The sequence below is a fragment of the Nocardia sp. NPDC050175 genome (assembly GCF_044459885.1).
In the GTDB taxonomy this organism is placed as follows: Bacteria; Actinomycetota; Actinomycetes; order Mycobacteriales; family Mycobacteriaceae; genus Nocardia.
The window spans coordinates 1-222,801 of sequence record NZ_JBITJI010000007.1; the positions used below are offsets into that span (position 1 = coordinate 1).

The window sequence follows — 222,801 nt, forward strand, 5'->3', positions numbered from 1 at the left end:
CGATGCCACGGCATCCAGTGTCGTCATCACGGCACCTTCCTCGCTGAACATCGTTCAGCGTGTTGGGCCGGAACCACCGTTAAATCCACAGTCCCTGATGTCCCGATCGGCAGACGTCTAGTCGATGAATGCGACCGGCCGGGTGTGGCGGCTAGGCGATGGTGGTGGTTTCGGCGGGGGTGGTGGGTTGGTGGACTTCGGGGGTCGGGTCGGGGGAGTAGAGGCGGTCGATGTCGGGGGCGTATTTGGCGGCGATGGGGTTGCGGCGGAGTTTCATCGTGAGGGTGATTTCGTCGCCGCCGGGTTCCCAGAAGGTGGGCAGGACGGTGAAGCGTTTGACCTGTTCGACTCGGGACAGTTTGGTGTTGCCCGCCGCGACGCCGCGGGCGATCTCGGCGATGACGCCGGGGTTGCTGGCGAGGGCGGCGGCGGAGGCGTCGGGGAGGCCGTGTTGGGCCGCATAGGGTCCGGCGGTTTCGGCGTCGATGACGATCAGTGCGGTGTTGAAGGGGCGGCGGTCGCCGATGGTGGCGATGGAGCCGATCAGCGGGGTGGCGGCTTTGATGGCGTTCTCGATGTTGGCCGGGGACATATTCTTTCCGGCGGAGTTGATGATGAGTTCCTTCTTGCGGTCGACGACGCGCAGGTAGCCGTCCGCGTCCTGGGTGAGGATGTCGCCGGTGTGCAGCCAGCCGTCGGCGTCGAGGGCCTCGGCGGTCTTGACCGGTTCCGCGCGGTAGGCGCGCATGATCGACGGGCCGCGGATCAGGAATTCGTCGTCGTCGGCGATGGTGGCTTCGAGGCCGGGCAGCAGTTTGCCGACCGTGCCGAGCCTGGCTTCCCGGGGTGGGCTGACGGTGGCGATGCAGGTCACCTCGGACATGCCCCAGACCTCGGAGATGGGGATGCCGAGGCCGAAGAAGAAGCCGAGCGTCTCCGGCGGGATCGGCGCCGCGCCCGACATCGCCCACTTCACTTGGTCGAGGCCGAGTTTCGCGCGCAGCTTGGACAGGACGGCGGTGTCGGCCTTCGCCCATTCGGCGGCGAGGGCGTCGTCCATCGGCTCGCCGGACAGTTCGGCGGCCGCCTTCCGTGCGGCGACGTCGAGTCCCCATTGCAGGGCCGCGCGGGTGGCGTCGTCGGGTTCGTTGGCGGCCGCGAATTCGAGTGCGGCCTTGAACTTTTCCCACACGCGGGGGACCGCGCCCCAGATCGTGGGCTTGGCGTCCAGTAGCGCGGCGAGCAGCTGGTTGCGATCCGGCACGACCGTGAGTTGCGTGCCGAAGACCTCCTGCAGGTACAGCGCGGTGAATCGGTCGGCCATGTGCGCGGTCGGCAGGTATGAGGTCTGCCGGTCGCCGAATTCGACGGGGAGCACCGAGGCGAAGGCGTGCGCGTCGAACAGGAGGTTGGCGTGGGTGAGTTCGACGCCCTTCGGGTTGCCGGTGGTGCCGGAGGTGTAGCACAGCGTCACCACGTCGTCCGGCTGCACCGCGCGCCAACTCGCCTCGAAGTCGAAATCACTGCGCCCCAACGATTTCAGCTCCTCGACGCTGAGCGTTCCGTCCGGTGCGCCGTCCAGGGCGACGATGGTCTCGATCGGCACTCCGCACGATCGGATGCGGTCCACATACTGCGCCTCGCAGATCACCACCCGATTGCCCGCATTGCCGAACACATAGTTCAACTGCTCCGGGACGAGCGTGTTGTAGACGGAAAACGACGTGGCCCCGGCATGTTGCGCACCCACCTCGAGCGGATAGAACTCGACCCGATTGGCCATCATCAACGCGACCGTGTCGCCGCGTCCGACGCCGAGCGCACTCAACCCTGCCGCGATCGCCCGCACCTGCGCGGCGTAGTCCCGCCAGGTCAAACTCTGCTCGCCGCCGATCGACCGGACCGCAACCGCGTCGGGATCAATGGACGCGACCCGCTGAAACGCGGCACAGGAGGTATTCGGTTCGGTCATCACACAACCCCGTTCAGAACAGCTGTCTATCTCTCTGAGACGGTAAAGGCAGGGAAAGCGACACGGGGACGTTTCTGTCGATTTCCGCGCGGTAGCGTTACGGCGATTCGCATTAGACACCTACCCGGTAGGGGTATATGGTCGAGCTGGCCGACGGCACGCCTCGGCTCGATCGAGCGGAGCTTTCCGAACGAGGAGTGAGGTACATGAACCACGACCAGCAGCACCGCAACCCACCACGCCGCACCGCCGTTCTCGACGTGCGCGGCGTCCGCTGGGCCAGCCAAGCCAACGTCGTCACCGCCGTACTCCGCCGCAGGCCCGGCGTACTCGACGTCGCCGCCAACCCCACCGCCCAAACCGCCACGGTCGCCTACGACCCCACGGTTACCTCGGTCGCCGAACTGGCCGGCTGGGTCCGCGACTGCGGCTACCACTGCGCAGGCCGCTCGGTCCCCAACCACATCTGCGATCCACTGATCGAGCCGCAGGCCGACGGTCATGCGGGGCCGGACGGGCGTACAGGTGACGACGTGCTCGATGAACACCTCCAGCACGGTCACGGCGGTCACGGCGATCACGGCGATCACGGTGATCACGGTGGGCATGCGGGGCATGCCGGGATGTCTATGGCGGACATGGCTGCTGATATGCGGAATCGGTTTGTGGTGGCGGCTGTGTTCGCGGTGTTGGTGATGTTGTGGTCGCCGATGGCTACCGACATGTTCGGGCTGCATTTGCCGGTGCCGTTCGGGATGCGGCAGGACATTTGGGCGCTGGTGCTGAGTTTGCCGGTGATCTTTTATTCGTCGGCGATCTTCTTCACCGGTGCGGTGGCGGCGTTGCGGGCGCGCACGTTGGACATGATGGTGTTGGTCGCGGTGGGGATCGGGGCGGGCTGGCTGTATTCGCTGGCGATCACGCTGACCGGCGGCGGCGAGGTGTTCTATGAGGCCTCGACGATGCTGGCAACCTTTGTGCTGCTTGGTCATTGGTTCGAGATGCGGGCCCGCGGCGGGGCCAACGATGCGATCCGCGCGCTGCTGGATCTGGCGCCGCCGAAGGCGGAGGTGATCCGCGACGGGGTGCCGGTCGAGGTGCCCACCGCCGAGGTGGTGGTCGGTGACCTGTTGCTGGTGCGGCCGGGCGCGAAGATCGCCGTCGACGGCGTGGTCGAGGAGGGCGACAGCGAGGTCGACGAGTCGATGGTGACCGGTGAGAGCATGCCGGTGCACAAGGAACCGGGCGCGACGGTCATCGGTGCTTCGTTGAACACCAACGGCACGCTGCGGTTACGCGCGACCAAGGTCGGCGCCGATACCGCGCTGGCGCAGATCGTGGAATTGGTTCAGCAGGCACAGAATTCGAAGGCGCCGGGCCAGAAGTTGGCCGACCGCGCGGCCTTCTGGCTGGTGCTGGTCGCGCTGGTCGGCGGCGCGCTGACGTTCACGGTGTGGCTGCTCGTCGGCGCCTCCTTCGCCAAGGCGATGCTGTTCGCGATCACCGTCGTGGTGATCACCTGCCCCGACGCCCTCGGCCTCGCCACCCCGACCGCGATCATGGTCGGCACCGGCCTCGGCGCGAAACGCGGTGTGCTGTTCAAGAACGCCCTCGCCCTGGAATCCGCGGCCCGCATCCAAACGGTGGTAATGGACAAGACCGGCACCCTGACCAAGGGCGAACCGGAAGTCACCGATGTGGTGACCGCCGAAGGGTTTTCGCCCGACGAGGTGCTCCGCCTGGTCGCCGCCGTCGAACGCGAATCCGAACACCCCCTGGCCGCCGCAATCGTCCGGCACACCGAAACCCTCAGCCCCGCACCGCCGGTAGCGGCCGCAGTCGGCGAACCGTCTGCTGCCACGGCTGGTTATAGCAGCACGATCGTCGGCAACGGCGCTGAAAATGGCGGCCACGCAACAAGGCCGGCTGCCGAGTCGGTGCCCCACGCCGTCGGTCGGCATGCTGTCGACGGCCAGCACCTCGACGCTGCCAGCGGCGCGAATCCGTCCGCCGAGTCCGGGAATATCCGGAGCCGCGGTAACCGCGCCGGAACCCTCGGCGCGGCGCCCTTGTCCGCTGACAAGTTCGAGAACGTTCCCGGGCACGGTGCTATCGCTGAGGTCGAAGGTCGTCGAGTCATCGTCGGCAACCGGCGTTTGTTCGAACGTGAGCGCATCGACCTCGGTTCGCTTGCCGCGCAGCGTGATCGGCTGGCCGACTCCGGTCATACTGCCGTCCTTGCCGCGATCGACGGCACTGCTGTCGCGGTGATCGCGCTCGCCGACGCTCCGCGCGAAACCTCCGCCGCCGCGGTTGCCGAGCTGCATGACCTCGGTATCGAAGTGGTGATGTTGACCGGCGACAATCACGCTACCGCCGAACGCATTGCCGCCGATCTCGGGATCGATACCGTCATCGCGGAGGTCCTACCGGGCGACAAGGCCGCGAAAATCGCTGAGCTGCAACGTGATGGCCGCAAGGTCGCCATGGTCGGCGATGGTGTGAACGATGCTCCGGCACTGGCGGGCGCGGATCTGGGCATCGCGATCGGCGCGGGCACCGACGTCGCCATCGAAGCCGCCGACCTGGTGTTGATGCGCTCGGACCCACTCGACGTCCCCACCGCCCTGCGCATCGGCCGCGGCACCCTGCGCAAGATGCATCAGAACCTGGCCTGGGCCGTCGGCTACAACACCATCGCGCTGCCGATCGCCGCAGGCGTTTTCGTGCCGGCCTTCGGTTTCACCCTGCGCCCAGAGATCGCCGCCATGTCGATGTCGGGTTCCAGCATCATCGTCGCGTTGAACGCGTTGTCGCTCAAACGTCTCCGCCTTCCGGGTCGAAACAGGACCGGCGACTAAGGTGAGGACAGTGAGCCAGCCCGTGAAACGCCCCCGCCAGCCGCGAATGCAGCTGGAGGTGCGTCGTGAGCAGGTCCTCGACGCCGCATTGCGGCTGGTTACCCAGCACGGCTACGCGGCGATCACCATGGAGGCCGTCTCGCGCGAGGCTGAGCTGGCCAAGCCTCGCGTTTATGCCGCCTATCCGGGTGTAGAACCGCTGCTGCTCGCGCTCTTCGACCGGGAAGGGCAGCGAGCACTGGCGACGCTGGCCGAGGCGATGCCCACCTTCGCTGATGACGCCGAGTTCGACGACATCCTCGTCGCCGCGATGACGAACCTGCTCACCGCGGTCCTCGCGAACCCGGATTCGTGGCGGCTACTGCTGCTGCCCGCCGTCGACGCGCCTAGCCAGGTCCGCGAACGATCCGAGGCCGCGATGCAATTCGCCCTCGATCAGATGCGCGCCCTGCTCGAATGGGGCCGCGATCGCCGCCCCGGCCTCGCCGACATGGATCTGGAACTGCTGGCCATGTCCCTGATCGCCGCGGGCGAGCGGGCGGGGCACCAGATCCTCACCGATCCCGAGCAGTTCAACATCGACCGCTACGAACGGTTCGCCCGCAGCATGCTGGGCGCGCTCGCACCCCGGTAGCGAGCTCGTGCTGTACATGTCTGAGACACTGACCTAGATTCGGTGGGCATGGAGACGATTGAGCTCACGGCACCCGATGGACGGCTCGAGGCGGTATTGGCGCGGCCGTCCGGGGACGGGCCGTGGCCGGGGGTCGTGGTGATCCACGATGGGGTGGGGTTCAGTGAGGATCTGCGGCGGACCGTGCGAATGCTGGCCGATTACGGGTACCTGACGATCGCGCCGAATCTGTTCTCGCGAGGCCGGGTGCGCTGCATTCGGACGATCTTTCGGGCGCTGGCGTTCACCGGCGACGGCCCGCCGGTGCGCGATGTGCTGGCGGCGCGGGACCGGCTGGTCGCCGAACCCGATTGCAGCGGCCGGACCGCTGTGGTCGGCTTCTGTATGGGCGGTGGGTTCGCGCTGCTGGTCGCGCCGAAGGGTTTCGACGCGTCCGCACCGTTCTATCCGTCGCTGTACGGCGACTACCGCGCCATGCTCGACGGCGCCTGCCCGGTCGTCGCCAGCTACGCCCAACGCGACCCGATCCTGGTCGGAGCGCCCCGCAAACTGGACGAAGCGCTGACCGAACTCGGCGTAGACCACGACATCAAGGTCTACCCGAAGGTCACCCACGCCTTCGCCAACGTCACCCCGGTCGACCCACTGCTGCGCGTCACCGGCCTCGGCTACAACGAAGACGCCTCCCGCGACGCCTGGCAGCGCATCTTCACCTTCTTCGACACCCACCTCACCGGCGCCGAAAAGCCCTGAGCCAGCGGATAAGTACGCTTACTCGCCGGTCCATTTCGGGGGGCGCTTTTCGGCGAATGCGCGTGGACCTTCGAGGGCGTCCTTGCTGATGAACACCGGACCTGCTTCCTCGAGGCTCATCTGCCAGATCGGGGTATCCCAGTCGGAGCCGAAGTCGTTGACGCGGTGCATGATTCGCTTGGAGGAGCGCACTGCCATCGGGGCGTTTCCGGCGATCTTCTCGGCCAGTTCGAGTGCGGCGGTCAGTACCTGATCGGCGGGCACCACTCGGTTGACCAGTCCCCAATGTGCCGCGCTCGCGGCATCGATCGGAGTGCCGGTCAACGCCATCTCGAGCGCGATCTTCGGCGGCACCGCCCGCGGCAGACGCAGCAAACCGCCTGCCGCGGCGACCAATCCGCGTGTTACCTCGGGTAAGCCGAGTGAGGCGTCCTCGCTCATCACCGCGAGATCGCTGGCCAGCACGATCTCGGTGCCGCCGCCGAGGGCGAACCCGTTGACGGCCGCGATGAGCGGCTTGTCGACGAAATGCTGCACCAGCCCGGCGAATCCGTACTCCGGATGCGCCACGTCATGAATCACGTTGCCGCGCGCCAACTCTTTGAGGTCGGCTCCGGCGCAAAAAGCGCGCCCGGCCCCGGTGATCACCCCGACCCGCAGTTCCGGATCGGTGGCGAGTTCGGCCAGCGCGGCACCCACCGCACCCGACAGTTCGGCATTCACCGCATTCATCGCCTCGGGGCGATTCAGGGTGATGACGGCGATGTGCCCCTTGCGTTCCAGCGTGGCTGCGGCGGTCAAGGTGAGCCCTCCTTCAGAAGTTCCTTCGAACCTACCGGGACGCCGTGCGGGATCATCGTGTCAGATCCCGGTCAGCGGTCGGTGCCTACGCGGTGCCGCGACCGATCGCAGGATCCCGCCGCGCGGCAGACAATGACCCGCTCGGGCCCGTGCAAGACTTGGCCCGTGAGTGGGCCCAAAGAAGACATTCAGCACAACTCCGGCAAGCCTGGCGACAAGACGGACCAGGGCGGCGGTAGCCGCGCTGTGCCGGATCGCGGCGACGTGATCGGGTCCGGAATCATCTGGCTCGCCAAATGGGCGCTGTGCATTGTCGCGATCGCGGCGGGCGCGTGGGTGCTGATGTTTCTGCTCGCGAAGCTGTGGGTGGTGATCTTGCCGGTGGCGCTCGCGATCGTCGTCGCGACGGTGCTGTGGCCGCCGACGCGGTGGCTCACCAATCATGGTTTGCGTCCGGCGCTGGCCGCGACGATCACGATGGTGGTGTTCATCGGCGCGCTGGCCGGAGTCATCGCGTTGATCGTGCCGTCGGTGGTGGACCAGGCGCCGGATCTTGCCGATAAGTCCACAGCGGGTGTCAATCAGGTGCGTGACTGGATGCAGGGACCGCCGCTGCGGATCCGCGACGAGCAGCTCAACTCCGCGGTCGACGCGATCGTGTCCCGGTTGCAGTCGAGCGCCGCGCAGATCGCCGGTGGTGTGTTCAGTGGAGTTTCCACGGCAACGTCGGTGCTCATCACCCTGTTCCTGGTACTCGTGCTGAGCTTCTTCTTCGTGAAAGACGGCCCGCGACTGCTGCCGTGGCTGCACGCTGTGCTCGGCAGCCGCAGCGGCCGGCACGTCGAGGAGGTGCTGAACCGGATCTGGGGCACCCTCGGCGGTTTCATCCGGACCCAGGCCCTGGTCAGTTTGATCGACGCGGTCTTCATCGGTGCTGGCCTGGTGATCCTCGGGGTGCCGTTGGCGTTGGTGCTCGCGGTGATCACGTTCATCGGTGGTTTCGTCCCGATGGTGGGTGCGTTCGTGGCGGGCGCGCTCGCGGTGCTCGTCGCGCTGGTCGGCAATGGGTTCACCACCGCGTTGATCGTGCTCGCCATCATCGTCGCGGTGCAGCAGCTGGAAGGCAATGTGCTGCAACCGGTTCTGCAGAGCCGCAGCATGAAGCTGCACGCGGTGCTGGTGTTGCTCGCCGTCACCGCGGGCGGCTCGCTCTATGGGATTGTCGGTGCGTTCCTCGCCGTCCCGGTGGTGGCGGTGGTCGCGGTGGTGGTCCGCTACATCGGCGAGCAGATCGATGTGGTCACCGCCGCACCCGTGGCGTCGGACGACGAGGTTCAGCCCGCACCGGAGTAGGTCAGTCGGTCTGCCGCGCCGCCGCGAGCGCGGCGATGGCGCCGGCGAACATGGTGTTCTTGATGGCGCCGAGGGTGCCGGGATCCTTGCCGCCGAGCGGGGCGAGGATGGCGAGCGCGGTGTCGGTGATCGCGCCCTCGGCGGCGGTGGCGTCGACGATATCGACTGCGAGCGCGTCGGTTCCGCCGAAGCGACGGCCGGTGGTCATCGAGGCGACCGCGGTCTTCGGGGACAGCTTCGCCTGGATGAGCGTGGCCATGCCCTCGGTGAACGGGATGCGGATGTCGACCTCTGGGAAGCAGAAGTAGCCGCGATCGGCGCGCATCACGCGGTAGTCGTGCGCGATGGCGAGCATGGCGCCCGCGCCGAAGGCATGACCGGGCAGCGCGGCGACCGTGGGGACGGGCAGCGCGAGCACGCGCGCGAAGATGGCCTGCACCTCGCCGACGTACCACGGGCTGCGGTCGCCATTGGCGCCGAGCCAGTCGAGGTCGAGCCCGTTGGAGAAGAACTTCCCGCTGGCGGTGGTGACCAGGCCCTGCGCGCCGTCGGCGAGGACGGTATCGAGTTGGGCGTTCACCTCGTCGAGAAAGGCTGGCGAGAAACGATTTTCGTCGTTGCCCAGGTCGAGGACGGCGATCTTGTCGTGGTAGCTGAGAGTCGGCATGAGATTCCTTGTATCGAGAGGTGTTGGATTCTTCTGAACATGAATTGCTGTCACGGTGGCGGGCCGAGCGCGAGCACAGCCCGGACGGCCGCGCGAAGTTGCTCGCGGGCAAGGGGATTGGTGAACCGTTTGCGGCGCAACAGGATCGCGGTGGGCAGGTCGACCAGGCACAGGTTGAGGACATCGACCGCGCGTCCGTCGGCCCGGCCCCAGAGGTGTCGTGACAGCCGGATCATCAACTCCACCAACACCTTGTCGGTATCCGCGAGCTCGGTCGCGATGGCCTCGGGCACCTCACCGAGCAGCTCATCGCGCTCGACGGTGAGCAGCAGCCGCGACGACACCGGGAACTTCTCGGCGAACACCACGGGCGCCTCGGCCGCCGCGACCACCGCGTCGATGCCGTCGCACCGATCGGGCCCGTCCAGCGCACCGTCGACCAACGCGGACTGCAACGCCAGAAACCGATGCGCCGCCCGCAACCAGGTGCGCCCGAGCAACTCCGCCCGAGAACCGAAGGTGTGATAGATCGCGCCGTTGGACACCCCGGTCGCCGCCGCGACCGCCCGCGTGGTGACTGCGGCCGGACCCGATCGCACGGCCAGCGACTCCGCGGCATCGAGCACGATGTCGGGGTCGTGGGTGCGGGGGCGAGGCATGCGACCACAATAACAGAGCGAGCGCTCTGCTATTCGAGGGTCTGTCGTCGCCCCGGATACACGCGCTCGATCGAACCGGCGATGCTCGTACGCTATGAGATAGCCCGGCGCACTCGTTCGCGAGCACGGACTCGATTGCGCACGCGCACTACATATTTCGCCAGGTAACAGGTACTCGGGGTCGCTGGAACAGGGGTGTAATGGCTTGGCTATCCTCGTACGAGCCGACGAGACAATGGGGTACTGTTCGGTCCTCCCACCCCTGCCCGAACGAACAGAACGGCGCCCGGCATGTCACGTGTGGTCACCAAGGAGCAGTACTTCGACACGGCTCTGGAGGTGCTCGCCGAACTGGGTTTCAAGGGGCTCAACATCGGCGTGCTGTGTCGTCGGCTCGGGGTCACCAGCGGCTCGTTCTATCATCACTTCGGCAGTTGGCAGGGCTTCGTCGACGCATTACTCGAGCACTGGGAGAACCGGCAGGTGCTGATCCTGCGCACGCTGAAGTTCAACCAGGGCAACCCCGATGACGACATCCGCGCCATGTCCGACCTCGCCGCCGGCCTGCACCACGCCGCCGAAGCCGCGATCCGCGCCTGGGCGGGCAACGACGAATCGGTGAACCTGGCGCTCAAGCGGGTCGACGAATCCCGCAGGCGCACAGTGCACAAGGCGGTCAAGGGCGTCATCGGCGACGAGGACACCACCGCCGTGGTCACCTCACTCGGCATGGCCATGCTGATCGGTTACCAGCAGATCGCCGCAGGCGGCGAAAACCTCTCCCTGGACAAACTGCTCAACCAATACGCGCGCCTCATCTACTCCCACGCCCACCGCTGACCGAGGCTTCGCTGAGACTCGCGCGCTGCTCGCCGAATCATGCGGTGGCGCTGAGTATTCCGGTGCGCGGTCAGCCCAGCAATTCATCCACATAGCACCAGCGCCAGGCCTCGCCGGGCTCGACGCTGCGCATGACCGGGTGCTGGGTGCTGCCGTAGTGCTTGGTCGCGTGGTTGCCGACCGAGGAGTCGCAGCAGGCGATGTGTTTGCAGGTGAGGCACATTCGCAGGTGCACCCAGGTCAGGCCCTCGGCGAGGCACTCTTCGCAGACGTCGGGGCCGGCGGGCTCGAGAACCAGCGGGGCATCCTCTAGATGCGCGCACGTATCACCCGCGTTGGGGGCGGAGAGCGGCTCGAGAGGTTCCTCTTCGGTCTCGTCGTACCGGTCGATCATCGATTCCTCGAGGTCGAGCCGGGCCAGCACGTATTGCAGGATCTCGTAGTCGGCTCCACCCGAATCCCGTACGCGCAGTACCGTTTCCCGTTCCGCGCGCAGCATCGCCAACCGCAGTCGCCGGTACTCGGCGGTCGGGGTGGCCTGCTCGGATTCGGATCGGCCGAGACGCTCCCAGGCGGCGTTGGTCTTCCAGGTGACTCGGTCGTGCAGCGAATCGACCACCGACTGAGGCGTTTCCGGGGTGATCCACTTGTCGAGCTCGGCCAGGCCCGCGGTTGTCGCCTGTTGGAGCAGATTCGCCTTCTGCAGCGCGTTTTCCGCGCGACTCGGTCCACGCAGATGTAGCAGCCGCACCAACCACGGCAACGAAGTGCCTTGCAGCAGTAGCGTTCCCGCGACAACGACCAGCGCGAGCAGTTTCAGTACCGGCAGCTGCGGTGTGTCTTCGGGCAGCAGCAGCACCGCAGCCAGGGTGACCACGCCGCGCATACCCGCCCATGACACCACCGTCGAATTAGTGATCGGCACACCGCCGGTATGGCGGCCGAGTCGGCGAATCAGCAACGACCACGGGAAGATCCACAACGGTCGCGCCAGCATCGTCACGAGCAGCACGCCGATCGCGGCCACCACGACGGTCCGATGGTCGAGCCCGCTGCTCCACGCGCCTTCGAGGATCGCGCGCACCTGCAACCCGATGATCACGAACACCGAGCTCTCCAGAATGAACTGGATGGTGCGCCAATTGGTGCGTTCCGCGATCCGTGACGCCGCGCTCTGCCACACCGGCGCGCCGTGCCCGAGGATCATGCCGCAGGTGACCACCGCGATCACCCCGGACGCGCCGATCCCTTCGGCGGGCAGGTACGCCGCGAACGGCGCGAGGAACGACAGCGTCGTATCCAGCACCGGGTCGGTGATCCGACGACGAAGCAGCGCAAGCAGATACGCCACCACAACGCCCACCGCGGCACCGCCGCCCGCCGCGAGCAGGAAGTCGCCGCCCGCCTGCCACACCGACACGGTTCCGGCCGACGCGGCGATCGCGGTGCGCAACGCCACCAGCGCGGTCGCGTCGTTGAACAGCGACTCGTCCTCGAGGATCGTGACGATCTGGCGCGGCATGCCGATCCGCCTGGCCACCGCCGTCGCCGCCACCGCGTCCGGTGGAGCTACGACCGCGCCGAGCGCGACCGCGACGGCGAACGGCACCGGAAGCAGCCACCACACCACGGAGGCGACGGCGAAGGTACTGAACAGCACCAAGCCCACCGAGAGCGATGCGATGGTTTTCAGGTTGGCGCGGAAGTCGACCAGCGACGTCCGGATCGCCGCCGTGTACAACAGCGGCGGCAGCAGACCGAGCAGGATGATCTCCGGATCGGGATGAACCTCCGGCACGAACGGCAAATACGACGCCGCGACCCCGGCCAGGGTCAATACGAGTGGCTCGGACACTCCGAACCGGCGGGCCAGCGCCGCGAGCGCTGCCGCGGAAGCAACAAGAACTACTAGGCCGATCGCGACATGCACGGTGGCATTCTCGCAGAGCGCACCGACGGCAACTCGGCCCGCAGTACATGACACGTCCGGTGTCGACGGATTTCCTGTGCCAGAGGGGTTCAGGGGCCATGCTTGTCGGCGACAAGGAGGTAGGCATGGAGGAGTTTGCGTCCTGGCGGGCGAACGGCAGGCGGTTCACCCACCGCGGCCACCAGATCTTCTATCGCGACGACGGCGGTGCGGCCGACGGCACACTGGTCTGCATCCACGGCTTCCCGACCGCGTCCTGGGACTGGCATCGCATCTGGCCGGGGCTGTGCTCGCGGTTTGCCCGGGTGCTCGCGCCGGACATGATCGGTTTCGGCTGGTCGGCGAAGCCGAGCAATTACCTGTACTCGATCGGCGATCAGGCCGATATTCACGAGGATCTGTTGCGGGAGCAGGGGATTGATCGGTTCCACATCCTCGCCCACGACTACGGCGACACTGTCGCGCAGGAGTTGCTGGCTCGCGATGCCGAACGCAGGGCCGCGGGTGATGAGTCGCTGGTGATCGAGTCGGTGTGCCTGCTCAATGGTGGATTGTTCCCGGAGACGCATCGGGCGCGGCTGGTGCAGCGGCTGCTGGCCAGTCCGCTGGGACCGGTGGCCAGTTTCCTGGCGTCCGAGCGGGCGTATACGACCAGTCTGTCGTCGGTCTTCGGGCCCGACACCAAACCGACCAGGGAAGAACTGGATCAGTTCTGGACGTTGTGGTGCAGCAAACGCGGTAAACGTAACGGCCACAAGCTGATTCGCTACATGGCTGAACGTCGCAAGTATCGCGAACGCTGGGTCGGGGCCCTGCGCGACGCTGCGGTGCCGTTGCGTCTCATCGATGGTCTCCTCGACCCGGTCTCCGGTGCGCACATGGCCCGCCGCTACCGCGAACTGATTCCGAACCCCGACGTGGTGGAACTAGCTAAGGTCGGCCACTACCCCCAGGTGGAAGCCCCCGACGAGACGCTGTCGGCTTTTCTCGACTTCCACGCGACTCGAGTGCCGCACCACACGACCTGATTGTGCGAGTCGGGTTCCTGCGCCTTCGGTCGGCCCACCCTGACAACGAGCTGGCAGGGTGGGCCCGTCGGTGGGGCTCGTGATCACCCGGGCCAGGCGCTGGACGGCTCGCTGACCTGGCGTTGCGTTATGCTTATGGCATATGCCATAACATGGTGATATGGCAGGGACACGCCGAGCGCGTAGTGACGATTCTGTACGGCCGCGTCCGGGTGATGCGCGGCGGCGGATGATCGAGGGGGCGATCGAGTCGTTGCGGGTGCACGGTGCCAGCGCGACGAGTGTGGATCGGGTGCTCAGTACTACCGGCGCGCCGCGTGGATCGGTGTATCACCATTTTCCCGGTGGGCGAACCGAGCTGATCAATGACGCAGTCGTCACGATCGGGGCCTTCATGTCCGAGTTCATCGAACGGTTGACCGCCGACAACGACCCGGTGACCGCACTCGACAAGTTCGCCGCGATGTGGCGGCGCACCTTGCTCGACAGCGAATTCCGTGCGGGCTGCCCGGTATTCGCCGTCGCGGTCGAAACGAACGACGATGCACCGGAATTCGCGCGCGCCGCCGCCGACGTTTTCGCTCGCTGGGAACGTGCCCTCGCCGAAATGCTTATCCGAGACGGCATTTCCGAGCCTCGCGCGCGCAGTCTCGCCACCCTCACCGTCGCCGCGTTCGAGGGTGCGATCGCCTTGTGTCGGGCCCAGCGTGACATCACGCCGCTCGACCATGTCGTCGGCGAACTGCGCGACTTGATCCCGGCGGTCACCCGAACCGAATAGGTCCGGAGCCCGCAGTCGAGTGGGTGGTACCTCTTGACACACCTACTATGGTGGACCCCATAGTAGGGAACCGGATTCGGGTGAATCAGGTTTGCGCCGAAGCATTCTCGTGCACCCGCCGTTGTCATGCGCATCGAAGGAGCCGCCGATGTCCGCCGTCGATCTCTCCCTGGAGACCATCCAATCGGTGCAGGACGGGCGGGTGCTGACGGCACGGGTCGTCGCACCGCCGCTCAACTTCGCCACCCCCGAGTTCGTTCGCGACCTGGACACGCTGACCGCCGCGGTCGACGCCGACGACACTGTGGGCGCGGTCGTGATCACCGGTGGGCTGCCCGGCCGGTTCCTCACCCACGCGGACCCGCGCGCACTCATCGGCATGGTCGAGCTGCCGCATCCGTTCATCCCGGCTCGGGTCGCGGCACCGTTTCTGCGAATCGGTGATGTGGCGATGCGGGTGCCTGGCGCGACGCGACTGGCGGAACGTTTCGGTGGTGGGCTCGGCGCCGGACTGGTGTGGGGGCACCGCTGGAAGAAGACCACGTTGCGGATGAACCGCTCTGGCGTGGTGTATTTGGCGGCGATCAACGGCCCCGCACTCGGCGGCGGCCACGAGATCGCGCTCTCCTGCGATCTGCGGTACGCAGCGGACGCCGACCACGTCAAACTCGGTCAGATCGAGACCCTCGCCAACCTGATCCCCGGTGGCGGCGGAACCCAGCGCCTGTCGCGACTCTTGGGCGCCGCCAAGGCCATTGAGGTAACCCTCGAAGGCGCACCACTGTCGGCGCAGGAGGGATACCGACTCGGTCTGGTGCATCGACTGGTGCCCGAAGACGAGCTCCTCGCCGAAACCCAGGCCACCGCAGCTAGATTGGCCACCCGAAACCCGATCGCCATCGCAGAAGCCAAGCGCGCCATCTACTTCGGCACCGACAAGTCCTTGTCCCGCGGCCTGGACCGCGAGCAAGCCGGATTCATCTCCGCGGGCACCACCGCCGCAGCCGCCCGCACCACCACGGCCTTCCTCGATGACCTCGACCGCCTCGGCGACACCCCATTCCTAGCCGACCTCAATCCATGGCTCGACGGCACCCGCGTAGACCAGGTCGGCAAATAACCTATCTCGCAGTGCACCTTCCGGCTGGCCAGCGGTCCGGGATAGCCTGCCGCGCAAGGTTTGTCGTGCCGCGTACGAAGTAGTCAACGATTCGGTGCGCGGCAGGATGCGATGTGCGCGGCAGCGGCCTTCCAGTGCGGCAACGCGCGAACGCCTCGGACGTGTACGTGTTGACACGTGTAGGTCCGGGGCGTTGGGCGTGGTGGTCGTTCGCGAGCCCCTCATCGACTCGCGAAGCCCACTGGATTACGGTGTGTTGCCCTGGATGTCGATGCCGCGGCCGGCGAGCCAGGGGAGCGGGTCGATGGGCTCGCCGCTGGGCAGGTGGATCTCGTAGTGCAGGTGCGGGCCGGTGGAGAAGCCGCGGTTGCCGACGGTGGCGATGATGTCGCCCGCGCGGACCTGCTGGCCGACGGTGGCCAGGATGTCGTTGACGTGGCCGTAGATGCCGATGGTGCCGTCGTCCTGCTGCACCCGCACCCACATGCCGAAGCCGCTGGCCGGTCCGGCCTCGATCACGACGCCGTCGGTGACCGCGCCGATCGGCGTGCCGATCGGGTCGGCCAGGTCGAGGCCCGCGTGCAGTGCGCCCCAGCGCACGCCGAAGGTGGAGGTCAGCACGCCCGCGATGGGGCGAACGGTCTTGGGGCGGGCGGCTTCGACGGCGAGGCGGTGCTGCTCCCACACGACGTTGTCCGGCACGGTCTGCGGCATCTGCGCTTCGCGCGGGGTGAACGCGGTGAACATGGCCTGCGGTGCCACGTCGGCGGTGAGCTTGCCTGCGGTGAGCTGATCGGCGGTCGATTGCTGGTCGGCGGCGGCGAGGACGCCGAGCGAGGCGCTGACGACCGCGGACACGGCCACCGCGCGGGTGGCGGCACGGTGGCGTCGAGTCCGGGTCGCGCCCCGACGGGAAGATAACGGAACGGTCACGGGCATGGAACGAACGTACGGGAGGGTCATACCTGTTCCGCAATCGTGTGGTTACCGTCACAGCGGCAGAAAAGCCCAGTTCGCGTATTACAAGTGTGTAACGCCAGCGCGCGCCTCGCGTGTTCACCTGGGGGAATTCCGTATTGCGTGGAGTTGACCAAATGGTCGCTCGTTGATCACACTATTTCAGTGGCGACTAATGGAGTTCGCGCCCTCATGGCGTTATCCGACCCGACCCGCCGCGCGATCTTCGAGGCGCTCCCGCAGGCCCCGCGCGCGGTCGGCGAACTCGCGGAACTCACCGGCGTAACCAGCTCCGCCGTCTCCCAGCACCTGCGCGTCCTACGCGAAGCCCGCCTGGTGATGATGCGGCCGGACGGCAACCGCCGCCTCTACTCCCTCGACCCCCGCGGCCTCAGCGACGCCCGCGACTACCTGGACCAGTTCTGGCCCAGCGCCCTCGCCGCCTACTCCGCCGCGCTGCAAACCGCCCGCACGGACAGCAGCCTCTAGCGCGCCCAGCGCATTGCTTGGTGTCGCCGGACCCAGCAAACGTTGGGTGGATATGCGAGGAGCCCGCCTAGTCTGCGAAGACCAGGCGGGTGTCGGTGATGTGGTTGTGCGGGCCTGCTGACGGCGGGTGGAACCGTCAGCCGACGCGACGATAAGGGGTGCGGCGGGGTTGGGTGCCGGTGCCGGGCCAGTTGCGCTTGTTGAGCTGCTTGTCCACGGCGTTGATGACCTCGGTGACGCCGATCCGCAGCAGGCCGGGGTCGGGCGTGTCCGCGTAGGGGTCGCCGAGCTGACCGGCCCAGAGAACGATGTGCCGATTCAGCAGGTGCGGAGGTGGTCCGCCCCAGCGCGGCGGGGTCGGGCCGAAGATCTGGACGGTGCGGGTGCCGAACGCGGTGGCCAGGTGTGCGACGCCGGTGTCGCCGCTGATCACGAGCCCCGCCTCGGCGACGGTGGCGGCCAGTTCGATCAGGTTCTGCTCCCCGGCGAGAACCCGGCCGATCGGCAGGCCTGCCCGCGCGGCGATGCTCAGCGCGATCTCGCGCTCGTATTCATCCCCGGTGAGCACCACCTCGCGACCGAGTACCAGCAGGTGCCGCACGACCGCGGCGAACCGATCCGGCGGCCAGCGACGGGCCGGCGCGCCCGCGCCGACGTGCACCACGACGCAATCGCGGTGGCTCGTGGTCGACACCGGCGGCACCAGGCCGAGGTTGCGTCGATCCGCGACGATCCCGTCGGACTCGAGCAGGTGACACCAGCGGTCCACGTGGTGCATGTCGCTCTGCCACTCCGGACCGTCCAGTTCGGGGAACGCCGGATTGCGGTAGCTGAGGATCCGTCCCGGTTCCGTCTTCTCCAGTTGCACAATGCTTTCGGTGCTCGGCCCGTGCAGGTTGACGGCGAGTTGCGGGCCGGGCGCGTCCCAGCGCAGTCCGCCGAGTTCGGCGGTCGGCACCATCGCGTCCACCGAGGCGATCAGGTCGACGATCGGCTTCAGCCGGTGCGGCGCGGCGAGCACGATGCGGTCGTTGGGCTTGGCGCGGCGTAACGCACGGAGCGCCGGGACCCCGGTAAGTAGATCACCAAGGCCCCGCGCCTGCAGCACGAGTACAACCGCCACCCTCTTCTCCTAGCCACCCGAGACTCACGATTCCGACCCACCCGCTTCACCCATGGGTGTACACGACGAGAGTCACTTAGGGATGACTACCCGAGCCAAACCGGCGATAAACCCCGCTAGCGATCGCCCGCTGTGCTTTGGCGCACTAACCTCGTGTCATGACCTCCCGGCTCAACCCGTACCTCAGTTTCGGCGACACGGCCCGCGCAGCTCTGGAGTTCTACCGCGACGTGTTCGGCGGCACCCTGACCATCAGCGCCTTCAGCGAGTTCAGTGACCAGGAGGCGCCCGGCGCGGACCTGGTCATGCACGGCATCCTGGAGACCCCGAGCGGCTTCACGTTGATGGCCGCGGACACCCCGCCCGGCATGGAATACAAACCGGGAAGCAGCATTTCGATCAGCCTCAGCGGCGAGGACGCGAGCGAGCTGCATGGTTACTGGGATCGGTTGTCGGAGGCGGGCACGGTGTCGGTGCCGCTGGAGAAGCAGATGTGGGGCGACGAGTTCGGCCTGTGCCAGGACCGGTTCGGCGTCACCTGGATGGTCAATATCGTTGCCCCGGCGGCGGCGAAATCAGGTGTGTCGGCCGCCGGCGAATCCGTCGCTTAACCGGACAACAGCCGCCGGACAGGCGGATAATTCGGTGGGTAAGCCCACTGGACTTGCGAGTTGCGTGGGCAAATGTCCAGGAAACTCTAGTGGCAAGGGCATAGCATCGAATTATGACGACAAACAGCGTGCTCGAGGGTCCTTTGCAGTCTCTTGCCCGCAGTGCGTGGCAAACCGTTCTGGTCACCGGCTTACTCTCGGTGATCCTCGGCGTGATCATTCTCGCCTGGCCCGGCGTCACTCTTTTGGCGGCGGGCGTCCTGTTCGGTATCTACCTGGTGGTCAGCGGTTTTCTGCAACTGATGGCCGCGTTCGGCGCACCGGCCAGCACCGGCATGCGGGTGCTGGCCTTCATCAGTGGCGTGCTGTCCATCGCGATCGGCGTCTTCTGTTTCCGTGACGAGCTGACTTCGATTCTGCTGCTGGCGATTTGGATCGGGATCGGCTGGCTGTTCCGTGGCGTGTCCGCGTTGGTGATCGCGGTGTCCGAGCCTGCCGTGCCCGGCCGCTGGCTGGCGGTGTTCTTCGGTCTGATCACCGTGATCGCGGGCATCGTGTTGATCGCCTGGCCGTTGACGTCGGTGGCGACGCTGGCGATCGTGGTCGGCGTGTGGTTGGTCGTGCTCGGCATCATGGAGGTCATCCTGGCGTTCGGGATTCGCAAGGACGCCAAGACGATTCACGGCGCAACCGGTATCTGACAGATTCGCTCGGCCCGCGGCCGCCGCGTCGATTCGGCGCGGCGGCCGCCGCGTGTTTGCCGGGATCCGTCTGGCCGGGTGGCCCGGCGCGACTGCGGGATCGGCGGTTCCGATGCCGACGCTCGTATCGGCATCGGAACCATCATGATTCGAACAGTGACTGCCCGAGGTATCCGCCCGGCGCCGGTACTCCCGGTGGGATGACGAACACCGCCGAGCCGATCGGCGTCGTCCACACGTTGAGGGCGTCGAACTCCGCGAGTCGCTGTTGGACCGGCAAGAATTGGGCGTCTACGTCGCGCTGGTAGGCGGCGAAGAGCAGGCCCGAATTCGAGATCCGGCCCGGTGCCGGGGCGTCGTCATAGTTGTAGCCGCGGCGCAGGAATCGCTCGCCGTCGTGCGTGTGATGCGCGCGGGCGATGTGGGAGGACTGCGGGATGATCGTGATGCCGTTGGCGTCGACAGCCGCGAAATCCGGCTCGTCGAACTCGGCGGTGCCGGTCAGTGGGGCACCGTTGGCGACGGTACGGCCGACGGTGAGTTCCCTTCCCTCCTGGTCGATTTCGTCCCAGGTGTCCAAGGTCATCGCGATTCGGCGCAGCACGCAGGAGGTGCCGCCGGCGAGCCAGGGTTGCGCGGAGCCGTTGTCCCACACCAGCCGATCGAAATCGGGGCCAGGGGCGATGTTCACCGTGCCGTCGACTTGGCCCATCAGATTGCGTGGCGTCCGGCCGGGTTCGGCGTTGCGGAACCCGCGCTGCACCCAGCGCACCGTGACCAGTGACGACACACTCCGGCACAGCACGCGTACCGCGTGTGACACCGTGGTCGCCTCGTCCGCGCAGACCTGTACCAGCAGATCGCCGTCGCGCCAAGCTGATTCGAGTCGATCGATGGCGAACGGCGGCAGTGGCCGAAGCCAGGACGGGCGGCGGTGCTCGAGGGCTGCCGTGGTGAACACCGAAGGGCCGAGGCCGACGGTGATGGTCAGTCGAGCGGGGCGTTGTGCCAGTTCCGGTTCCGTGTCGGCCAAGGCTGGGCGGCCCTGGGTGAGGCGGGCGGCGTCGCCGGTCCAGATCTTCAGGATGCCGATGAGATCGTCCCTGGTGACGTTCGGTTTCAGATCGAACGCGACGAAGGCCGCCTGTGACTGCGGGCTGGTCGCGATTCCGGATTGGTGTGTGCCGTAGAACGGTTCGGTCACCGACGTCCGCGATGTGTCGTCGCGGGCGGTCATGGCGACCGCGCCCCAACCGATGCCCGCGGCGCCCACTGCGGCGGCACCGCCACCGAGCAGGCGCCGCCGGTTGAGGCGTCCCGGGCTGGTCTCAGCCACCGTGCGCCGGTGTCTGCGCACCGCTCGCGTGATCGGGCGCGTAGTTCTCCTGGTTGCCGGAGAAGTCACGCACCTGCGCGGTGAACGTGGTCGTCGACCCGTCGTCGAAGGTGAGCGTGACCGGCGTTTCGGTGCCCGTGCGCAGCGGACCGGTGAGCCCCATGAACATGATGTGGTCACCACCCGGCCGCAACTCGGCCTTCCCGTGCGCCGGAATCACGAACCCGCCCGCCTTGGGCCGCATCGTCTTGGTCCCACTCGCATCCGCAACCACTTCGTGCAGTTCGACTCGGCTCGACGCGGGACTCGACGCCGACACCACGGTCCGCGCCGTGTCACCCGCATTGCTCAACTCACCGAACGCCGCCGACATATCACCATCCGCCGCCTTCACCCACTGATCTTTGATCGTGACCGAGTCGGCGGCTTTGGACTCGGCCTTGTCGTTGGACGAGCAGGCGACGAGAAGCAGCGGAACAGCCAAAGCTACTGCGGCGCCGCGCAGTACACGCGTCACGCGGCGCGCGCTGGGTGCTGAAGTGGTGGTGAAGGTAAGCATAGAAATCTCCGATCATGGGAAATGTGTTGTCTCGTCGCGAGTTGCCGCACCGGCGCTGTCTGCGGACTGCCGCCTGTCGCCCGCCCAGATCGCATCAATGGCCTTGTCGAGCTGACTGATACGCCCGACCCGCCGCGCCCGTAACACGCCGCTTCGGTCCGCTGACCGTTGCCGCAGTCGACTGTGCCGCCGTGCCGCCGTGCCGCTCGGCCGCCGTGCCGCTGGGCTCGAGCCGACTCTCGTCGGTCTTGCTCGAACTGTCTGCCTTGATCCGCCGTGCCGGTGATCGTGATCCGAGCGCGTGTGGTGAGTGCTCGTTGGCGCTAGTTGCGCCTGATCGACGCCGCATTGTCAGCCCGCCGATGGGCCAGCCGCGAGGCCCGAGTCCTCGCGCCTTCACAGCTGCTGCCGCGCGGAAACCTGCGGCGGTGCGGTCGAAGTCGCAGAAACTCAGCGCGATAGACCTGATCAGCAGTTGAAATCGGTGCCCGTCCTTGACTCTTGGCGGGATCGATCAGTAGCTGGTCGTCTGGCGTTCGGTACCGGCATATCTCACAGTTGGGCGGGAATGCGCTCTGCGACAGCGCATTGGGCGCTGCTCGCGGTAGGCGGGAACGTGGCTCAGTGTCGGGGCGGTGGCCCGCGCAGCCCGGATCCGGAGCTGAACAGCAGGCGCCGCGGCGCAGCCAGGGGGCCGATGGGAACGGCGTATTGGAATACGAAGGTGGCCGCTGGGCGGGTGCCGAGCACTCGCGCGGCGCGATTCGCGGCGGATATTGCTCGGCCGAAACCGATTTCGGCGCCACGGATGAGTAGTGCGCCGACCGGGATGGCGGCGAGGTGGGCCGCGAGCATGATCGAGGTCATGCCGGTGGTGTGGTGGTGGCCGGGGGACATGGTCAACGCGACATGGCCGACCGCCTGGCCGATCGTCAGCAGCACCATCACTTCGGCGACCCCGAAACGAGTCCGCCGCGCGCTGACAACCACGCCGACAATCGTGCAGGCGGCGATCAACAAGGCGATCGAGGACTGACCGGGGGAGACATCGCCCCCGCCGAGGGCGTGCGCCGCGATGCTCACCGCACCGGACGCAGATCCGACGAACGCGCCACGCAGTCGCGCCGTAGCCTCCGCCGATGTTCGCACCGCGCCATACTACTTCCGGTCGTAGTGCCCGATCGCACCGGTTTGCGAAGTTACCCAGGTCATGCGCCGCCGGTCACAGCACACCTGCCCGCTTACGCGCGCGGCCGCTTCCGTCGGCGTCCGGCCGTTCCAACTCGCGATTCGCGCCAGAGCATGTGCCGGGCCGGAGAAGCCTTCTCGACCGTTAGTCCCCGCGCCCTGAACGCACGGCCTGGCTCGTGCCACGCGGCTCGGCTGCCCTACCCCCCCACGCTGATGCGCGCTGTGGATTACGCCAGCACAGGTAGCAGCTCTGGTCGTTTGGCTTCCTGGCCGGTACCGGAGGAAGCTCCGCGAAGTCGGCGTCCGATCCATGGCATCAGATAGTGGACGGTCCAGCGGAACTCTATTGCGACCGTCTGGGCGACGGATCGGTCGACCGGTGGTAAGGGTTCGCGCCAGGTGTCGTCGGCGCCGGGGACTTCGAGGGCGGCGGCGAGGGCGCGGGCGACGATGTCGTGGCCGGTCGGGCTGAGGTGTAGCCGGTCTTCGTCCCATGCGACCGGGTGGGTGGCCGCGACGACAGGTTCGAAGTCGACGAGGGTGACACCGTTGCGTGCGGCGAGCGCGCGAAGGTCGGCGTTGAGGGTGCGTACTCGCGCGGACAGTGGGCGGGCGAAGGGGGCGACGGCGCCGATGTCGGGGAAGGTGAACGTCACGACCTTGGTGCCGATCGCGGTGAGTGCGGTGAACATGGTCTCGATGTCGGCGAGCAGTGCGTCTCGGTCGAAGCGGGGCCGGATGACGTCGTTCATGCCTGCCACGACGGTGGCGAGGTCCGGTTTCAGTGCGAGGGCCGGCTCGAGCTGTTCGGCGCGGATCTCGGCGGCGCGACGGCCGCGCACGGCGAGGTTGGCGTAGTGCAGCGCGGGGTCAGCGGCGGCGAGCAGGGTGGCGAATCGGTCGGCCCAACCTCGGTATCCGCCGTTGCCGTCGGGATCGCCGATCCCTTCGGTCTGACTGTCACCTAGGGCGACGAAACGGGCGAACGAGTGTCCCCGGGTCGGCTCCACGTCGAGCTCCTGTGGTGTGCGTCGCACGGAATGCCCTACCGGCGCCCCGCTTTTCGGCTCATCGTCGCATGCGCTCAGAGCGGCCGGAATCCCGACCCGACGCCGCCGCCTTGATCGATGTCGTCGAGCACCATGCCGATCTGGGTCGCCACGGCCGGATCGTGCAGCGGTGCGATGGGCGGATGGCACACCATGTCGAACACGGTGACGCCGACCAGTCGCAGGCCGATGTGCCCGACGTTCATGCCGACCAGTCGATCGCCGATGGTGACCGGTCCGCCGGAATCGCCTGGCTGCGAGCAGGATTGGTTCTGGAACCACCAGCGATGCGTGTCCCATACGACGCCGCAGTTGTATCCGGAGGTCCGACCGTTCTTGCACACCACGTCGCCCTGCTGCGGTGGCGTGCCGATGCCGCCGATCGTGGTCGCGGCCACCTGGCGGACCGGTGTGACCTTGGTTCGATCGAATTCGAGCACCGCGTAGTCGTCGTAGTGGTCGACCGCCGCGACGGTGCCGACGACGCCTGCGTCCGGTGCCCGCTCGGCCCGCACCGACATGCCTACTTCGGTGCAGTGTCCTGCGGTGAGCCCGACCAGCCGGTCCGCGCGGTCGTATCCGATGGTGGTCAGCGTGCAGACGCCGCGTCCGAGCAGGATCCCGGAACCGCCGCCGAGCGACGCGAGCGGCACGGCCGTCGCGACCCCCGGTATGCCGACGGCGGCGAATGTCATCGCGACAGCGCAGAGCGCGAGTCGAATTCCTAACCGGCCCAGAGCGACCATGTCGCACCCTTCATCCCGGGGATGTAGCAGGTCACGAGCGTTCGTTCGGACGAGCGGTGGCCTGATCATTTCAGACTGGTCGGTCTCTCGACGGGTCGATAACCGTTCCGTGATCAGATCTTGGGTCAAGTGCAACAACGGTGGTTCGCGGACCGGATAGTCCCGCAGGGGGAGGCCGGTTAGCTCCATGGAGTGATGTAGGTGAGCGCGACGCGCCGCTAGATTCCGCTGAGATCGATAGGAGAGATCATGCGGTACGCGGTGGCACTCGCGCTGGTCGTGGCGTTGGCCGGATGCGGCTCGGCGCCCGGCGAGAACAGCTTGCAGCGAGATGTCGAGGCCATCACGGCTATCGGGGTGACCGGTGTGCAGGCGCGGGTCGTGGACGGTGGTGGCGACCGGGTGGCCGTGGCTGGCAAGTCGGATATCGCAGCGGCGGAACCGGTTTCGCCGAACGGCTTCTTCCGGATCGGCAGCGTCACGAAGTCGCTGGTCGCGACCGTGGTCCTCATGTTGGTCGGCGAGGGTCGACTCACGTTGGATGACACTGTGCAGCAGTGGCTGCCGGACATGGTGCGCGACAACGGAAACGACGGCAATAAGATCACCGTCAGGCAACTTCTCCAGCACGCCAGCGGAATTCGCGACACCCTGCCCGACTTCGACACTCCGGAAAACTATTACCGATTCCGTTACCAGGTGCGGACTCCGGAACAGACGGTGGCGGCGGCTATGCGGAACGCTCCCGATTTCGCGCCCGGCAGCGGCTGGTCCTACGCCAACGCCGGATACGTGCTGCTCGGCATGATCATCGACAAGGTGAGCGAACGCCCTTGGTACGAGGAGGTCCGGTCACGGATCCTCGAACCGCTCGGGCTACGCGACACCCGCTGGCCCGGCGATTCGCCTACGCTGCCGGCGCCACACGCCAAGGCCTACCAGCAGTACGAACTCGACGGGCCGCTGACCGACGTCACCGAGGTGGTGGACGCCGATGCCTCCGGCGGCCTTCTCTCCACCACCGCCGATATCGGCACCTTCTATCGAAGTCTGTTGGGCGGGAAACTGTTACGGCCCGAGCAGTTGGCGCTGATGCGCACCACGGTGCCGGTCGAGGGCGTGGTCGGGCAGATCTGGCCCGGCATTCGCGACGGGCTCGGCCTGTTCTCCGTGCCCCTGTCCTGCGGGGGCACCTACTGGATGCACAACGGCGGCCAGGAGGGATACATCACCGACACCGGCGTGACCGAGGACGGGCGTCGCAGTGTCGTCGTATCGATGTCCACGGCCCTCGCGGTAGGCGACGACTTCATGCGCAGCAAGGGATTCGAGCAGGAGCGTGCGGCGACCGCACTGGTCGATCACGCACTGTGTGCTGAATAGGCTGACGCCTCAGAGGAATTCATTGAGATGAGTCAGCAGGGCCTCGGGCCGTTCCTCGGCGATGAAATGGCCGCAGTCGGGGATGGCAGCCCCGCTTACGTTCTCGGCATAGTCACGCCAAACCTCCAGCACCGGAATCGTTTCGAGGAAGCTGGCCGAACCCCAGAGCGCGAGCATCGGCATGGTGAGCCGGTGACCGGCGGAGGTGGCGTCGTGTTCGGCGTCGACCGCGGCGGCGCGGTAGTCGTCGAAGCCTGCCCGCAATGCGCCGGGAGTGCTGAAGGCGCGGATGTATTCGTCGATGGCCTCGCCGGGCAGGCCGTGCCGGTTGACGGTCCAGGTCTCGAAGAAGTAACGCAGGTAGCCGGGAATGTCATGGCCGACAAGGCGTTCGGGCAGATCCGGCTGCAGGTGGAACAGCCAATGGAAGTAGCGGCGGCCGAGCGCGGCATCCATCCGGCGCCAGGTCTCCCTGGTGGGAATGATGTCGAGCACGGCGAGCTTGGTGACCTGATCCGGGCGATCCAGCGCCCAGCGGTGGGCGACCCGCGCGCCGCGGTCGTGTCCGACCACGGCGGCGGAGGTGAAGCCGAGCGATTCCATCAGCGTGGCCACGTCGGAGGCCATGCTGCGTTTGTCGTAACCGGTGGTCGGCTTGTCGGTGTAGCCGTAGCCGCGCAGATCGGGAGCGATCACGGTGTGCCGCTCGGCTAAGGCGGGCAGGACCTTTCGCCAGCAATAGCCGGTCTGCGGCCAGCCGTGCAACAACACCAGCGCCGGGCCTGACCCGGCGCGGCGGTAGTGCATATGAATACCGTTCACGGTGCCTACCCCGCGGCTGATCTCGACCATAAGAGCATTCTCGGCCGGGCCGGAGGTCGGCGGCGGCGAAATCGCGGCAACGGCCTGTGCTGGCTGCGAATGTTGGGCTGCGGGAGGGATTCCGGCGCGGCGGCGGTGGGTGTGGAGGAGCGTGTGTCGTCGGTGTCGATCATGGGGTCGGCGTGACCACGGTCGACGTTGCCGGTGCTGTCGATGTTGTGGGTGCCGGGGCGTTCGATGTGGTGACCGTTGGTGCGGCCGGGGTGGTGACCGGTGCGGAGGTCGATCGGATCGGTTCCGGGCAGACGCCGGTTTGTTCGCCGAGGATGTTGATTTCGGCATTGGCGCGGGGGTCGCCTGCGTAGTTGACGCGGTCGGTGCATTTGACGTAGTTGTCGGCGGGCGGTTGTTGCGGTTCCGGGCAGACGCCGGTTTGTTCGCCGAGGATGTTGATTTCGGCGTTCGCGCGGGGGTCGCCTGCGTAGTTGATGCGGTCGGTGCACTTCACGTATTCGTCGACCGGGGTCTGGGGTGCGCCGGCTGGCTGGGGTCCTTGCTGGACTGCCGCGGGCCCGGGTGCTGGTTGTGCTGGTGCCGGTTTACCGGGTGTCGGTTGCCCGGTGGTCGTTGACGGCTTCGCGGTAGCGCTCGCGAGAGGTGTCCTGGTGGCAGACGGCGTATCGGTGCTGTTGGACGAACATCCGGTGAGCGCGAGGATCACCGCTGCCAGTATCAACAAGACCGCCGCAACGCTCTTTTGCGTGGTTAAGTGCACAAATCTCTTGCGGGACATAGCTCCTCCTCGTATCTCGCCCCGTCGATCCGAGAGGCGCGAATTACTGTGCGGCCGTTACTGTTCGGCTCGCATCGAAGTTGTTGGTGCGCTATCGGCGGCCGAAGTCGCGCCGGTCATGGGCGGAGTGGGCAGCGACCGCCGGTTGCACGAAAGAGGTCGCGCTGCGGATCGATCCGTTGCCGAGGTTCGTGACCTCGCTGTCGGGGCGCGTGATTCCACCGTCCGCCAACGTGATTCCAGCCGTCGATCCCGTGAACTGGCTTATCGATGTCGTAGTGCCGAACATCGACGGCGCGGCGCCTATTTCGGGGGACTGATCGCGGGCAGGCGGCGCCGAGCATCGTGTCATCATGGCCCCCTCGCGCCCCGGTCTCCGCATGCCGATTCGGCACCCCGGTGAACCCTAATCGCCGCCGCCAGCTATCAGCAGACACCAGAATCGCGGGGTTGGCGCACCGCGCTCGATGTGCTGACCTGCGACTACGAAAGCGTGATTGTCACAACGCGATCGTCGCGTTGACCAGATTGTGGTCGGACAGGCCGCCTGAATCTTCGACTACCACTTCGCGCACGGTCGCGTCGCGCACGACCACGTGATCGATGAACTGCGACTTCGCGCCCGAGGTACGCGGGCGGGTCGCCAGCGAGCTCGGCGCCAGGTTCGCGACAGTGAATCCGTCGCCGAGGCTCGTCGCGACCGTCGCACCGTCGATATTGAAGTCCCCGAGCAGCACCGCCGGATATTCCGGTGTGACGGAAGCCATTTCGGCCAACCGCGCGAGCTGCTTCGTGCGCCGCCGATCTCCGGTCACATGCGTGGCGATCAGCACAACACCGCCCGCCCTGACCGCGAGCGCACCCTTGCCAGGGTCGTCGGCGAAGGACTCGGCGGTGATCTCGCGGCTCGGCCCCTCGACGATGAGCACCAGGTGCTCGCTCGGATCACGTAGCGCGCTGGCGTGCCTGCGCGCGGTCGGCACGCGCACGTACTGCATGGAGTGGATCGTCCGACCGGGTAAAGCGGCCCGCAGACTGATCAATTGATCACCGCTGACCTCCTGCAGCGCGATCGCCCACTCGGTTCGCGCCGCCACGCGCGCGGTGACCGCGTCGATCCGGGCCGCCTCGTCCGGCCACCGGCTGGAGACGTCCTCGTACCAATTCTCGGCGTGGATGCGGTGTAGCACGTTCCACGTGGCAACGGTGATCACAGGTCGCGATGCTAGGGGACCGCTTGCCAGCGGTTGTCGCCGGAGCGGTGTCTGCCCGACTGATGCGGGGCGCGCATCAGGGGAGTGCGTGCTCAGCTCGTCGCTCCCCGAGTCGAAGCCGTTGCGGCGTAGTCGCTTTCGCCGGTGACCCGATCGACGCGCGGGAATAGGTCTCCCTGATCAACAGCAGTTCGGTCGCGGCGACCGGGATAGCGAGCAGTGCGCCGATGATGCCGAGCCGTCGTCCATGGGTTTGTCTGTCGAATCGTTCACCGGGCGGGTCCTTCTGCTCTCGTGATCGGCAATGAGGACCGCGTAGCCGCGCAACGCCGCGATGTAGAGGTGGGTGGGATGAAGTGCCGCGCCAGACCGGCGGAGGGTGGTGGCTGCCTACTCGGCACGGTGCCGATGAAACAGGATCTATGCATACATGGCAATCTATGCATATTATGTCGGTATGACTACTGAGGGACGAGGCGAGCACGGGCATGGGGGCGCGCTGCTGGGGGAGCGGTCGGAGCTGATCTTCGCGATCGCCTCCGGCGTCACCTATGCGGGCGGCATGACGGCGAAGTACCTGGTGTCCGCGCCGGAGTGGGTGGCGATCGCGTTGTTCGCGGCGACCTACTTCTTCGGCGGCTACTTCACCATCCGCACCGCGATCGCCACCGTGCGGCGGGGTCGATTCGAGGTCGACTTCCTGATGCTGGTCGCGGCGGTGGGCGCGGCGATGGTCGGGAAGTGGGCCGAGGGGTCGGTGCTGTTGTTCCTGTTCAGCCTCGGGCACGCGCTTGAGGAGTATGCGATGGGGCGGGCGCAGCGGTCGATCGAGGCGTTGGCCGAGCTTGCGCCGGATACGGCATTGGTGCGTGGACCCGACGGTGTGGTGCGTGCGGTGGAGGTCGGTGCGCTGGCGATCGGGGATGTGGTTGTCGTGCTGCCGAATTCGCGGCTTGCCGCGGATGGGGTGGTGGTCGACGGTGTGAGTAGCGTCGACGAGTCGTCGGTGACGGGTGAGAGTATTCCGGTGGAGAAGGCGCCGATCGCCGACGCTGCGTTGGCGAGTAGTACAGCCGTGCCGGAAACACATCGGGTGTTCGCGGGCACGATGAACGGCTCCGGTGCGATGGATGTGCTGGTGACCAGTCGGGCCGCGGACAGCATGCTGGCGCGGGTCATCACGATGGTGCGCGAGGCCGATACTCAGAAGTCGCCCACCCAGCGATTCATCGACCGCTTCCAACTGTTCTATGTGCCGGTCGTGCTGGCCGGTGTGCTCGGTGTGCTTGCCTTCGGCGTGTTCGCCGCGTCGGAACCGTTCGCCGACAGCTTCTATCGCGCCATGGTGGTGCTGGTGGCCGCGAGCCCGTGTGCGCTGGCGATCGCCACCCCGAGCGCGGTGCTGGCCGGGATCGCGCGGGCCGCGCAGGCCGGTGTCCTCGCCAAGGGCGGTGGACCGCTGGAGACGCTCGGCCGCGTGCGGTCGATGGCATTCGACAAGACCGGCACGCTTACCTGGGGACAGCCGAAGGTCACCGATATCGTCGCGGCCCGGCCGGAACTGCGTGACGAACTGATCGCCACCCTGTTCGCGGTCGAGTCCTACAGCGACCATCCACTTGCCGGCGCGATCACCCGTGACCTTGCGCAACTAGTGCCCGCGGGCGCCGAACGGACCGCGACATCGGTGAACTCGGTGACCGGTCGCGGCGTCACCGCCCTGGTCGAGGGTCGCGCCACCGAGGTCGGCAACCGCACCATGTTCTACGAACTCGATCCCGAGGGCGTCCCTACCGACATCATCCGGATCGTCGACGAGCTACACGAGCGCGGCCGCACCACGATGATCGTCCGGCACGCGGGCGTCTACCTGGGCGTTGTCGGCGTGATGGACATCCCGCGCGCCGAGGCGGCACCGGTCGTCGCCCGCCTGCGCGAGCTCGGCATCGACGACATCGTCCTCATCTCCGGTGACAACCAGCGCGTCGCCGACGCCGTCGCCGCCGACATGGGCCTGGACGCCGCGCACGGCGGTCTGCTGCCCGAGGACAAGGTCACCATGATCGGCAAACTCGGCGGCCGCAACGGCACCGCCATGGTCGGCGACGGCGTCAACGACGCACCCGCCATGGTCAACGCCTCGGTCGGCATCGCCATGGGCGCAAGCGGTTCCGCCGTCGCCCTGGAAACCGCCGACATCGCCCTGATGGTCGACGACATCGGCCGTCTCCCCTTCGCGGTGGACCTGAGCCGCCGCACCGCCCGCATCATCCGCCAGAACCTGACCTTCTCCCTGCTGATCGTCGCGGCACTGGTCCCGGCCACCCTGATCGGGCTCCCGATCGGCCCCGCCGTCTTCATCCACGAGGGCTCCACCCTCCTGGTCGTCGCAAACGCCCTGCGTCTGTTGCGATTCCGTCGCGGAGCCGAGCATGAAGGTATCGACCACGAGCCCCGCCCGACCCTCTGAACGGATTGGCCGTCGGACCCGGATTGGCATCGCGTGCGGGAAGGCATTCGATGCTGTTCCGCCCCAGACGCACACCGAGCAGGGGATAGAGGGGCTGACACAGCGGGTGTACGGATGGGTTTCGCGGGGTGAACTAGCCGTGGTTGCGCCCCAAGGGCTCCGGCGTGCTGAAACCCCTTGGTGGGGAGGGGGTTTCACAGAGCCTGCATACCCCTCACAGCGTTTGTACGTAAACGCTCTGTGAAGGGTATGGGCGGTCTGTGGGTTCGGTGCCTACGGGGCTGGGAGGCGTCGATCAGCACCATCCGTTGCGGGTTGCGGGACGTGTCGCCCCGGATCTGCACTCTCTCTCGGGATCTGCACTCGGAATAGGGACCTAGAGTCGGTGCTGATCCCGAGAGAGTGCGCGGATTCTGCCGTCGGCTAGGCGAATTGGGCTGCACACGGTGCTGCAACCGGAGGACGTCGGCCTGCGCCGCGGCGCGCGGCGACGCACCAGCGGACTGCGCCGAGAGGAGGTCGCCGACCTGTGCGACATGTCCGCCGACTACTACGCGCGGCTCGAGCACGGCACCGGCCCGCAGCCCTCCCAGCAGATGCTGGCGGCTATCGCGCGCGGGCTGCGGCTCACCCTCGAGGAGCGTGACCACCTATTTCTGCTTGGGGGACACCGGATTCCACAGCGCACGCTGCGCGGCGAGCACGTCAGCCCGGGCCTGATGCGGGTGCTGGACCGACTGCAGGACACACCCGCGCAGGTGATGGGTGCGCTCGGGGAGACGCTGCTGCAGACACCGCCCGCGGTGGCCCTGCTCGGCGACGAGACGAGATACGCCGGCCCGGCGCGCAGTGCCGTGTACCGCTGGTTCACCGATCCGAGCGCGCGCGAACGTTACGTCGACGAGGATTTGCCTGCCGGTGAGTCCTCGGGTACCGGGTCGGCATGATCCGGCGAATAGGCGGGATCGGGGCCCGTCGACACGGAATCTCCACATTTGGTGCCGGACCTCTCCACAGGGGGTGGCTAGGGTTCCGGGCATGGAACAGAGCGGAGCGGCTGGGGGACAGCTGGCGCGGCGGATTCTGGTGGTCGATGACGAAGTGACCATTGCGGAGTCGGTGGCGGCGCGGTTGCGGGCCGAAGGGTTCACCGTGGATCTGGCGCACGACGGGCCGAGTGCGGTGGCCGCCGCGTCGGCGCTCACACCTGATCTGGTGGTCCTGGACGTGATGTTGCCGGGCTTCGACGGACTCGAGGTTTGTCGGCGGATCCAAGCCGAACGTTCGGTGCCGGTCCTGATGCTCACCGCACGCACCGACGAGACCGACCAACTCGTCGGACTCGGCGTCGGCGCCGACGACTACCTGACCAAACCGTTCTCCCTGCGCGTCCTCACCGCCCGCGTACACGCTCTGCTTCGCCGCATGGACCGCGCCGCCGACCGCGACGGCGACACCATCATCGTCGGCGACCTCCGCATCGACGTCGACCAACGCCGAGTCTGGCGCGCCGATGTCGAAGCCCAACTGACTCCCCTCGAATTCGACCTACTCGCCCGTCTCGCCCGCCGACCTCGCGTCGTCTTGGCCCGCGAACGTCTCCTCGAAGAAGTCTGGGACTGGGCCGACGCCGCAGGCACCCGAGCCGTCGACAGCCACGTCAAAGCACTGCGCCGCAAACTAGGCGCCGACCTGATCCGCACCGTCCACGGCGTCGGCTACGCACTGGAGGCGCGATGAGCGCCGACCGTGCGGCGCCGGATGAGAAGGCCGTGCCGGGCGACAGTGCCGTGTCCGGCGAGACGGTTACGCCTGGTGAAAGGGCCGCGCTGAACGAGAGGGTCGCCCAGGGCGAGAAGGCTGTGTCGAATGAGGGTGCCGCGCGCGGCGAGTCGGCCGAGCAGCGCGAGAGAACCGTGCCCAGTGGGAGTACCGCGAGGGGCGCGAGCGCTGTCCCGGGCACGGCGGCCATCTCGAGTGAGAGTGCCACATCTAGTGGACCGGCCAAGCTGCAAGGGACGGCCGCGCCAGGCGAGCGGGCCACGAGTGGGAGCGTCGCGCAGGGGGCGACGCCTGCACTGGACGCGAGGGCCGTGCTGGACAAGGGCGTTGTTGCAGTGTCGGGCTCGACTGGTGATCGCCGGGCTGCGGATGACGTGCGATCGACCGCCGACAAGGCCGTTGATCAGGCTCGTGGAAAAGCCCCCACTGGGTTTCATGCGGTCATCGAGCGGCTGCGGGTGCTGTCGGACAAGGTGGCGGAGATTCTGCCTCGTCCGTTGGATCCGGTGCGGTCGATCAAGGTGAAGCTGGCGATTCTGATGTTGTGTGCCGGGGGGATTGCGTTCGGGTTCTTTCGGATCAAGATCGGATGGTTGCCGCCTAAGACCACGTTGGCTGCGGTGGGGATCGCGTTGGTGACCTCGCAGTTCCTGGCGCATGGGATTACCAGGCCGCTGCGTGAGATGACGGCGGCGGCCAAGCGGATGGCGCACGGGGATTACACGCGGCGGGTGCGGGCGACTTCGCGGGACGAGGTCGGGCAGTTGGCGGAGGCGTTCAATCAGATGGCCGCGGATCTTGCGGCGGCCGATCAACAGCGCCGTGACCTGATCGCGAATGTGTCGCACGAACTGCGCACGCCTATCACCGCATTGAACGCGGTGTTGGAGAACCTCGTCGACGGGGTGTCCGAGCCGGATCCGAAGACGTTGCGTACCGCGCTCGCCCAGACCGAGCGGTTGAGTTTGCTCGTCTCCGAACTGCTCGATCTGTCCAGCATCGAGGCGGGTGCCTTCCCGCTCGACCGCGAAAGCCTCGATGTCGCACCTCTGTTGGCCGAGGTCGTCGCCGAGGCGGACGTCGCCGCAGCGGCCCTGGGCCGGGGTGTGCGCTTCACCACCGACGTACAGCCAAGCAACATAAGCGTTTTCGCCGACCGTGCACGTTTGCATCAAGTGCTACTCAACCTGCTCGACAACGCGGCACGACACGGCCCGGCCGGCGGCGAGGTCCGGGTCACCGTGCGCAGACACGCGGGCAAGCTGGTGATCGAGGTGTCCGACGACGGGCCGGGTATCCCACCGGCCGAACGCGCCCGCGTCTTCGATCGCTTCACTCGCGGCGGCCGCACCGCAGGCGGCGGCACCGGTCTCGGCCTCGCCATCTCCCGCTGGATCGTCGACCTGCATGGCGGCACCATCGCGGTCGCCGACCCCGGCTCCCGCATCCGCGTGGTCCTACCCGGCCACTGACCTAAGCCACACCCATGTGGTCCTACCCGGGCCACTGACCCAAGCCGTACCCATCCACCCGGACCGCACGAGGTCCCGGGGGCGATTCCGCACACCCTCAGGAGGGGAATTAATGCCCGAAATGCCCGAAACGCCAACACCTCCGGAACCTGATCGGTCCGAGGCGCTGGTGACCACCGGACGTGCCGTCCCAGAGGGGGCGCTGTTGTCGGCCGTATCACGGACTGCCTTTCAATCAGACGACGAGACGTTGCCCAGTTGGGTGTCAATGCAGTCGTACCCCGGCCCGCCGTACCAGCCGCTGCCGAGGCGGCGCCGCGTCATCTGCCCACCCGGCGTACTACCCGCGGCCTGCCTCGCCGGATTCACCGGTGCAGCACTGATCCCGTTGGACCGCCCCGGAATCGGCTGGCTACTCACCGGATCGGTCGCCGTCGGCGCGATCTACCTGGTCGATCGCAACGCCCGCAAGTCGGCGCAGTACGACGACGAACCGGACGCCATCGATAGCGATCGGTCTGTGCCCAGCGAGACCGCGGCGCCCGACTCCACACAGGGTGCTTCGCCGACACCACCCGCGGCAACGTCGAATCCCGGAGGGGAGGATTCGACGTCCAGCGCAAAGGCAGTCCACGACACCGACTTCTGGGGAGAAGAACCGGCCGTCGCGAATCCGCAACCCGGCAAGTTCGGCAACGCCCAGGATTCGACTGCATCGAGCCAGCGAGATGAGGGGAATCCGAAACCCGATCCACTGGTGTCGGATTCCGGCGCCGCGCGAACTACCCTCGCCGATGCCGCCGATGCCGCCGATGCCGCCGATGCCGCCGATGCCGCCGATGCCGCCGATGCCGCCGATGCCGCCGATGCCGCCGATGCCGCCGATGCGCCGCTTGCAGAGGTGGCGCAGACCAGCGGGCTCGGAGAATCCGCAGGAGATGGCCCACATGTCGGAGGCGACCGGACAGCCGATGCGGGGGTAAGGGAATCCGCAGTGGCGCGCCCGCCAGCGGACGATGAGACAACGACGGGGATGGTCTCGACCAGTTCGGCGCGTGCCGCGACCGGTGCGAAGTCCGAGGCGAGAGCCGTTGACACCACAGCAACATCGGCAGAGGAAGGTAGGGCGAGTTCGGCGACAGAGTGGGATCAGTCGTCGGATCCGTTCGTTGAATCTCGTACCGGCGATGCAATACTCGAACAGTCGACAGACCAAGGCGTGCTCGGGGAGACGTCCGCGCGGATCTGGTGGGCTGGAATGTTTCTTGCCCTGCTGGCGGTGGGCACCTTCCGTGCGGCGGGTTGGTTGTTCACACTGTGCGTGTTGGCAGCGTGTGTCGCCGGATCGCTGGCTGTTGTGGGGCGACGGTCGACGCACGGCGTGATCTACGACGTGATCGCTTGGCCGCTCGCGGCTTTGGTTGCGCTGCCGTGGGTGTACACAGCAGCCGAGCGGTTTCGCGGGATGAAGTCGCAGCGCGAACGGGGAATCGCGCTGTCGGTGGTGGTCACCATCGCGTTGCTCGCGGTGTTCGTTCCGCTGCTCGGCGGTGCTGATGCGACGTTCGCGAATCTGTTGGAGTCGGTGACACCGAAAGTCGACGGCGCTCTGACGTTCCAGTGGATCGTGCTGTTCGTCGCGGTCGGATTTGCCGCGCTCGGCGCGCTGTATGTGCTGGCCGCTCCGCCGATGCCCGCTTCGGAATACGTTGCGGAAGAGCAAGGTCGAACACTCCGCCGCTTGGAGTGGGCACTGCCGGTCGGCGCGCTCACCGTTCTTTTCGCGGTGTTCGTCGGCGCACAGTTCGTGGCCCTGTTCGGCGGTGACGATTACGTGCAGCGCACGGCCGGACTCACCTACGCCGAATACGCACGCAGTGGATTCTGGCAATTGTCGGCTGTCACCATCCTGACTCTCGCGGTAATCCTGGTCGTCTTGCGCTGGGCCGCGACGGATTCGGCGGCCGATCGCCTGTGGCTGCGCGTGCTGCTGTGCGCGGTGAGCGTGCTCTCGCTGATCATCGTCGCCTCCGCCCTCGGCCGCATGTGGACCTACCAGCAGGCTTACGGCTTCACCGTGCTCCGGCTACTGGTCGAGGTGTGCGAACTCTGGCTCGGCCTGGCCTACCTGCTGGTGCTCGCGTCGGTGCTGAGCCTGCGCCGGATGTGGTTGTCCCGCGCGATGATCGGCACCGCCATGGCCACCCTGCTCGCGCTGGCCATCCTGAATCCGGAACGCCTGGTCGCCGACAAGAACATCGACCGCTGGCAGCACGGCGAGACGTTCGACGCCGAATACCTGGCCACCCTCTCGACCGACGTCCTCCCCGCGACCGACCGCCTCTCCGAACCCCTGCGCACGGAACTCCGCAACCGGATCCGCAACCACCTCGCCCCCGACACTTGGCACAGCTGGAACCTATCCCGCGCGGCCGCCGCGAAGTGACGAGCGAAATCTGCACTCTCTCTCGGGATCGGCACTCGAAATAGGGCCCTAGAGTCGGTGCGCATCCCGAGAGAGAGTGCAGATTCTGACGCGGTGAGGCTTAGGCGTGCGGCTCAGTCCAGGCAGAACTCATTTCCCTCGGGATCGGTCATCACGATGTTGCCCGCACCCATCGGTGGCTGCGGCTCGTAACGCTGTACCCGCTTCGCGCCCAGCGCGATGAGCCGATCGCATTCGGCCTCCAATGCCGCCATTCGTTCCTCCCCTTGCAATCCGGGGGCCGCTCGAACGTCGAGGTGAACGCGGTTCTTGGCGACTTTGTCCTCCGGCACCTGCTGGAAGAACAGTCGTGGCCCGACCCCGTCGGGGTCTTCGATGGCCGACCGGGTGTTGCGCTGTTCCGGCGGCACGCCGATCCGAGCGAGAAACCCGTCCCACGCGGCCAGCGGGTCGGTGCCGGCGGGGACGTCGACACCGGGCGGGCCGGGGTGGACATAGCCGAGCACCTCGCGCCAGAAGGTCGACAGCGCTGCCGGGTCGTGGGCGTCGAAGGTGACCTGGATGTGGCGGCTCATCGGGTTGCTCCATTCGTGGCGGTTCGGGTGTGCGGGTAGAGGTCGCGCAGTAGGCAGACCTCGGACAGATGATGGATCAGTTCGCGGTGGATATGCAGTACCAGGTCGGCCATCGACGCTTCGGGATAGGGCTCTTTCGGGCCGACCGGGATCCGCAGCTCGGCTTCGCTGAGTGTGCGCACTCCGGTCAGCCAGGTGTCGAGCTGGGTTTCGAATTGGTCGAGTGCGGTGGCCGCGCTGCCGGCGTATTCCCACGTGTCGTAGGAAGCCGCGGGCACGCCGAAGTGTGCCGCGTTGCGTGCGGCGAGTACGCCGACGATGACGTGACCCAGTCGCCAGGCGATCGAGGTGAACGGTGCGGGAACCGGCGTCGGAAACGCGTAGTCGATGGCGAAATCTCCGCCGCCGATCTGCAGCGGCGCGGTCGAGCTGCCGCGCGGCCGCACGCTCCATCCATTCGGCACCGGCAACCAGAAGTATTCGTCGTCGGTGAGCCCGTCGAGCCGGGCGCGCACCTGGTGGTCCCAATGGAACTCCCACTGCTCGCGCAGTGTCCGGTTCCACTCGAGGTCGTCTGCTTCCATGCGGTTACCCTGACATGCCTAGCGGACAGATCCGGTCCGCTATTTCTGGCAGTCTCGGTGAGGTGGACGTGGCCGACGAGCGGGGGACGACCGAGCGGGTGCTCACCCTGCTCGGGTTGCTGCAGCAGCGGCAGGTGTGGACCGGCCCCGATCTTGCCGAGCGGCTCGGCGTCACGCCGCGCACGGTTCGACGTGATGTCGAGCGGTTGCGCACGTTGGGTTATCGGGTGCATGCCAGTCAGGGCGTCGGCGGCGGTTACCAGCTCGGGCCTGGACAGGACTTGCCGCCGCTGCTGCTCGACGACGAGGAGGCGATCGTCACCGCGGTCTCGCTGCTGATCGGTGCGGGCGGCGCGGTCGCCGGCGCGGGTGACGCCGCACTCCGCGCGCTGACCAAACTCAACCAGGTGCTGCCCGCCCGATTGCGACACGAAGTACGCGCCCTGTCCGGCTCGGTGGAATCCTTCGACGGCGGCCGCACACCGGTCGACCCCGATGTCCTCATGACACTGGCCAGAGCCTGCCGCGACGAGGTCGAGACCAGTTTCGACTACCCGTCCGGAAATACGGTGCGAACGCGGCGCGTCGAGCCCTATCGCCTGGTCACCTCGGACCGACGCTGGTATCTGCTCGCCTACGACCTCGACCGCGACGACTGGCGCACCTTCCGCGTCGACCGGATGACCGACGCGGCGGCCCGAACCTGGCACTTCCGCCCGCGCGCCGCGCCGGACGCGGCAACGTACGTGCAAGAGGGCGTGGCGAGTCGCGTCTACCCGCACCAGGCCCGCTTTCTCATACACGCAGCAGCCGACGTTGTCCGCGCACAGATTCCAGCGGCGGCGGCCGTCATCCGCCCGCGCGACAACGAACACTGCGAGTTACTCAGTGGCGCCGCCAATCTCGACGCCGTCCTTACCCGCGTACTCTTCCTCGGGCACACCTTCGAGGTCCTCGACCCACCCGAGCTGGCAACGCGCTGCCATGAGCTGGCGCAGCGACTGCGAACAGCCGGTGCGACGATCGCGCCCACGCCAGACGTGGCGGATTCGTGAGAAGCGGACGCCGGCACCGCCGCACAGAACCGGGCCGCACGGAATCCCCGTGGGCCAGTTGCGGGTACGCCCGCCTGCCCAACGGTGCCACCACCCGCGAGCCCCACTACGTCGCCGTCGCGAGCGAGTTCCTCGGCGCGCTCACATCTCGAGTGCGAGCATCCGGACCGTGGTCGTGGAGTAGGGGGACCACTGGGCGAGCTTGCCGAGCTACCAAACGGGAGGTGACTACGTCGGCCCGCTTCCTTCAGTGCGCCGGATTGCTGCCGCACGTCACTGGTCGCAAGGCACTGCCGGATGGAAAAGGCTGCACGGAATCCCGTCGATAGTTTGCGGATACCGACTATGGCTGGAGTTGGCCGAGCCTAGTGGGATGCGGTCTAGGTTGTCGTCCCCGAGTGCGGGCGGGTGAATCGGGCTTGCGGCGTGCGCTGCTGAAGTACAGCGGCGGGACGAGTTGGGCTCGCGGCGTCGACTTGCGTGGGCTCAGGTATGTAGCTGGTCCAGTTGCGTGGTGAATTCGTCGGCGTCGGTTCTGTGCGCGTGCCGCTGAGATGTGCGCGGCGCCGGGTGCGAGTGGGTGAATCGGGCTTGCTGTGCGTGCCGCTGAAGCATGCGCGGAGGTGGTGTGAGTCCGGGTTCGCTGCGGGGACTCGCGGATGTTCAGGTGAGTAGTTGGTCCAGTTGCGTGGCGAATTCATCGGCGTTAGTGACGTAACCGATGTGGTTGCCGACGAATTCGACGACCTCTTGACCGAGTTCCTCGGCGAGCGCGAGATTGGGGAGGGCGGGGAAGGTGCCCTTCGAATCGTGCCCGATGCCGAGCACGAGCTTGTCCGCGGACTTCCGCAATGCTGGCAGATCCGGTGGGTAGCGAACGTATTGGCGCAGCTCGTTCTCCATCCAGAACGCCAGGTTCTGCTGGATTCGGGCGATCATCGGCGCGCTTTCGGGCGGCGGTTCCTGATGCTGCTGGTCCGGTCGCCGAAGGCCCATCCCCTCGGCGAACGCACCCATCGCCACCATGGGGCCCTCGGTCCGGCTGGTGCGGTAGATGCCGTCGAAGAACTCCAACCAGGTCGCCGAATCGGGCAGCAGGGTCGCCATCGGCGGCTCGTGCGCGACGACCGTGCGCACCGAATCGGGGTATCTGCTGAGCAATTCGAGCGCCACGATCGCACCCGAACTGCTGCCGAAGACGTAGGCGGGCTTGTCGCCGAGGTGGGCGAGCAAGGCCGCGGCATCGGCTCCGTCGTTGACGATCCGATCCTCCGGCGGTCCGGCGAGCGGGCTGCGGGCGAAGCCGCGCCGATCGTAGGCGACGACGGTGTATCGGTCGGCGAGACGTTCGGCAAGCGCATCGAACACGGCTGCGTCACCATTGCCGCCGGTGATCAACAGCAGCAGCGGTCCGCCGCCGCGGATCTCGTAGTAGAGGCTGGCGCCGGGAACGGAGAGGGTGTGCTGAGTCGGGACATCCATGGGAAACACTCCTGGAAGAAAAGAAAGCTGCCGCAACGCCTCTCGGACGACCGGCAGCACGGGAATCGGCGGGTCGGCATCCACCCACCGATCGATGGCGACCTGCAACGCCGCCGCGACAGCCCCCGCCATGATCCGCGGGAACATATCGGCACCGAGGTCGTGGCCGGTGCGCCCGGCGATGGCTTCGGCGAGCGCCGCCTCCATCACCGCCTGCGCCTTGCGATATTCACCTTGCAGCGCAGGTGCGCCGGTGATCAGCCGCACGCCCGCCGTCCATGCGGGATCGGGTATTTCGGCGTCACGGAACTCATCGAGCGTGGCGTGAATGACCGCGGGCCACAGCGCTTCGGTATCCGGTCGCTCCCGCAGGTTGTCTGCGATCCGGCGAGCCCGATCGACCGCCACCGAGCAGACCGCCTCGTACTTGCTGGCGAAGTAGTTGTTGAACGTCCGCGGCGAAACTCCCGCCGCCGCGGCGATGTCCTCGACCAGTACCTCGTCCAGACCACGCTCGACCGCCAACCGCAACGCCGCGAATCCCAGTGCTTCTCGCGTCGCCAGCTTCTTACGCTCACGCAGTCCGAGTACGAATGCCACGAGCTCCACGGTAGTGAAACTTGCGTGACGCGCAAGATTGCGTGATCAGAAAGTTTGGGAAGGCAACGCGATCGGCGGAGCCCGCATCCGAACTTCTTCGAGATGGCGAGGATTCGCGCGTTGACAGCAACTACTGCGCGAATGCCGCTGCGTCAAGTGGCGTTTACGTGTGGCGAGCAGGCGTACGAAAGGTCAGCAGAGGACGTCGATCGGGACATCGATTCGGGAACACCCGCGATCAGTGGTGGCGGAGCCGCGTTGGGTGACCCGTGGAACCTGGCTGTGCTGCGCACGGTTTCGCGTGCTGCGCGCTGATCAGCCGGCAATGTCGTGCGCAGCCGCGTGAGATGTGTGCGCCGACGAGGCGGTAGTGACCACGACTGTGGACCGACTCGCGGGTAGCGGCGTGACGTGAGCTCCGGATCGGGTGATCCTGGGCTACGAATCCGGCGGCGTCGATCGGCGCGACACGGGGCATGGATCCGTCCATTCGAACGTTGTTTGCGCTGGGTGCAATTCAGCACAGTCGGCAATCGCTGGACAATGCGAGACCAGGTACGGGCCGGGGGGACTTCTGAACTGCTGCGGGTTACGACGTTGTCGACGCTCGCGCAAGGTGGCGCGCGGATCGTTGGGTGGCGATGATGAACGCACTGGCGGCGAGTGGGGGCAGTGCCCACAGTGCCGCGGTGATGTAGCCGGTTCGAGTGGGAAGCATGGCGCCGTTCGGTGTGCTGGTGGCGAGCAGGAATCCGGCGAGCGCACTGCCGATGCTCATGCCGATGCTGCGGGCGATCTGGTTGATCGAGAGCACGCTGGCCGTTTCGTCGTGGGGCACGCTGGCGAGGATGAGTTTGGGCGTGACCGCGAAGACACCGCCGACGGCGAAGCCCAGCAGAGCGATCGCGGTGAGAACGGCCAGGAGCGACTGGTTGCAGGCGGCGAACAGCAATGCGCTGGCGATACCGATCGCGGCCGAGAGTGCGTACGTCCACCTTTCGGTGATCCGCGCGATGAGATGCGGCACCGTTTTTCCGGCAACGTACCCGAGCAGCGAGAACGGGATCAATGCTGCGCCGGCCGCGACACCGGGGAGCATGAACCCATAGGAGGCGCCGTCGGGGGTCTGCACATAGCGGGTGAACAGGCTGAACAGCAGGTACAACCCTGCTCCGGCGACAAGTATCGCGAGGTTCGCGCGCAGGAGGGGTTCTTGGCCGAGTAGTCGCAGGTTCACCAGCGGCGCCGTGGTGCGCAGTTCGATGAATGCCCAGATGGCGAGGACCGCAAGGGACCCGGCGAGGGTGCCACCGGCCAGCCATGCCGTTGCCCAGAACGAAGGCTCGGCGATGACCAGGAGCAGTCCGAGGGTGCCGAGAGCGAGCAGTAGCGCCCCGGTGACGTCGATCCGGGGCCGCTCCCCGGGCACCTCGGCAGGCAGGGTCCGCCAGGCGATGGCCAACGCGACGCCGGACAGGAGGAACCCGAGTCCGTAGGCGGCGCGCAGCCCGGCGAGTTGGTCGAGCAGGCTGATCACCGGATAGCCGACCCCGATACCTACGGTCGATGCGACCGACAACGCGGCGATCGTCGACGTCGCGCGTTCCGGCGGCAGGTGCGTGCGGGCGACACTCATCAACAGCGCCCCGACCGCGACCGCGAGCCCTTGCAATCCGCGTCCGATCAGCAACGCCGCGAACGGAAGTGGAAGCACCGTCAGCAGTCCACCGAACGTCACCAGTGCCAGGGTGGCCAGGATCGTGGTGCGCCGGTACGGGCCGCTGCCGAGTCTGCCGAGCACCGGACCCGCGATCGCACCGACGAACAACGTCACCGTCAAAGTCCATTGCGCGGCACCGAGGGACACGTGCATTCCCGTGGCGACCGCGGTGATGAGTGGCGCGCCGACACTGCCGATCACCGCCCCCGCCAGCGCCGTGCCCACCAGCGCGGCGCTGAGCCGTCCGTCTCGTTGGGTGGCGCTCACCGGTTTGTCTCGGTCGTGATGTGCGCGAACAGTCCTGACTGGATTCGAGTGCGGACACCGTCGGCCCACGTGGCGTCGACCTCCTCGATGTCCATCGCGGCGCCCGCGTTGAGCAGCATCCCGAAGGCGAGGAACGTTTTCACGGTCACCGGTTCGAGTCCGGTGCCGTCCTCGGTCGTGCCCCACAGCTGTGCGAAGCACGACCGCACCGTGTCCCGCACCTCCGGGTCACCACACGCGGCAAAGCCCTGCAGTTGCAACAGCAACCCGGTTCGATCGGCCAGCAGGTCGAAGTACTGTGCGCCCATCGCCGAAAGCGCTTCTAGGCCAGCCTTCTCCGCGCCCGCCTCGCGCATCCCGGCGCTGACCCGCTCGAACGCCGCCTGAACCAGTTCGAGGAACAGGGCCTTCTTCGTCCCGAACATCCGGAAGATGTAAGCCTGCGTGATCCCCGCGTCTCTGGCGATGACCTCTGTCGACGCCCCGTGTAATCCGTGCTGGGCGAACTCCTTTGCCGCGATCGTCAGCACCTGGGCACGTCGTTCGGGTCCACTCATCCGTCCAGCCATGCTCGATAAGTTAGCAGTTAGTAACTACTAATCAAATGTGACATCGGTCCATCGCACCGCCCCGTCATCGCCTGCGCTGGATCACCCTTGGATGAGCGCGCGGGTGACTGCGTCGGCCGGGTCTGTCGCGGAAATGGTTGCCGCCAACGGGGTTCCGTCGGCGTCGAGAATCTGCCACGTGCCCAGCGAGATCACTGGGATGTCGCGGCTGCGAGCCAGTGCGAGTTCGGAGAGCGTGCCCCAGGATCCGCCGATGATGATCACCGCGTCCGCCGACGCGACGAGAATCGCGTTGCGCGCCTCGCCCATCCCGGTGAACAGCACCGCCGACAATCCCGCGCACACCGCATCGCGATCGGTATCCGGCCGCACCCCGATCACGAGTCCACCTGCGCTGGACGCTCCCTCGGCAACAGCGGCCATCACACCGGTGCCCCCTCCGCACAACACGATCACCCCGGCCTCGGCCAACAGTCGCCCGACCTGCCGCGCGTGCTCGGCCTCGACCGCACTGGACTCCCTCGGCCCACACACCGAGACTTGCATCGCCACCTCCTCGAATCCGAGCGGGACATCCCCGAGCGGTTACTCGACTATTGCCGCCGCCCGGTCTCACTCGGCAGGACGAGCCTGCAGCCGAACCGACGTATGCGATGCCCGCCCTACCGCTCGCAGCCCGGCTGTACTGGTTCGCCGCACTGCTATGCCGGTGCGACGCGGCCCCGCACCGTCGTCTAGCCCACCACGCCGACTTGACGTACGAAGCATGCTCTTGACGCACGTTGCAACGTGCGTCAAGAGCATGCTTCGTACGTCAAGTGCCGCTACGTATGCGTGGTGGTGCGGGATATGGCGGGCTGGGGGGATGGCGTTGCGTAATCGATGGTGGGCAGGTCGGGAAGGTCCTTGCGCGTTTGGCAGCTGTGGTAGCTGGAGCACGCTTTGCTTGTGATTGTCGCCGGTCGAGGTCGGCATCCGTGGGGCCTCATGGAAACCGGCAGTCCGGTCTGTGATCCATTTGACCGGCATACCGGACAAAGGTGTGCAATGTTGTTACTGCGCAACGGCATTGAGGGTGTCCCGGGGCGCTGAGTTGGCACCGGTAAAGGGGGTGCGGCGGAACTATGTCGTCGTCGAACGTTTCCGGGGGGAGTTCCGCCGCGCGCCGCGGGCGGCACAAGGCGGTTCCGTTGTGGCCGGGGATGATTCCGGCGGCGCGACCGCAGCGCTGGGCTGCGCAGCGCAGGAATCGGCCGTGGTTGGTCGGGTCGGCCGCGGTGGTCGGTTCGATGGCCGCGGTGGCGGTGGTGATGGTGTACACGGCGTCGGCGAGCGAGCCGCGGCAGTCGGCCTCGTATGCGGATCCCGTGCTCGGCGGGGGACCGGGCTGCGAGCCGACGAGGAACGCTCAGTTGGTCCGCGGCAACGGAACCGGATCCACCACCTCGGGACCGGACGTCATCCTGGCCTTCCAATACGCCTACTACGTGGCCCGATCCGGGTCCGACGCCCGCGCGGTGACCACGACGGACGCGTCCGTGCCGTCGGCCGAGGTGATCGGCGCCGGCATCAAATCCGTCCCGGCGGGCACCCAGCACTGCGTGATGATCACCCCCATGGCCGACGGCCGCTTCGACGTGGTCATCACCGAGATCCGCCCCGACGCCGCCGTCCGCACCTACCGCCAATTCGTCACCGTCACAGCCGGTCCGGGCGTGGTCTCCATCGCGAAGATCGCACCACCGACCTGAACTCGGAGAGCCCAGGGCCTGACACGGTCGCAACGGCGTGGCGAGCCCGGGCAGCGACAGTGTCGCCAGGCCGGAGATGAAGAAGGTGCCCGCCAGGATCGGCGCCACCTTCTGCACGCCGCCGAAGTCGGCGATGAGCCGGGTGCCGCGGCGTGACACGAGGAAGCCCGCGATCAGGAACAGTGCGGCGGTGGAGATGCCGTGGTTGACCATGTACAGCGTCGCGCCGGTCTGTCCCTGGCATACCGAGGGGCGCGAGCACGCCTCGGCATGCCACGCCGAGTCCTGGGCGGCGCTGACGAGGGGGTAGTCGTGACTGCTACGGCTTCGTCGATGAGGCCACCTCAGGCGTCCCCGGCACGACCTGAGCTCAGGGATGGCAAGGGGATGATGCGGTCCCAACTCGACCAAGTCTGTTGCGGACGCAATCGCCTCGCACGCCGGAGTCAGGGCGATCGTGCATCCCGACACCTACCTGCAGGCCCGCACAATGCGGATGCTTGCCGCAGACGGTCGATGCGAGACCTTCGACGCGGAAGCGGACGGGTTCCTGCTCTCCCCGGCCCCAGCGAGCTCGCTCGTACCGGGCGGGCGGCAATTCGCTACGCCCTACGTCGAGACGATCGCCAACTGCCGCGACTGGGCGACCAAAGTGCCTGTGCTATCCCAGATATCGAAGTCTTCCTCATGGAATCCGTCGATCAGATAGTTGGTGGTGACGCGGCAGGCCAGCCAACCGGGGGCGGGCCGTTTGCGGATGTGGACGGTCAGTTCGATCGTGGCGGAACCGGGAATACCGAGATCGAACACGATCGGTGCCGCGGAGTCGACCAGGAACGCCAGCGCGATCGGATCGGCCTCGCGCCCGTCGGCCAGCCGCACCCAGAACTCGGTGGACGTGCTTCCGCCCGGTTCACCACGCCAGAATCCGGGAACCTCCGCCATCCGCGCCTCGGTCCGCTGCGAAATGGGCGGCCGATGGTTCCGGAAGGCGGCGAAGGCATCGACACACTGGTCCGGCGGCGGTAATGCCGGCGGTTTGCCACTGACCACGGTCGGCCCGTCGGCAGCGGCCAGATCGGTGAAAGTCGCCAGCACCCGCAGGATTTCCTTACCATCGCGCAGCAACGTCGCCTGTCCCGTCGCGGTCCGCCGCCCGACCCGGGCGACGTCGGTGGTGATCCGCGCGGGCCCCGGACTACCCGGCCGCAGGAAATGTGCGGACGCGGACAACAAATCCGGTTGCGGCAAGTCGTGGCGCAACGCCTGTAAACAGGTGGCCAGCAGATACCCTCCATTCGTGGTGCCGATGAAGGTGGTCCACCGGTCCGACAGCGTCAGCCCGAACTCGTGCTCCCCGACTCGTTCACTGGCCGTATCGCTGTCGAACACGAAATCCGCCGTAGTAGTCATCCCACGATCCTGCCTGCCGAATGTGACATGAGCGAGCGCGCACCCGGCGTTCGCCGCGATCGTGTCGCGCTCGGCAAAGACTAGCCAGTCCGTTGCTGGTTGCTGTGCGAAGTACTAGTGCGGCTATGGGACGTGCGCTCGTCGAGCGCCCCGGCGAAAGGGACAGACAGATGCAGACGTTTGCGATGAATGCCGATATCGCTGATTGCCGGGTCGATCCCGGTCCGATGTCGGCGGCGCGGGCCCACCGCGCGATGCAGATCCACTTGGACTGTTCGGTGGACACCTGCCGGGTGCGCCGCCGCGCCCGCGGCATCCTGGTTCAGTCGGGGGCGATGATCCTCGACCCGCGTGCCGTTCGCTGAAACTGATTCGACTCTCGACCCATCCGGGTCGGTGACCCAGGCGAATTCCGTTCCGTCCAATGCCAAAACACGGCTTCGAGCCGTATCGACGGAAGCGAAAACAACAATGACTGTAATGCGACGTTCGGTCGTGGCGGCGATGATGCTGAGTGCGGTAGTGGGTGCGTCGGCCTGTTCGAGTGACAAGTCCTCGGACACCGCCGGCCCGTCGTCGACCGCGGCGATGACCACCACCTCGACCATGGCGTCGGGCGAGCTGGTCGGTTCGGGCTGCAAGGCCTACGCTCAGCAGGTGCCGACCGGCGCGGGTTCGGTCAGCGGCATGGCGCAGGATCCGGTCGCCACCGCGGCGTCCAACAATCCGCTGCTGACCACGCTGGTCGCCGCGGTATCCGGAAAACTCAATCCGCAGGTGAACCTGGTCGACACCCTCAACGGCGCCCAGTTCACGGTGTTCGCACCGGTCGACGCGGCCTTCGCGAAAATCGATCCGGCTACCGTCGACGCGCTGAAGACGGACTCGGCCACGCTGACCAAGATTCTCACCTATCACGTGGTGCCGGGCCAGATCGCGCCGGACAAGATCGCGGGCATGCACAAGACCGTCGAGGGCGCGGACGTGACGGTCACCGGCAGTGGCGACAACATCAAAGTGGGTAACGCTTCGGTGATTTGCGGCGGAGTGAAGACGGCAAATGCGACGGTGTACCTGATCGACACAGTGATGATGCCGCCCGCGGCGTAACCTCGCCCCACCGTAGTTCGGAATGGCCCTTCCCCTCAGGAGTCGTGCTCGCCGTGTTGCTGCCGCAGATCCATTCCCGATCCGTCCTCGTCAGCGATAGATGTGGAGGTGAGCATGCCGAATGAGCCGAAGCTCGCCGCGATCCGCCTGCGCCGCAACACCGGCGGAGGCGGACCGCCGGTGACGCCGTCGTGCTCGACCGGCGCCGATCCGGAGGAGGCCGCGCGGTCGCGGCGGCTGGTCGAGCTGCTCGACTCGATCGCGGGCGGGGATCGTGACGCCTTCACCGAGTTCTATCGGGCGACCAGCCATCGGGTGTTCGGTTTGGCGCTGCGCATCCTGCGTGGTCATGCGGCGGCGGAGGAGATCACCCAGGAGGTGTATCTGCAGGCTTGGTCGCTCGCGTCGGGGTACGACCGGAAGTTGTCGAGTCCGATGGGTTGGCTGATGATGCTGACCCACCGGCGGGCGGTCGACCGGGTGCGCCGTGAGCAGTCCGCCGCCAGCCGCGACATCGCCTACGGCCAAGCCAATCTGGGCCGCGACCACGATGTCGTCGCCGAGGAGGTCGGGCAGCTGCTCGACGAGCAGTCGGTGCTGGACTGCCTGGAAACCTTGACCGCCATCCAACGCGAAGCCGTCGCGCTGGCCTACTACAGCGGCCGGACCTACAGCGAGGTTGCCGATCACCTCGAGGTGCCGCTGCCCACCGTCAAGACTCGCATCAGGGACGGACTGAAGCGGCTCGAGAACTGCCTGACAGGAAGTGATACCGCATGAATGAGAACGGGCGGGCCGCAACGGATCTGCTCGACCTGGCTTACCCGTACGCGATGGACGCGGTCGCCGAGCTCGAGCGCCGCACCATCGAGCACCGGTTGCGTGCTGCCGACGAGGCTACCGCGGATGCGTTCGCCGCCATCGTTTCCGGGGTTCGTGAAACGTTGGCCGCGCTCACCGTGCTCGACGCGACCGCGCCGCCGCCTGACTTGGAGACCACGTTGCTGCGGGCGCTCGACACGGCGACCGGCGCACCGGGCAAGTCCCACAAGCGATTCGAGCGACTGCGCTGGCTCGCGGCAGCGGTCGTGGTGGTCGTGGCCATCGGAGCCGGTGTTGGTGTGCTCGTGCATCGCAGCACCGATCCGGGCCCGCCTGGACTCACCGCGCAAATGGTGCTCGAACAACCCGATGTGCTGGTGAAATCGGTACCGGTCGCGGGTGGCGGCACGCTCACCATCCGCACCTCGGTCCGAATCGCTGCCGCCACAGTATCTTTCGAGTCCGTATCGGCACCACCTGCCGACCGCTCCTATCAGGTCTGGCTGATCCCGCTCGGTGGCACGCCCCGCTCCGCCCGGGTGCTGACCGAGCTGCCTGCCACCGGTCCCGCCATGGTGACTCGCTTCGACGCCATCGACACGCTGGCCGTCACAGTCGAACCCGCCACCGGTTCACCGGCGCCGACGACCAAGCCGATCGCCAGCGTGAACCTCACCTGACCCGAGCTGCCGTCCGCGATAGCGGGTGTCGCAGCTTCCCATCCCGAACAGCAGGGAGACTGCGATGAAACAGCTTGTGGCACAAGCACGCCCGAAACCAGCGCGCAGCATATCCGCTGCGGCCCTAGCGGGGGTCCTGGCCGCCCTGACAGTACTCGGCGTCGGCCACCTGGTCGCCGCCTTCATCGACCCCGCCGCCTCGCCGTTCTACGCGATGGGCTCCGCGGTAGTCGACCATACGCCACACGCGTTGAAGGACGCCGCGATTCGACGTTTCGGCAGCAACGACAAGCTCGCCCTGTTCGCATCGATGGCCGCGGTAATGATCGTCTTCGCCGCAATCCTCGGCATTGTGGAGCGCCGCCGCCCACTGGGCAGCGCCCTACTGATCCTGCTCGGCGGAGTAGTACTCGGAGCCGCACTCCAACGCCCAACGGCCACACCGTGGTTCGCGCTGCCAACGGTCATCGGCGTCGCGGCGGGTGTGCTGGCCCTACGTGTGCTCATCGGCCGGATCGCGGGCGGCGGTCTCGGGCTCAGTGCTGAGTCGGCGGCAAGCGTTGAACCGAAATCAGACGGTGGTCAAGAACCGAACGGACAGTCACCGCCGAAAGCTGGCGGTGCTTCGCGACGTCGCTTCCTCACCCTCGCGGCTGGGGTGGGAGCCGTGGCTGTGGGTGCGGCCGTTGCCGGGCAGTGGATCGGTGCGCGGCTGCGGGATGTGGTGGCCGATCGGGCGGGGTTCGTTGTGCCGCGTCCGGTGGTTCCGGCACCGCCTGTCGAGCCTGGTGTGCGGCCGTCGGTTCCGGGGTTGACCGAGTTCGTCACTCCCAACGATCGGTTCTATCGTGTCGACACCGCGCTGCAACTCCCGGCGCTGACGAGTGGCAATTGGCGGCTGCGAATCCATGGAATGGTTGATCGCCCAATGGAATTGGACTTCGACGAGCTTCGTCGGCGGGTGGCGGTCGAGCGCCTGATCACCATGACATGCGTATCCAACGAGGTCGGTGGCGATTTGGCAGGTACCGCCGTCTGGACGGGATATCCATTGGCCGACCTGCTCGCCGAGGTGGGTGTGCGACCCGAGGCCGATATGCTGCTGTCCCGCAGCGTCGACGGATTCACCGCGGGCACACCGGTTTCCGCGGTTACCGACGGCCGCGACGCGCTACTGGCGGTGGGGATGAACGGCGAACCACTGCCGATCGCCCACGGTTATCCGGCGCGACTGATCGTCCCCGGCCTCTACGGCTACGTATCCGCCACCAAATGGGTCATCGATCTCGAACTCACCCGCTTCGACCGCGCCAAGGCGTACTGGACCGAACGCGGTTGGGGCGCACAGGCACTCATCAAAACCGCCTCCCGCATCGATGTCCCCGCCGCATTCGCCACCGTCCCCGCGGGCGACCTCACCGTCGCCGGCGTCGCCTGGGCCCAACACCGCGGCATCGACACCGTCGAAGTCCAAGTCGACGACCAACCATGGCAACCGGCCACCCTCGCCGACGAATACTCCACCGACACCTGGCGCCAATGGACCTGGCCCTGGACCGCCACCCCCGGCCCCCACACCCTCCGCGTCCGCGCCACCGACCGCTCCGGCACCCTCCAAACCGACCGTCGCGTCCCACCCTTCCCCGACGGCTCCACCGGCTGGCACAGCCGCGTGATCACCGTGCGCTGAGGGGCAAGGCGCCGTAGAACCGATCCTCACCGAGGGCGTCTGCACTGTCTCGGCATAAGCGGCGTGGCGCAAGAGCATGTCGCGACCCTGGCGATAGGCCGCACGGAGCGCTAGCACGCTGCGACCTTGGCTTTGCTCGGACGGATAGAAGCCAAGCGCGGCACACATGTCGTCGGCGATGATGCCGAGTGGCTCGGGGTCATTACCTGTGAGGTAATCGTCGTGGCGTCGGGTTGTTCGTAGGATCGGGGAGTGGGTACGCAAACAGCTGGTGATCTGCTGCGGCATTGGCGGCTCGAGCGCAGGCTCAGTCAGCTGGAGTTGGCGGGGCGCGCCGAGACGTCGGCTCGGCATCTGAGTTTCATCGAGACCGGTCGTTCGACGCCGAGTCGGACGATGTTGGTGCATCTGAGCGAACATCTGGAAATTCCACTGCGCGAACGCAATCGGCTGTTGCTCGCCGCGGGCTATGCACCCGCCTACGCCGAACCCTCGCTCGATACTCCCGCGATGGACGCGGTCCGTCGCGCGATGCGGCAGATCCTCGTCGGCCATCAGCCATATCCGGCGTTGGCCATCGATCAGAACTGGACCATGATCGACGCGAACTCCGGCGTCGCGCTACTTCTCGCCGACATCGACCCCGCGTTGCTGACGCCACCGGTGAATGCGCTGCGGTTGAGCCTGCATCCCGACGGCATGGCGGACCAGATCGTCAATCTCGCGGAATGGCGCGGCCATGTGTTCGCGCGCCTGTCCCGCCAGATCGAGGTCACCGGTTCGCCCGACCTGGTCGAACTGCGCGACGAGTTACTCGCCTATCCCGGCGGTGAGATCGACCCGGCACTGCCCGAGCCCGACCAATCCGTCGTCTCGCTACGCCTGCTCCGCGATGGCCACGAACTGTCGTTCCTCAGCGTCACCACCGTCTTCGGCACCCCGATGAACGTCACCGTCGCCGAACTCGCCATCGAATCATTCTTCCCCGCCGACGAGGAAACCATGAAGCGCCTCACCGCCCAGACCTCATGACCGTCGCCGACCGGCTCGGCGCACTCCTCGACACCCCAGTCCGCGCCGTCACCGACCTCGGGTCGAGTCACGCCTGGACCCTGCACCGCGCGACGCTGGCCGAAGGCTGCGATGTCTTCGTCAAGACCTCCGCCGAGCCGACCACGGTCTTCACCGCCGAAGCCGCAGGCCTGCGCTGGCTCGCCACCGGGCGAGGGGCAGCTGCTGACCGACAGGTCGCGCTGGACCACACTCCCGGCACGGCTGGATCGGGTGACGTGCTGAATGACGCGCCGGGCCGGGCCGGATCGGGTGACGTGCTGAATGACGCGCCGGGCCGGGCCGGATCGGGTGACGTGCTGAACCACGCGCCGGGTCAGGTCGGAGCGGGTCCGAAGCTTCTCCCCGAAGTGCTTGCCGCCGATGACCACACGATCGTGCTGCCATGGTTCGATGACATCGGATCCACCCCCGCCGCAGCCGAGCGGTTCGGTCGGGAACTCGCTGCGCTGCACGCGAATTCACCCGAGTCATTCGGTGCACCATGGCAAGGTTGGATCGCCGAACTACCCCTGGACAACACACTGTCCACCGGCCCGTGGGCCCAGTGGTACGCCGAACGCCGGCTCGCACCCTACCTACCCCAGGCTGCCCGACACCTCGGCCAAGACGGAATCCGCTTGCTGGAGAAGGTCATCGACCGCATCGACGCCCTCTCCGGCCCACCGGAACCGCCCGCCCGCATCCACGGCGACCTCTGGTCCGGCAACATCCTCTGGACCTCCGACGGCGCCGTCCTCATCGACCCCGCCGCCCACGCAGGCCACCGCGAAACCGATCTGGCCATGCTCGCCCTCTTCGGCGCTCCGCACCTCGACCGAATCCGCGCCACCTACAACGAAACCCACCCCCTCACCGACGGCTGGCGCACCCGCATCCCCTTACACCAACTCCACCACCTACTCGTCCACGTCGTCCTGTACGGCGCAAGCTACCGCTCCCAAACCCTCACCGCTGCCACTGCGGCTCTAGCGGTCTAGCGCTCACGTCGATGGCGGACACCGTCCTGACCGCCGCGGCCCGCAACGAAACCGACTGCAGCCCAACACCGCCGAGGTCCGAAAGCTGCGTCACGGCGATACGTTCCCGAAGCGGACCGGAGACGCTCACGGGGTGTCGATCATGAAGCATTCAGCTTCCGCTGCGCGCGATCACCTTCTCAGCGAACCGGGACAGGTTCGCGATCTTGGTATCGAGAGGTTCGGTGTCCTGTTCGAGGGTGTAGGGGAGGCGGAAGCCGACGATGACGTCGGTGACGCCTTTGTCTTCGAGCCGTTTGATGCCGTCGACGGTGAATCCGTCGAGCGAGATCACGTGCACCTCGAAGTCCTTCCGCGTCCCGTATTCGGCCCGCAGCCCCTCCAATTCGACCAGCAGTCGATCGAGTTCGGCCCCGTCGCCGCCCGCGTGCATCCATCCGTCACCGCGTTGGGCCGCCCGCCGCAGCGCTGGCTTGCTGTGCCCGCCGATGAGGATCGGCACGGGCTCACTCGGCACCGGACTGATCTTGATCGGCGGAATATCGTAGAACTCCCCGTGGAACTCGAAGTACCCGCCCGAGGTGAGCCCGCGCACGATGTCGATGCACTCGTCCATCCGCGCGCCACGCTTCTCGAACGGCACGTCCATGATCTCGAAATCATCGGGCCACGGACTGATCCCGACGCCGAGCCCGAACCGATTACCGCTCAACGCGGCCACCGACGCGGTCTGCTTGGCGACCAGCACCGGCGGCCGGATCGGCAATTTCAGCACGAACGGCGTGAACCGCAACGTGGTGGTGGCGGCCGCCATCGCCGCGCTGAGCACGAACGCCTCGATGAACGGCTTGTCCTCCAGGAATTCCCGGTTCCCGTCGGGGGTGTACGGGTACTTGGCGTCGGAGTCGCGCGGATAGGCGATGCTGTCCGCGACCGCCATCGACGTGTATCCGGCCGCCTCCGCGGCCTGGGCCAGCGGCACGTAGTACGCCGGGTCCGTCATCGTCTCGGCATAGGTGAAGCGCATATCAGACGCCTTCCTGGCGCCGCAGCGCCGCGTGTGTCCCGGCGCGGCGCCCGAAGAACGAGCCCTCACCGAGACAGGTTCCACTCGAATAGCCGCCGGTGTCCTGCGCGATGTTCGATGCGCAGGCTCCGGCGGCGTACAGCCCCTCGATGGTCGACCCGTCGGCTCGTCGCACCGCACCGTCGACGGTGGTGCTGAGTCCGCCGAGGGTGAACCCGACGTAGGTGGCGATGCCGGGCGTCAAATCGAAAGCGCCCCAAGGTCCTTGGGTCAACGGTGTGATCCAGTCCGGATGCTTTCCGAGCTCGGGGTCGTGCTCGTCGGCCGCCGCCACGTTGTAGTTGGCCAGGGTCTCCTGCAATGCGCCGACGGGCATGTTCAGCGCGGCTTCCATCAGCGCGATGGTCTCCCAGCCGTCGATGAACTTCACCATCGGCAGCTCCGGCCACGCCATGTGCTTGCTGTCCACGATGAGGTAGGCCGTCGAATCCGGTTGCGCGACAACTTCTCCCGCTGTCCGCCCGTGATAGGAGTCCTCGGCGACGAACCGTCGGCCCACCTTGTTGACGATGATGCCGTGCAGCAGAACTGCGGGCGGATAGAACGAGGCGGTGAGGAACGCGCCGTCCATGTGCGCGGTCGCCCCACCCGCCGATTGACCGAGCCGGATACCGAGCCCGTCGTCGGACGGCACGCCCAACGGCACGAAATGCGGTGCGAGCCGCGAGGTATAGGCGGCGAGCATGTCCGCATTCATCACATACCCACCGGCTGCCAGCACCACCGCGCCCGATGCCGCGCCACCCGGCCAGCGCACCCCGACGACCCGATCCCCGAAGCCGACGAGCTGCTCGACCTTCGTCTCATACCGGACCCGGATACCGAGCTCACGCACCCGCGCGGTGAGTACCCGCATCACTTCGTTGCCACCACGCTCGGCGGGTGCGTTCACCTTGTGCCCGCGCGGTGCCGGACGCGCGAGTTCCAGATAGGGCGAGACCTTCTCGTTCCCGGTCCACATCAAACCCTCGGTGCCCGGCTGCACGACCGCCTTACCGGGATAGAACGAACGCTCGAACGTCAGCCCCTGCGCCTCCAGCCACGCGAAATGCGCGACGCTGCCCGCACAGTAGGCATCGATCTCGAGGGGATCGGGATCTGGCGAGACGGCCGTCAAGTAATCGCGCATCGCGTCCACGCTGTCCGTATGTCCGGTCGCCTGCTGCACCGGCGTGCCACCACCGAGGTAGAAATGCCCGGCCGCCAACGCAGACGCCCCGCCGGCGGCGCCGGTGCGCTCCAGGATCAGGACAGCCGCACCCGCCTCGGCCGCAGCGATCGCCGCACAGGCTCCGGCGATGCCGAAACCGACAACCAGCACGTCCGCGGTGTCGTCCCACTGCGGCGGGCTCGACACCAGTTGCGGCACTTCGGTTCCTACCGCCATGGATTCGCGAACCCGTCCGGGATCAGCGCGTCGAATATCGCCTTCATCTCGTCCGACAGCCGCATCAACTCGAAGCACGATCCGATCGCCCCGCCCGCGAGATACGTGAAGTCCATCCCGACACCCGCGAACTTGCCCCGCGCCACGACCTCGATTCCCGCCGACCGTGCTCATCGAGCGCACCGTCATAGTCGGCCGGCACCCATGCCGCATGATGCAGCCCTGGCCCGACCTGATCGAGGTGCTCGCTGTACAAACTGGCCCCACCCCGTGGCTCGATCAACTCCAACTGCTGCCCACCCGCATAGCCAAGTCCCACTGTGATCGTGTAATCGGCTGGCGCGCCATGCAATTCGCACAGGTCCGGCCCGAAATGCACATCCGGAATGGTGAACCATTTCGCCACTCCATACCGCTGAGTGAACTCCCGTTGCGCCGCCGCCATATCCCGAACAACCCAGCACAGCTGAAAGATCGGCCCCTCGGCGATCATCGAACGGCCGCATTCGTACGGATCGCGCGTCTCGTGCCGATCCCTACCGTCACCCGCTCGCTAACCACTTCTTCAACTAAACACGCATGCTTAACCCAGTCAAGCCTAGGGTTTAGTACAGTCCACCTATGCTCATCGCCGATTCGCGCGCGTCCCTACTCGACGCGGGGGAGCGACTCATCGCCGAACGCGGAGTAGAGGTTCCGCTGCGCGAGATCGCCGCCGCCGCGGGCCACCGCAACAACTCCGCGGTGCACTACTACTTCGACTCCCGCCACGGCCTGATCGAAGCCATCGTCGACCGCCGGATGAACTGGCTCGAAGAACGCCGCATGCACCTGCTCGCCACCCACGAGGCCGACGGCACCGCACACGACATCAACACCCTCGTCACCATGCTCGCCGCACCGATCCTCGAACTCATCACCCAGGACGAGGTCACCCACTACGGTCGCTTCCTCGAGGTCGTGCGCGCCCACCCCGTGGTCGCCGACCCCCGTCGCCTCGCGGGCACCGACCGCGCCGCCGTCCGCATCCTCGCCACCCGCCTCGCCGCCGCCCTCCCGCAACTCACCCCACGCCGACGCCGCCAACGCCTCGAAACCATGGCCACCGTCATGTTCGCCCTCATCGCCGACTACGAACGCGCCCTCGAAGCAGGCCTGCGCAAACCCCACCCGGACGACACCGCCGAAATCACCGACATGATCGTCGCCATGCTCACCGTCCCCACCCGCGACGCGAAACCCACCCGCCACCGCTGAAACCTGCGCGATCGGCCCCCCACCGAGCCGCGCCAGTCGCCCCGTTCAATGCTGATCGTTGCGGGACCAGGGCCTGGTTCCTGTCTCCGCGGCGGGCCGCGGATGCGGCCGATGCCGGTGGTGACGAATGTGGGCGAACCCGCGCGGGAATTCTCGCCGCCGCGGTTGCCGCCTTTTCGCAGTCGGCCCGATACCCGGACGGTCCTAATGGGTTGCGCCGAGCCGCATTTGGATCTGCTCCTCGACGACCTCGTAGCCCAACCGCTGGTAGATGCCGTTGCTCGTGGGATTCGACCGGTCGGTGAACAGCAGAACCTCGCGATTTCCGTTATCCAACGCGACTTGCGACACGTGGTGCGTCACCGCGGCCGCATAACCATGCCCGCGATGTTCCGGTGGGGTAGCCACCAGGCCGACCCGCACGATTCCGGCGACGCTGCGCGAGAGCGAGGCGACCGACACCGGCTGTCCGTCGACCTCCCACAACCAGATGCCGTGGTAGGACAGCCGCTCACCGACCACATCGAACGACGCCGAGGTTTCCTCTTCGGAGAACACCTTGGTGAAATCCTCCAGCACCGCCCGGTCGGACTCCTGCGCAAGCCTGGCCTGCCCGGCCGTCGGGCGGGGTGCCACCAGGCCATTCAACCGGTAGAGAAGCTGGCGGTCGACGACCTCGGAGCCACGTTGCGCGGCCTCGGCGAAGGCTCGCACGACATCGACCGGGCCGTTGACATAGTCGACTTCCCGACCGGCGGTGTTCAGTACCGCGACCAACTCCGCCGTATCGGCGGCGGCCAGTCCGAACAGGCCCAGCGGGAACGGCCGGGTATGCAGGATCGCTCCGCCGACCCGACCGTCGCGTGACAACCAGCCGAACAGCGGCGGGTTCGGGTGCCGCGGCGCATTGCCTGCGGCAACGGTCGCACTCACAGTCAACGCGACATTGTGTTCAGCAGGGCGGGACCGCAGAAACTCGCCGGCCGCCCCCAGATACTGCTCAACATCTTCGGTGAAGTTCCAGCCCATTGCGTCCATGCTGCCGATACGAGGCTCGAGGCGCATCCCAATTGATTGCGCGGTCCATGGGGTGCCGGTGGCTCGGCAAAGACAGTAGGTGCAGGCGCGGAGGTTAATGAGTGGGATCAGCTGCGTCACCCGAGTTAGCTTGTGGTCATGCGGGTTCGTGAACACACTCCAGCCGACTGGCCGCAGGTCTGGCCCATCGTTCGTGACATCGTAAGGGCCGGTGAGACGTTCACCTACGACCCGGCGATGACCGAGGAACAAGCCCACGACATCTGGGTGAAAGGACCACCCGCGGTGACCGCCGTGGCCGTGATCGACGATCGAGTGGTGGGTAGCGCCAACGCGTACGCCAATCGGCCCGGCCCGGGCGCACACGTGTCGACCGCCAGCTTCATGGTCGCCGCCGAGGCCCGCGGCAAAGGCGTCGGTACAGCGCTGTGCCGGTTCGTGATGGCGTGGGCGAAGGAGCAAGGCTTCGCCGGCATGCAGTTCAACGCCGTGGCGGCATCCAACCACCGGGCCATTGACCTCTACCGGCGGCTGGGCTTCGAGATCGTGGGAACCGTGCCCGGCGCGTTTCACCACCCCACGCTCGGCCGGGTCGGTCTGCACGTCATGTACTGCGAGTTCTGAGTGATCGGCGCAGACAACCAACCGCGTCGCTGACCCGAGCACGGTGGGTTGTCCAGTGTGGCTCCCGCGCTGGGATACGGTCGCGTAGTGGAACTCCTAGGCATTCATCACGTGGCGATCATCGCGTCCGACTATGTCCGGTCCAAGCGGTTCTACGCGGAAACACTCGGGCTCGCCGTGATCGCCGAGCAGTATCGGGCCGAACGCCGCTCCTACAAGCTCGACCTGGCCATCCCCGGCGGCAGCCGCATCGAACTGTTCTCCTTCCCCGAACCGCCCGACCGCGCGAGCTGGCCGGAGGCGGCGGGCCTGCGGCACCTGGCGTTCGCGGTCCGCGACGTCGCCGCGACACTCGACGAGCTCGCCGCCAAGGGTGTCCGCACCGAAGAACTGCGTGTCGACGAGGTCACCGGAAAACGCATGGCGTTCTTCTTCGACCCCGACGACCTGCCCCTGGAACTCTACGAAGTCTGATTCATCCCGCGCGCCCGCCGCGCCAATTCCACTGTCGCCGCACGCAACTCATCGATCGCGCCGATCGGCTCCGCATAACCCACCCGGGTCCGCGCCACCCCGCGCGGCGTCACCACCCGCAAATCCAGCCCATACCGATCGGCGCGCTCACAACTCGCCTCGGTCGCATCCGGATACCCACCCAGCGCCTGCGCCATCGCCAGCAACGCCGGGGCATGATCGTCATTGAGATGCACGATCGCACTCGCCGCCACCGGCACGATCGGATCCGGCGTCATCGCCGCATACTGCTCCGCGGTCGCCGAATCCATCCGCCCATACCCGCCGACCCAGCGCACCCGCCGAACCCGCAACACCCACACCGAGAAATCGCTGTAGTCGATATAGAACTTCGCCGCCGGCACCGCCACCAGATGCGCCTCCCGCGCGGCCTCGGCCTCCGCACCCACCGGCCGCTCCACCACACCGGCCAGTGTGATCCTCGTCCCCGCCAGCGGATCCGCAGGCGCGTCCGGCGCCACGATCGAGAGACTGGCCCGCTGATCGCCCGCCAGGTTACGACCGTGCTCGGCCATCCGGGACACACACAGCACCGGCTGCCCGTCCAGCAACCCGTACGTCACCAGCGACGCCCACGGCGTCCCGTCCTCGCTCAAACTGCCCAGCGTCGCGGTATTCGTCGCGGCGGCAACCGTTCTCGCCTCCTCGGCCGCCGACGGCCGCGCGGGATTCGCCACCGGCGCGGTCGGCTGCGGAATCGAAGGAGCGTCGCCCGGGTCACCGTGGTCAAGGGTCATGTCGTCCATCTTCTCCTGCCCCACCGACAAGATGCCAACGGGGCGTCACCAGCCGGTCATGTCGAATCGGCATGCGTAGTACGGCCAATGGATCGGATCGACCGCGCGGATCGCGCCCGAATAGAGCAGACTTGCCGAGTGACCCGATACGCATTCGACGCCGACCACAACGTGCTGATCGCCATCTGGGCGACCGGACGCGGTGACCTCGCCCAAACGGTTGCCACCATGCCTCGGACGGTAACCCAAGATCAGGCAACAAATCTGGCGTCGAACCTGACCACGCTGTCGCGGTTCCACTGGCGCACCTACACCCACCCGGCCAGCGCGGCCGGCGACCCCGACATCCCCAACAGCGAGGCCTGGCGCCGCGCCGAAGAACGCCGCAACTTCAAAGAGGTCGAGGCCGGCATCCGCAGCCCCAACCTGCCCTCCGAAGAAGGACTCGTCGTCTCCTACAGCGGCGTCGTCGAATCCGCGCACCGCGTCGGCCGCACCCTCTACGACATCGACGACCTCGCCCTGCGCGACACCATCGCCGCCGAAGTCAGCAACGAACAAGCCGCCATCGAATCCGCCGAACGCGGCGACCTGTCCGGCCGCGCCCGCCAAGCCGTCGAACTCTCCCGCCCCGACGTCTCCCCGGCCCAGGTCCAAGCCGCCGACGACCTCTTACGCGCCGACCCGCTCGGCTCCATCGAACTGTTCACCGAACTCGACCCCGCCTCCGCCTCCGTCGCCGCCGCGCACTGGCTGCTCGCCGCCGCCGAGGTCGCAGGCGAAATGGCCGGCGTGCCCTGCACCGATGTCGTCGTGGAAGCCGACGACATCGAAGCACTCCAGGTCGAAACCCCCACCCTCGTGCTGGAACGCCTCGACGCGGGGGAGAGCCCCACCGAAGTAGTCGTCGACCTCATCGCCGAAGCCATGGCCGTACACGAGGGCCGCGTCCCCGCGCCCTGGGCCGTTGTCGGCCGTGTCGCCGAAATCGAAGAGCAGGCCCGCAAATTCGAGGTCGACGCCGACACCCGCGAGGCCATGCTCGCCGGCTTCCGCATCAGCCGCCTCGACCCCTCCCGCCCCGCCCTCGACCTCCTCGAAGACCTCCTCGACGGCATCCGCGGCTGCCTCCTCCTCTACGCAGCCCACACCGACGACCCCGACGTGGAAACCCTCTTCACCGCGGACGTCCGCCTAGAAGCCGACGCCGACCCCGAACACCTCCTCTGAACCACCGGGACTACTCACGACAGGCCGGGCCTCGACTCCGGGGCCCGGCCTGTCGCGCAAGCCGGGCCGGACCGCCATCGCCAAGCTCGCTACGCCGACTTGACGTACGAAGCATGCTCTTGACGTAGGTTGCAGCATGCGTCAAGAGCACGCTTCGTACGTCAAGAGCGGCTAGGCGGGCGTGGTGATGCCTAGGCGTGCGCGGAATTTCGCGGATGTGTCCGTTGTGGGACGAGGGGTTGCGTCGCCGCCTGGTCCGCGGGGTTCGATCGATGGCTGGACTCGTTCGCCGGACGGGTCTGCCGATGCGGGTGGCTAGGCCCCCGTCGGTGTCTAGCCTGCTACGCCGACTTGACGTACGAAGGATGTTCTTGACTTAGGTTGCAGCATGCGTCAAGAACATGCTTCGTACGTCAAGAGCGGCCACAGGGGCGTGGTGCTGACTGAGCGTGCGCGGAAATGATGCGCGACCTGGGCAACGAGGAAGGCCGGTTCGTGGATGTGGGCCACTCGTCACTGGCCTGACGGCGTACGTCGCCAGTGGTCGGGCGATTGCGATGGGTCATCGAGTGGCGTCTGGTGGCGGTGAACGGGAGAGGGACCTCGCCGGGGCGGCACTACTGGCCGTCGGCGTAGATCCCCAGTGGTCGGACGGTCGGGTGATTCCTGCGCTCGGTTATCGGGTGGCGCCTGGTGGCGAACGCGAGAGGGCCTCGCTGGGGCCGGCGTTCGGGTTTACTTCGCTGCGCGGTCGGCGGTGGCGGGGTCGGGGGCGGTGCTCAGCCAGGTTAGGAGGCCCTCGTAGACGGCGTGGTGGTTGAGGAGGGTGAAGTGGTTGGCGGCGGGGATGTGTAGGCCGTTGGAGTCGTCGAAACCTATGCGGCGGGCTCGGTTTCGGCCTGCGGCGCTGGGGGTGAGGACTAGGCCGTCGCCGATGATTCGGCCCAGGGGGTGGCGGGGGCTGCGGGTGATGCTGGCGGTGACGAAGTAGTGGGCTGCGCCGTCGAGGAGGGGGACCTCGCGGATCGCTCTGCGGGTCAACGCGTCTGTGTCGGCGCCGTGCCAGTCCTCGTCCACCAGGGAGCCGTGTCGTAGATCGCGGATTCCTGCGCTGCGGCGACGGAGCAGGCGACCGAACGGGCGGGTCTCTGGCACGCGGACCAGCGCTGCGGACGCGTAGTGCACGAGTTGCTCCAGCGGCGCACCCAGATGTGGCGAACCCAGACAGACGAGATGGCGAACCTTGCGCACCCAGGCCAACTCGGACTCGCTGGCATCGAAACACGCACCACGGGCGATCAATCCGCCCATCGAATGCCCGACCAGCGACAGCTGTTCGATCTCGACCGGCCAGTGCGCGACGAGCCGTTCCAGCAACGCACTCAACTGACGAGCATTCTCCGAGATGTGCAGGCCGCTGTTGTAGCGGATCTGCAAGGTGCTGTATCCGAGATCCTGTTCGATCCCCTCGGCGTACGACGTGCGCCCGCCCAACCGCCACGCGTGCTCGGTCTCCACCAACCCGTGCAGAAAGACCACCACCCGCGAACTCGGCTGCGCGACATAGTTCCCGATCTGCTCGGGCGCCACCGGATCCCCGTCCACCCGCAACGTCATCGGCCCGGCGAGGATGGGACGCGCGTCCTCGAGGCTGTCACCGATCAGTCCCTGCAGCGCTCCGAGGAAGCCCGCCCCGAACACCGTCCGCGAAGGCACCTCGCCACCCGGCAGATCCGCGGTCTTCGCCGCCAATCGACCCGCCGTGACAGCCGTCCCACTCACGATCCGATACACACTGTCGGCAATCGCGTCATGCACCACCTCAACAGGCACCGCGGCCGGACCGACCCCCAACCGCACCGCCGCGAACACCCGCCCGGCGATCGCCCGGTGCACGGACGCGATCCCGCCCACCGCCCCGCCGAGCTCGTCGCCCGCCAACCGGGCGAGGGCCCGGACCTCGGCCTTTCGCTGGTGCGTCTGCTCAGTCATTATTTCAGTGTACAAGCGTGCACTGAAATCGTCCTGCCGACGAAACCCGTCGCCGTTAGTGGCAGCCCCGCCGCGGCAATCTCCGCCATTGATCGTTGATTCCCGCCAGTGACCGCTTATTTCCACCGGGCGGCCGCTCCACCGGGCGGCCGCTTGTTTCCGCCGAGGTTGGATCCCTTCTTCCCGGTAGGCATGTCCGCCCGGAATCGGCGCACCGAATCGGTGCCGACACGTCAGGAGGTCTGCGGCACCCGCGTCACGCCCACCGCGGACTCGGTGAGATTGCCCAGATACAAGACACCGTCCTGCTCCACGACGCCGGTGACCATCGCGAGATTCGTGCCTTCGGTCTGCAAGTCGTGCACGACGTTTCCCTCGAAGTCGACCGCCATCACCCAGATCGTCCTCGGCGGCTTCGGCTGCACCCACTCCGGCAGCATCCACACGAAGCGCCGCAAAATCCCGGGCAGCGGAAGTAACCGGTCCAGCAACGGGTTTCGTGCCGTAGGCAACGCGATCCAGACGAGCCCGTCACTGCCGAGGGCCATATTGTCCGGAAACCCGGGCAGGTTCTCGATCAGACGATCGCGCGTGCCTGCCTTCGGCCCTGTCAGCCAGTAGCGCGAAACCCGGTACCCACCTGTCTCCGCGACGACCACGCACGAACGGTCGGGAGCAAGCACCACCCCGTTGGCGAACGCCAGGTCATCGAGCAGAGTCTCGACCTCGCCGGACGGGTCGCGACGGAACAGCCGACCCGTCCCGGAATGCTCGAGGATGTCGCCCATGTACTCGGCCAGGGAATAGCGGCTCGTCGAGGACGAGAAATAAATGGTGCCATCATCGTCACGAACGACGTTGCTGGCGAACGGAAGCCGCTCACCATCGACCTCGTCGACGAGCACCTCCAGCGCGCCGTCCGGGCTCAACTGCAGCAACCCACGCTCGTAATCGCAGATCAAGACGGTGCCGTCGGGATCGGCATGCAAGCCGAGCGGCCGCCCACCGGTATTCACGAGCTGACGCACGTCACCAGTGGATGGATCGATACTGAGGACCGATCCATCGGCGATCCCGGTGATCAGTCGTCCATCGGGGCCGAGCACCACATCCTCGGGCCCCGTGCCCGGCAGCTCGAATCGAGTGAGTCCGGGAAGTGGTGGCGTGCTACGACTTTGGCGCGCTCGCGGGGGAGCGGGCGGCGGTGTCCAGCGTCGCGGGTTCATGGTCGTGGTGGGCACGACTCAGGGTAACGCCGAGTTCCTGATCTTCCGAGGGAACGGTGGGGCAGGGGAGAGGCAGCGCGGTCGAGGATCGAACAGGCGGGCCACGGATCGAGCGATGGTACGAGCGTCCAAACCGGATCTGACATGCACGACTGGACTGGAGTTCCTGGTCAGGGGCGACGGTCACTTCAATTGGGAAATAACATGTTGATACGTAGATATGCGCATTTACCTATGTGATCCGGTCCAGGTGGAATCTCCCGCCAGTCGGTACTCCTAACTAAAGACCGCATAGAAGGAAGGGGTTGCCCGCCGGAAATTTCGCGGCACGGCTCGACGGCCAGGGGAGCAGAGGCCGTTATGGCCGCCACGTCCAAGTCGCCTGTGAGCGCGTGGGTAGTCCGCACAACACAGTGGTGCGGATACGTGCCCGACACTGGGCGCCGCACAGATCCGCCGCGCATCGCTCAGCATGCACGGCGGTCTCGCGGAGTTCTTACGGTTGATGCGTGAGCGAGTACCACAGCACCGCGAGCGTGCCGAGCACGAACAGCGGTGAAAGGATCCAGGTTTCGAGCTTGTTCCCGGTGCGGTCGATGATCGGCACCCTGGTGCGGAGCTTGAACGGCCAGAAGAGCCGGCAGCCGCGGTCGGTGAGGCAGTCGCCGACCAGGTGCACCAGGGCACCGAGTCCGACGGAGAACGGCAGCCACACGGGCTTGTCGGAGATCCAGTGGTCCATGGCGAAGGTTCCGGCGACCGCGAGGACGACGATGGTTCCCCACGCCTCGATCCCGTCGCCCGGCGGGCACAGGTGCAGCGCCCGCACAGCCAACGCCAGCAGGAAGAAGACGAGCCCGAGGGTGAACCATCGCCCGATCCAATGCTCGCCCGCCCATGTGCCGTAGGAGACGGCGGCAACGAAGGCGAAGGAATGGGTGGCGTGCCGGTGCCCGCCCGAGATCCATGAGATCAGCTTGCAGAGGTAGTAGGAGACGGGACCGAGCACATGCGCGATCGTTCCTTCCGGATGGTCGGCGTCTGGCAACAGCGCCGCACCCGCCGTCAGAAATGTTCCGAGGAGCAGATCGACGGGGCCGAGATGTCCTGATACACCTTGGATTGTCGGGTAGGTCAAGATCGCGACGGGCAGCGCCGCTGCTGCCCCCGACCAGGCCAAAGCGCCACTGGTCGCATGTGAATGTCCAAGCACCGGTTGAAGGTTAGTTCACCTCAGCATTGTTCAGCGAATGCCGGTTCAGTGATCTTGTGCGACCGTCGAATTGGGGGATGGGTAACCCCTGGCGATCGAGAGTGGCTGTGCCACACGGCGATGCTGGTGGGGTAGGGGAGCGGCCGAGTGGATAATGCTGGGCGAGTTGGTATCTGATAGGAGAGCCTGAGTCGGGGCGTTGGGTAGGATCTGCGAGGCGCCACAGTTACCCGTCGGATCTACCGACATTGAAGTAACAAGGAAACATTGCGGTACCTAGATGTGCGTATATATGCATATAAACGCTATTCATCGGTCACCAACTCCTAAAGGTTCCTGCTCAACAAAGACCGCATAGGGGAGCAGGGGCAGCGAACCAGCCGGTACACGCACAGCTCCCGCAGGTACGCCAACGGCACGCCCTGCGACCAGTCCTCGACGGTCTCCCGCTCCGGCGACCAGGGCATCCGCAGCCGCCGGGGTAGATCGTCGAGTTCCTACTCGGGTACCTGAATCCGGAACGGCCGCAACGTCACGGCCGCGCGTGCGGGTTGACGATCCGGTCGAGGGCATGCAGGTCGGATTCGAGGGTGTAGAAGACCCGCAGGGTGCCGACGAACAGGAACAGTCCGCAGACGCAGAGCGCAACGATCGACGCGATCACCGTCTGCTGCTGAACCGGATCGAGGAACGCCACACCGGCGGCGACACCGAACAACGGTACGGAGGCGGCGATGCCGAGATAGATCCGGCTGCGCCGCGAGAGCCGACGGAGCTGCGCGGACTCATCGGGTGCGCGGAGTCCGGCGGCCACTAATCCGGGGTAGTACCAACGCAGTACGAAGAAGGTCACCGGGAAGTAGGTGTACACCACGGCCACCGCGGCCGCGACCAGGTGCGAGGAGATCAGGTTGAACAGCAGCCCCGCGGAGAGGTCCGCGATGGCGTGCAGCTTGAACAGGAACGCCACCAACGCAAGCAGCCACCCGGAGAACGCGACAGCCGCAATCCGGTCGCTACAGGCAAGAGTGTCCGCACGCGCCTTGGCCAGGGTCTGCTCGTCGTACTGCTTGCCTTGCCGCAGCCCGTGCGGCACCAAAAAGACCAGCCGACACCAATACAGCAGGATCGCAATCCCCACCGGATAGCCGATAGCGGCCGCGATCAACCCCAGCTTGGTCATCTGCGCCTGCCCATCGGCCCCGAGTTCGAGGTCGAGCAGTTTCGTGTTGTGTCCCGCGAGGTACAGCCCGCCGAGTATCTGCCCGAGCGCGCTGGACAACGTCACCACCGGCATCGGCCGCATCCGCAGCCTGCCGCGGAGGCTGCGTCGCGGTGGGTCGACGAGATCGCGTGCGGTCCGGTCCAGGGTGAGTTCGAGGTGCTGGGCGAGGTCCGAACCGGTGGTGTAGCGATCGTCGCGGTCGGGGGAGAGGCAGGTGAGCAGGGCGTGTCGCAGGATCTGCGGGCAGTCCGCCGGTGTGCCGGCTTGGAGGCGTTCGTCGATCGGCTTGCGGCGCAATTCGATCATTCTGGTGAGCGAGGTGTCGGATTCGCCGATGCCGAGTTCGTCGGTGAAGGGGAGCCGACCGGTGAGTAGTTCCCACAGGACGACCGCGAGAGCGTAGATATCGCTGCGGGTATCGAGGTCGGCGGCTGTGGTGGCCATGTTGGGATGACAGGCTTCGAGCTGCTCGGGGGACATGTACGCCAGTGACCCGCCGAAGTAGGCGACCGGGCTCGCTCCCGGAATGTGGGTGCTGAAGCTGATATTGAAGTCGGCGAGCTTGGGCTGGCCGTCGGCCGTGAGCAGCACGTTGGCCGGTTTGATGTCGCGGTGCAGGACGCCGGCCCGGTTGGCGTAGTCCAGCGCGGTGGCGAGTCGGCTACCGAGCCAGGCCACCGCTTCGGGCCAACTCAGTCGCGCCAGATCGGCTCGCGTGGTGGACGGTTGCGGTGTCAGCACACCACCGGAGGTCACTGCCGCGTCGACGGCGTCCAACAGCAGCTGCCCGGTGCGTTGCGCGACCGGTGTGCTGCGGACCAGGCGGAGCACACCGAGCAGGGTGCCACCGGGCACATACTGCATGTACATCAGCTTGAGGTGTTGCTCCTCGATCTGCCGTTGATCGAAGACGCGCACGATGTGTTCGTGATCGAGTTGCGCGAGCGTCTGCGGTTCACTGCCGCGGTCGCGCGAAATCTTCACCGCCACAAGCCGTTGCATCGATCGCTGCCGGGCGAGGAATACCCGCGCGAACGCGCCCTGTCCGAGCGCGATCAGCAGATCGAAGTCGTCGATGGTGGCGCCGGGTGCGATGGTGTCGAGCGCGTTGATCGCGGTCGGGTCCGAGAGCAGGGTGGTGCGGAAGTTCTCGGCGGCGATGATGTCGGTGTCGAGCTGGGTGGCGAGCTGCGCCATCTGCGCGGCGAAGTCCTGCTCGTATTCGCTGAGGTCGAGCGCGGGGTCGCCGCCGCGGCTGCGGGCGGTGATCTCCTCGTAGATGAGGTCCGGCGGCAGTGGGGCGGCGTCGAGTTCGGGGAACTGGGCCCGATAGTCGGCGAGGCGTTTGCCGTGGTGGGTCTGCTGCCAGCGGTGCTGCAGATCCACCTTGATCAACTCGATCAGCGCCGAGCGGCGCAGCCCGCCGTCGGCGGGCAGATGCGCCGCCAGGTCCGGTGGTGCGTCCGCGTCCTCCCATGCGCTGTCGAATCCAACAACCAGTCGCGTCAACGCAGTCTGCGTCGCCGCCACCCGGTCCATCTCCATGTGGCCCACCCGATCAAAAAATGGCTTCCCGAGCCCCCTCCCGAGAATAAACGATCATCACGGCCGTAGCCGTCGAATTACCTGCTACCGCTAGTTCTGCGGTCGGTCAGCTGCGTTGGCCACCACCGAAGCAATGTGCAACAAAGTGTTGCGCGTCCAGTATGTGTCGGCTACCGTCATGTGCAACAAGTTGTTGCACATCGGAGGAGTAACTATGGAACACGGACGAATCGAGCGCACGATGTACGTCGAAGCCGCCCCCGAGGTGGTCTACGAAGTCATCAGCAGCCCCACGCATCTGAAGGAATGGTGGCCCGACGACGCCGACCTGGAACCCGTGCCCGGCGCGACCGGCACGCTCACCTTCGGCACCGGGGACGACCGCGACAGCTACTCGATCACCGTGATCGATGCCGAACCACACCGGCTGTTCTCCTTCCGCTGGACGCACCCGGCCGACGAAGCGGCGGCCGTCGGCAACTCGCTGTTCGTCACCTTCGACCTCGCCCCCTCCGGCGACGGCACCACGGTCCGGATGACCGAGACCGGTTTCCGCGAAATGGGCTGGGAGATCGCCGTTCTGGAGCAACAGTACAACGACCACGTCTCCGGCTGGGACGCCTATCTGCCCCGCCTTGGCGAGTACGTCGCCCGGCTGGTCGCGAGCCGATGAACAGCGCCGTCGACGACGACCTGTGGTCCGCGATCGGCGACCCGACCCGGCGGCGCATGCTCGACCTGCTCCTGGCCGACGGTGACGGCACGGCAACCAGCCTCAGCGAACAACTACCCGTCACCCGGCAGGCCGTCGCACGACACCTCGGCGTCCTCGACCGCGTCGGCCTGGTGCACGGGTCACCCGAGGGCCGCGAGCGGCGCTACCGGGTCGACGACGCCCAACTCGCCCGTGCCGTAGCGCAACTCAACGCGGTCGGTTCCACCTGGGACGCCAGGCTCCAGCGCATCAAGCGGATCGCCGAAGCCATCCAACGCAGCAAACAGCAGTAGAGAGGGAAATCGAAATGGTAGACATCCTGCACCGGGTCGGCGTCAAGTCGCCGTCCGCCGACGACGTGTACGCGGCACTGACCTCGGTCGACAAACTGGCCGACTGGTGGACCAACGACACCAAGGGTGACGCGGACACCGGGGGAGTCATCGAGTTCCGGTTCCTGTCAGGCGGATTCGATATGAAGGTCGTCGACCTGCAACCAGGCAAGCGAGTGCTGTGGGAGGTCGTCGGTGGACCCGACGAATGGATCGGCACCGAAGTCGTCTGGGACCTGAAGCGCGAGGACGACTACACGGTCATCCTGTTCAAGCATCAAGGCTGGCGAGAGCCCGTCGAGTTCATGCACCACTGCAGCACCAAGTGGGCGACCTACCTGATGAGCTTGAAGGAGTTGGTCGAAACCGGAACGGGCGCACCGAATCCCCGCGACGTCCGGATCGACAACTGGGGATAGGACGTCGGAGGGTATCCGGTGCGTATGACAAGCCGGTGAGCGCGGGGGATTGTGGTCGAGCGTGCGCACGCCCGACCACAATCAGTTAGCGCAGCGACCGGAAGCCCGCGCGAACCTCGTCAACAAAGAGCTGCGGCTGCTCCCACGCCGCGAAGTGCCCGCCCTTGTCGAGCCGGTTGTAGTGGATGAGCTTGGGATACGCCTCCTGCGTCCAACTCTGCGGAGCCTGGTACAGCTCGTCGGGGAAGACGCTCACGGCAACCGGGATGGCGACGCCCTTGACGGTCAGGAACGGGAGCTTGTTCTCCGCGTAGAGGCGAGACGAGGAGATCGCGGTATTCGTCAGCCAGTAGAGGGTGATGTTGTCGAGGAGATCGTCGCGGGTCAGCCCCTCGGTTTGTCCGGCAAACACCCGCGCGATGAGCGCCAGACTGGCCACGTCGTGATCGATCATGAACGAGGCCAAGCCAACCGGCGAATCCACCAACCCGGTCAGCGTCTGCGGGCGCGACGCCATGATCTGCGCGTAGGCGATGTGCTGATAGAAGAAAGCCAGCTGCTCGCATGCCCGCGTTTCGTCATCGGAGAGGCCCGAGGGGATCGGGTTCCCGATCAGGAGCGCCCGATCGATCTCGGGTGGCACCGCGGCGGGCATGTTCGTGTGGATACCGATCAGCTCCGGCGGCGCCGCGACAGCCATCAGATCCGTGATGATCGCACCCCAGTCGCCACCCTGCGCCACGAACTGCGCGTATCCGAGGCGCTTCATCAACTCCACCCAGGCCCGACCGATCCGCTCCGGGCCCCATCCGGTTGTCGTCGGCTTACCCGAGAACCCGTAACCGGGGATCGATGGAATCACCAGATGGAATGCGTCCACTGCGGAGCCGCCGTGTGCGGTGGGATCGGTCAGCGGTCCGATGATCTTCAGCTGCTCGATGATCGAACCGGGCCACCCGTGGGTGACGATCAGGGGGAGCGCATCATCATGCCGGGACCGTACATGGATGAAATGAATGTCCAAGCCATCGATCTCGGTGATGAACTGCGGCAGCGCATTCAACTTCGCCTCACACTTGCGCCAGTCGTACTCCGACCCCCAGTACCGGGCCAGCTCCTGACTGGTCGCAAGGGGAGTACCTTGCGACTGATCGGCGACAGTCTCCTTCTCCGGCCACCGCGTGGCCGCGACCCGCTCACGCAACGCCTGGAGTTCGGTCTCGGGAGTCTCGAACGTGAACGGCCGAATAGCTCCGGATATGACAGACATGTGGGTTCCCTTGCTGTGCTGAGTGACAGCCGAGCAGGGTTCTAAGCCTTCCACCGCGAAAGACAGCACCCATTGGCATCTTTCATGAGGGGCATTACGACGAAGCCCGCTCAGACTTTTGCTGGTAGGCCCTGGCCGAGACGCCTACACCAATGAGGTTCCGCCGCCCGAGCAGGCGCGTCAACCCTCGCAAGAAGGTTCGGACGGTCAGACCTGATGCGTGTCGACAACCAACTCGTTGCGCCTCGCGAACCGGTCCAGGTAGGCGATGGCTGCGAGCATTCGAGGTGGGTCGTCACCGAACGCGCCGAGCCCAGCATTGCACCGCGGGCACAGGAGCCCACGAACAGCGCCGGAGCAGTGATCGTGGTCGACGGCGAGTGGGACCTTGTCGAGTTGTCGACCATCTTTTCGCGGGCGGCCGCCGACGCCCGAGAGGTCGATGTCACCTTCGTGGATGCCGCAGCGGTAATTCTGTTCCGTACGCATGGCATCGTATTGTTCTGGCCGGATACGGTACTTGGCCCAGAGGTTTGCGCGTCTGGCGACGGCAGGTCCTTGGCGTGCACGGCGGGCTCGTTGATAACACGCTCCGCAGAGTGGAGCGCGTGGACCTAGTTGCGCCATCAGGGTAATCGGCTTCAGCTCGCCGCAGCCGTTCGTCGGCGAACAACGCACCAGATCGGTTGGAGGCGAGGACTCGGTCATGCGGGGAGTGTGCCAGAACCCACCGACAAGTCGTTTACTTTACATAGTGTTGATTATCGGCGTAGAAACTGGCGTGGATAATCGGGGGTGCGCCGTTGGATGTTGTTGGTGTGTGCGGTGTTTCGTGTGCCTTCGTTCTGGTGCCCCTCAGTGCTCCCCGGTATGGCCCGTGAATGTCGGTGTTGTGTGGGCTGGATTGTTGTTGATCTCCCCTTGGCTGGATTTACTGCTGGTGTAAATATTCCGGTTTGTCGCTGATTTGGGCGGAAAGTATTGGGACGGTTCTGGATTGGGGTTTTGGGGCTTCTCCTCTAGGTCCACTGCCCTACCTTCAAAACGTCACTGTGACGTTTTGAAGGTAGGGCAGTGGACCTTGAAATCTGTTGTGGGTCAGATGTTCCAGGCTAGGTTCCGGCGTTGCCGCCGTAGTAACCGCCGAGGAGGCGGCGGCGCTTGCGGTCCTTCTTGGCATCCGTGGCGTTCAGGTCGGTGGTGTCGGTGGGTTGTTCGTCGGCCTTGGTGGTGTTTTTACGGAAGATGCCCATGGTGATCCTGACGTCGTCGTCGGGCTTGCGTTGTCTTCCAGTGTGTTCGGGCCGCATCGGTCGCAGGTATGGTCTTGGGTACGCCGCAGTGGGTAGGTTTTGTGGCGGTTTCGGTCCACCTGTGGGACCAGCTGCGAGGCCAGACGTTAGTGACTGGCTCTGTTTTCGGATGCCAGTCCTCGTCATGCTGAGCGGGTGCTGATTCGTCGCCTGGTGGCGTTGTATGTCGGGTTGTGGCTGTACGGGTTCTCGATGGCCGTGATGGTGCGTGCGGGGCTCGGGCTGGATCCGTGGGATGTGTTCCATCAGGGTGTGGCGGGGCATGTGCCGACCAGCTTCGGTGCGGTGACGGCATTGACCGGGATCGCCGTGCTGTTGGCGTGGATTCCGTTGCGGCAGCGGCCCGGTGTGGGGACCGTGAGCAATGTGGTGGTGATCGCGGTGTCGGTGGATGTCGGGCTGTGGTTGTTGCCCGCGTGGGAGATGATTCCGGCGCGGGTGGGTGCGATGGGTGCGGCGGTGGTGCTCAATGCGATCGCTACGGTGCTGTACATCGGTGCCGGGATGGGTCCTGGTCCGCGTGATGGGTTGATGACTGGACTGGTTCGCCGGACCGGGTTGTCGGTGTGGGTGGTGCGGACGTCGATCGAGGTGACGGTGTTGGTGATCGGCTGGGTGCTCGGTGGCAGTGTCGGGATCGGGACGCTGGTCTACGCGTTCGGTATAGGTCCGTTGATTCAGCTGTTGATTCCTCTGGTGAATCGTCACCTGCCCGGCTTCCAGGACAAGCCGGCGGTCGAACCGGTCGCGGTCGTCGCCGCGTGAGGATCCTGCCGGAAGATCACCGGGACATGGCTGATCCGCGAGTGTCACCCGCTGCGTCCTGTTGATCTTGTGCCTGCATACCCTGTGCGGCGGTGACCGACTCCCCCGCTGGTTCAATCGCAGGCAGGAACTCATCCATAAAACGTCACAGTGACGATATATGGAGGGGGTAGTTGACCTAGAGTTCCGTAGATTCTGTAAGTCGCTCCGGTTCGGCGGCGTGTGTATGCCGCCATCGCCCCCACAGGCCCACCACGATCACCAAGGCGATCACGATAGCGCTGTGCAGCGCCCACAACGCGAGCCACGGCCGCAGGAATCCCACCTCGGTGTACTGACCGCGGTCACCGACGCAGTACATCGAGTAATTGGTGCTTTGCCCCTCGGAGTCACTGAAGGTGTCGGAGACGACGATCGGCTCGGTGTAGGGCGCCTCGCAGAACAAGGGCGCGGTCAGTTTCGCTTCACCGGGCCAGATGGCGACGGGCAGCACGGTTCCAAGGATCGCGGTACTGAACAGAATCACGGCCAGCATTGCCACGATCTTCCGGAACCGACGCGGCGGATGGCCCTCGACTCGATCCGAGGCGTGGTCCGCGATCCGGTCGGCCCGATACTCCTCGCTCATAGTTGGCCCATTCGCAGAAACGTTCCGGCACGGTCGAATTCGGCGACCATCGTGGTGCGCGGTGAGGTGACGTCGACGGTGATGCGCACCTCGTCGTCGATGCGGTTGATGATCACCACCGAGACGTAGCCGTCCGCCACGGCGGTTCGAGCGAGCGCGGTGTCGAGGATTTCCTCGAGCCGCAGCAGGCCGGAAACCTCTCCAACGTCGAACATTTCGGCGTCGGGGTCGTCGGCGGCCGACACGTGGACCGGTGTGGGGCCGTGCAGGGTGCGGTTCGCGTAGGTGTAGTCGTCTTGTTGTTCTGGGTGGGTGGGCACCTGGATGCGCAGGTGTATCGCGGAGTCCTGAGTGAAGAGGCCGGGGTTCTCGTTGCTGAAGCGGGTGACCTGTGCTGGTTGCTCGAGCATTCCCCAGCGGGTGGTCCGGGGTGCGGTGAGCATGATGACGCTGGCCCGCAGGTCGGATACGCCGAGGCGTTGCCGGAGGCTGTCGATCGCGGCGCTCGGCAAGGCCGAGACGAGTCCGCCGCCGCGGGCTTGGACGACCTTTTCGAAGTCGGCGCGGTCGACCGCGCCGATGCAGCCGGTGGTGCTGACTGCGATGAGAAGTGCTCCGCACAGGGCCACGAGGCAGGAGCGGCGGTGTGGCATGGGCGCATCGTATAGCGCTGGGGTGACTCGAGTATTGCTGCGCGCGACTGACGGGTGGATGTTAGGTTCACCAGCACTGGGCGTCCGTCCAGCTGGGTGGTGTGGAGGCACGGGTGAAGACGTCGCGGGCTGTGATCGCATGTGTGGCAGTGGGTGTGCTGCTGGGTGGTGCTCCGGTGGCGTCGGCGGATCCCGGGTTCGGTGAGTATGTGGCGCTGGGTGATTCGTGGGCCGCGGACGCGTCGGTGATCCAGGCGACCGACGACTTCGTGCCGTTGGGGTGCGCGCAGAGTCAGGGCAGCTATGCCAAGCAGGTGGCCGCCGCGCTGGCGGTCCCGGTGTTCCGGGACGCGACGTGCGGTGGGGCGTCGTCCCCGGATTTGACCGCGCCGCAGCACACTCCGTTGGGGGTCAATCCCCCGCAGTTCGATCGACTGAGCGCGTCCACGGATCTGGTGACCCTCGAAATCGGCGGCAACGACGCGGGATTGGCGGCGACCGTGCAGCAGTGCCTGACCGCCGACGCCGCGGCCTCGCCGTGTCTGGACACCCTGGTGGTCGGTGGCGTGGATCAGATGTCGCTGAACATCCTCGCCGCCGAACCGAAGGTGACCGCATCGATCGACGGGGTTCGCGACCGCGCACCGCACGCGCGGATCCTGCTGTTGGACTACTTCGAAGGAGTCAGCACCGGCCGCGGTTGCTTCCCGGCAGTCCCGATCTCGGATGCCGACGCGGATTGGCTGGGCCGCAAACTGATCGAGTTGAACGCGATGCTCGCCCGCGTGGCAGACGCAACCGGTGTAGAACTCGTCGACACCTACACCAGCAGCGCCGGCCATGATGGCTGCCAGCCGCCCGGCACCCGCTGGGTTGAGGGCCTGATCCCTTGGTCGAGCAACCCACCCGGCCCGGCGGTTCCGTTCCATCCCAACCAACTCGGTGCCGACCACCAGGCGCGCAGCGTGTTGGCGGCGCTGGGCCGGTAGTGCCCCGCCGATCATAGTGGTACCTACGGTTTGCTTGGTAGCCTGTGGCAAGCAACCGGCAGAAGGTGAAAACCGATGAGTGCTACCACTATTGCCCGGCAGTGCACGTTGTGTGAGGCGCATTGCGGAATCCTGGTCACCGTCGAGGGCGAGCAGGTGACGCGGATCGAGGGGAATCCGGACGACGTGCTGTCGCAGGGCTACATCTGCCCGAAGGCCACGGCGATGGGTGGGCTGCATCATGATCCGGACCGGTTGCGCACGCCGATGCGGCGGGTGGGTGACGGTTTCGAGCCGATCGGGTGGGACGAGGCGTTCCGGGAGATCGGGCAACGGTTACGGGCAGTGCGCAGTACGTACGGGCCGAGTGCGATCGGGATGTATCTGGGCAATCCGGCGGCGCACAGTTCGTCGGTGATCTACGGGGCGCTGCTGCGTGCGGTGTTGCTGACGCGGAATTTCTTTTCGGCGTCGTCGATCGATCAGTTTCCGCAGGAGTTCGTGGCGTGGCGGATGTTCGGGTCGAATGTGCTGATGCCGGTCGTCGATATCGATCGCACCGACCGGCTGGTGATCCTCGGCGCGAATCCGGCGGTGTCGAACGGGTCGATCACCACGATGCCCAATGCCAAGCAGCGCATCAAGGATGTGCGGGGCCGGGGCGGGCGGGTGGTGGTCATCGATCCGCGGCGGACCGAGACGGCGCGGCTGGCCGATCAGCATGTGGCGGTGAGCCCGGGCGGGGATGTGTATCTGCTGCTGGCGATGCTGCAGGTGCTGGTGGCCGAAAACCTGTGTGACGAAGCGGTGATTCGGGCGCAGTGCACCGGCTGGGAGCGGTTGCGCGAGCTGGTGGCCGAGGCGACACCAGAGCAGATGGCACCGCACGCCGGGGTCGAGGCCGACATCATTCGGCAGCTTGCCCGCGACCACGCGGCGGCGTCGTCGGCGGTGCTGTACGCGCGGATCGGGGTGTGTCAGCAGGTGACGGGCACGCTGACGCACTGGCTGGTGAACGCGATCAACGCGGTGACCGGGAACCTGGATCGGGCCGGTGGGCAGATGTTCGCGACGCCGCCGATCGACGCGGCCCGGTTCGCGAAGTATCTGCCGATGGGTTACGGGGCGTGGACGGATCGTTCCGGCACCTACAAGTCGTTCCGTACCGAGCTGCCGGTCGCGGTATTGGCCGATGAGATCCTGAACGAGGGCGATGGGCAGATCCGGGCGATGATCACCTACGCGGGCAATCCGGTGCTGTCCACCCCGCAGCGCGGTCGCCTCGGCGCGGCGTTGGATTCGCTGGATTTCTATGTGGCCGTGGACATGTACATCACCGAGACGACCCGGCACGCCGACATCATTCTGCCGCCGATCTCGCCGCTGGAACGCGAGGACGTCAACCTGTTGTTCCCGCTGTTCAGTGTGCGCAACAACCTGCGTTATGACGCGCGGGTGTTCGAGCCGCCCGTCGATGGGCTCGAGGATTGGCAGATCATGGCGCGGCTGGTCACCGAGTTGGTGCCGCTGCCGGTGCGGCGGTTCACGGCGCGAGCGCTCAATGGTCTGTTCGAGCAGTTCAGTCCGGTGCGGTTGGCGACGGCCGGGGTGGCGGCCGGTCCGTACGGGGTGCTGCGGCATGGACGTAAAGGGCTCACGGTCGCGAAGGCGCGTGCGGCGGCCGGTGGGATCGATCTGGGTCCGTTGCAGCCGCGGTTGCGGGCGCTGATCGGGACGAAGGACCACAAGGTGCATGTGGCGCCCGCGGACTTCCTGACCGCCGCGCGCACTGTGCTCGATGACGCGCGTGCGGGTAGTGCGATCACCACACCGGCGGACGGTTATGACCTCAAGCTGATCGGTCGTCGTCACTTGCGCAGCAACAACTCCTGGCTGCACAACGTCCCCGCGATGGTGAAGGGGCGTGACCGCTGCACCGCGCTCATGCATTCCGCCGACGCCGCCGCGCGCGGGCTGACCCACGGCGAACCGGTCGCGGTGACCTCACCGACGGGCTCGATCGTGGTGCCGCTCGAGGTCAGCGACGATATCCGCGCGGGCACCATCGCGATCCCGCACGGGTGGGGGCATCGTGAGCCCGGTGTCGGCTGGTCGGTTGCCGCTGCGTTGCCCGGTGCCAATGTGAATCTGCTGCATGACCCGTCGCTCACGGATACGTTCTCGGGTGCGGCCGCGGTCAACAACACCTGGGTGACCGTTAGTCGCGCGCCTGCCGACACGGTGGTCGACGCCGCCGCGAAGGAGCGTATGCAGCGCGCGTGAACGTCCCGCGGGGGATGCGGGGTGGTCGCTCACAGGTCCGCCGATCGGGGTCGGATTGCTCGATTGGATTCGCGCCGCCGCTGGTCAGTGATGTTATCTGGCTGTTTGCTGATTTGTCCGGGTGCGGTGCGGCAGCATTGCTACAGCTGGGCGGATAGCCCACGGCGCGCCGCGTCGAGCCGCTCGGCACCGAGGAGGAACGCTATGCCGGACCTATCGGAATCGGCGATCAACGAACTCAACGAGGCCATTCAACGTCAGGTGGGGTCGATCATGTCGACGCCGACCATGCAGCAGTTGGCGTCGGTGCTGCAGGAAAAGGCAGCCGAAGCGGGACTGTCGAAAGAGACCGTGTCGGAACTGACGGCCAAACTGCAGTCGATGGGCGATCTCGCCTCCAAGGGCAGCGGCGCCAAGGGCAACGGTGCGATGGATCTCAGTACGTTGCTCGGCACGTTCGGGCTGCTCAACACCGACGCCTTCAAGGACATGGCAGCCAAGGCGGCATCTAAAAAGGAGCAGCCTGCGGCGCAGCGTGCCGACGAGGGGTCGGCGCAGCAGGATCAGCAGGTCAATTCGTAGCGGCTCGGCGTGAACGGGGTGCGGTGCGACTCGCTGCGTACGCCGCACCCCAAACGAGTCGCCTCGCAGCGCCGTCAGCTCAAAACGAGTCGCCTCGCAGCGCCCGTCAGGTCACCGCGAGTAGCGAGAACTGTGGCCCATCAGCTCCCGGCCAGTCGTAATCACGCCGCGGCAGGGCTTGCGGCGCGCATGAGTTCAGCAGCGCTGCTTGCGCTTTCATTGTCGTGCAGCGTGAAATCCGGTATGAGGGCCACCTAGTAGTGGGCAACCGTGCGGATCGCCGTCGCCGGCAAATCCGGTTCATCTCAGAGCATCGATCCCTGCCGTGAGGTGGCTGGTGTCGCCGAGCCGGACGACCTGGCGGTTGCGGAAGTAGTCGTCCTCGCGTAGTTCGGTGATGCTTCCGGAGGCACCGTGGAAGCGGGCGTAGGCGAGTGCTTCGATCGGCAGCTTGGTCCATGACGCCACGGCGAAGGTGAGGGCGCCGCCGTGCGTTACGACGATCTGGTGTGCGCAATCGCTGGCCAGGATCGTGTCCATCGCCGCGTAGACCCGTTCGCCGAACGCACCCATGGTCTCCGAGCCCGGTATGCCGTCGTGGTGTCCCATCCGTTCGCCGACAGCAGGCGGGGTGATGAACCGTTCCCGCAGCCATTCCTGCGGCTTTCCTTCCGCCTCGCCATAGGACTTCTCACGTAGTCGGGGTTCGAGGACCGCCGGCACGTGCAGCAGTTCGCCGATGATGTCTGCGGCTTGGGCGGCGCGTTGCAGATCCGATGAGTACAACTCCACCTCGGCGTGCGCGGGGATCGTGGCTCGCAGTGATTCGGCGATCGCGGCCGCGGCGCGTAACCCGGTTGCGGTGAGTGGTGCGTCGTACCAGCCGCCGACCAGTCCGTCGATGTGGTGGGTCGACTCCGGATGGGCGATGACGTACATGGTTCGCACGGCGTCTGTCTCTCTTCCTGTCGTCATGAGACGCACGAATCATCCACGAGCGGTGCGATCTTCACCAAGCGGATTGTCGCCGCCACCGATCCGCACCCACTCCATCGATCTGGGCGGCGCTTCGTCATCCCGTCACGACGGTCACCCGATAGCCGATGCGGATCTCGCGGCCGATGTGGGCGGCTCCGCTGAGGTAGAGCCAGCGGTCCGTGCCGCCGCGCGGGTCGGGCAGGTACGTGGCTTGGACGTGTTCGACGCCGAAAGGGAAGTTGCCCGAGATCGACGTCGCGATACCCGTCATCAGATAGGCCTCGGCCAACAGTTGTGGCTCGGCCGCGGCGGCGGGTAGCGGTGTTGCGGTGGGGATGAAGAACCCGAACTGTTCGGGTGGAGCGCCGGAGCCCTGGACAAGCATGCCGGTCACGAACAGTCGCGCGATTCCGGTGTGCACCAGGCATTCCGGCGTCAACTGCAGCGGTGGAGTCGGCCGCAGCTCGAGTTGGAACGCCATGGGCCGAACTTTACGGTCACCGATCACCGCTGTCCTCACGACAATCCTCGGTCCGACAGTGGGCTTACGCAAACGTGATGAGACCGTGTGGGGACGCTCGTTCCGGCACCGATCGACGATGCGCTGCCCCCGCGACGCAGCCTTATCTGGACTCGGATCCCAGTGAACTGAACTCGGGGCTCCGGAGCAGTCGGTGCAGGGACTCGTCGGGGCTTTCCCCGGCCGTGTCGAGGACAATGTGGTCTCGGTTCCACGGCTGGTAGTCGTAATCGAGCACTTCCGGCCACCCCGGCAGCGGCAGATCGGCGATGTCGACCGACCGCGAAACAATACGCTGTCGATGCTCAACCGGATTCGAGCAAATCACCCGGAGGCTGACCACATGGCATGCGGCGCTACATTGCACGCGTCGCCGTTCTCGTTGATCACGGGACATGCTCGGCTGCACCTGCCGGGCAAACCCGCCGTCGATGCCGCATTCGACTATGTCTTGCGTTCGATGCAGACCTGCATCCGATGCGCGGAGTTGGCGTGAACAACGTTGACGCACTTCATAATTCATCCACTGCACCAGCGGTTCCACGTGAATCAGCCCGACGCGGATCTCAGCTGTCCTTGGGTAGCGACTCTTGATAACTGGTTTCGATCTTCTCGCGCAGGTGCTTTTCGGTGTGCCGGATCGCCGGACCGATGAACGCCTGGATTATGCGATCGAGTGCCCGTCCGGCCAGACCGCCGGGGACTCGGTAGTCGGCGGTGGCGCTGACCTTCGTGACTTCCTCGCCGAGCGAGGCGAAGTCCCAGCGGACCGTGCCCTCGATGCCTTTGATCGCACGCATCGTCACGCGGGCGCCGTCCACCCATTCGGTGGTGTCCGCGCGCAGGTGCAGCGTGGTCGGCCCGAGATGCAGGGCGGTATCGAACACCGCACCGACTCCCGAGGTCTGCTCCCCCGCCGGTGTGAAATGCCGAATCCCGAACATCCATTCCGGCACGTTCCGATAATCGGCGACATAGGTGAACGCGAAGTCCACCGGCGCCGCACACGTCGCACTGTGCTCGACATGCCCCATGACTGCCCCTCCGGTCGCTGCGATCCTTCCCCGACCCTAGGCCACCCCGGCGATCTTCGCCCACGATGAAGTCCCCTGCCCGCCAGTCATTTACACCCCTCCCGGCCCCGAGGCGCCGGATTCGACGAAGCCGGTCGCCATCGTGGCGGCAGCCGCTATTTCTCTGGATCCGCATCGCATCTGGGCGCGAATACCGAGTGTGGAGGGCGTTGATCCTCTTGTCTCCGCCGAGCCGATCCGAGCGGCGCGACCCAGATCATGGGGAACTGGGTTCGGAGGCGATCCGATCGCATCGCCGGATTCCCAGGGCGCTGAACCGCAGCCGACGGGTCCAAGAAATCCCCAGTCAGAGGGGATCGCGGCTCGAGTCGACCCGGCCGATAGGGTCGAGCGGTGACGTGGACGGTGGGCTTCGACCTGGATATGACGCTGATCGACTCGCGACCGGGTGTCAGTCGAGCCATCGACCTGCTCGGTGCGGAGTTCGATGTGCCGCTGCGTGGCGCCGATTTCGCCGATCGGCTCGGCCCGCCGCTGGCTACCTTGCTTGTCGAAGCGGGTGCGCCCGAGGAGCTCGTTCCGGCGCTGGTCACGCGGTATCGCGAGCTGTATCCGAGCATCGTGTCGAGCATTCCCGCGATGCCGGGCGCGAATGCGGCGCTGGCCGCGGTCGAGGAACGGGGCGGGCGGGTGCTCGTTGTCACCGGCAAACACGGGCCGCTCGCGCAGTTGCACATCGACGAACTCGGTTGGCGGATAGACCATCTCGCCGGTGACCTGTGGTCCGCGGATAAAGCCACCGTCTTGCAGGAGGAGCGGGCGAGCATTTACGTCGGTGATCATGTCGGTGACATGCATGGCGCGCAGACCGCGGGTGTGCTCGCGGTCGGTGTCACGACCGGACCGTGTGACGCCGAGGAACTGCGGGCCGCGGGCGCGGACGTCATCCTCAACGACCTCACCGAGTTCCCGCAGTGGCTCGCCGACGAGCTCGGACCGGTCGCCGACGCGGGTTGAGTCGAGCTTGCCGGACCGGTGTGGCGCGCAGCAACGCCGAGATCAGCCGCCGGTCGGCCTGACCACAAGTCGCCTGCGTCCCGGGGTGGTTCAACGCCACCAGTGCGGACCCGAGTCCACGGCATGGACCGGTACCTGACGTGGTCCCTTCTTGCCCCGTCTGCTCACGAATCCGCCCTCGGTCGAACTACTTTCAGTGATAACGCCGGAAACTTGCACCGCTAGTTTCCCGGTCGCTAGCCTGCAGACGAGTCGGCCGCGCCCGCAGCGCGTTCGGAGAGGAGAACGAATCCATGGACCGTTTCACCGACAAGGTCGCCGTGGTGACGGGTGCGGCGCAGGGTATCGGCGCGGCCACCGCGCTGCGGCTCGCGATCGAGGGGGCCAGCGTCGCCGTGCTCGACCGCAACACCCCCGAGGCCACCCTCGAACAGATCAGCCGAGCGGGCGGCACAGCGACCGGCTACGTCTGTGATGTCACCGACCGCGACTCGGTGCAGTCGGTCTTCGACCAGATCGCCACCGACCTCGGTGACCCGCAGATCCTGGTGAACAACGCCGGCATCACCCGAGACGACCTGTTCTTCCGGCTCTCCGAGGACGACTGGAACGCCGTGCTGTCGGTCAACCTGACCGGCGTCTTCCACTGTTCGCAGGCCGCGCAGAAATATATGGTCGCCCAGCGCTACGGAAAGATCGTCTCGCTGTCGAGCCGCTCGGCCCTCGGCAACCGCGGCCAAGCCAACTACGCCGCCGCCAAGGCAGGCATCCAGGGCTTCACCGCAACCCTCGCCATCGAACTCGGCCAATACAACATCACCGTCAACGCGGTCGCCCCCGGCTACATCGCCACCGCGATGACCGACGCCACCGCCGAACGCGTCGGCCTGGCCCCCGAACAACTGCAACAGTCCGTCGCCGAACGCACCCCGCTGGGCCGCGTCGGCCAACCCGAGGAAGTCGCCGCCGTCATCGCCTTCCTCGCCAGCGACGAATCCTCCTACGTCAGCGGCCAAACCCTCTACGTCAACGGCGGCGCCCGCTGACCCATGATCACCGGGACATGATGGCGGCCCTTCTCGTACAAATCCGCCACCATGTCCCGTCGATCATGAAACGAACCAGTCGCTTCGGCTGATGTGATTCGGCACGACGTTCAGTGGTTCCATTGCCGTCCTGCGGCCGGTAGTAGCAAGCACCTGTCTCGAGCTGTGCCGCATCATATTTGGGCACCAACTACCTCACCGTCGAGGCGGTGGACCGGACCCTCGCCGACCTTCGCGGCGCCGTGCGTGCGGATGAACGACGAGCCTGCCGGTATGGCCGTCGCGGTGGCGGACTTTGTCGGACCAGCTGGTCGTCGAGACGCTTTCGGCGACACACTCCTGCGCGGCAGGCCTGCCCGGTTGTTGGCCTCTGAAGCGCTGACACGGCTTCGTGCCCCCCCCAGGTGGACACCGCAGCAGCGCTGATGTCAGCCCGTGGGACAGACCTTGTGCGTGCAGGCCCATTTTCCGTCGACGCACCTGCAGGTGTTGCAGCCTTCTTGTTTGGTCTCGCCGGACGAGCACACCTGCTCACCGACGACAGACTGAGCGTTCGACGTGGCCTGCGAAACAGCGCCGCCGAGGATCGTCAGAGCCGTGAGCAGAACCGCGACCCACAGACGTGCTGTCTTGCCGGAACCGAATCCGAGCGAGCGTGCTGGCGTCGTATCCATGCGCCTGACTCCTTCCCGATCCTCGGCGAACCTCCAGCTTCCGACCTGATGTCAGATGTGTGGGTACCAGAAGTGCGTCGATGTCATCGTGGCAGTCTCGATCAGCCCAGGTAGATGGTTCGGGCAAACTGACAGTCAATCGATGATCCAGCGCCCTTGCCGCGGTTCTGTGCTCAGCTCACCACGGGAGCGGGCCCTGCCGATCGAAGTAGCCGCCGGTCGGTCCGTCCGGTCCGAGGGTGGCGAGGCGGACGATGGCGTCGGTGCCTTCGGTGAGGGATTGGTATCCGGCGTGGGCGTTGAAATCGGTTGCGGTGTAACCGGGGTCGGCGGCGTTGACCTGAATGCCCGGCAGTTCGCGCGCGTACTGCGAGGTGATCATGTTCAGCGCCGACTTGGACGAGGTGTAGGGCAGATTCAGCAGGCTGGATTCGAGACGGTCCGGATCCGAGGTGATGGTCAGCGAACCCATCCCGCTCGACACCATCACGATGCGCGGCTGGGTCGCGGCGCGCAGCAGCGGCAGGAACGCGTGGGTCACCTGGACCGGTGCGAACACGTTGGTCTCGAACACGGCACGGAAGTCCGCGGCCTGTGTTTCTTGCGGCGGGATGAACGCGCCGGGGATGCCCGCGTTGTTGATCAGCACATCCAAAGCCGTGATCCGCGCACCCACCGCCTCGACGGCCGCCGCGATCGAATCGGTCGAGGTGACATCGAGATGCACGAATTCGATGTTCAACCCCTGTTCGGCCAGTTCGACCGCCGCCCGCTTGCCACGATCAGCGTCGCGGGCGCCGAGGAAGATCTGCCAGCCGAGCTCGCCGAGCCTGCGGACCGTCTCGTAGCCCAGTCCCTTGTTGGCTCCGGTCACCAGAGCCGTTGTCGTTGTCGTCATGGTGTCAGCTTCGGCGCGCACGCCACCCCTGGGCAGGACTGCCTTGTCCTGGGATCGGCGGTACCACCCCGGACCGGTCCGGCTGCGGGATGATCGAAGGATGGACCGTCCCGAACTCGCGGCGCTGCTGCGTCAGGCGCGCACTCGAATACAGCCGCGCGACGTCGGACTGCCCGCGGGCCCGCGCCGTCAGGTGCCCGGGCTGCGTCGCGAGGAAGTCGCTCAGCTGGCCGGTCTCAGCGTCGACTATGTGGTGCGGCTGGAACAGGGGCGCGGTCCGCGGCCCTCGACCTCCGTGCTCGCCGCACTGTCGCGGGCGCTGCGGTTGAACGACGACGACCGCGACCTGCTGTTCCAACTCGCCGGATCCGCACCTCCACAGGCCGGACGGATCGCACAGGTCGTGCGCCCCAGCGTGTTGCGGCTGCTGGACCGGATGGTGGATCTGCCGACCCTGGTGATGTCGGCGAAAGGTGATGTGCTGGCCTGGAACCCGATGGCCGCCGCACTACTCGGCGACTTCTCCGCCTTGCCGCCCGCCCAGCGCAACATGATCCGCGAATGCTTCCTCGGTGCTGAACCGGGCCGGGTGCGGTTCACTTCCGAGGAGTTCCGGATGATCGCCTCCTACGGTGTCGGCACCCTGCGCAGCGCCAAAGCCCGCTACCCCACCGACCCCGACCTGGATCGACTCATCACCGAACTCCGTTCGCACAGCACCGATTTCGACCAACTCTGGCGCGAACGCCCCTCCGCCCAATGGCGCAGCGCCACCAAAACCATCACCCACCCCGAACTCGGCACACTCGTGCTCGAATGCGACACCCTGCTCGTCCCCGACGCCGACCAAACCGTCGTCTTCTACTCCGCCGCCCCCGACACCCCCGCCGCCTCCGCCCTGGAACTCCTGCGCGTCACCGGCACCCAGCAATTCAGCGACCACACCTGAGTTGCGGACGGGGTCGCTGAAGTACGGGCAGGCATCGCCGATCATCGGCAAGTGGTCTGCCGCGTCCCGACAGAACGGGTTCCGATTACGCGCAAGCTGACCTACTGGTCGGACTCGACGGCACTTTTCCACAGGCCTGCGATCAGTACGGCGAAGTTGTCGTACCGCTCGGGATCGTCTCCGTCGCCCGGCCACCACTCGTAGGCGGTCCATTCTCCGTTGGCTGCGACGTCGGCGGCGTGCAACAGCAGATACTGACCGCTGCCGCCGTCGTCGTTCGACACCAGCAGGCACCGCTCGAGCATGGGGAAGAGCTCGTCGAAGCTCGACCCGGACCACGCCGCCATCAGTTCGGATTCCAGGGCGGGAAACCAGCCGATCTCGTCCGCCGTGAGCAGATCGACGGCGTAGGAGATCGTATTCCAGCCGTTACTGGTCAGCAGGAAGTTCCGGTAGGTCGGCGGGAGTCGTACGCCGAGCCGCTGCTCGGCCGCCAGGATCTCGTCCTCACTCGCCGGTTCGTAGCCGAGCCACCCGGCGCTGCGCTGGGCCGCACTGAGGAATTGGTCCGCGCGGCCATCCTCGGTCATGTCGCGCATGAACGCCGAGTCCGGAAACTCGGAGCTGTAGCTCCGCAGGAATCCGTGCCACTCCGTGGCGGTCGACGGCGGGACAATATTCATGCCTGAATTCCTCCTGCGATGCGTGGCACTACGTGTTGACCCTAGCGTGCGAGGCCGCTCGCTCCACAACGAAACAGGCTCGGCCCCAACGGGACCGAGCCTGCTCGACAGTGCTACTTCTTGTCTCCCACCAACCCGTACTCCTCGAGCATGACGCCGATCTCGGTCGAATCCAGCTTGCTCATCAGCTTCTTTCGCACCAGGTCGGGCCCGGGGATATGGAGTTCGTCCCCGTCGCGTAGTCGGCTTGTCGCGGCCAGCAGCTTGCGCACGTCGTAGGTCGAGTTGAAGACCTCCGGGACGCCGCGTTCGATGCCGAGCAGCTGATAGGTCGCCTCCATCGCGGTGCGTACCGAGTATTCGGTGGTGAAGATGCAGTCGCGGGTGCTTTCGGCGAACTGGCCGATGAACGCGAAGTTCACCGATCCGGCCGGCACCACATCGGGACGGTCACCGGCTTGGCGCGGCATGAAGAACGCCGTCACATACGGCATCATCACCGGCACGCACTTGGCCGAATTCGCGGCCAGCTCAGCGATTTCGGCCTCGGGGACACCCATGTGATACAGCCATTCCTGGGTGATCTCCTCGCCGGTGCATGCGCTCATCGGCTTCTTGACATAGTCGCCGGGCACATCCACGAACAGCGAATACACCCACACCACGATCTGGTCCTCGGGCTGCTGCTTGAAATGCGGCTGCCGATTCACCGTCCAGCTCATCAGCCAGCTCGAGTCCCGCACGGTGACGATGCCGCCGGTGACCACCTTGCCGCTGAACGGATCACGCTTACAGATCTTCTGGATATAGCCCGGGATCCGCTCATCCAGCGTGGTGACTGTCGCCGACTCCCATTTGGTCTGCTCGATATGGCCACCGAACACGTCCGGATGCCCGAACGACGGGTCCTTGGCCGCGATCCGCCGCCACAGATCCCACGCGGGCGCCGGACCGTCGAGCAACTTCGCCGGGGTGTGGTGATCGCCGTCGTCGGAATTCTCGGTGAGCGAGCCGATCGTGGTGAAAACCAGATCATGCTCACCCAGCTCGACACTGCCCTCGCTCCCGTCGGCCACCCAGTGCAGCTTCGTGGCCTGCTTACGGTCGCCGGTCAGATCGAAGTCGATATCGGTGATCTCGGTATCGAACCGGAAACTCACGCCCTGATCGAGCAGCCACCGATACAACGGCAGCACCAGCGACTCGTACTGGTTGTACTTGGTGAACTTCAACGCCGAGAAATCCGGCAGCCCGCCGATGTGATGGATGAAGCGGTGCAGATACAACTTCATCTCCAGTGCGCTGTGCCACTCCTCGAACGCGAACATCGTCCGCCAATACATCCAGAAGTTGCTCTGCAAGAAGTCCTCGCCGAAGACCTCGTCGATCCGCTTGTTCTCCATCTCCTCCGGCGTGGCGAGGAAGACCTTGATCATGTCCTTCTGCGCCTTGTTGCTCAGCGTGAACAAGCCGTCGGTGTGCGCGTCCTGGCCCTGTTTCTCGGTGGCGCGCTGCAACGAGGAGTTGGGGTCGTCCTTGTTCAGCCAATAGAACTCGTCCAGCACGCTGGCCCCGTCGATCTCCATCGAGGGCACCGACCGGAACAGATCCCACAGGCATTCGAAATGGTTCTCCATCTCGCGCCCGCCACGGATCACGAAACCTTTCTTCGGTTCCTTGATGCCGTCGAGCGCGCCACCGGGCAGCTTCAACCGCTCGAACACGGTGATCTTGTCCCCGGCCAGTTGACCGTCACGGATCAGGAACGCCGCACCGGAGAGCGAGGCCAGACCCGCCCCGACGAACCACGCCGTCTTGTCCTCGACACCGTCGGGCTTGCGTGGTCGGGCGAAGGCCTCGTAGTTGCCGCTGCTGTAATACATGTGACTCCTCTCCTCGTGCTGGTTCGGAATGTCTTGCCGCACCGGCGATTACGAGTACTTGTAGAACCCTTCACCGCTGGACACGCCGAGCTTGCCCTGGTCGATGTAGTTGTCCTTGAGCCACGCGGCGAGCTTCTTACCGTTCTCGTCGCTGTTGACCAGGATGTTGTACGGGGTGTTGAGGCCGATGACATCGATCATCTGGAACGGACCGAACGGGGCGCCGGTCGCGATCCGCCAGGTCTTGTCGACCGCCTCCGGATCGGCGTAACCGCCGGCACTGAGCCCCATCGCCGCGTTCAGCAGCGGCACCAGCAGCGAGTTGACCACGTAACCGGCCTTCTCCTTGTGCAACTCGATCGGGACCATGCCGATCGCGGCGGCGAACTCGGCGACCGCGTGGAACACCTCCGGGTCGGTGTCCTTGGTGCCCATCACCTCGGCGGTGTTGTAGCGCCACACGTCGTTGGCGAAATGCAGGGCGAGGAAACGGTCCGGGCGGCCGGTGGAATCCTTGAGATCGCTGGGCAGCAGGGTGGAGGAGTTGGTGGCGAAGATCGTGCGCTGCGGGGCCAGCTCGCTCAGCTTCTGGTAGGTGTCCTGCTTGATCTTCAACACCTCGGGCACCGCCTCGATGACGAGGTCGGCGTCTTTGACGGCCTCGGCGAGATCGGTGGTCACTGTGATGGTGCCGGCGGCCTTTTCGGCTTTGCCGTCACCCGCGCCATCGACCTCGTCCTGATAGATCGCGACCAGTTTGGTGAAACGATCGTGTGCCGCTTTGAGTGCGTCGTCGTTGATGTCGTAGGCCGTGACCTCGAAGCCGCTGAACGCGGTCTGGAATGCGATCTGCGAACCGAGGACCCCGGTGCCGAGGACGGTCACCCTACGGATGCTCATGATGTTCTCCTTCCTGCCGGAGGCGAGGATCGCCCCTCGACGGTCCACTCACTCGATCGAGGCGAAAAACCCCGCCACGATCTGGGCTATCTGGTCGCGCAGATCGTCGGTCGCGTCGCGACCCGGATGCGCGCCGGTCGATGGCCGGGCCAGAATCAGGTGCAGCACAGCGAATACGCTGCGGCCCGCCAGCAATGCCCGGGCGAACAGCTCTTTCCCGGCGCCCGGCACTGCCGCGGTGAGCCGTTCGGCGATCATCGTCTCCAGTCGCGCGACCTCGGCGAGCCCTTCGGCGCGGTACTGCTCGGTGGGTGCACCGAACAACAACTCGCGCTGATAGGCCACCGTGTTCTCCACGCGCCGGTCGGCGGCTTCGAGAATCGGGCGCGTCATCGCAAGGACCGCTTGTGCCGGATCGGCCTCGGATCGTGCCGCCCGCTCGCCCTGTTCGAGAGCCGCCCGGAATTCCGCGTTGTAGACCATCAACAGCAGCTCACCCTTCGACGCCGCGTACCGGAACAACGTCCCGGCCGCCACATCCGCACGCTCGGAAATCTGCTGCGTGGTCACGCTGCCGAACCCGCGCTCGGCGAACAACGCCGCCGCGGCCTCGAAGATGCGCGAATGCTTGTCCTGCTTGTTGCGCATCCGCCGCCCGCCCTGCACCGCCTCCGGTGTGGTCATCATCGCGGCACCTCCAATTAATGAGTGGACTCATTTCTGAGCGTACTCCGAGTTACTTGGAAGGCAACCCCTGGCTCCTGCGAGGCGCCCCGAAGGCGCGACATGTCGAAGACGCTCCGTCAACAGGTGCCCATCTCAGGGCATGAGGGCTGGCAGGCGGCCACTGCCACTACAGAATCCGCACTCTCTCTCGGGACACGCACTCGAAATAGGGCCCTAGAGTCAGTGCCGATCCCGAGAGAGAGTGCGGATTCTGGTGACAACGGCTGGATCGGCACGCGAGAACTCAGCACGCGTGCCGCGCACTTGTTGGTGGGCTGCGCACGAATTTGCCAGTGAATTCGTGCGCGGCGTGAAAATACGTGCGCGCGAGCAGGCGGCGCGGCTGCTCGAGTGGGCCGACTCGCCGGTGGGCGCCACGACGCGGTCACCCGGTATGACGAGGCTCCACCACAACGAGCACCGATACCGCCGGGTCGCCCGCCCGGTCCAGGTGCGGTGGGCAACGAGGACATCCGGATATGACGAGCCTTCCTGTGCGGCACCGAGCATCGACGCGGTGGGATCGCTACCCGATCCAGGTGGTAGACACAGAGCCGCCGTCCGCCCCCGCCGCCGCGGCTCCTGCGCACGTGGATCCCCGCTGCCTGGTCCGTGAACTGACCGATCCCCAGCGGCCAAGGATTCGGGATATCGCGCTAGGCCGCCTTGTACTTACGCAGGTACTCGCCGGTCAGTGAGATCGGGTCGGCGAGGAGGGCGGCGGGGGTGCCGGTGAAGACGACTTCGCCGCCTGCCTTACCGCCGTCGGGGCCCAGGTCGATGACCCAGTCGGAGTGGGCGACGACGTCGAGGTTGTGTTCGATGACGACGACGGTGTTGCCGCGCTCGACCAGGCCGTCGAGCAGGGCGAGCAGGGTGTCGACGTCGGACATGTGCAGGCCGGTGGTCGGTTCGTCGAGGACGTAGACCGAGCCGGTGTTGCCGAGTTGGGTGGCGAGTTTGATGCGTTGACGTTCGCCGCCGGACAGGGTGCTCATGGCCTGGCCGAGGCTCAGGTAGTTCAGGCCGACCTCGTTCATAGTGCGCAACTTGGCATTCAGTGCTTTCTCCGGGAAGAACAGCAGCGCTTCCTCGGCGGTCAGTTCCAGCACGTCGGCGATCGACTTATCGCGCAAGGTGAGTGCGAGCACGTCGTCGGAGAAGCGGCGGCCGTCGCAGGCATCGCAGTGGGTGGTGACCGGGTCCATGTAGGCGATCTCGGTGATGATCACCCCGCGGCCCTCGCACTGCTTGCACGCGCCGGCGGAGTTGAAGCTGAACAGGCCCGGCGACTCGCCGGTGGCCTTGGCGAACAGCTTGCGGATCGGATCCATCAACCCGAGATAGGTCGCCGGAGTGGAACGCGAGGAGGCGGCGATGGCGGACTGGTCGACGAAGATCGCCTCGGGATGTTCGACCACGAATACATCCCGGATCAGACTGCTCTTGCCCGAACCGGCCACTCCGGTGATCGAGGTCAGGACGCCGGTGGGAATCGCGACGGTCACGTCCTTGAGGTTGTGCACGTCGGCATGCTCGATCAGCAACTCACCCGTACCCGCACGGAAAGTGTCCTTCACCGTGAACGGGCGACGCAGCCCAGCGCCGGTCGGGGTGTCCGCGGCCCGCAACTCGGCGAAGCTGCCCTCGAACACCACCTGCCCGCCGTGCAGTCCGGCACGCGGGCCGACATCGACGATATGGTCGGCGATCTGGATGACATCGGGATCGTGCTCGACCACCAGCACCGTGTTTCCCTTGTCCCGCAACGCCTTCAGCAGATCGTTCAACCGGCCCACATCCCGCGGATGCAACCCGACGCTCGGTTCGTCGAAAATGTAGGTCATCCCGATCAACGTGCTCGACAGATGCTTGATCATCTTCAACCGCTGCCCCTCACCACCGGACAGCGTCGAGGTCGGACGATCCAGGCTCAAATACCCCAGCCCGATATCGGCCACCCGCTGCAGCGAGGTCCGGATCGCGGCCGCCAATCCCGCCGCGGCCGGATCGGTGATCTCCTCGAGCACCACCATCAGATCGGTGATCTGCAACCCCGCCCAGTCGGCGATATTGCGGTCGTTGATCTTCGTGGCCAGCGCCGCCGCATTGAGCCGGGCGCCATGACAGGTCGGGCAGATCCCCTCGGTCAGGAACTGGCGCATCTGCTCACGGGTCTTCTCGCTCAACGTGGAGGTGTCGCGTTGCAGCCGGGTGCGGGTGAACTTGGTGGCGATGCCCTCGTAGTTGGCTTTCCAGGTGCCCTTGGCGAAGGTCAACTCCACCTTGCCGCCGGTGCCGTACAACAGATCCGCGAACTCCTCGGTCGTGTACTCGCTCAGTTTCTTGTCCGGATCGAAGCGCCCCGAGTTGCCGTACATCTGCCATTCGCCGCCGCCGACACCGTAGCCTGGCAACAGGATCGCGCCCTCGTTGAGCGACTTGGTCCGATCGAGCAGCCGGTCCGGATCGGCGCGCACCGTGATGCCGAGCCCGTCACAGTCCGGGCACATGCCTTGGGGCACGTTGAACGAGTAGTTGTAGACGAAACCCGCTGAGGGCGCACCGAATCGGGCGAACATCGCCCGCACCATCGAGAAGATGTCGGTCATCGTGCCGACCGTCGAGCGCGGCCCGCCACCCACCGGCTGCTGATCGATGATCACCGGCGCGGTCAGATTCTCCATCGCCTCGGCATGCGGACGCTCATAGCGCGGCAGAAAGTTCAGGATGAACGCCGGAAACGTCGCATACAGCTGACGCTGCGACTCCACCGCGATCGTGTCGAACACGATCGAGGACTTGCCCGAACCGGACACCCCGGTGAACACCGTGATCTTGTTCTTGGGAATCTCCAGCGAGACATCGCGCAGGTTGTGCTCGCTGGCACCGAGGACTCGGATGACATCGGCGGAAACGGTGGATTCGGCGAAAGGCATACCGACACCATGTCATCAGGCACCGACATTTTGTGCGGGGAATTGTGATGCAGATCACACACATTGCTTGGTCTGCGGACTCTGGATCTGCACCTGTCCGTACTCTCGTGGCGTGCGTGACGATCCCTACTGGAACCACAACACCCAGTACCACCCCTGGCTGCTCGCCCAGGTCCCCGACATCGCCCGCACCGCGCTCGACATCGGTTGCGGCGACGGCCTTCTCGCCACCGAACTCGGTCGCCGAGGCTTGACCGTGCGCGGCGTCGACCTCGACCAGGCCATCCTCGACACCGCAACGCCCACACCGAATGTCACCTTCGAACACGGCGACTTCCTCGACCTCCCAGGCACTTTCGACCTCGTCACCATCGTCGCGACCCTGCACCACGTCCCATTGCGAGACGGACTCACCGCGCTACGCCGACTCGTCGCCCCCGGTGGCACCCTCGCCGTCGTCGGCCTGTGGAAGTTCGACCTCCGCACCGACTATCCGTACCTGGCGCTGCTCCCGGCGATCGTCGCGATCGACACCCTGCACCGGCCCAAGCTCGGCGGCCCCGACATGCGACTGCGCGATCCCGAAACCACCTTCCCCGAGATCCGTACCGCCGCCGCCGCGATCCTGTCCGGCGCGCACCTGCGCCGCCGCCCGCTACTGCGCTACACCCTGCTCTGGCACAAGCCCGCCGAGTGACCCCTCGCGAGCGAAACCCAGCCGCGATACAGTCGTGGTATGCCGTCGTCTCGGGAGCAGAAAACACGGAAAGTCACCGTCACGCTGCCCGAAGAACTCCTGGCCATGCTCGAAACCTGGCGCGCGGGCGGGCACATCGAATCGGTGTCGGCGTTCGTCTCCGAGGCCGTGCAGGCGCGGATCAACCGCGCGCAGTCACTGGCCAAACTCGAGCAAGTCCTCGGCGGCCGCCCACCACTGGATCTGATAAACCGGGCGCGCGCCGTGCAGGGCCTACCGCCGTTATCCGAGGAAGAGGCAGGCGGCCCACACGCCGGCGCCGCGTGATCACCGCGGCACTGGGCGGTGTCGTGTTCGACACCGCCGCCGTCATCGGGTTCGCTAACCAAGCCAACTACGCCCAAGCCGTAGTCTGGGCCACCGTCAACGCGGGCAACACCATCGTCGTACCCGCCACCGTCCTCGGCGTCGCCCGCGCCCACATCGCCACCGACCGCCTCGACATCCTCGCGGCACTATTGGAACTGCCCCACACCATCGTCCCGCCCTTCGACCGTGCCGCCGCCGACCGCCTCGGCGTCGCACTCGCCGGCACCGCCAACGCCGAAGCCCTACTCCCCGCCGGCCACGCCACCCACGAAGCCATCGCCCGCGACTGGCCCTGCCTGACCGCCCGCCCGAAGAAGCTGCGCCAACTCGACCCCCGGGTGATCATCGACCCACTGCCCTGACGATTTCCAAGGGGTCCGGCGAGCAGTGCTCAGCCAACCACTCCCGCATGAGTTGCGTTGCGGGGAAACGGGTTTGCGCCGAGCTCGGCAGGTCATCGCCTCGGCTCGGCGAGCTCGACGACGCCACCGGATACCGCTCGACTTCCCGCAGACCGAACGCGATCGTCATGCGAAAACACCTACGAACAGAGGCTGGGTAGTTCCGATGAGTCGGCCAATGGAGAGTGTCGTTCTCAGACCAGCGGGCCTACCCGACGCGACGATGCTCGCTCAGATTCAGCGTGACGCAGAGCTGGCCGCGTTTTCACACATCTTCCCGCCGGACCGGTACCCGTATCCGTTCGAAGCAGTGGTCACCGAGTGGGACCAGGCCCTCGCCGACGCGCAGGCGCAAGTTATCACCGCCGAGAGCGCCGGACGGATCATCGGTGTCGTTGCGACGAATCCGGGACACCTCCGGTCGCTATATGTCAGCCCGCCACACTGGGGCACCGGCATCGCACGGTTGCTGCACGACACCGCAATCGACACCGAGAACAACACGGGCCAGTGGCAATTGTGGGTCCTGAAGAACAACAACCGCGCCCGCCGATTCTACGAACGACAAGGTTGGCACGCGGACGGCCGCACCAAACCCCTCGACTATCCACCCCACCCCACCCTGCTCGGCTACCAGCTCACCGTCACCGACCGCGCCAGCACCTGAGATCACCGAAACCGCTCGCTTGCACACGCATTCAACCTCGCGCGCTAACCCTTCGACCTCAAGTGTTTGATCCGAGCCGACGGCTCTGTCTAGGCGGGTTTCGAGACGAATCACCGCTCACACCTGCGGTCGGTTCCGCCGAGCTGACACGAGATGATCATTCGATGAAGTCATACGAGTGCGCGTTTTGCGGCGATACCGTCAGCGGCACGGACGCTGAATTTCGTGTCGTTGCGGTTTCTGAGCGTACGACCGCTTCGCGGCAAGAGTTCTTCGCGCACAGAGCCTGTCTGGTCTCAACGCTCCATCCCTCGTTTCCGCTCAGCCAGGTTCTCGACGGAGAAGCGAGCGGATTCCGCGTTGGCCGGGCCGACCGAACCGGTGGTTCGTGAAGATCGGCAGAGCTCAGCGCAGCAGTTCGATCACCGGCGCGAACTGCTCCATGCTGTGCTCGAGGACCGTGATGTAGCTGAAGCCGTAGCGATCGCGGTGCTCGCGTACCCGGGCGGCGATCTCCTCGGGCGTTCCGATCAGCAGTGTGGGCAGGTCCTCTGGGTGATCTGCTACATCGTCGGGCAGTGCGGGGCCGAATAATTCGAGTACCGCGGTGCGTTCCTCCGGGGGCACCACCCGCTGGATCAGGATGTTGAACTCGACGCGGTCGGCGCGGCTGCCCAGCAGGCTACGGACGTAGGCGATCTTTTCGCTCGTTTCGCCGATCCCGGCCAAATGCAGCGGACCACCGTTCTCGGTCGCCGACGCGCCGGGGAACGCGATGATGTCGGCGTGTTCGGCGGCCAAGCGCAACGACCGGTTACCCCAGCCCGCGATCAACAGCGGCGGCCCCGACGGCTGGGCTGGGCGCGGCTGATACTCCGGATCGGAGAACAGGGTGCGCAACGTGGAAACCGTGTGCTCCAGATGCGCGACACGCTTCGCGCCACTCTCGAAAGGGATACCCGCGGCCTCGAATTCGGCCTGCACATAGCCCGAACCAAGACCGATCTCGACCCGCCCGTCGGTGAGCTGATCGGCACCCGCGATATCGCGGGCCAGCAGCACCGGATTGTAGAACGGCGCATTGAGCACGAAGGTGTTCAACCGCACCCGTTCGGTCGCCTCGGCGGCCAGGATCATCGACGGAAACGGTGCCGGGCAGCCCAGATGATCGGCCACTCCGATCACGTCGAAACCCAGTTCCTCAGCCCTGCGGCACTTTTGGATCCAGTCGCTCCTGGAGTCCGGAGTCACCATGTTGACACCGAACCGGAATGCACGCTGCGCGGTCACGAGTTCCTGTCTACCAGCAGGCGGCGCGCGGCAACAGCACAGCCATCCCGGCGCAGGCTCACGTTCTGCCCTACAGTGGACGCCAGAGATTTGCTGAACTACTGCTGATGCTCCGCCACCTGATCCGAGAGAGGTAACCAGATGACTGAGCTAGATCCCGTGGTGCAGGAATTCGTCGACGCCCTCAACGCCAACGACCAGGACCGGCTCTTCGCCGCCCTCACCGACGACGCGACCATGTCCGACGACGGCGTGGAACGCAATGTCGCCCAGTGGACCGACTCGGAGGTCTTCGGCAGCAACGGGCACATGAACGTCGAGACCATCGACGACGGCGGCACCGAACTCGTCGCCGACTACACCAATTCCCGCTGGGGCTCGATGCGCACCAGCTGGCGGTTCACCGTGCGCGACGGCAAGGTCGCCCGGTTCGAGACCGGCCAGGCATAACGCATTGTGCAGCGGCGCGAGCGAGCGCGAGTCTGCGCCCAGCATTGACCAGGTGTTGGACTAATGGGCTTGCTTGCGCCGCACGGCGCTTGAGAGTCTGAGCCTCGTGTTCGACGCGCCTCGCTACGGTACGGGTTCCCTTGCCGATGTGTTCCCCTCCGTGCTCGCCGGATTCGGTGTGCCCGGTGAGACCGATCGGCTCGGGCTCGGCATTGCCGCCGACCGGGTCTGCGTGCTGCTCGTCGACGGACTCGGCGCGCACGCGCTGGCCGCGAATCCCGGTGCGGCTCCGTTTCTGTCGGGCCTGACCTCGGCGACGCTGACCGCGGGATTCCCCAGCACCACCGCCACCAGCCTCAGCTCCCTCGGCGTCGGTGTCCCGCCCGGCGAGCACGGCATCGTCGGCTATTTGCTGCGAGTGCCCGGCCAGGATCGCCTCATCAACACCCTGCGCTGGAGCGCGCACGGCGAAGGCCGCGCCGTCGATCTGCGTCATGAGGTGGTTCCCGAGCAATTCCAGCCCACCGCAACGGTATTCGAGCGCGCCGCGGCCGACGGCATCACCGTCACCCAGGTCGCGCCGAGCTATCAGAACGGTTCCGGGCTCACCCGCGCGTCCCTGCGCGGCTGCGACTTCCGCGACAGCTTCTCCGTCGGTGACCTCATCGACGGCGTCGGCCGCGCCCTGCGCACCGGCAGCCGCTCGCTCGTCTACGCCTACCATGCCGACCTCGACACCACCGGACACGCGCGCGGACCGTCCTCGGACGCCTGGCTGTTGGAATTGGCGCACGTCGACCGCCTCGCCGCCGAGATCGCCGAACGGTTGCCGCCCGGTGCCGTGCTGCTCGTCACCGCCGACCACGGCATGGTCGAACTCGACGAACGCATCGACTTCGACCACCACCCGCACCTGCGCGAGGGCGTCCGCCAACTCGGCGGGGAACCCCGTGCGCGCCATGTCTATACCGAACCCGGCGCCACCGACGACGTCACCGCGGCCTGGCGCGAAATCCTCGGCGCCGACTTCGCGGTCCTGCCCCGCGCCGAGGTGATCGCCCGCGGCTGGTTCGGCCCCACCGTCGCCCCGCACATCGCCGACCGCATCGGCGACATCGTCGTCGCCGCCCGCAACGCACACGGCATCATCCGCAGCGCGGCCGAACCCGTCCAATCGATGATGATCGGCCACCACGGCTCCCTCACCCCCGCCGAACTCGACGTCCCCCTGTGCATCTTCCGCTCCTGAGAACTGGACCCATGATCATGGTTGCCCGCCCGGCCTGAGGATCCGAGGCACGCGCATGGGACACCGCGACGGCATCTCCCGCTCGGGAGGATCGGCACTCTCTCTCGGGATCTGCACTCGGTACGGGCGCCCGGAGTCGGTGCGGATCCCGAGAAAAGGTGCGGCGGTTGCGAACTAGCGGGCGGCGGGCGACCCGCCGGACACGGGCCGAGCACAAGGGGCGCGCGGGGCTCTAGGCTGGACGGCGATCGACGCGGATCGCCGCGCGACGAAGCATTCAGGAGGAGCACATGAACGCCACGCTGTCACGGACCGGACGGACCGGCCTCGGGATCGCGGCGGTCGCCCTGATGCTCGCCGGGTGCACCGACGTCCAGCGCGCCCTCAACCGCGGCGGTGACACCCCCTGCAGCGAGTACGTCAAGCAGAATCAGGACGACAAGCGCATGACGATCACCAAGTTCGTCAAGCAGCAGACCAACGACGACCACGAGCCCGCGGGCACCGTCGTCGACGCCACCATGGTGTCGGTCGACGTCCTGTGCGGCGGCCAGCGCAACGCCGAGACGCCGATCAAGAACGCCGACGTAGCAGGCATTTTCATCAACAAGTGAGCAGACCGGCAGTCGATGCAACATCGCATCGACTGCCAACGGTTCGTTCGGCCGGATGCGTGAACCGTCCACATACCTGCGACGCGCATCCGCCCCACATCACCGCATACGTGTGTGGGCGTCCACATATGGGACGCGCATCCGCGACGTGTCACTGCACCATCATTCGGCCGAGTGGCACCGCCAACCTGATTCGCGAGTCGCAGACGGCCGGTGCGGCACCGCCCCCACATCGCCGCAGCGACCGCACATCTTGCCCAGCAGGGGTGCGCTGCCCACAAATACACCGTCCTGCGCTGCAAACAAGTACGCCGTCCGTTGACGCGGCGGACCCGGTCGGTCGCACGTCCACTACATCAGCTGCGCGTCACTCACTCGGCGGATGCGCCGCCAACCAGTCGGCGCCCCGCCTACGGGAGGCACGGGACAACCATGCGTCCTGCACCACCTCGGATAACTCCGCGAGGGTGAGCTCTCCGATCCGGCTGCCCCGCACCAACACCGACGGATGACCGTCGAAATGCTTGGTGGTGAAGAACGGCGAATCCGGATCCTGCACCAACGCCTGCTTATCCGACTCCGCCGGCACCCAGAACACGATCACGTCGCTGTAGCGCTCACCGGTGTCGGCATCGAACGCGTCCGGCCGAGCATTCCGAAAGAATACGAACGACTTCTCTCCCACCTGATACACCGGATTGCCGGCGGGCCCGTCGACCCGCGTCACATGCGGCATCCCCAACGCCAATGCATGCACATCGCCGACCCGAGCCCGCCGCGAACCGGTAGCCATCCCAGCAGCATAACGTCGCACCGCGCAGGTGAGGCGACACTGTGAGTGGCCGATACGTCGGTTGTTGATCTCCGCGTCGGCCGCATAGCAGGGGCGCGATGAACAGTCAGCATGTCGTCGCAGCTGTAACCAAGGTGGTGGGTGAGATCGCGTCTGTTGATCTTCGTAGTAAACAGCGTGCGCGACACCGCAGCGACTGCGTGCGCCCAAGAGGCTGCCCGGGCTCGGGCCGTAATCGATCGCCCGACACCGAGGTACAGGCTGAGCGGCAATTGCCCCCGTTGATCTTCGCCGCCATGCAGACGAACGCGCGACTGGTCGGTAGCCGATCCTGCGGCGGCTTACGAGCTCTCGTGTCGCCATAGTGGACCGCAGCGACTGCACGCACGCGAGGGGCTGCGCGGGCTCAGGCCGTAATCGACCACGTGACACCGCGGTACGCACCGACTCGAACCGAATTCAACGGTGCCGCACTCGGGTCCACAACAGACCACGCGGCACCGTAACGAACACGCGCCCCGCCACGCCGAGCCGACACGGATCCACCACATGGGGACCGTTCGGTTTGCTGCCAAACTCTCCCGCGCCTGTCGTGCGTACGCCAGAATGAGGGAGCGAATGTGAGCTCACACGACGATGGGGTTCCCCGAAGTGGCACAGTTCCGCACCCTGACCCAGCAGCGAGCCGAGCTGGCGAAGGAATGGGAGCGCTGGGCTACGGCTCCGAATATCGCGACACCACCGGCCCGAACGACGTTGCTGCGCACCGACGTCGCGCAATCCTGGCAACGGTCGCTGCACACCGTCGACCCGGCCGTCACCGAAGCACCCGGCCTCGACGACATCAGCGACACCTGGTCGCAATCGCCGCTGCGCACCCCGATCACCGAACTGTCCACCGACCTGCGCGGCATCACCGAGGATGCGGGCTACCTCGCCGTGGTCACCGATGACGCGGGCACCATCCTGTGGTCGTGCGGTGACCGCACCCTGCGCCGGCAAGCCGAGGACGTCAACTTCGCCCCGGGCGGCTGCTGGGACGAAACCCACATGGGCACCAACGGATTATCGCTGGCCCTGCACGACGACCGCCCCTGCTCGGTGTTCTCCGCCGAGCACCTGGTCGCCGCCCTGCACGGCTGGGTCTGCTACTCCGCACCGATCCACGCCCCCGACGGACGGCAGGTCGGCGTGCTCGACCTGTCCAGCTCCTGGGACCGCTCCCACCCCGCCGTCATGACCTCCGTGCGCGCCCTGGTGACCGCGGTCGAGACCATGCTGCGTGCCGCCGCCCCCGCACCGACTCCGGGCGTGCGACTCGAATGTCTTGGCACCGCACGACTGTTGCGCGACGGCCGCCCGGTCCCGCTGCCGCCACGTCAACTCGAGATCCTCGCCCTGCTGGCCCTGGAACCCGACGGCTTCACCCCCGAACAACTGCACGCCGCCGTCTACGGCGACCGCGCCGTGTCCACCAGCACCCTCAAAGCCGATGTCTCGCACCTGCGTCGCGCCACCGGCGGTGAGATCACCAACCGCCGTTACCTGCTGACCGGCCCGGTCTCCTGCGATGCGGTGGACTTGCTGGCCGCCGTCGCGGCGGGCGACACCACCTCGGCGGTCTGGCTCTACCGCGGCCCGCTGCTGCCCGGCTCGGACACTCCCGGCGTGGTGCAGTGGCGCTCGTATCTCGATGTCGGCGTACGCAATGCGGTCCTGGCCAGCGACCGAGCCGAACACGCCGTCGCCTTCGGTGAACGCGCACCCGGCGACATCGAGGTCCACGAACACGCCCTGCGCCTGCTGCCCCTCGACGATGTCCGCCGCGCGGTAGTCGCCGCCCGTTTGCACACTGCCCTGCGCACTTAATATCCGCAGGTCCGAAGGTTGAAGCTCACGGCTGCGCCTCGCTAGCGCTCGGCTCCGTCGTGCGGTACCCGCGCTGTGTCTTCGGTTCGCTCGCTGACGCTCGCTCACACCACCAACCTCACACCAACCTTCACCGTCCATAGTTGCCCTCTCAGAGTAAATCTGTGAGGAGCGAAGCCATGATCTACGCCAGACCGGGGTCCGACTCCGGCATAGTCAGCTACGCCACCCGGTACGACAACTTCATCGACGGCGACTGGGCCGCACCTATCGAAGGCCGCTACTTCGACAACGCCTCCCCGGTGGACGGCGAAACCTTCTGCACGGTAGCCCGTTCCAGCGCCGCCGACATCGACCTGGCCCTGGAGGCCGCCCACGCCGCGGCCGAACGCTGGGCCGCCACTTCACCCGCTCAGCGCGCCGCGATCCTGCACCAGATCGCCGACCGCATCGAGGCCAACCTCGAACCCCTGGCCGTCGCCGAAACCTGGGACAACGGCAAACCGATCCGCGAAACCCTCGCCGCCGACCTGCCTTTGGCCGTGGACCACTTCCGCTACTTCGCCGCCGCCATCCGCGCGCAAGAGGGCAGCGTCGCCGAAATCGACGGCGACACCGTCGCTTACCACTTCCACGAACCGCTCGGCGTGGTGGGCCAGATCATCCCGTGGAACTTCCCGATCCTGATGGCCGCGTGGAAGATTGCCCCCGCGCTGGCCGCGGGCAACTGCATCGTGCTCAAACCCGCTGAGCAGACACCGGTTTCGATCCTGCTGGTCATCGAGTTGATCGCGGACCTGCTGCCGCCCGGAGTGCTCAACGTGGTCAACGGATTCGGTGGCGAAGCCGGAAAACCCTTGGCGTGCAGCCCGCGGGTGGCGAAGCTGGCGTTCACCGGCGAGACCACCACCGGGCGGCTGATCATGCAGTACGCCAGCGAGAACATCGTCCCGATCAGCCTCGGGCTCGGCGGCAAGAGCCCCAACGTCTTCCTGCCCGATGTCATGACCGCCGACGATGCGTTCCTGGACAAGGCGATCGAGGGTTTCGTGCTGTTCGCGCTCAACCAGGGCGAGGTCTACACCTGCCCGTCGCGCGCGCTGATCCACTCCTCGATCTACGACGAGTTCCTGGCCCGCTGCGTGGCCCGCACCGAAGCCATCATCGGCGGCGACCCGCTCGACGAGACCACCATGATCGGCGCTCAATCCAGCAACGACCAGTACGAGAAGATCCTGTCCTACTTCGACATCGGCAGACAGGAGGGCGCCCGGGTCCTCACCGGCGGGGAAGCCCGCAAGGTCGACGGGCTACCCGGCGGCTACTACATCCAGCCCACCATCTTCGAGGGCAGCAACACCATGCGGGTGTTCCAGGAGGAGATCTTCGGACCTGTGGTCTCGGTGACCCGGTTCGACACCGTCGAGGAAGCGGTGCGCATCGCCAACGACACCCTCTACGGTCTCGGCGCCGGCGTGTGGACCAGGGACGGCAACACCGCCTACCGGCTGGGCCGCCGCATCAAAGCGGGCCGGGTGTGGACCAACTGCTATCACACCTATCCCGCGCACGCCGCGTTCGGCGGCTACAAGAAATCCGGCATCGGCCGCGAGAGCCACAGGATGATGCTGGATCACTATCAGCAGACCAAGAACCTGCTGGTCAGCTATTCACCGACGAATCAGGGGTTGTTCTGATGCAGCAATCTCGAACCCACCGGGTCGCCATCACCGAGCGAGCCCGGACGGTGTTGCGGCAGTTGATCGAATGCCACGGCGCGGTGCTGTTCCATCAGTCCGGCGGGGTCTGCGAGGGCAGCTCCCCGATGTGTTTCCCGGTGCGCGAGTTCCGGGTCGGCGGCGCCGACGTGCTGCTCGGTTACCTGCCCTGGCACACCGAATTCTGGATGAGCGCCGAGCAATACGAGGTCTGGAAACACACCCACATCACCGTGGATGTCGTGAACGGGCGAGGCAGCAGCTTTTCCCTGGAGGCGTCCGACGACGTGCGCTTCCTCATCCGATCGCGGCTGCTCACCGACGAGGAGGTGGCCACCCTCCCACCGCCTCGCACCGGTGCCGATCGGATGACCTGAATAGACCCTCGGAATCTCCGAGCCCGCGCGGGTCGAACCGGACGATCGCGCGGCACGGGCGTCGCTTCGTATCCGCCGCGGCCATGTGCGGATCGGGAGGACCCCGGCGCTCGTCGGGGAAACCGGCGGCGGCGTCCGTCAGGTGGCGCACGACCACCTGACGGACGCCGGTATCACCTACCCGGCAGGAAACGCAGAGTGCGGGTGACCGTCATCAGGAACCGCTGCCACTTGTCCTGCGAAACCATCGGCGGCGCATCCAGATTCAGGAACCGCGTGACCACCACGGTCTGCGGCTCGGTGAACTTCAGCAACCCGTCCGGACCGTGCCTGCGCCCGACCCCGGAAATGCCCATGCCGCCCATCGGCGCGGCCGTGCTACCCCACGCCGGCGCGTAACCCTCATCGACACACACCGTGCCCGCGTGCAGTTGCGCGGCGATGCGCTCGCCCTCGGACTTGCTGGCCGCCCACACGCTGGCGTTGAGCCCGTACTCGGTGTCGTTGGCCAACCGGATCGCCTCGTCGACGGTGTCGACCGGGTAGATCGAGACCAGCGGGCCGAAGGTTTCGTTGCGCCCGCACTCCATCTCGTCGGTCACGTCGGCGAGCACCGTCGGCTCGAAGAACAGCGGCCCGAGATCCGGGCGCGCCTTGCCACCGGCGAGCACCTTGGCGCCCTTGGAGGTGGCGTCGGCGACATGCTTGGTCACCGTCTCGAGCTGCGCCTCGGAGATCAGCGAACCGATATCGGCCGAATAGTCATAGGTGGCACCGAGTTTCGCGGCCTTGACGGCGGCGACGAACTTGGTGGTGAACTCCTCGGCGATCGACCGTTCGACATAGAGCCGTTCGATCGAAATGCACAGTTGCCCGGCATTGGAGAAGCACGCACGCACCGCGGCCTTGGCGACCTTGTCCAGATTCGCGCCCTTGGCCACGATCATCGGATTCTTGCCACCGAGCTCGGCGGAGAACCCGATCAACCGCCGCCCGCACTGCTCGGCCAGGGTGCGCCCGGTCGCGGAGGAACCGGTGAACATCAGGTAGTCGCACTGGTCGACGATGGCGGTGCCGACCACGGTGCCCGGACCCGGCACGACCGCGAGGAGATCACGCGGCAGCCCTGCGCGGTAGAGCAATTCGGCATTGGCCAGCGAGGAGAACGGCGTCTGACTGTCCGGCTTGACCACCACGGCATTGCCCGCGATCAACGCCGGAATCGAGTCACCGATCGAGAGCAGCATCGGGTAATTCCACGGCGCGACCACCCCGACGACACCCTTGGGCTGGGTGCGCACCGAGGTCCGGTTGAGCATCGGGAACGCGCCCGGAACACTGTGCGGGGCAAGCAGATTCGGGCCGTGCTTGGCGAAATAGCGGGCCGCGAAGATCAGCCCCATGATCTCTTCCTGGGCCGCCCAGCGCGCCTTGCCGGTCTCGGCCTGCACCACATCCATCAGGAACTCGCGGTTCTCCACGATCAACGCCCGATACCGCTCCAGCACCGCGGCCCGATCGGCGGCCGGGCGCGCGGCCCAGCGGGCCTGCGCGGCGTGGGCCTTCTCGAACGCCGCCGCCACATCCTCGACGGTGCCGACCGGAACACTGCCCAGCGTCGTGCCGGTGAAGGTCTCGGCGATCGTCTTGCGCGGGCGATCCTCGGGGCGGTCGATCGCGGCCAGCGCGCTCAGACGGTCGAAGACTGCGGCTTCGGGCGCGGGCATCGTTGCCTCCTAGGTGTGTGTCGATGCGATCTCATGTAACCGCGAGATACACACAATCTACGCCGGACCGGGCCTCATCAGAAGTCACCACCCTTCACACCGGCCACGTCGATCGCGCGTCCGGACGGAAAAATCGCCTTCCGAACGGCCTCAGCGCCGTCGCGGCGGCAAAGTCAATTCCAGTCCCACTCACCGGGACACAACGGCCGAGCGGTCCGTTTTGTGGTTTAGGTTGTGCCGATGTTCAGAGCGAGGCTCGGGGTTCGTACGCGGATTCTGGCAATCGCGCTCATTCCGAGCTTGACTCTGCTTGTAGTCGGCGTGGGCGCAGCGGGGTATCTGGTAGCCGAGGGGACCAAGGCCAAGGAATGGGCGGTCCAGAATCAGAACGCCATCCCGCACACCAGAGAGCTGATGGAGGCGGTCCAGCAGGAACGCCGCCTGACCCTGGCCCAGCTCGCCGGTGACGAGACCGTGCCCCCGGCACTGGCCGCCGCGCGCATCCGCCTCGACGGCGCCATGCGCGGACTCATCGAGGCCTCCACCGGACTGCGCAAGGTCGATGACTCCAAGATCGGTGACGACGTCGCGGGCTTCAACACCCTGCTCAGTCAGATGACCCAGGTGCGGATGGCCACCGACGCCGCCCAGCTGCAACCCTCCGACGCGTACATGTTCTACAACCGGATCCTCGACGTCATCTCCGTCGGCACCGACATCGCCGAGCAGTCCGCCCCCGACACCGAGATCGGTGTCGCCATCGCCGACGGCATGCGTTTCCTCAACGCCGCCGAAGCGATGTCGCGCAGCAACGCCCTTGGCGTCATGCTCGCCACCACCAACGGGCCAACGCCGATCCCGATCGAGGAGTTCCTGCGCCAGGTCGGCTTCTACCACAACGAAATCGGTAACCTGTCCGCCGAATTCCCCTCCGGCGCCCAGCACGACCGGCTCCAGCAGATCACCGGCAGCAACGCCTGGCAGCAGCTGTCACAGATGGAAACCGCGCTCGCCCAACGCTATTTCGCCCAGCAGGCCACTGCCGCCGCCAGCTCGTCGAGCGGATCGAACTCCTCGAGCAATAGTTCGTCGAGCAATGGTTCGTCGAGCAGCAGCGCCAAGCAGTCGCTGCCGGTGCTGCCGCTCTCGACCACCGACTGGCAGAACGCCGCCGCCGAGGTCAACCGCTCGCTGATCGATGTGTGGATCTCGCAGAACCGCCACTCCCAGGAACTGGCCGAGGACAAGGCCAACACCTCCGCCGCCAACTCCCTCTACGCCGGCGGCGGCGTGCTGCTGGTCTCCATCGCCGCGTTCCTGATCGCCCTCGTGCTCGCCAACCGAATCATCCGCCGCCTCAAGCGACTACGTAAACAGACCTTCGCCCTGGCCGACGAACGACTACCCGACACCATGCGCAGGCTCAACGAGGGCGAAACCATCGACCCCGCCGCCGAAACCCCGGTCCTCGACTTCGGTCACGACGAAATCGGTCAGGTGGCCAAGGCCTTCCAGCACGCGCACGCCGCGGCCATCGGTGCCGCCGTCGCCGAGGCCCGCACCCGCGAGGGCGTCAAGGCCGTGTTCCTCAATATCGCGCACCGCAGCCAGATCGTGGTGCACCGCCAGCTCGAGATCCTCGACGAAGCCGAACAGCGCCAAGAAGATCCGGTCCTCCTGGACACCCTGTTCCGACTCGATCACCTGGCCACCCGCGAACGCCGCAACGCCGAAAATCTCACCATCCTCGGCGGCGGCCAGCCGGGACGTCAGTGGCGTAACCCGGTTCCGCTGGTGGATCTGGTGCGCAGCTCGGTCGGGGAAACCCTGGACTATGCCAGGGTGCGGGTGTCGCGGCTGCCGCAGGTGCACGTTGTCGGTACCGTCGTCGCCGACCTCATCCACCTGCTCGCCGAACTCGTCGACAACGCCACCGCGTTCTCCCCGCCGCAGTCGCGGGTCGAGGTCAGCGGCAACGTGGTCGGCAAGGGCGTGGTCACCGAGATCAGCGACCAGGGCATGGGTATGTCCGACGCTGAACTCACCCGCTTGAACGACATGCTGCGCACCCCACCGGATTTCGGTGTCGCCGCGCTCTCGGCCGACTCGCGGCTCGGGCTGTTCGTGGTCGCCCAGCTCGCCGTGCGCCACGGTGTCACGGTGCGGCTCTCGGAATCGGACTACGGCGGCATCAAAGCGATCGTGCTCATCCCCTCGGCACTGATCGTCGCCGAATCCATCCCCGCGCCAACACCTTCCGAGCTCACCGACCCCGGCCGCCGCAGGCGCCTCGCGGCACCGATGACCAGCGAACCCGTCGAATCCGCGCAACCGGTCACCGGTGCGGTCGCCACCCTGGCCCTCGAATCCCCCGCGCCCTACAGCCCGCGACCCCACATCCCACCCGCGCCGCAGCCGGACGGTGACGGCCGCCCCGCCCTGCCTCGACGCAGCAGACAAACCAATCTGGCACCACAACTGGCCGAACCCGCACCCGAGCAGTCCGCACCCGCGGCGCCCGCCCGCTCGGCCGAACAAGCACGCGATCTGATGTCCGCCATCGAGAACGGGACCAGGCAGGGCCGACGCTCCGCCGTCATCCCGGACGAACAGGAAGGTTAGGGGTGTCCTCTTCTCCCACAGGTGATCTCAATTGGCTGCTCGACGATCTCGTCGACCGGCTGGCCGGGGTGCGCCACGCGGTGGTGCTGTCCACCGACGGACTCTTACTCGGCCGCTCCAGCGCGATGACCCGTGAAGACGCCGAACACTTCGGCGCGATGTCCTCGGCGCTCTACGGGCTCGCCCGCAGCGCGGGCAACCGATTCGACGGCGGCGGCGTGCGCCAGGCCGTCATCGAACTCGATCGGGCAGTGCTGTTCGTCACCTCCGCCGGCGACAACGCCTGCCTCGCACTGCAAGCCATCGAGTCCGCGAACCTGGGCATGGTGGCCTACGAGATGAACCTCACCGTCCAACGCGTCGGCAACTACCTGTCCACCACGCCACGACGCGACCTCGTCGGACAGGGTGAGTCGAATCTGCCATGACCCACCCGCGTGAGCCCTGGTTCGACGAAGCGGCAGGCCCGCTGGTCCGCCCGTACGCGGTGACGCGCGGGCGCACCGCGGGCGGCGGTCCCGAACTGGACATGCTCACCTCGGTGGTCGCCGACGAATCGGCGGGCACCTCGCGCCGGATGGAACCCGAATACGCCGATATCCTTCGGCTGTGCCGTGTTTCGCAATCGGTGGCCGAAGTGTCGGCACAGTTGCGTTTACCGCTCGCGGTGACGAAGATCCTCGTCGGCGACCTAATCGGCGACGGGCAACTCATATTCCGTGCTCCCGTCCCGACGGAAGCCGGGCCCGAAGACCTCAACATATTGCGAGCGGTACTGGATGGAATCCGAAAACTTTGACCCCAGCGGCACGCCGCACCTGGCCGCCTCGGTCAAGATCCTCGTCGCCGGCGGGTTCGGTGTCGGCAAAACGACCATGGTGTCGGCGATCAGCGAGGTCGCGCCCCTGCGCACCGAGGAACTGATCACCGAGGTCAGCACCGGCGTCGACGATCTGTCCGGCGTGGAGCAGAAGACAACGACCACGGTCGCCTTGGACTTCGGCAGGCTCACCATCGACAAGGACCTGGTGTTGTACCTGTTCGGCACACCCGGGCAGGACCGCTTCTGGTTCCTCTGGGACGAGCTCGCGCGCGGCGCGCTCGGCGCTGTCGTGCTGGCCGACACCCGACGGCTCGGCAATTCCTTTGCCGCCGTTGACTTCTTCGAGCGGCGGCGACTGCCGTTCATCGTCGGCGTCAACTGCTTCGACGGAGCGCCGGTCTACACGATCGACGAGGTGCGCGACGCACTCGACCTCGATCCCAACACGCCGGTGCTGCTGTGTGACGCCCGCGACCGTAACTCGTGTAAGACGGTGCTGACGACACTGGTGGAACATCTCATCGAGCGCGTACAGCGTCCGGCCGTCACCACCTGAACAACCGACAGCCCCGCCACCTCGGGGCTGTCGGGGTTTCACCGTTCGAAGGGAGTCGGGTTATGCGTATCGAGCGAACCCTTGCCGCCGTGATCGTTTCGAGTGCGCTGATGTTGTCTGTTGCCGCGCCCGCGGTCGCTGAATCCGGGGCCGCGCCGGTTGCCGCGCCCGCCGTGGCCGAATCCGGGGCCGCGCCGGTTGCCGCGTCTGCCGTCGCCGAACCCGAGGTCGCGCTGGTGGGCTCGACTACGCAGGACTCCGGGGCCACACCGGTGGTCTCGACCGTGGACTCCGGGGCCGCCACCTACGCCCGCGAATTCGTGTTCTTCCTCGTGTGTTTCCTGAAGGGCCAGCTCGTCGGCTCGACGTTTCCGCTCTGCTGAACTCACGCCTGATCGAGCCAGGCGAGGAACAACAGCACGCCGGCCGCGTACACCAGCACCGCCACCACAACCGGCCAGCGCGGTGCTGCGCGCCCGAGTACCGCGCGGGTGAGCCACACCTGCAGCGTGCCCAGTCCGGCGAGCAGCAGCAGCCACACCGGCACCAGGGCGGCACCGATCAGCAGGTGCACCGACCAGGCACCGGCCAAAGTCGGGCCACCCCAGGCATTCTCGTACCCGCTCGTCAGCAGCGGATACAGCGCGCCACGCACCGCGCCGAGCACCGCCAGGAACGCGAAAAACCAGGTCACCACCCCGAGCGCGCCACTGAGCAGCGAGTGCAATACCGCACGCACTGCCGAATACTTACGCGGAGTGACGGATTCACCGAGCAACCGCCGCGGCACCCGCAGTCGCGGCGGGACCGGGCCGACCGCCAGCGGCAGCGCCCACAGGGCATAGGCCGCCGCGCGCAGCCACCCCGGGACCAAACTCATACCGCCGACCGTAGCGCGTTGCGCCTGCGGCTCAACGCAATCGGCCCGCATCCACCAGATCGTCGAACAACAGCTGATCCACCGGCGGCACCAGCCCCCGATCGGCGTAACTGAACCACGCCATCTCCTCGATCTCACTACTCGCGGCGAGCGTGCCGCGATAGTCAGCGGTATAGCAACTCATCCGAACCACCTGCTCAGGTGCGTGCACCGCCTCGTAGGTACCGACGTGAGCAACCGTCTCCGGCAACAACGCGACAGTGAGCTCCTCCTCGATCTCCCGGACCAAGGTCTGCAGATCGGTCTCGGCGCCCTCACGTTTACCGCCAGGGATGTAGAAAACATCTTTACCTCGCGGCCGCGCACACAGAATCCGCCCACCCTCGATCCGCACCCACGCCACCGTATCGATCAGCCGCCCATCCACCCCCGCACCCTAACCACCCGCCACCCCGGGTAGCCAAACCGACACCAGCAAGTTGTGTGCCGGTGAGCCGAGGCACGAACGGCGGGCAGATTCGCGCCTAGTTGTACTGGTCGGGGACGTTGATCAATCGTGAGAACGGGGGCTGGTTGCCGCAAGCGGTGTGCGGCCGGTGCTGGTTGTACTGGTGCAGCCACGGTGGCAGAGCGTCTCGGCGTTGTTGCTCGTGCAGCTCAGTCCACCGGGGAGACCCGGATGAGGTTGCCGTCGGGGTCCGCGATCACGAACGTGCGGCCGAAGACAGCGTCGTGCGGTTCCTCCACGACATGGACTCCCTTCGAGGCCCAACTCGTGAAGATCTCGTCAACTGCGGATGGTGGTCCCGGCACCATCAGTCCAACCTCGCTCGTGCGAGAGGTGCTCGGGACCGCATGCTCGCTGTAGCCCGTCCACAGCGCGAACAGGACACCGGGGGCAACCTCAAAAGCAACGTAGTGGGGACTGATGAAGGTCGGTTCGATCTCGAACAGGTCGCTGTAAAAGGCGGTAGCGGCCTGGGTATCGCGGACGCGGATCAGGAACAGGTTCGGTGCGGGCATAGAGCGCTCCTCAACTAGATGATTTCTCGGTACCGCTCCATCTGATCGCCTCATCGCGACAGAACCTGTCACCTTTTCTGTGAACATTGGTCAGCATGAAGGCTTCAAGGCTGTTGCACCTCTTGCTGCTTCTGCAGACCCGTCAGCGCATCACAACCACCGAGCTCGCCGACCGTCTGGAAGTGTCTCGGCGGACTGTGCTGCGGGATGTCGAGGCGCTCTCGACAGCAGGTGTGCCTGTCTATGCCGAACGCGGGCGGAACGGCGGGATCGTCTTGCTCCCCAGTGCACGGCTCAACGCATCCCATCTGGAACCACCAGAGCTGGAGGCCCTCTCCGTAGCCGGTTTGGACAGCGCGCAACTCGAGCGCATGGGCCTGTCTGCGGTGTGGGAGTCGGCCGCGCGCAAGATCGCCGCCCGACAGGCTGCAGCACCTGAGTCGCCGAGCCTGCTGCGACTGGCGGACCTGGTGCTGGTGGACAGCACCGCGTGGTTTGCTGGCTCAGAGGCAGCGGTCGACGTATCCGATCTGGCCTCGGCCCTTCGACACCGACGGCGGCTGCGAATCCAATACCGGCGCAGCGCCGAGAATCAGGCCTCGACGCGGGTGGTCGACCCGTACGGGATCGTGGCGAAATCAGGCCGCTGGTATCTCATCGCCGACGATCAGGGGGACGGTCGGCTGTTTGCTCTGGAACGACTCTCGGCCTACGAACAACTCGACGCACCAGCTGCTCTCCGACCAGACGAAACCCTCCGCACCAGATGGGCCGCGTTGAAGGAACGCACCGAGCGGCCAGGTCGCGTGAGCGTAACCGTCCGCCTGCCAGAAAATGGCCTCGACCTGGCGCGGCGCATACTCGGCAACCGCATCCACGATGTCTCCGACGCGGAAAACGGCTGGTGCACCGTCGTCGTCCGCTACCCCGACATCGAGTCTGTGCGTCAGCTCCTCCAGTTCGGCGACCACATCGAGATACTCACCCCAGAGACAGCCCGCGAACGGATCAGTCAGCTCGCCACAGTCCTGGCTGAAAGACACTCACCCCCAGCCTCGTGACTGCCAACCGGAACGCCCTGCTCTCAATCAACGTCTCCGGTCAGTACACCTAGTGGGTGGGGACCGGGAGCAGGGCGGGGGTGCGGGCGCCGGGGCCGAGGGTTGGCTGTAGGTCGGAACGGGTGACGGGTTCGCCGCAGTGGGAGCAGACCGGCTCGATTACTGCGGTGTGGCCGCAGGTCTTGTGTATGAGCTCGAGTGGTGGGCCGGTGGGGGCGGACCAGTCGTCGCCCCATTGGCGCATTGCGGTGACGACCAGCCAGAGGGAGTGGCCCTTGGGGGTGAGGCGGTAGTCGTGGCGAACGGGGTTGTCCTGGTAGGGCTCTCGGGTCAGGATGTCGTGCTCGATGAGGTGCTCGAGGCGTTGGGTCAGCACGTTGCGGGCGATGCCGAGGCGGTCGCGGAAGTCGTCGAAGCGGGTCACGCCGAGTAGGGCGTCGCGCACGATCAGCAGCGTCCACCACTCGCCGACCACTTCCAGGCATTGGGCCAGCGAGCAGTTCATGTCTTCGAAGCTCGTCCTGCGCATACCGCACAGCATAGTCGGTTGCTTCATAGAACCCACTACCCTATGGTTCGTTGCATGATGCAACTCACTGGGCGGTCGGTCGGCGACACGTTCGCGATCACCGAGACCGACTACCAGGTCTGGCAGGCACACGTCGACGTATCGTGGCGTGGCTGGACCGGCCCGCACGGCGGGGTGATCGCCGCTCTGCTTGTCGAGGTGGCCCGGCGGGCGGGCGGGAACGAGCTGCCGGTGCGGGCGGTGGATCAGCGGTTTCTCGGGCGACCGAGCGAGGGGGTGTTCACCTTTCGGGCTACGGTCCACTCGGTGGGTCGTAGCACCGTGGTGATCGACGTGCAGGCGTTTCAGGGCGCGGGGGTGCTGGCCGCGGCGTCGGTGACCTTCGGTCGCACCATCGCGACCGGCGTCGCCGAGTACACCGGGATCCCGGCACCCGAGGTGCCTGCTCCCGAGCACTGTCGGCAGTTCGCGCTGCCACCCGAAATCGTCCCGGCGGCGGCACATTTCGAGATCCGGCCCGCAGCGGGGCCGCTGCCGCTGACCGGTGCCGCCGAATCCATGATGTGCGCCTGGATCTCGATCGTGCCCGGGATGTCACTCGACGCGGCGACGCTGGCGATCCTGGCCGACGCGCTCCCGCCCGCGTTCTTCCCCACCCTCACCGCGCCCGTCGCGGTGCCCACCGTCGCGCTGTCGATGCACCTGCACACCGATCAACTCGACACCACACCGCAACCGGTCCTGGTGCGCACCACCAATGCCTCCACCGACGGCGGCTGGTCCGTCGACGATATCGACCTCTGGGACCGGGACGGCCGAATACTGGCCTCCGCCAGGCAAACCCGCCGTGTGCTCGGCTGAATCGGAGAGACCGTCATGACTTTCACCGCCCTCCCCCGCGCACGGGCCGATTCGCGGATCGTGTTCGCCATCGTCTCGATCGGCGTGCTGCTGTCGAGTCTGGACCTGTTCATCGTCAATGTCGCATTGCCCGACATGGCTGTCGATTTCGGCGGCGCCGACATCGCCGGATTGTCGTGGGTGCTCAACGCTTACGCCATCGTGTTCGCCGCACTGTTGGTGCCCGCCGGACGCCTCGGTGATCGGGGCAGCAACCGGACCACCTTCCTGATCGGGCTCACCGTGTTCGTGATCGGGTCCGGGCTGTGTGCCACCGCGTGGGATGTGGGGTCGCTGGTCGGGTTCCGGGTGCTGCAGGCCGTCGGTGCCGCGATGCTGATCCCCACCTCGCTGGGATTGGTGCTCGCCGCCACCGCACCGGAGCGGCGGTCCGTCGCGGTGCGGTTGTGGGTGGCCTTCGGCGGGCTCGGTGCCGCACTCGGCCCGGTGCTGGGCGGCATCCTGGTCGAATTCGGCTGGCGCTGGGTGTTTTTGGTGAACGTTCCGCTGGGCATCATCGCCATCGTGCTCGGGCTGCGGCTGCTGCCCAACCCGCCCGGTGACGGCGGTCGGTTGCCGGATCTGTTCGGTGCGCTACTGCTCGTCGGCACCATCGGCGCGTTCGTTCTCGCGCTGGTCAAGGGCGAAGACTGGGGATGGTCCTCAGCCGCAGTCCTGCTCACCTTCGCTGCTGCCGTACTACTCGCGATCGCCTTCGTCGTCTCCTCGGCCCGCCACCACAGCCCCGTCGTCGACCCAGCCTTGTTGCGCGCCCCCAATTTCGCGCTCATGGCAGGCAACTCGATCTTCTTCAACATGGCCTTCGGCGCAATGCTGCTGTCCTCGGTGCTGTGGACACAGAACGCCTGGGGCTGGTCGGCGCTGCGCACCGGCCTCGCCATCGCCCCGGGACCACTCGTCGTGCCGATCGTCGCGATCCTGGCAGGCAGACTCATCGCCCGCATCGGCGCGGGCCCCGTCATCGCCGCAGGCGGAGTCACCTTCGCCGCGGGCATGCTGTGGTGGGCCCAAGCGATCACCCTGCAACCTGATTACGTCGGTGGGCTTCTCGGCGGCATGCTCGTCAGCGGACTCGGCGTCGGCCTCAGCCTGCCCACCTCCTTCGCCGCCGGCACCAGCGGCCTGCCACCCCAGCGCTTCGCCACCGGCTCCGCCGTGCTGAGCATGGCCCGCCAAATCGGCCTAGCCCTAGGCGTCGCCCTATTCGTCGCCGTCCTCGGCACCCCCACCGGCCCCCAGGCGACCCTCGACGCCTTCCACCGCGGCTGGTACGTCACCGCCGCCGTAGCAGTCCTCGCCGGCCTGATCGGATTGCGCGCCAAGATGCCCTCCGCGACTGCGCCCCAACCAGATTCGACCACCCGACCATCCGCAGACAATCCGCACGAGCCAGCCCCGAGCAGAATCCCCAGCTGACACCCACGCACCGCCGAGCACGGCACGCTGCACTGAATCTGCACTCTCTCTCGGGCCCCGCACCGACTCTAGGGCCCTATTCCGAGTGCCGATCCCGAGAGAGAGTGCAGATCCGAGGCGATACCCCCTTGGGCCGCAACCACGCCCAGCCCGCCACGCGACCCGCGTGTACTGGGTGTGCAAGGTGTACGACGGTAGCTCGACCACCCCAGGAGTCGAGATCCGCTGATTATCGAGCTCCCGCAACGCCACCACGGCCAGGTCACCACGCGAAAACCTATCCGTACACCCACCGTGTCAGCCCCACACCGCCTGTAGTGGGTGTGCAGCCGACACAGCGGCTTCACCACCCCGGAACCCGAGATTCGCCGATTATCGACCAGCGCGGCAGGTACGAGAACTGCGAGCACTGACCTTCCAGGTTCGATATTCACTGTGGGCCGGGTCGGCCCACCCACACGGGAGCTATTCGTACCTGCGCGTCTCTTGGATCGGACGCTTCGGGCGGGAGTGGGACCGCCGGTGATCCGAGCTCAGCAACGGCGTGCCGTGGCCGACCCCGGACCGAAGTGGGGATGCCGTGCGATTCGGCTGCTCGGTCTTACCCGGCGTGAGTGAGCGCATGCAAAGTGCCACGCATCGCCCACGTCTTGATCAAGGTACCGTCGTTGAGTTCGCCGACCAGCGCACCGCCCGCAGGAGCCGAACTACGCAGCGCCACCGCCATTTCCGCGGCCGAGGTGACCTGCGCCTGCACCCCGCACAACCGGGCGACGATCTCCGACACGCCCGCGGCGGGCTCAGCGACATACTGTCGCCGCAATCGCCACGCGAAAACCTGATCCCAGGTGAGGCGCACGGTAACTCCTTACAACATCAGCCCAACACAGCGCTGCAGAACGCTACCGTAGCCGCGACGAACGCCAATCCGGTTACCGTCGCCGCGATCACACCGAGCAGCGCCGTGCGGGTCGTCGCCCGCCGCATCCGGCTCACCGGATCCACCAGACGCTCGGCCCGGGCCAGCACCGCGGTCCCCGCGGCAGCCATCGCCCCCTCGGGCAACGCCTCGGACACACCGAGGATCGCCAGCAACCCACCGAGCAACGGCTCCGAACCATGCTTGTCGGCGGCCTTGTCATCGGCACACATCTCCAGCAGCCGGGTGATCTCGGCGGTGCCCGCGGTAACCAGCCGCAACCCCGGCAACGTGGTCGCGATCGCGCGCAGCACCGCGGTCAACGGCGCATGCCTGCCCGACAGATGCGCCCGTTCATGTGCCAGCACCGCGGCCAGCTGATCCGGCGCCAACGCATCGAGTGCGGCACTGGTCACCACGATCGTGTCGGGCCGCCCCGGCACGCAATAGGCTTGTCGCTCCGGCGAATCCAGCACCAGCGCGCCCAGCCCGGGCACCCGGCGCCCGACCAGCCGCAGCGCCTTCGCGTGCGCGTGGGTGCGCCTGCGCATCTCCCGCACCACCGACACCGCCCGCGCCACCACCGCCAGCGTGCATGTCGCGACCAACGCGCCGACCGCGAAGGTGACCGCCTTGGTCGCGCCGCTGCCGTCGTGGATCGGGTTCCACATGATCGCGAAGCAGGCGCGCAACGCGTCGTGCGGATGTCCCCAGTAGGTGGCGAACTCGACGGTGAGCATGGTCGCCGCCGCGGCCCACGCGCCGAGCGTGCCGACGATCGCGACGACCCAGGCGATGATGCCGAGTCGCGGCGCGTTGCCCCGACGGGTCAGCCTGCGCAGCACCGGCGGCCCGAGTGTGGCCACGGTGGCGCCGTACAACATCAACGCGATCGCCAGCGTCATGTGGCGTCACCCGGCGGTGCGTCGGGGGTTTTGCGGGCGGTGATCCTGCGCAGCGCGGCCCGCAATCCGGCCGATTCCTCGGCGCTGATCCGGTCGACGAAATGGCTGAGCACCAGATCGGAGCGCCCGCCCGCGCCGAGCGCCTCGAGCATCAGCCGGGCACTGTGCTCCTCGCGGGTCAATGTGGGCCAGTACTTGTAGGCCTTGCCGGAACGCTCGCGCGCCAGCCAGCCCTTGCGGTGCAGGTTGTCCATGGTGGACATGACGGTGGTGTAGGCGATTTCGCGCTGTGCGGACAGTTCGTCGAAGATTTCGCGCACCGTGGTGTCCTCTGCGTCCCGATCCCAGATGCGGTCCATGATCACCGCCTCCAGGTCTCCAAATCCGCGCACAGTACCGACTCCCTCATCCAAAAACGTGCCCTGCTGTCGGGCCAGCGTACCGGTTAGTCCGAATTGCTACGTAGCCAAGCCGTAGATTTGGGTGTTTTCGGCGATGATCAGGGTTCTGCTTGTCAGTGGGTCATGCGAACATATGTTCGTGTCCGATGCACCCGCCTCCCGCCCGCGGATCGTCGCGCGGGCCGAGGCCTCGATCCTGCACGCCGATCTCGACTCGTTCTATGCCTCGGTCGAGCAGCGCGACAATCCCCGGCTGCGCGGCAAACCGGTCATCGTCGGCGGCGGTGTCGTGCTCGCGGCCAGCTATGAGGCGAAGGCGTTCGGGGTGCGCACGCCGATGAACGGTGGGCAGGCGCGGCGACTGTGCCCGCACGCGATCGTGGTGCCGCCGCGGATGTCGGCGTATGCGGAGGCGAGCAAGGCGGTGTTCGAGGTTTTTCACGACACCACACCGATGGTCGAGGGTGTGTCGATCGATGAGGCGTTTCTCGATGTCGGCGGGCTGCGGCGCATCGCGGGCGAACCGGTCGGCATCGCCGAACGCTTACGCAGCCAAGTGCGCGATCAGGTCGGGCTGCCGATCTCGGTCGGCATCGCCCGCACCAAATTCCTCGCGAAAGTCGCCAGTGCCGTCGCCAAACCCGACGGCCTGCGCTTCGTACCACCCGATGCCGAACTCGACTTCCTGCACCCGCTGCCCATCGAAAGACTGTGGGGCGTAGGCGAAGTCACCGCTCGCATCCTGCACGAACACGGCATCACCCGCGTCGGCCAACTCGCCGACCTCGGCGAAAGCCCGCTGCGCGCCCTCCTCGGCGCAGGCGCCGCCCGCCACCTCTACGCCCTGTCCTGGGCTCGCGACCCCCGCCGCGTCGAAACCGGCGTGCGCCGCCGCTCCATCGGCGCCCAACGCGCCCTCGGCCGCCAACTCCACCCACCCGACGACATCGAGGCCTACCTGCACGGCCTCACCGACCGCCTCGGTCGCCGTCTCCGTGCTGCCGACCGCATCTGCCGAACCCTGGTGCTGCGCATGCGCTTCGACGACTTCACCCGAGCCACCCGCTCACACACCCTGCCCGAAGCCACCGACCACACCGAGACCCTGCTGTGCGCCGCGAGGTCACTACTGGCCACCGCCATGCCGATGATCCAGGAACGCGGCCTCACCCTGATCGGCCTCGCGCTCACCAACCTCACCGACGCAGACCCGTTCCAACTGTCGCTCCCCTTCGAAGCGCGCGCCACCAACACCCTCGACGCCACCCTCGACGACCTACGTCAGCGCTTCGGCTCCGCCGCGATCACCCGCGCTGCCTTGCTCGGCCGCGGTGAGGGCTTGTCGGTGCCGCTGCTGCCGGACTGACAGCACCCCGCGCCGCGGCCATGCCCGGCGGGCAGCACGGTGAGTTCATGCGGGCATCGAGCAGTTCGATTCGACGATGTTGCCGCGTTGACGATCGGCGCCGGGCGTCCCTGGGAACCGGCCCGGTTATGAAGCCGACTGGCCTTGTGCGGCAGCCAACGCCTCTTCTTGAATCTGCGGGAACTGGGCGGCCATGGCTTCGGACAACGCCTGGGCGGCCGACAGCGGGCGGATCATGACGGTGAAGCTGTCGATCTTGCCGTTGTCGTCGTAGTGCAGGAAGTCGCAGCCGTTGACGGTCTTGCCGTCCACTTTCGCCTCGAAGATCAGCGCGTGGTCGCGGCCGTCGGGGTTGGCGATCTCGCGCAGGTAGTGGAAGTCCTCGAAGACGCGCAGCACGCCACGCAGGATGGCGGCGGTGAGCGCCTTGCCCGGGTAGGGCTTGAACGCGACCGGGCTGGTGAATACGACGTTATCGGCGAGCAGCGCCTCGACCGCCTCGGTGTCTCTGGCTTCGACGGCCTCGCGGAACGTAGTCATCACGGCACCTCGCATATGCAACTCGTTGAATAGGGTCGGTTCGAGGGTAACGCAGAAACTTCCGAGTGGCATCTACCTCAGCGCCGCGCACCGAACGTCACCCTGCGCACAGAATCGTTGGCGAATCCGTGCGCTGACCGCGAATTCGTGCGCGGCGAGTGATCAGCGCGAGCGCTTGGGGCGCTTGTCCATGAGACGCAGGATCAGCGGGGTGAAGATCAGCTGCATCGCCAGTTCCATCTTTCCGCCGGGTACCACGATGCAGTTGGGGCGGGACATGAACGAGTCGTGCAGCATCGACAGCAGGTAGGGGAAGTCGATGACCTTCGGGTCGGCGAAGCGGATGACGACGAAGCTCTCATCGGCGGTGGGGATGCTGCGGGCGATGAACGGGTTCGAGGTGTCCACCGTGGGCACGCGTTGAAAGTTGACGTAGGTGTGGGAGAACTGCGGGCAGATGTATTTCACGTAGTCGGGCATCCGCCGCAGGATCGTATCGATCACCGCCTCGCTCGAATATCCGCGCTCGGTCTTGTCGCGGATCACCTTCTGAATCCATTCCAGATTCACGATCGGCACCACCCCGACCAGCAGGTCCGCGTACTGCGCGACATTCACACTGTCGGTGACGGCGGCACCGTGCAAACCCTCGTAGAACAGCAGATCGCTGCCGGGCGCCAAATCCGCCCACGGCGTGAACGTACCCGCGGGCTGCCCGTGCGGCTTGGCCTCGGGCTCGTCGTGCAGATACTTGCGCACCGACCCGACCCCGGTCTCGCCGTAATCACGGAACAACGTCTCCAGCTCTTTGAGCAGATTCGCCTCCTCCCCGAAATGCGAGAAGGTCAGATTGCGGTGCTGTTCGGCCTCGGCCATCGCCGTCTTCATCTCGTTGCGGTCATAGCGATGAAACGAATCACCCTCCACCACAACGGCATTGATGCCTTCGCGACGGAATATCTCCTGAAATGTCCGTGTGACGCTGGTCGTTCCCGCACCGGATGATCCGGTGATCGCGACGACGGGATGTTTGACCGACATGACACCTCCTCGATTGCCGGACAACAGATTTCAGTGCGGCGCCGGACGAAACAGCGACCGCGACCCGAACAACGAGCTGTCGAACACATGCCCGTCGTCGGGTTCGCTGTGATAGCGCTCGATCCGTTCGACCTCGTTGCGCGACCCGAAGATCAACGGCACCTGATGGTGCACGTGCTCGGGCGGCACCTCCAGCACCCGCTCGCCACCGGTAGTGGCCCACCCGCCGGCCTGCTCGACGATGAACGCGATCGGATTGGCCCCGTAGAGCAACGACACCCGACCGGGGCGCACCGGCGGGCGATTGTCGTGCGGATACAGATACACCCCGCCCCTGGTCAGGATGTGGAAGGTGTCCGCGACGAGCGACGCCACCCAGCGCATGTTGAAATCACGTCCGCGCGGTCCCTCCACGCCGTCGAGGCACTCGTGCACGTACCGGCGCACCGGTCGCTCCCAGAACCGTTCGTTGGCGGCGTTGATCGCGAATCCGGAGGTGTCCTCGGGGATGCGCATCCGCGGATGGGTCAGTACGAACGCACCGATCTCGCGGTCGAGGGTGAACCCGTCGACACCGCTGCCGGTGGTGATCACCAGCATGGTCGCCGGCCCGTAGAGGGTAAATCCGGCGCAGACCTGGCGCACACCGGGCTGCAGGAAGTCATCGGCGGTGAGTGAGCCGTGCTCCCGCTCCGATGCCCGCAGCACACTGAAAATCGTTCCGACAGGCAGGTTTACGTCGATATTGGAGGAACCGTCGAGAGGATCGAAGGCCAGCAGATACTTGCCGCGCCGATGCGCGTCGGGCACGGGGTGGATGGTCGACATCTGCTCCGACACCAACGCGGCCAGATGCCCCGTCCATTGGGTCTCACCCACCATGATGTCGTTGGCGATGGCGTCGAGCTTGCGATGCACCGTCGGCGGCAGATTATCCGGTTCGGCCGCGCCTAGTGACCCGACGATGGCACCCCGGGTCACCTGGTTGGCGATCATTTTCGTTGCGGTGGCAACGACATTCAACAACGCGGAGAACTCACCGGACGAGCCGGGATGGCGATGCTCCTCCTCGATCGTGTACCGGGTGAGCGTCTTCAGTCCTTCTGGCATGGGCGCCTCGATCTCGTCACGCTGGGGGACGGCGGGAGGCGGAGCCGACAGGGTGAGTGAGCGCTGGGGCCCGCGCGCTCGGCCCGTCCTGCGGTTCGGTGAAGACGCTGCTGCCGTAGACATCCCGGTCGGTCAGCGTGATCAGATCGGTCTTGGTCAGCGGCCGGTGCAGCTCCACCAGCCGCTTGGCCTGCCGTAACCGGCAGCGGTCCAACGCATTACGGACGCTGCGCGCGTTGGAGAACCGGGGCCGGGTCATCCGCAACTCCAAGTATTCAGCGAAGGCCGACTGCGCGGGCGCGTCGAAGTGAAAGTTCTCCCGCGCCACCATGAGTTCGGCGATCCCCATCAGCTCGGCGTGGGTGTAATCGTCGAACTCCAGGTGATGGGCTACCCGCGAGGACAGTCCGGGATTGGCGGAGAAGAAGCGCTCCATCCGGTCCGGATAGCCCGCGAAGATCACCACCAGGCTGGCGCGTTCACTTTCCATCTCCTGCAACAGGATTTCGATGACCTCCTGGCCGTAGTCCCGCTCGTTCTCCGGACGGAACAGGTAGTAGGCCTCGTCGATGAACAGCACCCCACCGGCCGCTTTCGCCAGTGCCTCCTTGGTTTTCGGCGCGGTGTGGCCGATGAACTGGCCGACCAGGTCGTCGCGGGTGACGGTGTGCACCTTGGGTTTCCGGATGTAGCCTAGTGCGTGCAGCATTTCGGCCATCCGCAAGGCGACGGTGGTCTTGCCGGTGCCGGGCCCGCCGGTGAAGCTCATGTGCATGGTGGGCCGCGAAGAGCTCAGGCCGAAACGCTGCCTCGCCCGGTCGATCAACAGCAGGGCCGCGATCTCACGTACCCGGCGTTTGACGTTGGCCAAGCCGACGAGTTCGGCATCGAGCCTGCGCAACGTGTCTTCGACGTCGTTGCCCGCGATATCGGTCGAAAGATCCAGTACCGCATCGTCATCCAGGATCTCGGGCTCGTCGGCCTCAGCAGGCTCGGCCCGCACCGGCCTGCCGTCGCCCGCGCCGGGACGGTGTAGCCGGAAACCGTTGGCCTCAGCCGCCATATCGCTGTCCCTGGCGGTCATCGGTGGCGTAGGAGCGCAGGCCGTACTTCTGCTGACGATCCGGTCCTTCCAAGCGGGTCAGCAGGAAGCCCGGTTCGTCGGCCGGGCGCTGCACCAGGAAACTCAGCGCCGTGGTCTGCCTGCCGAAGCGGGCATCGTAGGCCAGCACCCGCACGTAGTGGCGCGGGAAAGTCGAACGGCAGGCATTGATCTCGGCGAGCACACCGTCGGGCTCGTCCAGATCGAACAGCGGCAGCCCCCACATCTCCCAGTATGCGTTCCGGGGATGAGGGTCGTCGGTGTATTCGATCGACACCGGCCAGCTGTTGAGCAGCGCGTAGCGCACCTGGGCGGCGATCTCCGCGTCGGTGAATTCCGGCAGATACGAAAACGTTCCGTGACGCAGGTACATGAGTTGGGCTCCAAGGGATTTCAGCGAGTGGCCGTCGGCACCGCATCCGGTGCGTCGGTGGAGGTGTAGTCGAAGGTGACATCGCCCCAGGTCGCCAGCGCGACCTCGAGCGGACGGCAGATCTCGGCGGCCTTACGCAACACGTCGGGGCCCTCTTTGAGCAGATCGCGACCCTCGTTGCGGGCCTTCACGACTGCCTCCAGAGCCACCCGGTTGGCCTCGGCACCTGCCGCGATACCCAGCGGATGCCCGATGGTGCCGCCACCGAACTGCAGGATCACGTCATCGCCGAACAGATCGAGCAGCTGATGCATCTGGCCCGCGTGGATGCCACCGGAAGCCACCGGCATCACCCCGGGCAGACTCGCCCAATCCTGATCGAAGAAGATGCCGTTGCCGGGGTTCGCGGGAATGTGGTTGTCCCGCAACGTGTCATAGAATCCGCGCGTCGTCGCCGGGTCGCCCTCCAGCTTGCCGACCACCGTGCCCGCGTGCACATGGTCCACCCCGATCAGCCGGCACCACTTGGCCAGTACCCGGAAGCTCACCCCGTGCGTCTTCTGCCGGGTGAAGGTGGAATGCCCGGCCCGGTGCAGATGCAGCAGCAGCCCGTTGCGCCGCGCCCAGTGCGACATCGACTGCATCGCCGTGTAACCCACGGTCAGGTCGATCATGATGACGACACTGCCCAGCTCCTTGGCGAACTCGGCCCGCTCGTACATGTCCTCCATCGACGCCGCGGTGACATTCAGATAGTGGCCCTTGATCTCACCGGTCTCGGCCATGGCGCGGTTGACGCCCTCCATGGCGAACAGGTAGCGATCACGCCACCGCATGAACGGCTGCGAGTTGATGTTCTCGTCGTCCTTGGTGAAATCCAGCCCGCCCTTGCACGCCTCATAGATCACCCGGCCGTAATTACGCGCCGACAGACCGAGTTTCGGCTTCACCGTGGCGCCGAGCAGCGGGCGGCCGTATTTGTTCAGATATTCGCGTTCCATCACCGTGCCGTGCGGCGGCCCCTGGAATGTCTTCACATACGCCACCGGAATCCGCATGTCCTCCAGGCGCAGCGCCAGCAGCGGCTTGAAACCGAACACGTTGCCGATCACCGAGGACGTCAGGTTGGTGATCGATCCCTCCTCGAACAGGTCGAGATCGTAAGCGACATAAGCGAAATACTCGCCGGGCCGCCCAGGCACCTCATCGACCCGGTAGCACTTGGCCTGATACTTCGAGTGCGCGGTCAGCCGGTCGGTCCACACCACCGTCCATGTCGCCGTGGACGATTCACCCGCCACCGCCGCCGACGCCTCGATCGGATCCACCCCGGGCTGCGGGGTCACCCGGAAAACGGCGAGCACATCAGTATCCGACGGCTGATAGTCCGGCGCGTAATATCCCATCGACGCATACGATTGAACACCCGGATCCCACCGGTCCCGCTCGGTCTCATCAGCCATAGTTCCTCCTGGCAGTCGCCCGTTACCGGTTGTGCGCCTTACGAATTCCAGGATGACGGCAGCGCCGACAACAAACAATTTGATTGTTCCTGCGAAAGCTCAACGGAATAGTCAGGTTTCGCGCGACCCCCGAGAGGGTAAGAAAGGCCGCGGGCGACGGAAAACTTCCGGAACCCGCTCCGAACACCCCGGGACGCGCACCGTCCCGGGGTGTTCGTGCGCGGCGCGGAAGGGGAGTCACGCGCCGCCGTCGGGTTGCCCTCGACCTCATCGATGTTTCCACAGATCACCGCCCCCGCGCCGCTCCCCCGGAGCCGTCAATTCCGTTGGCACCAGAGTCACCGTCGATCGTTTGCTACCGTCGGCAGATGGGAGCGGTCAGTGCGGCCAGAATGGAAACATTCCTGGTGGTCGCCCGCCTCGGCAGCATCCGCCGCGCCGCCACCCAGCTGCACATCACCGAGGCCGCCGTCTCCGCCGCCGTCGCGCACATCGAAAAACAGCTCGGCGCCAAGCTCATCGCCAAATCCGGCCGCGGCATCGCACTCACCGAGGCAGGCCGCATCTACGCCGAATACTGCCGCAGCATCCTCGGCCTGATGAAAGAAGCCCACGCCGCCGTCCAGCAGGCCGAAACCGGCCGACTACGCATCGGCGTCGTCGCGACCGCAGGCGAATACGTCCTGCTGCGCCCCCTCGCCGCCTTCCGCAACCGCTACCCCGACATCGAACTCAGCCTGTCCGTGCACCCCCGCGACGTCCTGTTCCTCGAACTACAGCACCACGAAACAGATCTCGTCATCGCAGGCCGCCCACCCCGCAACACCGGCCTTGTCATCCGCGCCCGCCGCCCCAGCAACCTCATCGTCGTAGGCGCCACCCACCACGACCCTCTGCACACCACCTGGCTCCTGCGCGGCCGCGGCTCCGGCACCCGAGACGCCACCCTCGCCCTACTCGACCAACTCGACATCACCCCACCCACCCTCACCCTCGGCAGCCACGGCGCCGTCCTCGCCGCCGCCCGAGAAGGCTTGGGCGTCACCCTCATCCACAGCGACGCCGTCTCCCAAGACCTAGAATCCGGCACCCTCCACATCCTCCCCGTCACCGGCACCCCCCTCGACCGCCCCTGGCACGCCATCACCACCCGAACCCCCACCCCCACCACCCGCCTCTTCCTAACCCACATCCTCGACCCCGAAGAAGTAGGCCCCGCCGCCTTCCACCCCGCCTGATCCCTCGTCGTGGGCCGCTCGCCGACAGCAATGGGTGGCGTGTTGCTTGCCAGCGAATCGGCACGGGCCGTCGTGGATGCCGTCGGGGTTGGCGTGCAGGAGGTTTCGCCTGATCACTGCGTGCGGAGTCGAGGGCCGAAAGGAATGTGTCGGCGTTGTCCACGCTGATCACGATCGATTCGATGTGCTGACGTACCTCTGGACAACTCGGTAAACAGAATCTACATTCTGTTTGTGAGTGTTAGTTTTACCGCGCAGACCATGGCGTTCCAGCGAGCCTTGGAGTCCGCGCGATCCGCCGAATCGCGGCTGTTCGACGATCCGCTGGCGGGGGCGTTCCTGGGGCGGCCGTTTCGGGTGCTGGCCGGGCTGGCCCGGTTGCCCGTCGCGGGTGGTCTGGTGGCGCGACTGTATGACCTTGTGTTTCCTGGGCCTCGGCCGTCTGCGGTCGCCAGGACGCGCCTCATCGATGACACCGTCGCGCAACTCGTCGACGACGGCGTGCGGAACATCGTGATATTGGGCGCGGGATTCGACAGTCGCGCATGGCGTTTGCCGGAACTGCGCCACGCGCGGGTGGTCGAGGTCGATCGCGCCGGCACGCAGACCGTGAAGGCCGCGGCGGTCCGTGCGGCGGGCGCAAGTGTCGACCATGTTCAGTTCCTGCCGGTGGACTTCGAAACCGATGATCTCGCAACAACATTGCGCGCGGCGGGCGTCGAGGACGTGCGCGCCCTGTTCGTGTGGGAGGGGGTCACCAACTACCTCACCGCCGAGGCGGTGGACCGGACCCTCGCCGACCTTCGCGGCGTCGGCGGGCCGGGCAGCGTGCTGGTGTTCACCTACGTGCACGCGGGCGTCATCGACGGCACCGCAACGTTTCCCGAGGCCGAGCGGTGGCTGCGCAATGTGGCGCGGGTCGGCGAGCCCTGGACCTTCGGCCTGCGGCCAGACCAGCTCGGCGACTTCTTGGCCGCGCGCGGCTACGAACTGCTGTGGGAACAGTCGACCGCCACCGCGGGCAACCGATACTTCCCGCCGCGCGGCCGCACCGACCAAGCCTCGGAACTGTATCGAGTCGCACTCGCCCGCATCACATGCCCCGACTGACGCCCGCCGCCGAGCAGGAGCGCCGGGACCGCATCATCAACGCGGCGCTGGACTGCTTCGCCGAGCGCGGCGTGCACGCGACCACCATGCAGGACATCTGCCGCCGATCCGGCCTCAGTCCGGGTGCCGTCTACTGCTGGTTCCCCGGCAAAGAGACGATCATCGAAGCGGTTGCGCGGCAACGGCATCAGCACGAACGAGAGCTCCTCGACACCGCGCTGCACGCAGCCGACTCGCGGACCGCACTGCACGCGTTTTTCGATGCCTACTTCGACTGGCTCGCCGACCCCGCCGAGCAGCACCGCCGCCGCGTCAGCGTGCTGGTCTGGGCGGAATCGCTGGTCGACGACCGACTGCGATCCATCGTCGGAGACGGCATCGCCCAACGCACCCTGGCTCTCGATGCGATCCGGAGCGGGCAGGCCGCGGGCACGGTGACTCGGCACGCCGACGCCGACGCGATCACTCGGCTCGCTCTCGCACTCATCCAAGGCTTCATTCTCCAGCAGGCCTGGGAGCCAGAGGTCGACATCGAGGGATACCGTCGCGCCCTCGATCTGGTCATCGACGCCCTGACTCCTCGCCAAGCGGACTAGCGACCCTGCAGGGACTTGACGTTGTTGCCGAAGGTCCAGTTGCGGGAACCATCCCAGTTGATGGACCAGGTCATCAGGCCCTTCAACGAATTGCTTGCGCCGGTGCCGTAATGGTTCCAGGCTTGGGCGACCAGGTTCGGCGCCATGTAGCCGCCGCCCGCACCGGGCTGAGCCGGAAGGCCCGGGGCCTGTTTGTCATAGGGCACGGTTATCGTAGTGCCCTGAACGGTGAGCCCCTTTGCCAGGCAGTCGGTTTGAGCGATGAAGCCCTGAACCGTGCCAGCCTGATACGAGTCGCCCGCGCAGCCGTACATGCTGCCGTTGTAGTACTGCATGTTGAGCCACCACAGGCGGCCGTTGTCGGCGTACTTCTTGATGATCGGCAAGTAGGCGCCCCAGATCGAACCGTAGGTGACGCTACCGCCGGTGACATAGGCGGTTTCGGGAGCCATGGTCAGGCCGAAACCTGCGGGCATCTGAGCGAGGACGCCATCGATGATGCGCACCAGGTTGGCCTGGGAGGTCGACAACGTCTTGATGTTGCCGCTGCCGACGAGACCGGTCTCCAGGTCGATGTCGATACCGTCGAAGTTGTACTTCTTCAGGATCGGCACGATGGTCGCGATGAAGCGGTCGGCGACGGCACTGGAGTTGAGGTCGATGCCTGCCGCGGCGCCGCCGATGGACATCAAGATGGTGGAACCGGCCGCCTTGGCCTGGCACATCTCCTCGGGAGTCGCGACCTTCACGGTCGCATCCATCCCGTCCTCCCAGCGGGCGGTGCCATTCGATTCGATGACCGGGAACGCCGCGTTGATGACGTTGTGGCCGTGCGCGGCGATGCGGGAGTCGGTGATCGGGATCCAGCCCATGCCCGGGTGCACACCATTGGACGCACCGTCCCAGTTCTCCCAATAACCTTGCAGCACTTTGCCGGTCGGCTTCGGCTTGGTAGGACACGTGACGTCGGCCTGCGCCGCGGAAACACCCGGAGCGACCGCGACCACCGCCGTGCCGATCGCCGCCAATAAAACCATTGCGAATCGGAGCACTGCCGAGCGGCGGCCGCCCCCACGCGAGCCATTTCTGGAATTCATAACCCAAGTAGAAACACACCCAGAATGATCAACTCCAATGGCGACAACTGGGGAACCACCGCCCTGAGAATGCGACGCGAATAAGAGCGCAACGCCCAGATCTGCACTCTCTCTCGGGATCGGCACTGGCAATAGGGCCCTAGAGAGAGTGCAGCTCCCGAGAGAGGGTGCAGCTGTTGCCGATTGCGGCTCGACTACAGCTGACCGTGTTGGGAGTCGAAGGTGACGACGCGGCCGCCGAGTTGGACCTGGGCGCCGGGGGTCAGCTTCATCGGGTGGCCGGGGATGGCTCGGGTCCAGTCCTGGTGGCCGGGTTGGCGGACGTGGGTGCCGTTGGTGGAGCCGCCGTCGACTACGGTGACGTCCCAGTCGATGAGGCGAATCTCGGCGTGTGCGCGCGACATTCCGCCGGAGAGGTCCTCCAGGCGGACCGGTCGGGCGCCGTGCGCGACGGCCTCCGCATGTTCGGGTTCGCGGCCGAGCACGCAATCGTTGTCGAGGACGAACGAGGTCCCGTCATCGAGCAGCAGCAAGCCGAGTGGCGGGCGTACACCATCGGTGAGCACACAGGTCAGCTGATCCATCCGGATCCCGCAGACCGCACAGAACGACACCCGCGGATCGTTGAGATGATCACGCGCACATTTGAACCCCTTGACCACCACACCCGGCGGGTCCGCCTCGGGAATGGCGGCACTGTCCAGAACACGCGCAACCAAGCTCTCCGCAGAGATCATCGTCTCTTGGAAATCCACCTCGCTGAGACGGCCCTGAACCTCATCGTGTGCACCGGATTCATGCTGCGCAATGCCAGGCTGCTCACTGCTGTACGCCGTCCCGGCATCCTCCGTTTGCCCCGCTCTAGCGGGCTTGTGCAGGTTCGGCATCGCGATGTGCGGCAGTGCCGGACGCACGGCAGGCGACTCTTGGCTCGCCCACTCAGGATTCGCGCTGGACGAGCCCGTCTGGCGCGGCGGCGTCGCGCTTCCGGAGGACGATTCCTCGCTCGGCCATTCAGCATCCCCCGCGCCGTATGAGTGGTGTGGATGCGGCGGAGTCACGGCACCCGGTGGAACGCGCCGAGATGACGAGCCTTCATAGGGCAGCTCGGTGCTCCCCGCCATGCCCGCACCAGGGAAGCTCGGCGACTCCCCCAGAGTTGACGATTCTTCGCTCCGCGCCCCAGAGCTCGCAGGCACGGCCCCGCTGGGAAAGCGTGCATTTTGGCCGATGCTGCCCGGCGCCGCCGCACCGGAATCACGCTGCACGCCCGTGGATTCCCCAGTGCTGGAGGAAGATTCGTCGCTGATCGCCCCGGCGCTGCCCGGCTCGGCCGTGCCGTGAGCGTACGTCGCATTCGAGGGCTCTCCTGTGGCGGAGGACGATTCATCGCCGACCGACGCGGTGTACCCCGGTGCGCCAGAGTAGGGCGGCGCATCCGAAGGCGCCGCCGCGAAGTGTGCCGGTTCGCTGTAGTGCGGCGGCTCGCCACCTGTCTGCGCGGGAGACTCGAGCTCGCGCGGTATCGCCGATGTGCTGTAGTTCTCCGTTGCCGCATCCAGAGATTCGTCCCGTGTCCACAGATCCGGCACTCGCTGCGGGTCGGACAGGTAGGGGGGCTCGGGCGAGTGTTGTGGGTCGGCGATGTGTTCGGGTCCGGACACTGCCGACAGGTTGGACACTTGCTGCGGGTCGGACGCGTGTTGGGGACCGGATACCCGCGAGACGTCGGACGTGCGCTGCGGGTCGGAGATGTACTGGGAGCCGGATACAGCTGACGGGTCAGATGCGCTCCGCGGGTCGGACCCGTCTCGGGGCTCGAGTACGCGCTCCCGGTTGGCGATGTCGCGCTGCTGATCGGAGAGGTATTGGGGCTCAGGCGCGCGCTGCGGGTCCGAGATGTCTTGGGGTCCGGACACAGTCGACGGATCAGATGGGCGTTGCGGGTCGGACGCATGTTGGGGTCCGGATATGCGCGACGGGTCGGGCGAGTCCTGTGGGTCGGAGATGTGTTGGGGTGCGGACTCAGCCGACCGGCTGGGCGCGTGCTCCGGGTCGGACACGTACCGGGGGCCTGACAGACGTGACGGGTCGGACGCGCCTGACCGGTCGGACCGTCCTGACGGGTCGGACATCCGTGACGGGTCGAACACGTCACGGGGCGCGGACTCACGCCTTGACTCGTCGGACGCGCCTGACCGGTCGGACCGTCCTGACGGGGCGAACACGTCGTTGGGCGCGGCTTCGCGCCACGGCTCGAACGCATGCTGCGCGTCCGATACGGGCTGCGCCGAGAAACCAGCTCGCGGAGCATCCTCAGCGAGAGGCCCGCGATCGGCAGTAGCGAACCACAGCACCGCCCCCGCTCCCGGCGCTGTACCTTCCGTCAACGCGAAAACCCCACGCGTGGGCAGCATCTCGATCTCAGCCCCCACCTCATCCACGAACAACCCGGCCCCAACTCCCGGCGCGGGCGTCACCACTCGGTCAACGGTGAACCCCGCCTCCCTCCCCCGCAGCAGCTCCGACCGCTCCACCCCGGCCAACACTGCCGTCACCCCACCGTGCAAAAACACCGCGATCCCACCGTCTCCCGGCGTGATCACCCCGAATTCGACCTCGTCCTCGTCCCCGTTCTCCAACCCCATCAGCCAATTGGTGGCCAACCGCGCCACCGTCCGCCCGCGCCGCCGCGGTTCCTGCGTCCCGGCTTGCCGCACGATCCCGAGCAGCTCCGTCAGAGCCCGCGCCGCCACCGAATCCGCGGTCACCGCACTCGTGCCCCGATGCGCGACCACCACAACCACACCACCGGCACCGGCCACCAGGTGGCCGCCGGGAAGAACCTCGATCTGACTACTCACAAGAACCTGCCACCTTGGAAACGCCACCGATGAAACACGACCCGCATCGGCCCATTGACGATGAGCCAGAACGCAATCCAGGTGACGATGAACTGAATCAAGAACGCGGTCAGCGACGGATGCAGCGACTCGGGCAACACCACGGTCGTGTATCGGACGAGCACCCACATGAGCGCCCCCTCGTTGACCATGGTGAGGAAGCCGAACAGTGTCGGCCAATCCTTTTCCCAGCGGAACTGCTGTAAGAAATGGTAGAGCAGTTCCCACAGCACCCCGACCAGAACGGTGGCGAGCAGGATGGACAACGTCACCCGGTAGGCCTGCCCGAGACTCAGCGATCCCGTCGGCAGAAACGGCGTGATGATCAGCGCGACGAAGCACCCGATCACGCTCAGCGCGAGTACCCGGGTCTGGATTCGCCCGTTCAAAGTTGGAAGCATCAGCTCAAATCTTCTTGTTCGTGACCCAGGACCACCACTGCCGCGTCGAGCGCAGTGGCCCCATCCGACGGCAGAACCCCAGCGCCGCAAGATCGTCCGCGATCTCCTGCGCGGCGATCTGCAACCCGAGGAAGGTGTCGACCCCGACGAACGGCCCGCCGAGCGTCGCGCTACCGGATGCATAGATGCGTCCCGTGCCACTTCGCGTGCCGATCAACTCGAACGTGGTGTCCACGTCGAGGCGCCCCACCGGATTACGCCCGGCACCCGCGTGATCCAGCAGATCCGCCAGCAACCGATGCTCACGAATGTCGGCTTCGAGCCCGGTGCAGTCGATGATGTAATCGACTGTCGTGTCGAACGGTTGCGTGGGCGGCGGAGTCGGCAGTTCCGCGGTGGGATCGGGAATGATCGTGGCGACCACACCCTGCCGTCCCTCGGCGGGCCGCGGCGCCCGCATGGTCCCCGCCATCACCTGATACCACCCCTGCTTGCGTCCGCGCTTCAACTGCTCCTGCCACGAATACCGAATCGGCGTATTCGTCCCCGAAATCTCCTTGTACGCCTCAGCCCGCTGCTCCCCTTGCAGCGAACGCATCTTCTGCTTGAGCTGCCCACCCCACACCGACTTCGGATAGTTGAACCCCTGATACGCCCAGCCGTCGGCACCCCTGCGCCGGTTGAACACACTCTTGCCGTGCGATCTGGCGACATAGGTCCGGAACAAATGCAGGATCTGCGTATTCAACTGCAACTTGTCCCGATCATCGATGAGCCGCTGCAAAACCCGGCTCGCCACGATCCCACTGCCGCGAATCAGCACCGTCCCCGGCCTGCGCTGCAACGCCTGATAGACGTGCTCATGCGGCTCATACGCATTCACCACCCGCGTCGGGTCGCGATGGGTCTCCCGATACTCCTGCAGATCCGGCAGCAACTTCAGCCCCGGATACCCCACCGCCACATGCACATACGTGCTCCGAAACGCCACCCGCTTGGTCGGCGTCGACCCCGCCGCCGGCGTGAGAATGGTGAAATACCCACCACCCTGCCGCTTGCGCACCATGCGAACCTGCCCACGATGCAACGAACTCGCATAGTCGATCCGCTGGAACTCCCGCTCCATCCCGACGAACGCCTGCCCGGCCCGCGGCGTGTAGTAGTTGGCGAAGATCGGCTCCACGAATACATTCCACAGCGGCCTGATCGACTTGTCCGCGATCGCCTCCCGCACCGCATACGACGGGAAGCCCCACATGTTGTCCGGCTCCGAGGCCGAGTCGCTGCGCAACCGCTCGCCGCGCGGAATCTGCGACACCCGCGTCAGATACTCATAGGACGCCCACGGGTGCTCCTGCGGCCCGAGCACCGCCATCGACCGCGCGGGCACCCCGAAGATCCGCAACGTGTCGTAGGTGACGAACGAGCCGATCCCACTGCCGATCGTCACGAACGGCACATCGATCACCGGAATCCCGGTGCTGTCCAGCATTTCATCGGTCCACACGTCGGTATCGACGAGCACCTGGGTTAGATCGCCCCGCATTTCGGGGACTCTACCGGCCGATTCTTACGGATAACTTGCGATCTTCCTTCAGCGGCAAGCACTCCCGATGACCAAGCGTGCGCGACGCGCGGAGGCCGATCTACCCCAACATGCCACGGACAAGACCCTCGCGGAAGTAGCATGCGCTGGTGGCCGACTCGACTCGTTCCACCCCTCTGCGGGTCCTCGTATACAGCAACGACGCCGACACCCGGCGCCAGGTGATCCTGGCACTGGGCAAACGCCCGCACCCCGAACTACCGTCCCTCGACTACCTCGAAGTGGCCACCGGCCCCGTGGTGATCGAGCGCATGGACGCGGGCGGTTTCGACTTGCTGATCCTCGACGGCGAGTCGGCACCGACCGGCGGGCTCGGCATCGCCAAGCAACTCAAGGACGAAATCGAGCACTGCCCACCGGTACTCGTGCTCACCGGGCGTCCCGACGACGCCTGGTTGGCCAACTGGTCGCGCGCGGAAGCGGCGGTGTCGCATCCGATCGATCCGATCCGGCTCACCGAAGCCGTTGTCGGGCTGCTGCGCAACCGTTCGGCAGCCTGAAAAGTCCGGTTCCACACACTCACTTATGCAGAGTGTGCATTAATCAATCGCTCTTGACCTGCACTCGATGCACTGCCGTCAATTCGGACAAACCTACCGAACCGTTCCGGACTCGATCCGGAAGGAAGCGGTGAGTTAGCCGCTCGACCTCGCGACCCGATCCCGGCGAACACCACGATGACACCCCGAAAACCGCTGCAATAGCCGTGTTTTCGCAGGACAGACTGACCGGTCAACCAACGTCACGTGACAACACCCCGGATTACCCCCGTTTCAGTCATGAATCGACGTCGCGAATTCGATCAAACGCAGCGACCAAACGTGTAGCACTCAGAGCGATCAGTTGTAGGCTGTGCCCTAGCTCACACCAGCGCGGGTACCAGCCCTACTCGCGTCGAGCAGGCCATGGGGCGTGTCTGGCCGAGGCGGACAACGACGTCAGCCCGCCTCGGAAGCTGCCGTCCGGCAACGGACGACCCACCCGCAGGCTCCAGCTCGCAAGGAGGGGCTAGCGCAGATTAAAGGGAGAGCGCAGTCGTGAATATAGAAATGCCCACTCTGGTTTTAGGCGCGATCGCCGCGGCGTTCGCGGTGTTCTCCATCGTCATGGCGGCCCTGGTCGGGCCGAAGCGGTACAACCGGGCCAAGCTCGAGGCGTACGAATGCGGCATCGAACCGACACCGCACGCCATCGCGGGCGGCCCGGGAAACGTGACGGGCCAACGCTTTCCGGTGAAGTACTACCTCACCGCCATGCTGTTCATCATCTTCGACATCGAGATCGTGTTCCTCTACCCGTGGGCAGTCCACTTCGATGCGCTCGGTCTCTTCGGTCTGGCCGCGATGGCGTTGTTCATCTTCAACGTCTCGGTGGCATACGCCTACGAATGGCGACGCGGTGGGCTCAGCTGGGAGTGATTGCCGCGCAACGTGTTCGGGCGACGAGTGGAAGTGAAGGTTAGTCGGATATGGGGTTAGAGGAAAAACTGCCCAGCGGATTCCTGCTGAGCACCGTCGAGGATTTCGCCGGGTTCATGCGTAAGGGCTCGTTGTGGCCCGCCACCTTCGGCCTCGCCTGCTGCGCCATCGAGATGATGGCAACGGGCGGTGGCCGTTTCGACATCGCCCGCTTCGGCATGGAGGCGTTCCGCGCCTCGCCGCGGCAGGCCGATCTGATGATCGTCGCCGGGCGGGTCAGCCAGAAGATGGCCCCGGTGCTGCGTCAGGTCTACGACCAGATGACCGAGCCGAAATGGGTGCTCGCCATGGGCGTTTGCGCGTCCTCGGGCGGCATGTTCAACAACTACGCCATCGTGCAGGGCGTCGACCACGTGGTCCCGGTCGACATCTACCTGCCCGGCTGCCCGCCGCGCCCGGAGATGCTGTTGAACGCGATCCTGGCGCTGCACGCCAAGATTCAGGAGACGCCGCTCGGCGTCAATCGCGAAGAGGCCATCAAGGCCGCCGAAGCGGCGGCGCTCGCCTCGACACCGACCATCCGGATGGAGGGTCTGCTGCGATGACGTTCGATTCCGCCGACAACACCACCACCGCGCACGACGAAACCGACGCGGCCGCGACGGCAGGACCGGAAGGCACCCTGCCCAGCGAGGACGAGCAGCAGGCCGGCGCCGAGGTAATCGGCGTGCGGCACGGCATGTTCGGCGTCACCGGCTCCGGCGACACCTCCGGCTACGGCGGCCTGGTCCGCCCGGTCAGCCTGCCCGGCAGCACGCCGACACCGTACGGCGGCTACTTCGACGAGGTGGTCGACGCACTGCGCACCGCGCTCGGCGCGGCAGGCACCCGGCTGGAGACCGCGCTGGAGAAGATCGTCGTGTTCCGCGGCGAACTCACCCTGCACGTGCACCGCGAGCACCTGGTGGCTGTCGCGCAGGTGTTGCGTGACCATCCCGCACTGCGTTTCGAGCTGAGCCTCGGCGTCAGTGGCGTGCACTATCCCGACGACGCGGGCCGCGAACTGCACGCGGTGTATCCGCTCATGTCGATCACGCACAACCGGCGGCTGCGCGTCGAGGTGTCCACTCCCGACACCGACCCGCACATTCCGTCGCTGTACGGGGTGTACCCGACCACCGACTGGCACGAGCGGGAAACCTACGACTTCTTCGGCATCATCTTCGACGGGCACCCCTCGCTCACTCGAATTCTGATGCCCGACGACTGGCGCGGTCACCCCCAGCGCAAGGACTACCCGCTGGGCGGGATCCCGGTCGAGTACAAGGGCGCGCGGATACCGCCGCCCGACGAGCGGAGGGCGTACAACTAATGAACGAAACCGACATCCGGCCCGACGTCGCAGGCGACGCTGGGCCGGAACCCACTGTTGTCACCGTCGCCGGTCAGGACTGGGAAGAAGTCTCCGACTCGCTGCGCGGCGCCGGTGAGGAACGCATCGTCGTCAACATGGGCCCGCAGCACCCGTCCACGCACGGCGTGCTGCGGCTCATCCTCGAGATCGAGGGCGAGACGGTCACCGAGGCCCGCTGCGGCATCGGCTACCTGCACACCGGCATCGAGAAGAATCTGGAGTTCCGCAACTGGACCCAGGGCGTCACCTTCGTCACCCGGATGGACTACCTCTCGCCGTTCTTCAACGAGACGGCGTACTGCCTCGGCGTGGAGCAGCTCCTCGATATCACCGAGGCGATCCCGGAGCGGGTCAGCATCATTCGGGTCATGCTGATGGAGCTCAACCGCATCTCCTCGCACCTGGTGGCACTGGCCACCGGCGGCATGGAGCTCGGCGCGCTGACCCCGATGCTGTTCGGATTCCGGGAACGCGAACTGATCCTCGACGTGTTCGAGACCATCACCGGCCTGCGGATGAACCACGCCTACATCCGGCCCGGCGGCCTGGCGCAGGATCTGCCCGACGACGGCGTCGCGAAAGTCCGTGAGCTGCTTGCCCTGATGCCCAAGCGGCTCAAGGACATGGAACAGCTGCTCACCTCGAACCCGATCTGGAAGGCCCGCACCCAGAACATCGGCTACCTGAACCTGCAGGGCTGCATGGCCCTCGGGATCACCGGCCCGGTGCTGCGTGCCACCGGCCTGCCGCACGATCTGCGCAAGGCCCAGCCGTACTGCGGGTACGAGAACTACGAATTCGACATCCCCACCACCACGGGCTGTGACTGCTACGGCCGCTACGTGATTCGCGTGGACGAGATGAAGGAATCGCTCAAGATCGTCGAACAGTGCCTGGACAAGCTGCGTCCCGGACCGGTGATGGTCGACGACAAGAAGATCGCCTGGCCCGCCGACCTGCAGCTCGGCCCGGACGGACTCGGCAACTCCCCCAAGCACATCGGCAAGATCATGGGCACGTCCATGGAGGGACTCATCCACCACTTCAAGCTGGTCACCGAGGGCATCCGGGTGCCGGCCGGTCAGGTGTACACCGCCGTCGAGTCACCGCGCGGCGAGCTCGGCGTGCACATGGTCAGCGACGGCGGCACCCGGCCTTACCGGGTGCACTACCGCGACCCCTCGTTCACCAATCTGCAAGCGGTAGCGGCGACCTGCGAGGGCGGCATGGTCGCGGACGTGATCGCCGCGGTCGCCAGCATCGACCCTGTCATGGGCGGAGTGGACCGATGAATGATGCATCGCGAAGCGATTCGATGAGGGGTGGTGGCCGGGTGGCGGGTGGGCCCGAGATCATGCTGAAGCTCAGCACTCGCCCAGAACCGTTCCAGCCGTTCATCCGTGAGCGGCTCGAACTGGACGCCAAGGAGATCATCGGCCGCTACCCGGAGCCGCGGTCGGCGCTGTTGCCGCTGTTGCATCTGGTGCAGGCCGAAGAGGGCTGTGTCACCGGTACCGGCATCGACTTCTGTGCCGACCAGCTGGGTTTGACCGGTGCCGAGGTCACCGCGGTGGCCACGTTCTACTCGATGTACCGGCGCACCCCGACCGGCGACTACCACGTCGGCGTGTGCACCAACACGCTCTGCGCGGTGATGGGTGGCGACGCCATTCTCGCTGCGCTGGAACGGCATCTTGGCGTGGGCCACGGCGAGACCACCGCGGACGGCAAGATCACCCTCGAGCATGTCGAGTGCAACGCGGCCTGCGATTTCGCGCCGGTGATCATGGTCAACTGGGAGTTCTTCGACAACCAGACCCCGGAATCGGCGCAGGCCCTGGTGGATTCGCTGCGCGCGGGTCAGCAGGTGACGCCGTCTCGTGGCGCGCCGCTGTGCACGTTCAAGGAGACCGCGCGCATCCTGGCCGGTTTCCCCGACGAGCGACCCGGCGTCCTCGATCACGCGGCGGGCGAGGCCACCCTGGCCGGGCTGCACGTCGCGCGCGAGCAGAACATGAACGCTCCTGGGCCGCAACAGGATTCGGAGGGCGCCTAAATGACGCTGACCCCTGTACTCAGCAGGTACTGGGATGACCCGAAGTCGTGGACGATGGACACCTACCGCCGCCACGACGGCTACCAGGCGCTGCGCAAGGCGCTGGCGATGGAGCCGGATCAGGTCATCCAGACCGTGAAGGACGCCGGACTGCGCGGCCGTGGCGGCGCGGGCTTCCCGACCGGCATGAAGTGGAGCTTCATCCCGCAGGGCGCCGGACCCGACGGCGTGATGAAGCCGCACTACATGGTGGTCAACGCCGACGAGTCGGAACCCGGTACGTGCAAAGACATTCCGTTGATGCTGTCGAGCCCGCACGCCCTGATCGAGGGCATCGTCATCGGCTCCTACGCCATCCGCGCCGCGCACGCGTTCATCTACGTGCGCGGTGAAGTGGTGCCGGTACTGCGCCGACTGCAGGCCGCGGTCGCGCAGGCCTACGAGGCGGGGTTCCTGGGCCGCAATATCCTCGGCTCCGGTTACGACCTCGAACTCATCGTGCACGCCGGAGCGGGTGCCTACATCTGTGGTGAGGAAACCGCGCTGCTCGATTCGCTGGAAGGACGTCGCGGTCAGCCGCGACTGCGTCCGCCGTTCCCGGCCATCGCGGGTCTCTACGCCTGCCCGACCGTGGTGAACAACGTGGAATCCATTGCCAGCGTGCCGGCGATCCTGCTCAACGGCACCGCGTGGTTCCGGTCGATGGGTAGCGAGAAGTCACCCGGGTTCACCCTCTACTCGCTGTCGGGGCATGTGCACCGGCCCGGCCAGTACGAGGCACCGCTCGGGGTCACCCTGCGTGAACTGCTCGGCTATGCCGGTGGCGTGCGCACCGGGCACACGGTGAAGTTCTGGACGCCGGGTGGTTCCTCCACACCGCTGTTCACCGACGCCCACCTCGACGTGCCGCTCGACTACGAGGGTGTCGCGACAGCCGGATCCATGTTGGGCACCAAGGCTTTACAGATCTTCGACGACACCACCTGCGTGGTGCGCGCGGTGCTGCGCTGGACCGAGTTCTACATGCACGAGTCCTGTGGCAAATGCACCCCGTGCCGCGAAGGCACGTACTGGCTGGTCCAACTGCTGCAACGGATCGAGTCCGGCCGGGGCACCGAATCCGATCTGGACAAGCTGCTCGACATCAGCGACACGATCAACGGCAAGTCGTTCTGCGCGCTCGGCGACGGCGCGGCCAGCCCGATCATCTCGTCACTGAAGTACTTCCGCGACGAGTACGTCGAGCACGTCACCGGCGGCGGCTGCCCGTTCGATCCGGCTCGGTCCACCGCGTGGTCGAACGGTGTTGGGGCCGTGCCGCATTCGCGCGATCAGGCCGCAGCACACACGGAAGGAGTGCGATGACCGCCACTGTGAATGCGAATACCAGCGGGGTTGTCCCGGCTGACCTGGTGTCCGTCACCATCGATGACACCACGGTCAGCGTGCCCGCGGGCACCCTGGTGATCCGGGCCGCCGAGCTCATCGGCATCCAGATCCCGCGCTTCTGCGATCACCCGCTGCTCGACCCGGTCGGCGCGTGCCGTCAGTGCATCGTCGAGGTCGAGGGCCAGCGCAAGCCGGTCGCCTCCTGCACCATGACCGTCACCGACGGCATGGTGGTGCGCACCCAGCTCACCTCGCCGGTCGCCGACAAGGCGCAAGAGGGTGTGATGGAGCTGCTGCTCATCAACCACCCGCTCGACTGCCCGGTGTGCGACAAGGGCGGTGAGTGCCCGCTGCAGAATCAGGCGATGTCCACCGGTCGCGTCGAAACCCGGTTCGAGGGCGAGAAGCGCACCTATCCCAAGCCGATTCCGCTGTCCACCGCGGTGCTGCTGGATCGGGAACGCTGCGTGCTGTGCGCGCGCTGCACCCGGTTCTCCCAGCAGGTCGCCGGTGACCCGTTCATCGAACTGCTGGAACGTGGTGCGCTGCAACAGGTCGGCACCGCGCAGGCCGAACCGCTGGATTCCTACTTCTCCGGCAATACCGTGCAGGTGTGTCCGGTCGGCGCGCTGACCGGCACCAGCTACCGGTTCCGTGCTCGCCCGTTCGACCTGGTGTCGAGCCCGAATGTGTGTGAGCACTGCGCTTCCGGTTGCGCGCAGCGCACCGATCACCGTCGCGGCAAGGTGCTTCGCCGGTTGGCCGGGGACGACCCGCAGGTCAACGAGGAATGGAACTGCGACAAGGGCCGCTGGGCGTTCGCTTACGCGACCGAACGCGACCGGCTCACCACACCGCTGGTGCGCGGGTGGGACGGCAACCTCGCACCGGCCTCGTGGTCCGAGGCACTCGCCGCGGCCGCGGAGGGTTTGGCTGCCGCGTTCGGCAGCGCGGGTGTCCTCGTCGGCGGCCGAGTCACCGAAGAGGACTCCTACGCCTACGCCAAGTTCGCGCGAATCGCGTTGGGCACCAACGATGTCGACTTCCGGGCGCGGGCGCACTCGGCCGAAGAGGCCGACTTCCTCGCCGCACGCGTGGCGGGCCAGGGCATGACGGTCAGCTACGACAACCTGGAGTCCGCGCCGATCGTGCTGCTCGTCGGCTTCGAGCCGGAGGAAGAGTCGCCGATCGTCTATCTGCGGCTGCGCAAGGCCGCACGCAAGCGTCGCCTGCCGATCTACTCGATGGCGCCGTACTCCTCGCGCGGTCTGGATCGGATGTCGGGCAAGCTGATGCAGGCGATGCCCGGTGCCGAACCGCACCTGCTCGACGCGGTGCGTACCGGCGAAACCTCCACTGCGGGAGCCGATCCCACGCAGATCGCCGATGTGGCACGACTGCTGCGCGAACCCGGCGCGGTGATCATGGTCGGCGAGCGGATGGCCGGCATTCCCGGCGCGCTGTCCGCTGCCGTAAGGCTGGCCGACGAGACCGGTGCCGCACTGGCGTGGGTGCCGCGTCGCGCGGGTGAACGCGGTGCGGTCGAGGCCGGTGCGTTGCCGGGTCTGCTGCCCGGCGGTCGTCCGGTGGCCGATCCGCTTGCCCGCCAACAGGTTCGGGCCGTGTGGAATGTGCCGGACCTGCCCGTCATGGCCGGTCGCGATACCGCCGCCATCCTGGACGCCGCGCCCGGTCTCGGTGCGCTGGTGATCGGTGGCGTCGACGTCGCCGACCTGCCTGACCCGAGCGGTGCGCTGGCGGCCATCGATGCCGCACGATTCGTCGTCAGCCTGGAACAGCGGCACAGCGCGGTCACCGACCGCGCCGACGTCGTGTTCCCGGTCGCCACCGCCATGGAGAAGTCCGGCACCTTCCGCAACTGGGAGGGCAGGCCGCGTCCGTTCGCCGCCGCGATGGGCGACGACATGGTGCGCCGCCAGTCCGCCCCGCTGTCGGATCAGCGTGTGCTGCAAGCGATCGCCGACGAGATGAAGGTGCGCCTCGGCCTGCCCGACACCGACGCGGCCCGCGCCGAACTCGCCGAACTCGGCGCCTGGGACGGCGCGGCCGTCGCGGCGCCCGCACACCGCCCACATCCGCTGACCCAGCCCGGACCCGGCACCGCGGTGCTGGCCAGCTGGCGGATGCTGCTCGACCTGGGCCGCCTGCAGGACGGCGAACCCAACCTGGCAGGCATCGCCCGCACCCCGGTCGCCCGGCTGTCGCCCGCGACCGCCGCCGAAATCGGCGCCGTGACACACGATCTGGTGACCGTCGCCAGCGACCACGGCACCGTCACGCTGCCGCTGGTCATCACCGACCTGCCCGACCGGGTGGTCTGGCTGCCGCAGCACTCACCGGGCAGCTCGATCGCCGAACAGTTGGCCACCCAGCCCGGCGGCATCGTGCAGTTGCGGCGGGCCGACGAGAGGATGAAGGAGCACAGGCATGAGTGACCTCAGTTTGTTCGGCCACGATCCCCTGTGGTTGGTGATCGGGAAGTCCGTCGCCATCTTCATCTTCCTGCTGCTCATCCCGATGATCGCGGTGGTCGCGGAGCGAAAGATCGTGGCGCGCATGCAGATGCGCATCGGCCCGAACCGGATCGGCCCGTTCGGCATGCTGCAGAGCATCGCCGACGGCGTCAAGATGGCACTCAAGGAAGACATCGTCCCGGCCATCGTGGACAAGCCGATCTTCATCATGGCGCCGATCATCTCGCTGATCCCGGCCGTGATGGCGTTCGCGGTGATCCCGTTCGGCCCAGAGGTTTCCGTCTTCGGTCACCACACCGCGCTGCAGCTCACCGATATGCCGGTAGCGGTGCTCTACATCCTCGCGATCACCTCGATCGGCGTGTACGGCATCGTGCTCGCCGGCTGGTCGTCGGGTTCGACCTATCCGCTGCTCGGCGGGCTGCGCTCGACCGCGCAGGTGATCTCCTACGAGATCGCGATGGCGCTGTGCTTCGCCACCGTGTTCCTGCTCGGCGGCACCATGTCCACCTCGGGCATCGTGGCCGCGCAGCACGACACCTGGTACGTCTTCCTGCTGCTGCCCTCGTTCCTCATCTACTGCGTCTCCATGGTCGGTGAGACCAACCGGGCACCGTTCGACCTGCCCGAGGCCGAGGGCGAGCTGGTCGGCGGCTTCCACACCGAGTACTCCTCGCTCAAGTTCGCCATGTTCATGATGGCCGAATACATCAACATGGCAACGGTTTCCGCGCTCGCCACCACCCTGTTCCTCGGTGGCTGGCACGCGCCGTGGCCGTTGAGCCTGTGGGCAGGCGCCAACACCGGCTGGTGGCCGGTGCTGTGGTTCACCGCCAAGGTGTGGGGTTTCCTGTTCGTGTTCATCTGGTTGCGTGGCACGCTGCCTCGGCTGCGTTACGACCAGTTCATGAACCTCGGCTGGAAGCTGCTGATCCCGACCTCGCTGCTGTGGGTGATGCTGGTCGGCGGCGCTCGGATACTGCAGGCCGAGGGCTATCACGTGCAGACCCCGGCGCTCGTCATCGGCGGCCTGGTGATCTCGGTCCTGCTGATCGGCACCTTCCTGCGGGCCGGACGTCGCGGTGGCGCCGCGCCACCGGCCGAGCCGGAACCCGCGGCGGCGACCGCGGATACGGCGGTGTTCCTCGGTTTCCCGACACCGCCGCTGCCCGAACATCCCCGCGAGGTCGCCAAGTCGGGGCTGTTCGATCCGCTGGCCGGGTTTCTGGTCACCGCGGCGACCATGTTCAAGAAGCCGAACACCGAGTTCTATCCGGAACAGAAGGTGCCGACCGCGCCGCGCTATCACGGGCGTCATCAGCTCAACCGGCACCCGGACGGTCTGGAGAAGTGCATCGGCTGCGAGCTGTGCGCCTGGGCCTGCCCCGCCGACGCCATCTTCGTCGAAGGCGCGGACAACACCGAGACCGAACGCTTTTCGCCCGGTGAGCGGTACGGGCAGGTCTATCAGATCAACTACCTGCGCTGCATCGGCTGCGGCCTGTGCATCGAGGCCTGCCCGACCCGGGCGCTGACCATGACCAACGACTACGAGATGACCGACGACAACCGCGCCGGTCTGATCTACGAGAAGGACCGGCTGCTCGCGCCGCTGCAGCCGGGCATGACCGCACCACCGCACGCCATGCAGCCGGGCACCGACGAGGGCGACTACTACCTCGGCAACGTGCTGGGCAGCATCCAGGAACCCAACGGCAGCAACGGAAACGCCGCGCCGGACAGTCCGAAAGAGCCCGTCGTGGCGGGCGTGGAAGGAGGGTCGCGGTGAACGAATTCATTCTCGCCGCCGAGCCACTCACCCGGACCTCCACCGGCGAGGCGGTGGACTTCTGGGTGCTCGCGCCGCTGGCCGTGGTCGGCGCGCTCGGCATGGTGTTCGCCCGCAAGGCCGTGCATTCCGCGATCTGCCTGGCCGCCACCATGATCGTGCTCGCCGTGTTCTACATGGCCCAGGACGCGCTGTTCCTCGGCGTGGTGCAGATCGTCGTCTACACCGGCGCGGTCATGATGCTGTTCCTGTTCGTGCTCATGCTGGTCGGTGTCGACTCCACCGAATCGCTCAAGGAAAACCTGCGCGGGCAGCAACTCGCGGCGGCCGCGGTCGGCCTCGGGTTCGGCCTGCTGCTGATCAGCGGCATCGCCCGCGGCATCCGTGAATCCGGAATCGCCTTCCCGGCCACCGGCTTCGCCGGACGCGACGTGATCGGCGAACTCGCCGAGCTGATCTTCGTCCGCTACGTGTGGGCGTTCGAGCTCACCGGCGCGCTGCTCATCACCGCCACCATCGGCGCGATGGTGCTCGCGCACCGCGAGCAGTTCGGGCCGAAGATCGGCCAGCGGGAAATGTCGGTGCGCCGGTTCCGCGAGGCAGGCCATCGCGCCACCCCGCTGCCGACGCCCGGCGTCTACGCCAGGCACAACGCGGTCGACATTCCGGCCAGGCTGCCCGACGGGTCCTTCGAGGAACTGTCGGTCAGCACCATTCTGCGGCACCGCCGCACCCGGGCGCTCACCGAAGCGGCCGTTATCTCGGTCGCGGCGGAGGATCCGGCGCCCGTCGGCGCGGTCGCGACCGAGACCCAGAGCGACGAGGAAGGCAACCGGTGAATCCCCAGAACTACCTGTTCCTGTCCGCCTTGCTGTTCACCATCGGCGCGGCCGGAGTGCTGTTGCGGCGCAACGCCATCGTGGTGTTCATGTGCATCGAGCTGATGCTCAACGCGGCGAACCTGGCCTTCGTCACCTTCGCCAGGCTGCACTCCAACCTGGACGGCCAGGTGTTCGCGTTCTTCACCATGGTGGTCGCCGCGGCCGAAGTCGTTGTCGGCCTTGCCATCATCATGACCATCTTCCGTGCCCGCCGCTCGACCTCGGTCGACGACGCCAACCTGTTGAAGTTCTGAGATGGAGACGGCGACGCTCTGGCTGCTGCCCGCCCTGCCTCTCGCAGGCGCTGTAATCCTTCTGCTCACCGGTCGTTTCAGCGACAAGTGGGGCCACCTGCTCGGCACCGTGATGGCCTTGGCGGCCTTCGTGGTGGCCGGGATCGGGTTCTTCGACATGCTCGGGCGCGACAACGCGCAGCGCGGCATCCACACCGACCTGTTCAGCTGGGTGCCGGTCGCCGGCCTGCAGGCCGACTTCAGCCTCCAATTGGACCAGCTGTCGATGTGTTTCGCGCTGCTGATCACCGGTGTCGGCTCGCTGATCCACATCTATTCCATCGGCTACATGAGCCACGATCCGGGACGGCGGCGATTCTTCGCCTACCTGAACCTGTTCCTCGCGGCCATGCTGCTGCTGGTGCTGGCGAACAACTACCTGGTGCTCTACCTCGGTTGGGAGGGCGTCGGTTTGGCGTCCTACCTGCTGATCGGGTTCTGGTACCACAAGCCGACCGCGGCGACCGCGGCCAAGAAAGCGTTCGTGGTCAACCGGGTCGGCGACATGGGGCTGGCGATCGCCATGTTCGTCATGTTCTCGACGTTCGGGTCGATCAACTTCACCGACGTGTTCGCGGGTGCGCCGCAAGCCGGGGAAGGAACGCTCACCGCGATCGGGTTGCTGCTGTTGCTCGCCGCGTGCGGTAAGTCCGCGCAGGTGCCGCTGCAGTCCTGGCTCGGGGACGCGATGGAAGGCCCGACGCCGGTGTCGGCGCTCATCCACGCGGCCACCATGGTGACCGCGGGTGTGTATCTGATCGCGCGGTCCGGGCCGATCTTCGATCTGGCACCCGATGCTCGACTGGGTGTTGTTCTGGTCGGTGCGGTGACACTGCTTTTCGGTGCCATCGTGGGTTGCGCGAAGGACGACATCAAGAAGGCGCTCGCCGCGTCGACCATGAGCCAGATCGGTTACATGGTGCTCGCCGCGGGCCTCGGCCCGGCCGGATACGCCTTCGCCATCATGCATCTGCTCACCCACGGGTTCTTCAAGGCCGGGCTGTTCCTCGGAGCAGGTTCGGTGATGCACGCGATGAACGACGAGACCGACATGCGCCGCTACGGCGGACTGCGCAAGCTGCTGCCGATCACCTACGTCACCTTCGGGCTCGGGTATCTCGCGATCATCGGGGTGCCGCCGTTCGCCGGGTTCTTCTCCAAGGACAAGATCATCGAGGTGGCGTTCAACCAGGGCGGCGCAAGCGGTTTGACGTTGGGCACGGTGACGTTGCTCGGCGCGGGGCTCACCGCGTTCTACATGACGCGGGTGATGTTCCTGACGTTCTTCGGTGAGCGACGCTGGAAGCCGGACACGCATCCGCACGAATCTCCCGCGGTGATGACCGGGCCGATGATTCTGCTGGCCATCGGATCGGTCGCGGCGGGTGCGTTGTTCGCGTTCGGTTCCTCGCTGCAGAACTGGCTCGAGCCGGTGGTCGGCGCGCATCACGGTGAAGAAACCGTGCCCGCGGGTGTCGTCACAGCGCTTGCGCTGGTGGTGGTCGCCATCGGTGTCGGGTTCGCCTACTACCAGTACGCGCAGCGCGAAATCCCGGAGACCGCACCGGAAGCCGTGTCCGCGTTGACCATCGCGGCCGGCAAGGACCTCTACGGTGACGCGCTCAACGAGGCGGCCTTCATGCGACCGGGCAGCTACCTGACCCGCGCGCTGGTCTTCCTCGACAACCGAGGCATCGACGGCATCGTCAACGGAACCGCCGCCCTGATCGGTGGCCTCTCCGGTCGAATCCGCCGAGTCCAAACCGGTTTCGTGCGCTCTTACGCCCTGTCCATGTTCACCGGCGCGGCCCTCGTGGCCGCCGCCCTGCTGGCAGTGAGGTTGTGGTCGTGACCGACTTTCCCTGGTTGACCACGTTGTGGTTGGCGCCGGCGATCGGCGCGGTCATCGTGCTCGTGCTGCCTGCCTCGCAACGAGTTCTCGCGCGGAGCTTGGCGTTGGCGGTGTCGGCGGCGGTGCTGGTGTTCGCCATTGTGCTGGCGGTGCGCTTCGAACCCGGTGGGGCGCAGTATCAGTTCGTCGAGGACCACGAGTGGATTCCGGCGTTCGGTGCCGGTTACACCGTCGGGGTCGACGGGATCGCGCTGGTGCTGGTGTTGCTCACCACGGTGCTGGTGCCGTTGCTGATTCTGGCGGGCTGGCACGACGAGCGTGAGGTCGGCAGCGGGCGGCGGGTGTCGCACACCTACGTCGCGCTGACGCTGCTGGTCGAGGCGATGGTGCTGATTTCCTTTGTCTCGCTCGACATTCTGCTGTTCTACGTGTTCTTCGAAGCCATGTTGATTCCGATGTACTTCCTCATCGGCGGGTTCGGGCCGCGGTCGGCGAATCTCGAATTGCGGCAGCAGCGGTCGCGGGCGGCGGTGAAGTTCCTGCTGTACAACCTGTTCGGCGGGCTGATCATGCTGGCCGCGGTGATCGGGTTGTATGTGGTCACCGCGCGCGACGGGCTCGGTGCGGGTTCGACGGGCACCTTCGACTTCCGCACGGTGGTCGCCGCGGCCAACTCCGGGCAGCTCGGCGCGGCACCCGCGGTGCTCAACGCGCTGTTCCTCGGGTTCATGTTCGCGTTCGCGGTGAAGGCGCCGCTGTGGCCGCTGCACACCTGGCTGCCCGACGCCGCCGTCGCCGCGACACCGTCGAGTGCGGTGCTGATGATGGCGGTGGTCGACAAGGTCGGCACCTTCGGCATGCTGCGCTACTGCCTGATGCTGTTCCCGGACGCGTCGAGTACCTATGCGCCACTGGTGATCACCCTCGCGGTGATCGGCATCATCTACGGCGCGCTGCTGGCCATCGGGCAGACCGACGTGATGCGGCTGATCGCCTACACCTCGATCTCGCACTTCGGGTTCATCATCCTCGGCATCTTCGCGATGACCAGCCAGGGACAGACCGGCGCGACGCTGTACATGGTCAACCACGGCATCTCCACCGCCGCACTGTTCCTGATCGCGGGCTTCCTGGTGTCGCGCCGCGGCACCAGGCTCATCGCCGACTTCGGCGGCGTGCAGAAGGTGGCGCCGATCCTGGCGGGCACCTTCTTCATCTCCGGCCTGGCGACACTGTCGCTGCCCGGGCTCGCGCCGTTCGTCAGCGAATTCTTGGTGCTGGTCGGCACCTTCGCCCGCTACCAGGTCGCGGCGGTCATCGCGACCGGTGCGCTGGTGCTTGCGGCGCTGTACATCCTGTGGATGTACCAGCGGATGATGACCGGACCGGTCAAGGACGGCAACGAGCGCATCTACGACCTGGTGCCCCGCGAACTCGCGGTGGTGGTGCCGTTGATCGCGGCGCTGCTGTTCCTCGGCGTGTATCCGAAACCGATCCTGAACTTCATCAATCCCGCGGTGAGCCAGACGTTGACCACCATCGGCAAGCACGACCCGGCACCGGCGGTGCCCGCGCTGCCCGAGGCCGGTAAGGCCGATCATCCCGGAGGTGTCCACAAATGAGTCGCACCAGTGTTCGCGTCGCCATCGCTCTCATCGTCGCGGGGCTGCTCGCCGCGGTGATCTCCTTCTCGAGGACGGCCTAAGTGACTTCCTTGGACTACGGAACAACCCTCGCCGCGGCGATTCCGGCGCCGGACATCGAATATGGGCATCTTTCGCCGATGCTCATCGTGTTCGGTGTCGCGGTGATCAGTGTGTTGGTGGAAGCGTTCATGGGGCGGCGGTTCCGGTTCGGCGCGCAGTTGCTGCTCAGCGTTGTCGGGTTGGTCGGCGCGTTGGTCGCAGTGATACTGCTGGCCGGGACCAACGCCACCGCTATCGGCGGTGCGGTTGCTGTTGACGGCGTCACGTTGTTCCTGCAGGGCACCATCCTGGTCGTGTCGATCCTCGGTGTGCTGTTCATGGGTGAGCGCGGGGCCGAGCCGCGCGTCGAGGCGCGCAGCGGTCCCGGGACCTGGAGTGTGGCCGCGGCGACACTCGGGCGCGGGGTGGATGCATTTACGCCGCAAGCGTCTTCGGTGCCGGGTAGCGCGATGGAGCGGACCGCGTTGAAGGCGGGGATCGCGACGACCGAGGTGTTCCCGTTGACGTTGCTCGCGGTCGGCGGGTTGCTGCTGTTCCCGGCGTCGAACGATCTGCTCACCATGTTCGTCGCGCTCGAGGTGCTGTCGCTGCCGCTGTATCTGCTGTGCGGGCTCGCTCGGCGCAAGCGGCTGCTGTCGCAGGAAGCGGCGCTGAAGTACTTCCTGCTCGGCGCGTTCTCGTCGGCGTTCTTCCTCTACGGTGTCGCGTTGCTGTACGGGCAGGCGGGCACGGTCAAGCTGGCCGGGATCGCCGATGCCATTGCGCTGCATCCGGATAACGCGATGCTCGCGCTGCTCGGGGTGGCGCTGCTCGCGGTCGGGCTGCTGTTCAAGATCGGCACGGTGCCGTTCCAGTCGTGGGTGCCCGATGTGTATCAGGGTGCGCCGACACCGGTTACGGCGTTCATGGCGGCCGCGACCAAGATCGCGGCAGTCGGTGCGTTGTTGCGCGTGCTGCAGGTCGCGGTGCCCGGGCTGCGCGACGACTGGCGGCCGGTGCTCGCCGCCATCGCCATCGCCACCATGGCGGTCGGCGCGGTCATGGCGATCACCCAGACCGACGTCAAGCGGATGCTCGCGTACTCCTCTGTCGCGCATGCCGGATTCATCCTCACCGGCCTGATCGCCGCCAACAACAAGGGTGTTTCGGCGATCCTGTTCTACCTCGTCGCCTACGGCGTCGGCACCGTCGGCGCGTTCGCCGTCGTCAGCCTGGTCCGTGACGCCTCCGGCGAGGAAGTCAGCGCCCTGTCCCAATGGGCAGGCCTCGGCCGCCGCTCCCCCTGGCTCGCCAGCGTCTTCGCCCTGTTCCTGCTCTCCTTCGCCGGTCTCCCCCTGACCAGCGGATTCGTCAGCAAGTTCGCCGTTTTCGAAGCCGCCGCCTCCGGCGACGCCAGCTACCTGGTGATCGTCGGCGTCATCTGCAGCGCCATCGCCGCCTTCTTCTACATCCGAGTCATCGTCCTGATGTTCTTCACCGACCCACCCGCCGACGCTCCCCTCGTCGTCTCCCCCTTCCTCACCACCACCGTCGTAACCTTCGGCGCCGGAGCCACGTTGATCCTCGGCATCTTCCCCCAGATCGTCCTCGACCTGGCAGACCGAGCATCGACCTTCGTCCGCTGAAGTAGTTCCTCCAGCCGTACACCGTTTGTATAAGCCGCACACCCGCGATACGGGGTGAGCGGGTTATACAAACGGTGTACGGCTTTTCCGGCAGCCTGACATGAAACAAGACCCGCCAACGGATTTGGTGTAATCCGTTAGCGGGTCTTCTTTTCGGAGCTACGGCAGATCCGCTGGAAATTCGGCGGACGCTACGGGATCGTCCAGAGTTATCGGCAGATTTCAGTAACTATGCCGTTGGCACCGGTGAAGATATTCGAGTCGGACACGAGCCCCTCCATCTTGGGGTGCGCATTGGCCGCGTCCGCTACAACGTAATCCCAGATCTCGGTCATGCCGGACGCCCCGTAAACGGCTTGCCCCACCCGCTGGCAGACGATATGGACTGTCGAGCCCTCGGGCAGATATCCGACCGAATGACACGCAGTGGACGGCCACTGAACAGGGTGGTAGCAGTCGCGCACAGTGGCACCACCTACCTTCACCGGCGCCAGACGCCAATCCGCCTGAGCCGTCGCCGAACTACTGACGAAAGCAGCTCCCAGCACAAACGTGACCCCGAGAATCTTCAGCACCGCAGACAATCTTTTATTACCCATATAAGCCTCCTACGAGCGACTACCTGTTCGACAGCTACCCGCAGGCTCACCTCGAATTCAGGACGTTATAGCCAGTAATCGTAGGCGGCGTACCGCTTGCCTCCTGTCATACGAACAACCGATATTCATGGCCCTGCCGAATCGCGTCGAGGGTGCCGCCGCGCGCGAATTGTGCCGCCGCGCACCATATCGCCAGCAGTTCGGTGCGCAGTGGACGAGAACGTGCGCGGCCACCAACGGTCTCGTCAGAGGACGTAGGAGGCGCGCCGTTGACGTTCAGGACGGAGCTTCAGGTTGCCTCGGGGCACGCACGTCGTTGTGTATTCGGTCACTTGGCCTCGTGAAACGACCTGATCCCTACTTCAGCCCGGATCGCTCGGCTTAGCGTCTTGTCATGACCGGGTTTTCGCCAACCTCCGCACCACGGGATCCGCACTACACGCTGCCCAACGAATGGGATTTCGCCGACGAACGCCTTGCCCTGCTCGGCGCGGCCTACGACCCCGAAAGCATCGCGCTCGCTCAGCGACTGGGCGTCGGTGCGGGATGGCGGTGTCTGGAAGCCGGGGCCGGCGGTGGGTCGTTCGCGCGATGGCTCTGCGATGCCGCCTTGCCGGGTGGTCGAGTGCTCGCGGTGGACGCCGACCCACGCCACCTGACGGACCTGCCCGACCGTGGCGGCGAAGTAGCCCGGATCGACCTCGTCACCGACGAACTCCCCGAAGGCGCATACGATTTCATCCACACACGATTCGTACTGCTGCACATTGCCCAACGCGACATTGTCTTGGCGCGACTGACGCGTGCGCTGGCGCCGGGCGGCGTTCTTTTGCTCGAGGAGGGTGACGGCCTCGGCGTCCTCAATGAAATGCCGGGCGCATTCGGCGAGGTCTGGCGAGCCTTCGCGCGGTCGACCGAGACCGCGGGGGCAGACCAAGCCTGGGCCCGGAACTTACCTGTGCATCTCGAGGCGCTTGGGCTCGTCGACGTCCAAGCCGATGCGCAGATCCCGGTGTTTCGCGGCGGTTCGCCGATGGCACGCATGTGGAACCTCACCTGGGCGCAGGTCCACGAAACCTTGGCAGCGCTCGGCGTCTCGCCCGAGGTCATTGCCACCGCCCAGTCCGAGTTGGCGGACGAGCAGCGATGGTTCTACGCCCCACCCACGGTCCGCGCATGGGCCCGAGCCCCCCGAAAGCCCTAGGGCTGCACACCATCAGCAATGGGTAGCGGCGACCAAGATCAGGGGGAACTGGTGTCGGCATCTCGGGAGGCCAACAGCACCAGTTCCCCGTGATCTTGAACAGGTCTTGCTGGTTGGGCGGCGTCAGTGGAGGTAGGAGGCGCCGTTGACGTTCAGGACGGAGCCGGAGGTCCAGGTTGCTTCGGGTGAGGCGAGATAGCGGACGGCGGAGGCGATTTCCTCGGGGGCGGCGACGCGGCCGAACGGGCTTTGGGCGCGGACGTCGTCGGTGACGCGGTGGGCGACTCGGTCGGTGGCGACGAAGCCGGGTGCGACGGAGGCGACGGCGATGCCGTGGGGTGCCAGTTCGACTGCGAGCGATTGGCCCAGTGCGTGCACTGCGGCTTTGCTTGCGCCGTAGCCCGCGTATTCGGGTTCGCCGCGGAATGCGCCGCGCGAGCCGATGTTCACGATTCGGCCCGCGATGCCCTTGTCGATCATGTGCCGGGCGACGCAGTAGGACATGTTGGCGGTCCCGAAGACGTTGACGTCCATGGTCTTTCGCCAGGCTTCTTGCCAGTCGGCGTAGTCGGTGTCCACCACCGGGTGCGCGATGTTGACTGCGGCATTATTGACCAGAACGTCGATCGTGCCGAGTCCTTCGATCGCCGCGTCGACGATTCCGGCGACAGCGTCCGCGGATCCGATGTTCCCGCTGACGAGCACGTGTCCTTCGCCCGGCAGCCCGCGCAACGTCTCTTCACCATCGTCGCGACTCGACGCATAGTGGACCGCCACTCGATCGCCGATCTCCGCGAACGCCAGGGCGATTGCCCGCCCGATCCCCCGGGAAGCCCCCGTCACCAGCACGCCTCTGCTCATTCTGTGATCACCATGCGGTTAGCTTGCCATCGCGACCTGACGATCGTCGACCCGATATAGGCGGCCCACTCTTGAATCGTGGGGTGGTGCGGAATCCGCCTTACTTCGGCCAAGTCGGTGCCGAGGGTTATCCGGCGACGGTGGCACCGGTGTGGAGTGCGAGTCCGGACTGCGCGGCGACATCAGCGTGCAGTACGCCGGCACTGTCGATCTCGTAGGTTGGGCCTGTGCAGGCTCCGGCCTGGACCGTGCCGTGCATGACATCGCAGTAGCGGCCCGCGGGAAGTGAGGTGTGGAAGGCACCTTCGGTGTCCGGGAAGTCCTCACCGTTGATGACGAGGTATCCCTCGTTGCCGCGGCCGAATGCGATCCGGTTGCCACCGTTGTCGGACCAGTCGACCACCGGCTGACCTTGGACCTGCTGGTGGAAAGCGACCATCCCACCGATGCCCGGCCAGGCGTGTTCGCACAACCAGTGGCCGTCTCCGCAAGTGCTGTCCATGGCGCGGCCGAGCGGATCGGAGGGGGGCGGCTCGTCGTAGGAGCTGAAGGCATAGCCGCTGAGCACTTTTGGGCGCCCGTAGGGCCAGGCGAGCATGAACGCGTTGGCCAGGGTGTAGCGGTCGCCGTCGGCGTAGGTCATGGTGGAGCCGTTGTGTTCGGTGTCGTGGTTGGCCACGAAGACGACGGTCTTGTCCGATGGCAGAGCGGAGCTGAAGGTGCGGAGCCAGGCGAGTCGTCCCTGGCGGAAGATCTGGCTCAAGGTTCCGGCGTAGCGGAGGTCCATGACCGCGCCGGTCGCGAGGTACTCCTCGGGTTGGACGGCTTCCTGCCAGCCGTAGATGACTTCCTGGTAGACGTATGCCGGTCGGGTCAGGCGCTGTTCGATGGCCGCGAGGTCGTCGGGCGGAATGTATTTGGCCGAGTCGACGCGGAATCCGTCGACGCCGATCGAGAGCAAGTCGTTGAGGTAGGCGGCGATCCGGTCCCGGACGGAGTCGTCCTCGGTCGCCACGTCTGCTCCGTTGAACGACTGGCAGTTGAACACCTGGGCACGGTCATGCAGGTCCGTGACGGCGTCATTGGGTGTCCCGCAATGGTGGAAGTCGCGTTCGCTGTACGGCACTGCCGGATACCAGTAGTGGCAGTACGGCGTGCCCCCACTGCCGATGCCGCACCCGGTTGTCGCGGACATGTTGTTGATCACCGCGTCGATATAGACCTGCACCCCGGCGTCATGGCAGCTGCGAACCATCGACGCCAGCTCATCACGCGTACCGAATCGACTCTCCAGCTTGTGCGACACCGCGGAGTAGCTCTGCCACCACGGAAACCCCTTCTCCGGCAAGAGTGAATGCTCCTCCGGCGGCGAGGTCTGCACGGCGCCGTACCCCAGCCTGCCGAGCGTCGACTGACATTCCCGTCCGATCGATCGCCAATTCCAGCCGAACATCTGCGCGATCACCTCACGCCCGCCGGGCTCCTCCGCCGCAACCTCGGCAGGAACCGCAACCCACGTCGTCGTCACCGCAGTAACCAGCGCGAACACCCATACGCGGAACATGGGGCGACTGTATCCGAGCGCGCGATTCGGGAGACTCCTCCGCAGTGTCCCGGCGCGCCGGGGCGACTTGGCGCCGAACGGGACAGCAGGGAGAACCCGCCGCTATGCCCCTTTCGCCGCTCGGTACGCGGGTGCGACGGCGTCGATTTCCCGAATCAGCCTGTTTCGATCTGGATATCCCGCTACCGTCGCCAGGTAGCTCCGGCGGTGTCTGCGCTGATCGAATCCCATTGGCTGCACTGATGCCTCAACCGTCTGAGCCGGGTCGACGCTCAGCGGAATCAGATCGCGACGATCTTGGCGAACTGCATGAACTATCTGGTCAACTCCTGACAAATCTCCCAGTGACGTGGCCCGATATGCATGGCAACGTCACTCACCGTGAGAAATGCAGCGTTGCGTCTCGGACGGTCGGTACCACAGCGGAGGCGGCGCGTTGAGCGCCGAAATGGTTGGGCGGCAACGGTGGTGCTGACGGTGGTTGCCGCCGGTCTTGTCCCGCCGGGTCTGGCGACGGCGGCCGACGAACCGCCCACGTCGGTGGCGACGGATCGGCAGGAGCAGCCGGTGGCGACGCGCGACGGAATCGCGATCTCCTACGTCAGCTTTCGGCTGCCGTTGCCAGCCAACGCCCCCGCGCATCCGGAGGCGTGCGATCGCACCGGTTATCTGCGGTATCGGCCGGTCGGCGGCCCGGAGAACTCGCGCGACGCCGACGCGGTAGTGGTGCAGCAGCAGGGATTGGCCGGAGGCGCAGTCAATTCCGAGGGCGTCGCGGGCAACACCGTGCGCTCGGCGAAGACCCTGGGTCGCAACATCGAGTTCTGGTCGCTGGCGCGCCGCGGTGCCTGCTTGGATGAGACAGCGGGCTTCGACTACGCCTTACAGACCGGGAACTACCTGGACGCGGTCGACTACTACTTCAACGGCAAGCCCATCGACGGGCGCACCTTCCCCGGCTTCAAGAGCTCACAGGACCTGCCGATTCTCGATTCGATCGGCGTGGAGCGGGTGATCCGCGACCAGTACGAGATCATGCTGCACGAGATCCCGGATCAGGCCGAGCGGCAACGCAAATACGTCTGCACCGGTATTTCGATGGGTGGGATGGTCACCGGGTTCTTCTCGGACTGGGATTTCGACGGCAACCCGGCCACTCAGGCGGACGCGGGCTACAACCAGTGCGCCGCGTTCGCCGCGCAGGACTCGATGGTCTCCTCGGATCCGGCCGCCATTCAGAACACGCCGTTCTTCCACGACATCACCGACGCGCTCATGGGTCCGACGAACAACGTGTTGAAGGCCGGTTTCGACAGCGGTGTGCTGCCGATGCGCACGCTCGGTCCCGTTCCGGTGATCGGCACCAAGGCGATGCTGCTCTACCGGCTCGCCGGGCTCGCCGCGCATCTCGCCCCGGATGAGGAGAGCCAGTTGCTCGCTCATCTGCATGATCCCGAGGTCGAGGCGACGCTCACCACCATGTTCGGCCAGAGTTGGGCGGCGGTGGCGACCGGCGGCGGGGACGGTGAGGGCACTATTCGCGACTACCGGTTCACCAACGCGGCACTGCTCGGCACGTTCATCGACAACAACTCCGGCAATTTCGCGCTGCTGCAGCAGGGTGTCGGGGCCCTCTCCGGTGGCCCGGTGGCGGAGAAGACGTTCCCGAATGGTGGTGGGGCAACCCAGATTCCGGTGTTGGGTAACTACCTGCGGATCAGTGCGGGCCCGCAGACACGCGTCGCGCCGACCGACCGGAACGCGCTCTACACCTGGCGCAACTACAACGACGTCGTCGGGGTGCCGTGGACCGCACCGAACCGGGAAACCTCCGACATCCACGAGGTGGCCCGTCAATTGGGCACCGGCGCGCCAACGGCGTACTGGGAGACCTACTTTCCGTTGCGCATGATCATCGATCTCGGTGCGGGAATGACCGGAGCGCGCAGCGGTGACATGGTTAACCTGCGCTACCACAACATGAGTCGCACCAAGCCGAACTTCATCGCCTACGCGGGCGACAGCGTTGTGCAGTACGGTGTCGGCACCTGGGTGCCTACGGGAGCCACCGCACAGGTGGAAACCCTGCCGGGCTACACGCATATCGACACGATCGGCGCGGCCGCGGTACAGAACAACGGTAAGCCCGACTACAGCGGTCAGTACCTGGCCGAATTCATCAGAGGGCTCACCTGATTCGTCAGTGCCCTCGTGCCGGACCACGTGGGCGGTGACGCCGGGCGGCCTCGACCCTCATCAGGCCGCCCGGTGTACGTCCTGGACGGTGGGCGAGGGCAGCGCCGCCGTCCAGGACGTCACCTGTGCGCGGCGCGCGGCCTGGGCATGACCGCGCGCCGACGAATCAACTGAGCACTTCACGCAGCCGAGTGACGAAAGTGGCCGGGTCCTCGACGAATCCGGTGTGACCGCCCGGGAACAGAGTGGGTTCGATGCCGAGTTCGGCGGCCAGCGCGCGCGTCGTGTGGTCGCAGAACTGGTTCGTCGAGGTGGCGCCGATGCCGGCCACCACCCGGACCGGTGTCGCGCGCAGCGCCGCGAGATCCGGCTGCCACCAACCGGTTCCCTCGATCTCGTGCAGGTACCAGAAGCGTTCGCTGGCCAGGTCTGCCGGAGCGGGATCGCCGCCGAACATCTGCTGGAATACCGGCTCGGGCATCTGGATGTTGGCGTTGGCCATGAACTTCCGCCAGGCACCGATTCGGTCGCCGCCGGCGTAGGTGGCGACGAGATCGGTTGTCTGGATACGCAATTCGTCGCGGTTGTCGAGCAGGAGGTTCAGCGGGGGTTCGTGCGCGATCGCCGTGCTTACGAGTTCCGGGTGGGCCTGGACCAGGGCAAGTGTGGTGACCGCGCCGCCGCTGGAACCGAGGACCACGGCTGGACCTGCGTCGAGGTGGGTGAGTATCCGGGCCAGGTCGTCGGCCCGCAGTTCCGGCGTGGAGTCCTGTTCGGGGTCGTCGAGCACGCTGCTCTGGTGTCCGCGCGGATCCATGGTGAGCACGGTGTGGTCGGTGGCGAGCAGATCGGCCGCCGGTGCGAAGGCCGCGGCGTTCATCGGGGCGCCGACCATCGCGATCAGCGGGCCGCTGCCGCGGACCTCGTAATACAGGTGGGCGCCGGGGACGTCGAGGGTGTGTGCGGTGACGGACGAGGTCTGGGTCATGAGTACTCCTCTGAGGATCGTGCTAGGTGCTCATGACTGTCGACGGTGCCTGCGTCTGAAACTCATCGGCTGACAGTGGAATTGCTTCGGATGCGCGCTGGGCGAGCGCGGTGCAGCGGAAGGGTGCCCGCTGACGGCGGACGAGAAATAAACAAGGACAAGGAGGTGAACCCACTCCTTGTCCCCCTCAACATATATCGCACCCGGGGCCTTGCCGCAAGACCCCGGTCGTGCCGCACAATGGTCCGCCGAAGCCAGTACCTGCGGAAATCTGTTGAATGGAGTGCTTTCTTGATTGACGTGATCATCGTCGGCGGCGGACCGACCGGCTTGATGCTGGCCGGCGAGTTGCGGCTGCGCGGCGTGCAGGCTCTCGTGCTGGAGAAGGATGCGGAGCCGACCAAGATCGTCCGGGCGCTGGGCATGCACGCGCGCACCATCGAGATCATGGATCAGCGTGGCCTGCTGGACCGGTTCCTCGCGCTCGGCACGCAGCATCCGCTCAATGGTTTCTTCGCAGGCATCAGCAAGCCCATCCCCGAGCCGCTGGACACCTCGCATCCGTATGTCCTGAGCATCCCGCAGCCCACTACCGATCGCCTGCTAGCCGAGCACGCCACCGAACTCGGTGTCGAGATCCGGCGCGGCAGCGAACTGGTCGGGCTGAGTCAGAACGAGCACGGGGTGACCGCCGAGCTGGCCGACGGCTCGCAGCTGCGCTCGCGCTATCTCGTCGGCTGCGACGGTGGGCGCAGCACGGTGCGCAAGCTGCTCGGGGTCGACTTCCCTGGCGAGCCCACCAGGGTCGATACGCTGCTCGGCGAGGTGGAGTTGACCGCGTCGATGGAGACGATCACTGCCGTGAACGCGGAGGTCCGCAAGACTCAGTTGCGGTTCGGTGCGATGCCGCTGGGAGGCGGGGTGTTCCGGGTCGTCGCGCCTGCTGCGGTGGTGGCCGAAGACCGCACTGTCCCACCGACTTTGGACGAGTTGAAGCAGCAGATGCTGGCGACCGCAGGCACTGATTTCGGCGTGCACTCGCCGCACTGGCTGTCCCGTTTCGGTGACGCCACCCGGCAGGCCGAGCGCTACCGGGTCGGCCGGGTGCTGCTGGCCGGCGACGCGGCGCATATCCATCCGCCGATGGGTGGGCAGGGCCTCAACCTCGGCATCCAGGACTCGTTCAACCTCGGCTGGAAACTGGCCGCCGAGATCGACGGCTGGGCACCGGAAGGTCTGCTCGACAGCTACCAAGCCGAACGACACCCGGTGGCCGCCGACGTGCTGGACAACACGCGCGCGCAGATGGAGTTGACGTCGCTCGAGCCCGGCCCGCAGGCGGCGCGCAGGCTGGTGGCGAAACTGATGGACTTCGGCGTCGTGAGCCGGTACTTGACCGAGATGATCATCGGAGTCGGGGTCGGCTACGACTTCGGCGAGGGGCATGAACTGCTGGGTCGGCGGTTGCGGGATGTCGGGTTGAAGCGGGGGCGGCTGTTCGAGTTGATGCACGAAGGTCGCGGACTACTGCTCGATCAGACCGGGCGGCTTTCGGTGGCGGGCTGGGCGGATCGGGTCGATCATGTCGTTGATGTCAGTGAGGAACTGGACGCGCCCGCAGTGTTGCTGCGGCCGGACGGTTACGTGGCGTGGGTCGGTGAAGATCAGCAGGAGCTGCTCGGTCAGCTGCCCAAGTGGTTCGGGGCCGCTGTCAGCTGAGCAGGCAGCGGGGGCCAGGTGGTTTTGGCGGGTAGGCGCTGCCGTGGCTCCCCGCCAACAACCGCCTCGGCACGGAGATTCTGGTCTGGCTACGAGCCGGGATACCAGCCGCCGAGTACGCCCGCGGCACCGGCGGCGAGCAGCCCGATCTCGCCGGCCTGCCGTGTCGCCGACAGATCCCGGTGGGCCACAGCCGCTCTACAGTTCCCGGCTAGCGGTCGGTGCCGGGGAGGCTGATCGGATCGGAGTCGGGCGGGATGTTCTGGGCCACACGCAGGTGCGGGCTCGGCGGCACGGGACGACGAGGTTCGCGGACGTCGGCCGAATCTCCGCCCGGTCCGTCGGGAGGTACTGCGGTCAATGGGATCGATCGCATTGGCCCGAGTACGCCCCTTGGCCGCGCGCAGATGACTTCCCCCGGATGTATCTGCCAGGCCGCCAATCCTGGTTCGCATTGCATCTGCTCTTCGCGACCATCGGGGTGCACACGCAGGTAGTGAGGGCTGACACCATCGGGTTCGGGGGTGTAGTCGCCCGGTTCGTGATTGTGCGTCATGTCGGGATTGTGGCAGGGTTCGTCGTTCGGCTAAAGAACATCCGCTCATGGCCGCGCTTGGCACGCATTGGTCAGCGTTCCACAGTGACCTCGGATCGGTTGGACGACAAAGCATTTCCAATGCGAGCCATGCCGCTGCAGGCGCTCGGGTGAGCTGCCAACGGGACTTGCCATCCATTAGCCCGCCGGAGGCCGCGCCGTTCCATCAACCGCGACCCGGTCACGAAATGTGTGCCTGATCCATCAGCTCGGCGACGTTGCAGGCGAGGCAGTTCATTACGTGCACGGTGCGGCAGTTCTCTACTACACGGGGGTCGAGGAGCATCCGGGAGGAAAAGTCACGCTAAGCAGACGGGGTGAATCCTGGTGCGCTGGGTGAGCAGCGGTTGGTTGTACCCAGCCCTTGCCGCCCCGCTTGCTCATCTCGAGCGCGTCGCCGACCGGCTCGCAGTCACAGGCTGGCTCTGCCGTGACTGAAGTAGCCACGGAATGTGATGTCGGACTTAGAGATCCGGCGATCGTTGACCAGATGCCGGCGCACCCCTCGTCGAGGAAGGCCACCTCGGTGCCGGGTTGCGTGCCCAGCGCCCATCCGGTGCCCGGCGCCGCGGGCTTGCTGGTGTCGGCGTGTTCGTCGAGGGAGATCTCGATGTCGAACGCCGAGGAATCCGGGTGGAAGCGCCGGATCGATTACGTCCGCACGCGCGGGCGTCGCTTACCGGCGCCTGCGAGGGTGAGCTGAAGGATCCAGCGGGAACTGTCGGGCAGAAAGACCTCGCCGTCCTCGGACGGGTCGGCGAAGAACAGGCGTCCGGACTGGTCGGGCCCGGACTGCTCGAGGTGTTCGACATCGCCGCCGCCGAGGGTGACCGACATGAAGTGTGGACTGATCAGCCGGGTGGACTGCACGCTCAGCGACCGCATCCGCCGCTGGTGGGGACGCTGGACTTGGGACATCATGGCTGGCACCGTTCTCGGCGCCACAGCTGGGTATCGAGGTTCATGGGCCCCACTATCGACGCCGTCACCGACTTCCAACCACCGGTAAACTGACGTCCGATGCCGAAAACCCGTCAACCTTCTCCTGAGCTCTCCGAACCCGACGACGCGGTCCTGCAAGGGGCGGGGTGGTTGCCGCACGGCTACCACCTCGACCCGCATTCCCACACCCAGGGCCAGCTCGTCTACGCCGCCTCCGGCGCGCTGGCCACCGCGACCGAGCGCGGGACCTGGCTTGCCCCGGCCAATCGGGTGACCTGGACCCCACCGCGATTCGCCCATTCCCATCGCTTCTACGGCGACACCGATGTGCGCCTGCTCACCGTGCCGGTCGGGTTGTGCGGCGAACTCGTCGATCACCCCAGCGTGTTCGCGGTCAGTCCGCTGCTGCGCGAGGCGCTGCTGGCGCTGACCGACAAGCCTGAGGCACGCCCTGGCGCCCACCAGCGGCTGCTGGCGGTGATCATCGACGAACTCGCCGACACTGCCGAGCAGTCCCTGCATCTGCCCGAACCGGGCGATGGCCGACTGCGTGTGGTCACCGACCTGCTCCACGACGACCCCGGCCACGCCGCCACCCTGGCTGAGCTGGGCCGCCTCGCGGGGGCCAGCGAACGCACGCTGAGCCGGCTGTTCCACACCGAGTTGGGCATGAGCTTTCACCGCTGGCGCACCACCTTGCGCATCCATCACGCCCTGGCGCACCTGTCCAACGGCATGTCGGTCACCGACAGCGCGATCACCTGTGGCTGGTCCAACCCGTCGAGCTTTATCGACGCCTTCACCGAGGTCGTCGGCCAGACCCCCGGCCGTTACCAGGCCGAGCTGCGCGCCGTCCGAAGCTAGCGCACAGGCTCTCACCGCTAGGTTGGCGGCTTTCCCGTATCCACTGGCCTATTACCGGTGGTGGACCTACCGGTGTGCGCGCCACAGTGGTCTCACCACGCCGCGCCAGAACAGCGGCGCAGCGGGCACACCCACCAGCGTGCCCGAACCCACCGAGACCACGGAGGCCTCCATGACCGAGACACACGAACACACCACCACCGTCGTCGTCATCGGCGCCGGCGTCGCCGGGCTGACATTGGCGAACTTCCTGCTGCGCAACAACATCGGCTGCACCGTCCTGGAAAAACATCCCCGCGCCTACGTCGAGGCGCGCCAGCGCGCCGGAACCATCGACACCTTCGGAGTGCGCATGTTCCGCGAGTGGGGCCTTGCCGAAGTGCTGGAAGGCGACCCGATCCCGTACAGCGAAGGCGGCTTCTACATCGACGGCTACGCCATGCCGATCGAGGTCGACGACGAAGACAACGAAAGCCTTTACTGCCCCCAGCAAATCCTCGTCCGCAACCTCACCGACGTCTTCCTGCGCGAGGGCGGTGACCTGCGCTATGAAGCCGCCGACGTCGCCCTCGACGACCTCACCGGCGAAGCCCCGCGCGTGCGCTACCAGCACGGCGACGGCTCGACCACGGTGATCAGCTGCGCCTATATCGCCGGGGCCGACGGCTTCCACGGCATCAGCCGCGCCAGCATCCCCGCCGACGCACTGACCGAGTACTCCCACGAATACGGCTACTCCTGGCTCAGCGTCCTGGCCGCGGTCCCCACCAACCCCTCCGGCATGGCGATCCACTCACTCGGCCTGGCGGGCATGATTCCCCGCGGCCCGGCAGTCAGCCGCATCTACCTGCAGTGCTCGATCGACGACACCGCCGACGACTGGAGCGATGAGCGCATCTGGAGCGAGCTGGAAGCCCGTTTCGGCACCCCGGTCTCGACGGGTGAGATCATCGACAAACGCATCGTGCCGCTACGCAGCGTGGTCTTCGAACCGATGAGCTACGGCAAGCTGTATCTGCTCGGGGATGCCGCCCACATCGTTCCACCGATGAGCGCCAAGGGAATTCACCTGGCCCTGCACGACACCGAGGTCCTCGCCCGCGCCGTCATCGCCGGGGTCAAGAACGGCGACCCCAGCCTGCTCGACGCCTACTCCGAAACCTGTCTGCCCCACATCTGGAACTACCAGGCCTTCGCGACCTGGATCACCGACGTCATGCACAACGCCGGATACACCGGCCACGAAGGAGAATTCCGCAAGCAAGTCGCTCGCGCCGAACTCCAGCGCCAGTTCGCTTCGGTCACAGCCAACAAGCTCTTCAGCGAACTCACCGCCGGAACCAACTAGATGCCCCACGCACGACAGCGCTCGCCGCGGGACTCAGCCCGAGAACGGCAGCGGCATCGCGACATTGGTGCTGGAGGTACCCAATGATGGTGCGTGTCAGCCGGAGTGGCGCGTGTACCGGGCGCTCGGCGCGGACTGAGCAATCAGTCCACGCTGGTTCGCTGGGCGGCCAGTGACATGAAGGGTGAGCGGTATCACCGCAGGACGAGCAGGGGCTGGTCGCGGGCGGTGTGTAGCTGCCAGAGTTCCTCGGCCACCGCGTCCGGTTCGTGCCTGGCGCCGGGGGCGATCGGGCCGACGACGGTGATCTGCGCGGCGTGCACGCCGTCGGCGGCGAGGGTGTCGTGCAGCATGCGGGTGTAGGCAGATTCGGCTGCGTAGGCGATTCCTGATACCGCGCGGTCGCGGTGTGGTTCGACGGCGGCGCCACCGGTGGTGAACAGCAATGTGCCGTATCGCTTGTGGCGCATGTCCGGGACCACCGCGCGGACAACCGTCGCTGCGGCAACGACGTTCAGTGTCAGCGCGCTCTGGATGTCCGATGGTGCGGTATCGAGGACGGGCTTGATCCAGTCGAGATTCGGCCGTGGGCTGAACAGCACGACCTCGATCGGACCGAGCCGCTCGCGCAGTGCGGCGAGGGCGTCGGTGAGTGCCTTCTCGTCGGTGACGTCCGCGGATTCGGTTGCCGTCGTGATGCTTTCAGAAGTCAAGCTGTCCGCGATCTTGGCCAGGTTTGCGGCGCTGCGTGCGATCAGGCCGACCGGATACCCCTCGCGGCCGAACCTTCGGGCGGCCGCCGCGCCCAGTCCGGGTCCGGCGCCGACCACGACGAACGCGCCGCTCACTTCTCCCCCCGATCCACGCTGACGGTCAGTGCCTCGTTCGCATCGATCTCGTCGCGCAGCCGTTCCAGGCGGGCGCGCGTTCCGGCGAGCGCGTCGGAGCCGAGCAGCAGCCGTCGCGGTGGTACTGCGGAGTCCACCGTCGCGGCGATGGCCGCGGCGGCGCGACCGGGGTCGCCGGGCTGGTGACCGGAGACGGCCAGCGTGGACTCGCGGCGTTTGCCTGCGGTCTGCTCGTAGTCGTCCAGGCGAATCGGCGACTGCCGCATGGATTCTCCCGCCCACTGGGTACGCAAACCACCCGGCTCGGCGATCGTCACCGCGATGCCCAGCGGTGCGAGTTCCGCGGCAAAAGACTCTGACAGGCCCTCCAACGCGAACTTCGTTGCGTGGTAGTGGCCGGTCGCGGGGAAAGCGGCTAGGCCACCGAAGGAGGAGATGTTGACGATGCGTCCCGAGCGGCGGGCTCGCATGCCAGGCAGTACGGCCCTGAGGACGGTCACCACGCCGTGCACGTTGGTGTCGTACAGTGCACGGACCGCGGTGTCCTCGCCCTCTTCGATGGCGGCGAGGTAGCCGTATCCGGCGTTGTTGACCAGGACGTCGATGCGTCCGAAGGCTTGTTCACAGTCGCGGATCGCTGCGGTCACCGACACGGGGTCGGTCACGTCGAGCTGCAGTGCTATCGCGCGATCGCCGTATCCGGCGGCGAGATCGGTTACGGCAGTGCGGTTTCGGGCGGTGACAGCTACCCGGTCACCACGTTCGAGGGCGTGTGTGGCCAGCGCGCGGCCAAGTCCTTTGGAGCATCCGGTGATCAGCCATACCTTCGCTGTGTTCGTGTCGTTCGGCATGCCTCCATGAAAGTGACGAGCCGGAGAAGGTGCCACACCCGCTCGAGGGTGGCTCTCGCAGGGTCAGTTTCGCGGGTGGCGCGGCAGGTAACGTTCACTCGGATGGCACGTGACGACAATGAGCTCGGTTCCTTCCTGCGCAGCCGGAGGGAGAAGATCGACGCCGCCTCCGCCGGGGTCGTCGACAACACGCGACGGCGGGTGAAAGGGCTGCGTCGTGAGGAGCTTGCGCTGCTCGCCGGACTCAGCCCCTCGTACTACATCCGGCTCGAACAAGGCCGCGACCGGAATCCCTCCCGCGAGATCCTGCAAGCGCTGGCCCGTGCGCTGCGCCTGGACGATACCGAGCGGTCCTACCTGTGGTCTTTGGCGATACCGTCGCTCGATCCGGCGGAAAACGACATGGTCCACACTGTGCGGCCCGGTGTGCTGCAGCTCCTGAAGCGATGGGCCGACCTGCCCGCGTTCATCGTCGGTCCGAGCCGTGACGTGCTGGCCGGCACCGCACTCGCCGCCCGGGTCAACCCCGCCTGGAGCCCGGGGCACAACCTGCTCGAGTTCACGTTCCTCGATCCGCGTGCGCACACGGTGTATCCCGAGTGGGATGAGATCGCACTGCAGGCTGTCGCCGGTCTGCGCGCCACCGCCGTTGCGCGCCGCGGCGAACTCGACGGCTTCGTGGCGGATCTGCGCGAGCGCAGCGAAACGTTTCGGGCGCTGTGGGATTCGCACGACGTGTACGAGCGCACGATGGGCGCGAAACAGCTGCGCGTCGACGGCGTCGGCATCCTCCGCCTCGCGTTCGAGACCTTTGCGCTCACCGGTCCGGAGGGTCACGTCCTGTACGTGTACTTCCCCGAGCCCGGCAGTGCGGCGGACGAAGCCCTGCGCAGCCTCGTCTGAGAAAGCCACCTTGCCAAACCTAATATTCCTAGGTTATAAACTAGGAACCCTAGTTTGACGGAGGTGTGCACATGATGGCACGAGCCGGGTTGACCGCCGAGCGGGTCACCCGCGCCGCGGCCGATCTCGCCGACGAGATCGGCTTCGACAACGTCACGATGTCGGCGTTGGCCAAGAAGTTCGGCGTCAAAGACGCCAGTCTCTACTCGCACGTCAAGAACCTGCAGGAGCTCCGGGCGCGAGTCGCCATGCTCGCCGCGACCGAAAAGACCGACCTGCTCGCGAGCGCCGTCGCCGGGCGAGCGGGCCACGACGCACTCGCCGCGTTCGCGAACACCTGGCGCGAGTACGCGCTGCAATACCCGGGCCGCTACACCGCGACGCAAACACCGGTGCCGCCCGGAGTGATCGACCCCGACCCCGGCGCGATGCGCGGTATCGAACTCACCTACCGCATGCTGCGCGCCTACGGCCTGACCGAACCCGACCTCACCGACGCAGTCCGGTTGCTACGCAGCACCTTTCACGGATATGCCGCTCTCGAGGCAACCGGCGGCTTCGCCCATTCTCGGGACACCAACGCCTCCTGGGAACGCATCATCGACGCACTGCACGTCACTCTCGAGCAGTGGCCGTCCAGCGACAACAAGGAACACCCATGAGATCCGACACCCTGAAGGTCCCCGGCGCCACCCTCTACTACGAGGTCCGCGGTACCGGCCCCGTACTACTGCTCCTCCCCGGTAGCGGCGGCGACGCAGCCGCCTTCGACCCGATCGCCGACACCCTGGCCGACCACTTCACCGTCGTCACCCTCGACCCACGCGGCTACTCCCGCAGCCCCCTCGACTCCACCGAGCCAGTAGACCAGCAAGTAGCGGTGCAACGCGACGACGCCCACCGCCTCCTCGAAACCCTCACTCCCGCAGGCGAAGACGCCTACGTCTTCGGCGGAAGCGGCGGCGCGGTAGTAGCCCTCGACCTACTCACCCACCACCCCGAACGCCTCCGCCTGGTCATCGCCCACGAACCACCCTGCTTCGCCGTACTCCCCGACGCCGCCGAACAAAAGGCCTTCATCGACGAGGTCTACACCCTCTTCCGCACCGAGGGCATAGCAGCCGCAGGCGCCCGCTTCCTCGAAGGCATCGGCGGCACCATGAAACCCATGCCCGACCCCGCCGAATTACCGCCCCGCACAGCCGAAATGATCCACCGCCTACACGCCAACGCCGCCCTCATGATGGCCCACGAACTACGCCCCATCACCTCCTACCTCCCCAACGAACCCACCCTCGCCTCCTCAACCGACCGCCTGATCCTCGCCGCAGGCCGAGAAACCCGCGGCCACCTCCCCCACCGCCCAGCCGCCACCCTCGCCACCCACCTGAACATCCCCCTCACCGAATTCCCCGGCGGCCACAGCGGTTTCACCGAAGCCCCCACCGAATTCGCCCACCAACTACTCGACCTGCTCCTCGCCGCGAAGGTGGGCTAGCGCAGTGCGCAGTCGCGGTCCCCGTTAACCGGTTCGTCGGTGGTGGTCACGCGTTCCCCGGCCCCTTCTCGTCATCGGCCAGATTGCCTTGCGGGTCGAACCACTGGCCCTTGAAATAGGTCCAGCCCTCCCACTCGGTACCTTCCAGATCGTCGGAGAACCGGCCGCCGAATCCTGCTGGCATGACCCCTTCCGGTGCCGGTCTCGCCGCGCGGAGATCGGCAGCGAATTTTTCCAGGATCGCCAGGTCGCGGGCGTCTTCTTCCGTGGTGGGGAACTTCATTCCGGCCGCCTCCGCTTCTTCGCGGGTGTAGAAGATTTTCCCGTCTACTTCTTTCGGCATTGATATTTCCTCCTTACATTTCCGACATGGTTATCACGACGTGACCATCTTTGTCGGGCGGCGTTTTGCTACGAACCAGGAAATTAGTATTCGGTGGGAACAGGATCTCGTCGGACGTTCCGTACTGGCTGTATTCTCGGTCGCTCTTGCTCACAATGTGCATCTCGACTCGGGAATTGTTCACCAGGGTTTCGTTCGAACCTTCCAGCTTGTTGGATGCGGACATGAATCCTTTGTCCGCGTAGGGCTGACCTTCCACGAATTCGTCCAAGGCTTTCTGACTCATATTCGTATGCCGCACCACCGGACCCTCATGCTTGGGCAGTTTTTCTAGCGCTTTGGTGAGGTCGTCGATCTGCTTGGCTTGAGCGGGGGTAAGGTCTTCACCCTTGCGCAATAATCGAGACAGCGAATTGCCGCGTGGGTCGTTGATGCCTTGTTTGAGAACGTCGATATCGGCTTGGGTGAGAGGCGCGGCAGCCGGTGCGGTCGTTGGCCGGATCTTGGGTACCCCGTTGGGCGCAAGATCCTCGATGCGTTTGCATTCCTGAATTGCGCGCTGTAGATCCTGGTCGAATTTCACTCCGGCGCGGATCTTGCGGTTGGTGCGCCAGTTCTCGATGATCAGGCGCATCGGCCGGGCATAGCGGGCGCAGATGGCCGCGGCGCCCGCTAGACCGATCGCGGCACCGGCACCGAAGGTGATGAACGAGGACGCGACCGAGATTGCGGCGGTGATCGCCAGTTCTTGGATAAGAGCGTCGCGCACCATCTCCAGTTGCTGTTTGAGCAGGTCGCGTAGTTCGTCGAGGGCGATGCGGTGATCGCGGCACGACTGCGCGAGATCTGCCATAGCCGTCAACGTCGCTTCTGCGGCCGCCTTCAGGGCGCGCAGATCCTCATCGATGAACGCCGCTTCCGGGGCGATCACGTCTTGGAACGCGGCCGCTCCGGCCTCGAGGATTGCCGGAAACCCGGCCGCGCCTTGGGAATTGCGCACACCATCCCAGGTCAGCGCGGCGTTGGAAATGGTGGTGGCGTTGCCGTCCGGCACCGTGAGGCCGATCTTTTCGACCAGGCCGAGCCCTTCATCAACCAAGCCCTGTCCGGGGCCGCCCGCGCTCGGCAGCGGCACCCGACACACGAGTACCGGGTACATCGGGGTCGGTGGTTTGACCGGCGCGGGTCCGGCGTCGATGGTCGCGCCGTGTTCATCGAGGGCACGCTGGTAGCCCATTTCGTTGAGCACGATGGCGTAGGTGTGTGCGGCCGTCGCGACCTTTTCGACCATTTTGAGAATGTCGGTGGCGCGCTGGTCGTAGGACTTGGCCCAGTCCAGGGCATCGGAGTAGCTGCCTGCCATGTGGTTGGCTTTTTCCAGCTCGGGCCAGCGTGCGTCGACGTCGGACCACCAGGCCGCCGCGCCCGCGGCCAGTTTGGCCGCGGTGTCGTAGTAGACGGCGGTGTCGACGTCTAGGACGGTGCCGGTCACTGTGCGCCCTGACCGCTGCGGCCGAGCATCGCGAGGTTGGCGGCGGTTCCGTTCGCATACGACGCGTGCGCGGCTGCTGCGGCGGCGCGCATCTTCTCGAGTCCATCGGTCATCAACGCGGCGGCGGCGACCCATTCGGCGTGTGCGGTGGCGTGGGCGTCGGCGGCGGCACCGGTCCAGCCGGATTGCATCGTGGCGATCCGGGTGTCCAACTCGGTCAAGGCGTCGGCCACGAACGCATTGAGCGCGGCGACCTTGGCGGTGACGGTGTCCAGGTGCGCGAGGTCGACTCGGTATTGGTCAGTCATGGTGCGTTGTCCCCCAACGGGTCCCGGTTCGAAACGAGTATGGAGCCAGCGAGGTCAGGGTAGGTCGAGGGAGCTGACCGCGGCGGCGTTGCCGGCGTCGGCGGCGGCGGTGCGATCGACCACCACGCCCAGCAAGTCGGCCATATCCGCCAGAGCCTCGAAAACCCCCAGGGCACCGCGGTGGACCCCGTCCCATGTGGTGGCGTACGCGGTCGCCGCAGTGCCGCGCCAGGTCGTCTCGAGCGCGTTGACGTCGGCCGATGCCGAACGCAAACCGCTGATGAGGTTCTGCGCGGTGGTCTGCACGTAACGTCCCGCCTCGCTGACGTGCTCTGGAACCAGGTTGAAGGTGGTGGGTGCCGCGGCGGCGTTGTCGGTCACGGGATGCTCCTCGGGGTTCGGGTGCGATCTTGCAATGTTGGCCGCGCCCGGAGGGATTACGGTTCCATCTGAATCTATCGTTCTGAATCTATCGGTTCCCGATCGATGCCGACCTCGGGCCGCTCAGGACCAGCGGTTATCGCATCCCGTAGGTGACGGCCCGGAAGCAAGAGGGACGATCATGTTTCAAAACCGTCGATCGCGAATTACACTGTCTCGCAACGGCCCCCACAACCCCGACCCTTCGTCGGTCTCCACGGCCGCAGGCTGCAATGATCCACGCGGTCGACGTGCGGATCATTGGAACCTGCGGAACTATCCGGGAGCACCCGGGTGGGCTGTCGGAATTAGGTCCGACCTGGGACGATCGGCCTACTGGGCGCGATGCTCCGCGCGGCGCTTCCACTCCGGGATCGACAGGTAAGTCGCCGCCCGCAGGGCCCACTCCACCGGTCCATATCGATGATTGCGCAACCACCAGGTACTCAGCGCCAGTTGGCCGGTATAGGTGAGCAGGGCGATGGCGATGACACCGGCCGGTGGGATCTTGTCGGCCAGTGCGAACCCGTAGCCGGTGTAGATCACCATGAGCACAATGGACTGTCCGATGTAGTTGGACGCCGCCATCCGCCCGGCCGGGGCCAACCGGCCGATCAGGTCCGCGGTACGCGGCGACTGGGTGAGGCAGACAACGCCTGCGATGTAGGCGAAGGTCATCAGCGGATTGACGAGTTGCTGCACGCCGGCCCAGATCATGGGCGGCGTTATCCATTCCATGGTTCCCGCGAAGGTCACCGCCGAGACCGGCAGCCCGATCGTCAGTCCGCCGACGAGTACCCGAGGTGCCCAGCGCCGCAACGTTTCCCGGTCGGTGAGCAGTTCTCGTTTTCCTGCCGCCATGCCCATCAGGAACATACCGAAGGCCGTCACGCCCTGGGTGAACCAGATCAGTGCGATGAAGATGGGTGCCAGCCACATCTGGTTGGCGAACGTGTCACCGAAGGCCCCGGTGTATCCGTCGTGGACTCGCGGCACGTCGAAGAGGTCGGCCAGCGCGGCGATGCCGTCGCCGCCGTCGCTCGGCAGGAACGACCACCCGCACCACAACACATACAGCACCACGCCGGTGATCACGGCGGTGCGCGGCTTCAACTTCTTCAGCGGGATCAGGATCAGGCACAGGAACGCGTACAGGGTGAGGATGTCGCCGATCCACAGCAAGAACACGTGCGCGAGCCCGATCACCAGCAGCGCCAGGCAACGCCGCAACAGTCGCGTGTTGGCCGACGCACCCGCGCGCTGCGCCGCCGCGATCTGCAATGTGAACGAGTAGCCGAACAGGAACGCGAACAGCAGATAGAACCGGCCTTCGAACAAGGCGTTGACCACCGCGCTCATCAGGTGATCGAACGGACCGTCGAAGCGCAGTTTCGGATTGTCACTCGTGCCGCTGTACGACCACCACGTGGTCGCGAACATGACGTTGGTGACGAGGATGCCGAACAGCGCGAACCCGCGCAGAATATCGACCTCGGCGATCCGTCGACCCGAAGTAGTGCCGGGGAGAACCGATTTGGTCATGGTATCGAAAGTAGCCGCCGACTCCCGGGCTGCGCGTCCGCCGCCGGGCTGACCGACGCCCTGACCTTGGGACACCGCGGCTGCGACCTGAGGCGTATTGACATTGGACGTTCGGCGGTCACGTCAGGTCGGCGACCTCGAGATAGATCTGCCGCTCGATCGCGATCTCGGCCAGAAATCCTTGTCCGCCACCGGCTGTCGCCGGGAACGCCGCGACCGCCAGTTCCCCCGCACGCAACCGCGCACCGGTGAACTCGCGCTGTCCGAGGATGATCGGTTGCGCCTGCGCGAAACCCGTCCCGGCGATCTCGTCGGCCAATGGCTCACCGAGCAGGTCGGTCACGGTTCCGGTGATCAGCCGAGCCGCGACGATCTGATCGAAACTGGGTTGCCGGTTGATGTGATGCGCCAGGTACATCCGATCGGGCCGCCCGAAGCACAGGTGGGTGAGCAGGCCGCGGCCGCGCACGCGGTCCGGGTCGAGTTCGGCGAAGTGCACGACGCTGCGCACGGTAGCGCGCACCTCGGTGGCAATCGCGATGCCGCCACGTTCGCGCCTGCCACGAATCAGGGTGCCGTGGAAGGACCTCCGTCGGCGCACCCGCCCCGGATCCAGTTCCGCGACAGGGAAATCCTCGGGATCGAAGGTGTGAATATCGGTGTAACCGATCCGCCGATCCGCACCGAGAGCCCGCTTACCCCGCTCATCGAACTCGACGGCAAGCAACACCTGGAAGTTGTAGGGCGCCTGGAACATCGGCCGATACGACAGATAGCAGTCGACACCGGTCCCGAAAACCACCATGCCATGCAACCCCGCACCCCCTGCCAAACCAGGCTGATGATGGTGTCCAGGTGCACGAATATGAATTGCACTCATCGTGAGCTCCTTTTCTCGCCACCATCACAGTGCCAAGAACCGACCGCCGTGCCACGAGTGCTGGACTACTCGAATCCCCTGGTACCGGCTACCCGAAGGCCGCGGCGACCTTCCTGAAAGCCCGCCGACTCCGGCGAAATACCCCGCTGACGGCCGCAGATTTTCCCTCCGCCGCAGCACCAACGCGCGGCTGTCCGGCCGATCACGCGCGAAAGCCCTTTGCCCCGCCCCGAACGAACTTGCCTGATCTCGACCCCGACTGCCCACCCATTCTCCGGATGCCGCGTCCAGAATGGTCGGCACGATATCGACCGAAGGCGCCCTTCATCGCGTCCTGCCAACCAAAGGGCCCCCTCGGTCTGAAGGTGCCGACTGACCGGAGGGGCCCTTCAGCGCCTTAGACCGGGTGAAGGGGGCTTTCGGTCGGGTTTCGTATCCAACGTGTCCAGACGCGGCACTAGCCGTACGTCCCGGTGCGCCGCGGTCTGACGCGGAAAGCGGGAAGGCTGTTCAGGATTGGCGACTCAGTGCGGCGCGGCCATCGCCTTCAAGTCCGGCAGGTTGCCGATCCGCTGACTCGCGGGTCGTCCCGGCGCACTCGTCTGCGGTGACCCGGTGGCCCGCAGACGGGCGCGTACCTCGGCGGGTGTCCTCCGCTGACCGGCCGCGGTACTGATCCCCTGATAACTGGCGACGGTGCCGGTGACGATCGGTGAGGCACTGGATGTCCCGCTGAACACATCGGTGTACCAGAGATCTTCGTCGGAACCACCCTGCAGATCGCCATAGCCGGTGGTGGTGACTTCCCTCCCCCAGGCTTGGGCGTCGACACGAGAACCGAAGTTGGAGAAGTCGAGTCGCGACCGTCCGGGTCCATAGTCGCGGCCGTGAAAGCCGGACGGTGGCGCGCCGGCGCCGACGATGATCGCCCCGGTGTCGGCCGCGCCACCGCGGAACGGGTTGCGCCATGAGGTCGGGAAGTCCCCGGGACGGGTGTCGTACAGGGCGGCATCCAGGTCTTCGGCACCGTTCCCACCCGCCTCGACCACGATGACACCGCGCCCGACGGCGTAGCGGATCGCGGCCAGGTCGTCGGGCCACCATTCGATGGCGATGTAACCGGCCTGGTCCGCGCGGCCCGCATAGTTGAATCGTGGTCCGGGACGGTGCAGTTCGAGCAAGATGACATCGCCTGCGGCGAGCGCGTCGGCGGCAGTGCGGATGGCTGCGGCCGATCCGGGTCCGAAGATCGAGACGGCTCGCAGGAGGGCGTCGGGGGCGATGCCGGTGATGCCGAAGGCGTTCACGTCGCCGCTGATCTCCCCGGCGACCGCGGTGCCGTGGTCGCGCCAGCCCAGATCAGGTGAGGGGTCGCCGCCGATCACTCCGCCCTGATTCGCGAGCAGGTCCTCGTGGGTGAACCGCCACGCGCCCTCGACATCGATGACGCGCACACCTTGGCCGCGTCCGCCGGGCACAGTCCAGGCCCAGCGAGCATCGATGCCTTGCGGTGCCGCATCCAGATAACCCTGGCGTGCTTCGAAATTCGGGGTGACCGGTGGCGCGTCGGCCGCCACGGAATAGGCGGTGCCGTCCGGGGCGATCGGCGGTTCGGCGGGCGGTTTGAGATAAGCACCGTCGACAGCGTCGTCTTCGCGCAGTCGTGCCGCGATGTCGGTGAGCCCCTCGGTGACCCCGCGGACGGCGAAGTACCGCAGATACTGCGCGGCGACAGATTCATGCGGTGTCCCCGCGACGCGACCGTGCAGACGATTGACCGGTCCGAAGATCCGAGCGAGCCGACCACCCGTGGGAAGCAGCGCCGTCAACCGCGCCTCGGTGCTGAGACTGTCATCGAGTGCGCTCGGGGTGAGCGTGGTGTCCGCGCCGTGGGTGACCACGATCAGCTCCGGCCGCAACTGGAACGCGGACTGCTGGGGTGCCATGGTTTCCAGTGAACCTGGTGCGCAGACGGGGCGATAGCGGAATGCATTACGCAGTGGACGCATTTCGGCATCGCATGCCGGGCGATCAGCGATCGAGCCGTACCGCACGCATCCGCGAAACCCCGGGCAGCTCCACCACCCGGTGGCGCACCGCCGCGACGCTGAGCACCTCCATCGTCCCGATCAGAATGAGGAACAGGCCGACCACCAGGCCGAGCACGTCCACCGAGTCGAACGGCAGCACCCCGACCAGGATGCCGAGCACCATGGTCGCCAGGCCGAACACTTCCTGTGTGCCGCCACTGGCGAGGTTGTCCGACCAGACCGCGACCGTGGCGTGACAGATCCCGCGCACCGCCCAGGCCAGCCCGATCCAGAACGAGAGCAGCAGTGCCGAATTGCCGCCGCTGAAACACAGCACGGCAAGCAGCATCGAGACCAGGCCGCTGGCGAAGACGAGCACGCGCAACGCGGGCGCGAACTTCCCGCCGAACGCGATGACCATCTGCAATCCGCCGTTGAGCAGCAGATAGAGACCGAACAGCAGCTCCGCGGTCGGCAGCGACTTGTGTGGCCACACCGCTACGACCACACCCACGATCATCGAGCAGGCACCGGCCACCAATATCGCCTGCCGGGCACCCCCGGCCAGTGGTTCCGTACGCCCTTCGAGCTCGGTTTCGGGCATAGCTACATGATATGGCGGCCTCGCGCGGATAGCCGCGTGTTTGCTTTCACTCGGTGCGCCTAGTGGGACGCCGGGAACCGAACGCCGGATTGCGACCGCACTACCGGGATCCACCGCGTGTCCCGGCTGGTCTGGTCGCTGGAAGTCGGCAAGTGTTGCCGCGTCGTTGCCACAAGCGCTGCGGCCAGGTCTCCTGCGGTCAGGAAAAATTTCTGGAACTAATCGCGGTTCCGATGTCGAGAACGTAGCGCCGGCTCCGTCCCAGGGTTATCAGCGGCCACCACCGACCGCGACGAAGCACAACCGCCCAGCTGGGCGGACCACGAAACCGAGAGGCATGACCGTGCGACAGAACGAGATCGCCGAAGTCCTGAACCGCCCGCTCAGCCAGGAACTGCTGGCCCGCGACCTGACCCGCCTGGCCTACGTCGCCAAGGACGGCACACCCCGCAATATCCCGATCGGGTTCACCTGGAACGGCTCCGAGGTCGTCCTGTGCACCTCGAAGAACGCCCCGAAACTGCATGCCCTGCGCGAGAATCCGATGGTGGCTCTGACGATCGACACCGAGGTGCATCCGCCGAAGCTGCTGCTCATCCGAGGCCGGGTCGAGCTGGACGTGGTCGACGGCATTCCGGCGGAGTACCTGCAGATGAACGGCTCCTACGAGATGACCGCCGAGCAGCGGGTCGTGTGGGAGGCGGAGGTGCATTCGCTCTACGACGGCATGGTCCGGATCGTCGTCACTCCTACCTGGGCGAAACTGATCGACTTCGACACGACCCTGCCCAGCCCGGTCGAGGAGCTGATCAAGCAGCGAGCAGAACAGTCACGCGCCTGAACGCCGCCGCGTGGCGAACCCCCGCGCGGCTTCATCCCCGGAATCAGCACCCGGCCACAATGGGCCGAACCACATCAAGGAGAACATGATGGCCAAGTACTTGCTGCTCAAGCACTACCGTGGCGCGCCCGCCTCGGTCAACAATGCGCCGATGGACCAGTGGACGCCCGAGGAGATCACGGCCCACATCCAGTACATGCGCGACTTCGCCACCCGACTCGAGGCCACCGGCGAATTCGTCGACGAACGAGCGCTGTCCCCGGAGGGCACCTTCGTCCGCTACGACGGCGAGGGACGGCCGCCGGTCACCGACGGCCCGTTCGCCGAGACCAAGGACCTGATCGCCGGCTGGATGGTGATCGACGTCGACACCTACGAGCGGGCGATCGAGCTGGCCGGTGAGTTGTCCGCGGCTCCGGGCGCGGGCGGCAAGCCGATCCACGAGTGGCTCGAACTGCGCCCGCTCTACGGCGAAACGCCGACGGTCACCGAGTGATGGACGAACTGCTGCTGCGGGAGCTGACTCCCGCGGTGATCGGCGTCCTCGTGCATCGCGGCGTCGACTTCGCGACCGCCGAGGACGCCGTGCAGGAAGCACTCATCCAGGCCGCGACCACCTGGCCGGACCAGCAGCCCGCCGACCCGAAGGGCTGGCTGGTCACGGTCGCCTGGCGCAAATTCCTCGACGCGCACCGCTCCGAGGCGGCGCGTCGCGAGCGTGAGCAGCGGATCGAGGCCGAGCCGGCACCGGGACCGGCCGAGACATCAGACGACACACTTCAGCTGTATTTCCTGTGCTCGCACCCGTCCCTGACACCGGCGTCGGCCGTCGCGCTCACGTTGCGTGCGGTCGGCGGCCTGACCACACGTCAGATCGCGCAGGCGTATCTGGTGCCCGAGGCGACCATGGCGCAACGGATCAGCCGGGCCAAGCGAACCGTCTCCGACGTCCGGTTCAACCAACCCGGTGACGTCGGGACGGTGCTGCGCGTGCTCTACCTGGTGTTCAACGAGGGCTACTCCGGCGACATCGACCTCGCCGGTGAGGCGATCCGACTCACCCGCCAACTCACCGCCAAGACCATGCACGAGGAGGTCGCTGGCCTGCTCGCACTCATGTTGCTGCACCACGCGCGCCGCCCGGCCCGAACCGCCCCCGACGGCAGCCTCGTCCCACTCGCCGAGCAGGACCGCAGCCTGTGGAACACGCGCCTGATCGCCGAGGGCGTCGACGTCCTCCAGGCGGCCCTCGCCCGTGACCGACTCGGCGAATTCCAGGCCCAGGCCGCCATCGCCGCCCTACACGCCGACGCCCAGACGGCCGAGGAGACCGACTGGGTGCAGATCGTCGAGTGGTATGACGAACTGGTGCAACTCACGAATAGTCCAGTGGCCCAACTCAACCGGGCTGTCGCGGTCGGTGAGGCCGACGGTCCGCGAGCAGGGTTGGCCGTACTCGCGGGACTCGACCCCGCTCTGCCCAGGTACGCTGCCGTCGCGGCATACCTACACGAACGTGACGGCGACCTAGCGACCGCAGCACGGCTCTACAACGAAGCCGCCCGCTCGGCAACGAGCCTCCCCGAACGCGAGCACCTCACACGACAGGCCGCCCGGCTCAACGCACAATTGCACCGTTGAAACCAACCGATCGCGCTCACCCATGTCAGCCATGACCTGAAAGGTTGGCGAACATGCTCTGGAAGTACGCGGTGTGGATCTTCAAAACCGTCGGCTACTGGATCGGCGCATTCATCGCCGGCGCCGCATCCGGTGTGGGCGATCTAGGTCCCGCGCCCGAACGGCCCCGGAGACAACGCAACTACCCCTATGACAAGACATCTCGCTCGAAAGGCCAGCGCAAATGACGATTGCGCCCCGACGAAACCATTGACCCCGAAGCTACTTTGCGCGTCCTGACAGCTTCAGGATTCCAGGGCCTGTTCAGCCGAGACTGATCTTGCGGCAGGTTTCTGGCGTATTCGGGTCCCACTGCAAAGACGCCCACACCCGGGGAGCCGGATTCCAGCCGGGTCGCGGCCGAGCTGGTGCGTGCTCGGCAGTGAATCGGCCAGCGCGCCAGCGTGAGTGGATCGCCAGGGGCATCAGTGCATGTCTGGGCCGACAATCGGATGGACTTCCAGCGTGCATGCGGTGATGGTGGCTGCGATGGGTTGCGGGGTGGGTGCGTTGGGTGGGGTGACGCGTAGGCGGGTGTAGGTCGGGCAGGAGTTGCCGTTGGCGTCGACCGCCATTCCCTCGACGATGGCTGCGGCAGGCGCGGCGGTCATGATGACGACGGGTGGGGCGTCGCGGTCGGGTGGGAGTCCGCCGAGGTAGCCGCGGGGGGTGTGGTCGGCGCGGATGACGGGGCCGCCCTCGTCGGCCACGATCTCGGGGTAGCCCGAAATCTCACACGCCGGGGTGCCGTTGGCCAGGCCGACGGTGATCTGCACGCCGCGGTGGGTCGAGCCGGGCGATACCTCGGTGGCGCTGAGTACGAGTTGGCCGGCGGCACAGGGCGAAACCTGCTTGCTGCCGACGCTCGGGGGTTCATCGGAGGTGGCCGGGTTGCTCGCGCAGCCGGTGACTGCGAGTAGCACGACACCGACGATGATCGGTGCGTATCGCGTGGTCCGTTTCGACAGAGGAATCACGTCCTTTCGTCGTCGGAGCAGGCCATCCCCGCCGCTGCACAATCCGTGCGCCGTGCACTCCGACAAGGATATGGTCGCAGGCCGGGCGGCGCGTGTCTCGCCAAGCGTGTGTCGTGTCGCTGAACAGCCTTGCAGCCGTTCATCTTTAAACTAACTCTCCGGGTGGCCGTGGAAGGTCAGAAACACTCCGCGGACCGAGGAACCATCCGGCAGCCGCCATTTCGCGGTGACATGACCCGCCCCAGCCTCGTCGGAGGACTCATCACCGGGACGCAGAATCCGGTTGATCCGGACGATCGCCGTACTGCCCGGCACCCGCGCGCCGACCATGATGTCGGTGCCCGACGATCCATCTTCCGCCGTCACCGGCTCCGATCCGAGAGCGGGAACCGCGATCTCCGGGGTAGTCACGGCAACCGACTCATCCACCGTCGCGCTGTCATGCTGCGCCTGCGGCACCGCCGTTCCACCGAGCAACGCCAGAATCTGCGCCACCACCACCGGATCGCGCGTCCCGTCATAGAGCCATCGCTGCCCGAGCACACCGTGCATCGACTTACCGATCAGCGCGTCCTCGGCTCCGTCGAGCGGTGCCCCGCGATAAGCGAACGGCACCTGATAGGTGACCGGCTCCGTACCCGAACTGTCCGTCACCGCAGCGAACTCGATCCCGACCTCCCCGTCCGGATCATCGAGCCGAAACCCACCGACCCGATCGAGCACAGGCTGAGCACCTCCGCGATACCACGACCTCGTCGGCAACCACGAGGACAACAACTCGACCTTCGTGGGAACCATTGTGGTCTGGTGGATTACCGCCATGCCCGAGTTCTCCCTCTGTCACGCCAAGACGCCGCGCATCGCAGTCTATGGGATTCCGACTGCGGTGTTGCCGGGTCACTCGAAGCAGCGGGTGGTGACCTTCAGCGTGAAGATGTTGCCTGCGTCGTCGCCGCCGGTGAAGAGACCGCTGTCCTCGTCGTGCCGTAAGACAACGGTGGCAGCGAGCCTTTCGGTGTTCGTACCGTCATCTGTTCGCTCGTGTTCGATGATGCGCACGTCGAAGCGTGGACCATCATCGAGGTCGACGGTGCCGCTCAGTTCTACATAGAACGGCGAGTACATCAACGTCGATATCCCGCCACAGCCGTGGGCATTCCAATCCAGGATGTCGGCCTTGACCGCACCATCGGAATCAATAGTCAGCTCGCCGTTGTACGGTTTCGACGGCTCATTTCCGTCGTTGCCTACGTAGTTGGTCTCGACCAGGTAGGTGCCTTCTCCAAGAGATGGTGCGGTCATGCGCTCTCTCCTCAACGGCGTCCGGCAAGACGACATGCGTTACCGCCTGCACGAATCAGGTTCGCACACTTGAGGACTCAGCGGTGGCGGATCGTGTCGACGTCATCGTTCGGGACTTGAAAACCAGCGAATGTCGGCTTCCGAGGTGGTCGAGCTATCGCCGCGCACCCGCTGTGTCAGCCCCGAACCCAGTACAGGGGGTGTGAGGTTGACACAGCGGATGTACGGATGAGTTCTGGTGTGGTGGCCTGGCCGTGGTTGCGCCGAGCTCGAAAATCGGCGAATCTCCCCGCCCAGGCGGTGGACTCGAGCCGTACACCCGTTGTGTCAGCTGCACATCCAGCACAGGGGGTGTGGGGCTGACATAGCGGGAGTACACATTCTGCTACCTACGTCGGCACTCATCAGAGCAGAGGGGGCGGCTTCAACCCCGGCAAGTGGCTGCCGCAGTACAGCGTTTACCTCGTCGGTTGCGCTTTCGTGCGACCGACGAGGGATCACGACCGCAGCGGTCTGCGGCGATCAGCGTCGCGAACTACTTACGCCCTGTGCGAGTGGCCAGTTTCGTGACCGCGGCTAGAGCTGAGTTCCGGCGCGTTCGGTGCGGGCCAGCGACCGCAACCAGGCTGCCGAGATCAGCTTTCCGAACCGCTTACGCCCCTGTGTGGCTGTCCAGTTTGGTGACTCCGGCTGGTTTGCGGCGGGTTTCGGCGAGGAGTTCGTCGAGTTGGGCTTCGGCGCGTTCGGCGCGGGCCAGGGTTTGGGTGCGGGCTTGGTCGAGGGCCTCGATGCGGTGGGCGGCTTCGGCGCGGGCCTTGTCGATGGTTGCTGCGGATTCGGCGCGGGCGGCGGCGATGTCGGTGGCGGCGGTGCGGCGGATCTCGGCGAGTTCGGTGCGGGTGGTGTCGAGTTCGGCGCGGACCCGGCGCCATTCCTCGCGGGCCTCGTTGGCGGCTTCGATGCGTTCCATGGCCGCTTGCTCGGCACGTTCGGTGGCGCGTTCGGCGTCGGCGGCGCGTTGCACGGCGAGGTCGCGTTCGGACTGGGCGGCGGAGACCTGGGCGGCGGATTCGCGTTGTGCGTGCGCGATTTCGGTGGCGACGCGGCGTTCGGCTCGTTCGACCTGTTCGGTGGCTTCCTTGCGGACCCGTTCGATTTCCTCGGCGGATTCGCGGCGAGCCGTGCGGACGTCCGCCTCGGCTTCGCTGCGGGCGGCGAAGACATCGTCGGCGGCTTGGCGGGTGGCGCGCTCGACTTCGCGTAGCGCGTCGTCGCGGGTGCTGTTCGCGTCGGCAACGGATGCTTCCGCGCTTTCGGCCGCGCTGGCGGCATCGTCAGCGGCGGCCTCGGCAAGCGCACGCTGTTCTTCGGCCTCGCGTCGTGCCTGTTCGGCGGCGACGGTAGCCATTTCGGCTTCGGCGATGCGCCGGGCGGCGTCGGCTTGAACGGCCTGGACCTGCGCCTCCGCGACCGACGGGTCGCCCAGGGTAGACAGTTCTGCGACGGCGGCGTTGAGGGTGTTGCCCAGTTGGTCGGCGAGTCCACGGAATTGGGTGAGCAGCTCATCGGCCCGGAGCCGGGCGACGGTGACCGGACCTTGCTGCGTCACAGTGACGTTAGCGGAGGGTACCTCTGACTCCTGTTGTTGCCGTTGACGTTCCCGCCACGCACGCCATCGCGTGTGGTCTGGGTGATCACAGTATTCGGAGGGACGGCCAGGTCCCCCGCCGCGCGTGATCGGTCGGGAGCAGCCCGGGTAGTTGCAGACGTTGGACACCGGAGAATCGTAGCGTTGGTTTCGTCACTATTGACGTATTCATACGAAACGAAACGTGGCGTGTCGCAGGAAGACCAATTTCCCCGTCTCGTTTTCTGACCGCCGATAAGTGAACATTATCGGCGGTCAGACCCAGTCGGCGTTCCAGCTAATCCCCCAATCTGGTTGGATCTATTACGTTTACGTTTGGTCATCACCAACGAAACGAAACACCTACGAAACCCTTTGAAAACTGTGCACCCCTGGACGCCCGTACCATTCGATAGTTCCGGTGCGCCCCGGATGCCAAGCGGTACTGTGCTTGTGCTGGCTTGAAGCCTGAAGCACCCCTGAACCGCCGCCGCAACATCGCCTCGATCGAGTTCGACCTGAATCGGCGCGACGACCATCCGCGGAATCTGATATCCGTTGAAGATGGCCGACTCACCCAGGCGTTCCAACGGCGGACTGTTCGAAGGAACCGCATGGCACTATGCCCGCTATCGACCGGACTACCCGCAGTCGTTCTTCGCCGATCTCGTCGAACGGTTTCACCTCGACAGCACCGGCAGACTCCTCGATCTGGGCTGCGGCACAGGTCAGTTGGCCATACCGTTGGCAGCCCATGTCGCCGAAGTGGTCGGCATGGATCCCGAACCCGAGATGCTCGTCGCAGCTGCCCGATGCGCCCGGGCTGCGGAAGTCACCAACGTGGTCTGGGAACAAGGCGGTTCGACCGATCTTTCCGGTGCGCTCGGGCAGTTCCGAATGGTCACCATGGGCCGTTCATTCCACTGGATGGACCGCGAACAAGTCCTCGATGCCCTCGACGCCATGGTCGAACAGAACGGTGCCATCGTGCTCGCCAACGACAGCTGTCTGGTCCGACCGACCACCGCGTGGCAGCAGTCCGTCGAGGACATCCAACGCCGTTATCTGCCGCGGGAACTGGCGCCAGCGGATCCCTTGCCAGGCCGCCTCAACCGCGCCGTTGATCACCACACGCACGAGCAGGTGCTCGCGCGTTCGCCCTTCTCCCAGGTGGATCGATCACTCTATGAATTCGACCGCCCTTGGACGACTGAACAGGTGATCGGGTATCTCTACTCGACCTCCCTGCCGCTTCGTCGGCTGCTCGGCGACAGACGCCCCGAGTTCGAGCACGAGATCACCGAAACCCTGCAGGCGATCGAGCCCGACGCACTCATCGAACCAGTGAAACTGGAAGTCCTGACCGCAACCAGGCAATAGGTTCGCGGCCCCGCTCAGCCACGCTCCGTCGATCCGAACTGGCGCTGAAATTCTGTTGAGGGCCAACGGATCTGCGGCCTATCGTGCAGACGCTGTGTTTGTGCCCGTTCGAGAAGTTGAGTGCGAGGGCGCCGACGCTGGCTCGGTGCCGCCCTTCCCGCTCGGATCGACCATCGCTCCCCGGCGGCTGACGACTTATCGATGGAAAGCGAGTTCTCGCGAGTGAATACCGAACCTGAAATCCGCACGGCCGCCGGAGTTGTGCGCGGTAGGTGGGAGAACGCCGTCGCAGTGTTCCGAGGTATCCCCTACGCCGAGCCGCCGTTCGGCGCACGGCGGTTCGCCGCTCCCGTTCCGGCGCAACCGTGGGACGGTGTCCGCGACGCACTGGAGTTCGGTCCGTCTGTTCCGCAAGCACGCGTGATTTCTGGCGACGGTGACTGCTTGACCCTCAACATCTGGTCCCCCGACCTCGGTGCCGCCGCGCTGCCGGTGATGGTGTGGATCCACGGGGGCCGATATGTGGAGGGCACCTCCAGTAACCCGCACACCGACGGAACGCTTCTCGCCGCATCCGGTGTGGTGATGGTCAGCATGAACTATCGCGTCGGCGTAGAAGGCTTCGCCAATATCGCCGGGGCACCGAACAACCGAGGCATTCTCGACCAGATCGCCGCACTGCGGTGGGTGCAGGACAATGTTGCCGCGTTCGGTGGTGATCCAGGCAACGTCACCGTGTTCGGCCAGTCCGCCGGCGCGGGTTGCACTACCGCGCTGCTCACTATGCCGTTGGCCGCCGGACTGTTTCGCCGCGCGATAGCCCAGAGCTGCCCCGGTACCTTTTTCTCGCCACGTCTGTCCGCCGCGATCTCGGCAACGATCGCCGCGGAACTCGGTGCGCGCGCGACCGATGATGAGCTCGCCCGCTTCTCCCCGGACGCGCTCATCAACGCAACCGATGCCGTCTTGAAGAAGATGCCGGACTTCGTCGAATCCTGGGGTCCCACCGCGCTGACCCCGACTCCGTTCTCACCTGTCGTCGACGGTGATGTCCTCCCGCACGCGCCATGGCACGCGCTCGCCAGCGGTGCCGCCCGAGATATCGACCTACTCGTGGGACACACCCGTGACGAATACCGGCTGATCAATTCCCTGCTCGGCACCGAGGTAACCGACGCACAGGTGAACACCACGCTGGAACATTTCGCACCGACCTCGGACACCAGTTACCGCGCCCTCTACCCCGAGGCCACCCCCGGCGAGCTGTACGAACTCATCAACTGCGACTGGCTGTTTCGCATGCCTGACCTGCATCTCGCCGACGCCCAGCACACCGGCGGCGGGCAGGTCTGGAACTACGAACTCTGCTGGAGCTACAACCAGGACCAGGGCGCATCCCACAGCCTCGACATGCTGCTGGTGTTCGGCACGCTCGACCTCGACGACGTCCGCAACCATCCGTCAGCGTTCCCGAACGCCGTCGCCGAGGCCGTGCACGTCGCCCACCACATGCGCACCGACTGGCTGAAGTTCGCCACCACAGGCGACCCCGGCTGGGCCCCATACGATCCGGACGCCCGATCAACCCGCGTCTACACCGCCGAGCCGACCACCCAGCCCTACCCCGAGGAACGCTCACGCCGTATCTGGTCCACCCACCAGTTCGACGCCCTGGACCTACCCGACTAACCCACGCGGCACTGGTTGCGGCGCACGCGAACCGACCCCTACCCCGAGGAACGCTCACGCCGCATCTGGTCGACCCACCAGTTCGGCGCCCTGGACCTACCCGACCGACCTGCGCGGCACCGGTTGCGGGGCACGCGGACCGATGTATCGCGCGGACGGACGGATAACCTTCGCAGTGTCAGCCTGTTCGAGAATGTTGGTGGTCCATCCGACGACACGGCTCGTGGCGAAGGTCGGGGTGAACATCGAGCGCGGTATCCCGCACAGTTCCATCACGACCCCGGCATAGAACTCGACGTTCGCATAGAGATCCCGACCGGGCTTGAGTTCGGCGAGTACCTCGGTGACCCGGCGTTCCACCGTAGTCGCGAACTCGACGAGCTCGCCGCCGAGTCCAATGCCGATGTCGCGCAACAGCACCGAACGAGGATCCGCGGTCCGATACACGGCATGACCGAAACCCATCACCCGGTCACCGTTGGCGACTTTGTCGCGGACCCAGCCGTCGATGCGATCCGCACTGCCGATCTCATCCAATCCGTCCAACGCCCGGTCCGGCGCACCACCGTGCAGCGGTCCGGAGAACGCGCCGATCGCCGCGACGACCGCCGACGCGACATCGGCACCGGTGGAGGCTACAACCCGCGCGGTGAAGGTGGAGGGATTGAATCCGTGATCGATCGTCGCGATCAGGTACTGCTCGATCGCCCGACTGGCCTGTTTTTCCGGCAGTTCGCCGGTCAGCATGTACAGCCAGTTCGCTGCCGTCGACAAATCCGCCTGCGGGACAACCGGTTCCAGCCCACGGTGGAGCCGGTGCAGTGCGGCCAGGATCGTCGGCGTCACCGCGCAGATCAACAGCGCGTCGGCCTTACGTGACGCGGGGTCGCCGTCCCACACCGGCTGCAGATCGCGCACCGCGGCCAGCATCGACAGGGCTGTCCGCAAGCCGACCATCGGCCGGAACGGATCCCCACTGGCCGCGATGATCGGCAACACCGGGAGCAGTTCCGGCGGCAGCTGCCGTGCTCGCGCCACCTGGTCGGTGAACTCGATCAGCTCCGCCGGGTCGGGCAATCGGCCCTCGAACAGCAGAAACCACACCTCTTCGAAGGTGCATGCGGATGCCAGGTCGATCGCCGAGTACTGGCGATAGTGATAGAAGCCTTCCTGCCCGCGAACATCACCCAATCGCGTCTCGGCCGCCACCACATTGCGTAGCCCGGCAGGCACGTCGATCAGCTCATCGAGTTCAACACCGTTGATAGTCATCGTTCAGACCTCCTTGACTGAACTGTGCGATCACGGTCAACTAGAGTCAATATTGATCAAGTCAATATGAACGCGGAGAGGCAGGTCATGGACGCGAAAGGTGACGCACGCCACCTCACCACCGCCGAGGTGGCGAGTCGTCTCGAGATCAAGCCCGAGACCGTTTACGCCTACGTCAGCCGGGGACTGTTGACCAAGATCCCGGCCGCGGGCCGTCGGGGCAGTCTGTTCCGGGAGGACGAGGTGGCTCGGCTGGCGCAAGGGCGGCGGCATGGTGGCGAGCGCCGCGGGACGATGGCGGACATCGTCACGGCGATCTCGCGCATCGAGGACGACCGGTTGTACTACCGCGGCCACAACGTCGAGGACCTGGCGCAGCCGATCGAATCTGTGGCCGGTCTGCTGTGGACCGGCGACTTGGACTCGCCACCACAGCAATTCACCGCTCCTGGCGAGATTCTCAGGACCTGCCGTGCCGCGGTCGGTGCGCTGGCGGAGAATGTTCGGCTGACCGATCGGATGCGCGTCGCGGTGACCGTTGCCAGCGCAAGCGATCAGCTGCGTTTCGACCTGTCGCCGCAGGGGGTGCTGCGCACGGCGCGCATCCTGCTCGCGGTCGAAGTCGACTGCCTCGGCACGACGCAACTCGACTCCGGAACGCTGGCCCAACGGCTAGCGCCCAGCCTGACCGACGACCCCTTACCCGCAGGCCTGCTCGACTCGACCTTGACACTGCTGGCCGACCACGGCTTGGCGATCTCCACCATGGCCGCCAGGGTCGCGGCCAGCGCGCGAGTCCATCCCTACGGCGTCGTCTCCGCTGGCCTCGGCGCCCTGGACAGCCAATACCATGGCGCGGCAAGCACTGTCGCGTACCGCTTCCTCGACGATGCCATCGCCGACCCGCTCGGCGCGGCGTCCGAACGGCTACGCCTGGGCGGCGGACTGCCCGGTTTCGGACACCTGATCTACCGCACCACCGACCCCCGCGCCGAACTGCTGCTCGCCCTGCTCCGATCCGTCCCCGCCGCCGCACCGGCCCTGACCGCCATCGATACCATCACCGACCAACTCGGCGCACCCCAAGCCGCCATACCGAACATCGACCTCGCCCTGGCAGTACTCATGCACGCCTACCGCATGCGCCCCGATGCCGGAGAGGCGATCTTCGCCATCGCCCGCACCATCGGCTGGATCGCGCACACCCTCGAGGAGTACACCGAATCACCGATGCGGTTCCGCCCCAACCGAACCCCGGTCCCTGCGCCATAGGCCGAGCTCAGCGCACGAATTCGGCCTTCAGCAGCGCCGGCGAGGTCACGAAGCCACGCCGGACGTAGGCATTGATCGCCTTGGTGCTGGAGTTGACGGTGAGCGGCTTCAATCCCAGTTGATCGGCAAGAGTCACGACAGCATCGATGAGCCGGCTGCCGAGCCCGCTGTCTCGACGGTCGGGCACTACGTACACGCTCTGCACGTCACCCGAAAGGCGTTGCGGAGTACTTACGCTCGGCACGCGTTGGTAGATCGCCAACCACGCCATCCCGATGACCACGGTGTCTTCGACCAACACCAGACAGCGGTGCGACGATCTGTTGGCCTGAGCCCAAGCCACGAACGATCGTGTGAACTCTTCCTGCGAAGTCGCCGGCGTCCCGCGGATCTCTTGGAACCACTGCCAACGAAGTTGGGCGACGCCAACCAGTTCGTCATCCTGCACCAGATGGACTGCGGTGGTACTCATTCGCGAATTCTGGCATAGGGCACCAGATTACAAACAGCGGTTTGTTCTGAACGCGCGGTAGAACTGGCGGGTATGAGTGACTGCGTCAAGGTCTGGTGTCTGCGGCATGCGGAATCGGAGAATGTCATCGCAGGTGTCGCGGGAGCGGTACCGGCGGCGGCGCTCACCCCGCGTGGACGGCGCGAAGCTATAGCCGCTGCCCGTGTTCTGGACGGAGAGCCGATTCGCCGGATCTACTGCAGTACCGCGGTGCGCGCACAACAGACCGCTGCGGCACTTGCTGCAAGCAGGGGTCTCGATATCGTGGCGCTGGCCGCACTGGCCGAGGTCGGCATCGGCCGGCACGAAGGGACCACCGATCCCGCGGTGCGGCGACAGACAGCTGACGTGTTGCGGGCGTGGATCATTGAGCGCGATCTGGACCAGCGAGTCGCCGACGGTGAGTCGGGGAGGCAGGTGCTTACCCGCATGAGCGCTGCCTTCCACCAAATCGCGGCTGCCAACCTCCGGCGAAACCGTCGTCACAGTCGGCCACGTCGCCAGCCTCACGCTGACTATCGCGTCGCTGTGCACCCTCGGCGCCCGTGTGTGGGGAACACCGTTGCCGCACGCCGAACCATTTCTGGTGGAATGGGACGGAAGCACCTGGCACTGCCCGCGGTGGCCGAACTTGGCGTAACCCTCCGCACCATCGGCGCGACCCACAGTGGCGGAGAGGTCGCTGTCGCCCCCTGGGCGGTCTCCGTGCTTATCGCGTGTTCGGTACGCGGCGTAGTGAGCTGCCCGACGCGCGGGGAGACGGGTGATGCCGTGAATTGGACTGGGGCAGCAGGAGAATGGGACCGGTCTAGGAATAGGGAGCTGGTCGATGGAAGAGGGCGCTGCTGTCGTCGCGATGCCGGAGTCGGTGCGGACCGAGTTGCGGCGTGGGGTGCGGAGTGTTCTCGTGGATGCGGCCGCGTTGCGGTTGGTGCGGGAGCGGTTCGACGATAATCAGGCGGGGTCGCTGCGGCGGTATCTCGAGGCTTCGCAGTCGGCGAATACGTTGCGCGCCTATCGGACCGACTGGATCGCGTGGTCGGCGTGGTGTTTGGCCGAGACGCGGCAGGCGATGCCCGCTGATCCGCTCGATGTCGCGGTATATCTGGCCGCGGCGGCTGACGCGCGGCGCGACACCGGCGAGTGGGCGTTCAGTGCGGCGACTCTGGAACGCAAGTCGGCTGCGATCGCCGCGGTGCATGCGGCGAACGGGTTGCCGTCGCCCACCCGCTCCGACGTGGTCCGGCTGACGCTGCGCGGTATCCGGCGTACTCGGCGCACACAGCCGAAACGTAAACGCCCCGTACTGTTGCACACTCTCGATCAACTGTTGGCCGGGCTACCCGAACCCGGCTGGCCTACCGAACCGGCCCGGCGTCGCGATGCGCTCGTGTTGTTGATCGGATTCGCTGGCGCACTGCGTCGCAGTGAGCTCGCTGGACTGCGTATCGCCGACGTCGAGGTGCAACTCGATCACGCCACCGGTGAACCGGTGCTGCTGGTGCGGCTGCCGTCGACGAAGACCGACCCCACCGGTGTCGCCGAACAACGCGTCGCACTGCCACGCGGTCAACGTCCACGCACCTGCCCCGTCTGCGCCTTCGCCGACTGGGTCCGCTTGCTCGAAATACACACTGCCGAAGGCGCATCGGGCCTGCGCGCCCACCTCACCGAGACTGCCGTCGACCCGGACATTCACCGCTGTCACGGCTTCACCGGAACCGCTCTCGCCGAGCAACCCGACCTACCCTTGTGCCCCACCATAAATCGTCACGGTACGGTCGGCGCCACCCCGATGTCCGGCCGCGCCGTCGCCGAACTCGTCAAACGCTACGCCGCCCGCGCCGGTCTCGACCCCGACCTCTTTTCCGGCCACTCCCTGCGCGCAGGCTTCGCCACCCAGGCTGCTCTCGGCGGTGCCAGCGACCGCGAGATCATGCGCCAAGGCCGCTGGTCGAACCCGCGCACCGTGCACGGCTACATCCGTACCGCAAACCCCTTGGAAGACAACGCCGTCACCAAACTCGGCCTCTGAGCTACCGGGTCTGCACGATTCGGCTGACTCCATTGTCGAACTCCACCACGATCCGCGCGATATCGCCGGGACGCTCCGGATCGAACCACACGACGACTTCGTCATCGATGTCGATCGGCCTGCCGGGCACCTGGAATGCGGTCGGCGTCAGCCATCGTTGGGTGCCGACGTTGTCGGTGAAGACCACCGTCAGCCGTGCCACCTTCGGATTCGGTGTCGCCGGAAAGTCTTCCAGCCCAGTAGAAGTCACCACTCCGCTCGTGCGAACCGACCGCGAACGCAGTTTCGCCGCCGCGCCTCGCCGCTGACGCCGATACACCTGGCCGATCACGGCCAGAGCCAGCAGAACCAACGCGAACACCAGCAACCCACCGCCGACAAGCTGAGCCGTGCCCGCATCACGGACGAGCACGCCCCCAGCAACCGCAGACACCGCACCCAGGTACTCGACCGGCCCCACCCTGGTCCGCTCGACCGCTCCGATCACCGATCGTGTCCGCCACGCCAAGACAACGATCAGCCCGATCGACACAACCCACAGGGCCGGAATCAAACCGGCCAACCACACCGGCTGATTCCCCACCCGCGGCGCAGCACCCGCAAGCACAGCACCCGCGATCACCCCACACACCAGGAAAACCGCCTGCTTGACACCCGACGGACCACCCCGCCCGCCACGCCCCTCAACCCGAGTCGGCGGCGGCAATGTACTCATCCGCCGAGACTAGCCGACCGGCAGGCGGCGAATACCGCACGGACACAACGCCGCTGCGTCACCAGCCGAAGCGGGGAACTAGGACGTCAGATATACAGATCGTCTGCCGAGAGGGCAAAGGCCTCGTTCGCCGAGTCGGCGAGCACCGCACGACGATGCCAGATTCCGAGCTGATCCACATCGGTGCAGCTGGAGATCCGCGCGCGAACCTCGTCGCTGACCGGGATGCCTCGGATATCGAGGGCCTCCAGGACCATGCGTGCAACTCCCGCCGCCTCGACTTCGGCCCGTCCCTCCGCCACATACATACGAGCGAAGTCACTCTTATTCTCGTATCCCGTCGTCATCAGCTCCTCCAGGTGGTGTAGCGCGGACTCGGACATGGTCGAGGAGATTGCATTGCGCTACTGACACTTTCGTCGAAACCCCGCTGATTCAGTCCAATAATTTGCGGAGCATCGCCGTCTCGCATACTCGCGGAATGTCTTGCGTCGGAATCAAATTGGAATGTTCCAACGACGTATTTATAGGTAAAGGAATATCAGTGCGCAACTTGGTCGAGTGTTGGCGAGATGAGCTCATCGGTTGCCCAACGCGCGACCTCGTTCGGATACGGCGCAGGTAGTACGAGGACGAGGTGGGTGAATCCGGCGCCGATCAGCTGGCGAAGATGCTGTCGGGATTGCGCGGGATCCTCGTAGGAGACGGCGATCTGGGCTGAGCGGGTGATCTCTCGAGGGTCACGTCCGATCGCGGCGCAGTGTTCGTCGAGGACGCTGCTGCGCTGTCGCAGGTACGCGATGGTGTTGCGGGGCGGGCCGATGACGTTCCAGATGTTCGCGTGTTCGGCTACCACACGCAAGGTGGCCGTCCCGATGCCCGCGATCAGGATCGGGGGATGCGGTTGCTGGATCGGCTTGGGGTTGCAGCGGGCTGCGGTGAGTTGGTGGTGCTCGCCCGCGAAGTCGAAGACCGTTTCGGTCCACATCCGCCGGATGATCGTGCACGCTTCGGCGAGGTCGGCGACCGCGTCACCCCAACTGCCCGTCGGAATGCCGTAGGCGTTGTACTCGGGTGCCACCAGCGTCTCGAACTGCGGATCGTGCTTCGGCATGCCACCGACGCCGATGCCGAAGTCGAGGCGTCCATCGGCGATGACATCGACCACCGCCCCCGCCCCGGAGCATCCCGCGGTCGCTCGCCCGACTTGACGTACGAAGCGTGGTCTTGACGCACGCTGCATCGTCAAGAGCACGCTACGTACATCAAGTCACGGCTTCGTCGCCACGATCGAGTTACTGGTACACCACCTGCCGGCCGCACCCATCCCGTCGATACCGCCGTTTTCGAGAACGAATTGGTCGCCATGCTGACGCGTTACCTCACCGCAGGCCCGAATACCGGATAGCTGAAAGCATGATTCATGACCGGACAAATCGGTAGCTGACAGTATGCTGATCTTGTGCAATCAGTGCCGCTGCCGATGCTGGCCGTCCCCGGGCGACCACCGACAGACATCGGTCTATGGGCGATCGAGATGAAATGGGACGGCATTCGGGCCATCGGTCGGACGGCGAACGGGCAATGCCGCTTCTACAGTCGGACCAATCGCGATCTGAGTAGTTCTTTTCCGGAGTTGACCAGTGTTTTCGCCGACTTCCTCGGTGGCAGGGAAGTGCTGATCGATGGTGAGATCGTGGCCCCCGAGCCGAGCACCGGTGTGCCGTCTTTCCGTCGGCTGCAGCACCGGATGCATGTCGTGAATCCCAGCCTCGAACTCCTGCAGGAAATACCGATCCAATACCTCGTTTTCGATTTGCTTGCCGACAGCGGAGAGTCCCTCCTAGCTCGCCCCTATATCGAAAGACGCGCCCGCCTCGATGAATTGGCGATCGACCTGCCGATCGCCCGCACCCCGCCCTACTACGCCAACATCGACCCCACCACGATGCTCGGCGTCGCCCGCGACCACGGACTCGAAGGCATCATCGCCAAGCGCCTCGACTCCACCTACCAGCCGGGCCGCCGCTCCCCCGCGTGGATCAAAACCCCGCTGCGCCGAACCACCGAGGTCGTCGTCGCAGGCTGGCTCCCCGGCAACGGCCGCTACTCCGGCATCTTCGGCTCCATCGTGATGGGCGCCTACGACAACGCGGGCCGCCTGATCCACATCGGCAACGTCGGCACCGGCTGGACCATGCGCGACCGCAAGGCCCTACAACTGCGACTCAACGAAATCGCCCGCCCCGACAGCCCTTTCGACGTCCCACCCCCACGCCCCGTGGAAGCCGTCGCACACTGGGTCGAACCCGAACTCGTCGCCGACATCGAGTTCCGCGAGGCCGGCGCCGACGGGTTACGCCACCCGAGCTGGCGCGGCCTGCGTCCCGACAAGTCCCCGCGCGAGGCCGGCGTACCGAGTTCGTGACCGGTCAGCTCTGCAGGGTGACGGTGGCGTTGACGAGTTCGGCGTTGGGGGGGTCACCGTTGGCGTCGTAGATATCCCATACGGTGGTGAATCCGGCCGGGCCGGGCTGGAATGGCAGATATCCGGGCACCGCGATGTCGATCGCTGACCGCAGTCTCGGCACTCTGCAACAGCCGACTGATCCGCCGTCAATGCGGTCGCGGCCTGCTCGTTCGTGCTGCCTCGATGCGGGCAGCCAGCTCGACCAAGTCGGCGGCGGGGCCACTGGGTGGTGTTCGGCGGTGCCAGATGGCGCGGAACTTTCTGGTCAAGGCGAGGGAGTCGGACAGACGTACCTCGTGGAGGGTGCCCGCGCTCAGTTCGTGCGCCACGATCAGGCGGCTGACCACGGCGGGGGCGGCGCCGCTGCGGGTCGTGGCGAGAATCGCTGCGGCCGAACCGAGTTCGGCTGCGGGCGGGGCCGGGGTGCCGTGGATCTCGAGCGCCTCCCAGACCGTGTCTCGGGTTCCGGAACCCTTCTCCCGCCACAGCAGTGGGGTGTCGGCGAGTTCGCGTGGGGTCACCGGGCGGCGGCGGGTGGCCCACGGATGGGTCGGCGCGACAACTACGACGAGTTCGTCGGCGACGAGGACGCGACTGCCCAATCCCGTTGGCGGATGCGGTCCTTCGACAAAGCCGAGTTCGGTTTCGCGGTCGCGGACCGCCGCGGTGACCTGTCGGGAGTTCGCGACGTCCAGTGCTATCGCCAGTTGCGGGCGGATCTTGCGCAGGGCGGTCAGCCAATGCGGAATGCGGTAGTCGGCAATGGTTTTCGACGCCACGATGTGCAGGCTCGGTCGCTCGGCGCGGTGCAGGGCCGTGATTCCCTCGGTCAGTGCCAGCGCTGCCGCCAGCACCGGTCGGCCGAGTTCGACCACGGTGTGCCCGGCGTCGGTCAATGCCGAGCCGGTGGGTCCGCGATCCAGCAGTCGCAGGTGTAGTCGGCCCTCCAGTGCACTGATCCGCATGCTGGCGGCGGGCTGGCTGATGCCGTGCCGTCGCGCGGCCGCGCCGAGGCTGCCCAATTCCGCCACGGATGCGAGCAGATCGAGCGCCTCCAGATCGGGTGTTCCCGGCGGCAGGGTCATAAGGGCAGCTTATGGGGTGGTCGGCATTGGGCCACTACCCGGCCACGCGGGCGAGCAGCAGGATCCTAGACATCCCGAATCGCGGGTCAAGGACAGCGAGGAGAACATTGTGACGTTCGTGATCGGCGCCGCCTGCGTAGATGTCCTGGATCGGGCCTGCATCGAGGAGTGCCCGCTCGACTGCATCTTCATCGGCAACCGGATGGCCTACATCCAGCCCGACGAATGCATCGACTGCGGCGCCTGCGAACCGGCCTGCCCGGTCGAGGCGATCTACTACGAGGACGACCTTCCCGCCGGGCAAGAGCAGTTCGTCACCGAAAACGCCCGGTTCTTCACCGAGCCGCTGCCCGGCCGGACAACGCCACTCGGGCATCCGGGCGGCGGAACGGTGATCGGTCCACTGGGAGTCGACACGGTCTACGTGCAGGAGTACGACACCGGAAAGGGCTAGCGGGTGGGTCTGCCAGTCGTTGGCGGTGTGCGGCTTGGAGTACGGAGGGATCATGCGGAGGAAGTTCGCCAGATTGGAGATGCCGACGTAGTCGATGGCGGCGGCGAAAACGTCGAGGGGTGCGGGTGACGCCGACGAGTAGGAGCCGCTGGAGGAACTGGTGTAGGCAACGCCCGAGAGCCGCGTGACACCAGTTCCCGCTCGGCGACCTGCACTCACCACGGACGCCAGAAAGGGTGCAGATCCCGAAGAGCAGCAAGGCTCCGCCCAGTGCCTGTGAGGGGGTTGTCCGTCGACAGCGGACAAGAAAAAGGGAAAGGAGCCACTGACTCCCTTCCGTATTCAATATATAACGCACCCGGGGGCTTGCGGCAAGACCCCGGTGGTGGCGCATACTCGCTGGCCGAGGCCAGAACCTGCGGAAATGGGAGTCACGAGTTGCGTGTGTTGTTGTCGACGTTCGGGTCGCGCGGGAATGTCGAGCCGATGGTGGGGCTTGCGGCGGCGTTGCGGTCAGTCGGTGCGCGGGGGTTGCCGGAATTCGTGGAGCTGGCCGGGGGCACGAACACGACGGGCGCGCGGACGGTCGTACCGCGACTGGCCGACCAGCAGTACTGGCACAGCAGAGTGGCAGAGTTGAGGATCGGCGCGGCGCAGGACGGAACGACCACCGCAGCCGCGTTCACGACCGCCCTGACCTGCACACGAGCTAAAGCCGTGGCCACCACGATCCACACCGACGGTGCGACAGCGGCCACGACACTACTGTTCGACGCGATCAGCCGAGAACGAGCGAACGTGCCCGCGTGACACCGTCGAGCCAGCGAAAAGGGAAGGGGCACATGTCTACTCAGGGGTATGAAGAGGAATTGAGGTCCGAGCGGACCTATGTGGCCGGGCTCTACACGCGTCTGGACGCCGAACGCGCGCGAGCGAAAGGCCAGTACAGCGCCGCGTTGCGCGGCAGAAACGTTTCCGCGATGGAACGCGAGGACCAGGTGCGCGCACTGGGCAAGTCGGTGCACCGGCTGGACGTCGCCGACAACGGACTGTGCTTCGGTCGATTGGACACCCTCTCGGGCGAACATTCCTACATCGGCCGAATCGGCCTCTACGACGAAGCGAACGAGTTCGAGCCACTGCTGCTCGATTGGCGCGCACCCGCCGCGCGTGCGTTCTACGTCGCCACCGCCGCGACACCGGAGAACATGCGTCGGCGCCGCCAGTTCCACACCCGTGGACGTCAGGTGGTCGACTTCACCGACGAGGTGCTCGGCCGACCCGATGACGGCGAGCGCGGCGACGCGGCCCTGCTCGCCGCGGTCAACGCACCGCGCGGTGAGGGCATGCGCGACATCGTCGCGACGATCCAAGCCGAGCAGGACGAGATCATCCGACTCGACCATCCGGGCGTGCTGGTGATCGAGGGCGGCCCCGGCACCGGGAAGACCGTGGTGGCGCTGCACCGCGTCGCCTATCTGCTCTACACCCAGCGCGAGCGGATGGAACGCCAGGGCGTATTGGTGGTGGGTCCCAATCCTGCCTTCCTGAACCACATCGCCCACGTCCTGCCCTCACTGGGCGAGACCAACGTGGTGTTCACGACCGCGGGCGAGCTCGTGCCCGGCCTGCGCGTCACCGCCGAGGACGCCCCGCAAGCCGCGAAACTCAAGGGTTCACTGAAGATCCTGGACGTGCTAGCCGCGGCAGTCGCCGATCGCCAGCGACTACCCAAGGATCCGGTGACGATCGAACTGGCGGACGTCACCGTGCGCATAGACGCCGAGACCGCCGAGTGGGCCAGGGAGGAGGCGCGCACGAGCGGGCGCCCGCACAACGAGGCGCAAGCGGTGTTCCGCGACATCATCACGTATGTGCTCACCGAACGAGCGATCGCCCGGATCGGCCGGGACTGGTTGACCAGGGACGACCGCGAAGCATGGGAGCAACTGCGCGAAGACCTGACCGAAGAGCTCGCGACGCACGACACGTTCGCCGCCACCCTCGACGAACTCTGGCCGATCCTGACGCCGGAAACACTACTGGCACAGCTGTATTCGTCGCCCGAACGACTGCGCGCGGCAGGTGCCGACGCGGCACTGTTCCGCACGAACGGCGCGGCATGGACAGTGTCGGACGTACCACTCCTCGACGAACTGCTCGACCTGCTCGGCCCCGACAAACCGGCCGACCAGACCGCCGAGCGGGAACGAAAAGCCGAGGCCGAGTACGCCGCCGGCGTGCTGGACGTCATGGTCGGCCGCGAGGACATGATGGACGACGAGGACCACCTGTTCGCCCAGGACCTCCTCTACGCCGAAGACCTGGCCGACCGCTTCCTCGAACGCGACACCAGAGAACTCGCCGAACGTGCTGCGGCAGACCGCGATTGGACCTACCGCCACGTCGTGGTCGACGAGGCCCAAGAACTGTCCGAAATGGACTGGCGAGTGCTGATGCGCCGCTGCCCGAGCAAATCGTTCACGATCGTCGGCGACCTCGCCCAACGCCGATCAGTAGCCGGCGCCACCTCATGGGACATGATGATGGCGCCTTACGTCCCCGGCCGCTGGGCCTACCGTTCCCTGACGGTCAACTACCGCACCCCGGCCGAAATCATGACCGTCGCCGCCGCCCTACTCGCCGAGTTCGCCCCCGGCGTCCAGCCACCCGAATCGGTCCGCGCATGCGGCGTCCAACCATGGTCCAGACAGGTAACTGAGGACGAATTACCCACTGCTATAGAGGAATTCGTCCAGGCAGAAGCTGACCGCGAAGGCACCAGCATCGTGATCGGCCCAGCACGCGTACCAGGGACAGTGACCGCATCGGAGACGAAAGGATTGGAGTTCGACGCCGTCCTCGTCGTAGACCCGGAACGAATTCTCGCCGACGGCCCACGCGGCGCCGCCGAACTCTACGTCGCCCTCACCCGCGCAACCCAACGCCTCGGCGTCCTCCACGAAGGCCCACTGCCCCAAGCCCTCACCGGGCTCACCGAAATCGGAACGCCCGCACAGGCCGGAACCCACCGGTAGATGAAGCGAAGGCCGCCACGTTCTCCACCCGTGCGCGGCCTTCGCCACCGAGCTGATGGTCCTCGTCGCGGCGGGCTCACAGTGCGCCGCCGCCGATCCTCGACCAATCCGCAGCGTCCTACCGCCAATTCGTCTGCCTCGCAGCGCATTACGACCACGGTCAGTGGCAGGCGTCAGAGATGCCGTCGAGCCAGTCGCGGATCGCGGCTTGTTGGGCAGGGGTGAAGGTGGCTTCTAGTTCGGCTTCGCGGCGGCCGACGGCGATTCGGGCTTCGGCCAGGCGTGCTCGTCCGGAATCGGTGACGGTGATCTGGTGGGTGCGGCGGTCGGAGGGGTGGGGGCGGCGTTCGATGAGGCCCTCTTGTTCGAGGCCGGTGAGCATTTCGTTGGCGGCCTGGCGGGTACTGGCGACCTCGCGGGCGATGTCGGCGACCGACATGCCGGGGTGGGCGGCGGCCATCATCAGGGTGGCGTATTGGGAGGTGGACAGCCCAAAGGTCTTGAGCTCCTCCCCGATTGCCGCCCGCATGTTCAGCCACACCTTGCGGACCATGAACGTCAGCGACCCGACCTCGTCCCGGTAGGAACCCAACGAAAAGACCTCCTCGATATTGACAGGTTCCTGACGACTATGCGAAGTTAATCGTCAGGTTCTTGCCAATCTTAGCGAAGGTTTTCATGCTCACGTCTCCCACGGTGCCGAAGTCCAGGCAGCGGTTGATCCTCGCCGTACTCGTGCTGTCCTCGTTCCTGATCTGGATGGACAACACCATCCTCAGCCTGACCTTCCAAACCCTCGCCGACCCGGTCCGCGGCCTCGGCGCCACACCCGCCCAGCTGCAGTGGGCGACCGGCTCCTACACCCTGGTCTTCGCCGCATTGATGTTCACCGCAGGCGCACTGGGCGACCGATTCGGTCACCGGACCGTGCTCGCCACGGGCATGGCGACCTTCGCCGCCGCATCGATATGGGCGGCCTACGCCGGTGACGCAGACCAGCTGATCGCCGCGCGTGCCGTGATGGGCGTGGGCAGCGCGTTGATCATGCCCGCCACGATGGCCATCCTCACCTGGACGTTCACCGGTCCCGCACGGGCAACCGCAATCGGCATTTCCTCCGCCTCCGCGGGTGTCGGGATAGCGGCCGGTCCGCTGCTCGCCGGGGTGCTGCTCGACCATTTCTGGTGGGGCTCAGTGTTTCTCATCAATGTCCCGGCGGTGCTGGTCGGGTTGGTGGGGATCGCCGTGCTGATCCCGGAATTCCGCAGCCCCACCCCGCGTCCGCTCGACCTGACCGGCCTGCTGCTGTCGATCACCGGGCTGGCCGCGTTGGCCTACGGGCTGATTCGCGCGGGGCAGGTGGCCTCCTGGACGCCGGTGGATGTCTGGGCGCCGATCGCGGCGGGCCTGATCCTGTTGAGCGCGTTCGTGTTCGTGGAACTGCGCAGCCGTCAGCCCAGCTTCGATCCCCGGCTACTCGCGCACCGGACGTTCGGCGGCGGCAACGCTGCGCTCGGGCTACTGCTTTTCGCGATGACCGCCGCCGGTTTCTACGGCGCGTTCTATCTGCAAGGCGCCCGGGGCTTCTCACCCCTGCAGGCCGGGTTCGCCACGTTCCCGGCCGCACTCGGCGCGATGGTCGGGGGCCCGCTCGGCATCCGTTTGGTGCGCCGCTGGTCGCTACGCCCGGTCACCGCGACCGCTCTCGCGGTGGCGGCACTGGCGATGGGCAGCTTCGCCTTCTTCGGATTGCATACCCCGCTCGTCTGGAACGAGATCGTGTTGCTGGTCCAGGGCCTGTCGATCGGCATCGTGATGGGCAGCACGACCGCGGCACTGATGAACACCCTGCCGTTGGCACAGGCCGGCGCCGGATCCGCGGTCACCAACACCGTGCGACAAACCGGCAGCGTGCTCGGCATCGCGGTAGGCGGCACGATCATGTCGATCGCTTACCGGCGTGGCATTGATTCCGCACTGCACGACCTACCCGCCGACGTACGGGACCGGGCACAGGTCTCCGCCGAACAAACCAGACATGCCGCAACGGTGATCCACAGCCCCGACCTGGCCCGGGCCGCCGACGCCGCGTTCATCCACGCCATGCACGTCGGCGCGGTATGGACCATGCTCATCGCACTCACCGGCGCGGCCGTGTTGGCGATTGCGTTGCGCCCCAGCCAAATTCCGGCTGACGCGGCACCCCAGCAGACCGACGACCTGGAGCCGGCCGTGCTGTAATCCGCGATTCGCCGAGAAGGTCGACCCAGGCGCGACCGGTGTCGTGACCGCTGTGGCTCGATGCCCGACCTAGCAGTCGACGGCTCCGCGAGCGTGCCTGCTCGCGGAGCCAGCTCGCTGGGATCGATCCGCACCGTATCGAATTCGGCCTGAAAGCTACGCGCACGGCGAAACGGCTGCGTGAAGAAGTAGGTCCGCCGCCAGCTGGTGGCTCAGTTGGTGGCAGCCTCCGCGCGGTGCACGAGTTCGGCGATGTTGTCTGCGAAGGTCGGCCACAGTTCGCGGGGCAGGTGGTGGCCCATGCCGTCGAAGATCATCAGTTTCGCGCCGGGGACGGCGTCGGCGGTGGCGCGGCCGCCGCTGACGCCGCACATCAGATCGTTGGCACCGTGCAGCACCAAGGTCGGTACCTGCAACGACTTCAGTTGTGCGGTCCGATCACCGGAGGCCAGGACAGCGACGAAGTGGCGCATCATCGCCTCGTGGTCGCGGCCCCGGTCGTACACGCGTCCGGCCGTTTCGGCGACCGCGGTTTCGTCGAAGGCGAATCCTGGCGACCAGATCGCCCGTGAGGCCCGGACCTGCCAGTCGATGTAGCTTTGCCGATCGTGCGGTTGCGGACCCAGCGGGCCGATGGCGGCGAAGTCGGCGTCGCCGACGCCGGGGGCGCCGGTGCGGGAACTGATGGAGGTCAATGATCGGATCCGGTCGGGGGACTCGATCGCGATCGTCTGCGCGATCATGCCGCCCATGGACAGGCCGACGAGGTGGGCGCTGTCGAAGCCGAGTGTGTCGAGGAGGCCGACGGTGTCGGCGGCCATGTCCGACAGGGTGTATGAGGCGGTGGTGAGGTCACCGGCCATCGCCGCGGGCATATCGACGACGGGTGCGTCGGACAGGTGTGTCGAGTGGCCGGTGTCGCGACTGTCGAACCGGACGACGTGCAGGCCGCGGTCGACCAGCTCGGTGCAGAAGCCGTCCGGCCAGTTGATCATCTGCGCGCCGCCACCCATGATCAGCAGCACCGGCGGTAGTGCTGTGTCGCCGAAGCGTTCATAGGCGATGTCGAGCCGCGACGGACCGACCTGCGTCGCCATTTCCTCAGCCAATGTTCCTCCATCTCGGGATGCAGCCCTATCGGACAATCCGCACCTGTCGAAAATCGCGCCGGGCGACCGCCATTCAGCGGACGCGCCAACTCGGGCCTGCGAGTATGCGGCACCGACGGGGCCTTGCCGCAAGCCCACCCATGCGGTATATGTTGAAAGGGGAAGAGTTCCGGGCCGCCGAATAGCCTCGTTCGGCACAGCATGCGTGTTCGCATCGACTGCAAGCAGGTCATTCAACCGGCGATACTTTCGCAAAGCCCGCCGTATAAGCCTGCCGCCCGCCATCAGTGGCATCGAATGCCCACACGCACGCGATGCAACGACGCGCATTGCGCCACAACAAAAGTCGACTACACCGCTGCTCCGGCAAGAACGCGCGCATCTCCGAGCCTGTCGGCAAGTGCGACAAGAGCGCCCGAGCATCCCGCATCAACAGTCAGCGACGCCAACTCGTCCCCACGAGTATTTCCGCGGTTGACGATCACCACCGGCCGCCCACGTTTCGCCGCATGCCGCACGAACCGCAGCCCGGACATCACCGTCAACGACGACCCCGCAACCAGCAACGCGTCCGCCTCGTCGACGAGCTCGAACGCCGCCGCCACCCGCTCCTTCGGCACATTCTCCCCGAAATAGACGATGTCGGGCTTGAGCATTCCCCCGCAGCCCGCACAATCGACCATCCGAAAACTGTCGGTATCGGCGACAACCGCGTCGGCATCCGGCGCGACCTCCACCCCATTGGTCGTCGCCCCCTCGGCAAACCCCGGATTCGCCGCCTCGAGCCGCTCCGCCAACGCCATCCGCGAAATCAACGCAGCGCAACGCAAGCACCGCACCCGCGCATAGGTGCCGTGCAGATCGATCACCCGACGATGCCCCGCCTTCGTATGCAGCAGATCCACATTCTGGGTGATCAGCCCACTCACCACACCCATCCGCTCCAACCGCGCCAGCGCGCGATGCCCCGGATTCGGCCGCGACGCATCCATCCGCCGCCAGCCGATGTGATTACGCGCCCAATACCGCTGCCGAAACACCGCGTCACCGACGAACTGCTGATAGGTCATCGGATTGCGCGGTGGCGAGGACGGACCGCGATAGTCGGGGATACCGCTGTCGGTCGACACACCGGCACCGGTCAGCACCACCACCCGGCGGCCGGCCAATAGCTCGACCAGCCGCTCGAAGTCCGGTTCGGAGATGTCCGACATCATTTCAGCGTACGACGACCCGCCACCGGCCGATCAGACGCGGCGCATCACCGACACCACCTTGCCCAGCACAGCGGCCTTGTCCCCGTCGATAACCTCGTACGCAGGATTGCGCGGCTCGAGATACACATGCCCATTGCGCCGCCGATACACCTTCACCGTCGCCTCCCCGTCGATCATCGCGGCCACGATCTCCCCCGAATGCGCCTCGTTCTGCTGCCGCACCACGACGATGTCACCATCACAGATCGCCGCATCGATCATCGAATCCCCGCGCACCCGCAACCCGAACACGGTCCCGCGCCCGACCAGCTGACGCGACATCGTCACCATGTCGTCGGTGTGCTCCTCGGCCAGAATCGGCGTACCCGCCGCGATGTCACCGACCACCGGCACCGCCACCGAATCCTCGTTCGTTTCCCGCGTCACCGAGCCCTGCAGGAACATCCGCACATCGATCGGCCGCGACATCGTCTCGCTGCGCCGCAGGAAACCCTTCTCCTCGAGACTGTTCAGATGCTTGGACACCGACGACGAAGACTTCAACCCCACCGCGTCCCCGATCTGCCGCGAGTTCGGCGCATAGCCCTGGCGCACCACCCAATCGCGAATCGTGGCCAGGATCTGCTGCTGGCGCTCCGGCAGGCGGGAGGTGTCGAGATGCTCGAGGTCGTCGTAGGTCACCGGGGCATCGTAGAGGTCAGCGCCGATCACACGGCCGCACAGGCTATTACGGAGTGTCGCCGCGCCGGTCACGCTCGGCCGAGGTGGTCGAGGAACAACTCGTGCGGCCATTCGTCGTACAGGACACGATCGAGCAGGGGATCGGTCGACAGATGACAGCGCGGGAGCTGTGTCGGGCTACGCACAACTGCCAAGACGGGCGCCGCGAAAATATCGAACGGAGGGATGGTATTCGCGAGCCAGCCAGATATTCGAAGATCGGCGTATGCCGGCTTCCACCACGTATCGCAGATCGGCTTCCAGTCGCCGGGGTGGACCAGCAGCCATACGCCGTAGGACACGGTGTATCCCCCGGTGAGTTTGATGGGCAGCGTTGCCCGAACGTACGCGCCTTCGTTCGGGACCATCAACAGCTCCGACGTATGGGCCGTCTCGTCGCTCATCCACGTGCCGGGTGTCCGCTCCCGTTCCGGCGCGGCCAGCACAGGATCCGGCAGGGTGAACCGCAGGTGCCGATTGTGTTCATCGAGCGCATTGCCGCAGGTCGGGCAGGAACCGGTGCTCCCTAGCGCGCTGGCTTGCCCATGGTCGTGTGCTGAACTCGGTTCAGCCGTCGATCCCTCGTTCGGATGCGCTTCGCTCGACACAGAATTCGTTCCCTTCGGGGTCGACGAGAGTGACCCAGCCGCGGCCCTCAGGGGTGCGGTGATCCTCATACAGTGTCGCGCCCAACGTGATCAGGCGCTCGACTTCCTCGTCGCGGGTCCGTTCGGTGGGCAGCCAATCGAAGTGGATCCGGTTCTTCACCGTCTTGCCCTCCGGAACCCGGATGAACAGGAAACCGGGAACGGGCTCGGGCGCGGTGAGCAGCGCCTCGTCGTCGTCGACTTCGTCCTCATCGGAGAGCGGCCAGCCCGTGACGGCACTCCAGAACGACGCAAGCTTGTACGGATCGGCGCAGTCGATGGCGACGTGGCGGAGAATCATGCCGGCGAGCCTATCGGGGACCCGAGTGCCGATGCAGCGCAATAAAATCACCGCCGCGTAGCAGGATTGGCTCGTGCACACCTTCGTCCTCGATCGAGTCGGCGTGGTCGCCGGTTCGACACCGCTGCTCGTCGACCTCGACGTCGCCATGCCCGGAGGTCGGTGCACCGCGGTGGTCGGGCCGAGCGGGACGGGCAAGACCACACTGCTCCGACTGCTCAACCGGCTCGCCGAACCGAGCAGTGGGCAGATCCTGCTCGACGACTCCCCGATCACCGGGCTCGATGTGCTGGAGTTGCGGCGCCGGGTCGGACTGGTACCGCAGCGATCGGTATTGCTGGCCGACGTTGTGATCGATGAAGTGCGGGTCGGACGCGGCGACCTGCCCATCCCTCGGGTGCACGCTTTGCTGACCCGAGTCGGGTTGCCGGAGTCGTTCGCCGACCGGCGCTGCGCGGAACTGTCCGGCGGTGAGGCGCAACGGGTCTGCCTGGCCCGTGCGCTGGCCGTCGAACCCGACGTGCTGCTGCTCGACGAACCGACCTCCGCGTTGGACGCGGCCGCGGCCACTGTCATCGCCGACCTCATTCGCGAGCACGTCGACGCGGGCGGCAGCGTGATCCTGGTCAGCCACGATCCCGGCTTCGTGCGCACAGTCGCCGACGATGTCCTGCTACTCGACGACAAACACCTCATACCCGACGGCCGAACCGACCAGATAGATCGGAAGCCCTGATGGTGCAAGGCCTTTCGGTACCCGACTGGACCGGCGTCTCGACCTCGCTGCTGCTGGTCGGCCTGGCCGCGTTCATCGCCTACCGCCAACACCTCGACCTGACCCGCGAACTGGTGATCGCCGCAGTACGTGCCGGAGTTCAACTGATCGCGGTCGGCGCGATCCTGCTGATCGTGTTCCGCCACACCGCACTACCCGGCGCGTTCGCCTGGGTGATCCTGATGGTGATCATCGCCGGACAGGTCGCGGGCCGCCGCGGCGCGGGTCTGCCGCAGGCGCGCCGCACCGCGACGATCGGCGTGGCGGTCGGCGCGACCATCACCCTCGGCGCCCTCGTACTGCTCGGCGTCATCTCCACCGAGCCTCGCGTCGTGGTCCCGGTCGGCGGCATGGTCGTCTCCGGCGCCATGCAAGCCACCGGCCTCGCGCTACGCCGAATCCGCGAAGACGCCCGACAAGCACGACCGGCCATCGAAGCCCGCCTGTGCCTGGGATTGTCTGCTCGCCAAGCTTTCCTGCCGCACCGTCAGTCCGCTCTGCGCACCGCCCTGGCCCCCGCGATCGACGCGACCAAGGTCGTCGGCCTGATCAGCCTCCCCGGCGCGATGACCGGCCTCATCCTCGCGGGCGTCGACCCGCTCACGGCGATCCGCTACCAAATCGTCGTCATGTACATGCTTTTAGCCGCCACCGCGTTGGCGGCACTCACCGCCGCCCGCGTTGCCGAACGCGCACTGTTCGACGACGCCCAACGACTTGTACCGCTGCCTGACTGACTCGCGGTCGGTGCATACCTGGGCGCGCTCGCCCAACTGATAGACCCGAAGCTGATCGTGGCCGACGAACCCGTCTCTGCCCTGGACGTATCCATTCAGGCGCAGGTGGTGAACCTACTGCAGGGGCTGCAACGCGACCTCGGCATCGCCTTCGTGTTCATCGCGCACGACCTGGCGGTGGTGCGGCACTTCAGTGAGCGCATCGCGGTCATGTACCTGGGGCAAGATCGCCTGCGGGTCCGGCAGGGACTGGGGCGACCAAGCGGTGGAGTCCGTCGGCAAGCTCGACGACCGCGACGCGATCAGCGACACGATCCGGCTCACCAATGTCGGCGGCGAGACGGACAGGATCGTCGAATCTCCGGAGGTATTCGGGCCTCGCTGGTGCGACTCGGCCGGAACCGCGAGACCATCCCGACGCGGCCGGTCCGGCGTGGATTCAACACGTTCGATGCACGCCATCGCGAGAGCACGTTCGGCGACAGGGTCACCCGGACCGCAATGCGGTTCGGAGTCGATCGGCCAACGTCTCTGCTTGCTCTGGCGTCCACGGGAGCACCCCGTTCTCCCCCATCAGCGCATGGAACTGCTGTTCGCGGTAGGGCACGCCGGGTGGCAGGGGTGCGATGTGCCAGTGCAGGTGTGAATTGCCTTGTTGGCTGCCCAGAGACAGTAGGTAGGTGCGTTCGACCGGGAGGACTGTCTCGACTGCACGGGCTACTCGGTAGACCAATGTCATCAACTGCAGGTATGCATCCTCGGCAAGATCGCGCACCACGTGCTCGTGGTGGATCTTCGGTGCGACCAGGACATGGCCGAGCAGGGTTGGGTACTTCGACAGGAACGCGATATTGTCCGCGTTCTCGGCGATGACCTGGTGCCACTCGTCATTCGCGGCGACCAGCCCGCAGATGAAGCAGGCCTCGGACTGGGTGCGCTGCACGTAGGCGTCGACGTCGAACGGAATTCGTTCCATGACAACCGATTCTGCCGAAGCGCGGGTGGCACGACCACCCGCGCTGTCACGGAAGGTGTTGCGCCGCTTCCTGAACCGTGGCGGGTGGCCGGTTGACGGCCAAGTCCGGGGCCACTCCGTCGTACCGCTCGATTTCGACCAGCGACAGCTGACCCGTGCATCCTTGACTCAGCGTCGAAGAGGGACGGTCCGGGGTCAGCACGTTCGGGTTGCCGTGGCGGCAGAACGCGGGGTTCGTCGGGTCGGGGTCGTACCAGGCGCCGGTGGACAGTTGCGCTACGCCCTGCCGGACCCCGTCGTCGATGATCAGCCCGGCCAGGCAGCTGCCACGCTTGCTGCGGAGACGGACGGTGTCGCCGTCGTGGAGGTCGCGGGCGGCGGCGTCGGCGGGGTGCAGTCGAACCGGTTCGCGTCCGGCGACTTTGGTGGATTGGCTGTATGCGCCGACGTCGAGCTGGCTGTGCAGCTTGGAGCGCGGCTGATTGGCGACGAGCTGCAGCGGGAACTCGGCCGCGGCGGGAGCACCTAACCATTCTTCGGGTTCGAACCACGTGGGGTGGCCGGGGCAGTCGGCGTAACCGAAGCCGTCGATGGTTTCGGAGAAGATCTCGATCTTGCCGCTCGGGGTGCTGAGCGGGAATTGCTCCGGGTCGGCGCGGAAGTCGGCGCACAGGATCTGCTGCGGGTCGGGTACCGGCAGTTCGATGTGCTCGCTGGCCCAGAAGGTGTCGAAGTCGGGCAGGTTGTGGCGGAGTCGCCATTCCTCATAGAGGTGACGGAGCCACTCGTCGGCGGTGCGGCCCTCGGTGAATTCCTTGCCGATGCCGAGGCGTTCAGCTAGCTCGCTGAAGATGGCGTAGTCGTCGCGCGCCTTGCCGTGCGGACGGGTGATCGCCTTCATCGGGAACAGCAGACAGTCGTTTTCGCCCGCGCCGAAGTCGTCGCGCTCGATCGTCATGGTCGAGGGGAGCACGAAATCGGCGTGCCGGGCGGTCGAGGACCAGAACGGGTCGTGCACCACCACCGTCTCCGGTCGCGCGAACGCCTCGCGCAGCCTGGCCAGATCCTGATGGTGGTGAAAGGGATTCCCGCCGGCCCAGTAGACCAGCCGAATGTCGGGGTAGACCAGGTGTTGCCCGTCGTATTCGAAGGGTTGGCCCGGATTGAGCAGCATGTCGGCGATGCGCGCAACCGGAATGAAGGTGTCGACTCCGTTGAGTCCCTGCGGCAACCGCGGCGGCGAGAATTCCCGCGCGGGCTCGCCCACGTTCGCCGTCGACCCGTAGCCGTGCCCGAACCCACCGCCGGGCAACCCGATCTGGCCGAGCATCGCCGCGAGCACCACGCCCAACCACAGCGGCTGCTCACCGTACTGTGCGCGCTGCAACGACCAGCTGACTGTCACGAAGGTTCGCGCGCTCGCCATCTCGCGCGCGAGTGTCCTGATGCGTTCGGCGGGTAGGCCGGTGAGTGCCGCGGCCCACTCCGGAGATTTCACGATCCCGTCCGTCTCGCCACGGACGTAGCCGAGGAAACGCTCGTAGCCGACCGTGTACTTGTCCAGGAAGGCCTTGTCCGCCAACCCCTCCGCGTCCAGCACCTGCGCCAATGCCAGCATCAGCGCGGTATCGCTGCCCGGCCGCGGCGCGAGCCACTCCGCTTCGGCCTCCACCGGGATGTCGTCACGCAACGGCGTGATCGACACGAACCGGCAGCCCCGCGCCCGCGCGGCACCGATCCAGCCGCGCGTGTTGTGCCGAGACACACCGCCAGGCGCCACCGCCGCGTTCTTGGGCGACAACCCGCCGAACGCCACCACCAAGTCTGTGTGCTCGGCCAGCACCGTCTTCGACGTCGCTCGCTCGAGGACGACACCGAGATGATCGAGCACATGCGGCATCAGCACCTGCGATACCCCGAGGCTGTAGCTGTTGACGTGCCGCACATACCCGCCGAGACAGTTCAGGAATCGATGCGTCTGACTCTGCGCGTGATGAAACCGCCCCGCGCTCGCCCACCCGTAGGACCCGCCGTACACGGCTTCGGCACCGTGCTCGCGATACACCCGCCCCAACTCACCGGCGAGCAGATCCAACGCGGTCTCCCACGACACCGGCACGAACGGCTCGTCCCCACGGCCTGCCGCACCCGCCCCACGCTCCAACCAACCCTGCCGAACATAAGGTTGATCGACCCTGGTCGGATGATGCTGCGCGGACGCCACATTCTCGATCAACCGCATCGGCTCCGGATCGCCGCGCCACGGCCGCACAGCGGTCAGTCGATCGCCATCGCTGTCGGCTTCGAAGGCACCCCAGTGTGTCAGATGCGTGGTCACCGCCCTACCGTAACCCGGCCCTCCGACAAAGTGACGGGCCACCTCGTCAGCCGCGACTCACCGCCGCCACGAACACATTTCGACCGCCGTCAGATGCGTCGCAACTCGAACATCCGGAACTGCCGCCCACCGGACAGCTCGTACTCCATCTCGTAACCGGGCCAGAATTCCACGGCGAGGTCCCAGGCGAGTTTGCGATCGACACCGGTGAGCTCAGTAACCGCGACCGTGAACTGCTCGCCCTTGTGCCGCACAGTCGCCGTATCGGCGGCACGCAAGTTGGCCGACCACACCGGATGCTTCGGACTACCCCAGTTGGAGCCGAGCACGAGGAAATCTTCGCCCCGCGGCACATACAGCAGCGACGTGGTCCGCGCGATGCCGGTCTTGCGCCCCGCGACGGTGACCTCGATCGAAGGCAGCCCGACCAGATCCAGCACGCCTCTGCGGCCGTTGGTCCATCGTCGAACGGCGCGCTCCACCGGAATAACAACCGGCGCGGTGCGCATGACCCAGCGCTGTTGGGCCAGCCTGCGAGCAATCGGCGGCAGCGGATTCGACACCATCTCAGAATCCTGACACGTCGCCGTTCCCCAGTCGCTCTGCCAGGCCGGGACCGAGGGGCATGTCACATCGGAAGTCACCCGGCGCGCCGCAAAGTTGTTGACAGACAACGCTCCCCGAACGACGAAACCGGTCCGCATCGTCCGCGCGCGGCGGACCATGGACGCTATGGAGGACTCAGCAACCGGCGACGCGCCGACAAGTGAACGGCTGCGGAAAATCCGGATCGCCGCCGCGTCCGAAGCCGAGAAACACACCCTCCTGGTCCGCACCGAGCGAGCAGGCCGCCTCGTCAGTGCCGCCATGCTCCCGTGGTTTCGACTGCGAGCCCCCAACGGCTACGGCGTGCTCACCACCACCGGCCGCAAGACCGGCAAGAAGCGCCAGAAGTGCGTCCGGGTGATCCGCAGCGACGACCGCGCCTACCTCGTCCAACTGATCCCGCCACACCTGGCGATGACCAGGCCTGCGGCGGCCAGCGCGTGGTTGCTCAACATCCGCGCCAACCAGCGCGTCCGAATCCGACTGCCGGAGGGTGCTTTCGACGGCATCGCCCGCGAAATCACCGACCCGACCGAACGCGCGATCGCGCGCACCATCCTGTGCGAGACAGTCACAGCCATGGACTACGGGGAATGCACCTTGCACCTGCGCGGGCGACCGAGCCGAGCCAAAATCCGAGAACTACACCGCTACTGGTTCGACACCGGCAACCCACTCGTCATCGAGATCGAACGCTGACGACCCACCACATGACTGTGCGGTCGATCCGAATAGAACCGGATCGACCGCACAGTCCGCGACCTCACACCAGCGCGATAGCCGCAGCCAAGGCGGCAAGCGCAACGAACTGCAACGCAACCCGCGCGTTCACCACACTGTCCCACTTGTCCTGCAGCGCACGAGCATTCGGCGGCGTGATCCCCGCCTGCGCCGCAGCGGTCTGCTGCGTGTTCACCGGCTTGGCCACGCGAACGTAGACCAGCAGCCAGATCACCAACGCCGCCACCGCGATTCCGGCCGCCACGGCCGCACCGACATAGCCACCGATCGCCGCCAACACAGCGGTCAGCACCGCGGTGACAACCCCGCTGATCCCGACGATCGGCATCCGACGGTCACCGTAGTAATGCCCCCACCCTGCCGAGGCCGTCACTGTCGCGTCGTCCAACCGCGCGTACACCGACCGCGTGATGATCGCGTAGCAGGCATCGGTGCCGTAAACGACGGCGTTGGCGAGCACCGCAACGATGCCGAGAACCTGAACGACTGTGCTGAGCATTGGTGGACTCCATCTCTTGATCTAGCGTTGCTAACCAATCTAGCATGGCTAGAAACTAGCGCAAGTCCAGACCGTTTCCGTAGCTCAGACCCCCTCCACGACAGGGAGACCGGCGTCCGCCCAGTCCTGAATTCCTGCTCGATACGCGCGAACATTCGTGTAGCCCAGCGCCCGCAACTTGACCGCGACGTTCTCACTGTTACGGCACGCTTCGTTCGCGCAGTACGTCACAATGGCCGCCTCGCGATCCGGAAGCAGTTGCCCCGCAATCGATTCCACGTCGGACTCGACTAGGACCAGTGCGCCGGGCAGATGCGCCTTCTCGTAGTAGCCGGCCCCGAGCGTGTCGAGCACCGTCACCGAACCCGCCTCGATCGCGGCCGCGAGCTCCGCACGAGCAATGACATCGGTCATGAGATTTCCTTCCTCCGAACACAAACTATGTGCGTGTGCACGCTACTATATGCGTGCGGGCGCACACAAGTAGGTAGGATCGAACCGTGGCCCACACCGACCATCCCCGCGCGGCAGCCAACGCCTGGTCCGCACTCCTGCGCGTCCACGCCCAACTGGTGCCCCAACTCGACGCCGACCTACGCACCGCAGTCGGACTCCCACTCGCCTGGTACGACGTCCTGCTCGAACTCGACGGCGTCCCTCCCCTGCGCATGACCGACCTCGGCGCCCGCGTCGTCCTCAGCCGCACCCGAGTAAGCCGACTCGTCACCGAACTCGAGACCGCCGGACTGGTCACCCGCGAAGCCAACCCTGACGACGGCAGATCCGCCTTCGTCACCATCACCGACACCGGACGCACCCGCCTACACGAAGCCGCCCCGCGCTACCTCGCCGGCATCGAACAACGCTTCGCAGGCAAACTCGACCCCGACGAATTGCGGACACTCACCCGAACACTCGGCAAAATCCTTGGCCCAACCGACATTTCCTAGCAGAACTCTCAGGAAGACCACTGCGCACCACCGGTACTTTGGATAGCGCGCATATCGGGCGCGACCACCGGAAGGATGCAATCTCTTGATGATCGGTGCCCCCAGGCCGCTCCCTACCCGACCGACCTGCCCGCACCTACAAAGAGCCGCTTGATGTTCGCGCGCTGGGGAGATTTCGTCCATCGGTTCCGATTCGTCGTCATCGCCGTCGTCGGTGCCGCACTGCTCGCGCTCGGCGGGTACGGATCCAACCTGTCCGAGCATCTGAGCTCCAGCGGGTTGGACGACCCGACCTCGGAATCCGCGAAGGCCGCACGGATAGCGGACGAGGCCTTCGACCGCGACCACCGAGCCGACGTCCTCGTGCTCTACACCGCGCCCGCCGGCGTATCGCTCGACGATCCGGCGTTCAGCGCCAAGGTCGTCGACAACCTCAACAGCTTGCAACGCCAGCACCCGGATGAAATCGACAAGGTCAACGGCTCCTACTGGAAGACCGAGACCGGCCAACAGCAACGCAGCGCGTTCGGCAGAGCGGACCTGAACCGCGCCTTCGCGTCGGTCGCCATCAAGGGCAACACCGACACCGAAGTGGTCAACAACTTCCGGAAAGTGAAGGACGTCTTCTACATTCCCGGCGTCGACGTCCAGGTCGCCGGACTGCAACCCGTCGCCGGAACACTCACCGCCTCGCTCGACGAGGACATCCACCTGATGGAAATCGTCGCTTTCCCCGTGGTGGCCGTGTTGCTGTTCTTCATCTTCGGCGGATTGGTCGCCGCCGCGCTCCCCTTGATCGTCGGCGGCCTCACCGTCATCGGCGCCAACGGCATCATTCGTATCTTCACCGAATTCACCGACGTCAATGTCTTTGTCTCCGGCGTCGTCTCGATGATCGGTGTCGGCTTGGCCATCGACTACGGCCTGTTCATCGTCAGCCGATTCCGCGAGGAACTCGCCGAAGGCTACGACACCAGGACCGCGGTGCGCCGCGCCGTGATGACCGCGGGCCGCACCGTGGTGTTCTCCGCGACCATGATCATCGTCAGCCTCGGCGGCATGCTGCTGTTCCCGCAGGGCTTCCTCCGATCGATGGCCTACGCCTCGATCGCGACCGTCTCCCTCGCCGCGTTGACGACGCTCACCATCCTGCCCGCGATGCTCAGCATCCTCGGCCCGCGCGTCGACATGCTCGGCCTCAAGCGCTTCGCCAAGACCAAAACCGCCGAGGAAGTGGAGAACGGTTTCTGGGGCCGCTCCACCCGCTGGGTGATGAAGTACCCGAAGCGCATTGCCATCCCGATCTGCCTCGGCCTGCTGCTGTTGATCATCCCGGTGAAGAACATCGCCTTCGGCGGATTCAGCGAAAGCTATCTGCCACCGGACAACCCCACCCGGATCGCCCAAGAGGAGTTCGACCGGACCTTCCCCATCCGCAAGGCCGATCCCGTGCAGCTCGTGTTCGTTTCCGACAACACGAAGGCCATCGGCGATGTCATCAAGCAGGCCAATCGCGCGCCGGGCCTGCTCACGCCGCCGGGTGCGACCGGTCCCTTCGCCACGCCGAGCACCTCGACCAAACGCCCCGACGTCTACCGGACCGAGGCTGCCCTCGCGGTCAAAAATGCCAATACGACTATCGACTATCTGCGCGCGATCCAACTACCCGACGACGTGACCATGCTCGTCGGCGGAACGCCCGCGATTCAAAAGGATTCGATCGACGGCCTGTTGGGTCGCATCCCCTTCATGGTCGCCGTGGTTCTCTTCCTCACCACGGTGCTGATGTTCCTAACCTTCGGCTCGCTCATCCTGCCGATCAAGGCCGCCCTGATGAGCGCGCTCGGGCTCGGCTCCACCCTCGGCATCCTCACCTGGATCTTCGTCGACGGAAACGGCGCGGGATTGCTCAACTTCACCCCTCAGCCGATCCAGGCGAACATCCTCGTCCTGATCATCGCCATCATCTACGGCTTATCCACCGACTACGAGGTATTCCTGTTGTCCCGCATGGTCGAAGCCCGCACCAAGGGCGCGACCACCACCGAGGCAATCCGCATCGGCACCGCGAACACCGGCCGCATCATCACCGCCGCCGCGGCCATCCTGCTCGTCGTCACCGGGGCGTTCGCATTCTCCAAGCTGGTGATGATGCAGTACATCGCCTACGGCATGATCGCCGCGCTGATCATCGACGCGACCATCCTGCGCATGCTGCTGGTACCCGCCGTCATGAAACTCCTCGGCGACGACTGCTGGTGGGCGCCGGCCTGGATGAAACGCCTGCACGAACGCGTCGGACTGAGCGAGCCGATTCTCGCCGACGAACACCCGTCCACTCGCGACATGACCGACCTCGTCAAGACCACGCCTATCACCGACCCGGTGACCGTGCGGCTGCCCGTCATCACCGCGGATCAAGGGCAGCGCTGACTTCGCCCTCAGCGGAAACGCTTACGCCGCAAGGCCTTCCCGAATTAGCGTGGGCAGCTCGAAGGGAGGGCGAAGATGAACGCTCCGATCAAGTTCTCGATGACCGCCAATGTGGTCGAGGTCGGCTCCTGGCCGGAGTTCGCCAAGGGGTGTGAGCGGGACGGGTTCGATGCCCTGATGGTTCCTGACCATCCAGGTTCGTTCGTCGCGCCCTTCGTCGCGCTCGCCGCGGCCGCGACGGCCACCGAGACGATCCGGCTCGGGACCAATGTGGTGAATGCCGGGATGTGGGAACCGTTTCTGCTTGCCGGAGAGGTCGCCACGCTCGATTTCTTGTCCAGTGGGCGGGCGTTGTTCGGGATCGGGGCCGGGCACACCCCTGCGGAATGGACCATGCAGGGACGGGAGCATCCTTCGGCTGCGGCACGGGTCGACCGGATGGTCGAGGTCACCGACACCACGCGGCGGCTGCTCGCTGGCGAGGCGGTGACGTTCGCGGGTGAGCATGTTCAGCTACGGGATGCGGTACTGAACCGGCCGCGGCCTGTACAGGAGGAAGTGCCGGTGCTCGTCGGCGGCAATGGGACTCGCGTGCTCCGGTATGCGGCCGCGAACGCGGATATCGTCGGATTCTCCGGGCTCGGCAGGACGCTGGCCGACGGGCGGAGTCATGAAACCCGGTGGAGTCGCGATCAGATCGACGCGCACGTCGAGCTCGCGCTCGATGCTGCTCAGCAGGCAGGACGGTCGCCCGCGTTCGAGGCGCTCGTGCAGCATGTGGAGATCACCGACGACGCCGAAGCCGCCTGTGCGCGCTTCGCCGAGGACATTCCCACCACCAGCGTCGCCGAGTTGCTCAGTGCGCCGTATGTATTGATCGGCACGGTCGACGAGCTGGTCACCGAGTTGCGGGCGCATCAGAAGCGCTGGGGGTTCGACCGATTCGTCATGCGCGCACCTGCCCGTGCCGCCGGTGCCCAACTCCTCGAGGCACTCGCCTCATCGCAGAACTAAGAGCCCGCCGACCACCGCTCTCGTCTTGGCTGAGGAGAGGGCTGGAACGGTTGATTGAGTAATGGTGATTTGTGGTGAGGTTTAACTAGAACTATCTGCATGCGTTGATGCGCATATCTACGTATCTATATGGACTATCTACTTTGATACCTTCCACTGGGCCTCGGACGATCTCCACCACAGAACCTGATGACTCCGGAACCTGTAGTCCCCCAACAGAACTCCCTACCGGATTGCGACAACTCCCCTACCCCCACTCATAGGGCTCAGCTGCCCGACTCCTCCCCCCAACTCTCCGTACCGCAACAGATCCACCTGAAACGGACATACGACCAGTTACGCTGTCCCCCAGGTCCATGGCCCGGTTATCCCTTGAACAGGAGTCCGATGCGATCACAGCGCCGCCGTCACGTGTTGCTCACCCTCGCGGCCACTACCGCCGCGCTGGTCGTCGGCAGCACAGCCACCGCCGCGGCACGTCCGGAACCTCCCGCTCAGGTCGCGCCCCTCGGCCCAGACTTCCTCTGGGGTGTCGCCGCGTCCGGATACCAGTCGGAAGGCCATGCGCCCGACAGCAATTGGTCTCGCTACGTGGCAGCCGGGAAAACCACTGACCCCTACGGCGATTCGATCGACTTCTTCACCCGATACCGCTCGGACATCGCGCTGGCCGCCCAACTCGGCGTCAAGGTCTATCGAATCGGCCTCGAGTGGGCGCGAATCCAGCCGCGGCCCGGCGAGTGGGATGAGAACGGACTCCGCTTCTACGACGATGTCATCGCCGCGATCACCGCGGCGGGCATGCAACCGATGCTCACCATCGACCACTGGGTATACCCCGGCTGGGAGGTCGACCGCGGCGGCTGGCGCAACGCGGGCATCGTCGACGACTGGCTCGCCAACGCCCGCACCATCGTCGATCGCTACGCCCCGGCCAATCCCCTGTGGGTCACCTTCAACGAACCGACCTTCTACATCGTCAACGAGCTGCAGAAGGGTGGCATCTCGCCCATCGACGTACCCGCCATGCACGACCGAATCGCCCAGGCGCACAACAGCATCTACGACTACATCCACACCGTGCAGCCCAGCGCACTGGTCACCAGCAACGTCGCCTACATCCCCACCGGCGAGGACCTCCTCAACAAACCCCTCATCGACAAGATCCGCACCCGACTCGACTACATCGGCATCGACTACTACTACGGACTCTCCCCCGAATCCCTCCTGGCGGGCCCGCCCGACCTCGAAAGGCTGTGGACCCAACCACTTCAGCCGGAGGGCATCTACTACGCACTACAGCACTACGCCCGCCAGTTCCCCGAAAAACCGCTCTACATAGTCGAAAACGGCATGCCCACCGAAAACGGCGCACCCCGAGCCGACGGCTACACCCGCGCCGACAACCTCCGCGACACCATCTACTGGCTGCAACGCGCCAAGTCCGACGGCATGAACGTCATCGGCTACAACTACTGGAGCCTCACCGACAACTACGAATGGGGTTCCTACACCCCACGTTTCGGCCTCTACACGGTCGACGTCCTGACCGACCCAACCCTCACCCGCAAACCCACCGACGCCGTCCCCGCCTACACCGCCCTCACCCAGGCCGGCGGCGTCTCCCCCACCTACCGCCCCACCCGGGCCCCCCAACCCTGCTCCTTCGTAGACGCCGCAGCCAGCTGCCTCGACCCCGTCACCCTCCCCCGATGACCAGCCCCCACCCCGAAACCCCCAGCCCCACAGCAATCCTGCAACGCTGGCAAGCCTCCGGCGCCATCTGGCGCATCCTCTCCCGCACCCCCGACCACGTCACCATCGCCCTCTACGAATGCACCGGCGGCCAAGAAGTAGACCGCCTCACCTCCAACGACCCAGCCCTCCTCCGCTTCGTCGGCGATCGGTTCAGCAGCGAAGACTGACCGCAGCCGCACGGTCAGGGATTCGGTCGGTAGCCGAGCATGTCGAGTAGGGCGTCGAGTTGGAGTTCGAAGAGTTCGGCGCGGTCGGCGAAGGTTTCTGCGCCGTACATGTCGAAGACGTCGGCGCTTACTGCGCCGAAGAGGCTGGCCCAGAACGTAACTCCGCGGATGATGAGCCAGTCGGGGATGTCGAGGTGGAGGTCGTTGCGGATTTGGGCGAAATCCGTTGCTAGAGGCGATGATAGGCGCGGGACCAACGCGGGGACGTGCAGTATATCTGATTGGTAGGCGCGGGCAAAGAGGGATTGCAGGGCGATGATTACTCGGGTGCCGGGGGCCATGGTTTGGTCGGCGGGGGCGTCGTAGCCGGGGACCGGGGTGCCGAAAAGCAGGCCGTAGCGGGCGGGTTCGGCGATGGCCCAGCGGCGGATGGTGCGGGCGAGGATGCGGATTTGTTCGATCGGGTCGTCGGATGCTTCGGCGAGGGCGGTGTCGACCTCGTCGCCGAGTGCGTTGTAGCCGTCTACGACGAGCAGGGTGAGTAGTTCGTCGCGGCTGCTGACGTAGCGGTAGACGGCCGAGGAGACGACGCCGAGGTCGCGGGCGACCGCGCGCAGCGAGAGGGCCGCGGCACCGTCGGTGGCCAGATGTTCGCGGCCGATGCGGACTATGTCGGTCATGGTCTGGGCCCTCGCTCGGGCGCGCGGCGTCGTCGGCATGCCTTCACGGTGCAATATTCAGAGAGCGTTGTCAACAACAGAGAGCACTGCTCTTGAAGGGAGATCCCGCCGCGCCGAATCAGAGCGCTGCCGTCGGCGCGTGCGAACAGCAGTCCTGAGCACGGAAAGCGGGTGGCGTCGGCACAAGAACGCGCCACCTGCCCTGGTTCGGCGCACAACCTACTGAGTAGTAGTGTTACTCGAGTCACTGGCGACCTATCGAGGAGTTTCCTATGGACCAGAGAGCAACGGATTTCGACGTTCTCATCGTCGGTTCTGGGTTCGGTGGCAGCGTCACCGCGCTGCGTTTGGTCGAGAAGGGCTACAAGGTAGGCGTCCTCGAGGCGGGCCAGCGGTTCGCCGACGACGAACTGCCCAAGACCAGCTGGGAGCTGAAGAAGTTCCTCTGGGCGCCCAAGCTCGGCTGCTATGGCATCCAGCGCATCCACCTGCTGCGCGATGTCCTCATCCTCGGCGGTGCGGGCGTCGGCGGCGGATCGCTGAACTACGCCAACACGCTGTATGTGCCGCCGGAGCCGTTCTTCCTCGACGCGCAGTGGCGCGACATCACCGACTGGCAGACCGAGCTCGCGCCGTACTACGAGCGCGCCCAGAAGATGCTCGGCGTGGTGCGCAACCCGCACATGACCCCGGCCGACGAGGTGTTCAAGCAGGTCGCCGACGACCTCGGTGTCGGCGACACCTTCGTGCAGACTCCGGTCGGCGTGTTCTTCGGTGAACCGGGAAAGACCGTGGCGGACCCGTACTTCGGCGGCGTCGGGCCCGAGCGCACCGGGTGCGTCGAATGCGGTGACTGCATGGTCGGCTGCAAGTTCGGCGCCAAGAACACGCTCGTGAAGAACTACCTCTACCTCGCGGAAAAGGCCGGGGCCCAAGTCATTCCGATGACGACGGTCACCGATCTGCGTCCGCATCCGGACGGCACCTGGGACGTGTCCACCGCGCGCACCGGCGCCTGGGTACGCAAGCAGCCCAAGACCTACACCGCGGCGAACGTCGTGCTCGCGGCAGGCACCCGGGGCACTCAGCAGCTGCTGTTCGCCATGAAGGACAAGGGCGCGCTGCCGGAGCTCTCGGATCGGCTCGGCCAGCTGACCCGCACCAACTCCGAATCGATCGTCGGTGCCGCGACCAAGAAGGTCACGCCCGGTGTCGATTTCACCAAGGGCGTGGCGATCACCTCGTCCATCCACCCCACCCCGGACACGCACATCGAGCCGGTCCGCTACGGCAAGGGCTCCAACGCCATGGGTCTGCTGCAGACGCTGATGGTGGACGGCGGCGGTCGCATTCCGCGCTGGCTGCGCTTCCTCGGCCTCGTGCTGCGCCATCCGATGAACCTTTTCAGCTTCCTGAGCACCAAGGACTGGAGCGAGCGCACCATCATCTCGCTGGTCATGCAGCACCTGGACAATTCGATCACCACCTACACCAAGCGCGGACTGTTCGGCCGCAAGCTGACCAGCAAACAGGGCCACGGCGAACCGAATCCGACCTGGATCCCGATGGGCAACGAGGTCACCCGGCGGGTGGCCGCCAAGATCGGCGGCATCGCGGGCGGCAGCTGGGGCGAGATCTTCAACATCCCGCTCACCGCCCACTTCCTCGGCGGCGCGGTGATCGGCGCGGACCCCGAGCACGGCGTAATCGACGGCTACCATCGCGTTTTCGGCTATCCGACGCTCAGCGTCGTCGACGGCGCGGCAGTCTCGGCCAACCTCGGCGTGAACCCGTCGCTCACCATCACCGCCCAGGCCGAACGCGCCGCCGCCTACTGGCCGAACAAGGGCGAGGTCGACTCCCGGCCTCCGCTCGGCGTCGCGTATCAGCAGATCGCCCCGGTCGCACCGGTCACCCCCGTGGTGCCCGCGAATGCGCCTGCCGCCCTGGTGCTTCCGATCGTGCAGATCACGAAGACACCCGCCGCGGGCTGACTCGGCCGTTGTGTCCCACCGGTGACCGACAGAGTCGCGTACTCATCTGTCGCGAAATCGTGGTGCCCCATCCGGGCGATGATCGTCGGTTGCGCCTGCCCTCGGCACGACGCAACCGACGCGGCGAAGCCTGCCGCGCTCTTCTGGTCGAAATCTGACGAAGAACCGGTTCACCAGGGATAACGGCTCGCAGGAAACCGAACAGGTAGACGGCACAGCGTCTCGCGGTCTGTCACTGCCAGGCCATCCGCGCGAAACATGGTCAGATAGATAGCCGAACAGTGCACACCGAACCTGGAGGATCCATGGTCGTAAGTTCACGCGTTCCCCTGTATGCCACGCTGGCTGTCAGCCTTGGTATGGCGATTCCAGCCCCAGTCATCGCGCTCGCCGACCCACCGGCCACGCCGGCGCTCTGTTCGGAGCAGCAGGAGAGCGACGCCGATAAAAACGCGGACACTGCTGCCATAGCGAAGTGCGCGCGGTTGCGTACCCAGAGTGCAGAAAATCGACGGGCGAGTGTCCCGGTCCCCGAAGATCCGGAAAAAATCACAAACCCGACTAAAACGAATATTGGAACTTCGCCGGCAGTCCGAGAAGGGCTTTTCGGAGTGCCTGAAGATAATCCCGATCCGGACAGCGTCGCCGGCTATAAGAAGGCAGCGATCCGCGCGGCGTACTACACGTGCTTCTACACAGCTCGAGAAGGGGGTGCTCTGTACTTCAATCCTGCTGCGGTGCAATCGCTGTCCGAAGAAGACAAGAAGGATTCGCAACTAGCGAACTTCATGATCCGGAAGGCTGGCGGCGGCCACGGCAAAGATACGCACAATGACGACGACCTCAAACCGGAATTGTTGACTGCTAAGACGGCGGCTCTCACCGCCGAGGCCAGTGCCAAGTTCCTCGCGGGCGAGGGCGCAGAGCCGAAGAGTATGCCGGATTCGGCAGAGCTGGAAGATATGGAGAGTGTGGCCGTACCAGGCGATAACTTGCGGAATCGCGTAGCTGCAGACAAAGCTGAGGCAAAAGCGGTAGAGGCCGCAAAAGCCGCTGGCTGGATCAAATAAGACGAATTCCGTTACGAACGTCTCTCTCGTGCCGATCGCCACGGGAGAGACGTCCAGCTATCCAGCCACCGGGCCGCACACGCGACGCGAACCGGACTGGTGCGGTCCTGCGACGAGAGGTTCGTCAGCGCGTTGCCAGCGGACTGGCTGAACGTCGTCAGCCGTTGTGCAGCGGATCTCCTGTTCGGCGGCTCCCACCGGCCTAGAGTCAGACAATGGCTACGCCGTTCTTCCTTATTCTGCTGGCGGTTTCGCTGCTCTTTGTCGTGCTGAGTGTTCTCGGCGTCTGGTCGCTGCGTACGTCGCTAGGTACCAGGTGGCGCAGAACACCGGATCCGCAGGGAGCCGAGCGGACTCGATCCAGCGTGTTGACCTCGCCGGTGTGGAACGTTGTCGGCGTGCTCGCCGGCGTTGTGGGCACCATCGTGCCCATCATCGGCCTGCTCAAATAGTCCAGCAGATACCATGCCGGGCAGGCAGCGGGACGGTCCCGTATGGGTGACGAAGGGCGAGGCATGTCGGAGGTCGACCTGAGGCGGCAAGTCGCCGAACGGTTTCGCGAGGTCAACGGCGATCATCCGATGACGAACGCCGACGATGCCTACGTCAGCACACAGTTCGTGACGCTGGACGAACTGTGTGCGGCCAAGCGCCTCGATGCCGACGAGACTCGCCAGCTGATGGTAAACCGACGCCTGCCGCTACCGGGATACCTGCGCTCCGACGGTGCCGAGATGGTGCCCCGCGACCTGTTCGCCCTGGCCGACGCGGCAGGCGGCATCGACCGGCTCGAAGCCTGGTTCACCGCCCGCTGGGAAGACCCGGACGTCGGTGCGCAGGAATGGAATTCCTACCTCAGCGGCCAGTACGTCTGCCTGCACGAGGTCAGGCCCACCACAATCCAACGCAAGGACTACCTGACGTCCGCGATCAACGCAGCGCCGAGCGCCCCAGACGCCGGCTCGCCCCACTGGCACGAACGCTTGCACACCCTGATCGACGAACTCGACATCCTAGAACCCGCATTCACCGCATACGACCGCCTCCGCTTCAACGGCCCAACATCCCGCGACACCTACATCGACGAGATGCGCACCCGCTTCCCACGCCTCGACCCGTAAGTCAGCTCAACCTGCGGCGGACGGGATTCGAACCGCGCCCCGACGTCGGCAATGCGGATTGATCCGAACTGGAGGGCATGACATGCGCGACATAGAGTTCGAGAACGCCCGGGTGCTGGACACGGTACAAGCGATGTGTGGAGGGATTTCACGCAATATGCGTGCCATCGCGATCCAGGGAAACCGAGATCGCCTAACGCTGTTCTTTTCTGTGTATGAGGACAACGACGTGCTGCGCGAGGATATTCGGGAGATCGAGGACGAGATCTACGCGCTGCAGTCCGATTCTTCGTTGACCGTGGAGTATCACGTCTACGTGGGTGCGCCAGACCTTCGGTGGCCGGGGTATCCATCTCGGCGCGTGTACATGGCAAAGTCTGAATGATGCACGGCTGAGGGCACTTTCGAACCGCAGCGCAGGATCCAGCGTCCGTCGGCTAGGCGTCGGCCGGGTTGAGTATCCGGAATACCAGGCCTGCTGCGGCGGCGGCCAGTAGCTCGGGGATCAGGTAGAGCAGGGTTGATGTGCCGAAGATGCCCATTGTCAGGCCGCCGAGGAGTACGGCTGGGTTGAATGCGGCGCCGGAGATGCCGCCTACCGCGATGGCTCCGGATGCGACGGTGAAGCCGATGGCCAGGCCGTAGAAGGAGTTGTTGGGGTGGTCGGCGCTGGTTGCTACGTTGAGGACGACGTAGGCGAGGGCGAAGGTGAAGAGGAGTTCGGCGATGAGGGCATCGGTCAGGAGGTGGCCCGATGGGCTCAATGCTCGAGCCGAGGGGACGCCGACGACGATGCGGACGACCACTGCCGCTATCAGTCCGGCGGCTAGCTGGGTGAGCCAATAGCCAACGGCGGCAAGAGGTTTGATTCGGCCGCGGACCAGGGCTGCCAAGGTGACCGCCGGGTTGTAGTGCGCGCCGGAGATGTGGCCGCCTGCGTAGACCATGACCATGAGGACCGCGCCGATTGCCAGTGGTGCGAGGGAACTTCCACTGTGTACTGCCGCGCCGACGGTGAAGACGAGGAAGAACGTGCCGATACCTTCGACGATGAGCTTGCGGGCGATATTCCAACCGGGTGTGTCGAGGGCCTTGGGTGCGGCCGTCTTATCCGGAGCTGAGGTTGTCATAGTTCTGTCTCCATTTTTCAACCATCGATTGCTGTTCTTCAGCAACTACGTGCTCGTGTCGGCGGTGGCTGAGCGCAGTTCCCGGGCACGCGCAAGGGCGGCGATACGGTCGTGTCGACGTAGCCGCGCATCGGGATCCAGGCAGATCTGCTCGCAGTAGTCCGAGACGGCCTGCGTCACGATCGGCAACGGATGCCCGCACACCCAGAAGGCCCGGGCTTCGGCGTCGTAGGCGAGGGGAAATCGACAAACGCACGGGGTGTCCGATGCCATGGCTGATCCGATCATGGTCCGCGCACGGTGTCGGCAGACACCGCCTGACTGTTGAAACGTATTGCCCGCCAGGATGGTTCAGCCTGGAAACGTATTCGCGGCATGGTTGCCGACACGGCGAGAATCTGCGGCAGAGCGGGCGTTCCGCCACACGGAACGGACCGCATCCGGCGGCGGGCACCCTTGTATCGTTGGTAGCAAGCTGTCCACCCTTGGGGAGGGTTACGATGCGCATTCACTCCGTTTCCGACGACGGTTCGACCACACCAGCCGATGGCGGTGATCAGGCGTTCTTCGATCCGGTCGGGTACGGCAACGGCCCGGATGACAACGTCACCGACACCGCGGAAAGCGCGGCCGTCACCCATCACACGATCACCATCGACGGCACCGAGATCCCGTATACGGCGACGGCGGGTCATCTCGTCACGGTCGATCCGAGCAGCTCGCAGCCGAACGCGAAAATGTTCTATGTCGCGTTCACCAAGGATGCACAGCAAGAGGAGACGCGACCGGTCACGTTCTTCTACAACGGCGGTCCGGGTTCCTCGGCGGTGTTCGTGCTGCTCGGTTCGTTCGCGCCGCGGCGGATCAAGACCAAGATGCCCGACTTCACGCCGCCCGCACCGTATTCCATGGAGGACAATCCCGATAGTCTCATCGACACAAGCGATTTGGTATTCGTCAATCCTGTCGGCACGGGTTACTCGGCAGCCGTTGCACCACACAAGAATCGGGAGTTCTGGGGCGTCGATCAGGACGCGGAGTCGCTGAAGCAGTTCATCAAGCGTTACCTGACGAAGAACAGCCGCTGGAACTCGCCGAAATTCCTGTTCGGCGAATCATATGGCACCGCACGCAGTTGCGTCCTCGCCTACCGACTGCACGAGGACGGCGTCGATCTGAACGGCATCACCCTGCTGTCGTCGATCCTCGACTACCGGCAGTCGGGTAACCCGATCGGCCTGCTGCCGACGGCCGCCGCCGACGCCTGGTACCACAAACGGCTCGGC

220 protein-coding genes and 6 pseudogenes (1 of these 226 only partly in view) are annotated in these 222,801 nt (G+C 66.2%); 114 read left to right on the forward strand and 112 right to left on the reverse strand.

All coding sequences use genetic code 11. The features are described from left to right. Positions 1-151: 151 nt before the first annotated feature. Positions 152-1,972 carry a fatty acid--CoA ligase FadD11 gene (fadD11, locus tag ACIBK2_RS23935; protein WP_396969962.1) on the reverse strand — a complete coding sequence of 607 codons (1,821 nt, stop codon included), beginning with the start codon at positions 1,970-1,972 and terminating at the stop codon, positions 152-154. Positions 1,973-2,178: 206 nt separating this feature from the next. Between fadD11 and ACIBK2_RS23940 the strand changes: the two genes are divergently transcribed. From ACIBK2_RS23940 to ACIBK2_RS23950, 3 genes are read left to right on the forward strand one after another with little or no spacing between them, the layout of a single operon-like run. Next, positions 2,179-4,833, forward strand: a complete 2,655-nt coding sequence (locus ACIBK2_RS23940; protein WP_396969964.1) for a heavy metal translocating P-type ATPase — start codon at positions 2,179-2,181, stop codon at positions 4,831-4,833. 10 nt (positions 4,834-4,843) lie between these two features. Next, positions 4,844-5,467, forward strand: coding sequence for a TetR/AcrR family transcriptional regulator (locus tag ACIBK2_RS23945; RefSeq protein ID WP_396969966.1), 624 nt, complete (start codon positions 4,844-4,846; stop codon positions 5,465-5,467). Between the two features lie 48 nt (positions 5,468-5,515). Beyond that, positions 5,516-6,220: a dienelactone hydrolase family protein gene (locus ACIBK2_RS23950; protein WP_396969968.1), complete on the forward strand. Its 705-nt coding sequence runs from the start codon at positions 5,516-5,518 to the stop codon at positions 6,218-6,220. An 18-nt stretch (positions 6,221-6,238) separates the two neighbouring features. Here the strand turns inward: ACIBK2_RS23950 and ACIBK2_RS23955 are convergent, their stop codons facing one another. After that, on the reverse strand, positions 6,239-7,021 hold the full coding sequence (locus ACIBK2_RS23955) for a crotonase/enoyl-CoA hydratase family protein (protein WP_396969970.1): 783 nt from the start codon (positions 7,019-7,021) through the stop codon (positions 6,239-6,241). Positions 7,022-7,186: 165 nt separating this feature from the next. Between ACIBK2_RS23955 and ACIBK2_RS23960 the strand changes: the two genes are divergently transcribed. Beyond that, the gene (locus ACIBK2_RS23960) at positions 7,187-8,374 is read left to right on the forward strand and encodes an AI-2E family transporter (protein WP_396969972.1); all 1,188 of its coding nucleotides are present in this window, start codon (positions 7,187-7,189) and stop codon (positions 8,372-8,374) included. Position 8,375: 1 nt separating this feature from the next. Here ACIBK2_RS23960 and ACIBK2_RS23965 read toward each other — a convergent pair whose 3' ends face one another. Then, the gene (locus ACIBK2_RS23965; RefSeq protein ID WP_396969974.1) at positions 8,376-9,041 is read right to left on the reverse strand and encodes an enoyl-CoA hydratase-related protein; all 666 of its coding nucleotides are present in this window, start codon (positions 9,039-9,041) and stop codon (positions 8,376-8,378) included. Positions 9,042-9,091: 50 nt separating this feature from the next. Beyond that, complete coding sequence (locus ACIBK2_RS23970) at positions 9,092-9,700, reverse strand: TetR family transcriptional regulator (RefSeq protein WP_396969976.1); 609 nt, start codon at positions 9,698-9,700, stop codon at positions 9,092-9,094. A 291-nt stretch (positions 9,701-9,991) separates the two neighbouring features. On the opposite strand from ACIBK2_RS23970, the gene ACIBK2_RS23975 reads away from it, so the two are divergent. Then, positions 9,992-10,540 (forward strand): TetR/AcrR family transcriptional regulator, encoded by a 549-nt coding sequence (locus ACIBK2_RS23975; protein WP_396969978.1) that lies wholly within the window; start codon positions 9,992-9,994, stop codon positions 10,538-10,540. Between the two features lie 70 nt (positions 10,541-10,610). Here ACIBK2_RS23975 and ACIBK2_RS23980 read toward each other — a convergent pair whose 3' ends face one another. Further along, on the reverse strand, positions 10,611-12,470 hold the full coding sequence (locus ACIBK2_RS23980) for a Na+/H+ antiporter (RefSeq protein ID WP_396969980.1): 1,860 nt from the start codon (positions 12,468-12,470) through the stop codon (positions 10,611-10,613). Between the two features lie 125 nt (positions 12,471-12,595). On the opposite strand from ACIBK2_RS23980, the gene ACIBK2_RS23985 reads away from it, so the two are divergent. The 3 genes from ACIBK2_RS23985 (at position 12,596) to ACIBK2_RS23995 (ending at position 15,399) form a co-directional block, all read left to right on the forward strand. Next, positions 12,596-13,498: an alpha/beta fold hydrolase gene (locus tag ACIBK2_RS23985; RefSeq protein WP_396969982.1), complete on the forward strand. Its 903-nt coding sequence runs from the start codon at positions 12,596-12,598 to the stop codon at positions 13,496-13,498. A 160-nt stretch (positions 13,499-13,658) separates the two neighbouring features. Next, entirely contained in the window at positions 13,659-14,279 is a 621-nt protein-coding gene (locus ACIBK2_RS23990) for a TetR/AcrR family transcriptional regulator (RefSeq protein WP_396969984.1), read from the forward strand. A 148-nt stretch (positions 14,280-14,427) separates the two neighbouring features. Beyond that, entirely contained in the window at positions 14,428-15,399 is a 972-nt protein-coding gene (locus ACIBK2_RS23995) for an enoyl-CoA hydratase/isomerase family protein (protein ID WP_396969986.1), read from the forward strand. 246 nt (positions 15,400-15,645) lie between these two features. Here ACIBK2_RS23995 and ACIBK2_RS24000 read toward each other — a convergent pair whose 3' ends face one another. Beyond that, a complete protein-coding gene (locus tag ACIBK2_RS24000; RefSeq protein WP_396969988.1) occupies positions 15,646-16,338 on the reverse strand; it encodes a M23 family metallopeptidase in 693 nt (230 codons plus the stop codon). 210 nt (positions 16,339-16,548) lie between these two features. On the opposite strand from ACIBK2_RS24000, the gene ACIBK2_RS24005 reads away from it, so the two are divergent. Further along, positions 16,549-16,845 (forward strand): metalloregulator ArsR/SmtB family transcription factor, encoded by a 297-nt coding sequence (locus ACIBK2_RS24005; RefSeq protein ID WP_357388978.1) that lies wholly within the window; start codon positions 16,549-16,551, stop codon positions 16,843-16,845. Positions 16,846-16,981: 136 nt separating this feature from the next. On the opposite strand, the gene ACIBK2_RS24010 is transcribed toward ACIBK2_RS24005, so the two are convergent. Then, positions 16,982-17,968 (reverse strand): glycosyltransferase family 9 protein, encoded by a 987-nt coding sequence (locus ACIBK2_RS24010; protein WP_396969990.1) that lies wholly within the window; start codon positions 17,966-17,968, stop codon positions 16,982-16,984. A gap of 158 nt (positions 17,969-18,126) precedes the next feature. Between ACIBK2_RS24010 and ACIBK2_RS24015 the strand changes: the two genes are divergently transcribed. Continuing rightward, positions 18,127-18,579 carry a VOC family protein gene (locus tag ACIBK2_RS24015; protein ID WP_396969992.1) on the forward strand — a complete coding sequence of 151 codons (453 nt, stop codon included), beginning with the start codon at positions 18,127-18,129 and terminating at the stop codon, positions 18,577-18,579. A 113-nt stretch (positions 18,580-18,692) separates the two neighbouring features. After that, a complete protein-coding gene (locus ACIBK2_RS24020) occupies positions 18,693-19,280 on the forward strand; it encodes an HdeD family acid-resistance protein (RefSeq protein WP_396969994.1) in 588 nt (195 codons plus the stop codon). Between the two features lie 142 nt (positions 19,281-19,422). Here ACIBK2_RS24020 and ACIBK2_RS24025 read toward each other — a convergent pair whose 3' ends face one another. The 5 genes from ACIBK2_RS24025 to ACIBK2_RS24045 all read right to left on the reverse strand — a co-directional run bounded on the left by ACIBK2_RS24025 (position 19,423) and on the right by ACIBK2_RS24045 (position 24,110). Beyond that, positions 19,423-20,616, reverse strand: a complete 1,194-nt coding sequence (locus ACIBK2_RS24025) for a Dyp-type peroxidase (RefSeq protein ID WP_396969996.1) — start codon at positions 20,614-20,616, stop codon at positions 19,423-19,425. Beyond that, complete coding sequence (locus ACIBK2_RS24030; protein WP_396969998.1) at positions 20,609-21,175, reverse strand: copper chaperone PCu(A)C; 567 nt, start codon at positions 21,173-21,175, stop codon at positions 20,609-20,611. The genes ACIBK2_RS24025 and ACIBK2_RS24030 overlap by 8 nt, the downstream gene beginning before the upstream one ends. 621 nt (positions 21,176-21,796) lie before the next feature. Continuing rightward, on the reverse strand, positions 21,797-22,324 hold the full coding sequence (locus ACIBK2_RS24035; protein WP_396969999.1) for a hypothetical protein: 528 nt from the start codon (positions 22,322-22,324) through the stop codon (positions 21,797-21,799). Between the two features lie 269 nt (positions 22,325-22,593). Next, positions 22,594-23,376 carry an SGNH/GDSL hydrolase family protein gene (locus ACIBK2_RS24040; RefSeq protein ID WP_396970001.1) on the reverse strand — a complete coding sequence of 261 codons (783 nt, stop codon included), beginning with the start codon at positions 23,374-23,376 and terminating at the stop codon, positions 22,594-22,596. A gap of 74 nt (positions 23,377-23,450) precedes the next feature. Continuing rightward, entirely contained in the window at positions 23,451-24,110 is a 660-nt protein-coding gene (locus ACIBK2_RS24045) for a hypothetical protein (protein ID WP_396970003.1), read from the reverse strand. Positions 24,111-24,410: 300 nt separating this feature from the next. On the opposite strand from ACIBK2_RS24045, the gene ACIBK2_RS24050 reads away from it, so the two are divergent. Further along, positions 24,411-25,544, forward strand: coding sequence for a serine hydrolase domain-containing protein (locus ACIBK2_RS24050; protein ID WP_396970005.1), 1,134 nt, complete (start codon positions 24,411-24,413; stop codon positions 25,542-25,544). Positions 25,545-25,553: 9 nt separating this feature from the next. On the opposite strand, the gene ACIBK2_RS24055 is transcribed toward ACIBK2_RS24050, so the two are convergent. The 3 genes from ACIBK2_RS24055 to ACIBK2_RS24065 form a co-directional block, all read right to left on the reverse strand. Further along, a complete protein-coding gene (locus tag ACIBK2_RS24055; RefSeq protein WP_396970007.1) occupies positions 25,554-26,396 on the reverse strand; it encodes an alpha/beta fold hydrolase in 843 nt (280 codons plus the stop codon). Positions 26,397-26,535: 139 nt separating this feature from the next. Then, the gene (locus tag ACIBK2_RS24060; RefSeq protein ID WP_396970009.1) at positions 26,536-27,159 is read right to left on the reverse strand and encodes a hypothetical protein; all 624 of its coding nucleotides are present in this window, start codon (positions 27,157-27,159) and stop codon (positions 26,536-26,538) included. A gap of 500 nt (positions 27,160-27,659) precedes the next feature. Next, positions 27,660-28,373: an endonuclease/exonuclease/phosphatase family protein gene (locus ACIBK2_RS24065; protein ID WP_396970011.1), complete on the reverse strand. Its 714-nt coding sequence runs from the start codon at positions 28,371-28,373 to the stop codon at positions 27,660-27,662. 457 nt (positions 28,374-28,830) lie between these two features. Here ACIBK2_RS24065 and ACIBK2_RS24070 point away from each other — a divergent pair, with 457 nt between their 5' ends. From ACIBK2_RS24070 to ACIBK2_RS24090, 5 genes and pseudogenes are all read left to right on the forward strand, one after another. Further along, positions 28,831-30,843 carry a heavy metal translocating P-type ATPase gene (locus ACIBK2_RS24070; protein WP_396970013.1) on the forward strand — a complete coding sequence of 671 codons (2,013 nt, stop codon included), beginning with the start codon at positions 28,831-28,833 and terminating at the stop codon, positions 30,841-30,843. A 410-nt stretch (positions 30,844-31,253) separates the two neighbouring features. Further along, a pseudogene (locus ACIBK2_RS24075) lies at positions 31,254-31,751 on the forward strand (helix-turn-helix domain-containing protein); the annotation flags it as partial. Between the two features lie 130 nt (positions 31,752-31,881). After that, complete coding sequence (locus ACIBK2_RS24080) at positions 31,882-32,583, forward strand: response regulator (protein ID WP_396970015.1); 702 nt, start codon at positions 31,882-31,884, stop codon at positions 32,581-32,583. Positions 32,584-33,077: 494 nt separating this feature from the next. Then, complete coding sequence (locus ACIBK2_RS24085) at positions 33,078-34,097, forward strand: ATP-binding protein (RefSeq protein WP_396970791.1); 1,020 nt, start codon at positions 33,078-33,080, stop codon at positions 34,095-34,097. Between the two features lie 268 nt (positions 34,098-34,365). After that, a complete protein-coding gene (locus ACIBK2_RS24090; RefSeq protein WP_396970792.1) occupies positions 34,366-36,543 on the forward strand; it encodes a DUF4153 domain-containing protein in 2,178 nt (725 codons plus the stop codon). Between the two features lie 113 nt (positions 36,544-36,656). On the opposite strand, the gene ACIBK2_RS24095 is transcribed toward ACIBK2_RS24090, so the two are convergent. Further along, a complete protein-coding gene (locus tag ACIBK2_RS24095) occupies positions 36,657-37,118 on the reverse strand; it encodes a VOC family protein (RefSeq protein WP_396970016.1) in 462 nt (153 codons plus the stop codon). Next, the gene (locus ACIBK2_RS24100) at positions 37,115-37,702 is read right to left on the reverse strand and encodes a DinB family protein (RefSeq protein WP_396970017.1); all 588 of its coding nucleotides are present in this window, start codon (positions 37,700-37,702) and stop codon (positions 37,115-37,117) included. Before ACIBK2_RS24100 ends, ACIBK2_RS24095 begins: the two co-directional genes overlap by 4 nt. A gap of 62 nt (positions 37,703-37,764) precedes the next feature. Between ACIBK2_RS24100 and ACIBK2_RS24105 the strand changes: the two genes are divergently transcribed. Further along, positions 37,765-38,757: a helix-turn-helix transcriptional regulator gene (locus tag ACIBK2_RS24105; protein ID WP_396970019.1), complete on the forward strand. Its 993-nt coding sequence runs from the start codon at positions 37,765-37,767 to the stop codon at positions 38,755-38,757. A 663-nt stretch (positions 38,758-39,420) separates the two neighbouring features. On the opposite strand, the gene ACIBK2_RS24110 is transcribed toward ACIBK2_RS24105, so the two are convergent. The 4 genes from ACIBK2_RS24110 to ACIBK2_RS24125 form a co-directional block, all read right to left on the reverse strand. Then, positions 39,421-40,839, reverse strand: a complete 1,419-nt coding sequence (locus ACIBK2_RS24110) for an alpha/beta fold hydrolase (protein ID WP_396970020.1) — start codon at positions 40,837-40,839, stop codon at positions 39,421-39,423. Positions 40,840-41,428: 589 nt separating this feature from the next. Further along, positions 41,429-42,826: an MFS transporter gene (locus tag ACIBK2_RS24115; RefSeq protein ID WP_396970022.1), complete on the reverse strand. Its 1,398-nt coding sequence runs from the start codon at positions 42,824-42,826 to the stop codon at positions 41,429-41,431. Then, positions 42,823-43,395 (reverse strand): TetR/AcrR family transcriptional regulator, encoded by a 573-nt coding sequence (locus tag ACIBK2_RS24120; protein ID WP_396970024.1) that lies wholly within the window; start codon positions 43,393-43,395, stop codon positions 42,823-42,825. The genes ACIBK2_RS24115 and ACIBK2_RS24120 overlap by 4 nt, the downstream gene beginning before the upstream one ends. A gap of 81 nt (positions 43,396-43,476) precedes the next feature. After that, positions 43,477-43,941: a TIGR00725 family protein gene (locus tag ACIBK2_RS24125; RefSeq protein WP_396970026.1), complete on the reverse strand. Its 465-nt coding sequence runs from the start codon at positions 43,939-43,941 to the stop codon at positions 43,477-43,479. A 578-nt stretch (positions 43,942-44,519) separates the two neighbouring features. Between ACIBK2_RS24125 and ACIBK2_RS24130 the strand changes: the two genes are divergently transcribed. After that, entirely contained in the window at positions 44,520-45,146 is a 627-nt protein-coding gene (locus tag ACIBK2_RS24130; protein WP_396970028.1) for a hypothetical protein, read from the forward strand. A gap of 39 nt (positions 45,147-45,185) precedes the next feature. On the opposite strand, the pseudogene ACIBK2_RS24135 reads toward ACIBK2_RS24130, so the two are convergent. Further along, positions 45,186-45,386 (reverse strand): annotated as a pseudogene (locus ACIBK2_RS24135) (proton-conducting transporter membrane subunit); the annotation flags it as partial. Positions 45,387-45,573: 187 nt separating this feature from the next. Here ACIBK2_RS24135 and ACIBK2_RS24140 point away from each other — a divergent pair. Continuing rightward, positions 45,574-45,855: a beta-ketoacyl synthase N-terminal-like domain-containing protein gene (locus ACIBK2_RS24140; RefSeq protein ID WP_396970794.1), complete on the forward strand. Its 282-nt coding sequence runs from the start codon at positions 45,574-45,576 to the stop codon at positions 45,853-45,855. On the opposite strand, the gene ACIBK2_RS24145 is transcribed toward ACIBK2_RS24140, so the two are convergent. Continuing rightward, entirely contained in the window at positions 45,756-46,559 is an 804-nt protein-coding gene (locus tag ACIBK2_RS24145; protein ID WP_396970030.1) for a thioesterase family protein, read from the reverse strand. The genes ACIBK2_RS24140 and ACIBK2_RS24145 overlap by 100 nt on opposite strands. 170 nt (positions 46,560-46,729) lie before the next feature. On the opposite strand from ACIBK2_RS24145, the gene ACIBK2_RS24150 reads away from it, so the two are divergent. The 7 genes from ACIBK2_RS24150 to ACIBK2_RS24180 all read left to right on the forward strand — a co-directional run bounded on the left by ACIBK2_RS24150 (position 46,730) and on the right by ACIBK2_RS24180 (position 52,912). Then, positions 46,730-46,924, forward strand: a complete 195-nt coding sequence (locus ACIBK2_RS24150) for a hypothetical protein (RefSeq protein ID WP_357388924.1) — start codon at positions 46,730-46,732, stop codon at positions 46,922-46,924. 106 nt (positions 46,925-47,030) lie between these two features. Further along, positions 47,031-47,669, forward strand: a complete 639-nt coding sequence (locus ACIBK2_RS24155; RefSeq protein WP_396970032.1) for a fasciclin domain-containing protein — start codon at positions 47,031-47,033, stop codon at positions 47,667-47,669. A gap of 114 nt (positions 47,670-47,783) precedes the next feature. Beyond that, complete coding sequence (gene sigK, locus ACIBK2_RS24160; protein ID WP_396970034.1) at positions 47,784-48,449, forward strand: ECF RNA polymerase sigma factor SigK; 666 nt, start codon at positions 47,784-47,786, stop codon at positions 48,447-48,449. Further along, positions 48,446-49,171 carry an anti-sigma factor domain-containing protein gene (locus ACIBK2_RS24165; protein WP_396970037.1) on the forward strand — a complete coding sequence of 242 codons (726 nt, stop codon included), beginning with the start codon at positions 48,446-48,448 and terminating at the stop codon, positions 49,169-49,171. The genes sigK and ACIBK2_RS24165 overlap by 4 nt, the downstream gene beginning before the upstream one ends. 64 nt (positions 49,172-49,235) lie before the next feature. Beyond that, positions 49,236-50,861, forward strand: coding sequence for a molybdopterin-dependent oxidoreductase (locus ACIBK2_RS24170; protein WP_396970039.1), 1,626 nt, complete (start codon positions 49,236-49,238; stop codon positions 50,859-50,861). A gap of 252 nt (positions 50,862-51,113) precedes the next feature. Next, a complete protein-coding gene (locus ACIBK2_RS24175) occupies positions 51,114-51,893 on the forward strand; it encodes a helix-turn-helix domain-containing protein (protein WP_396970041.1) in 780 nt (259 codons plus the stop codon). Beyond that, positions 51,890-52,912 (forward strand): fructosamine kinase family protein, encoded by a 1,023-nt coding sequence (locus ACIBK2_RS24180; protein WP_396970043.1) that lies wholly within the window; start codon positions 51,890-51,892, stop codon positions 52,910-52,912. The genes ACIBK2_RS24175 and ACIBK2_RS24180 overlap by 4 nt, the downstream gene beginning before the upstream one ends. A 151-nt stretch (positions 52,913-53,063) precedes the next feature. Here the strand turns inward: ACIBK2_RS24180 and ACIBK2_RS24185 are convergent, their stop codons facing one another. From ACIBK2_RS24185 to ACIBK2_RS24200, 4 genes and pseudogenes are all read right to left on the reverse strand, one after another. Next, entirely contained in the window at positions 53,064-53,939 is an 876-nt protein-coding gene (locus tag ACIBK2_RS24185; protein ID WP_396970045.1) for a TIGR03619 family F420-dependent LLM class oxidoreductase, read from the reverse strand. Between the two features lies 1 nt (position 53,940). Beyond that, positions 53,941-55,386, reverse strand: a complete 1,446-nt coding sequence (locus ACIBK2_RS24190; protein ID WP_396970047.1) for an FAD-binding protein — start codon at positions 55,384-55,386, stop codon at positions 53,941-53,943. Continuing rightward, positions 55,377-55,532, reverse strand: a complete 156-nt coding sequence (locus ACIBK2_RS24195; protein WP_396970840.1) for a hypothetical protein — start codon at positions 55,530-55,532, stop codon at positions 55,377-55,379. The genes ACIBK2_RS24190 and ACIBK2_RS24195 overlap by 10 nt, the downstream gene beginning before the upstream one ends. An 80-nt stretch (positions 55,533-55,612) precedes the next feature. Then, a pseudogene (locus tag ACIBK2_RS24200) lies at positions 55,613-55,879 on the reverse strand (VOC family protein); the annotation flags it as partial. A gap of 128 nt (positions 55,880-56,007) precedes the next feature. Here ACIBK2_RS24200 and ACIBK2_RS24205 point away from each other — a divergent pair. Continuing rightward, the gene (locus ACIBK2_RS24205) at positions 56,008-56,643 is read left to right on the forward strand and encodes a TetR family transcriptional regulator (RefSeq protein WP_396970049.1); all 636 of its coding nucleotides are present in this window, start codon (positions 56,008-56,010) and stop codon (positions 56,641-56,643) included. 204 nt (positions 56,644-56,847) lie between these two features. On the opposite strand, the gene ACIBK2_RS24210 is transcribed toward ACIBK2_RS24205, so the two are convergent. After that, complete coding sequence (locus tag ACIBK2_RS24210) at positions 56,848-57,576, reverse strand: GNAT family N-acetyltransferase (RefSeq protein WP_396970796.1); 729 nt, start codon at positions 57,574-57,576, stop codon at positions 56,848-56,850. A gap of 243 nt (positions 57,577-57,819) precedes the next feature. Between ACIBK2_RS24210 and ACIBK2_RS24215 the strand changes: the two genes are divergently transcribed. Together ACIBK2_RS24215 and ACIBK2_RS24220 are read left to right on the forward strand one after the other, a co-directional pair. Then, positions 57,820-58,305, forward strand: a complete 486-nt coding sequence (locus tag ACIBK2_RS24215; RefSeq protein ID WP_396970051.1) for a GNAT family N-acetyltransferase — start codon at positions 57,820-57,822, stop codon at positions 58,303-58,305. 87 nt (positions 58,306-58,392) lie between these two features. Beyond that, on the forward strand, positions 58,393-58,779 hold the full coding sequence (locus ACIBK2_RS24220) for a VOC family protein (protein ID WP_396970053.1): 387 nt from the start codon (positions 58,393-58,395) through the stop codon (positions 58,777-58,779). On the opposite strand, the gene ACIBK2_RS24225 is transcribed toward ACIBK2_RS24220, so the two are convergent. Beyond that, entirely contained in the window at positions 58,767-59,576 is an 810-nt protein-coding gene (locus ACIBK2_RS24225; RefSeq protein ID WP_396970054.1) for a HugZ family protein, read from the reverse strand. The two genes, ACIBK2_RS24220 and ACIBK2_RS24225, sit on opposite strands and share 13 nt — an antisense overlap. A gap of 138 nt (positions 59,577-59,714) precedes the next feature. Here ACIBK2_RS24225 and ACIBK2_RS24230 point away from each other — a divergent pair, with 138 nt between their 5' ends. Then, positions 59,715-60,806, forward strand: coding sequence for a hypothetical protein (locus ACIBK2_RS24230; RefSeq protein ID WP_357388900.1), 1,092 nt, complete (start codon positions 59,715-59,717; stop codon positions 60,804-60,806). A gap of 735 nt (positions 60,807-61,541) precedes the next feature. On the opposite strand, the gene ACIBK2_RS24235 is transcribed toward ACIBK2_RS24230, so the two are convergent. From ACIBK2_RS24235 to ACIBK2_RS24250, 4 genes are all read right to left on the reverse strand, one after another. Next, entirely contained in the window at positions 61,542-62,798 is a 1,257-nt protein-coding gene (locus ACIBK2_RS24235) for a lipase family alpha/beta hydrolase (protein ID WP_396970056.1), read from the reverse strand. A 233-nt stretch (positions 62,799-63,031) separates the two neighbouring features. Beyond that, positions 63,032-64,039, reverse strand: coding sequence for an SMP-30/gluconolactonase/LRE family protein (locus ACIBK2_RS24240; RefSeq protein WP_396970058.1), 1,008 nt, complete (start codon positions 64,037-64,039; stop codon positions 63,032-63,034). A 481-nt stretch (positions 64,040-64,520) separates the two neighbouring features. Further along, positions 64,521-65,237, reverse strand: a complete 717-nt coding sequence (locus ACIBK2_RS24245) for a metal-dependent hydrolase (RefSeq protein WP_396970059.1) — start codon at positions 65,235-65,237, stop codon at positions 64,521-64,523. A 532-nt stretch (positions 65,238-65,769) separates the two neighbouring features. Next, positions 65,770-68,007, reverse strand: coding sequence for a serine/threonine-protein kinase (locus ACIBK2_RS24250; protein WP_396970061.1), 2,238 nt, complete (start codon positions 68,005-68,007; stop codon positions 65,770-65,772). 214 nt (positions 68,008-68,221) lie between these two features. Here ACIBK2_RS24250 and ACIBK2_RS24255 point away from each other — a divergent pair, with 214 nt between their 5' ends. The 3 genes from ACIBK2_RS24255 to ACIBK2_RS24265 are packed head-to-tail and all read left to right on the forward strand — an operon-like array spanning position 68,222 to position 69,473. Beyond that, complete coding sequence (locus ACIBK2_RS24255; RefSeq protein ID WP_396970062.1) at positions 68,222-68,680, forward strand: SRPBCC domain-containing protein; 459 nt, start codon at positions 68,222-68,224, stop codon at positions 68,678-68,680. Beyond that, positions 68,677-69,015 carry an ArsR/SmtB family transcription factor gene (locus ACIBK2_RS24260; RefSeq protein WP_396970064.1) on the forward strand — a complete coding sequence of 113 codons (339 nt, stop codon included), beginning with the start codon at positions 68,677-68,679 and terminating at the stop codon, positions 69,013-69,015. The genes ACIBK2_RS24255 and ACIBK2_RS24260 overlap by 4 nt, the downstream gene beginning before the upstream one ends. 14 nt (positions 69,016-69,029) lie before the next feature. Further along, a complete protein-coding gene (locus ACIBK2_RS24265) occupies positions 69,030-69,473 on the forward strand; it encodes an SRPBCC domain-containing protein (protein WP_396970066.1) in 444 nt (147 codons plus the stop codon). Positions 69,474-69,558: 85 nt separating this feature from the next. Here the strand turns inward: ACIBK2_RS24265 and ACIBK2_RS24270 are convergent, their stop codons facing one another. From ACIBK2_RS24270 to ACIBK2_RS24280, 3 genes are all read right to left on the reverse strand, one after another. Beyond that, a complete protein-coding gene (locus ACIBK2_RS24270; RefSeq protein WP_396970068.1) occupies positions 69,559-70,743 on the reverse strand; it encodes an epoxide hydrolase family protein in 1,185 nt (394 codons plus the stop codon). Between the two features lie 207 nt (positions 70,744-70,950). Further along, positions 70,951-71,451, reverse strand: coding sequence for an endonuclease VII domain-containing protein (locus ACIBK2_RS24275; protein ID WP_396970070.1), 501 nt, complete (start codon positions 71,449-71,451; stop codon positions 70,951-70,953). A 404-nt stretch (positions 71,452-71,855) separates the two neighbouring features. After that, entirely contained in the window at positions 71,856-72,053 is a 198-nt protein-coding gene (locus tag ACIBK2_RS24280) for a hypothetical protein (protein WP_396970072.1), read from the reverse strand. 138 nt (positions 72,054-72,191) lie between these two features. On the opposite strand from ACIBK2_RS24280, the gene ACIBK2_RS24285 reads away from it, so the two are divergent. Further along, on the forward strand, positions 72,192-72,821 hold the full coding sequence (locus ACIBK2_RS24285) for a YitT family protein (RefSeq protein ID WP_396970074.1): 630 nt from the start codon (positions 72,192-72,194) through the stop codon (positions 72,819-72,821). 178 nt (positions 72,822-72,999) lie between these two features. Here ACIBK2_RS24285 and ACIBK2_RS24290 read toward each other — a convergent pair whose 3' ends face one another. Beyond that, complete coding sequence (locus tag ACIBK2_RS24290) at positions 73,000-73,449, reverse strand: hypothetical protein (protein ID WP_396970076.1); 450 nt, start codon at positions 73,447-73,449, stop codon at positions 73,000-73,002. Continuing rightward, positions 73,446-74,102, reverse strand: a complete 657-nt coding sequence (locus ACIBK2_RS24295) for a hypothetical protein (protein ID WP_396970078.1) — start codon at positions 74,100-74,102, stop codon at positions 73,446-73,448. The genes ACIBK2_RS24290 and ACIBK2_RS24295 overlap by 4 nt, the downstream gene beginning before the upstream one ends. 143 nt (positions 74,103-74,245) lie before the next feature. Between ACIBK2_RS24295 and ACIBK2_RS24300 the strand changes: the two genes are divergently transcribed. The 3 genes from ACIBK2_RS24300 (at position 74,246) to ACIBK2_RS24310 (ending at position 77,956) form a co-directional block, all read left to right on the forward strand. Beyond that, positions 74,246-75,091, forward strand: coding sequence for an SGNH/GDSL hydrolase family protein (locus tag ACIBK2_RS24300; protein ID WP_396970080.1), 846 nt, complete (start codon positions 74,246-74,248; stop codon positions 75,089-75,091). A gap of 75 nt (positions 75,092-75,166) precedes the next feature. Next, complete coding sequence (locus tag ACIBK2_RS24305) at positions 75,167-77,374, forward strand: molybdopterin oxidoreductase family protein (protein ID WP_396970082.1); 2,208 nt, start codon at positions 75,167-75,169, stop codon at positions 77,372-77,374. A 204-nt stretch (positions 77,375-77,578) separates the two neighbouring features. Beyond that, positions 77,579-77,956, forward strand: a complete 378-nt coding sequence (locus tag ACIBK2_RS24310) for a hypothetical protein (protein WP_396970083.1) — start codon at positions 77,579-77,581, stop codon at positions 77,954-77,956. Positions 77,957-78,256: 300 nt separating this feature from the next. On the opposite strand, the gene ACIBK2_RS24315 is transcribed toward ACIBK2_RS24310, so the two are convergent. The 4 genes from ACIBK2_RS24315 to ACIBK2_RS24330 all read right to left on the reverse strand — a co-directional run bounded on the left by ACIBK2_RS24315 (position 78,257) and on the right by ACIBK2_RS24330 (position 80,488). Continuing rightward, on the reverse strand, positions 78,257-78,895 hold the full coding sequence (locus ACIBK2_RS24315; protein WP_396970798.1) for a histidine phosphatase family protein: 639 nt from the start codon (positions 78,893-78,895) through the stop codon (positions 78,257-78,259). Between the two features lie 133 nt (positions 78,896-79,028). Continuing rightward, a complete protein-coding gene (locus tag ACIBK2_RS24320; RefSeq protein ID WP_396970084.1) occupies positions 79,029-79,415 on the reverse strand; it encodes a hypothetical protein in 387 nt (128 codons plus the stop codon). A gap of 142 nt (positions 79,416-79,557) precedes the next feature. Further along, positions 79,558-79,977 (reverse strand): hypothetical protein, encoded by a 420-nt coding sequence (locus ACIBK2_RS24325; protein ID WP_396970086.1) that lies wholly within the window; start codon positions 79,975-79,977, stop codon positions 79,558-79,560. 43 nt (positions 79,978-80,020) lie between these two features. After that, a complete protein-coding gene (locus ACIBK2_RS24330) occupies positions 80,021-80,488 on the reverse strand; it encodes an SRPBCC family protein (RefSeq protein WP_396970088.1) in 468 nt (155 codons plus the stop codon). Positions 80,489-80,881: 393 nt separating this feature from the next. On the opposite strand from ACIBK2_RS24330, the gene ACIBK2_RS24335 reads away from it, so the two are divergent. Beyond that, positions 80,882-81,505 (forward strand): HAD family hydrolase, encoded by a 624-nt coding sequence (locus ACIBK2_RS24335; protein ID WP_396970090.1) that lies wholly within the window; start codon positions 80,882-80,884, stop codon positions 81,503-81,505. Positions 81,506-81,798: 293 nt separating this feature from the next. Continuing rightward, a complete protein-coding gene (locus tag ACIBK2_RS24340; RefSeq protein WP_396970091.1) occupies positions 81,799-82,551 on the forward strand; it encodes a beta-ketoacyl-ACP reductase in 753 nt (250 codons plus the stop codon). A gap of 428 nt (positions 82,552-82,979) precedes the next feature. On the opposite strand, the gene ACIBK2_RS24345 is transcribed toward ACIBK2_RS24340, so the two are convergent. Both ACIBK2_RS24345 and ACIBK2_RS24350 read right to left on the reverse strand, forming a co-directional pair. Continuing rightward, positions 82,980-83,225, reverse strand: coding sequence for a hypothetical protein (locus ACIBK2_RS24345; protein WP_396970093.1), 246 nt, complete (start codon positions 83,223-83,225; stop codon positions 82,980-82,982). Between the two features lie 178 nt (positions 83,226-83,403). Next, positions 83,404-84,123 (reverse strand): SDR family oxidoreductase, encoded by a 720-nt coding sequence (locus tag ACIBK2_RS24350; protein ID WP_396970095.1) that lies wholly within the window; start codon positions 84,121-84,123, stop codon positions 83,404-83,406. Between the two features lie 100 nt (positions 84,124-84,223). Here ACIBK2_RS24350 and ACIBK2_RS24355 point away from each other — a divergent pair, with 100 nt between their 5' ends. Further along, positions 84,224-85,072: a helix-turn-helix transcriptional regulator gene (locus tag ACIBK2_RS24355; protein WP_396970097.1), complete on the forward strand. Its 849-nt coding sequence runs from the start codon at positions 84,224-84,226 to the stop codon at positions 85,070-85,072. A gap of 101 nt (positions 85,073-85,173) precedes the next feature. Here ACIBK2_RS24355 and ACIBK2_RS24360 read toward each other — a convergent pair whose 3' ends face one another. The 5 genes from ACIBK2_RS24360 to ACIBK2_RS24380 all read right to left on the reverse strand — a co-directional run bounded on the left by ACIBK2_RS24360 (position 85,174) and on the right by ACIBK2_RS24380 (position 92,203). Then, entirely contained in the window at positions 85,174-85,755 is a 582-nt protein-coding gene (locus ACIBK2_RS24360; protein WP_396970099.1) for an SMI1/KNR4 family protein, read from the reverse strand. Between the two features lie 113 nt (positions 85,756-85,868). After that, a complete protein-coding gene (locus tag ACIBK2_RS24365; protein ID WP_396970101.1) occupies positions 85,869-87,638 on the reverse strand; it encodes an oleate hydratase in 1,770 nt (589 codons plus the stop codon). A gap of 48 nt (positions 87,639-87,686) precedes the next feature. Then, positions 87,687-88,538, reverse strand: coding sequence for a 3-hydroxyacyl-CoA dehydrogenase (locus ACIBK2_RS24370; protein ID WP_396970103.1), 852 nt, complete (start codon positions 88,536-88,538; stop codon positions 87,687-87,689). A gap of 48 nt (positions 88,539-88,586) precedes the next feature. Then, on the reverse strand, positions 88,587-89,225 hold the full coding sequence (locus tag ACIBK2_RS24375; RefSeq protein WP_396970104.1) for a TetR/AcrR family transcriptional regulator: 639 nt from the start codon (positions 89,223-89,225) through the stop codon (positions 88,587-88,589). A 695-nt stretch (positions 89,226-89,920) separates the two neighbouring features. Then, on the reverse strand, positions 89,921-92,203 hold the full coding sequence (locus ACIBK2_RS24380; RefSeq protein ID WP_396970106.1) for an ATP-binding cassette domain-containing protein: 2,283 nt from the start codon (positions 92,201-92,203) through the stop codon (positions 89,921-89,923). A 112-nt stretch (positions 92,204-92,315) separates the two neighbouring features. Here ACIBK2_RS24380 and ACIBK2_RS24385 point away from each other — a divergent pair, with 112 nt between their 5' ends. From ACIBK2_RS24385 to ACIBK2_RS24400, 4 genes are all read left to right on the forward strand, one after another. Then, the gene (locus tag ACIBK2_RS24385) at positions 92,316-92,900 is read left to right on the forward strand and encodes a class I SAM-dependent methyltransferase (RefSeq protein ID WP_396970108.1); all 585 of its coding nucleotides are present in this window, start codon (positions 92,316-92,318) and stop codon (positions 92,898-92,900) included. Positions 92,901-92,939: 39 nt separating this feature from the next. Further along, the gene (locus ACIBK2_RS24390) at positions 92,940-93,227 is read left to right on the forward strand and encodes a ribbon-helix-helix domain-containing protein (protein ID WP_379291363.1); all 288 of its coding nucleotides are present in this window, start codon (positions 92,940-92,942) and stop codon (positions 93,225-93,227) included. Beyond that, positions 93,224-93,631, forward strand: coding sequence for a hypothetical protein (locus ACIBK2_RS24395; protein WP_396970110.1), 408 nt, complete (start codon positions 93,224-93,226; stop codon positions 93,629-93,631). The genes ACIBK2_RS24390 and ACIBK2_RS24395 overlap by 4 nt, the downstream gene beginning before the upstream one ends. Positions 93,632-93,848: 217 nt before the next feature. Beyond that, positions 93,849-94,337 carry a GNAT family N-acetyltransferase gene (locus ACIBK2_RS24400; RefSeq protein WP_396970112.1) on the forward strand — a complete coding sequence of 163 codons (489 nt, stop codon included), beginning with the start codon at positions 93,849-93,851 and terminating at the stop codon, positions 94,335-94,337. Positions 94,338-94,742: 405 nt separating this feature from the next. On the opposite strand, the gene ACIBK2_RS24405 is transcribed toward ACIBK2_RS24400, so the two are convergent. Continuing rightward, a complete protein-coding gene (locus tag ACIBK2_RS24405) occupies positions 94,743-95,627 on the reverse strand; it encodes an LLM class F420-dependent oxidoreductase (protein ID WP_396970114.1) in 885 nt (294 codons plus the stop codon). Positions 95,628-95,768: 141 nt separating this feature from the next. Here ACIBK2_RS24405 and ACIBK2_RS24410 point away from each other — a divergent pair, with 141 nt between their 5' ends. The 3 genes from ACIBK2_RS24410 to ACIBK2_RS24420 all read left to right on the forward strand — a co-directional run bounded on the left by ACIBK2_RS24410 (position 95,769) and on the right by ACIBK2_RS24420 (position 97,940). Next, positions 95,769-96,077 carry a nuclear transport factor 2 family protein gene (locus tag ACIBK2_RS24410; protein WP_379291371.1) on the forward strand — a complete coding sequence of 103 codons (309 nt, stop codon included), beginning with the start codon at positions 95,769-95,771 and terminating at the stop codon, positions 96,075-96,077. 106 nt (positions 96,078-96,183) lie between these two features. Further along, positions 96,184-97,326, forward strand: a complete 1,143-nt coding sequence (locus ACIBK2_RS24415; RefSeq protein ID WP_396970116.1) for an alkaline phosphatase family protein — start codon at positions 96,184-96,186, stop codon at positions 97,324-97,326. Positions 97,327-97,616: 290 nt separating this feature from the next. Further along, positions 97,617-97,940, forward strand: a complete 324-nt coding sequence (locus tag ACIBK2_RS24420) for a hypothetical protein (RefSeq protein WP_379291375.1) — start codon at positions 97,617-97,619, stop codon at positions 97,938-97,940. A 367-nt stretch (positions 97,941-98,307) separates the two neighbouring features. On the opposite strand, the gene ACIBK2_RS24425 is transcribed toward ACIBK2_RS24420, so the two are convergent. Next, positions 98,308-98,733: an MmcQ/YjbR family DNA-binding protein gene (locus ACIBK2_RS24425; RefSeq protein ID WP_396970119.1), complete on the reverse strand. Its 426-nt coding sequence runs from the start codon at positions 98,731-98,733 to the stop codon at positions 98,308-98,310. A 636-nt stretch (positions 98,734-99,369) separates the two neighbouring features. On the opposite strand from ACIBK2_RS24425, the gene ACIBK2_RS24430 reads away from it, so the two are divergent. From ACIBK2_RS24430 to ACIBK2_RS24440, 3 genes are all read left to right on the forward strand, one after another. Beyond that, on the forward strand, positions 99,370-100,602 hold the full coding sequence (locus ACIBK2_RS24430) for a transcriptional regulator (RefSeq protein WP_396970121.1): 1,233 nt from the start codon (positions 99,370-99,372) through the stop codon (positions 100,600-100,602). A 179-nt stretch (positions 100,603-100,781) separates the two neighbouring features. Then, positions 100,782-102,299, forward strand: a complete 1,518-nt coding sequence (locus tag ACIBK2_RS24435) for an aldehyde dehydrogenase family protein (RefSeq protein WP_396970123.1) — start codon at positions 100,782-100,784, stop codon at positions 102,297-102,299. Then, positions 102,299-102,697 (forward strand): DUF779 domain-containing protein, encoded by a 399-nt coding sequence (locus tag ACIBK2_RS24440; RefSeq protein ID WP_379291380.1) that lies wholly within the window; start codon positions 102,299-102,301, stop codon positions 102,695-102,697. Before ACIBK2_RS24435 ends, ACIBK2_RS24440 begins: the two co-directional genes overlap by 1 nt. A 173-nt stretch (positions 102,698-102,870) precedes the next feature. Here the strand turns inward: ACIBK2_RS24440 and ACIBK2_RS24445 are convergent, their stop codons facing one another. Then, positions 102,871-104,424, reverse strand: a complete 1,554-nt coding sequence (locus tag ACIBK2_RS24445) for a succinic semialdehyde dehydrogenase (RefSeq protein WP_396970125.1) — start codon at positions 104,422-104,424, stop codon at positions 102,871-102,873. Positions 104,425-104,664: 240 nt separating this feature from the next. Here ACIBK2_RS24445 and ACIBK2_RS24450 point away from each other — a divergent pair, with 240 nt between their 5' ends. The 5 genes from ACIBK2_RS24450 to ACIBK2_RS24470 all read left to right on the forward strand — a co-directional run bounded on the left by ACIBK2_RS24450 (position 104,665) and on the right by ACIBK2_RS24470 (position 108,808). Further along, entirely contained in the window at positions 104,665-107,046 is a 2,382-nt protein-coding gene (locus tag ACIBK2_RS24450) for a nitrate- and nitrite sensing domain-containing protein (protein ID WP_396970127.1), read from the forward strand. A gap of 2 nt (positions 107,047-107,048) precedes the next feature. Continuing rightward, complete coding sequence (locus tag ACIBK2_RS24455; protein ID WP_379291384.1) at positions 107,049-107,474, forward strand: roadblock/LC7 domain-containing protein; 426 nt, start codon at positions 107,049-107,051, stop codon at positions 107,472-107,474. Further along, positions 107,471-107,845 (forward strand): DUF742 domain-containing protein, encoded by a 375-nt coding sequence (locus tag ACIBK2_RS24460; protein WP_379322282.1) that lies wholly within the window; start codon positions 107,471-107,473, stop codon positions 107,843-107,845. The genes ACIBK2_RS24455 and ACIBK2_RS24460 overlap by 4 nt, the downstream gene beginning before the upstream one ends. Then, on the forward strand, positions 107,826-108,425 hold the full coding sequence (locus ACIBK2_RS24465) for an ATP/GTP-binding protein (protein WP_357388804.1): 600 nt from the start codon (positions 107,826-107,828) through the stop codon (positions 108,423-108,425). The genes ACIBK2_RS24460 and ACIBK2_RS24465 overlap by 20 nt, the downstream gene beginning before the upstream one ends. A 62-nt stretch (positions 108,426-108,487) precedes the next feature. Then, positions 108,488-108,808, forward strand: a complete 321-nt coding sequence (locus tag ACIBK2_RS24470; RefSeq protein WP_396970131.1) for a hypothetical protein — start codon at positions 108,488-108,490, stop codon at positions 108,806-108,808. Between the two features lie 2 nt (positions 108,809-108,810). On the opposite strand, the gene ACIBK2_RS24475 is transcribed toward ACIBK2_RS24470, so the two are convergent. The 4 genes and pseudogenes from ACIBK2_RS24475 to ACIBK2_RS24490 all read right to left on the reverse strand — a co-directional run bounded on the left by ACIBK2_RS24475 (position 108,811) and on the right by ACIBK2_RS24490 (position 110,328). Next, positions 108,811-109,305, reverse strand: coding sequence for a hypothetical protein (locus tag ACIBK2_RS24475; protein WP_396970133.1), 495 nt, complete (start codon positions 109,303-109,305; stop codon positions 108,811-108,813). A 31-nt stretch (positions 109,306-109,336) separates the two neighbouring features. Then, positions 109,337-109,732 carry an NUDIX domain-containing protein gene (locus ACIBK2_RS24480; RefSeq protein WP_396970135.1) on the reverse strand — a complete coding sequence of 132 codons (396 nt, stop codon included), beginning with the start codon at positions 109,730-109,732 and terminating at the stop codon, positions 109,337-109,339. A gap of 97 nt (positions 109,733-109,829) precedes the next feature. Beyond that, positions 109,830-109,955: pseudogene (locus tag ACIBK2_RS24485) on the reverse strand (integrase core domain-containing protein); the annotation flags it as partial. A gap of 7 nt (positions 109,956-109,962) precedes the next feature. Beyond that, positions 109,963-110,328 carry a VOC family protein gene (locus tag ACIBK2_RS24490; RefSeq protein WP_396970137.1) on the reverse strand — a complete coding sequence of 122 codons (366 nt, stop codon included), beginning with the start codon at positions 110,326-110,328 and terminating at the stop codon, positions 109,963-109,965. A gap of 95 nt (positions 110,329-110,423) precedes the next feature. On the opposite strand from ACIBK2_RS24490, the gene ACIBK2_RS24495 reads away from it, so the two are divergent. Beyond that, positions 110,424-111,389: a helix-turn-helix transcriptional regulator gene (locus ACIBK2_RS24495; protein WP_396970800.1), complete on the forward strand. Its 966-nt coding sequence runs from the start codon at positions 110,424-110,426 to the stop codon at positions 111,387-111,389. A 49-nt stretch (positions 111,390-111,438) separates the two neighbouring features. Here ACIBK2_RS24495 and ACIBK2_RS24500 read toward each other — a convergent pair whose 3' ends face one another. Then, the gene (locus ACIBK2_RS24500; RefSeq protein WP_396970139.1) at positions 111,439-111,918 is read right to left on the reverse strand and encodes a winged helix-turn-helix transcriptional regulator; all 480 of its coding nucleotides are present in this window, start codon (positions 111,916-111,918) and stop codon (positions 111,439-111,441) included. 54 nt (positions 111,919-111,972) lie between these two features. Between ACIBK2_RS24500 and ACIBK2_RS24505 the strand changes: the two genes are divergently transcribed. Next, complete coding sequence (locus ACIBK2_RS24505; protein WP_396970140.1) at positions 111,973-112,779, forward strand: acyl-CoA thioesterase; 807 nt, start codon at positions 111,973-111,975, stop codon at positions 112,777-112,779. 15 nt (positions 112,780-112,794) lie between these two features. Beyond that, positions 112,795-114,255, forward strand: a complete 1,461-nt coding sequence (locus tag ACIBK2_RS24510; RefSeq protein WP_396970142.1) for an MFS transporter — start codon at positions 112,795-112,797, stop codon at positions 114,253-114,255. A gap of 601 nt (positions 114,256-114,856) precedes the next feature. Here the strand turns inward: ACIBK2_RS24510 and ACIBK2_RS24515 are convergent. From ACIBK2_RS24515 to ACIBK2_RS24525, 3 genes are read right to left on the reverse strand one after another with little or no spacing between them, the layout of a single operon-like run. Continuing rightward, a complete protein-coding gene (locus ACIBK2_RS24515; RefSeq protein WP_396970144.1) occupies positions 114,857-115,114 on the reverse strand; it encodes a DNA glycosylase AlkZ-like family protein in 258 nt (85 codons plus the stop codon). Between the two features lie 17 nt (positions 115,115-115,131). After that, positions 115,132-116,079 carry a M56 family metallopeptidase gene (locus ACIBK2_RS24520; protein WP_396970146.1) on the reverse strand — a complete coding sequence of 316 codons (948 nt, stop codon included), beginning with the start codon at positions 116,077-116,079 and terminating at the stop codon, positions 115,132-115,134. Further along, entirely contained in the window at positions 116,076-116,471 is a 396-nt protein-coding gene (locus ACIBK2_RS24525; RefSeq protein ID WP_396970148.1) for a BlaI/MecI/CopY family transcriptional regulator, read from the reverse strand. Before ACIBK2_RS24525 ends, ACIBK2_RS24520 begins: the two co-directional genes overlap by 4 nt. Positions 116,472-116,613: 142 nt before the next feature. Here ACIBK2_RS24525 and dinB point away from each other — a divergent pair, with 142 nt between their 5' ends. Next, the gene (gene dinB / locus ACIBK2_RS24530; RefSeq protein WP_396970149.1) at positions 116,614-117,846 is read left to right on the forward strand and encodes a DNA polymerase IV; all 1,233 of its coding nucleotides are present in this window, start codon (positions 116,614-116,616) and stop codon (positions 117,844-117,846) included. A 126-nt stretch (positions 117,847-117,972) separates the two neighbouring features. Here the strand turns inward: dinB and ACIBK2_RS24535 are convergent, their stop codons facing one another. From ACIBK2_RS24535 to ACIBK2_RS24560, 6 genes are all read right to left on the reverse strand, one after another. After that, positions 117,973-118,386: a nuclear transport factor 2 family protein gene (locus ACIBK2_RS24535; RefSeq protein ID WP_396970151.1), complete on the reverse strand. Its 414-nt coding sequence runs from the start codon at positions 118,384-118,386 to the stop codon at positions 117,973-117,975. A 162-nt stretch (positions 118,387-118,548) separates the two neighbouring features. After that, positions 118,549-119,427 carry a phosphoribulokinase gene (locus ACIBK2_RS24540; protein ID WP_396970152.1) on the reverse strand — a complete coding sequence of 293 codons (879 nt, stop codon included), beginning with the start codon at positions 119,425-119,427 and terminating at the stop codon, positions 118,549-118,551. Positions 119,428-119,457: 30 nt separating this feature from the next. Beyond that, positions 119,458-120,537 carry a class 1 fructose-bisphosphatase gene (locus tag ACIBK2_RS24545; RefSeq protein ID WP_396970154.1) on the reverse strand — a complete coding sequence of 360 codons (1,080 nt, stop codon included), beginning with the start codon at positions 120,535-120,537 and terminating at the stop codon, positions 119,458-119,460. Positions 120,538-120,553: 16 nt separating this feature from the next. Further along, positions 120,554-121,600, reverse strand: coding sequence for an AAA family ATPase (locus ACIBK2_RS24550; protein ID WP_396970156.1), 1,047 nt, complete (start codon positions 121,598-121,600; stop codon positions 120,554-120,556). Beyond that, positions 121,590-122,012 (reverse strand): ribulose bisphosphate carboxylase small subunit, encoded by a 423-nt coding sequence (locus ACIBK2_RS24555; RefSeq protein WP_357388778.1) that lies wholly within the window; start codon positions 122,010-122,012, stop codon positions 121,590-121,592. The genes ACIBK2_RS24550 and ACIBK2_RS24555 overlap by 11 nt, the downstream gene beginning before the upstream one ends. 20 nt (positions 122,013-122,032) lie before the next feature. Then, positions 122,033-123,475: a form I ribulose bisphosphate carboxylase large subunit gene (locus ACIBK2_RS24560; RefSeq protein WP_396970158.1), complete on the reverse strand. Its 1,443-nt coding sequence runs from the start codon at positions 123,473-123,475 to the stop codon at positions 122,033-122,035. 368 nt (positions 123,476-123,843) lie between these two features. Between ACIBK2_RS24560 and ACIBK2_RS24565 the strand changes: the two genes are divergently transcribed. The 3 genes from ACIBK2_RS24565 (at position 123,844) to ACIBK2_RS24575 (ending at position 126,419) form a co-directional block, all read left to right on the forward strand. Then, positions 123,844-124,713, forward strand: coding sequence for a LysR family transcriptional regulator (locus tag ACIBK2_RS24565; protein ID WP_396970160.1), 870 nt, complete (start codon positions 123,844-123,846; stop codon positions 124,711-124,713). A 234-nt stretch (positions 124,714-124,947) separates the two neighbouring features. Continuing rightward, a complete protein-coding gene (locus ACIBK2_RS24570; RefSeq protein ID WP_396970162.1) occupies positions 124,948-125,823 on the forward strand; it encodes a class I SAM-dependent methyltransferase in 876 nt (291 codons plus the stop codon). Further along, the gene (locus ACIBK2_RS24575; protein WP_396970164.1) at positions 125,811-126,419 is read left to right on the forward strand and encodes a TetR/AcrR family transcriptional regulator; all 609 of its coding nucleotides are present in this window, start codon (positions 125,811-125,813) and stop codon (positions 126,417-126,419) included. The genes ACIBK2_RS24570 and ACIBK2_RS24575 overlap by 13 nt, the downstream gene beginning before the upstream one ends. Here the strand turns inward: ACIBK2_RS24575 and ACIBK2_RS24580 are convergent. The 4 genes from ACIBK2_RS24580 to ACIBK2_RS24595 form a co-directional block, all read right to left on the reverse strand. Beyond that, entirely contained in the window at positions 126,416-127,516 is a 1,101-nt protein-coding gene (locus ACIBK2_RS24580) for a chitinase (RefSeq protein ID WP_396970166.1), read from the reverse strand. The genes ACIBK2_RS24575 and ACIBK2_RS24580 overlap by 4 nt on opposite strands. 194 nt (positions 127,517-127,710) lie before the next feature. Beyond that, positions 127,711-130,380, reverse strand: coding sequence for an FHA domain-containing protein (locus ACIBK2_RS24585; RefSeq protein ID WP_396970167.1), 2,670 nt, complete (start codon positions 130,378-130,380; stop codon positions 127,711-127,713). Beyond that, entirely contained in the window at positions 130,377-130,820 is a 444-nt protein-coding gene (locus tag ACIBK2_RS24590) for a hypothetical protein (protein ID WP_396970168.1), read from the reverse strand. The genes ACIBK2_RS24585 and ACIBK2_RS24590 overlap by 4 nt, the downstream gene beginning before the upstream one ends. Positions 130,821-130,824: 4 nt before the next feature. Next, positions 130,825-132,366, reverse strand: a complete 1,542-nt coding sequence (locus tag ACIBK2_RS24595; protein ID WP_396970170.1) for a hypothetical protein — start codon at positions 132,364-132,366, stop codon at positions 130,825-130,827. A 149-nt stretch (positions 132,367-132,515) separates the two neighbouring features. Here ACIBK2_RS24595 and ACIBK2_RS24600 point away from each other — a divergent pair, with 149 nt between their 5' ends. The 15 genes and pseudogenes from ACIBK2_RS24600 (at position 132,516) to nuoN (ending at position 149,344) form a co-directional block, all read left to right on the forward strand. Then, positions 132,516-132,926 carry a hypothetical protein gene (locus ACIBK2_RS24600; RefSeq protein WP_396970172.1) on the forward strand — a complete coding sequence of 137 codons (411 nt, stop codon included), beginning with the start codon at positions 132,516-132,518 and terminating at the stop codon, positions 132,924-132,926. 549 nt (positions 132,927-133,475) lie between these two features. Then, positions 133,476-133,844, forward strand: coding sequence for an NADH-quinone oxidoreductase subunit A (locus tag ACIBK2_RS24605; protein ID WP_379288787.1), 369 nt, complete (start codon positions 133,476-133,478; stop codon positions 133,842-133,844). Between the two features lie 50 nt (positions 133,845-133,894). Then, positions 133,895-134,449 carry a NuoB/complex I 20 kDa subunit family protein gene (locus ACIBK2_RS24610; RefSeq protein WP_396970174.1) on the forward strand — a complete coding sequence of 185 codons (555 nt, stop codon included), beginning with the start codon at positions 133,895-133,897 and terminating at the stop codon, positions 134,447-134,449. Then, positions 134,446-135,216, forward strand: a complete 771-nt coding sequence (locus tag ACIBK2_RS24615; protein WP_396970176.1) for an NADH-quinone oxidoreductase subunit C — start codon at positions 134,446-134,448, stop codon at positions 135,214-135,216. Before ACIBK2_RS24610 ends, ACIBK2_RS24615 begins: the two co-directional genes overlap by 4 nt. Next, the gene (gene nuoD / locus ACIBK2_RS24620) at positions 135,216-136,550 is read left to right on the forward strand and encodes an NADH dehydrogenase (quinone) subunit D (RefSeq protein ID WP_396970178.1); all 1,335 of its coding nucleotides are present in this window, start codon (positions 135,216-135,218) and stop codon (positions 136,548-136,550) included. The genes ACIBK2_RS24615 and nuoD overlap by 1 nt, the downstream gene beginning before the upstream one ends. A 62-nt stretch (positions 136,551-136,612) precedes the next feature. Further along, a complete protein-coding gene (gene nuoE, locus ACIBK2_RS24625) occupies positions 136,613-137,314 on the forward strand; it encodes an NADH-quinone oxidoreductase subunit NuoE (RefSeq protein WP_357389030.1) in 702 nt (233 codons plus the stop codon). After that, positions 137,315-138,679 carry an NADH-quinone oxidoreductase subunit NuoF gene (gene nuoF / locus ACIBK2_RS24630; RefSeq protein ID WP_396970180.1) on the forward strand — a complete coding sequence of 455 codons (1,365 nt, stop codon included), beginning with the start codon at positions 137,315-137,317 and terminating at the stop codon, positions 138,677-138,679. Then, complete coding sequence (locus ACIBK2_RS24635; RefSeq protein ID WP_396970182.1) at positions 138,676-141,159, forward strand: NADH-quinone oxidoreductase subunit G; 2,484 nt, start codon at positions 138,676-138,678, stop codon at positions 141,157-141,159. Before nuoF ends, ACIBK2_RS24635 begins: the two co-directional genes overlap by 4 nt. Beyond that, positions 141,152-142,381: pseudogene (gene nuoH / locus ACIBK2_RS24640) on the forward strand (NADH-quinone oxidoreductase subunit NuoH); the annotation flags it as partial. The gene ACIBK2_RS24635 and the pseudogene nuoH, both read left to right, overlap by 8 nt. Then, on the forward strand, positions 142,364-142,987 hold the full coding sequence (gene nuoI, locus ACIBK2_RS24645; RefSeq protein ID WP_396970803.1) for an NADH-quinone oxidoreductase subunit NuoI: 624 nt from the start codon (positions 142,364-142,366) through the stop codon (positions 142,985-142,987). The pseudogene nuoH and the gene nuoI, both read left to right, overlap by 18 nt. Further along, positions 142,984-143,826, forward strand: a complete 843-nt coding sequence (locus ACIBK2_RS24650) for an NADH-quinone oxidoreductase subunit J (protein WP_396970184.1) — start codon at positions 142,984-142,986, stop codon at positions 143,824-143,826. The genes nuoI and ACIBK2_RS24650 overlap by 4 nt, the downstream gene beginning before the upstream one ends. Next, complete coding sequence (gene nuoK / locus ACIBK2_RS24655; protein WP_396970186.1) at positions 143,823-144,122, forward strand: NADH-quinone oxidoreductase subunit NuoK; 300 nt, start codon at positions 143,823-143,825, stop codon at positions 144,120-144,122. Before ACIBK2_RS24650 ends, nuoK begins: the two co-directional genes overlap by 4 nt. A 1-nt stretch (position 144,123) precedes the next feature. Beyond that, positions 144,124-146,013 carry an NADH-quinone oxidoreductase subunit L gene (gene nuoL / locus ACIBK2_RS24660; protein WP_396970188.1) on the forward strand — a complete coding sequence of 630 codons (1,890 nt, stop codon included), beginning with the start codon at positions 144,124-144,126 and terminating at the stop codon, positions 146,011-146,013. After that, positions 146,010-147,635, forward strand: coding sequence for an NADH-quinone oxidoreductase subunit M (locus ACIBK2_RS24665; RefSeq protein ID WP_396970190.1), 1,626 nt, complete (start codon positions 146,010-146,012; stop codon positions 147,633-147,635). The genes nuoL and ACIBK2_RS24665 overlap by 4 nt, the downstream gene beginning before the upstream one ends. Positions 147,636-147,718: 83 nt before the next feature. Beyond that, entirely contained in the window at positions 147,719-149,344 is a 1,626-nt protein-coding gene (gene nuoN, locus ACIBK2_RS24670) for an NADH-quinone oxidoreductase subunit NuoN (protein ID WP_396970192.1), read from the forward strand. A 209-nt stretch (positions 149,345-149,553) separates the two neighbouring features. On the opposite strand, the gene ACIBK2_RS24675 is transcribed toward nuoN, so the two are convergent. After that, complete coding sequence (locus ACIBK2_RS24675; protein ID WP_396970194.1) at positions 149,554-149,943, reverse strand: hypothetical protein; 390 nt, start codon at positions 149,941-149,943, stop codon at positions 149,554-149,556. 394 nt (positions 149,944-150,337) lie between these two features. Between ACIBK2_RS24675 and ACIBK2_RS24680 the strand changes: the two genes are divergently transcribed. After that, positions 150,338-151,147 (forward strand): class I SAM-dependent methyltransferase, encoded by an 810-nt coding sequence (locus ACIBK2_RS24680; RefSeq protein ID WP_396970196.1) that lies wholly within the window; start codon positions 150,338-150,340, stop codon positions 151,145-151,147. 123 nt (positions 151,148-151,270) lie between these two features. On the opposite strand, the gene ACIBK2_RS24685 is transcribed toward ACIBK2_RS24680, so the two are convergent. Both ACIBK2_RS24685 and ACIBK2_RS24690 read right to left on the reverse strand, forming a co-directional pair. Next, entirely contained in the window at positions 151,271-152,008 is a 738-nt protein-coding gene (locus ACIBK2_RS24685; protein ID WP_396970197.1) for an SDR family NAD(P)-dependent oxidoreductase, read from the reverse strand. A 127-nt stretch (positions 152,009-152,135) separates the two neighbouring features. Beyond that, entirely contained in the window at positions 152,136-153,572 is a 1,437-nt protein-coding gene (locus ACIBK2_RS24690) for an alpha-amylase family protein (RefSeq protein WP_396970199.1), read from the reverse strand. A gap of 465 nt (positions 153,573-154,037) precedes the next feature. Here ACIBK2_RS24690 and ACIBK2_RS24695 point away from each other — a divergent pair, with 465 nt between their 5' ends. Beyond that, positions 154,038-155,768: a hypothetical protein gene (locus tag ACIBK2_RS24695; RefSeq protein ID WP_396970200.1), complete on the forward strand. Its 1,731-nt coding sequence runs from the start codon at positions 154,038-154,040 to the stop codon at positions 155,766-155,768. Between the two features lie 166 nt (positions 155,769-155,934). Here ACIBK2_RS24695 and ACIBK2_RS24700 read toward each other — a convergent pair whose 3' ends face one another. Continuing rightward, positions 155,935-156,756, reverse strand: a complete 822-nt coding sequence (locus ACIBK2_RS24700) for an alpha/beta fold hydrolase (protein ID WP_396970202.1) — start codon at positions 156,754-156,756, stop codon at positions 155,935-155,937. 291 nt (positions 156,757-157,047) lie between these two features. Between ACIBK2_RS24700 and rox the strand changes: the two genes are divergently transcribed. Next, a complete protein-coding gene (rox, locus tag ACIBK2_RS24705; RefSeq protein WP_396970204.1) occupies positions 157,048-158,475 on the forward strand; it encodes a rifampin monooxygenase in 1,428 nt (475 codons plus the stop codon). Positions 158,476-158,686: 211 nt separating this feature from the next. On the opposite strand, the gene ACIBK2_RS24710 is transcribed toward rox, so the two are convergent. Together ACIBK2_RS24710 and ACIBK2_RS24715 are read right to left on the reverse strand one after the other, a co-directional pair. Further along, entirely contained in the window at positions 158,687-159,031 is a 345-nt protein-coding gene (locus ACIBK2_RS24710; RefSeq protein WP_396970206.1) for a hypothetical protein, read from the reverse strand. A gap of 690 nt (positions 159,032-159,721) precedes the next feature. Next, on the reverse strand, positions 159,722-159,991 hold the full coding sequence (locus ACIBK2_RS24715; RefSeq protein WP_396970208.1) for a siderophore-interacting protein: 270 nt from the start codon (positions 159,989-159,991) through the stop codon (positions 159,722-159,724). Positions 159,992-160,090: 99 nt separating this feature from the next. Here ACIBK2_RS24715 and ACIBK2_RS24720 point away from each other — a divergent pair, with 99 nt between their 5' ends. Together ACIBK2_RS24720 and ACIBK2_RS24725 are read left to right on the forward strand one after the other, a co-directional pair. Next, on the forward strand, positions 160,091-160,876 hold the full coding sequence (locus tag ACIBK2_RS24720; RefSeq protein ID WP_396970210.1) for an AraC family transcriptional regulator: 786 nt from the start codon (positions 160,091-160,093) through the stop codon (positions 160,874-160,876). A 172-nt stretch (positions 160,877-161,048) separates the two neighbouring features. Next, on the forward strand, positions 161,049-162,224 hold the full coding sequence (locus ACIBK2_RS24725) for a 4-hydroxybenzoate 3-monooxygenase (RefSeq protein ID WP_396970211.1): 1,176 nt from the start codon (positions 161,049-161,051) through the stop codon (positions 162,222-162,224). 194 nt (positions 162,225-162,418) lie between these two features. Here ACIBK2_RS24725 and ACIBK2_RS24730 read toward each other — a convergent pair whose 3' ends face one another. Both ACIBK2_RS24730 and ACIBK2_RS24735 read right to left on the reverse strand, forming a co-directional pair. Then, entirely contained in the window at positions 162,419-163,072 is a 654-nt protein-coding gene (locus ACIBK2_RS24730) for an SDR family NAD(P)-dependent oxidoreductase (RefSeq protein ID WP_396970213.1), read from the reverse strand. Continuing rightward, complete coding sequence (locus ACIBK2_RS24735) at positions 163,069-163,923, reverse strand: oxidoreductase (RefSeq protein WP_396970215.1); 855 nt, start codon at positions 163,921-163,923, stop codon at positions 163,069-163,071. The genes ACIBK2_RS24730 and ACIBK2_RS24735 overlap by 4 nt, the downstream gene beginning before the upstream one ends. A 102-nt stretch (positions 163,924-164,025) precedes the next feature. Here ACIBK2_RS24735 and ACIBK2_RS24740 point away from each other — a divergent pair, with 102 nt between their 5' ends. The 3 genes from ACIBK2_RS24740 (at position 164,026) to ACIBK2_RS24750 (ending at position 166,324) form a co-directional block, all read left to right on the forward strand. After that, positions 164,026-164,826: a helix-turn-helix domain-containing protein gene (locus tag ACIBK2_RS24740; protein WP_396970217.1), complete on the forward strand. Its 801-nt coding sequence runs from the start codon at positions 164,026-164,028 to the stop codon at positions 164,824-164,826. Positions 164,827-164,897: 71 nt separating this feature from the next. Beyond that, positions 164,898-165,488 carry a TetR/AcrR family transcriptional regulator gene (locus ACIBK2_RS24745; RefSeq protein ID WP_396970219.1) on the forward strand — a complete coding sequence of 197 codons (591 nt, stop codon included), beginning with the start codon at positions 164,898-164,900 and terminating at the stop codon, positions 165,486-165,488. Further along, the gene (locus ACIBK2_RS24750) at positions 165,485-166,324 is read left to right on the forward strand and encodes an alpha/beta fold hydrolase (protein WP_396970221.1); all 840 of its coding nucleotides are present in this window, start codon (positions 165,485-165,487) and stop codon (positions 166,322-166,324) included. Before ACIBK2_RS24745 ends, ACIBK2_RS24750 begins: the two co-directional genes overlap by 4 nt. A 46-nt stretch (positions 166,325-166,370) precedes the next feature. Here the strand turns inward: ACIBK2_RS24750 and ACIBK2_RS24755 are convergent, their stop codons facing one another. From ACIBK2_RS24755 to ACIBK2_RS24790, 8 genes are all read right to left on the reverse strand, one after another. Next, a complete protein-coding gene (locus ACIBK2_RS24755; RefSeq protein ID WP_396970223.1) occupies positions 166,371-166,667 on the reverse strand; it encodes a hypothetical protein in 297 nt (98 codons plus the stop codon). 13 nt (positions 166,668-166,680) lie between these two features. After that, positions 166,681-168,030 (reverse strand): hypothetical protein, encoded by a 1,350-nt coding sequence (locus tag ACIBK2_RS24760; RefSeq protein ID WP_396970225.1) that lies wholly within the window; start codon positions 168,028-168,030, stop codon positions 166,681-166,683. Positions 168,031-168,155: 125 nt separating this feature from the next. Continuing rightward, positions 168,156-168,467, reverse strand: coding sequence for a WXG100 family type VII secretion target (locus tag ACIBK2_RS24765; RefSeq protein WP_396970227.1), 312 nt, complete (start codon positions 168,465-168,467; stop codon positions 168,156-168,158). A 54-nt stretch (positions 168,468-168,521) separates the two neighbouring features. Next, complete coding sequence (locus ACIBK2_RS24770; RefSeq protein WP_396970229.1) at positions 168,522-168,848, reverse strand: WXG100 family type VII secretion target; 327 nt, start codon at positions 168,846-168,848, stop codon at positions 168,522-168,524. A gap of 372 nt (positions 168,849-169,220) precedes the next feature. Next, positions 169,221-170,429, reverse strand: coding sequence for a DUF418 domain-containing protein (locus ACIBK2_RS24775; protein ID WP_396970231.1), 1,209 nt, complete (start codon positions 170,427-170,429; stop codon positions 169,221-169,223). Positions 170,430-170,547: 118 nt separating this feature from the next. Next, complete coding sequence (locus ACIBK2_RS24780) at positions 170,548-171,309, reverse strand: hypothetical protein (protein WP_396970233.1); 762 nt, start codon at positions 171,307-171,309, stop codon at positions 170,548-170,550. Between the two features lie 524 nt (positions 171,310-171,833). Further along, positions 171,834-173,255, reverse strand: coding sequence for a S8 family serine peptidase (locus ACIBK2_RS24785; protein WP_396970235.1), 1,422 nt, complete (start codon positions 173,253-173,255; stop codon positions 171,834-171,836). Between the two features lie 85 nt (positions 173,256-173,340). Next, positions 173,341-173,943 carry a DUF308 domain-containing protein gene (locus tag ACIBK2_RS24790; RefSeq protein WP_396970236.1) on the reverse strand — a complete coding sequence of 201 codons (603 nt, stop codon included), beginning with the start codon at positions 173,941-173,943 and terminating at the stop codon, positions 173,341-173,343. Between the two features lie 337 nt (positions 173,944-174,280). Here ACIBK2_RS24790 and ACIBK2_RS24795 point away from each other — a divergent pair, with 337 nt between their 5' ends. From ACIBK2_RS24795 to ACIBK2_RS24810, 4 genes are all read left to right on the forward strand, one after another. Then, the gene (locus ACIBK2_RS24795) at positions 174,281-174,784 is read left to right on the forward strand and encodes a pyridoxamine 5'-phosphate oxidase family protein (protein WP_396970238.1); all 504 of its coding nucleotides are present in this window, start codon (positions 174,281-174,283) and stop codon (positions 174,782-174,784) included. 88 nt (positions 174,785-174,872) lie between these two features. Then, positions 174,873-175,280 (forward strand): YciI family protein, encoded by a 408-nt coding sequence (locus tag ACIBK2_RS24800; RefSeq protein ID WP_396970240.1) that lies wholly within the window; start codon positions 174,873-174,875, stop codon positions 175,278-175,280. Then, entirely contained in the window at positions 175,280-176,425 is a 1,146-nt protein-coding gene (locus ACIBK2_RS24805) for an RNA polymerase sigma factor (RefSeq protein WP_396970805.1), read from the forward strand. Before ACIBK2_RS24800 ends, ACIBK2_RS24805 begins: the two co-directional genes overlap by 1 nt. Before the next feature lie 53 nt (positions 176,426-176,478). Next, positions 176,479-176,652 carry a hypothetical protein gene (locus tag ACIBK2_RS24810; RefSeq protein ID WP_396970242.1) on the forward strand — a complete coding sequence of 58 codons (174 nt, stop codon included), beginning with the start codon at positions 176,479-176,481 and terminating at the stop codon, positions 176,650-176,652. 237 nt (positions 176,653-176,889) lie between these two features. On the opposite strand, the gene ACIBK2_RS24815 is transcribed toward ACIBK2_RS24810, so the two are convergent. The 4 genes from ACIBK2_RS24815 to ACIBK2_RS24830 form a co-directional block, all read right to left on the reverse strand. Continuing rightward, positions 176,890-177,441: a DUF4232 domain-containing protein gene (locus ACIBK2_RS24815; protein ID WP_396970244.1), complete on the reverse strand. Its 552-nt coding sequence runs from the start codon at positions 177,439-177,441 to the stop codon at positions 176,890-176,892. 150 nt (positions 177,442-177,591) lie between these two features. Beyond that, on the reverse strand, positions 177,592-178,263 hold the full coding sequence (locus tag ACIBK2_RS24820) for a 1,4-alpha-glucan branching protein (protein WP_396970245.1): 672 nt from the start codon (positions 178,261-178,263) through the stop codon (positions 177,592-177,594). A 75-nt stretch (positions 178,264-178,338) separates the two neighbouring features. Next, positions 178,339-178,743: a hypothetical protein gene (locus ACIBK2_RS24825; RefSeq protein ID WP_396970247.1), complete on the reverse strand. Its 405-nt coding sequence runs from the start codon at positions 178,741-178,743 to the stop codon at positions 178,339-178,341. A gap of 652 nt (positions 178,744-179,395) precedes the next feature. Then, positions 179,396-180,352 (reverse strand): hypothetical protein, encoded by a 957-nt coding sequence (locus ACIBK2_RS24830; RefSeq protein ID WP_396970248.1) that lies wholly within the window; start codon positions 180,350-180,352, stop codon positions 179,396-179,398. A gap of 582 nt (positions 180,353-180,934) precedes the next feature. Between ACIBK2_RS24830 and ACIBK2_RS24835 the strand changes: the two genes are divergently transcribed. Together ACIBK2_RS24835 and ACIBK2_RS24840 are read left to right on the forward strand one after the other, a co-directional pair. After that, positions 180,935-181,750, forward strand: coding sequence for a class I SAM-dependent methyltransferase (locus tag ACIBK2_RS24835; protein WP_396970250.1), 816 nt, complete (start codon positions 180,935-180,937; stop codon positions 181,748-181,750). Between the two features lie 222 nt (positions 181,751-181,972). After that, on the forward strand, positions 181,973-183,439 hold the full coding sequence (locus ACIBK2_RS24840; RefSeq protein ID WP_396970251.1) for a carboxylesterase/lipase family protein: 1,467 nt from the start codon (positions 181,973-181,975) through the stop codon (positions 183,437-183,439). A 96-nt stretch (positions 183,440-183,535) separates the two neighbouring features. On the opposite strand, the gene ACIBK2_RS24845 is transcribed toward ACIBK2_RS24840, so the two are convergent. Continuing rightward, positions 183,536-184,711, reverse strand: coding sequence for a citrate/2-methylcitrate synthase (locus ACIBK2_RS24845; RefSeq protein ID WP_396970252.1), 1,176 nt, complete (start codon positions 184,709-184,711; stop codon positions 183,536-183,538). A gap of 87 nt (positions 184,712-184,798) precedes the next feature. On the opposite strand from ACIBK2_RS24845, the gene ACIBK2_RS24850 reads away from it, so the two are divergent. After that, the gene (locus ACIBK2_RS24850; protein ID WP_396970254.1) at positions 184,799-185,983 is read left to right on the forward strand and encodes a citrate synthase; all 1,185 of its coding nucleotides are present in this window, start codon (positions 184,799-184,801) and stop codon (positions 185,981-185,983) included. A 7-nt stretch (positions 185,984-185,990) separates the two neighbouring features. On the opposite strand, the gene ACIBK2_RS24855 is transcribed toward ACIBK2_RS24850, so the two are convergent. After that, a complete protein-coding gene (locus ACIBK2_RS24855; protein ID WP_396970256.1) occupies positions 185,991-186,455 on the reverse strand; it encodes a GNAT family N-acetyltransferase in 465 nt (154 codons plus the stop codon). Between the two features lie 72 nt (positions 186,456-186,527). Here ACIBK2_RS24855 and ACIBK2_RS24860 point away from each other — a divergent pair, with 72 nt between their 5' ends. Both ACIBK2_RS24860 and ACIBK2_RS24865 read left to right on the forward strand, forming a co-directional pair. Then, entirely contained in the window at positions 186,528-187,448 is a 921-nt protein-coding gene (locus tag ACIBK2_RS24860; RefSeq protein WP_396970258.1) for a histidine phosphatase family protein, read from the forward strand. Next, complete coding sequence (locus ACIBK2_RS24865) at positions 187,351-188,529, forward strand: site-specific integrase (protein WP_396970807.1); 1,179 nt, start codon at positions 187,351-187,353, stop codon at positions 188,527-188,529. Before ACIBK2_RS24860 ends, ACIBK2_RS24865 begins: the two co-directional genes overlap by 98 nt. A gap of 1 nt (position 188,530) precedes the next feature. Here ACIBK2_RS24865 and ACIBK2_RS24870 read toward each other — a convergent pair whose 3' ends face one another. The 3 genes from ACIBK2_RS24870 to ACIBK2_RS24880 form a co-directional block, all read right to left on the reverse strand. Next, entirely contained in the window at positions 188,531-189,244 is a 714-nt protein-coding gene (locus ACIBK2_RS24870; protein WP_396970260.1) for a hypothetical protein, read from the reverse strand. 86 nt (positions 189,245-189,330) lie between these two features. After that, the gene (locus ACIBK2_RS24875; RefSeq protein ID WP_396970262.1) at positions 189,331-189,627 is read right to left on the reverse strand and encodes a hypothetical protein; all 297 of its coding nucleotides are present in this window, start codon (positions 189,625-189,627) and stop codon (positions 189,331-189,333) included. 158 nt (positions 189,628-189,785) lie between these two features. After that, positions 189,786-190,412, reverse strand: a complete 627-nt coding sequence (locus ACIBK2_RS24880) for an LLM class flavin-dependent oxidoreductase (RefSeq protein ID WP_396970263.1) — start codon at positions 190,410-190,412, stop codon at positions 189,786-189,788. A gap of 294 nt (positions 190,413-190,706) precedes the next feature. Between ACIBK2_RS24880 and ligD the strand changes: the two genes are divergently transcribed. Continuing rightward, a complete protein-coding gene (gene ligD / locus ACIBK2_RS24885; protein WP_396970265.1) occupies positions 190,707-191,672 on the forward strand; it encodes a non-homologous end-joining DNA ligase in 966 nt (321 codons plus the stop codon). 4 nt (positions 191,673-191,676) lie between these two features. Here ligD and ACIBK2_RS24890 read toward each other — a convergent pair whose 3' ends face one another. Together ACIBK2_RS24890 and ACIBK2_RS24895 are read right to left on the reverse strand one after the other, a co-directional pair. After that, positions 191,677-191,835 carry a hypothetical protein gene (locus ACIBK2_RS24890; protein WP_396970267.1) on the reverse strand — a complete coding sequence of 53 codons (159 nt, stop codon included), beginning with the start codon at positions 191,833-191,835 and terminating at the stop codon, positions 191,677-191,679. 25 nt (positions 191,836-191,860) lie between these two features. Then, positions 191,861-192,799, reverse strand: coding sequence for a LysR family transcriptional regulator (locus ACIBK2_RS24895; RefSeq protein WP_396970269.1), 939 nt, complete (start codon positions 192,797-192,799; stop codon positions 191,861-191,863). A gap of 109 nt (positions 192,800-192,908) precedes the next feature. Here ACIBK2_RS24895 and fdxA point away from each other — a divergent pair, with 109 nt between their 5' ends. Next, a complete protein-coding gene (fdxA, locus tag ACIBK2_RS24900; protein WP_396970271.1) occupies positions 192,909-193,253 on the forward strand; it encodes a ferredoxin in 345 nt (114 codons plus the stop codon). Between the two features lie 431 nt (positions 193,254-193,684). On the opposite strand, the gene ACIBK2_RS24905 is transcribed toward fdxA, so the two are convergent. Beyond that, positions 193,685-194,011: a hypothetical protein gene (locus ACIBK2_RS24905; protein ID WP_396970273.1), complete on the reverse strand. Its 327-nt coding sequence runs from the start codon at positions 194,009-194,011 to the stop codon at positions 193,685-193,687. Between the two features lie 84 nt (positions 194,012-194,095). Between ACIBK2_RS24905 and helR the strand changes: the two genes are divergently transcribed. Beyond that, positions 194,096-196,291 carry an RNA polymerase recycling motor ATPase HelR gene (gene helR / locus ACIBK2_RS24910; protein ID WP_396970275.1) on the forward strand — a complete coding sequence of 732 codons (2,196 nt, stop codon included), beginning with the start codon at positions 194,096-194,098 and terminating at the stop codon, positions 196,289-196,291. Between the two features lie 160 nt (positions 196,292-196,451). Here helR and ACIBK2_RS24915 read toward each other — a convergent pair whose 3' ends face one another. Then, complete coding sequence (locus ACIBK2_RS24915) at positions 196,452-196,883, reverse strand: MarR family winged helix-turn-helix transcriptional regulator (protein ID WP_396970277.1); 432 nt, start codon at positions 196,881-196,883, stop codon at positions 196,452-196,454. A gap of 86 nt (positions 196,884-196,969) precedes the next feature. Between ACIBK2_RS24915 and ACIBK2_RS24920 the strand changes: the two genes are divergently transcribed. After that, positions 196,970-198,532, forward strand: a complete 1,563-nt coding sequence (locus ACIBK2_RS24920) for an MFS transporter (RefSeq protein ID WP_396970279.1) — start codon at positions 196,970-196,972, stop codon at positions 198,530-198,532. A gap of 212 nt (positions 198,533-198,744) precedes the next feature. On the opposite strand, the gene ACIBK2_RS24925 is transcribed toward ACIBK2_RS24920, so the two are convergent. The 5 genes from ACIBK2_RS24925 to ACIBK2_RS24945 form a co-directional block, all read right to left on the reverse strand. After that, positions 198,745-199,641, reverse strand: coding sequence for an alpha/beta fold hydrolase (locus ACIBK2_RS24925; RefSeq protein WP_396970281.1), 897 nt, complete (start codon positions 199,639-199,641; stop codon positions 198,745-198,747). 350 nt (positions 199,642-199,991) lie between these two features. Then, positions 199,992-200,855, reverse strand: a complete 864-nt coding sequence (locus tag ACIBK2_RS24930; protein WP_396970283.1) for an NAD-dependent protein deacetylase — start codon at positions 200,853-200,855, stop codon at positions 199,992-199,994. A gap of 33 nt (positions 200,856-200,888) precedes the next feature. Continuing rightward, complete coding sequence (gene lexA / locus ACIBK2_RS24935; RefSeq protein ID WP_396970285.1) at positions 200,889-201,539, reverse strand: transcriptional repressor LexA; 651 nt, start codon at positions 201,537-201,539, stop codon at positions 200,889-200,891. A 68-nt stretch (positions 201,540-201,607) separates the two neighbouring features. Further along, on the reverse strand, positions 201,608-202,186 hold the full coding sequence (locus ACIBK2_RS24940) for a DUF2199 domain-containing protein (protein ID WP_396970286.1): 579 nt from the start codon (positions 202,184-202,186) through the stop codon (positions 201,608-201,610). After that, positions 202,146-202,607, reverse strand: a complete 462-nt coding sequence (locus ACIBK2_RS24945) for a VOC family protein (RefSeq protein WP_396970288.1) — start codon at positions 202,605-202,607, stop codon at positions 202,146-202,148. The genes ACIBK2_RS24940 and ACIBK2_RS24945 overlap by 41 nt, the downstream gene beginning before the upstream one ends. Between ACIBK2_RS24945 and ACIBK2_RS24950 the strand changes: the two genes are divergently transcribed. From ACIBK2_RS24950 to ACIBK2_RS24960, 3 genes and pseudogenes are all read left to right on the forward strand, one after another. Then, positions 202,600-203,262, forward strand: a complete 663-nt coding sequence (locus ACIBK2_RS24950) for an ATP-binding cassette domain-containing protein (protein WP_396970290.1) — start codon at positions 202,600-202,602, stop codon at positions 203,260-203,262. The two genes, ACIBK2_RS24945 and ACIBK2_RS24950, sit on opposite strands and share 8 nt — an antisense overlap. After that, positions 203,262-204,038: an ABC transporter permease gene (locus ACIBK2_RS24955; RefSeq protein WP_396970292.1), complete on the forward strand. Its 777-nt coding sequence runs from the start codon at positions 203,262-203,264 to the stop codon at positions 204,036-204,038. Before ACIBK2_RS24950 ends, ACIBK2_RS24955 begins: the two co-directional genes overlap by 1 nt. Positions 204,039-204,062: 24 nt before the next feature. Then, positions 204,063-204,263, forward strand: a pseudogene (locus ACIBK2_RS24960) (peptide ABC transporter substrate-binding protein); the annotation flags it as partial. A 262-nt stretch (positions 204,264-204,525) separates the two neighbouring features. Here ACIBK2_RS24960 and ACIBK2_RS24965 read toward each other — a convergent pair. The 3 genes from ACIBK2_RS24965 to ACIBK2_RS24975 all read right to left on the reverse strand — a co-directional run bounded on the left by ACIBK2_RS24965 (position 204,526) and on the right by ACIBK2_RS24975 (position 207,918). Further along, positions 204,526-205,014 carry an HIT family protein gene (locus ACIBK2_RS24965; RefSeq protein WP_396970294.1) on the reverse strand — a complete coding sequence of 163 codons (489 nt, stop codon included), beginning with the start codon at positions 205,012-205,014 and terminating at the stop codon, positions 204,526-204,528. Positions 205,015-205,060: 46 nt separating this feature from the next. Continuing rightward, a complete protein-coding gene (locus ACIBK2_RS24970) occupies positions 205,061-207,352 on the reverse strand; it encodes a molybdopterin guanine dinucleotide-containing S/N-oxide reductase (protein ID WP_396970296.1) in 2,292 nt (763 codons plus the stop codon). An 89-nt stretch (positions 207,353-207,441) separates the two neighbouring features. After that, positions 207,442-207,918, reverse strand: a complete 477-nt coding sequence (locus tag ACIBK2_RS24975; RefSeq protein WP_396970297.1) for a nitroreductase family deazaflavin-dependent oxidoreductase — start codon at positions 207,916-207,918, stop codon at positions 207,442-207,444. A 166-nt stretch (positions 207,919-208,084) separates the two neighbouring features. Here ACIBK2_RS24975 and ACIBK2_RS24980 point away from each other — a divergent pair, with 166 nt between their 5' ends. After that, positions 208,085-208,657 (forward strand): nitroreductase family deazaflavin-dependent oxidoreductase, encoded by a 573-nt coding sequence (locus tag ACIBK2_RS24980; RefSeq protein ID WP_396970299.1) that lies wholly within the window; start codon positions 208,085-208,087, stop codon positions 208,655-208,657. 64 nt (positions 208,658-208,721) lie between these two features. Here the strand turns inward: ACIBK2_RS24980 and ACIBK2_RS24985 are convergent, their stop codons facing one another. Then, positions 208,722-209,198 (reverse strand): DUF1772 domain-containing protein, encoded by a 477-nt coding sequence (locus ACIBK2_RS24985; protein WP_396970301.1) that lies wholly within the window; start codon positions 209,196-209,198, stop codon positions 208,722-208,724. Positions 209,199-209,282: 84 nt separating this feature from the next. Beyond that, positions 209,283-209,612, reverse strand: a complete 330-nt coding sequence (locus ACIBK2_RS24990) for a rhodanese-like domain-containing protein (RefSeq protein WP_396970303.1) — start codon at positions 209,610-209,612, stop codon at positions 209,283-209,285. Between the two features lie 86 nt (positions 209,613-209,698). On the opposite strand from ACIBK2_RS24990, the gene ACIBK2_RS24995 reads away from it, so the two are divergent. From ACIBK2_RS24995 to ACIBK2_RS25015, 5 genes are all read left to right on the forward strand, one after another. Then, a complete protein-coding gene (locus ACIBK2_RS24995; RefSeq protein ID WP_396970304.1) occupies positions 209,699-210,148 on the forward strand; it encodes a MarR family winged helix-turn-helix transcriptional regulator in 450 nt (149 codons plus the stop codon). 153 nt (positions 210,149-210,301) lie between these two features. Then, entirely contained in the window at positions 210,302-212,581 is a 2,280-nt protein-coding gene (locus ACIBK2_RS25000; protein ID WP_396970306.1) for an MMPL family transporter, read from the forward strand. A gap of 75 nt (positions 212,582-212,656) precedes the next feature. Then, a complete protein-coding gene (locus ACIBK2_RS25005; RefSeq protein ID WP_396970308.1) occupies positions 212,657-213,595 on the forward strand; it encodes a TIGR03621 family F420-dependent LLM class oxidoreductase in 939 nt (312 codons plus the stop codon). Positions 213,596-213,982: 387 nt separating this feature from the next. Continuing rightward, entirely contained in the window at positions 213,983-215,311 is a 1,329-nt protein-coding gene (locus ACIBK2_RS25010; RefSeq protein ID WP_396970310.1) for a family 1 glycosylhydrolase, read from the forward strand. After that, positions 215,308-215,520 (forward strand): hypothetical protein, encoded by a 213-nt coding sequence (locus ACIBK2_RS25015; RefSeq protein WP_396970312.1) that lies wholly within the window; start codon positions 215,308-215,310, stop codon positions 215,518-215,520. The genes ACIBK2_RS25010 and ACIBK2_RS25015 overlap by 4 nt, the downstream gene beginning before the upstream one ends. Before the next feature lie 14 nt (positions 215,521-215,534). Here the strand turns inward: ACIBK2_RS25015 and ACIBK2_RS25020 are convergent, their stop codons facing one another. Beyond that, positions 215,535-216,239 (reverse strand): TetR/AcrR family transcriptional regulator, encoded by a 705-nt coding sequence (locus ACIBK2_RS25020; protein WP_396970313.1) that lies wholly within the window; start codon positions 216,237-216,239, stop codon positions 215,535-215,537. 233 nt (positions 216,240-216,472) lie between these two features. On the opposite strand from ACIBK2_RS25020, the gene ACIBK2_RS25025 reads away from it, so the two are divergent. The 5 genes from ACIBK2_RS25025 (at position 216,473) to ACIBK2_RS25045 (ending at position 220,770) form a co-directional block, all read left to right on the forward strand. Continuing rightward, positions 216,473-218,194: a GMC oxidoreductase gene (locus ACIBK2_RS25025; protein WP_396970315.1), complete on the forward strand. Its 1,722-nt coding sequence runs from the start codon at positions 216,473-216,475 to the stop codon at positions 218,192-218,194. A gap of 305 nt (positions 218,195-218,499) precedes the next feature. Then, the gene (locus ACIBK2_RS25030; protein ID WP_396970317.1) at positions 218,500-219,264 is read left to right on the forward strand and encodes a hypothetical protein; all 765 of its coding nucleotides are present in this window, start codon (positions 218,500-218,502) and stop codon (positions 219,262-219,264) included. Positions 219,265-219,479: 215 nt separating this feature from the next. Further along, the gene (locus ACIBK2_RS25035; RefSeq protein ID WP_396970319.1) at positions 219,480-219,716 is read left to right on the forward strand and encodes a hypothetical protein; all 237 of its coding nucleotides are present in this window, start codon (positions 219,480-219,482) and stop codon (positions 219,714-219,716) included. Between the two features lie 63 nt (positions 219,717-219,779). Then, on the forward strand, positions 219,780-220,385 hold the full coding sequence (locus tag ACIBK2_RS25040) for a DUF6058 family natural product biosynthesis protein (RefSeq protein WP_396970321.1): 606 nt from the start codon (positions 219,780-219,782) through the stop codon (positions 220,383-220,385). A gap of 82 nt (positions 220,386-220,467) precedes the next feature. Then, positions 220,468-220,770 (forward strand): hypothetical protein, encoded by a 303-nt coding sequence (locus ACIBK2_RS25045; RefSeq protein WP_396970323.1) that lies wholly within the window; start codon positions 220,468-220,470, stop codon positions 220,768-220,770. Between the two features lie 52 nt (positions 220,771-220,822). Here the strand turns inward: ACIBK2_RS25045 and ACIBK2_RS25050 are convergent, their stop codons facing one another. Both ACIBK2_RS25050 and ACIBK2_RS25055 read right to left on the reverse strand, forming a co-directional pair. Further along, complete coding sequence (locus ACIBK2_RS25050; protein ID WP_396970324.1) at positions 220,823-221,515, reverse strand: aquaporin; 693 nt, start codon at positions 221,513-221,515, stop codon at positions 220,823-220,825. 45 nt (positions 221,516-221,560) lie between these two features. Further along, positions 221,561-221,788: a hypothetical protein gene (locus ACIBK2_RS25055; protein ID WP_396970325.1), complete on the reverse strand. Its 228-nt coding sequence runs from the start codon at positions 221,786-221,788 to the stop codon at positions 221,561-221,563. A gap of 227 nt (positions 221,789-222,015) precedes the next feature. Between ACIBK2_RS25055 and ACIBK2_RS25060 the strand changes: the two genes are divergently transcribed. Then, positions 222,016-222,801, forward strand: the start of a protein-coding gene (locus ACIBK2_RS25060; protein WP_396970327.1) for a S10 family peptidase. The gene runs 786 nt beyond the window's last position; the window shows 786 of its 1,572 coding nt (coding positions 1-786); its start codon is at positions 222,016-222,018; the stop codon falls past the right edge of the window.

What these genes read in the sequence shown, in the direction of transcription:
- nuoE (WP_357389030.1), top strand. Translation starts at nt 136,613, where the DNA reads ATGCTGAAGCTCAGCACTCGCCCAGAACCGTTCCAGCCGTTCATCCGT.
- ACIBK2_RS24775 (WP_396970231.1), bottom strand. Translation starts at nt 170,429, where the DNA reads ATGACCAAATCGGTTCTCCCCGGCACTACTTCGGGTCGACGGATCGCC.
- ACIBK2_RS25020 (WP_396970313.1), bottom strand. Translation starts at nt 216,239, where the DNA reads ATGCCGACGACGCCGCGCGCCCGAGCGAGGGCCCAGACCATGACCGAC.
- ACIBK2_RS24710 (WP_396970206.1), bottom strand. Translation starts at nt 159,031, where the DNA reads ATGACGCACAATCACGAACCGGGCGACTACACCCCCGAACCCGATGGT.
- ACIBK2_RS24805 (WP_396970805.1), top strand. Translation starts at nt 175,280, where the DNA reads ATGGACGAACTGCTGCTGCGGGAGCTGACTCCCGCGGTGATCGGCGTC.
- ACIBK2_RS24635 (WP_396970182.1), top strand. Translation starts at nt 138,676, where the DNA reads ATGACCGCCACTGTGAATGCGAATACCAGCGGGGTTGTCCCGGCTGAC.
- ACIBK2_RS24070 (WP_396970013.1), top strand. Translation starts at nt 28,831, where the DNA reads ATGACTACTGAGGGACGAGGCGAGCACGGGCATGGGGGCGCGCTGCTG.
- ACIBK2_RS24800 (WP_396970240.1), top strand. Translation starts at nt 174,873, where the DNA reads ATGGCCAAGTACTTGCTGCTCAAGCACTACCGTGGCGCGCCCGCCTCG.
- nuoD (WP_396970178.1), top strand. Translation starts at nt 135,216, where the DNA reads ATGAACGAAACCGACATCCGGCCCGACGTCGCAGGCGACGCTGGGCCG.
- ACIBK2_RS24125 (WP_396970026.1), bottom strand. Translation starts at nt 43,941, where the DNA reads ATGCAAGTCTCGGTGTGTGGGCCGAGGGAGTCCAGTGCGGTCGAGGCC.
- ACIBK2_RS24760 (WP_396970225.1), bottom strand. Translation starts at nt 168,030, where the DNA reads ATGGCAGGCAGCTACTCCGATGCCCTGGACTGGGCCAAGTCCTACGAC.
- ACIBK2_RS24555 (WP_357388778.1), bottom strand. Translation starts at nt 122,012, where the DNA reads ATGTACCTGCGTCACGGAACGTTTTCGTATCTGCCGGAATTCACCGAC.
- ACIBK2_RS24825 (WP_396970247.1), bottom strand. Translation starts at nt 178,743, where the DNA reads ATGACCGCACCATCTCTTGGAGAAGGCACCTACCTGGTCGAGACCAAC.
- ACIBK2_RS24565 (WP_396970160.1), top strand. Translation starts at nt 123,844, where the DNA reads ATGGGAGCGGTCAGTGCGGCCAGAATGGAAACATTCCTGGTGGTCGCC.
- ACIBK2_RS24895 (WP_396970269.1), bottom strand. Translation starts at nt 192,799, where the DNA reads ATGACCCTGCCGCCGGGAACACCCGATCTGGAGGCGCTCGATCTGCTC.
- ACIBK2_RS24875 (WP_396970262.1), bottom strand. Translation starts at nt 189,627, where the DNA reads ATGTCCGAGTCCGCGCTACACCACCTGGAGGAGCTGATGACGACGGGA.
- ACIBK2_RS23985 (WP_396969982.1), top strand. Translation starts at nt 12,596, where the DNA reads ATGGAGGAGTTTGCGTCCTGGCGGGCGAACGGCAGGCGGTTCACCCAC.
- ACIBK2_RS24460 (WP_379322282.1), top strand. Translation starts at nt 107,471, where the DNA reads ATGACCCACCCGCGTGAGCCCTGGTTCGACGAAGCGGCAGGCCCGCTG.
- ACIBK2_RS23975 (WP_396969978.1), top strand. Translation starts at nt 9,992, where the DNA reads ATGTCACGTGTGGTCACCAAGGAGCAGTACTTCGACACGGCTCTGGAG.
- ACIBK2_RS24345 (WP_396970093.1), bottom strand. Translation starts at nt 83,225, where the DNA reads ATGGATACGACGCCAGCACGCTCGCTCGGATTCGGTTCCGGCAAGACA.
- ACIBK2_RS24280 (WP_396970072.1), bottom strand. Translation starts at nt 72,053, where the DNA reads ATGCGGCCCGAACACACTGGAAGACAACGCAAGCCCGACGACGACGTC.
- ACIBK2_RS24365 (WP_396970101.1), bottom strand. Translation starts at nt 87,638, where the DNA reads ATGTATTACAGCAGCGGCAACTACGAGGCCTTCGCCCGACCACGCAAG.
- ACIBK2_RS24060 (WP_396970009.1), bottom strand. Translation starts at nt 27,159, where the DNA reads ATGTCCCGCAAGAGATTTGTGCACTTAACCACGCAAAAGAGCGTTGCG.
- ACIBK2_RS24360 (WP_396970099.1), bottom strand. Translation starts at nt 85,755, where the DNA reads ATGAATATTGTCCCGCCGTCGACCGCCACGGAGTGGCACGGATTCCTG.
- ACIBK2_RS24030 (WP_396969998.1), bottom strand. Translation starts at nt 21,175, where the DNA reads ATGCTTACCTTCACCACCACTTCAGCACCCAGCGCGCGCCGCGTGACG.
- ACIBK2_RS24680 (WP_396970196.1), top strand. Translation starts at nt 150,338, where the DNA reads ATGACCGGGTTTTCGCCAACCTCCGCACCACGGGATCCGCACTACACG.
- ACIBK2_RS24430 (WP_396970121.1), top strand. Translation starts at nt 99,370, where the DNA reads ATGGGGTTCCCCGAAGTGGCACAGTTCCGCACCCTGACCCAGCAGCGA.
- ACIBK2_RS24980 (WP_396970299.1), top strand. Translation starts at nt 208,085, where the DNA reads ATGGAGGACTCAGCAACCGGCGACGCGCCGACAAGTGAACGGCTGCGG.
- ACIBK2_RS24340 (WP_396970091.1), top strand. Translation starts at nt 81,799, where the DNA reads ATGGACCGTTTCACCGACAAGGTCGCCGTGGTGACGGGTGCGGCGCAG.
- ACIBK2_RS24505 (WP_396970140.1), top strand. Translation starts at nt 111,973, where the DNA reads ATGATGCAACTCACTGGGCGGTCGGTCGGCGACACGTTCGCGATCACC.
- ACIBK2_RS24575 (WP_396970164.1), top strand. Translation starts at nt 125,811, where the DNA reads ATGCCCCGACTGACGCCCGCCGCCGAGCAGGAGCGCCGGGACCGCATC.
- ACIBK2_RS24545 (WP_396970154.1), bottom strand. Translation starts at nt 120,537, where the DNA reads ATGCCAGAAGGACTGAAGACGCTCACCCGGTACACGATCGAGGAGGAG.
- ACIBK2_RS24985 (WP_396970301.1), bottom strand. Translation starts at nt 209,198, where the DNA reads ATGCTCAGCACAGTCGTTCAGGTTCTCGGCATCGTTGCGGTGCTCGCC.
- ACIBK2_RS24605 (WP_379288787.1), top strand. Translation starts at nt 133,476, where the DNA reads ATGCCCACTCTGGTTTTAGGCGCGATCGCCGCGGCGTTCGCGGTGTTC.
- ACIBK2_RS23965 (WP_396969974.1), bottom strand. Translation starts at nt 9,041, where the DNA reads ATGCCGACTCTCAGCTACCACGACAAGATCGCCGTCCTCGACCTGGGC.
- ACIBK2_RS24330 (WP_396970088.1), bottom strand. Translation starts at nt 80,488, where the DNA reads ATGGGGCATGTCGAGCACAGTGCGACGTGTGCGGCGCCGGTGGACTTC.
- ACIBK2_RS24170 (WP_396970039.1), top strand. Translation starts at nt 49,236, where the DNA reads ATGAAACAGCTTGTGGCACAAGCACGCCCGAAACCAGCGCGCAGCATA.
- ACIBK2_RS24560 (WP_396970158.1), bottom strand. Translation starts at nt 123,475, where the DNA reads ATGGCTGATGAGACCGAGCGGGACCGGTGGGATCCGGGTGTTCAATCG.
- ACIBK2_RS24315 (WP_396970798.1), bottom strand. Translation starts at nt 78,895, where the DNA reads ATGTACGTCATCGCCCATCCGGAGTCGACCCACCACATCGACGGACTG.
- ACIBK2_RS24810 (WP_396970242.1), top strand. Translation starts at nt 176,479, where the DNA reads ATGCTCTGGAAGTACGCGGTGTGGATCTTCAAAACCGTCGGCTACTGG.
- ACIBK2_RS24155 (WP_396970032.1), top strand. Translation starts at nt 47,031, where the DNA reads ATGACTGTAATGCGACGTTCGGTCGTGGCGGCGATGATGCTGAGTGCG.
- ACIBK2_RS24000 (WP_396969988.1), bottom strand. Translation starts at nt 16,338, where the DNA reads ATGCCCGTGACCGTTCCGTTATCTTCCCGTCGGGGCGCGACCCGGACT.
- ACIBK2_RS24795 (WP_396970238.1), top strand. Translation starts at nt 174,281, where the DNA reads ATGACCGTGCGACAGAACGAGATCGCCGAAGTCCTGAACCGCCCGCTC.
- ACIBK2_RS24860 (WP_396970258.1), top strand. Translation starts at nt 186,528, where the DNA reads ATGAGTGACTGCGTCAAGGTCTGGTGTCTGCGGCATGCGGAATCGGAG.
- fadD11 (WP_396969962.1), bottom strand. Translation starts at nt 1,972, where the DNA reads ATGACCGAACCGAATACCTCCTGTGCCGCGTTTCAGCGGGTCGCGTCC.
- ACIBK2_RS24235 (WP_396970056.1), bottom strand. Translation starts at nt 62,798, where the DNA reads ATGACTGAGCAGACGCACCAGCGAAAGGCCGAGGTCCGGGCCCTCGCC.
- ACIBK2_RS24120 (WP_396970024.1), bottom strand. Translation starts at nt 43,395, where the DNA reads ATGGCTGGACGGATGAGTGGACCCGAACGACGTGCCCAGGTGCTGACG.
- ACIBK2_RS24445 (WP_396970125.1), bottom strand. Translation starts at nt 104,424, where the DNA reads ATGCCCGCGCCCGAAGCCGCAGTCTTCGACCGTCTGAGCGCGCTGGCC.
- ACIBK2_RS24305 (WP_396970082.1), top strand. Translation starts at nt 75,167, where the DNA reads ATGAGTGCTACCACTATTGCCCGGCAGTGCACGTTGTGTGAGGCGCAT.
- ACIBK2_RS24865 (WP_396970807.1), top strand. Translation starts at nt 187,351, where the DNA reads ATGCCGGAGTCGGTGCGGACCGAGTTGCGGCGTGGGGTGCGGAGTGTT.
- ACIBK2_RS24580 (WP_396970166.1), bottom strand. Translation starts at nt 127,516, where the DNA reads ATGAATTCCAGAAATGGCTCGCGTGGGGGCGGCCGCCGCTCGGCAGTG.
- ACIBK2_RS25055 (WP_396970325.1), bottom strand. Translation starts at nt 221,788, where the DNA reads ATGGCATCGGACACCCCGTGCGTTTGTCGATTTCCCCTCGCCTACGAC.
- ACIBK2_RS23990 (WP_396969984.1), top strand. Translation starts at nt 13,659, where the DNA reads ATGGCAGGGACACGCCGAGCGCGTAGTGACGATTCTGTACGGCCGCGT.
- ACIBK2_RS24720 (WP_396970210.1), top strand. Translation starts at nt 160,091, where the DNA reads ATGCCGAAAACCCGTCAACCTTCTCCTGAGCTCTCCGAACCCGACGAC.
- ACIBK2_RS23970 (WP_396969976.1), bottom strand. Translation starts at nt 9,700, where the DNA reads ATGCCTCGCCCCCGCACCCACGACCCCGACATCGTGCTCGATGCCGCG.
- ACIBK2_RS24425 (WP_396970119.1), bottom strand. Translation starts at nt 98,733, where the DNA reads ATGGCTACCGGTTCGCGGCGGGCTCGGGTCGGCGATGTGCATGCATTG.
- ACIBK2_RS24250 (WP_396970061.1), bottom strand. Translation starts at nt 68,007, where the DNA reads ATGGAGATGGACCGGGTGGCGGCGACGCAGACTGCGTTGACGCGACTG.
- ACIBK2_RS24150 (WP_357388924.1), top strand. Translation starts at nt 46,730, where the DNA reads ATGCAGACGTTTGCGATGAATGCCGATATCGCTGATTGCCGGGTCGAT.
- ACIBK2_RS24590 (WP_396970168.1), bottom strand. Translation starts at nt 130,820, where the DNA reads ATGCTTCCAACTTTGAACGGGCGAATCCAGACCCGGGTACTCGCGCTG.
- ACIBK2_RS24225 (WP_396970054.1), bottom strand. Translation starts at nt 59,576, where the DNA reads ATGACCCTTGACCACGGTGACCCGGGCGACGCTCCTTCGATTCCGCAG.
- ACIBK2_RS24765 (WP_396970227.1), bottom strand. Translation starts at nt 168,467, where the DNA reads ATGACTGACCAATACCGAGTCGACCTCGCGCACCTGGACACCGTCACC.
- ACIBK2_RS24325 (WP_396970086.1), bottom strand. Translation starts at nt 79,977, where the DNA reads ATGAATTATGAAGTGCGTCAACGTTGTTCACGCCAACTCCGCGCATCG.
- ACIBK2_RS24020 (WP_396969994.1), top strand. Translation starts at nt 18,693, where the DNA reads ATGACGACAAACAGCGTGCTCGAGGGTCCTTTGCAGTCTCTTGCCCGC.
- ACIBK2_RS24675 (WP_396970194.1), bottom strand. Translation starts at nt 149,943, where the DNA reads ATGGGTAATAAAAGATTGTCTGCGGTGCTGAAGATTCTCGGGGTCACG.
- ACIBK2_RS23995 (WP_396969986.1), top strand. Translation starts at nt 14,428, where the DNA reads ATGTCCGCCGTCGATCTCTCCCTGGAGACCATCCAATCGGTGCAGGAC.
- ACIBK2_RS25005 (WP_396970308.1), top strand. Translation starts at nt 212,657, where the DNA reads ATGAACGCTCCGATCAAGTTCTCGATGACCGCCAATGTGGTCGAGGTC.
- ACIBK2_RS24100 (WP_396970017.1), bottom strand. Translation starts at nt 37,702, where the DNA reads ATGGAAGCAGACGACCTCGAGTGGAACCGGACACTGCGCGAGCAGTGG.
- ACIBK2_RS24740 (WP_396970217.1), top strand. Translation starts at nt 164,026, where the DNA reads ATGGCACGTGACGACAATGAGCTCGGTTCCTTCCTGCGCAGCCGGAGG.
- ACIBK2_RS24855 (WP_396970256.1), bottom strand. Translation starts at nt 186,455, where the DNA reads ATGAGTACCACCGCAGTCCATCTGGTGCAGGATGACGAACTGGTTGGC.
- ACIBK2_RS24870 (WP_396970260.1), bottom strand. Translation starts at nt 189,244, where the DNA reads ATGAGTACATTGCCGCCGCCGACTCGGGTTGAGGGGCGTGGCGGGCGG.
- ACIBK2_RS24375 (WP_396970104.1), bottom strand. Translation starts at nt 89,225, where the DNA reads ATGATGACCACACCGGAGGCGGTGCAGGGCGGGCGGCGGATGCGCAAC.
- nuoF (WP_396970180.1), top strand. Translation starts at nt 137,315, where the DNA reads ATGACGCTGACCCCTGTACTCAGCAGGTACTGGGATGACCCGAAGTCG.
- ACIBK2_RS24615 (WP_396970176.1), top strand. Translation starts at nt 134,446, where the DNA reads ATGACGTTCGATTCCGCCGACAACACCACCACCGCGCACGACGAAACC.
- ACIBK2_RS25015 (WP_396970312.1), top strand. Translation starts at nt 215,308, where the DNA reads ATGACCAGCCCCCACCCCGAAACCCCCAGCCCCACAGCAATCCTGCAA.
- ACIBK2_RS24165 (WP_396970037.1), top strand. Translation starts at nt 48,446, where the DNA reads ATGAATGAGAACGGGCGGGCCGCAACGGATCTGCTCGACCTGGCTTAC.
- ACIBK2_RS24820 (WP_396970245.1), bottom strand. Translation starts at nt 178,263, where the DNA reads ATGGCGGTAATCCACCAGACCACAATGGTTCCCACGAAGGTCGAGTTG.
- ACIBK2_RS24205 (WP_396970049.1), top strand. Translation starts at nt 56,008, where the DNA reads ATGCTCATCGCCGATTCGCGCGCGTCCCTACTCGACGCGGGGGAGCGA.
- ACIBK2_RS24835 (WP_396970250.1), top strand. Translation starts at nt 180,935, where the DNA reads ATGGCCGACTCACCCAGGCGTTCCAACGGCGGACTGTTCGAAGGAACC.
- ACIBK2_RS24610 (WP_396970174.1), top strand. Translation starts at nt 133,895, where the DNA reads ATGGGGTTAGAGGAAAAACTGCCCAGCGGATTCCTGCTGAGCACCGTC.
- ACIBK2_RS24785 (WP_396970235.1), bottom strand. Translation starts at nt 173,255, where the DNA reads ATGGCACCCCAGCAGTCCGCGTTCCAGTTGCGGCCGGAGCTGATCGTG.
- ACIBK2_RS24965 (WP_396970294.1), bottom strand. Translation starts at nt 205,014, where the DNA reads ATGGAACGAATTCCGTTCGACGTCGACGCCTACGTGCAGCGCACCCAG.
- ACIBK2_RS24435 (WP_396970123.1), top strand. Translation starts at nt 100,782, where the DNA reads ATGATCTACGCCAGACCGGGGTCCGACTCCGGCATAGTCAGCTACGCC.
- ACIBK2_RS24080 (WP_396970015.1), top strand. Translation starts at nt 31,882, where the DNA reads ATGGAACAGAGCGGAGCGGCTGGGGGACAGCTGGCGCGGCGGATTCTG.
- ACIBK2_RS24440 (WP_379291380.1), top strand. Translation starts at nt 102,299, where the DNA reads ATGCAGCAATCTCGAACCCACCGGGTCGCCATCACCGAGCGAGCCCGG.
- ACIBK2_RS24050 (WP_396970005.1), top strand. Translation starts at nt 24,411, where the DNA reads ATGCGGTACGCGGTGGCACTCGCGCTGGTCGTGGCGTTGGCCGGATGC.
- ACIBK2_RS24755 (WP_396970223.1), bottom strand. Translation starts at nt 166,667, where the DNA reads ATGCCGAAAGAAGTAGACGGGAAAATCTTCTACACCCGCGAAGAAGCG.
- ACIBK2_RS24930 (WP_396970283.1), bottom strand. Translation starts at nt 200,855, where the DNA reads ATGTCGGACATCTCCGAACCGGACTTCGAGCGGCTGGTCGAGCTATTG.
- ACIBK2_RS24380 (WP_396970106.1), bottom strand. Translation starts at nt 92,203, where the DNA reads ATGCCTTTCGCCGAATCCACCGTTTCCGCCGATGTCATCCGAGTCCTC.
- dinB (WP_396970149.1), top strand. Translation starts at nt 116,614, where the DNA reads ATGTTCGTGTCCGATGCACCCGCCTCCCGCCCGCGGATCGTCGCGCGG.
- ACIBK2_RS24595 (WP_396970170.1), bottom strand. Translation starts at nt 132,366, where the DNA reads ATGCGGGGCGATCTAACCCAGGTGCTCGTCGATACCGACGTGTGGACC.
- ACIBK2_RS24535 (WP_396970151.1), bottom strand. Translation starts at nt 118,386, where the DNA reads ATGACTACGTTCCGCGAGGCCGTCGAAGCCAGAGACACCGAGGCGGTC.
- ACIBK2_RS24490 (WP_396970137.1), bottom strand. Translation starts at nt 110,328, where the DNA reads ATGCCCGCACCGAACCTGTTCCTGATCCGCGTCCGCGATACCCAGGCC.
- ACIBK2_RS24500 (WP_396970139.1), bottom strand. Translation starts at nt 111,918, where the DNA reads ATGCGCAGGACGAGCTTCGAAGACATGAACTGCTCGCTGGCCCAATGC.
- ACIBK2_RS24145 (WP_396970030.1), bottom strand. Translation starts at nt 46,559, where the DNA reads ATGACTACTACGGCGGATTTCGTGTTCGACAGCGATACGGCCAGTGAA.
- ACIBK2_RS24725 (WP_396970211.1), top strand. Translation starts at nt 161,049, where the DNA reads ATGACCGAGACACACGAACACACCACCACCGTCGTCGTCATCGGCGCC.
- ACIBK2_RS24750 (WP_396970221.1), top strand. Translation starts at nt 165,485, where the DNA reads ATGAGATCCGACACCCTGAAGGTCCCCGGCGCCACCCTCTACTACGAG.
- ACIBK2_RS24495 (WP_396970800.1), top strand. Translation starts at nt 110,424, where the DNA reads ATGAAGGCTTCAAGGCTGTTGCACCTCTTGCTGCTTCTGCAGACCCGT.
- ACIBK2_RS24990 (WP_396970303.1), bottom strand. Translation starts at nt 209,612, where the DNA reads ATGACCGATGTCATTGCTCGTGCGGAGCTCGCGGCCGCGATCGAGGCG.
- ACIBK2_RS24270 (WP_396970068.1), bottom strand. Translation starts at nt 70,743, where the DNA reads ATGTCTGTCATATCCGGAGCTATTCGGCCGTTCACGTTCGAGACTCCC.
- ACIBK2_RS24350 (WP_396970095.1), bottom strand. Translation starts at nt 84,123, where the DNA reads ATGACGACAACGACAACGGCTCTGGTGACCGGAGCCAACAAGGGACTG.
- ACIBK2_RS25035 (WP_396970319.1), top strand. Translation starts at nt 219,480, where the DNA reads ATGGCTACGCCGTTCTTCCTTATTCTGCTGGCGGTTTCGCTGCTCTTT.
- ACIBK2_RS25025 (WP_396970315.1), top strand. Translation starts at nt 216,473, where the DNA reads ATGGACCAGAGAGCAACGGATTTCGACGTTCTCATCGTCGGTTCTGGG.
- ACIBK2_RS23940 (WP_396969964.1), top strand. Translation starts at nt 2,179, where the DNA reads ATGAACCACGACCAGCAGCACCGCAACCCACCACGCCGCACCGCCGTT.
- ACIBK2_RS24260 (WP_396970064.1), top strand. Translation starts at nt 68,677, where the DNA reads ATGAACAGCGCCGTCGACGACGACCTGTGGTCCGCGATCGGCGACCCG.
- ACIBK2_RS24005 (WP_357388978.1), top strand. Translation starts at nt 16,549, where the DNA reads ATGGCGTTATCCGACCCGACCCGCCGCGCGATCTTCGAGGCGCTCCCG.
- ACIBK2_RS25050 (WP_396970324.1), bottom strand. Translation starts at nt 221,515, where the DNA reads ATGACAACCTCAGCTCCGGATAAGACGGCCGCACCCAAGGCCCTCGAC.
- ACIBK2_RS24550 (WP_396970156.1), bottom strand. Translation starts at nt 121,600, where the DNA reads ATGGCGGCTGAGGCCAACGGTTTCCGGCTACACCGTCCCGGCGCGGGC.
- ACIBK2_RS24130 (WP_396970028.1), top strand. Translation starts at nt 44,520, where the DNA reads ATGTCGTCGTCGAACGTTTCCGGGGGGAGTTCCGCCGCGCGCCGCGGG.
- ACIBK2_RS24475 (WP_396970133.1), bottom strand. Translation starts at nt 109,305, where the DNA reads ATGAGTTTGGTCCCGGGGTGGCTGCGCGCGGCGGCCTATGCCCTGTGG.
- ACIBK2_RS24090 (WP_396970792.1), top strand. Translation starts at nt 34,366, where the DNA reads ATGCAGTCGTACCCCGGCCCGCCGTACCAGCCGCTGCCGAGGCGGCGC.
- ACIBK2_RS24095 (WP_396970016.1), bottom strand. Translation starts at nt 37,118, where the DNA reads ATGAGCCGCCACATCCAGGTCACCTTCGACGCCCACGACCCGGCAGCG.
- ACIBK2_RS25010 (WP_396970310.1), top strand. Translation starts at nt 213,983, where the DNA reads ATGCGATCACAGCGCCGCCGTCACGTGTTGCTCACCCTCGCGGCCACT.
- ACIBK2_RS25040 (WP_396970321.1), top strand. Translation starts at nt 219,780, where the DNA reads ATGTCGGAGGTCGACCTGAGGCGGCAAGTCGCCGAACGGTTTCGCGAG.
- ACIBK2_RS24255 (WP_396970062.1), top strand. Translation starts at nt 68,222, where the DNA reads ATGGAACACGGACGAATCGAGCGCACGATGTACGTCGAAGCCGCCCCC.
- ACIBK2_RS24510 (WP_396970142.1), top strand. Translation starts at nt 112,795, where the DNA reads ATGACTTTCACCGCCCTCCCCCGCGCACGGGCCGATTCGCGGATCGTG.
- ACIBK2_RS24015 (WP_396969992.1), top strand. Translation starts at nt 18,127, where the DNA reads ATGACCTCCCGGCTCAACCCGTACCTCAGTTTCGGCGACACGGCCCGC.
- ACIBK2_RS24215 (WP_396970051.1), top strand. Translation starts at nt 57,820, where the DNA reads ATGCGGGTTCGTGAACACACTCCAGCCGACTGGCCGCAGGTCTGGCCC.
- ACIBK2_RS24275 (WP_396970070.1), bottom strand. Translation starts at nt 71,451, where the DNA reads ATGACCGAGTCCTCGCCTCCAACCGATCTGGTGCGTTGTTCGCCGACG.
- ACIBK2_RS24780 (WP_396970233.1), bottom strand. Translation starts at nt 171,309, where the DNA reads ATGAGTGCAATTCATATTCGTGCACCTGGACACCATCATCAGCCTGGT.
- ACIBK2_RS24975 (WP_396970297.1), bottom strand. Translation starts at nt 207,918, where the DNA reads ATGGTGTCGAATCCGCTGCCGCCGATTGCTCGCAGGCTGGCCCAACAG.
- ACIBK2_RS24470 (WP_396970131.1), top strand. Translation starts at nt 108,488, where the DNA reads ATGCGTATCGAGCGAACCCTTGCCGCCGTGATCGTTTCGAGTGCGCTG.
- sigK (WP_396970034.1), top strand. Translation starts at nt 47,784, where the DNA reads ATGCCGAATGAGCCGAAGCTCGCCGCGATCCGCCTGCGCCGCAACACC.
- ACIBK2_RS24685 (WP_396970197.1), bottom strand. Translation starts at nt 152,008, where the DNA reads ATGAGCAGAGGCGTGCTGGTGACGGGGGCTTCCCGGGGGATCGGGCGG.
- helR (WP_396970275.1), top strand. Translation starts at nt 194,096, where the DNA reads ATGTCTACTCAGGGGTATGAAGAGGAATTGAGGTCCGAGCGGACCTAT.
- ACIBK2_RS24355 (WP_396970097.1), top strand. Translation starts at nt 84,224, where the DNA reads ATGGACCGTCCCGAACTCGCGGCGCTGCTGCGTCAGGCGCGCACTCGA.
- ACIBK2_RS24045 (WP_396970003.1), bottom strand. Translation starts at nt 24,110, where the DNA reads ATGACATTCGCCGCCGTCGGCATACCGGGGGTCGCGACGGCCGTGCCG.
- ACIBK2_RS23950 (WP_396969968.1), top strand. Translation starts at nt 5,516, where the DNA reads ATGGAGACGATTGAGCTCACGGCACCCGATGGACGGCTCGAGGCGGTA.
- ACIBK2_RS24850 (WP_396970254.1), top strand. Translation starts at nt 184,799, where the DNA reads ATGGACGCGAAAGGTGACGCACGCCACCTCACCACCGCCGAGGTGGCG.
- ACIBK2_RS24390 (WP_379291363.1), top strand. Translation starts at nt 92,940, where the DNA reads ATGCCGTCGTCTCGGGAGCAGAAAACACGGAAAGTCACCGTCACGCTG.
- ACIBK2_RS24400 (WP_396970112.1), top strand. Translation starts at nt 93,849, where the DNA reads ATGGAGAGTGTCGTTCTCAGACCAGCGGGCCTACCCGACGCGACGATG.
- ACIBK2_RS24845 (WP_396970252.1), bottom strand. Translation starts at nt 184,711, where the DNA reads ATGACTATCAACGGTGTTGAACTCGATGAGCTGATCGACGTGCCTGCC.
- ACIBK2_RS25045 (WP_396970323.1), top strand. Translation starts at nt 220,468, where the DNA reads ATGCGCGACATAGAGTTCGAGAACGCCCGGGTGCTGGACACGGTACAA.
- ACIBK2_RS24700 (WP_396970202.1), bottom strand. Translation starts at nt 156,756, where the DNA reads ATGACCCAGACCTCGTCCGTCACCGCACACACCCTCGACGTCCCCGGC.
- ACIBK2_RS24745 (WP_396970219.1), top strand. Translation starts at nt 164,898, where the DNA reads ATGATGGCACGAGCCGGGTTGACCGCCGAGCGGGTCACCCGCGCCGCG.
- ACIBK2_RS24190 (WP_396970047.1), bottom strand. Translation starts at nt 55,386, where the DNA reads ATGGCGGTAGGAACCGAAGTGCCGCAACTGGTGTCGAGCCCGCCGCAG.
- ACIBK2_RS25030 (WP_396970317.1), top strand. Translation starts at nt 218,500, where the DNA reads ATGGTCGTAAGTTCACGCGTTCCCCTGTATGCCACGCTGGCTGTCAGC.
- ACIBK2_RS24180 (WP_396970043.1), top strand. Translation starts at nt 51,890, where the DNA reads ATGACCGTCGCCGACCGGCTCGGCGCACTCCTCGACACCCCAGTCCGC.
- ACIBK2_RS24690 (WP_396970199.1), bottom strand. Translation starts at nt 153,572, where the DNA reads ATGTTCCGCGTATGGGTGTTCGCGCTGGTTACTGCGGTGACGACGACG.
- ACIBK2_RS24410 (WP_379291371.1), top strand. Translation starts at nt 95,769, where the DNA reads ATGACTGAGCTAGATCCCGTGGTGCAGGAATTCGTCGACGCCCTCAAC.
- ACIBK2_RS24465 (WP_357388804.1), top strand. Translation starts at nt 107,826, where the DNA reads ATGGAATCCGAAAACTTTGACCCCAGCGGCACGCCGCACCTGGCCGCC.
- ACIBK2_RS24920 (WP_396970279.1), top strand. Translation starts at nt 196,970, where the DNA reads ATGCTCACGTCTCCCACGGTGCCGAAGTCCAGGCAGCGGTTGATCCTC.
- ACIBK2_RS25000 (WP_396970306.1), top strand. Translation starts at nt 210,302, where the DNA reads ATGTTCGCGCGCTGGGGAGATTTCGTCCATCGGTTCCGATTCGTCGTC.
- ACIBK2_RS24790 (WP_396970236.1), bottom strand. Translation starts at nt 173,943, where the DNA reads ATGCCCGAAACCGAGCTCGAAGGGCGTACGGAACCACTGGCCGGGGGT.
- ACIBK2_RS24735 (WP_396970215.1), bottom strand. Translation starts at nt 163,923, where the DNA reads ATGCCGAACGACACGAACACAGCGAAGGTATGGCTGATCACCGGATGC.
- ACIBK2_RS24370 (WP_396970103.1), bottom strand. Translation starts at nt 88,538, where the DNA reads ATGAGCATCCGTAGGGTGACCGTCCTCGGCACCGGGGTCCTCGGTTCG.
- ACIBK2_RS24295 (WP_396970078.1), bottom strand. Translation starts at nt 74,102, where the DNA reads ATGCCACACCGCCGCTCCTGCCTCGTGGCCCTGTGCGGAGCACTTCTC.
- ACIBK2_RS24450 (WP_396970127.1), top strand. Translation starts at nt 104,665, where the DNA reads ATGTTCAGAGCGAGGCTCGGGGTTCGTACGCGGATTCTGGCAATCGCG.
- ACIBK2_RS24310 (WP_396970083.1), top strand. Translation starts at nt 77,579, where the DNA reads ATGCCGGACCTATCGGAATCGGCGATCAACGAACTCAACGAGGCCATT.
- ACIBK2_RS24055 (WP_396970007.1), bottom strand. Translation starts at nt 26,396, where the DNA reads ATGGTCGAGATCAGCCGCGGGGTAGGCACCGTGAACGGTATTCATATG.
- ACIBK2_RS24955 (WP_396970292.1), top strand. Translation starts at nt 203,262, where the DNA reads ATGGTGCAAGGCCTTTCGGTACCCGACTGGACCGGCGTCTCGACCTCG.
- ACIBK2_RS24520 (WP_396970146.1), bottom strand. Translation starts at nt 116,079, where the DNA reads ATGACGCTGGCGATCGCGTTGATGTTGTACGGCGCCACCGTGGCCACA.
- ACIBK2_RS24185 (WP_396970045.1), bottom strand. Translation starts at nt 53,939, where the DNA reads ATGCGCTTCACCTATGCCGAGACGATGACGGACCCGGCGTACTACGTG.
- nuoL (WP_396970188.1), top strand. Translation starts at nt 144,124, where the DNA reads ATGGAGACGGCGACGCTCTGGCTGCTGCCCGCCCTGCCTCTCGCAGGC.
- ACIBK2_RS24320 (WP_396970084.1), bottom strand. Translation starts at nt 79,415, where the DNA reads ATGGCGTTCCAACTCGAGCTGCGGCCGACTCCACCGCTGCAGTTGACG.
- ACIBK2_RS24715 (WP_396970208.1), bottom strand. Translation starts at nt 159,991, where the DNA reads ATGATGTCCCAAGTCCAGCGTCCCCACCAGCGGCGGATGCGGTCGCTG.
- ACIBK2_RS24265 (WP_396970066.1), top strand. Translation starts at nt 69,030, where the DNA reads ATGGTAGACATCCTGCACCGGGTCGGCGTCAAGTCGCCGTCCGCCGAC.
- ACIBK2_RS24420 (WP_379291375.1), top strand. Translation starts at nt 97,617, where the DNA reads ATGAACGCCACGCTGTCACGGACCGGACGGACCGGCCTCGGGATCGCG.
- ACIBK2_RS24540 (WP_396970152.1), bottom strand. Translation starts at nt 119,427, where the DNA reads ATGTCGGTCAAACATCCCGTCGTCGCGATCACCGGATCATCCGGTGCG.
- ACIBK2_RS24290 (WP_396970076.1), bottom strand. Translation starts at nt 73,449, where the DNA reads ATGAGCGAGGAGTATCGGGCCGACCGGATCGCGGACCACGCCTCGGAT.